This is a genomic window from Rhizobium sp. P44RR-XXIV, assembly GCF_001999485.2.
Taxonomy (GTDB): Bacteria; Pseudomonadota; Alphaproteobacteria; order Rhizobiales; family Rhizobiaceae; genus Rhizobium.
Genome location: NZ_MPVZ02000025.1, coordinates 507,151 through 711,251, shown reverse-complemented (window position 1 = coordinate 711,251; position 204,101 = coordinate 507,151). Strand labels below are relative to the sequence as shown.

Sequence of the window (204,101 nt, the reverse complement as noted above, 5' to 3'; positions counted from 1 at the left end):
GCCTGCCCACAAATCCAAACACAAAAAGCCCGCCTCAAGCGGGCCTTTTTGTGTCTGGTAACCAATCGAGGAGTTAACACTCGGGAGCACCCAGTTCGCCCGCCTACCGCTCCGGATTAAGAATGCAGCACTGTTCGGGCACAGGCACGAGCGTCGCCGCGCTACCTGCGGCCAGCGGCTCGGACAATGCGCCATTGGCAACAAAATCGCCCGCCGGCGTTGTGCATTGATATTGGTAGGCGCGGCCGAGATAGGTTCTCATTCCAAGCGTCGCCAGCAATCCATTGCCCTCCTGTCGCACGGAAAGCCCGTCGGCGCGGCAGCCGAGGATGAAATCATCGGGGATCGGTCCGAAATCATCCTGCGAAAGCGTGATCTTTGCACCGCCTGCACCCTCTGCCGTTACCAGGGCGCCATCGCGCGCGACCACTTGCAATGGCAGCAGGTTTTCGAAGCCGACGAAACGGGCAACGAAGGCATTGGCCGGTTTGCGGTAGAGGACTTCCGGCGTATCGAGCTGCATGATGCGACCTGCATTCATGATGGCGACCCGATCCGAGATCGAGAAGGCTTCTTCCTGGTCGTGCGTGACATAGAGCGATGTCGTGCCGTTGGCGCGCTGCAGCTGGCGGATCTCGACGCGCATGTCGATCCTGAGCTTGGCGTCGAGATTGGACAGCGGTTCGTCGAACATCAGAAGCGGCGGCTCAATGACGAGTGCACGCGCCAATGCGACGCGCTGCTTCTGTCCGCCGGAGAGTGCGGAGGGTAACCGGTCGCCGAGGCCTGAGAGGCCAACGCGCTCCAGCATGGCTGTAGCCTTCTGTCGGCGTTCCAGCGTTGCGACGCCGCGCTGCTTCAGGCCGAAGGCGACGTTCTCCAGCACTGTCAGATGCGGAAACAGGGCGTAGTTCTGGAACACGAGGCCGATATCGCGGGCATGTGCGGGAAGCGTGGTCAGATCGCGATCGCCGAGCTTGATGCTGCCGCTCGTCGGCTGCAGGAAGCCCGCGACGAGCCGCAGCGTCGTCGTCTTGCCGCAGCCGCTGGAGCCGAGCAGCGACACCAGCTCGCCGGCTGCGACCGACAGCGAAAGGTCTTGCAGGACAGCCGTCTTGCCGTAATGGGCGCTGATGGATTGGATGGTAAGCGATACGGTCACGGGCGGCTACTTTGTCAGGAAGGTGAGGCCCAGGGTGGCTTCGACGACCGCCATGACGGCGACGGTCACGAGCATCAAGAGCACGGAGACCGAGGCGATGGTCGGGTCGAAGAACTGCTCCATATGGGCGAGGATCTGGATGGGAAGGGTGGAGATGCCGGGGCCGGTCAGGAAGACCGAGACGGAGACATCGTTGATGGAGGTGATGAAGGCGAGAATGAAGGCCGCGATGACGCCGCCGCGGATATTCGGCAGCACCACCGTCAGGAAGGTTTTGAGCGGCGGGCAGCCGAGGCTGATAGCGGCTTCCTCGATCGAGAAATCGAAGCTCGCAAGGCTGGCGCTGACAACGCGCACCGAATAGGGCAGTACCAGCAGCGCATGGCCGATCAACAGGCTCGGAAAGATCGGCAGCCCGAGGCCGATGGTGATCGATTTCATCAGCGAGAAGCCGAAGACGATTTCCGGAATGAGGATCGGAAGAACGAAAAGCGTCGAAAGCCAGCTCGGCAGCTCGACCCTGTAGCGGCTGATCGCATAGGCGGCGGGAACGCCAAGCAGCAGCGAGAGCCCGGTTCCAAGGAAGGCTAGTTCGAAACTGGTGATTGCCGTCGTGCGAAAGGCCTCGATCGCGAAGATGTTCGAGAACCAGTGCAGTGTCAGGCCCTGCGGCGGGAAGGTGAGATAAGTCGTGTCGCTGAAGGCCGCGCCGATGATGATGACGAGCGGCGCCAGCAGAAACAGGAAGATGAGACCCGTGAAAGCGATGAGTGCGGGATGAACAGATTTCGCCATGATCACACCACCATCGGGTTCAGTCGCCGCGCGATGCGGCTCATGATCGCGACAATGCCGATCGTCACGACCACCATGATGGCGGCGATCGTCGATGCCCCTACCCAGTCGAAGGTGACCATGGCGCGCTGATAGAGGAAGGTACCCATCATCATCTGCTTTTCACCGCCAAGCAGCTGCGGCGTGGCGTATGAGGTGAAGCTGCCGGTAAAGACCAGCACAGCGCCGACGATGAGGCCGGGCGTGGCGAGCGGCAGGATCACCTGCCGGAAGGTCGCAGTCGGCGTTGCACCAAGCGAATTCGCCGCCTGGATCAGGTCCTGCGGTATGCCCTCGAGCACGCCGACAAGGGTGAGGATCATCAGTGGCACGAAAAGATAGACCATCGCGACGATCACCGAACCCTCGGTATAGAGCATCGACAGAGGCTCGCTGATGACGCCGACCGAAAGCAGCATGCTGTTGAGAATACCGTTCTTGCCGAGAATGATCAGCCAGGCGAAGGAGCGGACGACGACGCCGGTCAGCAGCGGAAAGACGGCGGCAATAATCATCACGCTTTTCAGGCGGCCCGGCATCTGCGCGATCACATAGGCGGCAATGAAGCCGATGATGAGGGAGATGGCCGTTGTCACCAGGGCGATCTCGATTGTCCTGAAGAGCACCGTGCGGCGAAAGCCGCTGGTGAAGAAGGCGACATAGGGAGAAAACACACCCTTGGCTTCGCCGAATGTCGCAGCGATGGTGATGATTACCGGAACGAGCAGGAAGAGGACCACGGCGATAATCGCCGGCGCCGTCAAACCCCATTTTGCAAGATGCTTCATCACACGAATTCCGTGGGAATACCGCAGGATCGCTGCGGCATGCCCTGTTACATGCCGAAGATTTCGTTCCAGCGATCGACCCAGTCAGACTGCGCGTCGATCAGCTTTTCATAATCGATGCGGTTGAGTTTGGCGATCATCTCGGCGCCATAAGTCCAGAGCTTCGCTTTTTCCGGCGGCAGCAGGACCTTGGTCGAAACGGCCGCATCGACGCCCTGTTCGGCTTCCGCCTGCTGCACGTCCTTCGACAGGATGAAGTTGATGAACTGATGCGCAAGCTCGACGTTTTCCGAGCCCTTCGGAATATTGACTGTATTGAGGACGGCGATATCGCCCTCCTTCAGATTGGCCCAGGTCATCGTTGGAACGGCAGCGCGCAAGGATGTCAGAACAAAGTCCTGCGTTATCGCCACCTTGGCTTCGCCTGTCGAGATCAGGTTTACCAGCTCGGAGCCGGTATTGTAGTTCTTGACCACGCTCGGCTTCAGCGTCTCGATGGCTTCGAAGGTCTTGTCGGCATCGGTATAGGGATCGACGCCGGCATGCTTGCCGGCTTCAAGCACTGTCAGCGGCCCGCCTGTGGTCGTGATGCCGGGAAGCGAAACAGCCCCCTTCAGATCGTCGCGCCAGAGATCATTCCAGGAGGTAATCGGCGGGTTCACCTTCGCGGTATCGTAGACGATTCCCACGCGGCCGATTGTGTAAGCGGGACCGTAATTGCCCTGCGGCGCCTTGGCGATGTCGTAGAGATCGGCAATGTTCGGGATCTTGCTGCGGTCGATCTCCTGAAAGAGGCCCTGCTGGATGCCGGCCTGCGAATAGCTATCGGTGAGGTAGATGACGTCGACACCCTTACCCCCGCGCAGCTTCAGCTTGTTGAGCCGGTCGGCATTGTTGCCGGTTTCGAAGACAACGTCGCAGCCGCAGATCTTCTTGAAGGGCTCGATGATATTGGCCTGCATCTTCTCGCCATTGTAGCCCCACCATGAAACGGTCAGGGTCTTTGCCTGGGCGAAGGCTGGCAAAGCGGCGGTCGCAGCTAGAACGGCGAAACCCGCGACGTGGGCGAAAGAGAGGCCCTTCATGATCGAAATCCTTTGGTCAATAAAATCAGCCATATGCTTCAAGCTTGCAGGATACTATTTTTCGAGCATCCGCTTTACAAGCCCAACAATTGGGCAGGGGTGAGTTTTTCGATGTCACGCCCGGCAATCCACATATTCCGGCGCGCATCACAGCCAGAAATGCAACCCATTGAGATGGTTTGGTTTCCCGCATCCGAGCCAAGTCGCTTTACACGGTGGACCGCCATCTTTACCCTCGGCCGATCGAATTTCCGCAGGCATCTTTCTCATGACATCTCCAACGAAAAATCTCCCCGACGATCTGCTTGTCAACGCGGCAGACGAGGTGTTGATCCGCCAGGATCTCACTCTGACGGCGCTCGGTCGCCGTCCGGCCGACCGGCTGCTGCGTGTCGGCCGGTTGCTCGATGTACATAGCCGCACCTGGCTCGATGATCAGGAGATCGTCATCAAGGGCAGGCGCGTCGCCTATGTCGGTCCGGCTGGCAGCTACCAGGGCGAGGTTGGCGAGCGCATTCACGAGCCAAATCTTGCAGCCGTTCCCGGCTTCGGCGAGGCGCACAAGCACATCGAAAGCTCGCACCTGACGCCGGAATGGGAAGCTGCTTTGGTCATGCCGCACGGTGTCACCTGGGTCTGCGAGGCGAGCCACGAGTTTTCCAATGTCAACGGCGCTCGCAATCTCGAATTCTGGCTGGAGGCACGCCGCCGCGGCTCGCCGATGAAGATCTTCCCTCTGCCGGGCTCGGCCGTGCCGCCGACCGCCTATGAATGGGGCGGCGGCCATTTCGGCTATGACGAGCAGAAGGCCTTTCTCGGCGAAAGCCTGATGGTTGCCGGTCTCGACGAGGTGATGGATTGGCCCTCGGTCAGCAATCCGGACAATCCCGCCTATGATCGCCTCTGGGGCATGATCCGCGCCACCTTCGAGCAGCGTGGCGTTGTCGAGGGGCACGGGGCCGGCTTGCGTGATCTGGCCTCGATCAATGCGTTTGCCGGCGCGGGCCTCGCCTCCGATCACGAAGGCTGGTTCCTTGATGAAATCTGGGAAAAGCTGACGCATGGCCTGTTCATCGAGCTTCGGCCGCACTCCCTGCCCGAAGTCATCCAGGGGCTGATCGAAAAGGGCCTGTCCGACTGGTCGCAGATCGCTTTCGTCACGGACGATCGCAGCGCTTCCGATACGCTGAAAATCGGAGCGACTGATCACAATGTCCGGTTAGCGATCGAAAATGGATTGGCTCCTGAAATCGCCATTCAATGCGTGACGATCAACCCGGCGCGGCATATGCGGCTCACGCCTTGGGTTGGCTCGATCTCGCCCGGCCGCTTCGCCGATATCGTGCTTCTGGGCGATGTTGCGACGCTGTCGATCGCCAAGGTCTGGGCCGATGGTAAGCCGGCTTCCGAAGGCAAGTCTTTCGTCGGCGTCCGGCCTGAGATCGACTGGCCGGATTGGGCAACGAAGACCGTCCGGATCGACCGGGTCGTCACATCGGAGGATTTCCGTATCGCTGCTCCCTCCGACGCGGCGACGGCGAAGGCGGCGCTGCTGCGACCATTCCACTGGGCCGATGATTTCATCACCATGGATCTGCCGGTTATTGGCGGTGCTGTGCAGCGCGACCCGGATCGCAACGTCACCAAATTCGCAATCGTCGACCGCTTTTCCGGCGGCGCCAGGGTCGCCAAGATGTTCTGGCTTGGCACCGGCCCACGCACGCCGGATACCGCACTTGGCGCCACGCTTGGCCATGACAAGCACAATATCTGGGTCGTCGGTTCCTCGGACGAAGCCATGGCGATGGTCGCCAATGCACTCAACGAACAGCAGGGCGGCTGGGTGCTGGTATCGGGCGGCAAGGTCGTCGCTCGCGTCCGCTACGAAGTCGGCGGCCTGATGACGGCACGATCGGCGCAAGAGTTGGATGCGGAGATGCAGCTGCTTTACAAGGCCGGCGCCGATATCGACTGGATGTATGAGCCGACATTTTCGCCGCGCTGGTGGCCGGGCTTCCCCGAGCGCCTTTCCTTCGCGACACTGACCTGCGCACCCTGGCGCTGGGTTCTTGTGGCTCCATCGGAAAGGGCTCCGGAGGGCTTCGTCAATGTTGCGACCGGAGAGACGCATCCCATCGTCTGGTGAGGGATAGCTGTAGGCCCTTTTTGGATATCCTGCACTGATCCTGCGATGAAGGTCAGTCGCGATCTATCGGTTAAAGGGTGTCGGCTCTTGACGGCCGAGTGCTGCTTCGTAATTATCCGTTTGGTTACTTATGTCGTGCAGCTGGAGAGGGCACACCCTGTCCGGCGGCTCTTGGTCGACATTAAAAAATCTGGCGGAGGAGGGCGTAGTGGTTGCCGTTGATAATAGCGTGCCGCGGATAAAGCTGGCATTTTCCACGCTGGGATGCGCGGACCTCGAATTGGATGAGGCTCTCGCCCTGGCAGCGCGCCACGGGCTCGACGCCATCGAAATTCGCGCCCTTGGCGGTACGATCGATCTGGTCAGCTATTTTACCGAAAGGTTCGGTTCGCCGTCGGGTCTCGCCCGGGCGCTGGCGCCGTCGCCGGTAAAGGTTTGCGCCTTCAACACTTCGCTGCGCATTGTCGGCGCGACATCTCAGGCCAAGGAAGAGTTTTTGCGCTATCTTCCCTGGGCGGAAGCCGCGGGCATCAAGTCTCTGCGGGTTTTTGACGGCGGCGAGAGCGGTGATGCCGGAGAGTTGGCTGAGGCACTGGAGACGTTGCAATGGTGGCGTGAAACGGCCAGGCGAGAGGGATTCGGCGCCGAAATGGTCGTCGAGACGCATGATTGCCTCGTGAGGCTCGATCCTATCGCACGTTTCCTGGAGGCTGCTCCTGACTGTGCATTGCTCTGGGACACCCATCACACATGGCGCAAGGGTGGTCACGATCTCCTGGAGACCTGGAAACTCGTCCGCAACAACACCCGGCATCTTCATGTGAAGGACAGTATCTCGCAGCCGGGACCGAAACTGCCCTATAGCTATGTATTGCCGGGCAGTGGGGAGTTTCCCATGGCCGCGCTGCGTTCCGCGCTTGCCGCCGATGGTTATGCCGGCGTCATGAGTCTCGAATGGGAGAAGCTGTGGCACGCCGAATTGCCGTCCCTGGATTTGGCCCTTCAAGCAGCGCGGCAGAACAGATGGTGGCCTCATGAGTGAAGTCGGTAATGACAGATGAGACTTGTTAATGTTTTAGTTGAATTAGATATAACAAAAAACGCGTAGAGATTGACTTTTGCAGTGAGATGCTAATTAGTGTATTAGCAATAGATAAAAAGCACCATCGGTGTGGCGGCGCCGAATAGACTTTGGTCTCTGGTGTAATATTTCCGGCTCGGTGCAGAGGACCTCGATGATATGAGGTTTAAGGGTGTCTGGAAGATGGAAGACGCGGATTTACAGCGCCAGAAATCTCATGTTTCGAAGCGGATCGCGCCGCTTTCAATCACCCCTGCTTGTTTTCAAAACTTTGCCCATGGTCGTTCCCCCGACGAGGGGAGGTTCGATGAACGGTAATGCTCATCGCAACGAGGAAGGTCATAAGGCCCTGATTTTAAAGGCTATCGCCGAGGGTGGCCTGGGCTTTGCCGCCCAGTGGGTTCACGACGCGGTGAATGCCGAACAGGTATTGTATGCCGAAAGCCTGGCGCGTGTGACGGAATCGGACGGGACCGTGCATGGTGCCGGTACATTTGTGTCGCTGCTTGAACGGCAGGATCGCTGGTTCGCGCTCGACCTGCGTATTCTCGATATGGTGTTGTCCGCGCTTGCGGCGGACGAAACGCTCGTCCTCGGCTGCAACCTGTCCGTCTCCAGCCTGTCCCATCCGGATCGATTCGCCGATATTTTTGCCCGAATCACTCATCAGCCGGAGCTCTCTTCTCGCCTTATCGTGGAGGTCACCGAAACATATCCCCTGGTTGGCACCGCCATCGAGCGGGTGAAGATGATCCGTTCGCTCGGCTGTCGTATCGCCATCGACGATTTCGGCTCGGGCTTCGCCACGCCGGCATCGCTGCTGCAAATCACCAGCGATATCGTCAAGATCGATGCGGCTTTTCTCAGGGACAACAGGCGTGGTCGCGATGGGCGAGACAGCCTTTCGCATCTCGTCGGATTTGCTGCCTGCTTTGCCCCTTTTGTTGTCGTCGAAGGCATCGAGACGGAATCTCAGCTCGAAGCAGCCCGTGCGGCTGGTGCGACCCACGTCCAGGGTTTCCTCTTGTCTCGACCTGTATCGCTGCCGCAGCTGTGCCGGCGGAACGGCAAGGCGGGACTGAGGGGGGTAGGATGAGCGTTCATGCAATCGTCTCGCGATCCCGGAAGGTCGCAACCCCGATGGTTGATATGAGGAAGGCCAGTGCCGATCGTTCGACCCTGTCCGCATCGGTGTCGCCATGATGAGGAAATCGCTCCCCGATTCGGATTATCAGGTCTCGGTTGTCCGGGAGACGCGCAACCTGAAGGCAAGGGCATTGTTGACTGGTCTTACCGGCCGTCTCCGAGGCAGGCTTCATTCGGTAGACCGGACCCTGTCGGTGATATTTGGCGGTGATGCCTCACCGCATGTTCTCATTCGTCATCAGCCGACCGAGATCGCGGGGCGCGTGACGATCGATGCCGAAAGCGGGCTTTATGTCTTCTGCGAATTTGGCGACTGCCACACGGACATCGTCATAGCCACGGCGAGTGAGGAGCGATTGATCGAAGAGATCGCTCTCCACCTTTGTGGCGATTCTCCGGGGCAGCGAACGGTCGATGCGGCCGTCGATATCCTCGTCGGTCAGACTATTGAGGATGTCGAGCGCAAGCTCATTCTTCAAACGCTTCATCATTGCGAAGGAGATCCGACACATACGGCATTCATGCTCGGTATGCCGCTCGTCGCCCTCTGTAACAGGCTGGCAGTTTATTTTGCGGACCCTGCCAGCGAGCAGCCGCAAGCTGCCGCGGATGCAGGGCTCGAGGCGAGAGGCTACCGGCTATGATCGCGGACGCACCTAGTGCGAACGCATTCTACCCCGGCAATTGTGCCGGGGATCAGGCGCCAGCAAAAATGGCGTCACTTGAAACGGCGGGACGTTCGGCAACGGAGGTCGCGCTTTATACGATCGGGCGAGGCGGCGCACGAGGAACCTACGAGATCCGGGAAAAGATCATGGATTCTTTCAGCGAGAGACAAAAACCTACGCCCCCGCAGATGCATTCATTGTTCGATGGTTGTGTGAAAATCGTTTCGGCCTATGTCAGTCACAATGCGATTCCGGTCGTCAGCCTTCCCAGGTTGATCAAGGACGTGCATGACGCGTTGCATGCGTTGGATGCACCGGCACCCGCCGTCGAGCGGGCCAATCTTGTGCCGGCGGTGGATTTGAAGAAATCGGTAACGAGCGATTACATCGTTTGCCTCGAAGACGGCAAACGCTTCAAAACGCTGAAGCGTCATCTGCGTGTGCATTACGGCCTGACGCCAGAGGAATATCGACAAAAATGGGGATTGGCCCCCAACTACCCGATGGTTGCGCAGAATTATGCAAACCGGCGTTCCGAGCTGGCAAAGCTGTCCGGCTTGGGCGCCAATGGCAGCAGGAGAGAAATCGCTCGCTAGAGCGCTTTCGGAAGGTCGTTGCGGTGGTTGAATGACGCAGCCGCCGCAGCGGCTGTGCCGAAGGATTTCGGGGTAACTCTGAGAGCCGTTATAGCGATGAGCGGCGGCATGTAACCGTGATATTCAATGGAAATGGCGCCTCGCGAGGGGCGCCATTGTGCTTTGGGGATATTTTCAGGCAAAGGCTGGAATATCCAGCCGGTATGCCGATCAGAAAACCTGACGCAGGATGATGAACAGCACGAAAGCGAGCGCTATCGACGCCGGCAGCGTCAATATCCACGCCATCAGCATGTTGCGCACCGTCGACCACTGCAGGCCCGAGCCATTTGCCGCCATCGTCCCGGCGACGCCGGACGAGAGGACGTGGGTGGTGGAAACCGGCAAGCCGAGATGGTCAGCCGCACCGATCGTCAGCATGGCGACGACTTCGGCGGCAGCGCCCTGGCCATAGGTCAGATGCGTCTTGCCGATCTTTTCGCCGACGGTAACGACGATGCGCTTCCAGCCGACCATGGTGCCGAGGCCGAGCGCCAGCGCCACAGCAACCTTGACCCAGAGCGGAATGAACTTCGTCGCGTTGTCGACGGCAGCGTGATACTGCGTCACCGCCTTCAGGTCGTCGGCGCTCATCGGCAACAGCTTCTGCTTGTCGATCAGCTTCAACGCTTCGCCGATGAGGTAGATGTCGTTGCGAACGTTGCTGACAAGACCGTTCGGCAGCTTTTCGACACTTGGATAGGCGGCGATCTCGGTGCTGGTTGCGTGGATATAGGCCTGCAATGCCGGCGTCGTCGCGTCCGACCAGGTCTTGCTCTTCACGGCATCGCTGACGGCTGCCTTCGGATCGGCAGGTGCGGTCACACCGGGTTTCACATACTTCCCAAGTACCGTCTCGACCTGTGCCGAAGCGGCCTTGTAAGCCTCGAGATAGTTGATGTCGGGCGTCTTGTTGAGAGCGAAGGCGGTGGGGACGAGGCCGATGAGGATGAGCATGATGAGGCCCATGCCCTTCTGGCCGTCATTCGAACCGTGGGCAAAACTGACACCCGTGCAGGTGAAGATCAGCAGCCCGCGGATCCACGGCGGCGGCGGTGCATTGCCCTTCGGAGCTTCGTAAAGCGCCTTGTTGCGGATCAGCACCTTGGCGACCAGCAGCAGCAGAGCGGCAGCGCCGAAGCCGATGATCGGCGACAGCAGCAGCGACATGCCGACGCTGCTTGCCTGTGACCAGTCGACACCGCTGGTGGCGGAGCCGGCGGGCGCCAGGAATTGATTGGCAAGACCGACCCCGATGATGGAGCCGACGAGCGTATGCGAGCTCGATGCGGGCAGGCCCAGATACCAGGTGCCGAGGTTCCAGATGATGGCGGCGGTCAAAAGGGCGAAGACCATGGCAAGGCCCGAGCCGGAGCCGACCTGCAGGATGAGTTCGACCGGCAGGAGCGCCAGAATGCCGAAAGCGACGGCGCCGGAAGAGGTGAGAACGCCAAGGAAATTGAAGAAGCCGGACCAGATGACGGCAAATTCAGCCGGCAGCGAGCGCGTGTAGATGACCGTTGCCACGGCGTTGGCCGTATCGTGGAAGCCGTTGACGAATTCAAAACCCAGCGCGATCAGCAGGGCAAGACCAAGCAGAATCCACGGAACGGCAGCAGCTTCGGCGAGATCGCTGCCAAGCGCGTAGCCCACATAGGCAAGGCCGCCGAGAATGACCACGCCAAAGAGCGGCAAGAACCATTTTGCCGAGCCGCTGGCGCCGTGAATTGGGTGATTGGTATTGCCACCCTCTGAACTGTTGGAAGCGAGGTCGACCATCCAGAACTCCTTTATGGCAAACGATAGGTTTGGTGTAAGCCCCGTTCATGAAACTCTCGTGACGCGCGAAGAGGGCCTGATATCCCGGGCCAGCAAGCAGAAATGGGTCGCAAGGGATCGGTATCGACAGCTCCCGGTCGAGTGATCTGTCTCGAAACCAATCTTGTTTCCGCCGTTAAATGGCCTTTTTCGGTTCAGCCCGCGTTCATGCGCCAGGGCTTTAAATCCAGTCTGTAAGGGACTTGGTTAGAGGACCACCAAAATGAGATCGTCCGTTTTTGCCATCGCTGCTTTGCTTGGTGGCCTGGCTGTATCTTCGGCAGAAGCAATGCCTGTACCGGCTGTCGGGACAACTGCCGCGGTGCCGATTGTGAAAGTCGACTATGCCTGCGGTCGTGGCTGGCATGTGACCCGTTGGGGTGAATGCCGCCGGAACAGATGGGGGCCGCCGCCGCCGCGTTATGGCTGGGGTGGGGGCTATCACCGGCCGCCGCCATGGGGTTGGCACGGTCATCGCGACGGTTGGCGTGGTGATGGCGGCTGGCGTGGTGATGGTGGCTGGCGCAGGGATCGCTGGCGTGATCGCCATCGCGACTGGTAAATTGAGAAACACCGCCGCGTTCAGCGGCGGTGTTTTTTTATGGGTGAGGTTCGGTCCGTAAAGCCCGTGCCGTCAGCCATAGTCCGGCGCCGATCGCCAGCAGGACCGACAGGATTGCCAGAAGACTTTGGGCATGACGGATGATGTTGGCCGGCTTTGGCCGGATGAGATCGGCCGTGTTGAAATTTTCGCTGCTGAACTGGCAGAGAACAAGCGACAGATTGTTGCGCACGAGCGCGGCATCGACCTCTGAGGCGAGATCATCGACAGAAGCCGTATCGCCTTTCATCGTCCGCATCTTCAGCAACACCGCCTTGGCGGCGGCGAGATAGGCATGCGAGCATTCGTTGAACGGGCTTTCCTCGTCGCTGACGCTGCCGGGCATCATGCCCCAGAGACAATAGGCGCGCTGGATTTGGGCGAAATTCAGCAGTCGGCGAAAGGTCTCGTCGGTATTGGACACATCCTCGGCAATCGCAATGATCCGCCCGTAATAGGGCGCGATCACGGCCATTTCACCATGTGTGAGGCTTGGTATAGGGATGCCGGCCTGGCTCCCGGAAGAGCCGCCGTGAGCCGAAAGCAGCGTCGGCCAGCTCGATAGAATGAGGCATATCACGGCGAACAAGACGCCGCTTTGCAGTCGGCGTTTCCCGCGCACGGTGGCGTGCGCGGGATGCGGCAGATATGCCATTTCAGGCGCGGCGCAGCGTCGCGTTGCTGCGATAGCGCGTCTGCGGCAGCTCGCGTTCCGCCCAGGCGCCGAAGCCGAGAGCGAGTGTCGTCCAGAGGATGACATGCATGCCAAGCGATGTGACGCGGAACTTCCAGAGCACGACCGCCGAGAACTGTTCGGGCACTTCGTTCACGGACGGAAGCAGATACTGGATCAGCGCGATGAAGGCGATATAGCCGATGCCGGCGATGATCGTTCCGTTCCATGATCCGTAGCGCGCCGCCAGCCGGCGTCCAAGCCCGATCGCAACGATCATGCCGACGATCGAGGCGGCGATCATGATGAAGAACAGTTCCGTTCTGGCACCGATCGTGTCGGGATTGCCGACTGCCGGCGGATTTGCCGGATACTTGATATCGGGAACGAGCGAAATCGTCACGAAAGCGGCAATTGCGAGCAAGACCGCGGTGCCGCGCGCGCCGAGGGGGCTGATGCGGCCGTAGACGAAGGAGAAGACCAGCGCGAACAATCCGCCGATCGCCGTCGAAAAGAGTATAGCTCCCGTGAGGAGGCCAGGGCCGGCTTGTGTAGCGCGACTGACGATTTCGGGTTCCGGGGCTTCCCCGGCGGCTTGCGCTACCTTTTCTTCGAAGCCGATGGCCCAATCGACCTGCGGCTCCCCGAATGTGTGGGCGAAAGCGAAAACCAGAATACCAGCGAGCGCTCCGACGATCATGCCGCGGAGTAGAAGACGTCCAACCATGTGCTCGATCCCTTTAGTGGCAGGGGAAACCAAGAAGATGCCGGGCATCATGCACGAATTCGTGCACATACATGCCTGAAATCAGCGAGGTCGCACCTTCTTCCGCGCCGACGAAATAAATCGCGAGCAGCATCAGCAGGCCGGCAAAAATAGCCCAGGGCAGGATTTGGCCGAGCGGTATCGGCTGCGGGATCGCGGTGGGGGCGAAAGCGGTATCGGACATTGTATTTCCCTCTAGAAGAAAAGCGCGTTCCATTTGCGGAAGGGTTTTGCGGGAAGGGTCTGGCTCTCTGGGGGCGGTATCCGCCCGTCGATTACAGTGGCGCGACCGCGCCGGGATTGCACCGGCTTCCACACCCGCAAGTGCAAGTTTATATCTGTCGGCAAATATGGTTGTCAATCAACCGCCATCGTGATGCGAAATCGCGACAATGCATGGAGATATCGACTGTCATGAAGGCGCGCTTGAGCTGGATTTGCCATGGCCCGACCGAGGCCAATCGGAAAGGCTGCTTCCCGGATGACGAGCCGCTGGAGGATAAGGCGGCACAGCGCGCCGAATTGTCTGCTGCAAGGCTCGGATCGATCGATGGTGTCTGGACAAGCCCGGCACTGCGCGCGCGCCAGACCGCTGCGCTCCTTGGCCTTGAGGCGACGGAGGAAGCTGCCTTGCACGAATGCGATTATGGGGACTGGCGGGGAAAGCCGCTCGCCGAGCTTCACGAAAGCGATCCGGCTGCCCTGGCGCTATGGATGACGGATATGGACGCAGCGCCGCATGGCGGCGAACCCCTGTCGTCGGTCATGCGGCGCATCGGTGAGTGGATGGGCGCTCATCTCAATGATGCCGGCCACATCGTTGTCGTCACCCATGCGAGCGTCATTCGTGCCGCCATCTTGAACGTCCTAAAGGCGCCGCCAACGGCATTCTGGGCGATCGATGTCGAGCCATTCGGCCTTGTCGAGATGACAAGCGACGGACGGCGCTGGCAGCTCCGCTTTCCGAAGATGACGCAATAACGGTCAGCGGGCTGTTTTCGCCCGCCGCCGCTCGAAATAGACAAGGAATACCGCGAGGCCGAGCGTCATGGCAGCCAGCCCGTACCAGGTGATGGCGTAGACCAAATGGCTGTTGTGGAAGACGATCTGCGTCAGCCCGCCCACCGGCAGGCCACCGGGATTTTTGGTATCGTCGGCATCGATGAAATAGGGCGCGACATTTTGCAGGCCGCGGACATCGGCAATTGCCATGACATCGCGCGAATACCAGCGTTCTTCGGCCGGCACGTTGGAGCGCATCAGCGTGCCCTTGGGCTCGTTGATCCGTAAAAGGCCGGTCACCGTGGTTTCACCGCCGATCTGGCCTTCGGTTCGCGTCGTCTGCTGGCGTTTCTCGGTGGGAACAAAGCCGCGATTGATGATGACGATCGTCCCATCAGCCTGTTTCAACGGCGTCAGCACCCAATAGCCGGGGCCAAGCTCGGTCGAGGCATAGACCTGCGTTTCCTTGTCATTGAGGAAAGTGCCGCTTGCCTGCACATGCTTGTATTCGAAATTTTCGGCATTGATATCGGCCCATTGCGCCGGGCCAGGCGCCGCAACCGCCGGCGCATGCACGCGAGAATCGACTTTCGCGATCAGATCCAGCTTCCAGTGCAGCCGCTGCACCTGCCAGGTGCCAAGTCCGATCAGAAGAACGGTCAGGAGCAGAAGCAGTACAAGCCAGATGGCAAGGCCAAGCATCGAGCGTCGCTTGCTCACGGATATATTCGAGGAAATATCGGTCATGGGCGCAGGTCTCCGGGGACGCGCTGCCGCATGATTTCGGGAGGTGCGAAACAGCCTTCGCGGAAGATCATGCGTTGTCTGGAAAAATCGGCCGCGATCTCGGGCATTCCCGAAAACGTTTAGCGCAGCATCCGGTCGATATCATCGCCGGCAAGAGGGTGGGCCTTCGCTTGAAGGCCCACCGCTCGATCTTATGGCATGTTGCGCATCATATCGGGCGACATAGGCATCATGTTCGCGTTGAGGTGATGCATGACCCAAAGCGAGCCGGAAAGCGCGATGATGACGAGCACGATGGTGAAGATCAGCGCCATCATGTTCCAGCCGCCTTCCGAGCGGGTGTTCATGTGCAGGAAGTAGATCATGTGCACGACGATCTGGATCGCACCGAGGATCATGACGATCGCGCCGGTGATGGCCGGATCTGAGAACACCTTGCCCATGACCAGCCAGAAGGGAATGGCGGTCAGGATAACGGAGAGAATGAACCCCGTCATGTAGCTCTTGTAGGTGCCGTGAGAAGCCTCATGGCCACCATGGTGGTGGTCATGGCCGTGGGCGTCGCCGGAATGATGCGTGTGGTTTGTGTTCGAGCTCATCCGAGAACTCCCATGAGGTAGACGAGGGAAAACACGCCGATCCAGACGACGTCGAGGAAGTGCCAGAACATCGAAAGGCACATCAGACGGCGCTTGTTTTCCGCGATCAGGCCGTAGCGGCCAACCTGCGTCATCAGCGTGATCAGCCAGACGATACCGACGGTGACGTGCAGACCGTGCGTGCCGACCAGCGTGAAGAAGGCCGAGAGGAACGCGCTGCGCTGCGGACCGGCGCCGTCGAGGATCAGGTGATAGAACTCATAGAGTTCGAAGAAGATGAAGATGGCGCCGAAGATGCCGGTAATCGTCAGCCACATCAGCGTGCCCGACTTGTTATCCTTCTCCATCGCCAGCATGGCGAAGCCATAGGTGATGGAGGAGAAAAGCAGCATCGCCGTGTTGACGGCAACCAGCGGCAGCTCGAACAGGTCGGCTGGGGAAGGGCCGGCCGCGTAGTTATGGCCGAGTACGGCATAGGTGGCGAAGAGGACTGCGAAGATCAGGCAGTCGCTCATGATGTAGATCCAGAAGCCCAGCATGGTGCTGCCTTCCGGATGATGTTCCTCCGTCAGATAGAAAGCGGGTGTTTCGCCGTCCATGGGAGCCTTTGCAGTGTGGGTCGTCATAGGTCTTACACCTGTCCTGCGAGCTGCTTCGTACGCTCGTTCTCGGTCTTCACCACCTCTTCGGCGGGAATGTGGTAGTCACGCTTGTAGTTGAAGGTATGGCCGATCGTGATGACGAGCATCGCGACGAAGGTGATGGCGGCAAGCCACCAGATGTACCAGATCATCCCGAATGCGAAGGCGATCGAGAGAGCGCCGAGGATGACGCCGGTGCCGGTATTCTTAGGCATGTGGATCGGGATGAAGCCTTCGGTCGGCCGGACATAGCCACGAGCCTTCATGTCATACCAGGCATCGTGATCGTAGACGATCGGCGTGAAGGCGAAGTTATAGGCCGGCGGCGGTGACGAGGTCGACCATTCCAGCGTACGGCCGTTCCAGGGGTCGCCCGTGTGGTCGCGAAGCTCTTCGCGCTTCATGAAGCTGACGGCGATCTGGATGAGGAAGCAGGCGATGCCGATGGCGATGAGGCCGGCGCCGAAGGCTGCGATGATGAACCAGATCTGCAGCGACGGATCGTCGAACTGGCTAACGCGGCGGGTAACGCCCATCAGGCCGAGGATATAGAGCGGCATGAAGGCGAACCAGAAGCCGATCTGCCAGAACCAGAAGCTCATCTTGCCCCAGAAAGGATCGAGCTTGAAGCCGAAGGCCTTCGGGAACCAGTAGTTGACGCCTGCAAACATGCCGAAGAGCACGCCGCCGATGATCACGTTATGGAAGTGGGCGATCAGGAAAAGCGAGTTGTGCAGCACGAAGTCGGCCGGCGGAATTGCCAGCATGACGCCGGTCATGCCGCCGATGGTGAAGGTCACCATGAAGCCGACGGTCCACAGCATCGGTACTTCGTAGCGGATGCGGCCGTGATACATCGTAAACAGCCAGTTGAACAGCTTCGCCCCTGTCGGGATCGAGATGATCATCGTGGTGATGCCGAAGAAGGAATTGACGCTGGCGCCCGAGCCCATCGTGAAGAAGTGGTGCAGCCAGACGAGGTAGGAGAGGATCATGATCACGCAGGTGGCGTAAACCATCGAGGCGTAACCGAAGAGACGCTTGCCGCTGAAGGTGGCGACCACTTCCGAGAACACGCCGAAGGCCGGCAGGATCAGGATGTAGACTTCCGGGTGGCCCCAGATCCAGATGAGGTTGACATACATCATCGGGTTGCCGCCGAGGTCGTTCGTGAAGAAGTTCGTGCCGGCGTAGCGATCGAGGGTGAGCAGTGCGAGCGTTGCGGTCAGGATCGGGAAGGACGCAACGATCAGGATGTTGGTGCAGAGCGACGTCCAGGTGAACACCGGCATCTTCATGAAGGTCATGCCCGGCGCGCGCATCTTGACGATGGTGGCGACCAGGTTGATGCCCGAGAGCGTCGTTCCGATACCCGCGACCTGCAGGCCCCAGATGTAATAATCGACGCCGACATCGGGGCTGTAGGCGATGCCGGAGAGCGGCGGATAGGCCAGCCAGCCGGTCTTCGCGAATTCGCCGATGAAGAGCGAGATCATGATCACGATCGCGCCTGCCGTCGTCATCCAGAACGAAAAATTGTTCAGGAAGGGGAAGGACACGTCGCGTGCGCCGATCTGCAGCGGCACGACCAGGTTCATCAGACCGGTGACGAAGGGCATCGCCACGAAGAAGATCATGATGACGCCGTGGGCGGTGAAGATCTGGTCGTAGTGATGCGGTGGCAGGAAGCCTTCAGAACCGTTGAAGGCAAATGCCTGCTGCATGCGCATCAGCAACGCGTCGGAAAAGCCGCGCAGCAGCATGATGAGCGCCAGCACGACATACATGATGCCGATCTTCTTGTGATCGATGCTGGTGAACCATTCTGTCCAGAGATAGCCCCAGAGGCGGAAATAGGTCAGCAGGCCGAGAAGGGCGATGCCGCCGATCGCGACGCCGATGAAGGTCACGACGAGGATCGGCTCGTGGTACGGGATCGAGTCGAGCGTCAGCCGGCCGAAGATGAATTTATAGAGGTCCGGGTTGGAAAACATGGATTGCCTCTGTCCTTATAAATGTCTTGTTACTAAGCGCACCGGATCAATGACCCTGGTGCTGCGCCGAACCGGTCGACGAATCGGAAGAAGAGCCGTTGCCCATATCCATGCCTTGCATGGACATGCCCTGCATCGAGTTGTCTCCGTGCTGCATGGAATGGTCGGCGCCGCCATCGGCCTTGACAGGCGTGGCGTGGAGCGGGCTGCCATCGCGGTTGTCGTAGATCAGACGCTCGCGGTTTTCCTGGCTTTCCTTGCCGCCGCCACCCTTGGCGTCGATATGCATCATTTCGCTCATGCACATCTTGCTCGGATCGGCGCACATGTTGAGGATGGCATTGTAGAGACCATCGTCGACGGCATTGAAGTACTGTACCGGGTTGCGTTCGCTCGGCTTGGCGAGCGCCAGATATTCGGGACGGCCAAGTGCGGTGCCCTGGCTCTTGGCCTTCTGGACCCACTGATCGAAATCAGCCTGATTGAGGCCATGGAACTTGAAGCGCATGTTCGAGAAGCCGGCGCCGCTGTAGTTGGCGGACAGGCCCTGGAATTCGCCGGGATGATTGATGACGGCGTGCAGCTTCGTCTCCATGCCCGGCATGGCGTAGATCTGGCCGGCCAGTGCCGGCACGAAGAAGGAGTTCATGACCGCCGAAGCCGTGATCTTGAAGTTGATCGGCCGGTCGACCGGGGCAGCCATCTCGTTGACGGTGGCGATGCCGTAATCCGGATAGAAGAAGAGCCATTTCCAGTCGAGTGCGACCACTTCGACGGTCAGCGGCTTGACGTCGGCGCTGAGCGGCTTGTCGGCCGCGATCCGGTCGAGCGGACGGTAGGGGTCGAGCTGATGGGTGCTGATCCAGGTCACCGCGCCGAGCGCGATGATGATGGCAAGCGGAGCGGACCAGATGACCAGCTCCAGACGTGTCGAATGATGCCACTCCGGCTCGTAGGTCGCCTGCGTGTTGGACTGCCGGTATTTCCAGGCAAAATACAGCGTCAGGAAGATCACGGGGATGATAATGATCAGCATCAGCACCACCGAGATAATGATCAGGTCTCGCTGCTGCATGGCGATATCGCCGGAGGGAGCCATCACCACGAAATTGCAACCGGAGAGCAGCAAAAACAGTGGGATGACGGATAAACGGCTGAAAATCTTCGCTAGTCTTAGCACGTCTTAAAGCTCTTTTTGTTTCGACCCTACCGCGACTAAAGGACGGCGGTCATGAACGATATGAGGTGTTTCGTCGCACCGCAGCAAGTGCGAGTGCAATGCGGTATGGAATGCGGTCCCACCTATCGGGAAAACCTGCTGAAATCCAGAAGGTTTTCCATCGATCATTCGCTTTTGTCGTGGCTAATATACCTGGATCGGAACAAATAACCATCGGTCGCCTTTTCCCATATTCAGATGACAGGGTGACAAAGCCGGATAAGGGCGGGTTTGATGGCTAATTTGCGAATTATTTCATGCGCGACACTTGATATGTTCGCACGTTTGATCAACATTTTGATTATGCGTGAATTCGTGGAGGAATTCGCGCTTGGAGAGGGAGGCTCCCATACATGGTCAGCGTGACACATGAAACTTTAAACCCCACATCTTCAACACTCGAAAGTGACGCTCGCAGCATGCATGCTGGCGGCTCTGTCGCTCCCGGCAACATCGCCATCGGCGTGATCATCGGTCGCACCTCCGAATTTTTCGATTTCTTCACCTATGCCATCGCATCGGTGCTGGTTTTCCCGAAATTGATGTTTCCTTTCGCGGACCCGCTGCACGGCACGCTGCTTTCCTTCCTCGTGTTTGCACTCGCCTTCGTCGCCCGGCCGATCGGTTCGTTCATCTTCATGGCGATCGATCGTCGATATGGGCGCGGCGTCAAGCTCACCATAGCGCTGTTCCTGCTTGGCGGCTCGACGGCCGCGATGAGCTTCCTGCCGGGTTATTCTGAGGTCGGCGCCTATGCGATCATCCTGCTCGCGCTCTTCCGCATAGGCCAGGGCCTTGCGCTCGGCGGCGCCTGGGACGGCCTGGCTTCGCTTCTCGCTCTCAATGCCCCGACGAACCATCGCGGCTGGTATGCGATGATCCCGCAGCTCGGCGCACCGATCGGCTTCATGCTCGCAAGCGCGCTGTTTGCCTATTTCGCCACGAGCCTGACGACAGCCGACTTCCTTGATTGGGGCTGGCGCTATCCGTTCTTCTGCGCCTTCATGGTCAACGTCGTGGCGCTGTTCGCCCGGCTTCGCCTTGTCGCCACGCCGGAATTCGGTGCGCTGCTGGAACGCCACGAGCTGGAGCCGGTCAAGATGACCGAACTGCTGCGTGTCCATGGCCGCGACGTGCTGATCGGTGCCTTCGTGCCGCTTGCAAGCTTTGCAACCTTCCATCTGGTCACTGTCTTCCCGCTGAGCTGGGTGACGCTTTACAGCGAGCAGACTCCCGGCTCGTTCCTTCTGATGGAATTCGTCGGCGCCATCTGCGGCATTGTCGCCATCATCTGTTCCGGTCTCATTGCCGACCGGATCGGCCGTCGCAACCAGCTCGCCCTCGGCGCGGTGCTGATCGCCTGCTTCGCCTTCATCGCGCCGTGGCTGCTCGATGGCGGAGTGACTGGCCGTCATATCTATGTCGTCCTCGGCTTCACGCTGCTCGGCCTCTCCTTCGGCCAGGCGGCAGGTGCCAGTGCCTCCCGCTTCAGCCGCAACTATCGTTACAGCGGCTCGGCCCTGACCTCGGATCTGTCCTGGCTCATCGGTGCCGGCTTTGCGCCCTTCGTGGCGTTGAGCCTCTCCAGCCAGTTCGGCCTCGTCTATACCAGCCTCTATCTGCTGTCGGGCGTGGTCTGCACGCTGGTCGCGATCTTCTTCAGCAAGACGCTGGAGACGAAAGACACCTGATCTCGATTTTCGGATTGGCAAAGGGCCGTAGCGTGTGAACGCCGCGGCCCTTTTTTCATTCAAGCCGGATGCGTGAATGAGCCAGGCGATCAGCGGCCCAGCCACCACATTCGGCAATCCCACCAACATCATGACCGGACCGCAGCCGCCCGCTCGGGCACGCCAACTGCGCCCGGCTTCGGCCCGCAAAAGGCGTGACGGTTAAATCTTGACTCCATTCTCAAACTTTTGTGATAAGCAGGGACTGAGCGTAAACTTGAAAAAAACGGTCAGGAAAAATATACGCTATCGCATCGCTGCCGGGGGTAGCGACTTTCAAGCGAGAGGACCTATGGCTTTTTCCTTTTCTCATCTCACCAGCATGCTGGCACTGGCGGCAGGTCTTGCCGTTGCTCCAATGATCGCGAACGCCGCCGAATCCGAAGGGATCGTGGTCTACAATGCCCAGCACGAGACGCTGACGCAGGCATGGGCGGATGGCTTCACCAAGGAAACTGGCATCAAGGTCACGATCCGCAATGGTAGCGACATGCAGTTCGCCAACCAGATCATTCAGGAAGGCGCTGCTTCCCCCGCAGACGTTTATCTGACCGAGAATTCACCCGGCATGACGCTGGTCGATTCGAACAAGCTTTTCGCTCCGGTCGATGCCGCGACGCTCGCGCAGGTGCCGGAAACCTTCAAGTCGGCCGATGGCAACTGGGTCGGCGTTGCCGCCCGCTCGACGGTCTTCGCCTATGACAAGACTAAGTTGAAGGAAGCCGATCTGCCGAAGTCGCTGCTCGATCTGGCCGATCCGAAGTGGAAGGGCCGTTGGGGTGCTTCGCCGGCCGGCGCCGATTTCCAGGCAATCGTCAGCGCGCTTCTGGAGCTGAAGGGCGAAGACGCCACCCGTTCCTGGCTGAAGGCCATGAAGACAAATGCCAGCTTCTACAAGGGCAACAGCGTTGCCATGAAGGCTGTCAATGCCGGCGAGATCGAAGGCGCGGTGATCTACCACTATTACTGGTTCGGCGATCAGGCCAAGACCGGCGAGAACAGCAAGAACGTTCTTCTGCACTATTTCAAGAACCAGGATCCGGGCGCATTCGTCAGCATCTCCGGCGGTGCGGTTCTGGCCTCCAGCCAGCACCAGAAGGAAGCTCAGGCATTCCTCAAGTGGATCACCGGCAAGAGCGGTCAGGCCGTTCTGCGCGACGGCGACTCCTATGAATATGCCGTCGGCACTGGCGACGCATCCAATCCGAAGCTGGTGCCGATCAAGGACCTGCAGGCGCCAAAGGTCGAGCCTTCCAAGCTGAACAGCAAGAAGGTAACCGACCTGATGACCGAAGCCGGCCTTATCTAAGCTGAAAGCCCGGACGGAAACGCCTTTGAGCCGTTTTCGGAAAGGCTTGCGCCTTGATCCCGGGCTCTGCACTTGCATCACTGTCGCATGCCCTGCTAGGGGCATGCGAATGGCCTTTTAGGCTGACCATCGGGCAATCGCCTTTCAACGGCGGTTGCCTTCCTATTTCAGGGCGTGAAAGGCAGCTTGGACTTGCTGCAGAAGAACACATATGCCGCGCCGGCCGCTGAGGCCGCCGCCATGCGAATGCCCCAGTTGACGGCTGCTCCCCGCAACCGCGTTCGGCATGCCTCCGTTGTCGCCTTCGCTTCCGTCGTCGCCCTCCTGAGCCTGGTGCCGCTCGGCTTCATCATCTGGATCTCGATCGATACGGGCTGGGCCGAAGTGGTGGCCCTTGTTTTCCGCAATCGCGTCGGCGAGCTGCTCGTCAATACCGTCCTGCTCGAAGTCTGCACCATCCCGCTCTCCATTCTCCTTGCGGTAACGCTCGCCTGGCTGACGGAGCGCACCGATCTTCCCGGTGCCCGCATCTGGTCCTGGTTGGCGGTTGCGCCGCTTGCGGTGCCCGCCTTCGTGCACAGCTATGCCTGGGTCAGCCTCGTGCCGAGCATGCGAGGCTTGTGGAGCGGCGTGCTGGTATCGGTGCTCGCCTATTTCCCCTTCCTCTATTTGCCTGTGGCCGCGACCCTGCGCCGGCTGGATCCGGCGATCGAGGATGCTGCCGCTTCGCTCGGCCTCGGCCCCTGGCGCGTTTTCTTCCGGGCGATCCTGCCGCAGCTCCGCCTTGCCATCTGCGGCGGCTCGCTGCTGATCGGCCTTCATCTCCTGGCCGAATACGGCCTCTACGTGATGATCCGCTTCGATACCTTCTCGACCGCGATCGTCGATCAGTTTCAATCGGCCTATAACAGCCCTGCCGCCAATATGCTCGGCGGCGTCCTCGTCTTCTGCTGCCTGATGCTGCTCGGCATCGAGGTCCTTGTGCGCGGCAACGAGCGTTATGCCCGCGTCGGCTCCGGCGCGGCGCGCCCGGCCGATCGTCGTCGCCTCGGCTGGTTCGTCGCCCCGGCCATCGCGCTGCCTGTTGTGACAGCGTGCTGACGCTCGGCGTCCCCTTCGTCACCCTGGCGCGCTGGCTTTATCTTGGCGGCATCGGCATCTGGCGGATCGATACCGTCGGCTGGGCCTTGCTGCAAACCATCGGCCTGGCGGTTGCCGGCGGTCTGCTGACGACGATAGCTGCGGTCCCCATGGCCTGGCTGTCCGTGCGCGCGCCGGGCCGGCTGCAGCGCATCCTCGAAGCCTGCCATTATTATGTCGGCTCGCTGCCGGGCGTGGTCGTCGCCCTGGCTCTGGTCTCGATTACCGTCCGGCTGATCCTGCCGCTCTACCAGACATTTGCCACGCTCCTGCTCGCCTATGTCCTGCTGTTTCTCCCGCGTGCCATGGTCGGCTTGCGCGCCAGCATCGCCCAGGCACCTGTCGAACTTGAGCGCGCCGCCATGCGCTCGGCCGCATGCCGTCGCAGGCCGTGCGCCAGGTCACCATGCGCCTTGCCGCACCCGGCTTTGCCGCCAGCGTCGCGCTGGTCGCGCTCGGCATCACCAACGAGCTGACGGCGACGCTGATGCTGTCGCCCAACGGCACGGAAACGCTGGCGACGAAATTCTGGGCACTGACGAGCGAAATCGACTATGTTTCCGCCGCGCCCTACGCCTTCATGATGGTCGTGCTGTCGCTGCCGCTCACCCTTCTTCTTTATGTGCAATCCAAGCGAACGGCCGGGCAATGACCTTTCTGGCGATCAAGAACATCAGCAAGCGTTACGGCCCGGTGCACGCGCTCGACAGCATCGATCTCACCGTGGCCGCGGGCAGCCGTACCGCCATCGTCGGCCCCTCGGGCTCCGGCAAGACGACGCTGCTGCGCATCATCGCCGGCTTCGAGATACCGGATGAGGGTCAGGTGACGCTGGAGGGCCAGACACTGGCGGACGGTCCGGCCATTGTCCCGGCGCATCGCCGCGGCATCGGCATCGTCTCGCAGGATGGCGCGCTGTTTCCGCATCTGAGCGTCGCCGAGAATATCAGCTTCGGCATGGAGCGCGGTCAGGCGGATCGCGCCGAGCAGATCAACGCCCTCATCGACATGGTGGAGCTCGATCGCGGCATGCTCGCCCGCCGTCCGCATCAACTGTCCGGCGGCCAGCAGCAACGCGTGGCGCTGGCGCGCGCCCTCGGCCGCAAGCCGAGACTGATGCTGCTCGACGAACCCTTTTCCGCACTCGACACGGGCCTGCGCGAAAACATGCGCAAGGCCGTCGCCCGTGTGCTGCAGCATGCCGGCATTACCACCGTGCTCGTGACCCATGATCAGGGAGAGGCGCTGTCCTTTGCCGATCAGGTTGCGGTGCTGCGGGAGGGCAAATTGGTGCAGGCCGGAACGCCGCAGACTCTCTATCTCTCCCCGCGCGACCGGGAAACGGCGACTTTCCTCGGAGATGCAATTCTGCTGCCGGCGGAATTGAGCGATGGTTTTGCTGATTGTGTCCTCGGCCGCATCGCGACCCATACGAATGGCAGGAGCGGACCCGGCGAGATCATGTTGCGCCCCGAGCAGCTTCGCTTCAGCGCGATCGCCGGGGCGGATTCCGCGGCCGTATGTGCCGGCAATGTTCTGGATGTCGAATTCGGCGGTGCCGTCTGCACGGTCACGCTTGCACTTGCCGAGGCATCCGGCTTGGCGCCGCTGACGATCAAGAGTTCCAGCGTCGATCTGCCAGATGTCGGCGCTGCCGTTCATGTCAGCGTGATCGGCAAGGCACACGTCTTCGATCCCTCGGGCAATTGAGCTCTTTCCGATTGAAACCGCCGTGCCTTTGCGAAAGAAAGGCGTGATCGCTTTTCGCAATTGCGCCGATGCCGAAGGAACGCCCATGTCTCTCTCCGATGAGATCGCCCAGGATCTCCCTTTCCTGACGTCGCTTCGTCATAATCTTCACGCCCACCCGGAGCTCAGCTTCGAGGAGGAACGCACCAGCGGCATCGTCGCCACTCTGCTGGAGGAGGCAGGTCTGACGGTGCATCGCGGCCTCGGCAAGACCGGTGTCGTCGGTACCTTGCAGATCGGCAACGGCACCCGCCGCATCGGCCTTCGCGCCGACATGGACGCGCTGGCCATGCCGGAAAAGGCCAATCGTCCCTACAAGTCAACCATTCCCGGCAAGATGCACGCCTGCGGCCATGACGGCCACACGACCATGCTTATCGGTGCTGCTCGCCATCTCGCCGCGAAGCGCGGATTTTCCGGCACGGTGCATTTCATCTTCCAACCGGCCGAGGAAGGACGCGGCGGCGCCAAACGCATGGTGGAGGAGGGCCTGTTCGACCTTTTCCCCTGCGACGCCGTCTACGGCCTGCATAATATGCCCGGTCTCGACGTCGACGAGATGGCTGTTGTCGAGGGGCCGCAGCTCGCGTCTTCGGATAGCTGGCGCATCACCTTTCGCGGCACCGGAACGCATGGCGCCAAGCCGCATCTCGGCAAGGATCCGATCACGGCCGCGGCGACCTTCCTGTCTTCGTTGCAGACCATCGTCGGCCGAGTCGTCGATCCGCTGCAGCCGGCTGTCGTCAGCGCCTGTTCGCTGCAGGCGGGCGATCCCAATGCGCTGAACGTTATTCCCGACACTGTCGACATTGGCGGTACGGCGCGCGCCTATACGCCGAAGGTTCGCGATCAGCTCGAACAGGAAATCGGGCGCCTGGCGCAGGGTACAGCCGCCATGTACGGCATTGCGGTCGATTATCAATTCGAGCGACGCATTCCGCCCGTCGTCAACGATGCCGATGCTACTGCGCGGGCGCTAAAAGCCGCCACCACCGTTTTCGGTGAGAAGGTGCTGACCCGCTTTCCACCCTCGACCGCCGGCGACGATTTCGCCTTCTTCGGCCAGAAAGCGCCGGGCTGCTACGTCTGGCTCGGCAATGGCCCCGCCGTCGACGGCGCGCTGCATCACAACACGGCCTATGACTTCAGCGACGATGCGATCGCCTCGGGCGTGGCCTTTTGGGCGACGCTGGTGCGGCAGGAGTTGGGGGAAGGGGAGTAATCCTCACTATGCCGAGGGTCTGATACCCCCCTCTGTCACTATCGTGACATCTCCCCCACAAGGGGGGAGATTGGTAACTCGCAGGCACTCTTTACCTCAATCGAATATCGAATCCGTTGAAAATGCAGCCTATTGCCTAACGGGTAACGAGCCGCAAACTCCCAACGATCTCCCCCCTTGTGGGGGAGATGTCACGACAGTGACAGAGGGGGGTGACGCACCCTCCACGAACACACAGCCAATATCAGGCCAAAAGCCTAAACCACCCCAAGCACCGGCGTCTCCAACACCCGCCCCGTCGCGACATCAGCGATCCCGCGATCCGTCTGGTGCGGTCCGGCATTGCAGGCAAGCGTGGCGCCGAAGCAGGCCTTGAACACGAGGTAGGGCGGGCTCCAGTCGACGATACCGTCGATTGCGCCACGGATAGCACGGAAGGCATTGGCGATTTCGTCAAGCGGGTCATCGCTCACCAGCCCGGAGAGCGGCAGCGGCAACAACGCCTCGACCTTCCCATCGCGCGCAACCGCCATGCCGCCGCCGGCCGCGATAACAGCGTTGGCGGCGAGCGTCATGTCACTGATATTGCCACCGAAGACTGCAAGGTTATGGCTGTCGTGCGACACCGTCGTGCAGAAGGCACCGCGCCATTCGCCCCAACCGGTGAGAAAGCCGATCCGTGGCCGGCTATCGGCTTTGCCATGGCGGTGGGCGACGGCCAGCATCATGGTTCCGGCCGGCGGTACGACGAAGCCGCCTTCCACATCAGCCTCGACCTCACCCCATTGGGTGAAGCGGGGCCGGTCGATGGTCGCGAGCCGCACGCGACCGTCTGTCGCCGGCACGCGGAAATCGTTCTCGCCAAGCGCTGCGAGCTTGATCGAATCGCGCAGTGGCTGCGGATCGATCCCGGCAATGGCGCCGACGATCCGGCCGTCTTCGGCCGCCAGCACGCCGTTGGTGATTACATGCCGGGCTTTGAAGGCCTCAAGATCTTCGAAGAGCACGATATCGGCACGGCGCCCGGCGGCAATCAGGCCAAGGTCGTTTCGGCCAAGCCGCATTGCGCCATTCAGCGTCGCTGCCCTCAATGCCCATTCGGGCTTCAGCCCATAGCGCACGAGGCGGCGCACCACGTCATCGAGGCCGCCGCCGTCCTGGAGTTCGTCGGGAAACACGTCGTCGGTGCAGAGCGTCACGGTCTGCGGCAGAAAGCCGAGTTCGTTGATGGTCTCGACGAATTGCGGCATGAGATGATCATGCGAACCGCGCATCTCGATCGTCAATCCTGCCGATAGCTTGGCAAGCAGATCGGCTCCCGACGTCAGTTCATGGTCCGAGGTGACGCCGGCCGCCATGAAGGCGTTGAGATCGCTGCCCTCTAGGCTGCGGGCATGGCCGCAGATCATCTTGCCCGAATGCAGCCCGGCATTGACGATGCCGATGGCGCGCGGATCGCCATTGATCACCTCGCGCATAGTCATGACTTCCGCGATACCGCTGATCTCGGGCCACGAGAGCATCTCGGTCATCGCCGTCGCGTCGAAATCGGCGCCGGCAAGCTCAAGCCCCGGTGCCGAGGGCACGCAGGATGGCGCCAGCGGTATCACGCGGATCGGCAATTGCCGGCTTGCGTCGATTGCCCAGCGCACGCCGTCGAGCCCATGGACATTGCCGAGTTCGTGCGGATCCCAGACGATGGTCGTCACACCGCGCGGCAGCACGGCCTTGGCGTAAACAGCCGGCGTCACCATCGAGCTTTCGATGTGCATATGCGTGTCGATCAGGCCGGGCGAAAGAAAGCATCCGGCTGCGTCGATCGTCCGCGCCGCATCCGCGCGGCTGTCCGACGCATGCACGCTGGCGATCAGCGGACCGACAATGCCGATATCGGCGGCGCGGATCCGGCCGGTCGCCATATCGACAATGAGGCCGCCTGCGATCAGCAAGTCAAAGGGCGCATCGCCTCGGGCGGCGGCGACTGCGCGTGCCCGCAGGTCGGGCGCGTTGAGATCGGCAGGCTCGCCGGAAAAATCTCTGGTCATCGGCCGGCCTCTCGCTGCAGGGCATCGAATATGATGGAGCGCGCCTTTTCGGCATCGATTTCGGCCACGAAATGGGCATTGAAGGCACCATGCGAGGCGCGCGTCTCGACGACGGTGCGCCCGCGCGTGTGCTGCCCGTGCAATTCGGCTTCGATCCGTGCGTGGCGAAGCGTTGCTATATCGTGCGCAACGAAAATGGCCGCCGCCGTCGGGTCGTACACGGCCATGGCCGGCCGGCCGCGGCTGATGGCGATGTTGACGTAACCTTCGAGAAGATCGGCGAGCAGCTGCGCCTTTTCGCCTGATGTCTTGCGCAGGCGGGCTACATCCTCGGGCCAGGCCAGCACCTTCCGGCAGATGTCGAGATCGATCATCCTGAGCGGCAGGCCATGTGCCAGCACGATTGCCAGCGCCTCTGGGTCGGCGAAGGCGTTGAACTCAGCAGAGGCGGTATGATTGCCTGAGGTGACGCCGCCGCCCATCCAGGTCAGCTCGTCGATCTGGGCGGCCAATTCCGGGCGGGCGAGCGCGAGGGCGGCGATATTTGTCAGCGGACCAAGCGCGAGGATGCGTTTCGGTCTCGCGCCATCGGCAAGCCAATCGCAGAGTGCGGTAAAAGCATTGCTCAACGGCAGCGGATTGGCGGGCGGCAGGCTCCGGCCCGTTGTCGGAATGCCGGTCTGGCCGAGAATGCTTTGCGCCGTCTCCAGCTTGCAGAGCGCCGGCAATTCGCGGCCGGTGTGAATGGGAAATCTCCAGCTGAAGACGGCGGCGGCACTCGCCGCATTGGCCTGGACATGCGATAGCGGAGCGTTGCCGCTTACCAGCGAAACACCGTCGATAGTAAGCTTCGAATGCACGACAACCAGGATGGCGGCGATGTCATCGAACCCCATGTCGGTATCGATCCAGATTCCCATGTTCTATCTCATCGATCGTGGCCAAAATACGCGAGAGCAGACCTGCCGTCGCTCGGTCCGGATGACAGCTTAAACGTCATCGAGGCGGGAGTGAGGACGGGACGCGCAAAGAGGCGCGCGTCCCGGCAGATCGTTTAGACTGCGAGCGCGTCGAGGATGCGGATCCAGGAGCGAATGCCCTTGTGGTAGGAGCGCAGCTCGTACTTTTCGTTCGGCGAATGGATGCGGTCGTCGGAGAGGCCGAAGCCGACGAGCAGCGATTCCATGCCCAGCATCTTCTGGAAGTCGCCGACGATCGGGATCGAGCCGCCCATGCCGATGATGAGGGCAGGCTGCGGCCACTCGCTGGAAAGCGCCGTCTTCGCTTTGGTCAGCACAGGCGAATCATAGGAGAGTTGGATTGCCGGCGAACCGCCATGCTCATGGAATTCCACCGAGCAATCCGCCGGTATCTTGGAACGCACATAGGCGCGGAAGCTTTCGCGGATGGCTGGCGGGTTCTGCTGGCCGACGAGCCGGAAGGAAACCTTCGCCGATGCCTTGGCCGCAATCACGGTCTTGAAGCCGGCGCCGGTATAGCCGCCCCAGATGCCGTTCACTTCCGCCGTCGGTCGCGCCCAGGTGAGTTCCATCACCGAGCGGCCCTTCTCGCCCGAGGGGATCGACAGGCCGACTTCGCCGAGGAATTTCTCGGCCGTCATGCCGAGCTTCTCCCACGAGGCCTTGATATTGGCGGGTGTTTCCTCGACGCCTTCATAGAAGCCGGGAAGCGTGATGCGCCCCGTCTCGTCATGCAGGCCGGCGAGAATATCGGTGAGGATATGGATCGGATTGGCGGCAGCGCCGCCGAAGAGGCCCGAATGCAGGTCGCGGTCGGCAGCCGTGACGACGATTTCCTCGCCCACAAGGCCGCGCAGGCCGGCCGAAATCGCCGGCGTATCGCCGTCCCACATGCCGGTATCGCAAACCAGGGCAAAATCCGCCTTCAGCTCCGCCGCATTGGCTTCGAGGAAGGGCTTCAGCGAAGGCGAGCCGGATTCTTCCTCACCTTCGAACAGGATGGTGATGCTCACGGGCAGCGCGCCCCTGGTTTCCTTATAGGCGCGCACCGCTTCGACGAAGGTCATCAGCTGACCCTTGTCGTCGGAGGTACCGCGACCGGTCAGGATCTTGCGGCCATTGCCCATGTCCTTGATCTCGGGCGCGAAGGGATCGCTTTCCCACAATTCGATCGGGTCGACCGGCTGCACGTCGTAGTGACCATAGAAAAGTACATGCGGAGCGTTGGCGCTGCCGGCATCGTGGTGAGCCACCACCATCGGATGGCCGGGCGTGTCGCGCACCGAAGCGGTGAAGCCCAGCGAATTCAGGTAGCCGACCAGCCATTCCGCCGCCTTGCGGCATTCCGCCTTGAAATCCGGATCCGTGGAAATGGACTTGATGCGCAGCAATTCGAACAGATTATCGAGGCTGGAGGGAAGGTTCTGATCGGCGCGATCGAGAACGGGCGATAGATCGGTCATGTCCGACTCCTTACATGAGATTTGGAGGGACGATAGACCAAAGCCCAGTCGGTTTCGAGGCGTTAAAACCGAAAATTTACCGTAGCTTGCGTCTTCGGATCGGGGGGAATGTTTATGTGATTAGTTGCGTATGTAGTTTACAAGTTTTTTAGAGTATTAGAAATAACCTCAATCCAGAAGAGTATTCTGGAGACTAAAAATGTTTTCAGTGATTGCATGTATTCGCGACGAACACGACATCTGGTTGATTCTTGTCGCGGCGATTATTTGCCTGATCGGCAGCCTTGCCACCATGCTTCTCTTTGCACGCGCGCAGGAGTGCCGGTCGCACCAGCGTCGATATTGGATCACCGCCGCAGCTTTTGCCAGCGGCGTCGGCATATGGGCGACGCATTTTATCGCGATGCTGGCATATGAGGGCAGCCTGCCCATCACCTATGGTCTTTCGCTGACCGTGCTGTCTGTCGTTTTCGCGATCGCCGGTTCGTGGCTTGCCATTGCCGTTGCGTTCGAGTGGGATAACGCGGCCTCGTTCACCGTTGGCGGTGTGCTGATGGCGCTGGGCATAGCCGCCATGCATTTCACCGGCATGCAGGCCATCGAAGCGTCCGCAGAACTCTCCTACAGCATGCCGCGCGTCGTTGCTGCCGTTGCCGTCGGCGTCGGCTTTGCCTCATTTTCCTTCCTGGCCTTTCGCGGCCTTCAGGGCGTCAAGCGCATCCTTGCCGGCACTCTTCTCCTGGTCTTGGCGATCTGCGCGCTGCACTTCACGGCGATGAGCGGTGTCACGTTGACGCCCGAGGCGGGCACGGAAGTGATGCCTCTTTCCATCGACCGAAGCGTCCTTGCCGGCATCGTCATGGCGGCGGCGACCGGGCTGATCCTCATCGCGCTCGGCGCTATCTTCGTCGACCGTCACCTCACTGACCTTCGCGGTTTTGCCAATGCCTCGCTGGAGGGACTGCTCGTTCTTCGCGATGGCCGGGTGATTGATGCGAACGAGCGGTTCTTCGCCATTTCCGGATGGTCCGCCCAGCAGGTCATCGGCGCACCGGCCGAGGCCTTTCTGATGATCGATATGGACACCTATGCGGAGACCGCGATCCCGCTCGAGACCACGCTGTCAGGGCGGGACGGCAAGGCCATCCCTGTGGAAACCGTGATCCGCTCCATCACCTATCGCGGCCATGATTGCAGCGTGCTTGTGGTGCGCGACCTGACGGAGCGCCGGCAGGCGCAGCAGATGATCGAGCATCTGGCGCATCACGATATACTGACGGATCTTCCCAATCGCTCGCTCTTCGATCAGCGCATGCGCCAGGCGTTGCAAATGGCAAGCCGCAAGGGCGGCGAAGTCGCGATCTTCTGCCTGGACCTCGATCGCTTCAAGGCGATCAACGATGTCTTCGGTCACGCCGAGGGCGATCGGATCCTCTGCAAGGTCGCCGGCATCCTGCAGCGCGCCGCCGAGGAGGGGGACACGGTGGCAAGGCTGGGCGGCGACGAATTCGCCATCATCCAGCCGTTGCGTCAGCGATCTGACGGCGCCACGCGCCTTGCCGAGCGCATTCTTGCGGAATTTGCAGTGGAGATGGATACTGCACGCGATCCGACTGCGGTCGGCGTCAGCCTCGGCATAGCCATCTACCCGCGCGACGGCGCCAGTGCCGAGCAGCTTTATGCGAATGCGGATACGGCGCTTTATCGCGCCAAGCGTGGCGGCCGTGGGCATGCCTGCTTCTTCGACGCTGAAATGGACAAGGCCGTGCGCACCCGCCGCCAGCTCGAAAACGACCTGCGGCAGGCCATCCTGCGCAAGCAGCTCTATCTTGAATACCAGCCGATCTACGATGTCGGCAGCGACGGCGTCACGGCTACGAAGCCCTGCTGCGCTGGAAACATCCCGACCGGGGGATCATCGAGCCGGAGACCTTCATTCCGATCGCCGAGGAGAGCGGCTCGATTGCGGCAATCGGTGAATGGGTGCTGGAGCAGGCATGCCAGGAAGCCGCCCTCTGGAGTGAGCCGGCAAGCGTCGCCGTCAATCTGTCGCCGCTGCAATTTATGATCCCAACGCTTTACGACCAGATCGAGCGCATCCTTCGGAAAGCCGGCCTCGATCCGAAACGGCTGGAGCTGGAGATCACCGAGGCGGCCCTGATGCGTGAACGCACGGCTGTCATCGCGACGCTGCAGCGGCTGCACCGCCTTGGCGTCCGGGTCGTCATGGACGATTTCGGTACCGGTTTTTCCTCGCTCAGCAATCTGCGTTCCTTCCCCTTCGACAAGATCAAGGTCGATCGCAGCTTCACCGGCGCTCTGGAACATGATCCCGCGGCACGCTCGATCGTGCGCGCGATCATCGGTCTCGGCCACAGCCTGAACATGCCTGTTGTGACGGAGGGTGTGGAAACCGAAACCCAGCGCCGCATCGTCATCGAAGAGGGCTGCGCCCAGCTGCAGGGGATATTCTTCGGCAAGCCGGATGTTGGTCCGAGCGCACAGTTCCCCATGCCGGAGAAGGCCGTGGGTTAAGCCTAGAGATGCTTGGCGTTCTCCAGGATACGCCTGACATATTCGAGCAACAGCTCGCGCTCGAAACTGCGGAAGCCTTTTAGAAGGTTCGTGTCGGCAGCCGTTGCAGCCTCGATGGCCTCGGCCTCGATGGCAGCGGCTTTCTCCGTCAGGAAGATCAGTTGCGCCCGCTTGTCCGACGGGTGCGGGCGTCGCTCGACCAGCCCGTCACGTTCCATGCGCGACAGCGTGTTGGCCATCGTCGCCTGTTCGATATCGACACGCTCAAGCAGTTGTTTTTGCGTCAACCCGTTCTCGGACCACAATTCCAGAAGGATCGGAAACTGGCCGGGTGAGAAGCCGAGTTTGGCTGCGCGTTGCTGTAATGCGCGAGCAAATGCCTTCGCCATTTGACCGGCAAGATAAGCCGCGGAGTCCATCCGATTAAATCCCATGATTGCAAGTATGCCGATAATTCATAACCAAGACAATCAGCAAATCTTGGGTACGGATAGGCCTGAAATCAGCAACTTTGTCGAATTTTTTTACAAGCAATAGGTGTATTTTTCTCATGAAAAAGCCGCCATGGCCTGGAGGGCGCCATGGCGGCTCAGAAAGGGGGACAAAGGCCCGGAGAGGGGATAGGCCTTTGTCCAAGTCTGACATGGCGGGGGACAGGCCGGTTGTCAGACCCGCGGCGTATCAATCGCCGGTGAGTATGATTTGAGGTTTCGAATGTGGTTTTTCAAGGGAATGCGCAGATTAGATCAATTAAAACTTAGTAACGTTTCGGTGAGAGATTTGGCTCTCCCGCAAGGGTGCAAAACACAAGTTTATATGGACGTTGGAGGTGCGCCACGCTATCCATGCTTCCATGAAAAAAGGTGATCATCTCTTCCTCGTCGACGGCTCCGGTTTCATTTTCCGGGCCTTTCACGCACTGCCGCCGCTGACGCGCAAGTCCGATGGATTGCCTGTCGGTGCCGTCTCCGGTTTCTGCAACATGCTGTGGAAGCTGCTGACCTCGGCGCGTGATACATCCGTCGGGGTGACGCCGACCCATTTTGCGGTCATTTTCGACTATTCCTCGAAGACCTTCCGCAAGGAAATTTTCCCCGATTACAAGGCAAACCGCTCGGCCCCGCCGGAAGAGCTGATCCCGCAATTCGGGCTCATCCGCCAGGCGACGCGCGCCTTCAACCTGCCATGCATCGAGACCGATGGTTTCGAGGCCGACGACATCATCGCCACCTATGCCCGCCAGGCTGAAGCCACAGGTGCCGATGTCACAATCATCTCGTCCGACAAGGACCTGATGCAGCTCGTCACCCCGACGGTCCACATGTATGACAGCATGAAGGACAAGCAGATCGGCATTCCCGACGTCATCGAGAAATGGGGTGTGACGCCGGACAAGATGATCGACCTGCAGGCCATGACCGGCGATTCGGTCGACAACGTGCCCGGCATCCCCGGCATCGGCCCGAAGACGGCGGCGCAGCTTCTGGAAGAATTCGGCGATCTCGACACGCTGCTTGCCCGCGCCGAGGAAATCAAGCAGCAGAAGCGCCGCGAGAACATCATCGCCAACGCCGAGCTTGCGCGGATCTCCCGGCAGCTGGTGACGCTGAGAACCGACGTGCCGCTGGAGCTCGAACTCGACGCATTGGTGCTCGAGCCGCAGAACGGTCCGAAGCTGGTCGGCTTCCTGAAGGCAATGGAATTCACCTCGCTGACGCGCCGCGTCGCCGATGCCTGCGATTGCGACCCGGCTACGATCGAACCGTCCGAAGTCAAGGTCGAGCTTGCTGACGCCGCGCATGGCCCTGATCTCGATGTCGCAGACAATGCCGAACCTGTTGCCGGCAGCGCAGTTGCTGCCGAAGGCGCTTCCGCTCCGGCGCCGGCGGTAAAGCCGCGGCTGGCTGTCGAGGGACAGACCGAGCCGACCGACCTTGCCACTGCGCGCGCCTCAAGCTTCGCCACCGCACCGATCGATCATTCGAAATACGTGACCATCCGCGACATCGCCACTCTCGATCGTTGGATCGCTGATGCCCGCGAGACCGGCATCGTTGCCTTCGATACGGAAACGACATCGCTCGATGTCATGCAGGCTGAGATCGTCGGCTTTTCGCTGGCGATCGCGGATAACAAGAACGATCCCACGGGTGCCTCCATTCGCGCGGCTTACGTGCCCCTCAGCCACAAGACCGGCGTCGGCGATCTGCTCGGTGGCGGGCTCGCCGACAATCAGATTCCGCTGCGCGATGCGCTGGCGCGATTGAAGGATCTGCTTGAGGATAGCTCCATCCTCAAGATCGCGCAGAACCTCAAATACGATTACCTGCTGATGAAGCGCTACGGCATCGAGACCAAGGCCTTCGACGATACGATGTTGTTGTCCTATGTGCTCGACGGCGGCTCCAATGCCCTTCACGGCATGGACAGCCTGTCCGAACGCTGGCTCGGCCACAAGCCGATCGCCTACAAGGACGTGGCCGGCAGCGGTAAATCCAACGTCACTTTCGATCTCGTCGATATCGACCGCGCCACGGCCTATGCCGCCGAGGATGCGGACGTGACCCTGCGTCTATGGCTGGTGCTGAAGCCGCGGCTTGCGGCGGAAAAACTCTCCGCCGTCTACGAGCGGCTGGAGCGGCCTCTGGTGCCCGTACTTGCCCATATGGAAGAGCGCGGCATCACCATCGACCGGCAAATCCTGTCACGCCTCTCCGGCGAACTGGCGCAGGGGGCTGCGCGGCTGGAGGATGAAGTCTACACGCTGGCGGGCGAACGCTTCAATATCGGCTCGCCGAAGCAGTTGGGCGATATCCTCTTCGGCAAGATGGGACTGGCTGGCGGCAGCAAGACCAAGACAGGCCAATGGTCGACCTCGGCGCAGGTGCTGGAGGATCTGGCTGCCGCCGGCTTCGAGCTGCCGCGCAAGATCGTCGACTGGCGTCAGCTCACCAAGCTGAAATCGACCTATACCGATGCACTGCCGACCTATGTGCATCCGCAGACGAAGCGCGTGCATACGTCCTATTCGCTGGCCTCGACCACGACCGGGCGTCTGTCGTCCTCCGAGCCGAACCTGCAGAATATTCCGGTGCGCACGCGGAAGGCCGCAAGATCCGCACGGCCTTCATCTCGACCCCAGGCCACAAGCTGGTTTCGGCAGATTACAGCCAGATCGAACTGCGCGTGCTGGCGCATGTCGCCAATATTCCGCAGCTCAAGCAGGCGTTCGAAGACGGCATCGACATTCACGCGATGACGGCGTCCGAAATGTTCGGCGCGCCGGTCGAGGGCATGCCGAGCGAGGTTCGCCGCCGTGCCAAGGCGATCAACTTCGGCATCATCTACGGTATTTCCGCCTTCGGTCTTGCCAACCAGCTCTCCATCGAACGCTCGGAAGCGGGCGATTACATCAAGAAGTATTTCGAGCGCTTCCCCGGCATCCGCGATTACATGGACGGCACCAAGCAGACGGCGCGCGACAAGGGCTATGTCGAGACCATCTTCGGCCGCCGCATCCATTTCCCGGAAATCCGTTCCTCCAATCCGTCTGTGCGTGCCTTCAACGAGCGCGCCTCGATCAACGCGCCGATCCAGGGATCTGCCGCCGATGTCATCCGTCGCGCCATGATCAAGATGGAGCCGGCACTGGCTTCGGCCGGGCTTGGCGATCGCGTTCGCATGCTGCTGCAGGTGCATGACGAACTGATCTTCGAAGTGGAGGATGCCGATGTCGAGCGCACGACGCCGATCATCGTCTCGGTCATGGAAAATGCCGCCATGCCGGCGGTCGATATGGCCGTGCCGCTGAAGGTCGATGCCCGCGCTGCCAATAATTGGGACGAGGCACACTGAGGCCATATCGGGCATAGCGAGGAGATCAGTCCTCATGGTGAGGTGCGCAGGCTCTGAGCTTGTCGAAGGGCCGAAGCCTCGAACCACGAGGGCGGGTGGAGATATTCTACCGGGCCACCTCGTACTTCCAGGCCTTGACGCTTGCGCGCCAAGGCACCTCAGCATGAGGTAGGGGAGGCTCGCGACCCGACATAGCTACGAATTCACTGCTATGATCCGGGCCTGACACAAACGCCTATTTCCGGATCAGCGTTTCCAGCGCCGAGATGATTGCCTGTTCAGCCTCTTCGAGCGTGCCGCTATTGTCGATATCGGTCACGTCGTAGCTGCCTTGAACGGTCAGCGCACTCCGTTCCAGGCGCTTGAGCACATCTTCACGGTTCTCGCGCCCGCGTGCGATCAGCCGTTCCGCAAGCACTTCGCGCGTAGCCGTGATGTTGATGATCTTCAGGCGCGGGAATGCGGCCTGGAAATGATGTAACGCCGAGCGCGAGCCGTTGGCGATGACCAGATTGCCGCGCGCAAGCTCATCGAAGACATCGGCGGGAATGCCGTATTTCAGCCCATGTGCCTCCCAGGAAACGGCAAAGGCGCCGGCCTTTTCCATGGCATCGAAATCCGCGTCGGAAACGCTTCTGTGGTCCTCGTTGCCGGCATCGCCATCGCGGGTGATGACGCGGCGGACGAAATGGATATCCGCCGGCCGGCGAAATGCCGGGCGGCGAGGTTCATCAGCGTATCCTTGCCGGCGCCGCTCGGGCCAACGACAACGGCCATGACGCCTGTGGCTGCATCCGGCAGGCCGTCATTAGTCGGCTTGATGTTGGCGTCCGCGTTCATGCGACCCGACGTCCTTCTCGCCATACTGCGCGGGTAACCGGCACACCATGATCGCGGCGAACGCGAACCAGATCGGCGCGCAGGCCCTCGGCGATGCGGCCGCGATCGTTCAGGCTGACCGTCCTTGCCGGCGTAGCAGTGACCATGGCGATGGCCCGCGGCAGCGAGATTCCCTCGACTTCGTCGGCGAGGATGAATGGGGCATGCAGCAGGCTGAGCGGTACGTAATCGGAGGAGAGCACATCAAGCACGCCGAGTTCGGCCAGATCGCGAGCGGCGATATTGCCGGAGTGCGACATGCCGCGCACGATGTTCGGGGCGCCCATCAGCACGCTCATACCGGCGCCATGCGATGCCTTGGCGGCGTCGATGCTGGTCGGGAATTCTGCCAGGCGGACGCCATAGGCAACGGCTTCGTCGACATGGGCAAGCGTCGCGTCGTCATGGCTGGCAATCGTGATGCCGCGCTCGGAGCAGACCTTGGAGATCGCATCGCGGTGCGGCTTGGCATATTTGGCCGATTCTTCCTGGCGCTTGGCGACGAAACGGGCAAAGACCTCGTCGCTGAGGCCGCGCTTCTTCTGGTAGTAGAAAATGTATTGATCCATGGTCTGGAACTGACGCTGGCCGGGCGCATGGTCCATCAGCGAGACGAGCCGGACATAGGCGTCTTTCTCGAAGTCGTGGAAGTGATCGAGGACGTTGTCGGAAGAGACCTCACAGCGCAGGTGGATGAGGTGATCGGCGCGCAGCCGGTCTTCGCGCTGGGCCGCCTGAATGGCGTCGGCCATATCGCGCATCTCGCCCTTTTCGAAACCGCCGTCTTCGTCGGAGCCCATGCGGAGGCAATCGAATACTGTCGTGATGCCTGAGGTGACGATCTGGGCGTCATGCGCCTGAATGGCTGCCGTCTTGTTCCAGCGCACGCCCGGACGCGGCGAATAGTGGGATTCCAGATGGTCCGTATGCAGCTCGACCAGACCGGGGATCAGAAAATCGCCCTCGAAATCCTCGCCGATGTCGGACTTGCCTTCGGAGATGCTGGCAATGCGTCCGTCGCGGATCAGCACCGAGCCTTCGACGATCTTGTCTTCGAGGACGATGCGGGCATTGGAGAGGACGGTTTCTTTGGTCATGTCTGGTCTTTCAGGTTTAGGCGTCGGCAAGCGGCAGCCAGGAACGGACGGTAAAGGGTGCCCCACGCTCTTCTTCGACGAAGATGGCGAGGCCGGAAATGTCGAGCGATTTGCCGGTATGGTCGGCGAAACGCTCACGCAGCACCTCGTGCATTTCAGCCTGACGCTCGGCGGGGACACGCCCTGTCAAAGTCATATGGAAGCGAAACTCGTCGTTGACGTAGGGATAGCCCCAGCGCAGCAGATTGGCACGGTGCGGTTCGGTCATCTCTTCGGGGTTGCGGCGGGCGATGTCATATTGCGAAAGCGGCGCGCGGAACGGCTCGAAGCTCTTCACGACGCTCGAGGCGAAATCCTGCAAGGGCTGGTAGAGCGAGCCCGGCACGAGAGCGAAGAAGTGGCCGAGCTGGCCAAGCACCAGCTCCGGAATGACGAATGCCTTTGTCCGCGAGGCAAAATCGGCGGCAACTTCGAGCAGGTCGCGCTCGTTCACCGATGTCGCAAGCTCGAAAGGCGCCTTCAGCGTAGCGTGGAAGCCATAGCGGCGTGGATCGGCGGTGAGTTCGGCATGGCCTGCCGGCACCGGGCCGATCGCCTTGTCGGAAAAAATCTCATTGGAAAATGCATCGCGACCCAGCCAGCGAGAGGCAAGCGACGTCAACGGATCGTCTTTGGGCGGCGTGAAATAAAGAGCATAGCGCAATGCTGTATTCCCTGGAAAAATCGGCAGCGCGGGACACTGTTGGGTGATTTGCGACAAACCGCAAGAGCAGCAAGGCAGCCTCGGACCGAATCCGGCTAAATCCGGTTCGGCCGATACGATCTTGCCGGGCCTGCGCTACCGGATTCCCGTGACAAAATGATGATCTCTGGAGATTTTTCTCGCTGTTTTTTATTTAACCCGCGTGCCCATCAGGCGAGAGCGCAAAGCATTGGATGCGGCGTCGAACAGGAAGACGACGAGCAGGATCAGCAGCACCATGTAGGCGACGTTTTCCCAATTGGCGTTGGTGCGCATTGCTTCCCAAAGTTTCAGGCCGATACCGCCTGCGCCGACGGCGCCTATGATGGTCGCGCCGCGCACGTTGGATTCCCACTGGTAGAGCGTCTGGCTGACGATGACCGGCACGATCTGCGGCATGATGCCGTAGCGATGTACGAGGATCGTCGACGAGCCGGTGGATTTCACGCCTTCGCGCGGCTTGTTGTCGATGTTCTCAAGGCCTTCGGAATAGAGCTTGCCGAGCGTGCCGGTTTCGGTGAGGAAGATCGCGCCGCTGCCGGCAAGCGGGCCGGGGCCGAAGGCGCGGGTCAGGAACAACGCCCAGATCAACATGTCGACCGAGCGCAGGAAGTCGAAGGAACGCTTCAGGACCTGATTGAGCAGCCGATTGGGCGTGATGTTGCGGGCCGCGAGGAAAGCGAGCGGGAAGGCCGCAAGCGAGCCGAGGAGCGTGCCGAGGAACGCCATGACGATGGTCTGGAACAGCTTGGTCCAGACATCGCCATGCTGCCACGCGCCATTGTTCCAGACGTTGTCGAAGGCCAGCGACAGATTGGATTGCGCGGGATCGAGCCTCGGCCCGGAAACGATCAGGCCGATGACCTCGCCCGCCGGCTTGTCGAAGAAGGGCGAATGCGTGTCGAAGACGAAATTGGCCCAGCCGATGAACCGCTTGCGGATTTTCACGCGATCAGAGGAAATGCTGGCGTCGCCGGCAAAGCCGAGATTGACCAGGATATTGTCGTCATAGACCGTCATCCAGCTGGGAACAGGCTCAGAGCCGACAAGCTTCGGTGTATCGCCGGTAATGTCGATCGGGATAGTGATGCCATGCGCCGTGACGATCGCCTGCGTCTTCGTCACCGTCACCATGCGGCTCGTACCGCTGACGGAGACCGTCATGCTGCCATCGGAGTTGGTCTTTACCCAGTCCGGGTTCGGATTGTCGCCCAGCGGCGAGAAGCGCGGATATTTGATGCTGATCTTGTCGCCGGAGATGCGAAATTCCGGCTGAACATCGTAGCTCACCCACTCGCTGAGATAGATGCCGACGCGCTCCCAATGCGCCTCGGCGATGACTTTCGGCAGATCGAAGAACCAGACGGCATAGAAGCCATAAAGGATGACGCCGATGAACATCATCAGCGCGCCGAAGCGCTGGCGGAACGACCGGTGAAGGATCTCCGGGTAGCGCGCTTCGATTTTCTGCATACGGCCGGCGTCGATGACGGACATGGTCAACCTCAATGCTGCAAAAGAAAGGCATGCTCGCCGACGAGGCGGCGGCGGAGCCATGCGGAAAACTGGTCGACGGCAATGATGGTCACGAAGAGCAACAGCACGAGTGCTACCGTCTTGGCGCCGAAGCCGCGCGAAATCGAGAGCTTCAGCTCCTCGCCGATGCCGCCGCCGCCGACGGCGCCGATGATGGTGGAGGCGCGAACGTTGATCTCAAGGCGCAGCAGCGCATAGGACATGAAGTTCGGCAGGACCTGCGGCAGGGCTGCGAAGCGGACACGCTCGGTCCAGCTCGCGCCGACGGCGCGCATGCCCTCGTCGGGCTTCATGTCGATATTCTCGACGACTTCGTAGAACAGCTTGCCGAGCGCGCCGATCGTGTGCAGGCCGACGGCGATGATGGCGGCGATCGGGCCGATGGACAGGATCGCCGAAAACAGCCCGGCGATAACGATTTCCGGGAAGGCGCGCAGGAATTCCATGATGCGCTTCGTCACCAAGCGGACGGGATGGGACGGTGACATGTTGCGGGCGGCATAGAAGCTCATCGGCACCGCGAAGACGAAGCCGATGATGGTCGAGACCAGCGCCACATTGATGGTGATGATCATCAGCTCGAAATATTCAGGGATGTAGAAATCGCCCCAGACATAGACGCGGCCGAGCGGAAAGTTGAATTCCTCGCCGCCGGCGCCGTTCGCCCCGTTCGGGCTCGGCAGGTCGAAGAGCGCGCGATAGACGTCGCTCCAGTCCTTGGGGATAAGCCAGCTCAGGAAATCGAAGAGATGCGGCAGACGTTCGAAGAAATGGCCGGCATTGCTTTCGTCGGCAAAGCGCACGGAACTGACGAAGGCGACAAGCAGGATCACGAGGCCGATGCCGGTGTAGAGGCGCCGCTTGGCCACCATCTTGCTCCAGGCGTCGCCGATCTCCTTGGCGCTCTGCGGCGCGCTTTGCATGTTCGGGTGCGTATCGGCGATCGTCATGAATTCTGCCCTTGTGATAGCAAAAGGGCGGCCGTTGCCGGCCGCCCCGTCATTGGAATGCGGATCAACCGCCGATGGCAGCCTTACGAACGTCGATAACAGCGTTGTAGAAGTCCGGGGTCACCTTGACGTAGCCCTTGAAATCGCCGCCTTCGACAGCGTTGAAGCACTTGGCGTCAGCTGTCGGGAGCTTCATGAAGAAGTCCGAAAGCTTTGCCTGCCATTCGGTGCCGAGAGCGTTGCGAACAACGAGCGGGCCGTTCGGGATGAGTGGCGAACGCCAGACTTCGACGAGCTTGTTCGGGTCGACTGCGCCCTTGTCGACTTCCTTGCGGAAGGTACCGGAGGTGAAGCCGTCCTTGAAATCGCCAACGCCCGAGGAATCGTCGACAGCAACGTCGACCTTGCCGTCATAAGCGGCGAGCAGGTTGTTCTCGTGGCCGCCGTTGAACTGGGTCGAGGCGAAGAACTTGTCGTTCGGAACGCCGGTGGTCTTCGGGATCTGCGTCAGCGGAACGAGGTAGCCCGAGGTGGAGTCCGGATCGGCATAGCCGAGCTTCTTGCCCTTGGCGTCCATGATGGTCTTGATGCCCGAGGACTTCAGAGCGAGGCCGATCGAGTAGTAGCCGGTCGAGCCGTCGGTCTGCTGGGTCGTCAGGATCGGGGTAACGGCCTTCGGGTCCTTGATGGCAACGGCTGCATAGCCGGAAGCACCGAGTTCTGCGAAGTCGAGCGTGCCGCCGAGCAGGCCCTGGATAACGCCGTCATAATCGGCGGCCGGGAACAGCGATACCTTCTCGAAACCGAATTCCTTCTTCAGGTGGTCGGCAAGGCAGGCATAGTTGCGCAGGCGGTCGGCTTCGTTTTCGCCGCCGAGAATGCCGACGCGGAATTCCTTGAGGTCTGCGGCGTTTGCAGCGCCGCCAGCGAGCGCGAGAAGCGCCGTGGCTGCGAGAAGAGTCTTCTTCAACATTGGGTTCGTCTCCTGATTAACCGGTGTCCCCGGATGCCTTCGGTCTAGAAGAATGTGCCCTTGACGCGGGCTGTCGATCCCGGTCCCTCTCAGAGACCGGCCAGTGCCAGCGGTTGCGGGCCGGCAGATTCGATGGCCGCTGCCTGCGCGGCCGGATCGGCTAAATTGATTGATGTAGACGTCATGGTTTCGTCGATCCCGGCACCATCCTTGTCGGTGCCGTAGATTTCCTTGACGGCCGCAGCCGTCAGTTCGGATGCCTTGCCGTCGAAGACGACTTTGCCGGCTGCCATCCCGATGATGCGTTCGCAATAGTTGCGGGCCGTATCCAGCGTATGCAGGTTGGTGATGACGGTGATGCCCTCGCGCTCGTTGATGTCGCGCAGCGCGTCCATGACGATCTTGGCATTGAGCGGATCGAGCGAGGCGATCGGCTCGTCGGCGAGCATCATCTTCGGTTGCTGCATCAGGGCGCGGCAGATGGCGACGCGCTGCTGCTGGCCGCCGGAAAGCGTGCCGGCCATTTGCAGTGCCGTCTGCTCGATGCCGAGGCGTTCCAGCGCGGCGATGGCTTCGATGCGCTCTTCGCGGGTGAAGACGGACAGAAGGCTCATGATGGTCGAGCGCTGGTTGAGGCGGCCGAGCATGACGTTGGTCAGCACGTCGAGGCGCGGCACCAGGTTGAACTGCTGGAAGATCATGGCGCAGTCGCGCTGCCAACTGCGCAGCGCGCGACCTCTGAGCTTCGAGACTTCGACGCCGGAGAAATGGATGGAGCCGGAGCTCGGATCGGCCAGGCGGTTGATCATGCGCAGCAGGGTCGACTTGCCGGCACCGGAGCGGCCGATAACGCCGACCATCTGTCCCTGCGGTATGTCCAAAGTCACGGAATCGACAGCGAGCTTGTTGCCAAACCGGCGCGAGACGTTCCTGAGTTCGAACATAGTGCTTCCCTTTCGCGGCTGCCGGGCTGCAAAAATTTCAGCGGTACCGGTGCTAAGAATGGGCGCATGACCCTGCCTCGAAAGGAGTTTCGAGGGGGTTCGCGCCAACCACAAGGCAACCGATTAGTCCCGCTTCATGAAGCTCCAATGTCAGTTTTATGTAAGTGCTGTTACAATTCTCGCCGATTTTGCAATATTAGCCGGCTGAGAGCTTTGCTTGTCTTTAGCCGTCAAATAAGCCCGTCGGCAAACCATCCATACTGAGGACATTCTTCTCGCGCCGGTATTCCTCAATACCATCCGGACCTTTGGCTTTGGCCCATTGATCGAGGCTCGGTCTTTCGCCCTCATAGGAAAACAGTGGCACGCCGAAACCGCATGATGTCTGCACGAGATCGATGTCCAGCCACACGATCTGCCGAGCGCCGAGCGGCTCGTCTCCGGCATAATGTGCGTGCAGCAATTCGCGGTATTCGGGAAGTGGTCGATGGATAATCCTGCCGCGACCATAGAGGCGCAGGATCATCGGCGGCCCCTGCATCGCGCAGAACATGATGGTCAGCCGGCCATCGGCCTTCATATGGGCGGAGGTTTCGTTGCCGCTGCCGGTGCGGTCGAGATAGATGGCCGTGTTCGGCGAGATGATGCGCAGGCATAGCGTCTCGCGTGGCGAGACATTGACCCGCGAATTGGCGGCTGCGGATGCCGTGAAGAAGATGTGTTGCCGCGCGATGAAATCGCGCAGCCGGTCGTCGATGCTGGAAAACTGCTTTGCCATGAAGAGGCCTCCCCTAAACTCGGGCTCGACAGATAGCCTGAGGCTGTGACGCCTGCCGGCCCCGTGCAAGCCCGGTCAGGGCGAAAACCGTCCTTAGGCGTCGTAACGATCCAGAAAATCCTCGGCCGAAAGGGCGCGGAAGTCGGCCAGCGCCGTGCGCAGGCGATCATGATCCCAATCCCACCAAGACAGCTTGTCCATGCGTGCGCCGACCTCGGGAGTGAAACGCTCGCGGATCAGCTTGGCCGGAACGCCGCCGACGATCGCATAGGGAGCGACATCCTTGGAGACGACTGCACCCGCGCCGATGACGCCCCGTTGCCGACCGTGACACCCGGAAGCACGGTCGCCCCGTGGCCGATCCAGACGTCATGGCCGATGACGACCCGGTTCTCGCGACGCCAGGTGAAGAAGTCGGTCTCCATATCGGCGTCCGGCCAGTAGTCGGCGGCGCGATAGGTGAAATGGTGAAGCGTCGCGCGCCATGTTGGATGGTTGGTGGCGTTGATGCGAACGGCAGCGGCGATGTTGACGAACTTGCCGATGGTCGCACACCAGACCGCGCCGTCCTGCATGATGTAGGAATAATCGCCGATCTCGGTTTCGTCGATGCGGCAGCGGTCGGACACCTCGGTGTAGCGGCCGAGCGTCGAATTGTTGACGCTGGCCGTCGGGCTGATGAAGGGCGTCTCGCCCAGCTTGCGGCTCATGCGGCTGCCTTTCTCGGCGAGAATTGCGAGACGTCGAGAATGCGGCTGCCAACGGCTTCGCGCACTTCTTCGTCATGGAAGATGCCGAGAAGGGCAACGCCCGCCTGCTTTTTCTGCTCGATCATGTCGACGACGACGGCGCGGTTGCGGGCGTCGAGCGAGGCTGTCGGCTCGTCGAGGAGCAGGATGGCGTGGTCGGTGATGAAGCCGCGCGCGATGTTGACGCGCTGCTGCTCGCCGCCGGAGAAAGTGGCAGGCGGCAGTTGCCAAAGCTCCTGCGGAAGATTCAGCTGCGCAAGCAGGCCGGCTGCCTTTTCGCGGGCATCGGCTGCCGCCACGCCGCGAGCCAACAGCGGCTCGGCGACGACATCTATGGCGGCGACGCGCGGCACGGTGCGCAGGAACTGGCTGACATAGCCCATGGTCTGCCGGCGCACTTCAAGCACCGTGCGCGGATCGGCGGTGGCGAGATCGACGATCTTGCCCTTGTGCGTGACGAGGATCTGGCCGTTGTCGACGGCGTAATTGCCATAGATCATCTTCAGCAGCGAGCTCTTGCCGATGCCCGACGGGCCGCCGAGCACGACGCATTCGCCGGATGCGACCGAGAAGGAGACATCGGCGACGACGGGCAGACGCAGGCCATCACGCAGATGCATGGTGAAGCTTTTGAAGACTTCGGAAACGACGAGTGGGGTTGCCATGATATTTCCTCAGACCTGCAGGATCGAAGAGACGAGCAGTTGCGTATAGGGTTCGCGCGGATCGTCGAGCACGCGGTCGGTCAGACCATGCTCGATGACGTATCCGTCCTTCATCACCATCATGCGGTGCGACAGAAGCCGGGCGACGGCGAGGTCGTGCGTAACGATGATCGCCGACAGGCCGAGATCGTTGACGAGGCCGCGAACGAGGTCGAGCAGGCGGGCCTGCACCGAAACGTCAAGGCCGCCGGTCGGCTCGTCCATGAACACCAGGCGCGGGCCGGTCACCAGATTGCGGGCGATCTGCAGGCGCTGGCGCATGCCGCCGGAGAAGGCGCGCGGCTGGTCGTCGATGCGGTCGGCGTCGATTTCCACCCGTTCCAGCCAGTCGATGGCGGTATTGCGGATGTTGCCGTAGTGGCGATTGCCGATGGCCATCAGCCGCTCGCCGACATTGGCGCCGGCAGACACCGTCATGCGCAGGCCGTCGGCCGGGTTCTGATGCACGAAGCCCCAGTCGGTACGCATCAGGAAGCGCCGTTCGGCCTCGCTCATGCGGAACAGGTCACGATAGGTCTCGTCGCGCATATGATATTCGACGCTACCCGTCGTCGGCAGCAGCCGCGTCGAGATGCAGTTGAGCAGCGTCGTCTTGCCTGAGCCGGATTCACCGACGATTGCGAGGACTTCGCCCGGCCAAAGCTCGAAGGACACGTCACGGCAGCCGATGCGGCTGCCGTAGAATTTCGAGATGTCCTTGACTTTCAGAAGCGGTGTATCGGTCATTCGGCAGCCTCCTTGCTACCAGGCAATCCATCGGCTGCGAGCATCGACCCAGCATGGCCATGGGCGCGGCGGTCCTCGCAGAAATCGGTGTCGGAGCAGACGAACATGCGGCCACCCTTGTCGTCGAGGATCACCTCGTCGAGATAGACCTGCTCGGCGCCGCAAAGGGCGCAGGGCTTGTCGAAGCGCTGCACCTCGAACGGATGATCGTCGAAATCGAGGCTCACGACTTCGGTGTATGGCGGCACGGCATAGATGCGCTTTTCACGACCGGCGCCGAACAGCTGCAGCGCATCCGACAGATGCATTTTCGGATTGTCGAACTTCGGCGTCGGCGACGGGTCCATCACGTAGCGGTCGGCAACCTTGACCGGATAGGCATAGGTGGTAGCGATGCGGCCGTTGCGGGCGATATCCTCGTAGAGCTTCACGTGCATGAGGCCGTATTCCTCGAGCGCATGCATCTTGCGGGTCTCGGTCTCGCGCGGCTCGAGGAAACGCAGCGGCTCGGGGATCGGCACCTGATAGACGAGCACCTGGTTCGGGCCGAGCTTGGCTTCCGGAATGCGGTGACGTGTCTGAATGATTGTCGCCTCGTCGGTGCGCGTGGTGACGGCGACGTTGGCAACCTTCTGGAAGAAGGCGCGGATGGAGACGGCATTGGTCGTGTCGTCAGCCCCCTGGTCGATGACCTTCAGCACATCGTGCGGCCCGATGATGGCCGCCGTCAGCTGCACGCCGCCAGTGCCCCAGCCGTAAGGCATCGGCATTTCGCGCGAGGCGAAGGGAACCTGATAGCCGGGAATGGCGATCGCCTTCAGGATGGCGCGACGGATCATCCGCTTGGTCTGTTCGTCGAGATAGGCGAAATTGTAGGTGGCCAGTTCGGTCATTCGGCTGCCTCCGTCATGGGGTCCATGCCGCTTTCGCGAGCGGCCTCGAAATCGCGGCGCATGCGCCGCACCAGGTCGAGTTCGGCCTGGAAGTCGACATAGTGCGGCAGCTTCAGATGCTCGACGAAGCCGGTCGCCTGCACGTTGTCGGAATGCGAGATGACGAATTCCTCGTCCTGTGCCGGCGCCGTAATGTCCTCGCCGAGTTCTTCGGCCCGCAGTGCCCGGTCGACCAGCGACATGGCCATGGCCTTGCGCTCGCTCTGGCCGAAAACCAGCCCGTAGCCGCGGGTAAATTGCGGCGGTGCCTTGGCCGAGCCGGCGAACTGGTTGACCATCTGGCATTCGGTCACCTGGATGCGGCCGAGCGAGACGGCAAAACCGAGTTCCGGCACGTCGAATTCCACTTCGACTTCGCCGATGCGGATTTCGCCGGTGAACGGATGGTTGCGGCCATAGCCGCGCTGGGTCGAATAGCCGAGCGCCAGCAAGAAGCCTTCGTCGCCGCGGGCAAGTGCCTGCAGGCGAAGGTCGCGGGTCATCGGGAATTCCATCGGCTCGCGCGTCAGGTCGCCGATCTCGTGGTCGAGGGGCATATTGCCGTCGCCCTCGATCAGGCCTTCCTGGCTTAGGATTTCCGAGACGCGCATGACGCGGCCCTGTTCGGCCGGCCGCTGCATCGGCTCGTCCACCTGCTCGTCCGTGAGCAGACTGGGATCGAGCAGGCGGTGCGTATAGTCGAAAGTCGGGCCGAGAAGCTGGCCGCCCGGCAGGTCCTTGTAGGTGGCGGAGATGCGGCGTTCGATCTTCATGGCTGCCGTGTCCAGCGGCTGTGAATAGCCGAAGCGCGGCAGCGTCGTGCGGTAGGCTCTGAGCAGAAAGATCGCTTCGATCATGTCGCCGCGGGCCTGGCGAACGGCAAGTGCCGCCAGCGCGCGGTCAAAAAGCGAGGCTTCGGCCATGACGCGATCGACCGCCAGCGCAAGCTGCGCGACGATCCTGGTCGATGCCGACAGCCGGCAGCGAGCGGTCGCCGCGGCGACGGTCGGCCAGCAGCCGGTGAGCATTGGCAATGGCGGCTTCGCCACCCTTAACGGCAACATACATATGTCACAACTCCGTCGCGGTGATCTTGGTGGTGCGCGGCAGGCAAAGGAATTGCCGGCCGGCGGTCAGGATGAGATCGACGCCGCGCGGGAAGAGCGCGCGATTGTCGTTCCAGATGCGCAGGAATGCATCAGGCAGTCCGATCGGGGCGATCATGCTGACGCCGTTGATGCCGGGACCGGAAAGCGCCAGTTCCTTGCCGCCTTCGAGACTTTGGATCTCCAGGACGAGCGTCGTCGAGCGATCGGGATATTCCTGGGTGCCGATGCCGAACTGGTTGAAGGAGGAAAGCGCCATGCCTGCCTCGATGAAGGCGAACATCGCTTCCAGTCGTTCCTGGATGATGGGGGCGCCGGTGTGAAAGCTCAGCCATTCCGGCAGGCTCGACCGTCCAAGGCTGGTGGAAAGCCAGACCGGCGTATCATGGTCGCAAAGGGTGAGCCCGATCGCGCCCGCAGCAATGCCGAGGGGCGCGGGCGGGGCGATGTCGGCGGTAACCGTCTGCAGGATGCCCGGGCGCGCCATCGCGTCCATCATCATCTTGAAGACGCTTTGGGCGTCGAACACCGGATCGGTAAAGCCGCCGATCAATGCATCATTGCCGAAGGTGGAGGGGGTGGTGATGCTCATCAGTCTTCTCCGCGAACCATGGTGAAGAAATCGACGCGGGTGGCGGCCGTTTCTTCGGCGCGTTTGCGATCATAGTCTGCGATGCGTTCGGTGACCGGCTGCAGGATCGCCTTCTCGACGAACTCCTTGGTGGCCGATTGCTGCCAGAGGGCATCGAAGATGGCCGAAAGCCGTGCCTTCTCGCGATCCGTTCCGAGCGCATGCGCGTGGCCGATCGTGCCGGACGCCAGTCGGATGGTGGCGCGCGTCACCGTGACCTCGCCGAGGTTGAAGGGAGAGCCGCCGCCGCCGATGCGACCGCGCACCATGACAAGCCCGGTTTCCGGGCCGCGCACCGGCTGCACCGCCGGCTTGCTCGGCAACGCTTCCCAGGCCGCATCGAGCTCGTCGCGCTGGGCCTGCGCCAAGAGATCGGCAACGCGCTTGCGCTCCCGGCGCTCCTGCGCGGCCGCTTCCTGCCTCTGTGCTGAATTCATCGCATCTTCCTTTAAATGTCTATTGATATAGACAACCATACAAGATAGGATTATATCTATTAGTGAGTCGTGACAAGCGTGTGACAGGGCGAGTGGGCGAAATGGCAGGGCAGAAAATACAGCGGCAGACAGGCGTGGCGCTCTGGCGGCAGATCGCCGACCGGATTCGCACCTCGATCAACCACGGCGACTTCGACGAAAACGGCATGGTGCCGCCGGAAACGACGCTGGCGCTGCAGTTCGGCGTCAATCGGCACACCATCCGAAGCGCGCTCGCAGCACTTGCGCAGGAGGGTATCGTCAGGGCCGTGCAGGGGCGGGGGACGCTGATCGAACGCAAGGAACGGCTGAGCTTCCCGATTTCTAAGCGGACGCGGTTTTCGCAAGGCATCGGCGACCAGGTGCGCGAGACCCGCAGCGTTCTGCTCGGCGACGGCGAAGAGGCGGCAAGCGCGGAATTGGCCCGGCACCTCAGGATCAAGACCGGTGCGCCGCTCGTGCGGCTGGAAACGCTCGGCCAGGCCGATCATCGCCCGGTATCGCGCGCCACCAGCTGGTTTCCGGCCGACCGCTTCGGCGGGATCGCCGAGACCTATCGGGCGACCGGGTCGATCACCAAGGCTTTTCGCGAGTTCGGCGTGCCTGACTACGTGCGAATGGTGACCGAAATTACCGCAACGCATGCCGACGAGAACGATCTCGCCGATCTCCAGCTATCGCCAGGGGCCATCGTGCTGATCACCCAGGCACTGAACACCGATCTCGACAATGTGCCGGTGCAATATTCGATCTCCCGCTTCGCCGCCGACAGGGTACGCTTCACGATCGAGAATTGAGATTGAATTCAGGCTAGGAAAGCGGCTGAACGTCGTTCGGCGGCCATTGCTGTGCGGCATGAAGAATGCGGATTATTCGCACTGTCTCATCCGCAAGATCGTAAACCAGCAGATAGTTTCTATGCACGACGAGTTCTCGGGTCCCGGATACGCGGCCGGGTCGGCCCGTCATCGGATGTGTAATAAGCTGCGTTGACCGTTTGGCAAAGAGTTCATCAAGCGCGATTGCCGCTGAGGCATTCTCCGCCTCGATATAGCTAAAGATTGCGCGTCGGTCGGCTCTTGCTTCGGGCGTCCAAGCAAGTTTCACGAAGATTTGCCGCTGAGCTTGCGGCGTGTTTCTTCTCGCAAGGCAGCGAATTCGGCTTCGACGTCATCGGCGGGGATGAGATTGCCTGCATTGGCGGAAACGAGACCAGCCTGAACCTGCTGGCGAAACCATGCGTCATAGTCAGCTGCATCTTGCTGCCGTTTCACATAGTCGCGCATGAAGCCTCGAAGCAATTGCGCTCCGGTTTGATCATGTGCTTTTGCAGCCTCGCTGAAGGCGGACTTCAAGTCTTCTTCAACCCGAAACGTAAATGTAGCGTCCGTCATATCAAGCCTATGTGTTACATATGCAGTGCAGTGTAACACATTTCGCTGCATTTTCCACCCCTCAACCATTCAGCGTGTGAGGGGTGGCGCTTCTTTCAGGAACTCAATGAGCGCCCGACATGTCGCCGAGGACTTCCTTCGAGGCGACGGTGGAGTCGGCCTTGAGCTTGTAGACCATCGGTACGCCGGTCGCGAGGTTGAGCTCAAGGATCTGTGCCTTGCTCAGGCGATCGAGAACCATCACGAGTGAACGCAGCGAGTTGCCGTGGGCGGCTACCAGCACGTTCTGGCCGGCGAGCACGCGCGGCAGGATTTCCGTCAGGTAATAGGGCCATACACGGGCGCCGGTGTCACGCAGGCTTTCGCCGCCGGGCGGGGGCACGTCGTAGGAACGGCGCCAGATGTGAACCTGTTCCTCGCCCCACTTGGCGCGGGCGTCGTCCTTGTTGAGGCCGGAGAGATCGCCGTAATCGCGCTCGTTCAGCGCCTGGTCCTTGATGGTCTCGAGTCCGGCCTGGCCGATTTCATCGAGGATGATCTTCAGCGTGTGCTGGGCGCGGGTCAGATCCGAGGTGAAGGCGACGTCGTACTTGATGCCGTAATCGGCCAGCGCCTTGCCGCCCGTCTTAGCTTCCTCGATGCCGAGCGCGGTCAGATCGGGGTCTTTCCAGCCGGTAAAGAGATTCTTCAAATTCCAGTCGCTCTGGCCATGGCGAACGAGGACGAGAGTACCGCTCATAAAATTTCTCCTTAATGAAGCAATTCCAGGAAAAGTCTGTAGCGGTTTTCCGTCCGGAATTGCGAGACAATAAAAGGCTGGAGCGATCGGCAGTTCCGTGCCGATCCGCTCCAGGGGTCAGGTCAACGTGTGGAAAGCCCGAGGACATCGAGCATGGAATAGAAGCCGGGTTTCTTGTCGCGCGCCCAGAGAGCGGCTTGCAGCGCGCCGCGCGCAAACAGTGAACGGTCGCCGGCACTGTGCGACAGCGTCAGGCGCTCGCCTTCACCGGCGAAGATGACGGAATGATCGCCGACCACGCTGCCGCCGCGCAAGGTCGCAAAGCCGATGGTGCCAGCGGGCCGCGGGCCGGTGTGGCCATCGCGCACGCGCACGGAATGGTCGTCGAGATCGATACCGCGGCCCTTGGCTGCGGCCTGGCCGAGCAGAAGTGCGGTGCCCGAGGGCGCATCGACCTTGTGCCGGTGATGCATCTCCAGCACTTCGATATCCCAGTCTGCCGAGGGAAGGGCGCGTGCCGCCTGCTCGATCAGCACGCTCAAAAGGTTGATGCCGAGGCCCATATTGCCCGATTTGACGATGCGGGCATGGCGTGCGGCCGCCTGAAACTTCGCTTCGTCCTCGGCCGAGCAGCCCGTCGTGCCGATGATGTGGACGATGCGGGCCTGAGCGGCAAGCCCGGCAAAGGTCACACTGGTTACCGGCGTCGTGAAATCGATGACGCCTTCGGCATGCAGGAAGGCGGAAAGCGGATCGTCGGTCATGGGGACGCCGATCGGCCCCAGCCCGGCGATCTCGCCGGCGTCCTTGCCGATGAAGGCGGAGCCGGGGCGGGCGACGGCGGCGTGCAGCGTCAGGCCATCGGTGGCATGGATGAGGCGGATCAGAGCCTGTCCCATGCGGCCCGCCGCGCCAACCACCACCAGCTTCATCGCATTGTCGCTCATGTCGTCTCTATCGTCTTATTTGCGGGAGTTGCTGGAAACGGCCGGCCGCTGAAGGTTGTTGAGGCGAGCGTAAAGACCATTATCGGCCTCTGCAAGCGTCTCGTGGTTGCCCTCTTCGACCACGCGTCCGTTCTGCATGACGATGATCTTCTCGGCCCGGACCACCGTCGACAGGCGGTGGGCGATAACGACGACCGTGCGGCCGCTCATGGCTTCGTCCAGCGCCTTCTGCACGGCCGCTTCCGATTCCGTATCGAGCGCTGAGGTCGCTTCGTCGAGCAGGAGGATCGGCGCATTGCGCACCAGCGCGCGGGCGATCGACAGACGCTGCCGCTGGCCACCGGAGAGCGTCACGCCATTTTCGCCGACCGGCGTGTCGTAACCCTGCGGCTGCGCCATGATGAAATCATGGGCGTAGGCGTGCCGGGCTGCCGCTTCGATCTCCGCGTCGGTCGCCTCGGGGCGGCCATAGCGGATATTGTCGCGGATCGAGCCTTCGAAAAGATAGGGCTGCTGCGAGACATAGGCGAGATGCTGGCGCAGCGACTGCTTGGTGATGTGGCTGATATCCTGCCCATCAATGAGGATGCTGCCGGCCTTCGGGTCGTAGAAGCGGGGGATGAGATTGATGACCGTGGACTTACCGGCGCCGGAAGGGCCGACGAGCGCCGTCGTCTTTCCGCCTTCCGCCACGAAGCTGACATCGTCCAGTACGGTGTCGTCGCCATAGGCAAAATGGACACCGCGGAATTCGATGCGGGCTTCAGTGACGACGAGCGGCTTCGCATCCGGCAGGTCGCGCTGGCGCGGTTCCATGTCGAGCAGTTCGTAGATCATCCGCGCGTTGACGACAGCGCGTTCCAGCTGCACCTGCAGCTTGGCGAGACGGCGGGCCGGATCATAGGCGAGCAACAGCGACGTGGCGAAGGAGAAGAACACGCCGGGCGACACGTTGTCGTAAATCGATCGGTAGGCTGCATAGGCAAAAAGGCTGGCAATCACGAGGCCGGCGACGCTTTCCATCAGCGGTCCGTTGCGCTCCGAGAGGCGGGCGATGCGGTTCTGCCGGTGTTCGGCTGCCGTGATGAGCTTGTTGATCTTGCGCTCCAGCTCGTTTTCCATCGTGAATGCTTTCACGATGGAAATGCCCTGGATGGTCTCCTGCATCGCGCCGAGCACGTGGCTGTTGAGAACAACAGCTTCGCGTGTCGCGGCGCGCAGGCGCTTGGAAATATAGCGAAGTGCAAGGAAGAGCGGTGGCGCGATGACCAGGAATACGATGCTCAGCACCGGGTCCTGGAAGATCATCACGCCGAGCAGGGACACGAAGGTCAGGAGGTCGCGCGCCGTCGAGGTGATCGTCAGGTTCATGACGTCGCGAATGCCGGAGACGTTCTGGCTGACCTGGGCTGCAAGCTGCGCCGAGCGGGCCTCGTTGAAGAAGCCGACCGACAGGGACATCAGGTGATTGTAGAGCCGTCGTTGATAGCGGGCGATGATGTTGTTGCCGATTTTGCTCAGAATGACCGATTGAAAATATCCGGCGAAACCGCGCGCCACGAAAACAACGAAGATGCTTCCGCAAATCAGCCAGGCATCGATGAGATCGCGATCGACAAAGGCCTTATCGATGACCCATTTCATGATGTAGGCGATATAGGCCGTCGAGGCCGCCACGAGGATCAGGCAGGCGATGGCGACGGTATAGCCCCAGATATGATCACGGCCATTTTCAGCAATGATGCGCTTCAGCATGCCGGAGATGGCTTCGCTGTCGACGTTTGTTTTTTTGGTATCGGGCGATTTCAAAAATCGGCTTCCTGTCTCAAACCAAGCGAGCCGAATGTGGCATATGCTTTCGCGGCTCTATAAAGAGTTAGGACGGCTTTGGCTAGGGACGGCCGCCACACTGGTTAAGGCCGGCCCTGAAGCCGACCCCATTATAGAGGAAGGCCGCTGCTTCAAAAAGGCATGGCTTGCCGGAAGTTTCAGCGCGCCATCCATTGTTGAAAGCGCTCAACGCCGCCAGCGGCGGCCGTCGGTCGCAAGCCCGAAGCTCGATGGCTTGCGGGCATAGGCGGCAAGGCCGGAAAGCGCTGCCAACGGATTGACGACGACATAGGTTGGGATCGTCTTCATCATTTCGGTATGCGGCGCCTTGTCTTCGAAGGCTGCGCGGAATTCCGGCTTCTGCAGCGCCGGCAGGATCTTCTGCGGGATGCCGCCCGAGAGATAGACGCCGCCGCGCGCCATGAAGATCATCGCGATATCGCCGGCAACGCGGCCGAGATAGGTGACGAAGAGCGTCAGCGTTTCCTCGGCCTGCGCGTTGGTGCCGGCAAGCGCATGGTTGGTGATATCGGCCGGCTCTTTCAGGCTCGGTTCGATGCCATCGGCCGCGCAAACGGCGTGATAGAGGTTCTGCAGCCCGCGGCCGCAGATGATCTGCTCGGCCGAGATGCGGCCCTCGATGGTTTCCAGGTGCGGCCAGATCTGCAGGTCGCGCTTTGTGCGCGGTCCAAGATCGATATGGCCGCCTTCACCCGGCACGGGTATCCACTGATGCTGGGTATGGACAAGGCCTGCAACGCCAAGCCCGGTGCCCGGTCCGAGCACGGCGCGCGAGGCGCTCTTGTTTTCCGAGGCCTTGCCTATGGTTTCGCGATGCTCGTCGGCAACGTCGGAGATTGCCAGCGCCTGCGCCTCGAAATCGTTGATGACAAGCACATCCTCGATGCCGAGATTGGCGATCATCGTCTTCGGGCGGATCACCCAATCACAATTGGTGAGCGGAATTTCGTCGCCCTGCACCGGGCCTGCCATCGCAAGGATCGCGGCGCGCGGCTGCACCCTGCTCTTTTCGAGGGTCTGCTTGATCGCATCGTCGATCGTCGCGAAATTCGCCGTCTGCACGACCGGAAAATGTTCCTGTTCGGCTTCGGCGTCGACAAGGATCGAGAAACGCGCATTCGTCCCGCCGATATCGCCGATCACGATGGGAAAAGGCAGTGGGGCATCGCTGTGATTGAGCTCGGGCATGGCCAGGTCCGTGGTCTGCCGCCGGCAAGGCGGATTAATGATTCAGTGTTTTGATCAGCCGCTCGGCGGTGGATTCGTTGAGCGCCATGGGAATGTCGTAGACAACGGCAAGCCGCGTCAATGCCTTCACGTCGACATCGTGCGGCAGGGGCGTAAGGGGATCGATGAAGAAGACGAGCATGTCGATCTCGCCAGTGGCGATCAGCGCACCGATCTGCTGGTCGCCGCCGAGTGGACCGCTTTTCAGCCTGACAACCTTGAGAGTGGGACAGGCGTCGAGCACGCGGCCACCGGTCGTGCCGGTTGCGACGATGTTCCAATCGGCAAGGGCTGCCTGATTGCGCCGTGCAAATTCTGCCATCGCATCCTTTTTCTGATCGTGCGCGATCAGCGCGATGCATTTGCTGCCGGCCATGAAGTCCTTGCTCCGCCCAGTGCTTTCAATCGATTTATCCGCCTTCTATACTAAGAGGATGAGCTTTGAAAGACTGCTTGGGCAAGGACTGCCCATGCCTCACTGCTGCGGAATCTGGCCGGGCGGTGTGTTGCCGGAGGCGGGCATTGCATCCGTTTCGGCAGCCGCGCCGGCACCTTTGGCGCCATAGGTAGCGGCGCGCACGGAGGCGACGGGCGGCGCGGCCAGCACGGCCTCGCAAGCCCTAGGAAGATCGGAAACCATGACCTCCCGCGGCTTTACCGGCGGCTTGTCACTCGGTTTCGGCTTCGGCTTTACCCAGGGTTCCGGCCCGAGCCACCAGGCAAGCGTCTTGTCGCAGCCGTCGCCGGCGGCAACCGGCGCTTGTCCCGTGCAGCCGACGGAGCCCGGGGGGCAGCGTAGGCGGATGTGGAAATGCGAGTCGTGCCCATATTCCGGGCGCAGCTTGCCGAGATTGCTGCGGTCACCCGTCCAGCTGTCGCACATCTTCTTCTTGATGGCCGGATTGACGAAGATGCGCTCGACCTCGGGATAGCTTGCCGCGCGCATCAGCAGGCGGGCATGCGCCGGCGTCCAGACCCTGTCGTTGATCGTCAGGAATTTGTCCTTGGCGAGCATCGAGGTGAAGGGCAGGGCTTCGCGATCGGCAGCCGATAGCTTGCGTTGAGGCATCGGCGTCAGCCAGATATCGGCATCGAGGCCGATCTGGTGCGAGGCATGACCGTTGAACATCGGGCCACCGCGGGGCTGCGAGATGTCGCCGACGAGCAGGCCCGGCCAGCCGTCATTCTTCGCGGCATCGCGCGACAGGCGTTCGAGCAGGCCGATCAGCTCGGGCCTGCCCCAGCGGCGGTTGCGCGAAAGGCGCATGGCCTGCCATGTCGGACCATCGGCAGGCAGCGCGACCGCGCCGGCAAGGCAACCCTTGGCATAGAAGCCGATCGACTGCGATGGCCCCTGCGTCGGAAGGGTGACGCCGCCGAAGATCGCCTTGGCGCTGCCGGGCGAGGGGGCCGTCTGCTGCGCCAGCGCATCGCCGGCGATGAGGCCCATGCCGAGCGCGGCGGCGAGGGAGAATTTGCCGATAGTCTGGAAGGTGCGAACCAGTGGGGAAACCATGCATATCCTTGAAAGGCGGTCGGAACGGGCCGAAGTGATTTGCGGCAAGACTATCCTGAAAAATGGTCCAAGTTAATCCGCGACAATCACAGGTGGCCGATCAACGGCCACCTGCTTGCCCGTTCTGGCCGTCAATGCGGACGGATCAGTTCGCCAAAATTTCCACCGTCTTGCGAATGCGCGACAGTCGCGGCAACACCTTCGTGCAGGAGAAATCCTGCATGTCCTGCGAGAATGTCGTCACGGCGTCCTCGGCGACGATGACGGCATAATTTGCCGCATAGGCATCACGCACCGTCGATTCGACACCGAAATTGGTGGCGACGCCGGTCAGGATCAGTGTCTTGATGCCGCGGCGGCGAAGCTGCAGATCGAGTTCGGTGCCGTAAAAGGCGCTCCACTGGCGTTTGATGATGGCGACGTCGGGCGTCAGCGCGGCAATTTCGGCGGGCGGTGCCAGCGCGGCTGCCGGCAAACCACCGGGGGGAAGCGTGAAGGTTTCGTCAGTCGGCTGGTTGACAGCGTCGGCATAGTCCGGGGAAAATCCAACCGTGACAAAGACGGTCGTTCCGCCATCGGCCTTCAGCTTGTTTGCAATGGCGACCGTGTTGTCGATGATCTGCTGGGCCGAATGGGGTGCGAGCTGGCGGCTGAGAACCAGGCCCTGCAGGTCGATGGAAACGAGAGCGGTGGTCCGGGGGTCGTAAAGTGGCATTGGGGGCTCCAGGAGAAATATGAGGATATCCTCGCAATGGAAAATATGAGGATGCCCTCACAAAAATCAAGTGAAGAATTGAAGACGCGCACACCGAAGCGGCAGCGCGGCCATGACCGTGTCGTGATCCTGCTGGAGGCCGCTGCAAGGGTCTTGGCCCGAAAGGGGTACGACGCTGCAACGATGACGGAGATCGCGGCCGAGGCTCGGTCCTCCATCGGCTCGCTTTATCAATTCTTCCCGACAAAGCTCCTGCTCGCCGAGGCGCTGCATATCGATCGCCTGGAGCGGCTGAAGACGGGTCTTCGGGAGGTGGCGGAGCAGAGCACTGGCCTTTCCGCAGCCGATAGCGGCGAAGCTATTTTCGATGCGCTTGGCGCATTCATCGAAGAATTTCCGGAATTCCCCGTGCTCGGCGCGCGCCGCGATATTCCCAAGGAGCGCAAGGCACGCTCCCGCGCCGAGCTTAAGGAGTTGATCGCCACTATTTTGCGGCGTGCTCAGCCGCCGATATCGGACGATATCGGCTTGATGTCGGGGATCGTACTTGAACTGCTGCGCATCGCTCTCGTCGTCGCCAACGAACCAGACGCTGCGGAGGACCGGCGCGTCGTTAGCGAATTACGGCTGATGCTGCGCAAGCGCCTGGAAGAAGCCGCCTGCAAAAGCTGATTTCGAAACGCCTCATACGGCTTAATGCCAAAGAGATGAGCAATTGCGTCCTGCTTTTTGCCCTCATTTGCCTTATGCTGATTCTCTAGAAATCATCGGGAGATCATGAATGGCATTGACGCGGTTGAAAGCAGGCTTGGTCGTTTCTTTCATGTGCCTGCTGGCCTTGCCGGTAGCTTCTCAAGCTGAAGAGCCGCAATTCCGCATCGGCACCGCCATTCTCGGCGATCTCAAATACCAGCCCGGCTTCAAGCATTTCGATTATGTCAATCCCGATGCGCCGAAAGGCGGCGAGTTGAAGCTGTCGAGCAATGGTACCTTTGATACCCTCAATCCCGTATTGTTCAAGGGCAATCCGGTTGCGGGCATCGCTTCCCTCGGGTCCGGCCTCGTCTTCGACAGTCTGTTGAAATCGGCCGATGACGAAGTCTCCTCGTCCTATGGATTGCTTGCAGAGGGCGTTTCGTATCCGGACGATATTTCCAGCGCTACGTTCCGCCTGCGACCTGAGGCAAAGTGGGCTGACGGACAGCCGGTAACGCCTGCGGATGTCGTTTTCAGTTTCGACAAGGCGAAGGAACTCAACCCGCTCTTCACGACCTACTACAGCCATGTGACACGCGCCGAAAAGACCGGTGATCGTGATGTGACGTTCTACTTCGACGAAAAAAACAATCGGGAGCTGCCGTCGATCCTCGGTCAGTTTCCGATCGTGCCGAAGCATTGGTGGGAAGCCACTGGACCGGACGGCAAGCCTCGCGATATTTCCCGCACCACGCTCGAGCCGGTTATGGGCTCGGGTCCCTATAAGATTGTTGCAGTCTCGCCCGGCTCCACCATCCGCTATGAGTTGCGCGACGACTATTGGGGCAAGGACCTGCCGGTGAACGTCGGCGAGAACAATTTCAAGACGATTTCCTACACGTATTTCTCCGACAACGATGTTGAGTTCGAGGCCTTCCGCGGCGGCACCATCGATTACTGGCAGGACAATGTCGCAAGCCGCTGGGTTACGGGCTACGATTTCCCGGCCGCCAAGGATGGCCGCATCAAGCGCGAGGAAGTGCCCAACCCGCTGCGCGCCACGGGCGTCATGCAGGCATTGGTGCCGAATATGCGCCGCGATCAGTTCAAGGATGAGCGCGTTCGCGAAGCGTTGAACTATGCCTTCGATTTCGAGGAGCTCAACCGCACCATCGCCTTCAATCAGTATAGCCGCATCAATAGTTTCTTTTTCGGCACGCAACTCGCGTCATCCGGCCTGCCTCAGGGTGATGAGCTGAACATCCTCAATGACATCAAGGACAAGGTTCCGGCTGACGTCTTCACGACGCCTTATACCAATCCTGTCGGCGGTGATCAGCAGAAGTCTCGAGACAATCTGCGCAAGGCGCTCGATCTGTTCAAGCAGGCGGGATACACGCTGAAGGGCAATCAGATGGTCAACGGGCAGACGGGCAAGCCGCTTTCCATCGAAATCCTGCTCGGCAGCCCCTTCGTGGAGAAATGGGTTCTGCCCTACACGCAGAGCCTCAAGAAGATCGGCATCAACGCCACCGTACGCACGGTCGATTCATCACAATACATCAATCGCGTCCGAAGCTTCGATTATGACATGATCTGGACCGTCTGGGCTCAGACATTGAATCCGGGAAATGAGCAGATTGACTTCTGGGGCTCGGCCTCTGTCAATCGCCTTGGCTCGCGCAATTATGCCGGCATTTCCGATCCCGGCATCGATGCCCTTATCAATAAGGTCATCTTCGCCAAGGACATCGCCGAAAAGGACGCGACCGCCAAGGCGCTGGACCGCGTATTGCTCGCTCATCACTATGTGGTTCCGCTGTTCTATACGACCAGCTTCCATATCGCCTACTGGGACAAATTCGAACATCCGGCTCAGTTGCCTGAATATTCCATAGGCTTTCCCGACGTCTGGTGGTCGAAAAGTGCCGGAAAGTGAGCCTCTCTTGCAATGATGAGCCCGCTGGGCTCCAAATGCTCGAGCTGATTCGGATAGTTTCAAGCTGAAATGACTGCGCCGGTTGTCATCCGGCGGAAGGGAATGTGAATTGATCGACGGATGGATTGAGACGAAGCGGAATATACCCTTCTTTGAGGGAGCGGCGGACTGATGGGCGCCTACATTCTGAGACGTCTCTTGCTGATGATCCCGACCATCGTCGGCATCATGGCGATTTCCTTCACCATCGTGCAGTTCGCGCCGGGCGGCCCCGTCGAGCAGGTCATCGCACAGCTGACGGGCCAGGCCGACAATGCCACCGGACGCCTGTCCGGCGGCACCGATATGCTGGCCCAGCAGGCCTTCGATGACAGCAGCTCGAAATATCGCGGCGCGCAGGGGCTCGACCCTGAGCTGATCGCCAAGCTCGACAAGCAGTTCGGTTTCGACAAGCCGCCGCTCGAGCGCTTCGGCCAGATGATGTGGAACTATATCCGCTTCGATTTCGGCGAGAGCTTCTTCCGCAACACCACGGTCCTCGACCTTATCGGGCAAAAGCTGCCGGTGTCGATTTCGCTCGGCATCTGGATCCTGATCTTCTCCTATGCGATCTCGATCCCGCTCGGGATCCGCAAGGCGGTGCAGGACGGATCGACCTTTGACGTCTGGACCTCGGGCGTCATCATCATCGGCTATGCCGTTCCGAGCTTCCTTTTCGGCATCATGCTGATCGTGCTGTTTGCCGGCGGCTCCTTCTTCGACTGGTTCCCCTTGCGCGGCCTCGTCTCGGATAATTTCGCCGATCTCAACTGGTGGCAGAAGATCCTCGACTACGCCTGGCATCTGGTGCTGCCGTTGATCTCGCTGTCGCTTGCTGCCTTCGCCACCACGACGCTGCTCACCAAGAATTCCTTCATCGAGGAAATCAAGAAGCAATATGTCATCACCGCCCGCGCCAAGGGCTTGAGTGAACGGCGCGTGCTCTATGGTCATGTCTTCCGCAACGCCATGCTCATCGTCATCGCCGGCTTTCCCGGCGCCTTCATTTCCGCCTTCTTCACCGGCTCGCTGCTGATCGAGAACATCTTCTCGCTCGATGGCCTTGGCCGTCTCAGCTATCTCTCGGTCGTCCAGCGAGATTATCCGGTGGTGTTTGCGACGCTCTTCATCTTTTCGCTGCTCGGCCTCGTGGTCAGCCTCGTTTCCGACCTGATCTACACCTGGATCGATCCGCGCATCGACTTCGAGCGGAGGGATGTCTGATGGACGCCGCCAATCATCCCACGGCGCCGATCACGGTGAAGCCGCCGCGCAAGGGGCTGTTCTCGCCGACCAATGTGCGCCGATGGCAGAATTTCAAGGCGAACCGCCGCGGATACTGGTCGCTCTGGATCTTCGCGGTCCTGTTCGTCCTCACCCTCGGCGCCGAGTTCATCGCCAACGACCGGCCGATCCTCGTCTCCTATAAGGGCGAGATTCTGACGCCGATTTTCGTCGATTATCCCGAGGACAAGTTCGGCGGCTTTCTGGCACAGACGGATTACCGTGCCCAGGATATTCAGGACGAGATCAACGCCAATGGCTGGATGATCTGGCCGCCGATCCATTATTCCTATCAGACGGCCAATTCCAATCTCCCGCAGGGAAAGTCGGCGCCGACACCGCCATTCTGGGCGATGAGCAAGGAAGAGCGGTGCTCGGGCTATGCCGCTGGCGCTGCCGATCGCAATTGCAACTGGAGCAACCTCAACTGGCTCGGCACAGATGATCAGGCGCGCGATGTGCTGGCCCGGTTGATCTACGGCTTCCGCATATCGGTGCTGTTCGGCCTGGTGCTCACCATCTGCTCGGCGGTCGTCGGCGTCTGTGCCGGTGCCGTGCAGGGCTATTTCGGCGGATGGACAGACCTGTTGATGCAGCGCTTCATCGAGATCTGGTCGTCGATGCCGGTGCTCTATATCCTGCTGATCATCGCTTCCGTTCTGCCGCCCGGCTTCTTCATCCTTCTCGGCATATTGCTGCTGTTCTCCTGGGTGGGCCTGGTCGGCGTCGTACGTGCCGAATTCCTGCGGGCACGCAATTTCGAATATGTCCGCGCTGCTCGCGCCCTTGGCGTCGACAACCGCACCATCATGTATAGGCACCTGCTGCCGAATGCGATGGTCGCGACGCTGACCTTCGTTCCCTTCATCCTGTCAGGCTCGATCTCCACTTTGACTTCGCTCGATTTTCTGGGCTTTGGCATGCCACCCGGTTCGCCGTCGCTGGGTGAGATGATCGCCCAGGGCAAATCCAACCTGCAGGCTCCCTGGCTCGGGCTGTCGGCCTTCTTCACCATGTCGATCATGCTGTCGCTGCTGATTTTCATCGGCGAGGCCGTGCGTGACGCCTTCGATCCAAGGAAGACGTTCCGATGAGCGAAAATTCCACACCCTTGCTCTCTGTCCGCAATCTGTCGGTCGCCTTTCATCAAGGCGGGCAAACCTCGATCGCGGTCGATAACATCTCCTTTGATATCAGAAAGGGCGAGGTTCTGGCGCTGGTCGGCGAATCCGGCTCAGGCAAGTCGGTCTCGGCCAATTCGATCCTGAAGCTGCTGCCCTATCCCTCCGCCAGCCACCCCTCGGGCGAGATCCTGTTCAAGGGCAAGGATTTGCTGAAGGCATCGGATAACGAGCTGCGCGCCGTGCGGGGCAACGACATCACCATGATCTTCCAGGAGCCGATGACCTCGCTCAATCCGCTCCACTCGATCGAGCGGCAGATCAGCGAAATCTTGGCTCTGCATCAGGGCATGAGCGGCCACGCCGCCCGCAGTCGCACGCTGGAACTCTTGAACCAGGTTGGCATCCGCGAGCCGGAAAAACGCCTCAAGGCCTATCCGCACGAGCTATCCGGCGGCCAGCGCCAGCGCGTGATGATCGCCATGGCGCTTGCCAACCGCCCGGAATTGCTGATCGCCGACGAGCCGACGACGGCGCTCGACGTGACGGTGCAGGCGCAGATCCTCGAGCTATTGCGCGATCTCAAGGGCGTGCACGGCATGTCGATGCTGTTCATCACCCATGATCTCGGCATCGTCCGCAAGTTCGCTGACCGCGTCTGCGTGATGACCAAGGGCCACATCGTCGAGACCGGTGCGGTGGAGGATGTCTTCACCAATCCACAGCACGAATATACGCGCCATCTGCTCGCCGCCGAGCCGCGCGGCGAACCGCCGGCCAGCGACGCCGAAAAGCCCGTGGTCATGGAAGGCAGCGATATCCGCGTCTGGTTCCCCATCAAGGCCGGCTTCATGCGCAAGGTCGTCGACCATGTGAAGGCCGTCGACGGCATCGATCTGAAACTCAGGGCCGGCCAGACGCTCGGTGTCGTCGGCGAATCCGGTTCCGGCAAGACCACGCTCGGCCTGGCACTCGCCCGGCTCATTTCCTCGCGAGGCCGCATCGCCTTCGTCGGCAAGGATATAGCCGGCTATTCGTTCCGCGAGATGCGGCCGCTGCGCAACCAGCTGCAGGTGGTCTTTCAGGACCCTTACGGCTCGCTCAGCCCGCGCATGTCGGTTGGCGAGATCATCGCCGAAGGGCTCAAGGTTCACGAGCGCTCGCTTTCTGCCGATGAGCGCGACAAGCGCGTCTGCTGGGCGCTGGAGGAAGTCGGTCTCGATCCGTCCACCCGCTGGCGCTTCCCGCACGAGTTCTCCGGTGGCCAGCGTCAGCGCATCGCCATTGCCCGCGCCATGGTGCTGAAGCCGCGCTTCGTCATGCTCGACGAGCCGACTTCGGCGCTCGACATGAGCGTACAGGCGCAGGTGGTCGACCTTCTGCGCGACCTGCAGAAAAAGCACGATCTCGCCTACCTCTTCATCAGCCACGACCTGAGGGTGGTCAAAGCGCTCGCCAACGAGCTGATCGTCATGCGCTTCGGCAAGGTCGTGGAGCAGGGTGCCTCGGCCGATATTTTCCGCGCGCCGAAAGAGGATTATACCAAGGCGCTTCTCGCCGCCGCCTTCAACATCGAAGCCGTGCCCACCGCCACCATCCAGCAATGAAGACCATCGCCATGTCGGCCAAAAGCCCCGTTCTCGTCGATCTCAAATTCAGTCCGGCGACGGTCGCCAAGGCGCTCGAAGCAGCCTTTGCCGATCGCGGCAGCATCAATCTGGCCGACCCCTCCAGCAAGGGTGCAGATCTCAGCCATGTCGACTACGCGCTTCTGTGGAAGCCCGATGCCGACCTCTTCAAGCGGGCGCCCAATCTGAAGGTCATCTTTTCCGGCGGCGCCGGCGTCGATTCGATGATGTCCATTGCCGGCCTGCCCGATATACCGATGGTCCGTTTCGTCGACCGCAGCCTGACGACGCGCATGAGCGAATGGGTCGTCATGCAATGCCTGATGCATCTGCGCGATGTTCAGGGGCACCTCAGGAACCAGCGCCAGCACGTCTGGGCCCAGCAACAAGGTCCCGAAGCAGCCGATGTCACCGTCGGCGTCATGGGTCTCGGCGTTCTCGGCTGCGATGCCGCCGCCAAGCTCAAGGTCATGGGTTTCAACGTCATCGGCTGGTCGCGCAGCAAGAAAGAGATCGACGGCATGCAAACCTTCGATGCCGGCGAGCTGGATGCGTTTCTTGCGCAAACCGATATTCTTGTGGGCTTGTTGCCGCTGACGCCGGAAACCACAGGGATCTACAACGCCTCGCTCTTTTCCAGGCTTCGCCGCGATGGCGCTCTTTCCAAGCCGGTCTTCATCAATGCCGGGCGGGGCAAGAGCCAGGTCCAGGCAGACATCGTATCGGCGATCCGCACCGGCGTCCTCGGCGGTGCCTCGCTCGATGTCTTCGACGTCGAGCCTTTGGCGAAGGGCGATCCGCTCTGGGACCTCGAAAATGTCATCATCACGCCGCATGATTCCGCGGTATCCGAGGAAAAGGCGCTGATGCGCCATGTCGAGGAACAGATTGCCCGCTTCGAGCGCGGCGAGCCGCTGCAGCACCTTGTGGATCGCAGCCGGGGTTACTGAACTTGCATGAGATGGCGGCAATCGGGACTTTTTGTTCCGGTTGTTGCCGCCATACGCGACCCGTTAAGTCTGGTATCAAATTTCTTTCAGTGACTGGACTTTCGCTCAACATTTTTTGATAACAGGGCACTGTAGGCACTATATATGCGTGCCGGACTGCCAGCCGGTGAGAAGCATGACGTCCGCAGGGCAGGAGACGGGGCAGGAACGACATGACCAAGACGGATATCGCCACCCGCGTCTATAACCATACCTGGAAGCTCGATCCGATCATCCGTAGCCTGATCGATACGGATTTCTATAAGCTTTTGATGCTCCAGATGATCTGGAAGCTCTATCCCGATGTCGACGCCACTTTTTCGCTGATCAATCGCACCAAGAGCGTCCGTCTTGCCGAGGTGATCGACGAGAGGGAGTTGCGCGAACAGCTCGATCACGCCCGCACGCTGCGGCTCTCCAAGAAGGAGATGATCTGGCTGGCCGGTAACAGCTTTTATGGCCGCGCCCAGATTTTCGAACCGGAATTCCTCACCTGGTTGTCGAATTTCCAGCTGCCGGAATACGAACTGTCGAAGCGCGACGGTCAGTATATTCTCGACTTCCACGGCTCGTGGAAAGAAACGACGATGTGGGAAATCCCCGCGCTCGCCATCATCAACGAGCTGCGCTCGCGCACGGCGCTGAAGGCGCTCGGTCCTTTCACGCTCGATGTGCTCTATGCCCGCGCCAAGGCGAAGATGTGGGAAAAGGTGGACCGCCTCAAAGAACTGCCGGGCTTGCGCATCTCCGATTTTGGCACCCGCCGCCGCCATAGCTTCCTCTGGCAGCGCTGGTGCGTCGAGGCGCTGAAGGAAGGCGTGCCGCACGCTTTCACCGGCACGAGCAACGTGCTGCTCGCCATGGACTCGGATCTGGAGGCCGTGGGCACCAACGCGCACGAACTTCCGATGGTCGCCGCCGCGCTTGCCAAGAACAACGAGGAACTCGGCAAGGCGCCCTATAAGGTGTTGCGCGACTGGAACCGTCTCTATGGCGGCAATCTTCTTGTCGTTCTGCCCGATGCTTTCGGTACGGCGTCGTTCCTGCGCAACGCCCCGGAATGGGTGGCCGACTGGACCGGCTTCCGACCCGACAGTGCCCCTCCGATCGAAGGCGGCGAAAAGATCATCGACTGGTGGAAGAAGATGGGCCGCGATCCCCGCCAAAAGCTGCTGATCTTCTCCGATGGTCTCGATGTCGAAGCGATCATCGATACCTACAAGCATTTCGACGGCCGCGTTCGCATGAGCTTCGGCTGGGGCACGAACCTTACCAATGATTTCGCCGGCTGTGCGCCGGTCGAGCTCAAGGGGCTCAACCCGATTTCGATCGTCTGCAAGGTCATTGAGGCCAATGGCCGCCCGGCTGTCAAGCTCTCGGACAATCCACAAAAGGCGACGGGGGAGCCGGCGGAAGTCGAGCGTTATTTGAAGTTCTTCGGCGCAGAGGATCGCGTCGATCAGGAAGTGCTGGTTTAAGCGGTTTTCCGTCGGGAATGCGTAAAAGCAAAGAGATGGAGCGCTTTCGCGATTCGAAGAAAAGCTAAAGTGTTCTAATGGTGGATGGGGGCCTCTATCCGGGCCACGCGCTTGAACAGCGTCCAGCGGCCATTCTCCCAGCGATACTGATCCGGCGAAATAACGTAGGGCACGTCGCTGAGATCGGCGCTGATCAGCTCCAGAAGCTGCAGGCCCTGAATGTCGTTCTCATGGGTGAAGAAGACCTTGTCGCGTGACAGGAACGCCGCGATCGGCGCGGCACCACCGGACTGTTCCTGCACCTGGGCCCAGAAATTCGGCAGGAAGGCGACGCTGGATTCGAATTGGCCGTCGACCTCGACATATTGAAACTGGCTGCGCTTGGCGATCTGCAATCCGGTCTTGGACAGGAATTTCTGCAGGTTGCCCTGCGCCACTTCGGCCAGTTCACGCGCGTCGATGCCCCATTCATCCAGCGCCGTCGACATGACATAGCTGACCGTAGTCTCGCCATTGACGACGAAGAGCTTGATCAGGCCTTCCGCCTCGTCGAGGTAGACGAAATGCGGCGGATCGGGTTCGTCCTTGACGGCATGCATCATCTGTTGCCGCGCTACATCGACGAAATCGCGCGCCTTCAGCACCGGGAGGATCTGGGCGAGTTCCTCGCTGCCGGCCATGGCTTCGGTCATGTTGAGATAGTTGAGCAACGCCTCCGCCCGGGCTTGCCCTTGCTTTTCGCGCAGCGCCAGTAACGCGTTGCTCAAAAATTTCGTCATGGTATCGCCGTTGCGGCTATGCAGTGTCAGGCTGCCGGCGCCGGCATCGTAGTCGATGCTGATCAGGTCGCCGAAAAACGGCAGCCGTTCCTGCAGATAGGCCGCAAAGCGGGCTTCGTTGTGCAAGGCTTCGTCCGGAATATTCAGGTCGAGCATCTTCACTGGTGTGATGTTCGAGGCCTCGGGTATCGGCGGCCCCTCTTCAGCGCGCGCCTTCGCTTGTCTGCCTCTACCGAAGAGCCTTTTCAGGAAATTGAACACGAGCGTCCCCGAGCATCGAACGGCATTGTCGCGGAAACTAGCGCGACAATGCCTCCAGGGCAATGGCATCAGGCGATGATCACGCCGCCCGCGTAAGTGCCTGCTTGCTCGCATGAAAAAGGCGTATAGTCTGCAAAAACGGGCCGGCGGTCCGATTGCGGGAAGGGTGACGTGTATGAAGGATGTCGGGGCTGGCAGGCAGCTGATGGGGATGCTGTTTTTATGTTTCTTTGTGCTGGCCGCGCCGCTCACTGTGCTCGCGCAAAATACGACGGCGACCCAGCAGACGGCGCCACCACCCGAAAAGGTTCGCGAACTCATCCAGCTGATGAACGAACCGGACGTGAAGCAATGGCTCACCTCGCAGCTGAACACCCAGCCCGCCGTTGTCAGTGATCCCGCACCGGCCGACAACGATCAGATGTCCGTTCTATCGGGCATGCTCGGCCACACCCGGCATCATCTGGAGATAGTCTCCGGCGCGGGGATGACCTTGCCCTATGAGGTGATGGCCGCCTCCGAAAAGCTTGGCCGTGAGGGCCGGGCGGTCGGTCTCCTGCGTATCATCATCCAGGTCGTGATCCTGTTTTTCCTGGGATTGGTCGCGGAGTTGGCGGTCGCGCGCTTCATCAATACCAAGCACATGCAACGCACCGAAAGGGCTGCCGGCACCGAGACCGAGCTGCAGGCCGCGCGGTTCCAGTTTCTGGGCGGCGTCGTGCCTGCCATCATCCATGCTCTGGTGACGCTGATTCCGCTGCTCGCTTTCGACTGGCCGCCGGCCATCGAGAGCTTCGCCATCGCCTGTGTCATTGCGCTGGTGTCCATCAGACTGGCGATCTCGATCGGCAAGCTGCTGATGGAGCTGATCGCCATGCGCCGCGCGACCGATGTTCTGGACGAGGATGGCGGTACTGCCCGCATCGCTGAACGCAGGCGCGTGGCAACCTATTGGTATCGGCGCTGCACTCTGTTTGCCGTCTATTTCGCCTGCGGTTGGGCCGTCATGCAGGCCGTCACCTCGCTCGAATTTTCAGCCGGTGCCCGGGATCTCATCGGCTATACCCTTGGTATCGGCCTGTTCCTGATCGCAGTCGCCGCTGTATGGTCGAGGCCCGTTGCGCCTGAAAGGCGCGGAATGAAGACCGTTTCCTGGTTGCTGACGATCTTCTTTGCGGCGCTCTGGGGCCTGTGGGTGGCCGGTTTCGACGGTCTTCTGTGGCTCGGCATCTATGCGGTCCTGCTGCCACGCGCACTCTCGGTTTCGACTCGGGCGATCGAGGCTCTGCATGATGCGGCCGACGGCTTCTTCGGCGCCGGCAAGGTGGCGACCGTGCTTCTTGATCGCGGCGTGCGGGCATTGATCATCACTTTCGCGGCGCTCTGGCTCGGCCGGATGCTGGGGGTCGAGGCCCACGCGATGATGAGCGGCAGCGAATCGATCATCGGCCGTATCGCACGCGGTCTTCTTGGCGGCATCGTCATCCTGTTGATTGCAGATTTGGTCTGGCAACTTGCGAAGACCTATATCGACGCGAAACTGATGGAATCGCTACCTGCTGTCAGCGATTCCGAGGAGATGAAGGCGAGCCGCGCCCGGCTTCAGACACTGCTGCCGATCTTCCGCAATATTCTTGCGGTGGTGATCGGCATCATCGCCATCATGATGGTGCTGTCTGGGCTCGGCGTGCAGATTGGACCCTTGATCGCCGGTGCCGGCGTCGTCGGTGTCGCCGTCGGCTTCGGCGCGCAGACCATCGTCAAGGATGTCATCAGCGGCGTCTTCTATCTCTGGGATGATGCCTTCCGTGTCGGCGAATACATCGAAAGCGGCCACTATAAGGGCGTGGTGGAATCGTTCAGCCTGCGCTCGGTCAAGCTGCGCCACCAGCGCGGCCCGCTGGCGACCATACCTTTCGGCTCGCTCGGCGCGGTCAACAACATGAACCGCGACTGGGCGATCGACAAGATCATCGTCAAGGTCACCTACGATACCGATCTGGTGAAGCTGAAGAAGATCGTCAAGGATATCGGCCAGCGCCTGCTTGAAGATCCCGAACTGGCGCCGAGCATCATCCAGACGCTGAAGATGAAGGGCGTCGAGCAGTTTGGCGATTTCGCCATCGAGATCAGGCTGGCGCTCACCGCCAAGCCCAACGAGCTGTCGGTCATTCGCCGCAATTCGCTGGCCCTGATCAAGCAGGCTTTCGATGAAAACGGCATTCAGTTCGCCTTCCCGACCGTGCAGGTGGCCAGCGACAAGGACGCATCCGCTGCCGCCGCCCGGCAGCTCATCGAGATGCGGGCCGCAAACGTCGAGGGCGCGCAGCAGGCGGGTTAGAGCATTTCCAGGAAAAGTGCACAGCGGTTTTCCGTCCGGAAATGCGATAACAACAAGATAGAGCGTTTTCGCGGTTCGAAGAAAATCGAAAATGCTCTATCGAGCGGGATATGCCGCGGCGGCCAATCCCCTGAGTTTTCGTTGTCGCGTAGGCTATTGCTTTGGCGGTGCGGTGCTGCCGCGCACGACGAGTGCGACGCCGATCATCTCGCGTTCGCTGGGTATGGCATCGTCCAGTACCGCTCTTACCGCGCGCTCTGCGATCCGGGCAAAGGGCTGCGCCATCGTCGTCAGGCCCGGCTCCACCATGCCGCCTTCCGGCACGCCATCGAAGCCGACGAGGGAGACGTCTCCTGGAACTGAAAGCCCGCGCGCCTGCAGCCAGCTCATGGTCAATAGGGCGATATAATCGGACATTGCGAGGATGGCAGTCGGCGGCTCAGGCGTGGAAAACAGGTATTCCAGACCGGCCTCGACACTCGCCTTCTGGTTATCCGTCTCGTAGACCGGAACATCCTCGCGCCGGATGCCGAAGGTCTCGAGCGCCAGCCAATAGCCGGTGACGCGATCGCGCGAGGTCGAATAGACAGCACGCTCGATCTCGCCAATACCGACCGGCCCGACATGATCGTAGGAAAATTCCGTCGCAAGCACGGCGAAACGCCGGTGACCCAATTCCGCCAGATGCCTGGCGGCTGTTGCAGCCCCGCCGGCATTATCGACGCTGACCGATGGGACCGATGGATCGTCGTCATTCAATGCCAGGGCGATGAAGGGCAATTGCCGCTCGCGCGTCAGCTGCACCAGCTTTTCGCCACCCTCGACGCAGAGCAGGATGAAGCCGTCGACGAGGGCGCTCTTGATGGTCCAGTCGAGCTTCTGCCGATCCTTGGCCGAAACCAGCGCAAGCCCGGTGCCGCTGGCATCGCAGACCTGAGCGATGGCGGCCAGGAGGGCTCTCGCCCACGGATCGTCGAAGAAATAGGCGAGCGGTTCCGCAGCCGCGACCCCGATCGCATTGACCTTGCCCGCCCGCAGCAACCGCCCCGTCAGGCTCGGGCCGGCATAGCCGAGCTGTTTGGCGGTCTCGAGCACATGCTCGCGCACCTCCTCGCGGACCACATCGGGCCGGCTGAAAACATTCGATGCGGTCCCCTGCGATACCCCTGCCGCCTTGGCGACATCCGCGAGCCTGATCGTGCCCTTGGCCAATAGCCTCTCCATTTCCGTTGCCACGCAGTTTAGCAGGAATTTGTATCGGTTCAATTCCGCTTGACACTGGAATTATTGAGTGTAGGTTTGAACCGATTCAATCAACAAGCTCGAATCGTAATTGAATCGATTCAAAAGGTAGTGCCAATGTCAACCAATCACTTCTTCAGGGATCTCTATTTCGATCGTTGGGGTGATCCAGAAAACCCGAATGCCGTTGAGCCGTGCAGCACTGCGGATAAGGATCGGGTCGCCACGCACGGTATCCTTGGCCGTCTCCGCCACCTCTTCCGTCGCAGTCGGAAACGTCCGTCCGCATGGTCCTTTACGATCCCGAGCGAAACGTCCTTGACCGAAAGTCGTGCCGATGTCGGTCATCGCAATCCATTCGATGCCGCCCAGCCCAAATTCCTCGCCATAGCGAAGGCGCTGTCACGGAATTGCTAGGATCTGCCTCGGCTAGCGGTCTCAGAAATTTTCCTTGTAGGGGCGCAGATCGAGCTCCTGGGTCCAGGCTGAAGGATGCTGGCGGTGGATATGCCAGTAGCTTTCGGCGATGGCGTCGATGTTCAGCAAGCCGCTGGCATCCATATCGGGTCGCCGCGCGCGCAGCCGCTCGCCATCAATGCCGCCATCGATAATGGTATGGGCGACATGCAGTCCGAGTGGTCCGAACTCCCGCGCCATGCTCTGGCTGATCATTCTCAAGCCTGCCTTGGCGGCGGCGAATTGGGCATAGCCCGCCTTGCCGCGCAGGCTGGCGGAAGCGCCGGTGAAGATCACGGTGCCGCGGCCGAGCGGCGTGAGATGACGAGCCGCCTCGCGCCCGACGAGAAAACCGCCGAAACAGCAGATGCGCCAGAATTCCTCGAACTGGGCGGCCGTCAGATCGCGAAAGCCGATGGGGCGGTTGATGCCGGCGTTGAAGACGATGAAATCGGGTGCGGCTATGCCATCCCGAGCCGTAAAGGCGTGCTCGAACAGCCGTACGACAGCCGCTTCGTCGGTCGCATCCGTTTCTATGGCTTCGGCACTGCCGCCGGATGCCCTGATGGCTCCTGCGACCTGATCGATCTTGGCCGGTGTCCGTCCGGCGATGACGACATGGTAGCCCTTGCCGGCGAGGAGCCGGCACAGCGCGGCGCCCAGTCCCTGTTCTGCCCCCACCCCAACGATAATGGCGCTTGGCATACTCATTCGGCGGCCTCCCTGGCATCGAGTGTCGGATAGTCGGTATATCCCTCGGCGCCGCCGCCATAGAAGGTCGGGCGATGATAGGGGTTGAGCGGAGCGCCGCGACGGATACGCTCCGGCAGGTCGGGATTGGCGATGAAGAGCCGTCCGAAGGCGATGGCATCGGCGTGGCCTGCGGCAAGCGCCGCTTGAGCACTCTCGGGCCGGAAGTTTCCAGCCGCGATCAATGTGCCCGACCAGGCAGGACGAAACAGTTCCGCCGCCGATGGCACGTTCTTGTGGTCGACCTCGGCGAAGCCGGCACCACTGGCGCGCGGTTCGATCAGATGCAGATAGGCGAGATGCAGTCGATCCAGCTCGCGAATGACATGGCCGTAAAGGCGCAAAGGGTCGTCCTCACCGCTGTCATTGGCAATGCCGAAGGGCGAAAGACGGACGCCGACGCGGTTCGAGCCCCAGACCTTGGAAACCGCCTCGACGACTTCGAGCAGCAGTCGCGTGCGGTTGTCGATCGAGCCGCCATACTGGTCGGTACGCTGGTTGGTGCGCGCCTGCAGGAACTGCTCGATCAGGTAGCCGTTGGCGCCGTGGATTTCGACACCGTCGAATCCCGCCTGCTTCGCATTGGCGGCTGCTTGCGCATAAATGTCGATCAACAGCGGCATGAGATCGATGTCGATCGCCTGTGGCGTCTCGAAGGGCACGCGCTCGAACGAGGCGGTGAAGGCCTGCCCCTTGGCGGCAATGGCGGAAGGGGCAATCGGCAGAGCGCCATCCGGGTGGTGCGATGAGTGAGAGATGCGGCCGACATGCCAGAGCTGGAGGAAAATCTTGCCGCCCCTACAATGGACCCCATCGGTTACGGCCTTCCAGCCGGCGATCTGTTCGGCGGTGTAAATGCCCGGCGTTGCCGGCATGCCCTGTCCGATGGGCGAAACCTGCGATCCCTCGGAAATGATCAGCCCGCCCTCGCTGGCACGCTGCGCATAATATTCGGCGTTCAAAGCCGAAGGCACATTGCCGGGCTGGCTTGCCCGCATGCGGGTCACCGGCGCCATGACGATGCGGTGCGATAGTTCGAGGGGACCAACGGCAAGCGGTGAAAACAAAGAAGCTGTCATGAAATTCTCCTGCCTGGAGCTGATTTTGCTCCCCGGGGCGGAAGGGCCTGTCAGTGGCGAATCGGTCACCGGAGTGTCGAATAAGATGATGCTCATCATTTATTCCAACAATCGGACGTGCGCAACTGAATCTCGTATCAGGCCGAAATCCGAGCGAGGAAGGCGAATAAGGCCGCGTTGAATTGCGCCGGCCGCTGCAATGGCGCGAAGTGGCTGACGCCGGGGAGAAGAACGAGTTCCGCGCCCGGAATATGCCGCGCAAGATAGTCGGCATGTTCGCGTTTAATGAACTCGTCATGCTCGCTGTGAACGATGGCCACGGGTACATGGATCTCGGCCAGATCGTCCGTGCTATAGTTCGGCTCCGTTTGTTGCATCAGGCTGACGGCTTGAACAAAAGCATCGAACGCATCAGGCGTCGGCGACAAAGCGGCGTAATCCTTGGTGTGACGAGAGAAGCAACGCTCGACGATCGGCGTGAGCACAAATTCCTTGGTGCCGCTCGGGTCCATGTTGCAGGCAAAGAAGAAGACCCCTGAAATGCGCTCTGGATGGGTTCTTCCAAGGATCATGCCCGTGCAGGCACCATCGCTCCACCCGGCGATGGCGGCTTTTGCGATCCCCAGCCGATCCATCACGGCCAGAACGTCGGACGCCATCAGCTCGTAAGAATAGGGCCGCGCATCGCGCGTGCTGCGACCATGGCCGCGGCTGTCGATGACAATGACGCGATGGCCGGCGTCAATCAGCGCCGGCACCTGATAGCCCCAGTTACCGCTGTTTCCCAAGCCTCCATGCAGAAGGATCACCGGTGCGCCGCTGCCATAGGACGCGTACCATATGCTGATACCGTCATGGTCGACGTGGCCGCTCGCCTCCGTGTCCGGCAGGGGTGCTGCCCCCTCCGCCTCGAATCGATCGAGATCGTCGTCCTGAATTTCCATGTTGACCTCCCAACGAACTGTCTCCCCCAGACAGCCACGCGGGCGAGCCTATTCGATCAGCCATTGCTTATTCAATAAGGAGTTTTGGTCAGCGCGCCGCCAGATGCTCGAAAAGATCCAGGGCCGGCGGCGGCAACTCTTCCAACGAGCGTGTGCAGACCGACAGCTGGCGTGTAGCCCAGCCGTCTGTGAGGCGCAATGCGACAATCCCTGCGGATCGGCCGCACCGCCGCGCCGCCGTTTCGGGCACGATGCCGAGGCCTATACCCTGGGCGGCCATCTGGCAGATGCTCTCGAAGGTCCGCATCCGCACGCGCATCTTCAGCCGCGTGCCGAGCCGGGCAGCCTGCGCGTCGATATGATCCTGCAGCGCGCCGCTCGCGAGCCCGACAAAATGCTCGTGCAGGATCTCGGCAAAAGCGATCTTCTTTTCCGCCGCAGGCGCATGGTCACGCGGCATGACCACGACAAGCCGGTCGATGGCGAAGGGCCGCAGCACCAGGCCCGACGTGTTGACGGCATCCGAGAGAATGCCGATCTCCGCCAGCCCGGACGAAACGGCCCTGGCGATCTCGATGCTCTGGCGCTCCCTGAGTTCGATATCGACACGCGGATGCGCAGCCATCCAATCTCCAAGCCGCTGCGGCAGGAATTCGGCAATGGAGGCGGTGTTGGCGACAAGCCGGATGGTCGCCCGCAGGCCACTTGCATGTTCGCCAAGCTCGCCGCGCATCTGCGCCAGTTGCCGCTGGATCAGCCTGGCATGATGCGCCAGCGCCTCACCGGCCGGTGTCGGTGTCACACCGCGTCGCCCGCGCTCCAGAAGCTGCACGCCGCCATTGGCCTCCATGTCGCGCAACCGTTCGCTGGCGGCCGGCAGCGAAAGTCCGACATCGGCGGCCCCATGCGTGATGCTCCCGGCATCGACGACGGAGAGGAAGAGGCGAAGGTCGGTCAGATCGAAGCGCATGAAAGGAGAGTATCTCATCTCCAGCCTTCGGCATAGCCGAAGCCTGGCTTCGCTTCATCCGCATTGTCCCCGGCTCCGGATTTGCTAGGGAAGGGCATGATGGATCATTCGATACCGCTCATTGCCGCGATCTTCGCCACCTTCTTTGCCGCCGGCATCGTCAAGGGCGTGACCGGCATGGGGCTGCCGACGGTAGCGATGGGCGTGCTGGGCGCATTGATCTCGCCGCTGACGGCAGCCAGCCTGCTGATCGTCCCGTCCTTCGTGACCAATGTCTGGCAGTTGCTGGCGGGTCCGAGTTTTGGCAAGCTTGCGCAGCGGTTCTGGCTACTGGTGCTGGCGGTCGTCATCGGCACCTTTGTCGGCTCGTCGTTGCTCACCAGCGGCAATTCGCTGTTGACGACGGGTGCCCTGGGTGCCGCGCTCGCGCTCTATGCCGCCCATGCGCTGCTCGCCCGCCAGCTCCGCGTGCCGCCGAAGCTGGAGCCGATGCTTTCACCGGTCATCGGCCTCGTGACCGGCCTGTTGACAGGTGCCACAGGCGTCTTCGTCGTGCCTGCAGTGCCCTATCTACAGGCGCTCGGCCTCGAAAAGGACGATCTGGTGCAGGCGCTCGGCCTCTCCTTTACCGTTTCCACGGTGGCGCTGGCCGGCGCGCTGGCATGGCATGGCGCCTTCCGCATCGACAATCTCGCACTGTCGGCCCTTGTGATCGTCCCGGCGCTGGCGGGCATGTGGGCCGGGCAGGTCATCCGCAACCGCGTCAGTCCCGCGACCTTCCGGCGCTGGTTTCTGGTCTGCCTTCTTCTTCTCGGCGTGGAAATGGTCGTGAAGGCCTTTTTGTAAGGTCTTCATCATTGTCAGACTGCCGATGGCCCGCCTCGAAGTGATGCCGAAGGCTTTGAACTCTCATCACGCGGCCGCCATATGGTGTGCAGCTTCAGAACACTAGGTAGGCGTATCGATGGAAGAAAAGCAGGAAGCGACCAACGATCTCATCAAGACGGCCGATGCCCTGCTCGTCGTCGATGTGCAGAATGCCTTCGTGGAAGGCCCGGCCGCGGTTCCCGGCCATGCGACGTTGACGTCAATGGTGGAACTCCTGCTGGAGAAGGCCCGATCCGCCTGGGCACCGGTGATATTTCTGCAGAACGATGGTCCAGTAGGCGCACCGGACGAGCCGCTTCAGGCCGGATGGAAACTCTATTTCCCACCACGATCCGGCGAACTCGTCATCAGAAAGACCAATGACGATGGCTTCGACGGCACCGATCTCGACGCCATTCTGACCTCGTTCGGCGTGCGTGACCTGGTGATATCAGGCATGCTCTCGGAGATGTGTGTTGCCGCGACGGCGCGCGCGGCCCTGCAGCGTGGTTATGGTGTGCTGCTGCCGCATGATGCGCATGCGACGTACGATGTCCCGGCGGGACCAGGGTCCGAAGCTGTTCCGGCGACTATGGCGGCACGAGCGGCTGAATGGTCGCTTGGCGATGAGGTGCGCATCTGTGCTTCGGCGCGTGAGGTCCGTTTCGCGGAGCGTAACCGAAAATAGTTTTGCTCTTGAATGTCGCTTCGAATCGTAATAATTGAAGTTACATGAAAAGAGACAGCCGCCTTTCCTCCGTCCTTCACGCCCTGCTCCACATGGCCGAGCAGGGCGGCCCCGTCACATCCGAAACCCTGGCGCAATGCATGAACACCAATCCGGTGGTCGTGCGCCGCACCATGGGGCTTTTGCGCGAGGTTGGCATCGTTCATTCGGCCAAGGGGCATACCGGCGGCTGGACGATTGCCAGTGATCTCGGCACGGTAACCCTGCGCCAGTTGCACGAGGCGCTCGGCGAGCCTGCGGTCTTCGCCATCGGCAATCGCAACGAAACGCCCGAATGTCTGGTCGAACAAGCGGTCAATTCCGTGCTCGACGATGCCTTTGCCGAGGCCGAGCATTGCTGCTCAAGCGTTTTGAAACCGTCACCCTCGCCGATCTCGCCGCCGACTTCGCGCGGCGTCATGCGGATTGGCGTGAAACAAGGAAATTATCATGACCCATGACGTCATCGTCATCGGGGGCAGCTACGCCGGAATGGCAGCCGCCCTCCAGCTTCTCCGTGCCCGGCGCAAGGTGCTGGTGATCGATGCCGGCCAGCGCCGCAATCGTTTCGCCGCGGAATCACACGGCTTTCTCGGGCAGGATGGCGTCGACCCCGCCGAGATCGCCAGCAAGGCGCGCGAACAGCTTCTGGCCTATCCGACATTGACCTGGGTCGAGGGGCTCGCCGAGCGGGCCGAGGGAGAAAAGGACGCCTTTGCCGTCACGACAGCCGATGGTGTTCGCCATGACGGCCGGCGTCTTCTCTTTGCGACCGGCGTATCCGACGCATTGCCCGCCATCGAGGGCCTCGGCGAGCGCTGGGGCAAGAGCGTGTTCCACTGCCCCTATTGCCACGGCTATGAGCTCGATCTGGGCCGCATCGGCTGTATCGCCACCGGGCCGATCTCGGTGCATCAGGCGCAGTTGCTGCCGGAATGGGGAGAGGTGACCCTCTTCCTCAATGGGTCCTTCACTCCAGATGCCGAGCAGCGCGCCGATCTCGAAGCGCGTGGTGTTACTATCGAGGAAACATTGGTCACAAGGCTGGAAGGCAAGGCCGACATACGTCTTGCCGATGGCCGCCTTCTCCCCTTCGCGGGCCTCTTCACCGCATCGCGCGTTTCACCCGCGACCCCGATCGCCGAACATCTCGGCTGCACCATCGAGGAAACGCCCTTCGGCACGCAGATCCAGACCGACGCCATGAAGGAAACCACCATCCCCGGCGCCTTTGCCTGCGGCGATGCCGCCCGCATCCCGCACTCGGTAACGCTCGCCGTCGGCGATGGCGCCTGGGCCGGGGCGCAGTTGCACCGATCGCTGGTGTTCTGATGGTAACTGCAGGAGTTGGTTCGCCGGCGAAAGATATTGTCTAGGGCGTCAGGCAGGCCTGAATGGCGCTTCCGAGCCTGTCGACGATCACCTCATCTCCCGCCGACTCTATGCTCGAAGAGCCGAGCCCGGCGCGCAGCACGGCAAAACCCATCACATAGGCTGTGACGAGTGCAGCCCGAGCTTCAGCGGCCGGCCCCGTCATGCGTTCTGAGAGCGGCTTGATGAAGCTGGCATGCAGCGCGGACGAAAGGATTGACGCCGCCGTCGGGCTGCCGACCGATCGCAGCAGGAAGGCGAACTCGTCGAAATCCTCTGCAGTGTGATGCGTGATCGGCGCCATCAGATGGCGCGCGACGCGCTCGCCCATGCCCTCAATCGATCCTTCAAAGACCGGTTCCAGCCCGAATGCGCCATCGGCAATCATCGTGAACAGCGCTTCCTTGGAACCGAATAGTCTCGGCACCATTGCGGGATCGACGCCTGCGGCCGCAGCGATCTCGCGCACCCCCACCGCATCATATCCGGCCCGTGTGAAGGCTGTGCGCGCCGCCGCAAGAATGCGCCCCCGGCTTTCCGCCGCCGAAAGGCGAGGTGCTCGGCCTCCATTATCAACATTTGTTGACATTTTCTTTGCTCGCCTCTATCTGAATTATCAACGAGTGTTGATAACAGTGGTCGACCGATGACTCCAGAGACTTTCACGCATCTCCCCAGCAAGATCATCCTGGTGACGGGTGCCAGCAGCGGCATCGGTCATGCCACCGCGCTACGGCTCGCCGATGCCGGCGCACATGTCGTCGCAACGGGCAGGGACGAAGGCCGATTGGCGGCGCTTGCCGACGACCTTGGCTCTCGTGGCGACTGCATCCAGGCCGATATTGGCCGGCCGGATGATATCATCCGCCTCATGAGCGAGATCACGTCACGCCATGGCCACCTTGATGGTCTGGTGATTAACGCCGGTCTGTCGAATGCACCTGAGATCGGCGACCTCGATATCGGCAGCTATGATCGCTTGATGGATGTGAATGTTCGCGGCGCCGTCTTTACGTTTGTTCATGCTTTGCCGCTTTTGGCGGAAGGCGCCTCGGTGGTCTTCGTCGGCTCGGTTGCGGGGCGCAAGGGCCAGCCCGGCGATGCGCTCTATGCAGGAAGCAAGGGCTTCATACGCGCCTTCGCCCGCAATCTCGGGACGTCACCCGACATCATGGCGCGGCGCATCCGCGTCAATGTCGTCTCTCCGGGGCCGATCGAAACGCCGTTGACCGAAGCTGCGACCGCTATTCCCGAAATCCGCAGCTATGTCGAGAAGATGATCCCGATGGGACGCTGGGGACGGGTGGAGGAAGTCGCCGAAGCGATTGCCTTCCTGCTCTCACCCGCCGCTAGCTTCACGACCGGCGCCGAAATCACCGTCGATGGCGGTATGGCGCATGTCTAGACGGCAGATTACCCAAGAGAGCAAGCGGCATCCTATTTGTCTTCGGGCACCTTCAGAATAACCGTTTCATCCGGGCCGATGGACCGGCCGTCCTGTGCCTTGATGTCAAGGCGGACAGGCTGTCGGCTCGCCCGATCCACCAGCAGCGAATGCTCTTCCGCCGGTGCAAAGAGATGGCGTTCGCCAAACTGGCGAAGCGCCACCATCACGGGGAAGAGGTCTTTTCCCATCGCGGTCAGGCGATATTCCATGCGCGTGCCGCCTTCGCTTGTCGGAACGAGCTCCAGAATGCCGCTCGACACCAGCGTCCGCAGCCGCTCCGTCAGAATGTTCTTGGCGATGCCGAGGCTCTTTTGAAACTCGCCGAAGCGCGTCAGCCCGTCGAAAGCATCGCGTACGATGAGCAGCGACCACCAATCGCCGATCACGTCCAATGAGCGCGCGCTCGGGCAATAATCGCCTTTGAGACTCTTTCGCGCCACCATTTGCCTAGCTCTCTCCATCATTTGCTTGCGAGATCGGTTGCATTATTAAACCAATAATGTTAGTCGATCGATGGTTTTATTATTAAACTAAAAGCACGGGAGTTTGCAATGACCATCAGGCAAAACGTGCCGCCGGCAGGCGGCGCGAACGATATCGCGCGTCTCGATTCTGAGCAGCCCTTCGCCGAAAGCAGTTCGCCGTTAACGCGCGCCACCATCCTCCTGTTTGCCGTGGCCAGTGGCCTGGCGGTGGCCAACGCCTATTTCGCCCATCCGCTTCTCGATGTCATGGCCGATGATCTTGGCCTCTCGCGCACAGTCGCGGGGCTTATCGTCGGCGCGACGCAGCTCGGCTATGGATTGGGCCTGATCCTGCTGGTGCCGCTCGGCGATCTGGTTGACCGGCGCAAGCTCATCATCATCCAATCGCTGCTGACGGCCCTCGCACTGGTGTCTGTCAGCCTTTCCACCGATGCGACAATGCTGCTTGCCTCGATGGCTGCCGTGGGCTTCCTGGCCGTGGTGACGCAGGCGCTGGTCGCCTATGCGGCGAGCCTCGCCCACCCTTCGGAGCGAGGTCACATCGTTGGCATGGTCACGAGCGGCATCGTGCTCGGCATCCTGTTGGCGCGAAGCGTCGCCGGAACGCTGACGGATATCTCCGGCTGGCGGACTGTCTATATCGTCTCGGCGCTGCTGACCTTGGTGATCGCGCTGTTGTTGTGGCGGGCACTGCCCCGCCAGCAGAGGCCGCAATCGGGCCTTTCCTATGTCGGCCTCATCCGCTCTCTTGCGACGCTGCTCGTAGAGGAGCCCATCCTGCGCATCCGTGCCGTCATCGCCATGCTGATCTTCGCCAACATCACGACCTTGCTGGCGCCGCTGGTCCTGCCATTGACGGCAGCACCCTACTTCATGTCGCACACAGAGGTTGGCCTGTTCGGCCTTGCCGGAGCGGCCGGCGCGCTCGGTGCCATCAGGGCAGGGCGCTGGGCCGACCGCGGCCATGGGCAGAGAATAACGGGGATAGCGCTTGCGCTGATGTTGTTTGCCTGGCTACCGATCTCGATGCTGGATCAGTCGATCCTGTGGCTCATCGTCGGCGTCCTCGTCATCGATTTCGGCCTGCAGGCGACGCACGTCACCAATCAGGGCATGATCTATCGCGTCAGGCCGGACGCGCAGAGCCGGCTTACTGCCGCCTATATGGTGTTCTACTCCATCGGCAGCGCTATCGGTTCCTCGACATCGACGATCATCTACGCGCATGCAGGCTGGACCGGCGTCTGCGTCTCCGGCGCCGCCATCAGCCTGGCAACGCTTCTCTTCTGGGCTCTGACCCTGCGGGCGACACCCGCTATAGCGACGCAGAAGATCGGTTAGCGTGATGCCTAGCTGCCGTCGAGCTCACACTCATCTTGATGACATCAGCCCGGCAGGATTGTCGGTAGCTTTTCCTCCAGCAGAGACAGCATCGCCCTGATCCGTGGCGGAACGGGCCTGATGGCTGGATAGAGGGCGTGAAGATCGAAACCCGGCACGATGTATCCGGGGAGCAATCGCTGCAATCGACCGCTGGCCAAATCTTTGGCGCAGACCGGTTCCTGCAAGACGCCGATGCCTGCTCCATCCAGCAGCATGGCATGCAAGGGCCGCCAATGGCTGGTGCTGACAACGTTATCGATGGCGGCAAGTTCGGTTTGCTGATCGGGACCGACCAATGGAAGCCGCCCATTGTTGAACAGGCCGCTGACTCGCAGAAAAGGATGGTCGGCGAGTTCGTCGGGGCTTGCCGGCGCTCCGTGCCGCTCGATGTAGCTCGGTGCCGCCACCAGCACGCGGCTGACATGGCCGAACTTTTTCGCAATGAAGCTGCCCTCGCCAAGATCGCCGAGGCGCAGCGAGATATCGACGCCTTCGGTAACGGGGTCGACGATCCGGTCGTTGAGGATCAGTTCGATTTTCAACAAGGGATGAAGCTCGCGCATCTGGCGCAGGATCGACGGCAGGATGACTTCGCCCACACCATGAGGCGCGGCGATCCGCAGCATGCCGCGCAATGATTGGTCGCCATTGACCACAGTCAGAGCGTCGGCCGCGCTTTCGAGAACCTGCTTGCTGCGCTCGTAGAAGGCCGCGCCGACATCGGTGACGGACAGTTTGCGGGTGTTTCGCAGGAGCAGCCGCGCGCCGATATATTGCTCCAGCCGATCAATACGCTCGCTGACAGCGGGCTGACCCATGCCGAGATCGCGCGCGGCCGCCGACATGCTGCCACGCTCCACCACCCTGACATAGACGCGCATTGCCACCAGCAGATCCATGGAATCAATATATCGGCTCAACCGATAAATGAAAATGGACGATGCCGCCTACCGGCCGCGCCGCCTATCGCCGAAACAAGGGATATGACGTCAACGAAATCCACCAGAGGTAGGGCGATGAGCGACATCAGGCTATACATGTTTCAATCGGGCACGCAGAGGTGCAAGGTCCACAATATCAGGATGGGGGAGGGTAACGGTGTCGACTATGAGATACCCGTGCCGTGGTTTCTTCTCACCCATCCCAAGGGCCATGTGGTGATCGACGGCGGGCTTGCCGCCGAAGGCCTGGCCGATCCCCGCGGCTATTGGGGCGATGCCGTCGACAACTACAAGCCCGTCATGGTCGAGTCTCAGGGATGCGTGGCGCAATTGGCTGGCATTGGCATTGCGCCCGAAGACATTCGCTTGGTCGTGCTGTCCCATCTCCATTCCGACCATACGGGTGCCATCGGCCGCTTCCCCAACGCGACGCACATCGTCCAGCGTCGGGAGTATGAATACGCCTTTACGCCCGACTGGTTTGCCGCCAGCGCCTATGTCCGCCGCGATTTCGATCGTCCCGAGTTGAAATGGCAATTTCTGGAGGGCGCTGCGACGGATGGTTATGACCTTTACGGCGACGGCACGCTGCACATGCTGTTCACGCCGGGTCATAGCGTCGGCCACCAGTCCTTTCTGGTAAACCTGCCGAAATCAGGCGCAATCCTGCTGGCCGCCGATGCCGCCTACACGCTGGATCACTGGAACGAAAAGGCTCTGCCCGGCTTCCTCGCTTCGGCCGTGGACACCGTGCGGTCGGTTCAAAAACTGCGCGCCGTGGCCGAACAGGTTGGAGCGATGATCGTTACCGGGCATGATCCGGAAGCCTGGCCCCGCTTCAGGCAGGCTCCCGGTTACTACGATTGAGGCTCCCGTTTCTCGGAGCCGTGGCAAAGACCCCGTGCTTCTCAAGAGCACGTGGGTCCTTGCTGTTATCGATGCGTCTTTATCTAGGCCTGGCCGTCATAAAACTCCGCCCTATGCTGGCGAACCCATTCCTCGATACCCGTTGGCTGGAAATCCTCCAGGCTGGGTTGCGGCTTGAACGCCCCTGACAATATCGCATCCGCTTCCTCCCGATGCGCTGCGAAGAAGCGGAACTTGGATGCGACGCGGCGTCCGGTTCCCGGCCCCATCGCGGCATCGACATCCCGCTCGAATTCATCGAGTTGCTGGTGACGATAAATGACACTGCGCCCGAGCCCCGCGCCGATCCTCAACGCCAGTTCATCGCCACCAACGCTTTCCGGCCCGGCGATACGGTGATCGCCGGCATCGACGCCACGCTCCAGCAGGGTCACGGCCGCCCGGGCACAATCATCCGTCGATGTCCATGCGATCCGCTGGGACGCGGCAATGGGCGGCGCGAATATTCCATGCTCGACAATGTCAGCTCGCGCCGAAGGCTTCAGGAGATTGTCGAGATACATGGTCGGTCTCACGATGACGAAGGGCAGGCCTGAGCGGCGGGCCACGTCCTCGATCATCGCATTTGCGACGAAGCTCGGCTCCGTGCAGGGCACGGGACGGCTGGCGCTTGCGAGCTTCAGGATGATGGAAGTGAGACCGCTGGCGAGCGATGCCGATACAGCATTCTCAGCCTGAATGCGCATGTCTTCCAGCGATCCGATCGGGATCTGGAGTACGGCATGGGCAATGCCCGCGCTGGCGGCGTGAAGCGATGCAGGATCACGAAGATCGCCTTCCGCAAGCTCGACGCCGAGCGCCGCCAGTGCCGGAGCCCGCGTCCGGTCCCGGACAAGCGCCCTGACCTTGAAGCCGCGTTGACGTGCGGCACGAACGACGGCGCCGCCCTGCACGCCGCCAGCGAGATAGACGAGGATGGGCTGAGATTTATCGACTGCGAACATAAAATGACTCCTTCGAATGCGGTCTGCCGAAGGAGCATCGTCGGATGGCCACCGGGCAGACCCAGAACGCGCCAAGGCGCCGGGACTGTCGGGGGATCTCACGCAGGGCGTGGGAAGAGAGCTTCTCCATTTGGGAGAAGGGCCTGGGCCTACCGAGACCAAGCCAGCCATTTTCGACAGGGAGAATTTAGAGCGGAGTTAGTGCTGGCGTCAATCGAAAGATGGGCCATGTGCCGGCGCGGAAGTGCCTTCGTTACCTCTTGCGGGCCACGATGTAGGGCCGGTTGTCGTTGCCCTTCGTCGCGTGATTTTCCGTGGCGATGATATCGAAGCCCGCGGCAGATATTTGCTTGCTGAGTTCCGATGCCCGAAAGACGCCGGCGTAGGGCGCCTTTCCGATTACCCGCATCGCGGGCAACAGGGCGAGCCGGATGAGCGGGTTCATCTCACCGACGCAGGGTGTCTTTGAGATGAACAGGCCATCGGCCGCGAGCAGGCCATGGATGTGGCGCAGCGTGCCCGGGAGATCGCGGACCAGATGCAGATAATTGAATCCCAGAACGGCATTAAATGGCACCGGGCCGGGCGTCACGGCTTCCGCTGTCGTGGTGCGGAATCTGAGGTTCGCCATGGGATTGGCGATCCGACGCTCCCTGGCAATGGCAATCATCTGCGCGGAAATATCCGTCGCAAGATAGTCTTGAACATCGCCCGCAAGCCTGAGCGCCGTCGTTCCGGTTCCGCAGCCCAGTTCCAATATCCTGTCGCCTGAGTTCAACAGCGCGCGGGTGCTCTCCAGCGTGCGCTCATACCCTGCCTGATCCGCGATCGCACCCTTGGCGTAGTTGCTTGAAGCCCGGTCCCAGAAACGGGCGTCGCTTTCTATGATCATGCAGGTCACTTTCCCCGTTTATGCTTGCCGGCAGCCCTATATGCTCGCCGAGTTAATTGTTCCCCCAGCTGGGTCTGGGACTATCAGGATTTCAGGGCGTGCCAAACTCCTTCGGCGGCGACGGGCGCCGACGGCGAGATTGACAATAGCGAGCTGATCCGCTCGGCATCCTCAGGCGTTGCAGGGTTATAGACGACCATGCTGAGGTCCGTTCGGCCGTCGACGGAAAAGGCCGAATATTCGAAAGAGAGCGGGCCGAGAACCGGGTGGTGGATATGCTTGACGGCTTCGGTATGGGTGGCGGGAACATCGTTGTCCCGCCACATGGCCCGGAACTCCGGGCTGAGCCGGCACATTTCGGCAACGAAAGGCTCGATCTGGGTGACGGCGCCTGCGCGGGCGGCGTCGATGCGGAATGCACCCAGGGTGAAACGGGCCACGCTTTCCCAATCATATTGCGCGGCACGGGCGCGAGGATCGAGAAAGATGAAGCGCAGGATATTGCGCTCGCCCGGCGGCAGGGATTCGTAATCCACCAGCATCACTCGCGACGCCTGGTTCCAGGCGACGACATCCCAGGTGGCGGTTCTGATGAGAGCGGGACATGGCTCGAGGGCATCGAGCACGCGCTGCAGCCGCGGTGTCACGCCATCATTCTTGCGGTAGTGTGCCTCGGGCGGACGGCCAAGGCCGAGGAAGAACAGATGTTCCCGCTCGACCTCCGTCAGCATCAGCGCGCGGGCGATGCGGTCGAGCACGTCGGCAGACGGCGCACCGCCACGCCCCTGCTCAAGCCATGTGTACCATGTCGGGCTGATATTGGCGCGCTGCGCCACTTCCTCGCGCCGTAGCCCCGGCGTCCGGCGCCGCTCTGAGGCGAAGCCGAGGGCGGAGGGATCAAGCTTGCTGCGACGGTCCCTGAGATAGGTCCCGAGCGGATTTTCCGTGTCGAGGAGATCGGCCATCCTGTTAGTTCTTTTACTATGATAAAGTCACTACTTTACCAGAATAAACGATTGGCAGAGATTTGTCTCCAGCAAATAAGGAGACTGTGTCAATGCGTGTGTTTGTTACTGGAGCCACCGGAAATATCGGCTCTTATGTTGTGAAGGAATTGATCGCGTCAGGCCATCAGGTGCTTGGCCTCAGCCGCTCGAAAGAAAAAGCGGTAGCGCTTGCTGCTGCCGGTGCGGAGGTTCTTCAAGGAACGATCGAGGATGCCGAAATCCTGAAAAGCGGCGCGTCGCAAGCGGACGGCGTCATCCATCTTGCTTTCAACCACGACTTCTCGAATTTCGTGGCCAACTGCGAAGACGATCGCCGCGTCATCGCAACGCTTGCCTCGGCGCTTGCCGGTACGGCCAAGCCGCTTGTCATCACCTCGGGAACACCCATCGCCAACACGGTGCCGGGCGAACCCGCCCGGGAAGACAATGCCATCGCCGGCTCCGACCAGCATCCCCGCGCGGCTTCGGAGGAAGCGGCAATCCTCGCCAGCGAAATCGGCGTCAACGTCTCCGTCGTGCGCCTTCCGCAAGTGCATGATCCGCTCTCGCAGGGGCTTATCACCCCCTTGATCGAGATCTTCAGGCAGAAGGGCGTGTGCGCCTATGTCGGAGAGGGGATCGAACGCTGGCCGGCCGCGCATTTCTCCGACGTCGCGCGCCTTTATCGCCTTGTCGTCGAGCGTGCCGAACCGAATGCCCGGTACCACGCGGTTGCCGAGGAAGGCGTGGCGATGCGCGATATTGCCGAGGCCATCGGCCGCCGCCTGAACCTGCCGGTCAAATCCATCAGCAAGGAAGAGACGCAGGACTATTTCGGCTGGCTCTCGCTGTTTGCCGGACGCGACATGCACGCCTCCAGCGCCAAGACGCGGCAAAAGCTCGGCTGGGAACCCACCGGCCCGAAACTGCTCGAGGATCTCGCGCAGTTGCCGGTCTCCGCGGCATGAAGCCCGGTTTAAAAGTCTGATCCGCTGGCGGATTGGAATTTCAGATAGCGCTTAATCGAGGGCTCGGTCGACATTGTTGGCCGGGCCTTTTGGTTGCTGTGACCGGGCGGCTGGCTCAGTCTTCAGGATCACCCTGGCCGCTTGATGAGAGATCTCGAAAGCAAGCAATTGCGGCTATATCTGAATGCGCGGAAGAAAGGTCGTCATCACGTTCCGCACGATACCGTCACTGACGTCTCCGGTACGAGCGGGATATAGATGGCGGACAAGGTGGGATTCGAACCCACGGTACGCTTTCACGCACACACGCGTTCCAGGCGTGCGCCTTAAACCACTCGGCCACCTGTCCATCTGCACTTTCGCATCCGATAAAGGAGCTATTGTGGGAACGGCGCGATATATACCGATGAATTTTCTGGGATCAACCCGAATCTGACAGTTTTTTGACTTCTGGACAAAAAACTACGCGCTTGCCCTCCATTGCGTTTGTTTCATTCTCAACTTATCTACAATGAAGGACGGAAAAATAGTGCAACCGGCCAAGCGTGCATGGCCGAGGATAGTTGAGTATCCGGAGGAGTTTATGCGTTTCCTGTTGCGTTTTGCCAGTCTCGTCGCGCTGGTGGTTGCGGTCATCGCCGGGACCATCGATTCCATACAGTCGGTTGCTGCCTCGGCAATAGTATTGACCCCGATGGGCGACGCATGGAGTGACGTCAGCCCATCATCGCTTGCCACGGTCCGCTCCGCGATCGCCTATTATGTTCACCCTCGCTTCTATGACATGGCGATACAATGGCTGCTTTTTCAGCCGGCTTTCGCCGTGTTCCTGGTGATCTCGCTGCTGCTGTGGATGATCGCTTACAAACGACCGCCGCTGATCGGTCGGTTCAGCGCCTGACGCGTCGTAAAGCGCCTCCGGGAGCTATGCTGTTCGGGGAGTTCGGGCTTCCGGAAAAGGCGCTCGCGGACAGGTCTGGCTGTGGACCGCAAGGAAGTAAAAACCGCCTCAATGACTATTAAAATCGCAGTTTGAAAGCAAAATTGTTTAAAAAACGGCTACTTTGAGCGGGTTTTCAGCAATTCCCACAAAATTTTACCAACTGAAAAATTTCTCGTGAATTTTTCATGCAGCCATGCAAGGATGCTCGCTAGCTTGGCCTCGGGGGAGGCCGGCGGTTCCGCAGACATGCCCGGTCAACGGGCTTGCGGGAGGACCCAACAAAGATAGCAACAACAGGGCTGCGACTCATGAAAAAATCCCTTCTGACCCTTTTCGCCTTGGCCGCCATGTCGGCGACGGCGCTTGCGGCCGATATCAAGCCCGCGATCGTCTACGGAACCGGCGGCAAGTTCGACAAGTCGTTCAACGAATCTGCCTATAACGGCGCTGAAAAGTTCAAGAAGGAAACCGGCATCGCTTATCGCGATTTCGAGCCGACCGGCGACACCCAGGGTGAACAGGCGCTGCGCAACTTCGCCAGCAAGGGCTTCAATCCGGTCATCGCCGTCTCCTTCGCCTGGACCTCGGCTCTCCAGAAGGTTGCTGCCGAATATCCGAAGACCGAATTCGTGCTGATCGACGACAGCCTTGATCTGCCGAACGTCCGCTCCGTCAAGTTCAAGGAAAACGAAGGCTCCTACCTCGCAGGCGTCATGGCTGCTCTGTCCTCGAAGTCCGGCAAGGTCGGCTTCGTCGGCGGCATGGACATTCCGCTGATCCGCAAGTTCGAATGTGGTTACGAGCAGGGCGCCCGCGCCACCAATCCGAAGATCGAAGTCTTCCAGAACATGACCGGCACGACCGGCGCTGCCTGGAACGACCCGGTTCGCGGCGGCGAGCTCACCAAGAACCAGATCGACCAGGGCGCCGACGTTGTTTACGCGGCTGCCGGCGCGACCGGCCTTGGCGTGCTGCAGACGGCTGCCGACAACAAGAAGCTTTCGATCGGCGTTGACAGCAACCAGAACTACCTGCATCCGGGCTCGGTTCTGACCTCGGTCGTCAAGCGCGTCGACCTTGCCGTCTACAATGCCTTCTCCGATGCCAAGAACGGCAAGTTCACGCCCGGCACCCAGGAGCTCGGCCTGAAGGAAGACGGCGTCACCGTTGCTATCGACGACAATAACAAGCCACTCGTCACCGCGGCTATCCAGGCTGCTGTCGATAAGGCTCGTGCCGATATCGTCGCCGGTACCGTCAAGGTCCACGACTATACGGTCGACAACGCCTGCCCGAAGAGCTGATATGAAACAAGGGCGTATGACGGATCAAAACGTCATACGCCCTTTTCTTATCCTGAATCCGGTTTCGGGAGCCTATTATTGTGAGCCAGACCTCTGCCATTGAGCTCGTGGGCATCGACAAGAAGTTCGGTGCTGTCCACGCCAACAAAGATATCAACCTGACCGTCGCCAAAGGTTCGATCCACGGGATCATCGGCGAGAACGGTGCCGGGAAATCGACGCTGATGTCGATCATCTACGGATTCTATCAGGCCGACAGCGGCGAGATCCGCGTCAACGGCAATGCCATCACCATCCGCGACAGCCAGGCGGCGATATCAGCCGGCATCGGCATGGTGCATCAGCACTTCATGCTGGTCGAGAATTTTACCGTCCTTGAAAACGTGATGCTGGGTGCCGAAGGTGGCGCGCTGCTCGCCAAGGGCGTTGCCGCCGCTCGCGCCGAACTTAGCCGGCTGGAAAAGGATTACGGCCTGGACGTCGATCCGGATGCGGTGATCGAAGAGCTTCCCGTTGGCCAGCAGCAGCGCGTCGAGATCCTGAAGGCGATGTATCGCGGCGCCGAGATCCTCATCCTCGATGAGCCCACCGGCGTTCTGACACCGGCCGAGGCCGACAATCTGTTCCGCATTCTTCGGGTGCTGCGCGACCAGGGCAAGACGATCCTGCTCATTACCCACAAGCTGCGCGAAATCATGGCGATCACCGATACGGTGTCGGTCATGCGCCGCGGCGAGATGGTCGCCACCCGCAAGACGGCGGAAACCACGGTGGAAGAACTGGCCGAGCTGATGGTCGGCCGTCGTGTGCTGCTGCGCGTCGAGAAGGGCGCCCCCAATCCCGGCGATGTCCTGCTTTCGGTGCGCAACCTCACCGTCAAGGACGGTCGTGGCGTCACCATGGTCGACAATGTCTCCTTCGATGTCCGAGCCGGCGAGATTGTAGGCATCGCCGGCGTTGCCGGAAACGGTCAATCCGAGCTGCTGGAGGCCATTGCCGGCATCCGCAAGCCGGCCTCGGGCGAAATCCTCCTGCATGGCAAGCCGATCGGCAACGCCGATCCCGCGGTGCTTCGCGACCTTGGCCTTGCCCATATTCCGGAAGATCGCCACCACATGGGCCTCGTCCTCAAATTCGAGGAATATGAAAATTCCATGCTCGGCTATCACCGCGACCGCAAATACGGGCGCGGCGGCATGCTCGATCTCGACGCCATGCGCAAGGACGCGATCGAGAAGATCGAGAAATACGATATTCGCCCCCCGAATGCGCGGCTGAAGACCGCCAACTTCTCCGGCGGCAACCAGCAGAAGATCGTCGTCGCCCGCGAAATCGAGCGCGATCCGAAGGCTCTCCTCATTGGACAGCCGACACGCGGCGTTGATATCGGTGCGATCGAGTTTATCCATCGCCGTATCATCGAGATGCGCGATGCCGGCAAGGCGATCCTGCTGGTCTCAGTGGAACTGGATGAAATCCGCGCATTGTCGGACCGCATCCTTGTCATGTTCGCCGGCCATGTGGTCGGGGAAAAGTCGGCCGAGGCCGGTGAACAAACGCTCGGCCTGATGATGGCCGGCATTGCCGCGTGAGGCCTTGATGAGTACCGCTTCCGTTCCGCTTCCAAATTGGATCAACTACGGCCTGATCCCCATCCTCAACCTGATCGTTGCTTTCCTGATCTCAGGCCTTGTAGTCTGGTTCATCGGCGAGAGCCCGCTTGATGCGCTGGTCCTGCTATTGCAGGGCGCTCTCGGCAGCGGTGAGGGCATCGGCTTTACCCTTTACTATGCCACGAGCTTCATCTTCACCGGCCTTTCGGTCGCTGTCGCCATCCATGCCGGCCTGTTCAATATCGGCTCGGAAGGCCAGGCCTATGTCGGCGGCCTTGGCTGTGCTCTGGTCGCTCTGACCCTGGACAGATATGTGCCCTGGTATGTGACGATGCCCTTCGCGGTGATCGGCGCAGCCATCTTCGGTGCGCTCTGGGCGCTCATTCCCGCCTGGCTTCAGGCCAAGCGCGGCAGCCATGTCGTCATCACCACAATCATGTTCAACTTCATCGCCTCGGCGATGATGAACTTCATCCTGGTGCATGTGCTGATCGTGCAGGGCAAGATGGCGCCGGAAACCCGCACCTTCCTCGAGGGTGGTCAGCTGCCGAAGCTCGACTGGCTGATGGCCATATTCGGCTCCACCATCGGTGCCGCACCCTTGAACGTGTCATTCCTGATTGCTCTGGTCATGTGCGTGCTGGTCTGGGTGCTCGTCTGGCGCACCAAGCTCGGCTACGAGATGCGCACGCTCGGCCTCAGCCCGACGGCCGCCGTCTATGCCGGTATTCCCTATGCCCGTACGGTTATCATCGCCATGCTGATCTCCGGTGGTCTCGCCGGCATGATGGCGCTTAATCCGGTCATGGGCTCGTCGGCCCGCCTGCAGGTCGAATTCGTGCTAGGTGCCGGGTTCGTCGGTATCGCCGTCTCGCTGATGGGCCGGAACCATCCTTTCGGCATTATTTTGGCGGCGATCCTGTTCGGCATCCTCTACCAGGGTGGCGACGCGCTATCCTTCGATATGCCGAACATCACGCGTGACATGATCGTGGTCATCCAGGGTCTCGTCATCCTGTTCGCGGGCGCTCTGGAATATATGTTCCGGCCGGCGCTCGTGCGTATCTATCAAACATTCGCCAGGACGTGAGGATCACATGACTGACTATTATGATCTTCTCATCAGCATACTTGGCTCGACCATTCGCCTGTCGATTCCGCTGATCTTTACCGCATTGGCGGGCCTGTTTTCCGAGCGTGCCGGCATTTTCGACATCGGTCTCGAAGGCAAGATGCTGGCATCAGCCTTTGCGGCAGCCTGTGTCGCCTCGATCAGCGGCTCGCCATGGGCCGGGCTTGGCGCAGGCGTCTTCGTGTCGGTTTCCGTCGGTCTGCTGCACGGCTTTGCCTCGATCACCAATCGCGGCAACCAGATCGTCTCGGGCGTCGCCATCAACTTCCTGATGGCCGGCTTGACCATCGTTCTCGGCCAGGCCTGGTTCGGGCAGGGTGGTCGCACGCCGACGCTGCCGGCCGCCTCGCGCTTTTCCGCCATCACCCTGCCGGGCGCCGATGCCATTCGTGACGTACCCTTCATCGGGCCGCTCTATGCCAATGTCATTTCCGGCAATAATATCCTGACCTATCTGGCCTTCCTCGCCGTGCCGATTTCCTGGTGGATCCTCTATCGCACCCGGTTCGGCCTGCGGCTGCGTGCCGTCGGTGAAAATCCCGGCGCCGTCGATACAGCCGGCATTTCGGTCGAGTGGCTGCGATACAGGTCGTTGATCGTCGCCGGCGTTCTCTGTGGCTTTTCCGGCACCTATCTCTCCATCGCCCAGTCGGCCGCCTTCATCAACAATATGTCGGCCGGCAAGGGCTATATCGCTCTTGCCGCGCTGATCTTCGCCAAATGGAAGCCGGTGCCGATCATGTTCACCTGCCTCCTGTTCGGTTTCCTCGATGCCTTCGCCAATTTCATGCAGGGCAAGACGATTCCGGGCATTGGCGAGGCGCCGGTACAGATTTTCCAGGCGCTGCCCTATATTCTGACCTGTATCCTGCTCGCAGGCTTCATCGGCGTCGCCAAGCCTCCGAAGGCCGGTGGCGTGCCCTATACCAAGGAGCGCTAGTCCATGTCGCACGATCTGTTCGAAGCCGCGCGCGGAGCGATGGCTTTCGCTCATGCGCCCTATTCGAAATTCCCCGTCGGCGCGGCGATCCGCGCCGAGGACGGCAAGATCTATGCCGGCGCCAATATCGAGAACCTGTCCTTCCCACAGGGCTGGTGCGCCGAACCCACGGCGATCAGCCATATGATCATGGGCGGCGCCAAGAAGATCGTCGAAATGGCCGTCATCGCCGAAAAGCTGCCGCTCTGCCCGCCCTGCGGCGGCTGCCGGCAGAAGATCGCCGAATTTGCCAGCAAGGAAACGCGGATCTATCTTTGCGACGAAACCGGCGTGAGGAAGACCATGACCATGGACGAGCTGCTGCCCTTCAGCTTTGAAACCGAGATACTCGGATGAGTGCCGCCATCGATATGCTCGGGGAGAAGCTCGGCGAGCTGAAGCCGCGCTATGGCATCATCCTCGGCTCCGGCCTTGGTTCGCTAGTCGATCAGGTGAGCGATGCCCTGCGCATCCCCTATGCCGAACTGCCGGGCTTTCCCGTCAGCGCAGTCTCGGGCCATGCCGGCACGCTGGTTGCAGGCAAGCTTGGCGATGTCCCGGTGGTCATGCTGTCGGGCCGCGTGCATTATTACGAAAAGGGCGACGCCAACGCCATGCGCGTGCCGATCGAGACCCTGAAGGCGCTCGGCGTCGATACGCTGATCCTGACCAATTCGGCCGGATCGCTGCGCGAGGAGATGCCGCCGGGATCGGTGATGCAGATCACCGACCACATCAACTATTCCGGCATGAACCCGCTGATCGGCGAGGAAAGCGACAGGCGCTTCGTCGGGATGACCAGCGCCTATGATAGTGATCTGATCATGCGCATGCGCAAGGCGGCGGAAAAGGCCGAGATCAAGCTGTCACACGGCGTCTATATGTGGTTCTCCGGACCGAGCTTCGAAACGCCGGCGGAAATCCGCATGGCGCGTATTCTGGGTGCCGATGCCGTGGGCATGTCGACCGTGCCGGAAGTCATTCTGGCGCGTCTTTTCGGCCTGAGGGTTGCCGCTGCCTCTGTCGTCACTAACTATGGTGCTGGCATGACCGGCGGTGAACTCTCGCATGACGAGACCAAGGACATGGCTCCGGTCGGTGGCGCGCGTCTTGCCGCCATCCTGAAAGAAATGATTGCGGACGGAGGAGATTCCCCATGACGAGCCATTCCCTCAGAGAAACGGCGGCCGTTGCGCTTTCCCTGCTTGATCTCACCAATCTCAAGGATGATTGCACGCCCGCGCAGATCGAGACGCTTTGCGCCCGCGCCCAGTCGCCCTATGGCAATACCGCCGCCATCTGCATCTGGCCGCGTTTCGTCGCCCAGGCGCGCGGCATTCTCGGCACAGGCCATGCGGTCAAGATCGCGACCGTGGTGAATTTTCCGGCTGGCGACATGGAAGTCGCCGATGTTGCTGCCGAAGCCCGCGAGGCCATTGCCGATGGCGCCGACGAGATCGACCTCGTCATTCCCTATCGCGCGCTTCTGGCCGGCAATGAACAGGCCGTCACCGATATGGTCACCGCCGTCAAGGCCGAGTGCAAGGGACCGGTCATCCTGAAGACGATCCTTGAAACCGGTGAGCTGAAAGATGTTGCGCTGATCCAGCGCGCCTCCGAGCTTGCCATCGACGCCGGCTCGGATTTCATCAAGACCTCCACGGGTAAGGTTGCCGTCAACGCGACGCTTGAAACGGCTGACATCATGCTGCGGGCAATCCGCGCCAGCGGCCGCAAGGTCGGTTTCAAGCCGGCCGGCGGTATCGGTTCGGTCGCCGATGCGGCGCTGTATCTCAGCCTCGCCGAAACCATCATGACGCCGGATTGGGCCATGCCCTCGACCTTCCGTTTCGGCGCATCGAGCCTGCTCGACGATATCCTCAGCGTATTGGCCGGCGGAGAGTCAAAGACGGCTTCGTCAGGCTATTGATCCGATGATCCCACAGGAAATCATCCGGTTGAAGCGGAACGGCGGCACTTTGTCGGCCGCCGACATCGAAGGCTTCGTCGGTGCATTGGCGCGCGGCGAATTGGCGGAAAGCCAGATCGGCGCATTTGCAATGGCCGTATGGTTTCGCGGCATGACGCGGGAAGAGACGGTGGCCCTGACGCTCGCCATGGCGCGCTCGGGCGATACGCTCTCCTGGTCCGGCATCGGCAGGCCGATCGCCGACAAGCATTCGACGGGCGGCGTCGGCGACAATGTCTCGCTGATGCTCGCCCCCGTCGCCGCGGCTTGCGGCCTCGCAGTCCCCATGATCTCCGGTCGTGGCCTCGGCCATACCGGCGGCACGCTCGACAAGCTGGAATCCATTCCCGGCTATGGAATTACCCCGGATGCCGCCCGCTTCCGCAAGGTGGTTGACGAGGTCGGCTGTGCCATCATCGGCCAGACCAGCGCGCTCGCACCCGCTGACGGCAAGCTTTACGCGGTGCGGGATGTTACCGCGACCGTCGATTCCGCACCCTTGATCACCGCTTCGATCCTGTCGAAGAAACTGGCGGCTGGGCTGGAAACCCTGGTACTCGACGTCAAGATCGGCAGCGGCGCCTTCATGACCTCGCAGGAAGAGGCGGAGACCCTGGCGCGCTCGCTGGTGGAGGTCGCCAACGATGCCGGCGTGAAAACCTCGGCACTGATCACCGACATGAACCAACCCCTCGCTGATGCGGCCGGTAATGTCGTCGAGCTAAGCAATTGCCTGGATTTCCTGAAGGGCAAGAAGGCGGGCACACGGCTGGAAACGGTCGTGTTGGCCTTTGCCGTCGAGATGCTTGTTCAGGCCGGCATCGCCGCGAGCAAGGCCGAGGCGGAGGGCAAGGCACGCGACGCCATTTCCTCCGGCAAGGCAGCCGAGGTGTTTGGCCGCATGGTGCATGGTCTCGGCGGTCCGGCCGACCTCCTCGAAAACCCTGATCGATATCTGGCGGCTGCACCCGTGCAAAAGCCGGTTCTAGCCTCTTCTGACGGCTGGCTCGGCGCCTGCGACGCCCGTGCGATCGGCATGAGTGTCATCGATCTCGGCGGCGGCCGCCGTCGTCCGCAGGACAAGATCGACCATCGTGTCGGTTTCAGCGATATCCTGCCGCTCGGCAGGAAGGTCAGCAAGGGCGATCGTATCGCGACTGTTCATGCGACGGACGAGGCGAGCGCGGAAAAGGCCGTAGCCGACCTGGCGGCTAACTATAGCCTCGTCGAAGCCGCGCCCGCTCTGCCGCCCGTCATCGTCACGCGGATCTGACACGCAGCTATTGCGTCAGGCGCATCGTGTCGTTCTGGACGCTGTAGGACTTCAATCTCTTCAGGAAGCTCATGCCGATCAAGGTCGACGTGACCAAGGCATTGTCTTTCGCCACCACAGCCTCGACATCGCGGACCCGTATATTGCCGATCTCCAGGCGATCGAGCTTGACGAGGGCGACCTTGGAGGCGCCATTCGCGGTTTGGATCGTGTAGCGATAGTCGAGATCGACACTACTGAAGCCAAGGCCGCGCGCTGTGCTTTCGTTGATGGCGACATAGGTCGCGCCCGTATCGATCATTCCATGCACAGACCGGCCGTTGATGGTGAAGTCGCCCTGATAGTGGCCGCCCGCATTGGCACGCAGCAGAACGCTGCCATAGGAAACAGGAGCTTCAATCTTTTCCGGCGCAAGGGAAACCGCCTCTACCGGTGCCGGCTTCTGAGTGGCTTTGTCGTATTCGTTCACGAGCATCGGCACCTGGGTAGCCCCAACGGCAATAACACCGGCAACGACAAGAAGACGAACGAGCATCGGCAAGGCCCCTCCTGCGGGCATCACCATGTGTAAGCCAGATTTGCTGAAATGCCGCTAAGGCAATCAATAAAAAGCCCGGCAGTTGAAGACTGCCGGGCCTTGAAGAAAAGTATAGTGCAGAGTTTACTTCGTGCCGTACATGCGATCACCAGCATCGCCAAGGCCGGGCACGATATAGCCCAACTCGTTGAGATGGCTGTCGATCGCCGCGGTGAAGACCGGCACATCCGGATGCGCTGCACGGAAATTGGCAAGGCCTTCCGGAGCAGCCAGCAGGCATAGGAAGCGGATATTGTGAGCGCCGCGCTCCTTCAGCTTGTCGATGGCGGCGATCGAGGAATTGCCGGTTGCCAGCATCGGATCGACGACGATGATCAGGCGTTCGGAAACATCCTCCGGCGCCTTGAAGTAATATTCGACCGGCTGCAGCGTCTCATGATCGCGATAGACGCCGATATGTGAGACGCGCGCCGAAGGCACGAGATCGAGCATGCCTTCGAGCAGGCCGTTGCCGGCGCGAAGGATCGAGGCAAAGACCAGCTTCTTGCCTTCGAGGATCGGCGCATCCATCGGCTGGAGCGGCGTTTCGATGGTCTCGATCGTTAGCTCCAGATCGCGCGTCACTTCGTAGCAGAGCAACGTGGAAATCTCGCGCAGCAGCCGGCGAAAGCTCCCTGTCGACGTCTCCTTCTTGCGCATGATTGTGAGCTTGTGTTGCACAAGCGGGTGATCGATGACAGTGACGCCGTCCATGGGTTCAGCCTTCCAATAATTCCGTGATATGAGATGTTTCTTTCACGGAAATCGCCTCTGGTGCAAGAAAATAGGCCGTTTTCGGAAATGTCATCCCCAGTCTGCGGCCGAATTCAAGCCTCTACAGTCTCGCCAGCAATGCAGCGCGTGTCGCCTCGTCCACAAAGGCCGCCCCGATCGCCGTGCGCGTCATCGCGTTGATCTCGTCGTCGCTAAAGCCGAAGGCTGACGATGCCAGCTCGTATTCGCGCTTCAGCGATGTGTGGAAGAAGGGCGGGTCGTCGGAATTGATCGTCACTTTTACGCCCGCATCGCGCAGCTTGCGCAGCGGATGCGACTGGAAATCCGGGAAGACGTTGAGCGCGATGTTGGAGCCGGGGCACACTTCCAGCACGGTGCCGAGATCGACAAGGCGCTTGACGAGGTCGGCGTCCTCGATGGCGCGCACGCCATGGCCGATACGCGCCGGGCGCACCAGCTCAACGGCATCGGCGACCGAGAAGGCGCCGCAGACTTCGCCGGCATGGATGGTAATGCCGAGACCGGCCTCGCGGGCGATATCGAAGGCGCGGGCATAGTCGGCAACGCGGCCCATGCGTTCCTCGCCGGCCATGTTGAAGCCCGTTATCAGCGGATTGTCGCTTTTGGCTGCATATTCGGCCGCCGTCACCACACGATCCGGGCCGAAATGGCGTTCGCCGGTGACGATGAGCCGCGCCTCGATGCCGGTCTTTGCCTTGGCGGCACGGATGCCGGCGGAAACGCCAGCCATATAGGCGTCGGCACCAAGGCCGATGCGGTCGCCGTGGTCGGGCGAAACGATCAGCTCGCTATAGATCGTGCCGATGCCGGCAAGTTCTTCCAGATAGGTTTCCGTCAGCAGCGCATAGTCTTCCTCGGTGCGGTAGACCTCGGAAACCTTGTCGTAGCAGACGAGGAATTCGGCGAAGTCCTTCCAGAGATAGACGCCGTCCTTGAGGAAAGCGCTGGTATCGACGTTATACTTCTGCGCCTGTGCAAGCGTCAGCGCCGGCGGAGCCGCGCCTTCCAGATGGCAATGCAGCTCCACCTTCTTCAAATGCGATGTCAAAGGAAACTCCTCCCATGCGGCCCTGCCGCAATTCCCAGATGTTGTGCGACCGTCTCGCCGATATCGGCATAGGTCTGGCGGACGCCGATTGAGCGCGGGCGGATGCCCGGTCCATAGGCCATGATCGGCACGCGTTCGCGCGTGTGATCCGTGCCGCGCCATGTCGGGTCACAGCCGTGATCGGCGGTGAGGATGACGAGATCGCCAGCCTTCAGCTTTTTGTACATCTCGGGCAGCCGGGCATCGAAAGCTTCGAGCGCCGCGGCATAGCCCGGCACATCGCGGCGATGGCCGTAGAGCATGTCGAAATCGACGAAATTGGTGAAGACGAGATCGCCGTCCTGGGCCTCGTCCATGGCCTTCAGCGTGGCATCCATCAGCGCCATGTTGCCATTGGCCTTGATGACCCTCGAAACGCCCTGATGGGCGAAGATATCGCCGATCTTGCCCACGGCATGGACCTTGCGCTCCGCTTTGACGAGCCGGTCGAGCAGGGTGGGCTCTGGCGGCAACACCGAGAAGTCACGGCGATTGCCGGTCCGCTCGAAGGTCGCCACAGTCTCGCCGATGAAGGGACGGGCGATGACGCGGCCGATATTGTAGGGATCGAGAAGGGTACGCACGATCTTGCTCAGTTCTATCAGTCGATCGAGCCCGAAATGCTGCTCATGGGCAGCGATCTGAAAAACGGAATCGGACGAGGTGTAGCAGATGGGCTTGCCGCTGCGGATATGCTCTTCGCCGAGCCTCGCGATGATATCCGTGCCGGAGGCATGACAATTGCCGAGAATGCCGGGCAGGTCGGCTGCCTCGCAGATGGCCTTCACCAGCTCCGGCGCGAAGGCGTCGCCCTCGGTTGGAAAGTAACCCCAATCGAACGTAACCGGCGTTCCGGCAATCTCCCAATGGCCTGATGGCGTGTCCTTGCCGCGTGAAACCTCGCTGGCGCAGCCATAGAGGCCGTAAAGCCTTTCCGGTTGCGGCATTCCAGCTGGATAATTCCCAGTCGCCGTCTTGGCGATCTCCAGCAACCCGAAGGCAGACATGTTCGGCAAAGCCAGCGGCCCCTGGCGCAGGCCCTCGCGATCGGCTGCCCCTGCGGCGCAGAACTCGGCGATATGGCCGAGCGTATCGGCACCCTCGTCACCATAGCTTGCCGCATCCGGGCCGCCACCGACGCCAAAAGAGTCCAGAACGAAAAGAAAGGCGCGCGCCATAGATCACCCGATAAAGATCACCGCACCCTGCAGGTTCTGCCCAGTGCTTTGGACGTCACCCATATAACGGAGGCATCGACTTGGCAATTTTCCGTTTGAAGCCGCCGCGTACCATTGGCCGCGGCGCCGAGGGGGGTCAGCAATCGCTACAGCTGATCGAGCTACCGACGCGCTGGCGATAGTAATATTGCCGGCTGATCGTGATCTGGTTGGTGCCGTTTGGCAGGAAATTGGTTCCGAAACTGATGAGCTGATACGGTAGGGCAAGCTCGCTGCGTATGAGGAAGGTGCTTGCCTGGTTCATATTGTTCGGGACGGTGAGGGCGGTACCGGGCGAATAGGGTCTTGTCCCATCTTGCGCCCAGGACCATGCAACGGTGGCGTTGCCACCGGCGTCGACAGCGATTCCGGTGATCTTCAACGTCAGGCCGGTAGTGGCGTAGGGCGCAAAGATGGCGCCCACGACAGAGGGCATCGTCGCGAGGTCTGATTTGACAACGCTTGACCGCTGCGAGAGGATATCCGCAATCGATCCGGCCGAGCGGCTGGCGCGTTTGGAAACGTTGAGACCGACGGTAAGCTCGAACGCACCGAGATAGAGCATCAACAGCACGGGGAAGAGAATGGCGAATTCGATCGCGCCGACGCCCCGCTGATCCCGAGCAAAGCGCCGCAGGATGCCGAAGGGCGCGCCTTCTTTATCAACCCTGGATTGCTCGCTCATGGATAGTTCTCATTCTGGAAAGCCGCTGTGGCAACGATGAGATAGGTCGTCGGCATCGAGCCATCGGAAGGCCTGATGTTGCTGAGATAGGGGCGCAGCAAATCGGTGATGATCTGCCAACGGTAGTAGGCGCGCACCATATTCAAGGTTTTTGCGCCGCCGGGCGTGAAAGTGAACCCCGTTGTGTTGAGATCGGAGTAGGGGTCCGTTGACGATTGGCGCGGAATGGTTGTCGGCATGGAGGCGAAGGTCGAATAGCTTTCGACATCGACATAGAGGCTGGCGGGTGTCGCCACTTCCGTCGACGAACAAGTGATCAACACCGAGATCTCATTGCAGAATGCCTGGCGAAACTGCTGCTGAGTCGTGTTGGCCGCGGTCATTTGCCCGGTTCTGATCTGGCGCGACAGGGTGTCGACCGCATTGGAAACGACTTGCTCGGCCGTAAAGGCGACGAAGGTTTCGATAATTGCAAAGACGATCAGGAAATAGGGAATCGCAAGCAATGCGAATTCGATGGCGGCAGTGCCATCGCGAGACCGGACGAATTCGCGCAAGCCTCCGCGGGCGCGTCGCCGCGCTGAACTATTGCTCCCGGAAATATTGTCGTCTGGTATCATCGAACATCCGCGGCGATTACACGCGGACGAAACTAGAGATGCTTTCTTGATAATCCGTTTCGCTTCTCTCTTTATATTTAAAGGAAGTCGAGATTATTAAGAAGAAGATAGTACTTATATATTACTTTAGAATATTTGCGATAATAAATAAAGCTATTGCCCGGTCGGCGCGGCCGCTGCGGCATTGTTCTGTTGCTGCGCATGCTGCTCGCAATTGGGCGCGCATGACAATACGGCGCGATCCGTCTGGCGGAAGACGCGGACCGTATTGCCTTCATCGATCGAAACCAGGATTTGTTCGTCAACGATAGCGTTGCCGTCCGCATCGAGCAGGATGATATTCGTTGTTCCGAAGTTGCGGCCGGTCAAGACGATGGTTTTCGGGTCCGCCACGGTCGCGTCAGCGACCTGGGAGTTCCCGACGATGACTTTGGCGACTGGGCGGTCAAGCTTCAATACGCGCGCGTGATCCATATAGACGCGCAGCATGCTTTCTCCGGCAGCGCGCGAGAGCTGCGGCGTCATGCCGGCCAGAGCGACGATACCGATAAGAAATGCGGTTTTGCCGCCGATTGGCATGGTTGAGCCCCTTGAAGCATATGACGAAAGGATTTGCCGGACAGAATGAGAAAGAATGGTGAATGAACGATTAAGACAAGCTCTGGCCGTTCGAATATGATGCAAATGTCCCATCTTTGGCTTCGGCTTCGGATTTTCTACACCAAGCATGCATTACTTTGGTGCAAGTCGCATATCGTACTAATATTCATACATCTAATAGTTTCTTTTTAGCTGAAGATTTTCTTTAAAAATAGATGGGAAGACATAAGCTCGCCATTAACTATTCTTTTTGAGCTTCGATATTTACAGCCTATTAACCCACTTCCTTAAAGCGATGGAAACGGCACGAGGCTACCGTGCAACTCATCCGATCAACGGCAACAGTTGGCGGACGTGCTGTCAACAAAGTGGAGTTAAATTTATGTCCAAGCTTTTTTCGCGCTTCCTGAAGGACGAATCCGGCGCGACTGCAATCGAATACGGTCTGATCGCAGCTCTCATCTCGGTCGCCATCATCACTGGCGCAACCACCCTGGGCTCTACGCTCAGCTCGACCTTCACGAACATCGCTACCCAGATGAATAAGTCTGGCAACGGTGTAGGTACTAAGTAAAGTATTGCCGCAGAGGCATAATATTTTCGGGAGCCGTTCAGTAAAATGAGCGGTTCCCGGTATTTATGTTTAGCAGGGTAAAAGCATGCTTGAAGCTGCTGCGTTATTTATATTTCCGCTCTGCATGTCGATCGCGGCGATCTCCGATCTGCTGACGATGACGATCCCAAATCGCGTTTCCCTGGCGCTCGCTGTGTCATTCCTGGTATTGGCGCCCATCTTCGGATTAACGCTTCCCGAAATCGGTATGCATTTTGCCGGTGCCGGCATCGTCTTTCTTGCCTGTTTTGCATTCTTCGCGCTGAACGTCATGGGTGGTGGCGATGCAAAGCTGCTGGCGGCCGCCACGCTCTGGTTCGGCTTCGACACATCGCTTCTGGAATTCCTGATCTATGTCGCGTTTATCGGCGGCGTGCTGACGGTGCTGATCGTTCTGCTTCGGTCACAGTCCAACATCATCTTGGCTATGGGCCTTCCCCTGCCGAATTCATTGGTGATCGCCAAGAAAATCCCTTACGGCGTTGCGATCGCCATTGGAGGCATGCTCGCCTTTCCCTCGTCGCCGCTCCTGATCGCGGCGACACGCGGAATGATCTGAGCAGAAAGACGGCCAGTTTAACTCAAATCATTGTATATGATTTTTCTAATACATATCAAGTATTGATGGTTAAGTAATAATAAATGTAACCTACCGTTAACCATAATTACACCAATTGCGGAGCATTCTACGGGGCGAAGAATCCTATTCCCCAAGGAATGACCATGAAACCCGCTCGCATAATGATACTCGCAGTAGCGGCCGTCGCGGCAGGTCTGGCCGGCATGCTGGCGATGCGTCTGGCCGGCAAGCGCGATATCGTACCGCAACAGATTGCGGCGGTTGTGGAAAAGGAAGCGACGGTCAATGTTCTCGTCGCAAGCGCCAATCTGCCCGTCGGCTCGCGGTTGAACGAGCAGATGGTCCATTGGATGGCATGGCCGGAAGGCGGCGTCGTCAAGGGCCTGATCACCGAAAACCAAAGACCTGAGGCACTGAAGGATCTGAACGGCGCGGTCGTCCGCCTGCCGATTTTTGAAGGCGAACCGATTCGCGAGGAAAAGGTCGCTGATTCCAGCAGCGGCATCCTCTCTTCATTGTTGCCATCCGGTAAGCGTGCCGTCGCGACCGAGATTTCCGTCTCCACCGGCGCCGGCGGCTTCATCCTGCCGAACGACCGGGTCGATGTCATCATGGTTCGCAAGGGTTCCCAGCAGCAGCTCGTCACCGAGACTGTGCTCAGCAATGTGCGCGTTCTGGCCGTTGATCAGCAGATCGAGGAAAAACAGGACGGCGGCAAGGCTGTGGTCGGCGCCACCGCTACGCTTGAATTGACACCGGACCAGACGAAAGTCCTGGCCGTCGCGCACCAGATGGCGGATCGGCTGACACTGGCATTGCGCTCCGTAGCCGACGCGCAACAGCCCGATACGACGGCGGCCGACTATCTCCTGGCCGGCGACAATGGTGGTGGACTTGTACAGGTCATCAAGTCGGGGACGATCGTGACCGATGGCCCTGCAGGGCCGAAAGCACAATGAGAAGGGGCCGGATGATGTTCAAGATAAGCAGGAAAGCCAGCCTCCCCCTCGCTGCAGCTCTATCCTTCTCGGTCGCCTTTGCGGGATTGCCCCTGGCGAACATCCCTCTTTTCCTGCGCATGCAGGCGGCGTTTGCGGCCGGTTCCGACAGCATCGTCACCATCGCAGGTTTCGGCACGAAGCGCACTTTGAAGCTCGGCCTCAACAAGGCTCTCGTGGTCGATCTTCCGGCCGATGCCCATGATATCCTTGTGTCAGACCCGAAGATGGCGGATGCCGTAACGCGCACGTCGCGCCGCATCTATTTGTTCGGCAAGACGGTTGGCCAGACCAACATCTTCATCTTTGGCGCAGACGGCAAGGAGATCGTCAGCCTCGATCTTCAGATCGAGCGCGACATTGCCGGCCTGCAAGCCAACCTAAAGCGCTTCATCGTGGACTCCGACATCAATGTCGAGATTGTTTCGGACAATATCGTACTGACTGGTACGGTGCGCACGCCGCAGGACGCGACACGGGCAACGCAGCTCGCCGAGGCCTTTCTCAAGGGCGGCGAGGCGACGACCCGAATGGCTACGGCATCGGGCTCCAACGCCAACAATGGTGTTGCTCTCTTTGCCGAAGATCGACAGACCTCCCAGATCGTCAACATGCTGCAGATTGAAGGCGAGGATCAGGTAACGCTCAAGGTGACCGTTGCTGAAATCAAGCGCAGCGTGCTGAAACAGATCGGCTTCGACAATCTCGTCCGCAACTCCTCCGGTGGACAACTGGTTGCCCAGCTCGGCAGTCCCGGCGCGGATGGGACTGCGGCGGCCGGCGGAGGTGGTCTTGCCAGCCTGTTCAAAACAGCCGTTGGCAAGTACAATATCAGTACTTATCTCAATGCCCTCGAGCAGGCTGGTGCTGTCCGTACGCTGGCCGAGCCGACGTTGACGGCGATCTCCGGCCAAGCCGCGACCTTCAATTCGGGCGGCCAGACGCTATACGCTGTCACGAATAAGGACGGGACCGTCACGGTCACACCCTTCACCTACGGTATCAGTCTGGCCTTCACGCCTGTCGTGCTGTCAGCCGGACGAATCGCCCTGCATGTGCAGACCCAGGTTTCCAATCCGGTTGGCACGGCCAATGCCGGCACGGCGACCTACAACCAACGCGCCGCCGATACATCGGTTGAATTGCCGTCTGGTGGATCGATCGCTCTGGCCGGTCTTCTCAGCGATAGCATCCAGCAGACTACCAACGGCACGCCGGGTGCCTCGAAAATACCTATCCTTGGCGCGCTGTTCCGCCAGAAAAGTTTCCAGCGTGACGAAAGCGAGCTGGTGATCATCGCAACACCCTATCTGGTGCGCCCTGTTGCCCGCAGCCAGCTTGCCCGCCCCGACGACAATTACTCGCCGAGCAACGATATCAGCGGCTTCTTCATGAATCGTGTCAACAAGATCTACGGCCGCAAGGACGGGCCGCCGGTCGCCGATGCCGATTTCCACGGCACTGTCGGCTTCATCTACAAGTGAGGGGACACCGACCATGAAGCGCGCCTTTTCAACAGGACTGACGAGGGATCAAAAGATGGCCAGCCTCAAACGCAGTACGCCTCGCCTTGGCAATCCTCGCTTCTCCAGGCTCGCCCTCATCGCACCGGCCCTGTTTCTCACGGCCGCTGCCATAAGCGGCTGTGCCGACTCGCGCGATCGCATGACGACCAGCGCCATCAATGATGATTATCGCCAGCGCCATCCAATCGTACTGACAGAGAAGGCGCAAAATCTCGACATACCGGTTGCCTCCAGCGATCGTCGTCTGACCACGGGAATGCGCGATACCATTCGCGGCTTCGTGCAGGAATATCGCGGTCGTGCGAGCGGCACGGTCGAAATCCTGCTGCCACGGGGGTCGATGAATTCGCAGGCAGCCTCGGCGCTGCGTCCGCAAATCCGAAAAGAACTGCTGGGGAGCGGAATACCGTCGGCCCGTATCGTCGAAACCTATTATCCCGCCGGCGATGCTGGTGACGCTGCGCCGATCCGTTTGCGCTTCACTGCCACGACGGCTACCACAAACGCCTGTGGCCAATGGCCTGACGACCTCGCCGACAACGCATTTGACAACCAGAATTACTATAATTTTGGCTGCGCGAGCCAGCATAATCTCGCAGCACAGGTTGCCAACCCAACGGATCTGATATCGCCGCGTGCCGCATCGCCGATCGATACGGATCAGCGCGGCAAGGTCATCGACAATTACCGCAACGGCACGGTCGCGACCAGCACCGCCACCATCGGCGGCTTCGGGGGGACCAGCCAATGAGCATGAGAATTAGCCGTCGGCGGAATAGGACGAAATCATGAACGCCATCGACTACGATATCGGACCAACTGCTGCGGAAGAGGCCGAAGCCCCACGCTCCGGCAATCTCGACAACATGCGGCCGCTGCCGCGCATTTCGGTGCACGCTTTCTGCGAAAGCGAACAACTGCAGCGGGTGATGGACCAGTGCGCCAATGACAGGCGCATGTCAAAAGTCAGCCTGCGGATCACCAGCGGCAGCACGGCAGCCGCCGCGAACATGTTCGCGTCGACGCCGACGCCGAACCTGATCATTCTCGAGACGCGCGCCAATGCGCGCAATCTGCTGGCAGAGCTTGCGCCGCTTGCCGCGGTCTGCGATCCGAGCACCAAGGTAATCATCGTCGGTTATCACAATGACATCAGCCTTTACCGCGAGCTCATCCGCAACGGCATTTCCGAATACATCGTGCAGCCGATGGACATGGCCGACCTCATGACGGCGATGGCGGGGATTTTCATCGATCCCGATGCCGAGCCGCTCGGCCGCAGCATCGCCTTCATCGGCGCCAAGGGCGGCGTGGGCGCATCCACCATCGCCCATAATTGTGCCTTCGGGATATCGAGCCTGTTCTCGACCGAGACCATTCTTGCCGATCTCGACCTGCCTTACGGTACTGCAAACATCGATTTCGATCAGGATCCCGCCCAGGGTATCGCCGAAGCCGTCTTTTCGCCGGAGCGTCTGGACGAGGTTTTCCTTGATCGACTGCTGACCAAATGCTCGCAGCATCTATCGCTGCTGGCGGCGCCTTCCATGCTGGATCGCGCTTATGATTTCGATGGGCCGGCATTCCTGCCGGTGCTCGATGTTCTTCAGCGCAGCGCGCCGGTCGCGGTCCTCGATGTCCCCCATGTCTGGACGGAATGGACACGCTCGGTGCTTGCGGCGGTCGATGAGGTCGTCATTTGCGCGGCACCCGATCTCGCCAACCTGCGCAACGCCAAGAACCTGGTCGATGCATTGCGCAAACTGCGTCCCAACGACAAGGCGCCACACCTCGTTCTCAATCAGGTGGGCATGCCGAAGCGCCCCGAGATCAACCCATCGGAATTCTGCGCGCCGCTCGAGATCGATCCGATTGCCATCATCCCCTTCGACATCAATCTGTTCGGCAATGCCGCCAATAGCGGCCAGATGATCTCGGAGACGGATCCGAAGTCGCCGGTTACCGAAATCTTTTCGCAGATATCGCACATCGTTACCGGGCGCGTCGCTTTGAAGAAGACGAGAAAGGGCGGTCTGCTTGGCCTGTTGAAACGGAAGTAGTCGTTTGATTTAGCATGGATTTTTGAAAGGCATCCCTTTCCTGAAAATCATGCTGCAGCATTAGAATTGGATTGAAGGCATGTTTGGCAAGCGCGGAAATGAAGGTCCAGCAAAGAGCGGTGGCGTTGTGCCGCAGCCGGCGCGTGCGCCCGCCGCAGCTGGTACGCCCGCTGCCCCTGCCGTGCTGATAGAGCCGTCTCGCGATCAATCGCAGCAGCGTCAACAGGTGGTTCCGCCGCCGATGCAGACGCCCAGCCGACGCCGGTCGGCACGCACCGAAGAATATTACGACACCAAATCGCAGGTCTTTGCCGCGCTGATCGATACGATCGACCTGTCGCAGCTTTCCAAGCTCGGCAACGAAGCCGCACGCGAGGAAATCCGCGATATCGTCAACGATATCATCACGATCAAAAGCTTTGCGATGTCGATTTCCGAGCAGGAGGAACTGCTCGAGGATATCTGCAACGACGTGCTCGGCTATGGTCCGCTGGAGCCGCTTTTGGCCCGCGACGACATTTCCGACATCATGGTCAACGGAGCCGGCCAGACCTTCATCGAAGTCGCCGGCAAGACCGTCGAATCTGAAATCCGCTTCCGCGACAATGCGCAGCTTCTCTCCATCTGCCAGCGCATCGTCAGCCAGGTCGGCCGCCGCGTCGATGAATCGAGCCCGATCTGCGACGCCCGCCTGCCTGACGGCTCGCGCGTCAACGTCATCGCCCCACCGCTATCGCTCGACGGTCCGGCGCTGACCATTCGTAAATTCAAGAAGGACAAGCTGACGCTCGACCAGATCGTCCGCTTCGGTGCCATCACGCCCGAGGGTGCGACGCTTCTGCAGATCATCGGGCGCGTGCGCTGTAACGTCGTCATTTCCGGCGGTACCGGCTCGGGCAAGACGACGCTTCTGAACTGCCTGACCAACTATATCGACCGTGATGAACGCGTCATCACCTGCGAAGACACCGCGGAACTGCAGTTGCAGCAGCCACATGTCGTGCGTCTCGAAACGCGTCCGCCGAATATTGAAGGCGAGGGCGAGATCACGATGCGCGATCTCGTCAAGAACTGCCTGCGTATGCGCCCTGAACGCATCATCGTCGGCGAAGTACGCGGACCTGAGGTCTTCGACCTGCTGCAGGCAATGAACACGGGCCACGACGGCTCCATGGGGACGATCCACGCCAATACGCCACGCGAATGCCTGAGCCGTATCGAATCGATGATTGCCATGGGCGGTTTCAGCCTGCCGGCCAAGACCGTGCGCGAGATCATTTCCACCTCCGTCGACGTGATCGTTCAGGCTGCGCGTCTGCGTGACGGTTCGCGCCGCATCACGCAGATCACGGAAGTGATCGGCATGGAAGGCGATGTCATCATCACGCAAGACCTGATGCGCTACGAAATCGATGGTGAAGACGCGAACGGCCGCATCATCGGCCGGCACGTCTCGACCGGCATCGGCAAGCCGCATTTCTGGGATCGTGCCCGTTATTATAACGAGGAGAGGCGCCTGGCCGCCGCCCTCGACGAGATGGAACAGAAGGCGAAATAGGAATCCCGATGTTCGGCGTTGACCCCGTAGTACTACTGATCGTCCTGCTTTCAGCCGTTTCCGCGGGTGCGATCTGCTATGGCGTCCTCTATTCGCGCATCGAGACGCAGAAGAAGGCCGAGAGCCGCGTCAACCGGGTCAAGCAGGCTGAAACCGACCGCATGAAGGTCAAGGCGACGCGTGACCGTGTTCAGGAATTGTCCAAGCGGCGGAAATCGGTTCAGGACACGCTCAAGGATCTGGAAAAACGCCAGTCGGAAAACACGAAGAAGAAGCAGTCGCTGAAAGCGCGCCTGCCTCAGACAGGCCTGTCGTTGACGCCGTCCCGCTTCTATCTTTTCAGCGTGCTGTTCGGCCTGTTCGTCATGTTCGTTCTTTTCATTCTCGGCGCGCCGCTCCTCGTCATTCTGGGATTGCCTTTTGCTGCGATTTTCGGGCTGCCGCGGTGGGTCGTGAGTATCCTCATCAAGCGCCGGCAAAACAAATTTCTCGAAGAGCTCCCCAATGCGCTGGATCTCATCACGCGCTCCATTCGCTCCGGTCTGCCGCTCAATGACGCGATCCGCCTGGTTGCGGCCGAGGCGCGGGAGCCTGTCAAGACAGAGTTCCGCCGGGTGGTCGAGGCACAACAGGTCGGCCTCAGCATGGCGGATGCCTGCGGGCGCATGGGCACCCATATGCCGTTGCAAGAGGTAAACTTCTTCGCAATCGTCATCGCCATTCAGGCCCAGGCAGGCGGCAACCTGTCGGAAGCCTTGGGCAACCTTTCGCGCGTCCTGCGCGAGCGCAAGAAGATGAAGGCGAAGGTCAAGGCGCTGTCGATGGAAGCAAAGGCGTCCGCCGTCATCATCGGCACTCTGCCCTTCGTTGTCATGGTGCTCGTCTATCTGACATCGCCGCAATACATGCTGGTTCTGTTCACGGATCCGCGCGGTCACCTGATCATGATCGGCGCCGGCATCTGGATGTCGCTTGGCGTCTACATCATGCGCAACATGGTCAATTTCGAGATCTGAGCGGAGGGAGCCGCATCGCTAATGTCTGATCTGGCTGCCACGTTGACCAATCCGGAAACTCTCCTCGCCGTTGTCGTGGCGATCGCGGTTTTCGCCACCTTCTATACGATTGCCATGCCGATGCTGGAGCGCGGCGATCTCAGCAAACGACTGAAGGCCGTATCGACCGAACGCGAGCAGATCCGCGCGCGCGAGCGGGCGCGGCTGACCGCCGAAGGCGGCAAGGCAACGCTGCGCAACCAGAACAATCGCAACGTCCGGCAGATCGTCGAGCGCTTCAATCTGCGCAATGCACTCGTTGACGCCAACACCGTCAATCGCCTGCGGGCTGCCGGCTTGCGTTCGGAAAACGCGCTGAACATGTTTCTGCTGGCGCGGTTCCTTTTGCCGTTTCTGTTTTTTGCGGCTGCCATCTTCATCGTTTTCGGTCTTGGCTATTTCGCCTCAAGGCCGTTGCCGATCCGCATTCTCGGCGTCATCGTCATGGGCTATCTCGGCTTTTACGCACCGAATATCTATATTTCCAATCTAGTGACGAAGCGCCAGAAGTCGATTAAGCGCGCCTGGCCAGATGCGCTCGACCTGATGCTGATCTGCGTGGAATCGGGCATATCGATCGAAGCTGGCATGCGCCGCGTGGCGGACGAGATGGCAGAAGAATCGCCCGCACTCGCCGAGGAAATGGTACTGACCACGGCGGAGCTTTCCTTCTTGCAGGATCGCCGAACCGCCTTCGATAATCTTGCCGCGCGTACGCAGATCGAGATTGTCAAATCGGTGACGCAGGCTCTCATTCAGGCCGAGCGCTACGGCACTCCGCTGTCGCAGGCTCTGCGCGTCATGGCCCAGGAAGGCCGAGACGAGCGCATGAACGAGGCGGAAAAGAAGGCGGCCGCGCTGCCGCCGAAACTGACGGTGCCGATGATCATCTTCTTCCTGCCGGTCCTGATGGCCGTCATTCTCGGCCCGGCTATCCTCAAGGCCATGGACAAGTTCTGACCAGCAAGCTTGCCGCCAAGGCGGGAGCGTGATTAACCTTCGATCCGAAGTTCCTGCAGCCTAAGCGGATGGCGCTCCTGAATGTGTTCGGAGGCTGGCGTCTGCGCCGGGCGGATTTGCAGGCCTGTTGGAGGTGCCGCATGTCATCCATAGCCATATTTTTCAGTGTTATCGCCGCTGTTTTCATCGGGGCCGTCAGCCCCGGTCCGAGTTTCGTGCTCGTGTCCCGCATTGCCGTCTCCCGCTCACGCAAGGCCGGTCTTGCCGCCGCCTTCGGCATGGGAACCGGCAGCGTCATCTTCGCGACCCTGGCCCTGTTCGGTTTGAGCGCGCTTTTGATGAAGGTCGAGTGGCTGTACCTTGCCCTGAAAGTGGCTGGCGGGCTCTATCTGATTTATGTCGGCATTCGCATCTGGCGTCACGCGGCCGATGATCTTCCGATCGATGCCCCTGCCACACCGGCGGCTGCAGGCATCATGCGCAATTTCCTGTTTGCACTTGGGACCCAGCTCAGCAATCCGAAGACGGCCATATTCTATGGCAGTATCTTCGCGGCACTTCTTCCGGCCGCTCCTGCTCCCTGGCTCCTGCTGACGGTTCCGCCAGCAGTCTTCCTGGTTGAAGTGGGCTGGTACACCGTCGTGACCTTGGCCTTTTCGTCCAACCGCCCACGTGCGCTTTATATCGGATCGAAGCTATGGATCGATAGAGTATCCGGCGCCATCATCGGTGCGCTCGGAGCGCGGCTGGTGATGGATGGCCTGCCTCGGCATATCTGGCGTTGAGTATTTGAGGAGCGGTCGCGCAGCCTCAAAAACGCGCGCCGCTCACTTTGCCGAATAGTTCTACTGAACGGCTTTTTTGGTATCGCCACTGGCGGCGAGCTTCTGCCAGGAGTTCTGCTGCGCCAACATGGAGCGCAGATAGGCGACGTTGGCATTTGCCTGCTGCGGTGTCAGCTCCTGCCGGGCGATCTGCTCGGCTTCGGCAAAGCGGCCCTGCAGACCGACAACCAGTGCCAGGTTCTGTCGCACGCGGCTATCGGCGCCGGGTTGGCCGACGGCCGAGCGAAGGTAGTTTTCGGCATTCTTGAGATCGCCTGTCAGCACATAGGACATGCCGAGGTTGGAAAGGATCGTCGGCTCGTTGGGTGCCAGCACCAGCGCGTCACGGTATTTGCCGCGCGCATCGGCAGAGCGGCCGAGCTGATCGAGGATTGCACCCTGTGCGGAGACGAGGCGCCAATCCGGGCGATCCGGTGTCTGGGCGCGATCGATGGTCGAGAGCGCCTCTTCCAACTGGCCGGCCGCTGCCTGCGCCTTGCCGTAAGCTGCCAGCACACCGCGGTCGCTCGGATTGGTGATCGCAACCTGTTGCATGACGGCGAGCGCCTGATCGTTGCGGCCGCTCATTCGCAGGGCGTTGGCGTAGTTGACGCCGGCGTTGCGATCCTTCGGATTGGCGTCATAGGCCTTGCCGAGGCTCGCGGTTGCCTGTGCCAGGTCGCTGCTGTTCATGGTGTCGAGGGCGGTCTTCGGCGCCGTCGGGATCGAGCCCGTCGTCATCTTGTCTTTCCCGGTTGTCGAGCAGCCAGCAAGCGCAAGCGCCAGAAGTGCTGCGGAAGCGCCCCGGAAAAGGAAGGTTCTAAGCAAAGACGTGGTTGAACCGGCGAACATGACGCTTATCCCTGAATCCCTAAATCTTGCGTCCGGCCTAGAATCGGAACAGGGAAAGGTTCGACGCAATGTTCGCTCCAGCAATAATCTGTTAACCCTAACAGATGGTTAACTCTCGATTCCCTGAAGTCATCGTCAAAGGATAGTCATGGCCCCCTATCAGTTCATCGAGCGCGCGACGCCCTTCAATTCGAAGGGTGGCGCAACGCTGCCGATCTTTGCCGTCACGCCGGCGCATATAGAAACCGGCACCATCGACCCCATCGCGCTCGATTGGGCCCGCAAGGCCGGCTACAAGGCGGATAGCGGCTCACTGCTCCTGATACCGACCGCCGAAGGCCACCTCGGCGGTGCATTGTTCGGCCTCGGCTCCAATCCGTCCGAGCAGCCCTTCCTGACGGGCAAGCTGGCGCGCAGCCTGCCGGCGGGCGATTGGCATATCGAAACGGCACCGTTAACGGCGAACCGGCTTTCGCTCGGTTTCGGTCTCGGCAGCTATCGTTTCGATCGCTACAAGTCGGAAAAGGCGGCGGCACCGACGCTGATGATCCCGCGTGATGCCGATGCCGCCGATATCAAGCGCCAGCTTGCCGGTGTCTTTCTCGCCCGTGATCTCATCAATACGCCGACCAACGACATGGGGCCGGAACAGCTGGAAGCCGCCTTCCGGGCGCTTGCCGAGCATTATAAGGCCGAGATGTCCGTCATCATCGGCGACGATCTGCTGAAGGAGAATTTTCCGCTCGTACACACCGTCGGACGCGCCAGCGCCGATGCGCCGCGCCTCCTGGAAATGCGCTGGGGCAAGAAGGGCCATCGCCGCATTACGTTGGTCGGCAAGGGCGTATGCTTCGACACAGGCGGCCTCGACATCAAGCCGGCATCCTCGATGCTCCTGATGAAGAAGGACATGGGTGGCGCGGCCAATGTCATGGGCCTGGCGCTGATGATCATGGATGCCAAGCTCAAGGTCGACCTGCGCGTCATCATTCCCGTCGTCGAAAACTCGATTTCGGCCAATGCCTTCCGTCCCGGCGATATCTACAAAAGCCGCAAGGGCCTGACGGTACAGATCGACAATACCGATGCAGAGGGACGGCTGATCCTTGCCGATGCGCTCGCCTACGCCGACGAGGATGCGCCTGATCTGATGATCGACATGGCAACCCTGACCGGTGCCGCCCGCGTCGCGCTTGGCCCCGACCTGCCGCCCTTCTTTACCGATGATAACGATCTCGCCCGCGATCTCACGGAAGCGAGCCTGGAAACGGACGATCCGCTGTGGCGCATGCCGCTCTACATGGGCTACGACAAGGATATCCGCACTAAATTCGCCGATATCACCAATGCGCCCTCCGGCGGCATGGCCGGCTCGATCACCGCCGCCTTGTTCCTCAAGCGCTTCGTGACGAAAACGCCGAGCTGGGCGCATTTCGACATCTACGGCTGGGCGCAGAGCGAACGCCCCCACTCGCCCGGCGGCGGCGAGGCACAGGCGATCCGGGCGTTGTATCAGCATATCAGGCAGAGTGTGCGGTAGGGCCGATCAGGTTCTGAGCTTGCCGAGACTCTGATACCCCCCTCTGTCACTGTCGTGACATCTCCCCCACAAGGGGGGAGATCGTTGGGAGCATGCGGGTCGTCACTCGCAAGACAATAAACTGCAATCCCAACGGATTCGATGTTTGCTTGAGGTAAGGCGTTTCCGCGAGCTAGCAATCTCCCCCCTTGTGGGGGAGATGTCATGAAGTGACAGAGGGGGGTGCGCTCACCACGCACTGCGCAGTCACGTCTAACTAGGGATAATGTGGAAATTCACCCCTTGAATCCGCCACGATCTTGGCCGAGACTGGAACGGTAGCGTAACGATTTCGGGGTTGCCCTTGCCGCTAGATCTCTCTGCCTCGCAGGCTCTCGGCCTCTGGCATGGCGTGACGCTCGCTCAGGTGCGCCGCGAGGATCATGATTTGACGCTGCGGCAGACGGCGATCCTGCTGCAAATCTATCTCGTGCCGCCGCCGCATACGGTGCGCGGACTTGCCGCGACGCTCGGCGTCACCAAGCCTGTCATCACGCGTGCGCTTGACACGATGGGCGAGATGGGGCTGGTCGACCGGGTGCGCGACGATCGCGATCGCCGCAATGTCATCATCAAGCGCACCGTCACCGGCGCGCTCTATCTGGAAAAACTCGGCGATCTCGTTATCGAGCACGGCCGCAAACTATGAATTCGGGAACTCGTCATGACGCTCGACCGCCGCCTCAACGCTTTCAGACCTGATCTCGCCGAGGCCTCCCTCAAAGGCAAGGTCGAAGCCGAACGCTTCGTCGAAGGCAGCAAGGCGCAGATCGCAATACCCGTTGTTGCGCTGCGCCCGAAGCCTGATCTCGCCGCCGGTATCGATACCGAGCTGCTGATGGGCGAGGAGGTGACGGTTTTCGAGCGCAGCAACGGCTGGTGCTGGGTCAAGTCGCTGTCGGATGGTTATGTCGGCTATCTTCCCGAGAGTGCGATCAAGGAAGGCGCGGCAGCGGCGACCCACATCGTTATCCCGCAACGCACCTTCCTCTATCCCGAGCCGGAACTGCGCAAGCCGCATGCTGCCATCCTCTCGATGGGGAGCCGCATCCGCGTAACCGGCACTGCCGAGGCGCGGGGCAATCATTACGTCGTCCTGGAGGACGGCACCGCCATCTTCGCCAAGCATGTGCAGCCGATCGGTCATGATGACGGCGGCGATTACGTCGACGTCGCCCTGCGCTTTCTCGAGACGCCCTATCTCTGGGGCGGCCGCTCCGGTCTCGGCATCGATTGTTCGGGGTTGGTGCAATTGGCACTGGCGATGACCGGCCGTACCGCGCCGCGCGATACCGATATGCAGGCCGCCGGTCTCGGCGAGCCGATCGCCCGCGAGGAGCTGAAGCGCGGCGATTTCGTCTTCTGGAAGGGCCATGTCGCTATCATGGAAGACCCGGAGACCATCATCCATGCCAATGGCCATACGATGACCGTTGCGCGCGAGAATTTCGCTGCCGCCGTCGAGCGCATCGGCTGGCTCTACGAACAGCCAAATGGCTACCGCCGCTTCGTCGACTGATCGTCGCTGGGAACAGTCTTTTCGCTCGTTCGTTATTCCTTCTGATCGATAGGTCCTATCGAGAGGAGGAAGACACATGCCCGTTACGGCCATGGAAAAGACAGTCAGGGATATCCTGCGAGACAGCCATATCCGCAAGAGCCGCAAGATCTACAGGTTGCGCGAATTGCAAAGTGAGGCGCGTGGCATACAGCGCGCCGGCAGCGAAAGTTCGATGAGCGCTGATGATGGTCTTCAGGACGATTTGCGTGTCATCGAAAAGGCCTTGCACGATCTTGATGCCGACATCGAGCAGAAGGGCGCCGCAACGCTGTAATGCTCCGGCACCTATATTCATCTTGCAAAAGCTCTACTGCGTACGCGGCCGGGCAATCCAGATGCCTGCGACGATGACGATCCCGCCGAGCGCCTGTATCAGCGTGACGTTTTCACCGAACAGCATCCAGGCGAAGAGTGCTGCAGCGATCGTTTCCAGGAAAATGACGAGTGATGAGAAGACGGTCGGCAGGCGCCCGAGTGCTATCGATAGCATGCCTTGACCGCCGGCATGGCTGATAAGGCCAAGCGCCAGCAGAACACACCATCCGGATACCGACTGCGGCAAGATCCGCGGCTCGAAGAAGATGGCGACCAGAAACAGGATCGCCGAGGTGATGATGCTGAGCTCGAAGGTCACACGGGCGGCATTCGTCTTGCCTCGCGCCGCGCCGACCGCCAGGAAATAAAGTCCGAAGAAGGCGCCGGTAACGATGGCCAGGCCATCGCCGACTGCGCGGCTCGGATTGAACGCAAGGCTCTGCACGACAAGCGCCGTGCCGCCGGCCAGGCAAACGAGAAGCCCGACGAGTGTGGCTTTGCTGACCCTTTGCCGCAGCAGCAGCCAGCCGAAGATCACGACCCAGAGCGGCGCCATGGTTGCAAAGAAGGTCGCGTTGGCGATGGTGGTCCTCAGGATGGCGAGATGCCAGAAAAGCAGATCTCCCGTAAACGCAATGCCGGCAAGGATGGTGGCCATTGTGAAGCTGGCACGGGGCGCATCAGCCTCCGAAGTCTCGGCATAGCGCATCCAGACCCAGAGGATCGGCAGGGCCAGGAAGACGCGCCAGAATGCGCTGGCGAAAGGCCCGACATCGGCAAGGCGTACTAGGCTTGGAGAAATGCTCATCGCCAGCGCCGCAAGCAGCATCGCCACCAGCCCGAGAGCAAAGCCTTTCGCGTCATGAGGCGCCGCCTTGCCGGCGGCAAGGTGGTTTGCATCCGGCCTTTCGCCAAGATCTGGAGTGCGCGTATCGTAATTGGCGTCTGGCCGTGACATTCTGTTGCCTTTGTAAGTCAGGTGATTTGTGGCGCAAACCTAGTACACACGCGAAGAGGATTTGGCTCCATTTTGCCAGCTTTCTTGCAATTTTGTTTCTTCTTTGCGGTAAGGATGTTTTGAAATGCGCAAATCCGCCGATCTTGATGATTTCGATCTGGCGATTCTCGATATTCTGCAAAGGGACAATACCGTTCCGCAGCGCACGATTGGTGAGCAGATCAACCTGTCGGCGCCGGCCGTGCAGCGCCGCATCAAGCGCATGCAGGCTGATGGTGTTATCCAGGCGAATATCGCGGTCGTTGATCCGGTAGCCGTGGCATTGCCGATCACCATCATCGTAGAAGTGCAGATTGCCGACGAGCGCTATGATCTAATAAACGCGATAAAACGCAGCTTCCTCGATGCACCGGAAGTGCAGCAATGTTATCAGGTGACCGGTGAGGCGGATTTCGTTCTGATCGTGATGGTGGCCAGCATGTCAGACTATCAGGCGCTCTGCCGCCGTCTTTTCCACGACAATCCGAATGTCACGAAGTTCAAATCGTTGGTCTCGATGGATCGTGTGAAGATCGGCCTTTCCCTGCCGCTCATGCAGGATTAGCCGGCTTTCCGTCCGTCGCGCCTATCCCGGCTTCTTCGGCCAGTTGGTAACGCCGCCGGTCCAGTCCTCATAGGCCTTGGACAGACGAAGCACGAGCATGTCGCCGAAGCGCGGGCCGACGATCTGCAGGCCGATCGGCATGCCGGAACGAGAGAAGCCGCAATTGATCGAAGAGGCCGGCTGCTCCGACATGTTCCAGGGAACGGTGAAGGCGATGTGCTCGAAGGGCAAGGCGGGGTCGTTGGTAGGCGAGGCCCATTCGGCCGGATAGGAAACGATCGGGTTGGTCGGCGAAAGTACTGCATGCACCTGGGTGAAGAGCCTGCCGCAGCTCTTGCGCATCTCGATCGTCTGGTTGAAGCCGCGCACAGCCTCGACGCCGCTGACATCGGCGCCGCTCTTCGCCCATGTATGGATGTAGGGGAGGATCGCATTGCGGCGTTCTTCACTGAGACCGACGATGTCGCCCCAAAAGCGCGCGCGCCAGAAGACGTCGAGGCCATCAAGCATCTGCCGCGTCAGCACTGGTGCGACATCGATGATGATGGCACCTGCTTCCTCGAAGCGCCTCGCGGCAGCAACCACCGCATCGCGCACCTCCTCGTCGACGGGCAGGCCGCAGCCGGCATCCAGCATCAGGCCGATCTTCATGCCACGCACGTCGATGTCGAGATCCATCCAGTCGATGTTAGCAGGCGGCAGGCCGGTGCCGTCGCGCCAGTCGGGCCGCGACAGTGTCGCCATCGAGAAGGCGGCATCCTCGACCGTGCGCGTCATCGGCCCGGCGCAGCGCCCGACATAATAGGGATCGACCGGGATGCGGCCATGGCTCGGCTTGAAGCCGAAAATTCCGGTCCAGCCGGCGGGCAAGCGCACCGAGCCGCCGATATCTGTGCCGATATGCAGAGGTCCATAACCAGCGGCGGCCGCCGCCGACGCGCCGGCGCTGGAGCCGCCCGGATTTTGACTTGGGTCCCATGGATTGCGGCTGAGCTTGTCAAAGACTCGAAAGTCCTGACGATAGCATGCCGTAATCAGGGCAGGTGGTCTTGGCAAAGATCACCGCGCCGTCCTCGCGCATGCGCGCGGCGATCGGCGCGTCCTCGCTGGCGGGAACGAGCTCGACGGCGGCCGTGCCGAGGGGCACCGGCTGGCCCCTGGTGGCGATCAGCTCCTTCAAGGTAACAGGAATCCCATCCAGGGCTCCAAGCGGTGCGCCCTTTGCCCAGCGCTCGGTTGAAGCGGCCGCCTGCTTGCGCGCATCCTCGGGATCATAAGCATAAAGCGCCGATATGTTCGGCTCCCATGCATCGATATGCTGTTCGAGCGCCAGCCAGTATTCGCTGGGCGACAGGCTCTTGTCGGAGAATTTGCGCTTGAGTTCACGGATGGAAAGATCGGTCGGTTCGGTCATGTTTCATACTCTTCATATCTTGATCAGCGCGCCGTCTCGCGGGGGTCGAGAAGGTCACGCAGGCCGTCGCCGAGCAGGTTGAAGCCGAGGACGGAGAGCGCAATGGCAAGACCCGGGAGGAGGGCGAGCCATGGCGCGGCATGGAAATAGGTCTGGGCATCGGCGAGCATCCGCCCCCAGGTCGGCTCCGGCGGTGGCACGCTGAGGCCCAGGAACGCGAGCCCGGCCTCCGTCAGGATCGCCAGGCCAAGCTGGATCGTCGCCTGCACGATGATGCCGCTGATGATGTTCGGCAGCACATGGCGCATCGTGATGGAAAGCTGCGTATTGCCGATGGCGCGCGCCGCCAGCACATAGTCGCGGCTCCAGGCCTGCAGCGCTGAGCCGAGGGAGACGCGGGCGAACACGGGCACCATGAAAACGGCGATCGCCAGAATTGCGGTCATCCGCCCCGTTCCGAGAAAGGCCCCGAGGATCATCGCCGAGAGGATGGGCGGCAGTGCGAAGACCACATCGCAGGCACGCATGACCAGTGCTTCGAAAATGCCGCGCTGCGCCGCCGCCGTAACGCCGACGATCGTTCCGAGCGTACCGCCAATCGCGACCGCCAGGACCGAGATCGACAGCGAATTCCAGCAGCCGACCATCAGCATCGACAGCACATCGTGGCCGAGTTGATCCGTGCCGAGAAGCCCGAAGCCGAAAGGCGGCTGCAGCTTGTGAAGGATCTGCATCTTGGCCGGCGGCACCGGCGTCCAGAACAGCGAGAGAGTGGCGATGCCGACAAGGGCGAGGATGATGATTGCCCCGACGATCAGATTGGCACGGCGAAACCCACGAAAGCGGGAGGGGCGGGCGGCGGCGCTTTCGATGATGCTCATCGGGCACCTCCCGCGCGAAGCCGGGGATCGATGACGAGATAGGAGAGATCCACCAGAAAGTTCACGACGATGACAAGGCCGGCAAAGAACAGCACGACATCCTGCAGCACGATGATGTCGCGCTGGCTGAGCGCCTGATAGGCGAGACGGCCGAGGCCGGGCAGGGTGAAGACGTTTTCGATCAGCACCGCGCCGGCGACCAGAAAGGTGAATTGAAGGCCGAGAATGGTCAGCACCGGCACCAGAGCATTCGGCACCACATGCCCCCAGAGCACTTGGCTTCGAGAGAGACCCTTGGCAAGCGCCGTGCGGGCAAAATCCTCATGCAGCGTGTCGAGCACGGCCGAGCGCGTGACCCGCGTCAGCACCGCCGCCTGCGGCAGCGCAAGGGCGACGGCTGGCAATACCAGCGATTTCATCGCCGGCCAGAGCCCATTGCCCCAGCCGGGAAAGCCGCCGGCCGGCATCCAGCCGAGCGAGGTCGCAAACAGCAGCACTAGCAGCAACCCGACCCAGAAGCCGGGCACTGCAATGCCCATCTGCGAAAACAGCGTGGCGATGATATCGAAGACGCCGCCACGCCTGGCGGCTGCGGCAACGCCAAGGGGAACGGCGATGACGACGGAAAGCATGACGGCAAGGGCGGCAAGCGGCAGGGTGACAGCGAGCCGCTCGGCAATCAGGCCCGCGACGGGGACGCCATAGGTATATGACTTGCCAAGATCGCCTGTTAGAGCGCCGGCAAGCCATTGGCCGTAGCGGACGATCAGTGGCTGATCGAGGCCCATGTCGTGCCTTAGCACCGCAAGCGTTTCCGGCGTTGCCGACGTACCCAGCGTGATGGCAGCGGGATCGCCCGGCAACAGCGCCATGACCACGAAGACCAGCAGCGAAACGGCGATCAGCGTCAGGACAAGCCCGAAAATACGACGGATGAGGAGTGCGATCATAGCATATCCATGGCCGATCATGCCCCAGCATCGAAATGGGTGGCATCGAAATGGTTGGCAGCGGGCGAAACTCTCCGCCCGGCCGCCCTGCAGGCGAAAGCGGTCAATCTTCCCAGGATACGTTGGTCAGCACGTTCGAGGGGATGGGCTCGTTTTCCCAGAGACCTTTCAGCTTCTTGTCCCAGACGCCGAGCTTCGGCATGACGAAGAGGAAGAGCGCAGGCACATCCTCCGCAAGAATGGTCTGTGCCTCACCGTAAAGCTTGTTCTGTTCGGCCGGATCGGCGGTGAGCTGGATCTTCTTCATCAACTCGTTGAAGGCCGGGTTCTTGTAATTGAAGTAATAGGGATCGCGCGAATAGATATCGATATCCAGCGGTTCGGCATGGGCAACGATGGTCATGTCGTAGTTGCGGCCGCTGAAGACGTCCTGCACCCATTTAGCCGGAAATTCCGTCGGCTCGATATTCATCGTCACACCGATATCGGCAAACATCGCCTGCATCACCTGGGCGCTGCGCGGAGCATAGGCCATCTGCGGCGTCTTGATGGTGAAGGTAAAGCCATTTGGATAGCCGGCTTCGGCAAGCAGCGCCTTGGCCTTGGCGGCATCATAGGGCAGTGTGCCAGTCAGGTCCTTGTAGCCGGGGTCGTTCGGCGTGTAGTGGCTGCCGATCGCTGTGCCGAAGCCAGACCAGGCGCCTTCGATGATGGTCTTGCGATCGAGCGCCATCATCAACGCCTGGCGAACGCGCTTGTCGTCGAAGGGCTTGCGCGTGTTGTTCATGCCGGCCACGACCTTGAGCTCGGTATTGCCGACCTTGGTCATCAGCCTGGCATCGCCGTCGAAGGAGCTCATCAGCTCGGGCGCGGCGAACTCCGGAAACGCATCGAGATCGCCGGCCTTCAGCGCGGCGGCTTCCGCCTGTGGGTCGGAAATGAAGCGGAAGGTGACCTTCTCGAGCTTCACGTCGACGGACTTGTTCCAGTAGTCCGGGTTCTTGACGAGGTCGACATGATCACCCTTCGCCCAGGCGGAAAACTTGAACGGGCCGGTACCGATAGGCGTCATCTTGTCGTTGGCGGAGGATTTCGGCCCGACCATGACAGAGGAAGGCCAGCCGAGCCAGTAGAGCAGGCTGCCGGTCGGTGAGGAAAGATGCAGCACCAGCGTTTCGGAATCCGGCGTATCGATCGAGGCGATGGTCGCGAAGAAGCGCTTCTGCGGGTTGACGGAATCCTTGCCACGGGCGCGATCGAGCGCGAATTTCGCCGCTGCCGAATCGAAGGCCTCGCCATCATGGAATTTGACGCCGGTCTGCAGCTTGAATGTATAGGTCAGGCCATCGGGAGATATCTCCCAGCTCTTTGCGAGCTGCGGCACGATCTTGCCGCTTTCGTCGATGGCAACCAGCCCCTCGAAGATATTCTGCCAGGTGACCTGACCGATGGCGACGGGCGCGGCGATCGTCGGATCAAGCCCGGTCGGCTCGACGCTCATGCCGAGATTGAGCGTCGTCTTGGCGGCTTCAGCGGGTGTCAGGCCAAGCATCAGCAGCCCGACGGAAAATGCGGTGCCATAGGCGAGGCGGCGCGCGAAATCGCCGAGGCTCGGGCGTAAAAACGTGGTCATTTCAGTTCCCTTGCTTTTGCCCGCTAGTCCGGCTTCTCTCCGGCCTGCGGTCTTTTCCAGGATAGTGTCATCTCGCAAGCGCACACACAATTCCGAAAATGTGTGCTCGGTGTAGCCGATATCGCTACACCGGATTTCCTTAATTATGAGGGTTCGATCAACCTTGCTTCCCCTTGGCGGTGAGTTGCTGGCGCATGAAGCGCTCGATGAAATCAAGCAGTTTGCCCGCCGCAAAGGATAGCTGGCGATCGGGCGCGACGCAGAGGTCGATCGGCGTTTTAACCCCCTTGCCATCAGCGACCGGCAAGGCGACAAGCTGGCCCGCCGCGATCTCTCTTTGAACAGTCAGCGCCGGTAGCATGGTGATCGCCGCACCGCGCAGCACCAGCTCCTTCTGCATTTCCAGCGACCCTGTCTCGAACACCGGATCGAGCGCCAATCCCTCACGCGCGAATAGCGCGTCGAAGGCCTGCCTCGCACCGAAGGAACGGTCGGGAACAGCAAGCGCGTGCATAGCGATTTCGGCGAGCGCGACCTCCTTGCCGTCCGCGAGCGGATGGGAGGCCGCAACGATCACGTCGTAGATCAGTTCGGCGCGCAGCCGCACCTTGGTTCCCGAAAGCGGCGGCGCAAACAGCGTCACCGCCATATCTGCCTCGGCACTGTTGACCGCTTCGATGGCGCCGCGGGCGCTGGTGATGGTCACCTCGAAGCGAAGCCTTGGATAGCGCAGGCTGAATTCGGCAAGCGCCGGCGCCAGGATATTGGCGACGGCAGCACCATTGGTATAGATGCTGACGCGGCCACGCTGCAGGCCCTTCAGGTCCTCGATCAGCTGATGCACATGCTCCAATTCGCGCAGCGTCCGGCCGGCGCGGGCGGCCAGAAGTTCGCCGGCCGCTGTCAGCTTGACGCCGCGGGCGCTGCGCTCGACGAGCTGCGTACCGAAGTGGTGTTCGAGATTCTCTATCTGCCTGCTGATGGCCGTTGGCGCCACATTCAGGTTTTCGGCGGCCTGGCGCATCGAATTGGTGCGCACCAGCTCATCGAAATAGATCAGCGCCCGGAGCTGCATGCGCGAAATCTCCGGTTAGGCGGCAGGCTTGGCGAAGCGATCCCGCCATGCCGGCTGCGTACCCTCGATCGGCAGCGCCGTTGCCTCATAGACACCGCGGGCAATCGCGCGCGCCATGACGATGGTGGCGAGATGGCAGAGCTCCATGAAGCCGGGCATGTCGTCGCGAGCGTGCTTGCCGGTGGATGCGGCGAAGATCGTATCGCCGTCGAGCGGCAGATGCGCCGGCAAAAGTGCGCGGGCAAATCCGTCATGGGCGCAGATGGAGAGGCGGTGCGCCTCCGCCTTGGTCAGCTGCGCGTCGGTGACGACAGCGCCGATGGTGGTGGCGGTGATATTGGTGCCCTTCAGCCGCAGCCGTGTATCGATGGCTTTTGGCATGCCGAGCCCGCCGAATTCGCCGCTCTCCTCGAAGGGTGCCGCCCAGAAATGCTGGCTGTCGCCGATGGTGGCCGAGCCGAGCGCATTGACGGCGACGATGGCGGCGATCCGGCATCCCTTGCTGCTGACGGCGCTGGCCGAACCGAGGCCGCCCTTGACCGTTGCTGTCGTGGCGCCCGTGCCGGCGCCGACGGTGCCGAGCGCAAACGGCCCTTTGGTGGCCGCCTTGAAGGCGGCATAGCCCATGTCGCGATAGGGCGAATGCAGGCCCCAGTCCTTGTTGCCGCCATTGATGAGATCGAAGAGGATCGCCTGCGGTACGATCGGCACCAGCGCGTTACCGACCTGCAGTCCTCTGCCGATATCCCGAAGGCCCGCCTGCACACCGCCGGCTGCATCGAGCCCGTAGGCGGAGCCGCCGGAGAGAACAAGGCCATCAACCGTGCCGACAGTCATTGCCGGATCGAGCAGGGCTGTGTCGCGCCCGCCCGGCGCGCCACCGAGCACGGTGCAGGAGGCGACCGCCGGCTCGTCGAAGATAATGGCGGTGACGCCGGAACCGAGCGCGAGGTCGGTGGAATGACCGACAGCGACGCCTTCGATATCGGTCAGGAGATTGAGAAGGTCAGCCAATGAAAAATCCTATCGCCATGGCAGCGCGGGTTGCCATGGCGATAGGACCGCAAAGAGGGGGAAAAGACAAGGTGGGTATGGGGTTGGTTGGCCCTATGGGGGCCGACCCTCGTGGTTCGAGGGCCCTTCGGGCCACCTCACCATGAAGGCGGAGCGGACCCGATCTGAAGCGCTATAAAGCCTGATTTCGAACGCGAAAGCAGGTAGGCCCGGTTGCTTCTATCGAAAAGACTAGCCCTCATCCTGAGCTTGTCGAAGGGCGAGGGCGGCTGATTGGAATGCAGTGATTGGAATGCAAAAGCGGCGGCTAAGCCGATCCATCAAACGTGGATCGGCTTAGCCTGTTGGCGAGAGAGGAGATCACGGATTGCGAGTCTCACTTCGTCTGCGTTTCTGAAATGCTGCTCGTCCAGATCGTGGACGTGATATTTTACAGCGATGAACTTGAGCCGATCCTGATCGGGAACGACAATGCCGACGGGAACGCCAGCGTATTCGATAACTTGCTTCTTCATAAATAGACTCCCTCCGCACCGCTATCGGTGCAGATATGGCGAATTGACTGTTTGAATCCGATTAGGGGACGAACGTCACATTCGACAGCGCGGGCTGGAGAGCGCGCCCGAGCGGTCATGGCCAAGCACGGACCAGCCAAGGGTCGAAGCGATGATCTTAAAATTCTGCATGTCACGTCCCTGGTTGGTGTTGTACTTGTTAAGCTCCGAAAAGGAGCCGGTGAACGAGTGCGTCATTGTCTATTATATTAGTAGACAATAACAATTTTATCTCCGGAAACATATTCCTAAAGATGTCAAAATGTCGACGATCGGTAAAATAAAATTCCGTATCTGGCTAATTGCAAGGAAGGAGGCACTTATATCCGTGCCATCTTCCTCTGCCGGAACGGCTTACCGATCACCGACAAGCAAATAGGAATTGCCGGGAGATTCGACAATCCCCCGGCGGCATTAAAATTCACTCGCCGCTAAATTACCCCAATGGTTAAAGGCCTCATCTGATCGATCAAAATCCGTCTTCGAGCACCTTTTCCAGGGCTTTCACGAAGAAGTCCGCACTATCGGCCGAAAGGCAGAGCGGCGGCTTGATCTTCAACACATTCAGGTGATCGCCGGTCGGCTGCATGATGACCCCAAGATCGAGCAGGCGCTCGCAGATCGCAGCCGTTTCTTCGGTGGCAGGCGTCAGCGCTTCCCGGTCGCGAACGAACTCCACGCCGAGGTAAAGACCGATGCCGTGCACGGCGCCAATCAGCGGGAAGCGATCCATCAGCGCGATCAGCCCGGCTTTCAGCTGGTCGCCGACGACGCGGGCGTTTTCCTGCAGATTTTCGTCCTTGAGAATGTCGAGAACGGTAAGACCGACAGCGCAGCTCACCGGGCTGCCGCCGGAGGAGGAGAAGAAATAGCCCTCCCTTTCCAACGATTCGGCGATTTCGCGGCGGGTGATGACGGCGCCGAGCGGATGGCCGTTGCCCATGCCCTTGGCGATGGTGATGATATCAGGCACGACACCCTGCGTCTCGAAGCCCCAGAAGTGCTCGCCGAGCCGGCCATAGCCCACCTGCACCTCGTCGGCGATGCAGAGGCCGCCGCGCTGCCTGACGGCTTCGTAAGCGCCAGCCAAATAGCCATGGGGCAGGGCGATGCCGCCGGCATTGCCGTAGACCGGCTCCGCAATAAAGCCGGCAAGGCCTTCGCCCTTTTCGTCGATGGCCTGCAATTTCTCGGCGACATCGACAATATAATCCGAGGCCGTATCGGGGCCGCGAAACGCGCCGCGATAGGTATTGGGCGAAATGACCGGATACACCCAGTCGGGCCGTGTCGTCAGCGCCTGCGGGTTGTCGGCAATCGAGGTCGAGACGGCATCGCTTGCGACGGTCCAGCCGTGATAGGCCTCGAGCAGGCAAAGCATGTTCTTCTTGCCGGTATGCGCCCAGGCAAGACGGATGGCGAGATCATTGGCCTCCGAGCCGCTATTGACGAGGAAGACGCTGTCGAGCCCTTCCGGCGCCAGCATCGCCAGCCGCTCGGAAAATTCCGCGACGGCGGCGTAATGAAAGCGGGAGTTGGTATTGAGCAGCGACCATTGGCGAGCGACGGCAGCCGTCAGGCGCGGATGGGCGTGGCCGAGCGTCGTGACGTTGTTGACCATGTCGAGGTAGCAACGGCCCTGCGTGTCGAACAGGAATTCGCGCCAGCCGCGTTCGATCTGCGGCGGGAATTCGTAATAATGCTTCTGCGGCTTGGCGAAACGGGCGTTGCGCAGGGAAAGCAGTGAAGCGGCATCCGGCCTCGGCGCTTCGCAGGCTGCATTGAGGAGGGCGGCAGGCGAGGGGCAAATGGCCGACCAGCCATCCGCCTGGTCCGCTGTCGCAAAGAGCGGCGGTTCCAGTGTCGGCACACGGCACAGCTGCACGCGCAATCCGCCAATGGCCGATCCTTCGCTGCCGATCGTGCCAAGCGTCGCGCCCTGCTCGATGGTCGCGCCGTCCTCGAGGTCGGTTTCAATGCCGTCGAGATGCAGGCTCACCTCTTCGCCGGCAAGGACGAGATGTTGTCCTTGACGTTGGAAAAGGCCCGGGAAGGGGGCCGCGACGGTCGCGCCGGCTGGCAGGCAAACGTCGCTGTGCAAGGCGAAATTCTGTGGTTGCGCCGTGCTGAGCGGCGTGGCCAGCGACAGGCGGAATTCGCCGTAGCGGGTTGCCGCCGCGCCGGAGGCTATGGCCGCCTGTGCCAGCAGCCGCCAGTCCATGTCGGGCTTTTGCCAGTTGCCGTCGACAAAATCGGCACTGGTGACGGAAAGGTCGACGGCGACGATCTCCTGCGCATCGATATCAGGCAGCAGAGCCGACCAGCCGTCCGTCGAGATCGGGGCGACGTCGAAGCCGATTGCCCGCAGGATCGCGGCTTCCATCACATCCGGCTGCGCTTCGGTCGCGACAACGAAAATCTCGCGCTCGAAATCGAGATTGCCGCGCACATACTCATTATCCGGATCGATGGCGAGCTGCTGTTCGGTGCTGGCGGCCAGGATGACCGCGCGCGCCACGATCAGCGGCCACAGCGCCTTCGCCTCCGCCTCCTCCAGCGGATAGATCGCGTGATATGCCCTGATGGCCGGAAGGATATGGAACGGGTTGCCGTCGGCGTGATGCAGCAGCGAAGCGCAGGTGACTGCGAGATCGCCCACCAGCCAACCCTGAATGATGTCGCCGAAATCGATCACCCCATCCGGCACCGGCTGCCCGTGGGCGTCAGGGTGGCTGACGACGTTGTCGTCGGTAACGTCGTGATGCACGGGCTGCACGCGCAGCGCTGTTGCCAGCGGCTGGATACGTTTGACCGCGGCCACCATTGCCTTGGCGATGCGGTCGCGCGCCTCGTGATCCGTAATCGCCGACAGAAGCTGCACGGCAACGGGTCCGGCGCGGCGCAGGTCCCATTGCAGATTTCGGTGCAGGCCGGGATGGTCGAAATCGGCAAGATCGCGTGCGAGCCGGGCGGAAAGCACGCCGAGTCCGGCCGTCGAAGCAGCCGGCAGATGCTTGCGCTGCGTCAGCGTCTGCCCGGGAAGGAATCCGAGCAGCCGGACGAGGTAATCCTGTTCGCGCACGGTAATGGCGAGAATGTCACGGCCATCCTGAGATGGCACGATATCGGGCACGCGCGGCGCATCCGGCTTGGCATGGAGATGGCGGATGGCCGCATTCTGCGCCTCCAGCTCGACCTCTTCGTATTCGGCCCGGCATATCTTCAGCACATAGGCCTTGTCGCCGGCGTCGATACGGTAGTTGCGATCCTGCTGGCTGCCGAGTTCGCTCAATGCCCCGCTCAGGCCGTAATGCGTCTGCAAGATTTCGGCTGCCTCTTCCGGCGTGATGTCCGGTCTTGGCAATTGCATACGATTTGCGAGCGTGGCGTCGGCCATGGCATCCCCCGGATGGTTGATTTGCGTCGACACTAAACCATTCCATCCTAAAGAAAATCACCCAAAACAGATAGGGTCGTCGAGCATTTAGGAAGAAGATAGGCCGCAGATCATGTCCGGCTAGGGATCGTCCCCTATTCGACCTCGATGGAATAGCTGCAACCGGCCAGCGTCTTGCCGGGATGGCTGTCATCCGTCGAGACATTGAGGGTGATGAGTGTGTGGAGCACGGTATCGGAATTTTCGAGCTGCTCCTTGCTCGACAGGATTTCTTTTGCACCGAGGAACTTGTTCGGCTTGTCGACCGCTGCCGTCACTCCGAGTGTCTTGGCAAGCGGATGCGGATCAGGCTCGTCGAGCACGGCCAAGGGTCCGGAGGAGGCGAAGGCAATCCTGCTCGTCTGCCGCCCGAAGACGCTCACCGGCGCAGCCAGCTGGAATTCGCGCAGGAAGGGGTTTTCCGACGGCAGTTCGGTCAAGCCGAACTGCTTCATGGCCGTGACACTTTCAGGCCCGGTCAGCCACATCCCGAAATTATTGTAACTCGGCACGTCGTAGGTCGTGCATTCGATCAGCTTGGCAAGATCGATCTTCGATGGGTCCTGTTCCGCAGTGGCGGCATGCGCCGTCGCCGTATTCATAAGAAACGCCGCCAGCAGCAGCGTTCCCTTGCGATGGAATGACATGTCTTTTCCTTATTCCCGGCCGATTCGATACCGGCGGTATCAAATCGTGCTTCGACGCAAAAGAAAAAGGGAATTGGCGGCAATAGTTAGGCCGCGCCTCAGCCCATCCGCTCGGAAGCATATGAGCCCGGGCTTGCCGGGAAGACGACGGTGCGGTTGCCGTTGATGAAATTGCGGTGATGGATATGCGCATGGATGGCGCGCGCCAGCACCTGGCTCTCGACGTCACGGCCGATCGAGACGTAATCATCGGCCGACTGCGCATGCGTGATGCGCGCCGTGTCCTGCTCGATGATCGGGCCTTCGTCGAGATCGGCGGTGACGTAATGTGCCGTCGCCCCGATCAGCTTCACGCCGCGCTCATAGGCCTGCTTGTAAGGATTGGCGCCCTTGAAGGACGGCAGGAAGGAATGGTGGATGTTGATGATGCGGCCCGACATCTTCTGGCACATGGAATCCGACAGGATCTGCATGTAGCGGGCAAGCACGATCAGCTCGGTGCCGGTCTGCTCGACCACGTCCATGATCCGCGCTTCCGCCTCCGGCTTGTTGGCCTTGGTCACCGGAATATGGTGGAAGGGGATGTCGTGGTTGACCACGACCTTCTGATAGTCGAAATGGTTGGAGATGACGCCGACGATATCGATCGGCAGCGCGCCGATCTTCCAGCGGTAGAGCAGGTCGTTCAGGCAATGGCCGAAGCGCGAGACCATCAGCAGCACCTTCATGCGCTTCTTGGCATCGTGGAACTCTGAAGCCATGTCGAACTTGGTGGCGATCGGCTTGAAGCCTTCGACCAGCGCTGGTTCACCGATGCCCTCCTCGGAGATGAAGGAGACGCGCATGAAGAACATGCCGGTGTCGAGATCGTCGAACTGGCTGGAATCGACGATGTTGCAGCCCTGCTCGGCCAGATAGTTCGATATCGCCGCAACGATCCCGCGTGTCGACTTGCACGCAACTGTCAGTACATAGCTCTTCATGTCTCTTCTCTCTTACGCCGAGGATGCCGCCCACTTAAAGGAAATCGCAAGGGTGGGAAATACCTTCCGCCCCGTCAGCTTTCGACGCTAATTTAGGCAGGATGGTGGGAAAAAAGCCGTTCCCATTGCGCCTTCGGGCGGCGCATCCCCGCCTCAGCTGCTGGTGGCAAGCGAGAGCTTTTGCGGCTGTTTTGCCTGGGTGCCCTCGTTGAATTTCAGGAAGCCGACGAGAAGCCAGACCAGGCCTGCCGTCTTCATCGAGAAGATGGCGGTGGAACCGATCATGAGATTCAGGAACAGGAAAAGGGAAAGGGCATGGCCGAGGCGCCGCTGATTGACGGTCTCGCCCCCCGGATAGAGCGAGGCGTAAAGCCAGAACAGGATGAGGCCGAAGATGGTGGCTCCATATATGATGTACACATAGCCGCTGTCGAAGAATATGCCGACCTGATCGAGCTGCAGGCCGATGGTGCTCTGCAGGTCCATGCCAAGGAAGGCCTTTACCGTCCCGTTGATGCGCCCCACGAAATTATCGCCCGTAACCGTCGGCTTGAGCGAATGGATGACGAAGCCGACGACGATGATCACGGGCATCGTCAGGAGGTCGAGTATCTTCGGGAGCCAGGGATAGATGAAATAACCGGCGACGCAGATGAGGCTGAAGATCAGCATCGTGCGCGTGTCGTTTGTCAGCAGGATCAGCACGACGGTCGACAGAAACAGCAGCCTGTCGAGCAGCCGCAGCCGGCCGGAAAAGCTGATCAGATAAAGGACCATCACGCCGCAGAAATTTGCAAGCGAGACCTGTTCCAGGAAAACGGAGGACGAGCGGTGGTCTATCAGGCCGAAGGAGAACCGGCCCTCGAAGCCCAATGCGCCGCGGAAGAGGCCGATATCGCTGTAGGTGGCCGGCGGCACGCCGCGCGTATTCTGAAAATATTCGGCCGGATGAAACAGCGCCACATATTCCTTCACCGACACGATCTCGCAGATGAGCACGGCCAGCACGGCAATGCAGGCAATCTTGAAAGCCAGCTTGAGCGTGCGCTCGTTGCAGAGCCTGCCCATGATGGAAAACGAGAAGATGATCATCACGTTGCGAAGGTGATCGATATAGGCCTGCTTGTTGATGGCAATGACGAAGACCGTGAGTATGATCGTCAGCACGAGATATAGGAGCGGCGCGATATCCTCCTCGTAGATCCCCTTCGTCAGAATATAGGTGAAACTGACCGCCTGGAGCACGATTTCGCTCATCACGACGGCGTTTGGCGTCAATGGTGTGATGTTGTGATTGATGAAGGCGAGGATGCTATTATACAGGACCGCGAGCAGCGAAACGGCAAGAATGACGAAATTGATGGGCTGCTTTTCGCCTGAACTTTGCATGAACTATCCGAGGTCGTGGGATCTCTGGCCTTGGCCAGCATATCAGGCCGATGATTCGCGGCAAAGAGTCGAGCCAGCGTCCCTTACTTCGGTTTGATCAGCGCACATGACGGCGCGAGGGTTGCCTTTTTGCTCAATCCCTCCACCAGCACTTTCAGTTGCGGCTTGTCGCGGCCATTGTGCGGCTGAATATTGAGCGGCTCCTCCGGCGGCCACCAATCGCCGGCCGCCCAGTAACTCCAGCCGAGCCAGACATCGCTATTGGTGTTCAGGACGTCGAGCACCTGTTTGAGGCCGTCTAGGCAGCCGTCATTGGCAGCAACGCCGAATTCGCCGAGGAAGCCGCGCTTTCCATTCTTGCGCAGCCAGTCCGTGACATCGTTCAAGCCTCTTTTGGCATTGTCGGTGCCATCGCAGACCGGATGCGTGCCGGAGCTGTCCGAATCCAGATATTGATGGAATTCGAAGGCGTAGAAGTCGAGCGGATCCGTGACGCCGAGCATGACTGTCGCATTCGCGCCGCCGCCAAGGACATCGGCGGACCAGCTATGCGCGCCAGTCCAGTTGGTGCCGGGTACGAGGATGAGATTGCGCGCGCCGACGGTGCGAATGCCGCGGATGGCGGTATTGGCGAGTTCCAGCCAGTCCGGCGCCTTGATGTCGTGCGGCTCGTTCATGAGGCCGAAGGCGACGCCCTTTTGGTTGGAGAATTCGACGGCAAGCCGCGCCCAGAAGTCGCCGAAGGCCAACTCGGTTGCCGGCGGTTGCTTGAGCTGGACCTTGTCGTAATAGCCGTAATTGTGGGGGTCGAGCACGACGACCATGCCATGTTTCTGAATAAGGGCGACGGCGTCCTTGAGCCTCTGGAGTTCGTCGCCGTTGAAGGGGTGGCCGAGCACCGGCTGCAGCCGCTCCCAGCGGAAGGGCAGCCGCACGACGTTCATGCCCTTGCCCGCAAAATAGCGCACGGTTTCTTCCGAGGGGTAGGTGTAGTTGACGTTGGCCACGCCGTCTCGCTCGCCATATTCCGCGCCGGAGAGATTGACGCCACGATAGCAAAGCTGCGCCGCTGCAAAGCTGCTATCTGCCATTGTGGTGGAAGCGAGCAAGACTGCCGCAGCCGTCAGGCGCAGCAGAGCCTTCGTCATCGATGCGGTCATTGCACGCTCCTGCCTCCCATGCGGATCTGTCCCTTTCATAGAGGCGATGATGTTGAACAATGGTGAAGGCAGAGGGTCTGCCGGCCCCCGCACTGCGATTTCCTTGGAGCGTCCTTAATGGTCCGTTAGCCAAACATTTCTAAAGTCGAGGCATCTGCGAGGCGGAAACCGCCTGCGGAGCACTGAAAGCCTGACATGAGCTCAATGGAACGAAGCAAAAGATCGGACCAGCTTCCGAGTTGGCGCGACACCGAGCCGTCAGATACACGGCGCGATGGCCTGCGCCTGCGCAGTCCGATCTTGCGCCCGCGGGATTTTGTCGTGGCGCCGGAGCCGGCTGCAGCCGCCGAACAGCCCGAAGCGCCAGGGCCTGCTGATTTCGCATCCGAAAAGCGACCAAGCAAAATTGATGTTGAGGTGGCCTCGCACGCCCCTGTCGAGCCGGCTGCGGTCACTGCCGCCCCCACTGCCCGTGTCGAGCCCAGCGCTGTCGCTCCGCTGCAGATCATTGCCCAATCGGTCGTCCTGCCGTCGGCAGATTCGCCGTTGCTCGATCTGCGCTCCGCGATCCATTCTATTTGGGCGAAGAAATTTGTCGTTCTCGCCCTGGCGGCAATCTGTGGCGTGGCTGGCGCCGCCATTATTCCGCTCATCCCCCAGAAGTTCACGGCCGAGACCAGCCTTTACTTCGATCCCAGACCGAACGGCGGCGAATCCTCCCAGCAGGCTCCGACGCCGCCGGAGCTGATCACGACGATGATCGACAGCCAGACCCAGATCCTGTCTTCGGGCAAGGTGCTTGGCCGTGTCGTCGATACCCTCAAGCTCGACCAGGATCCGCATTTTTCTGGCGGCGCCACCGGCGAGGCAGCAAAATACATAGCGACGGCGGCTCTTGCGAAGGCCGTGCAGATCGCCCGCGAGTCGAGCACCTATGTCGTGACCGCGAAGGTGACGACGGGCGATCCGCAAAAATCAGCCGCGATCGCCAACCAGCTGTTTTCCTCCTTTATCGAAGAAGAAAGCGGGGCCGTCGCCAAGAGCTTCAAGTCAAGCAACAGCGCACTGGACAGCAGGCTGGACGACCTGCGCCAGCAGGTGCTTTCGGCCGAGAAGGCGGTAGAAGCTTATCGCGCCGACAATGACATGGTGGCCGTCGAAGGCAATCTGATCTCCGACAAGCGTCTGACGGCGCTGAACGACATGCTGGTGACTGCCCAGCAACGCACGATCGAAGCCAAGGCTCGGGCGGACGCCGCCGGCAAGCTGAGCTTCGAGGATGTGGTTGCCAACAATCCCAACAACCCCAACGCCAGCAGCGGATCGACGGCGCTGAGCAGCCTGCGTCAGCAATATGCGACACTTGCCGCCAATGTCGGCAGTCTGCAGAGCCAACTCGGTGCCCGTCATCCACGCCTGCTTGCGGCCAAATCCTCGCTGGACAGCCTTGCCGCAGAAATCCGCAGCGAATTGCAGCGCCAGATGACGTCGGCGCGCGCGACTATGCGCAGGCGCAGGGAGCTGAGCAGGATATCGCCAAGGAACTGGCGGTGCAGAAGGCATCGCAGGTCAATACCTCAAGCAAGCTGGTCGGCCTGAACGAGCTTCAGCGCAAGGCCACCGCAGCCCGTGATATCTACGAGTCGCTGCTGAAGCGTTCCGGCCAGACAAGCGATGCGCAGGATCTGTCGCAGAGCAATATCCGCGTGATTTCGGAAGCCGAGCCGCCGTTGAAAGCTGACGGCCCCGGCCGAAAGGTGATGATGGTGGCGGGCTTGATCGCCGGTGCGCTTTTCGGTGCTGGCCTTGGAATGGCCTTTGCCATTCTCCTCGGTCTGTTCCGTCATCCGGTCCTGCGCAGCTATCTTGGCAATTGATCCCTTCCCATCTTTCTGCGTGAGCCGCCTCTCCAACATCGAGGATGCAATTGTGTGCCGGCTGTTCTACATGTAAATCGGCGCTGGAATGAATTGGAATCCGCCAATGAAAGTACGATGCAATTATCATGCGTCATGCGGTGCATTGTGAGACGATCTATGCGAGAGAAGCGGCGCATCGCTTTGATGACCGGCGCCAGGGAGAGCTGACCGATGGTGCCCTCCGATAAGCTCGTTTTGCCCTTTTTGGCATTGCCGCGCTCAACCAAGCGAGCGCTCGCCCTGCTCGTCGATGCCAGCCTCTGCGTATTGACGGTCTGGTTCGCCTATTGTCTGCGCCTCGATGACTGGGTGATCCTGGAAGGCGTCGAATGGCTGCCGGCCGTTGTCTCGCTTCTCGTTGCCATACCCATCTTCATCGTGCTGGGCCTTTACCGCGCGATTTTCCGCTATGCGGGTCTGTCGGCTTTCGTGACAGTGCTTAAGGCGGTGGCCATCTACGGGCTCGCCTTCATGACTATTTTTACCGCGATCAGCGTGCCGGGCGTGCCGCGCACGGTCGGCATTTTGCAGCCCTTGCTGTTGCTGATCTGCATCGGCTTGTCGCGGATATGGACGCGCTATTGGCTCGGCAATGCCTATCAGCGGCTGCTCAACCGCAGCCAGCTCGCCAAGGTGCTGATCTACGGCGCGGGTGCATCGGGCCGCCAGCTTGCCGGCGCGTTAGCCAACAGCGCCGAGCTGAATGTCGTCGGCTATCTGGACGACGACCGCAATCTGCATAGCAGTATCATGGGCGGTCTGCCGATCTATGATCCTGCCGATCTTCCTGCTCTCACCGTGTCCGGCGATATCAAGGGCGTACTGCTTGCCCTACCGAACGCCACGCGGCAGCGGCGCAATGAAATCCTTGAGGATATGCGCAAGGCGCGCGTCACGGTGCGCACCATGCCGGACCTGACGGCACTCGCCCAGGGGCGCGTCGCGGTCTCCGATCTGCGCGAACTTGATATCGAGGATCTGCTCGGCCGCAACGTCATCGCGCCCGACCGGGCATTGATCGAGAAAAACATCCGCGGCAAGGTGGTCATGGTGACCGGCGCCGGCGGTTCGATCGGCAGCGAACTTTGCCGCCAGATCATGAAAAACGGCCCATCCGCCCTGCTCTTGGCGGAACAGAATGAATTCGGGCTTTACGCCATTCACGGCGAACTCGAAAAACTGGCTGCCTCCGCAGGATATGCCGATATCCGCATCATACCCTTTCTCGCCTCCGTCCGAGATGCGCGGCGTATCGGTCAGATCATGGCGGCATGGCATCCAAAGACCGTCTATCATGCGGCCGCTTACAAGCATGTGCCGCTTGTCGAGTACAATCCCGTCGAAGGTGTGCGCAACAATGTCCTTGGAACCCAGATAACGGCCGAGGCGGCACGCGACCATGGCGTCGAGGATTTCGTGCTGATCAGCACCGACAAAGCCGTGCGCCCGACCAATATCATGGGCGCCAGCAAGCGGCTGGCGGAAATGGTGCTGCAGGCCATGAACGCCGACCGCAAGCCTGGTGTCGCCAGCACCAATTTTGCGATGGTCCGTTTCGGCAACGTTCTTGGTTCCTCCGGCTCCGTCGTGCCTCTCTTCCGCCAGCAGATCCGCGATGGCGGCCCGATCACGCTGACGCATCCGGATATCACCCGCTATTTCATGACCATCCCCGAGGCGTCGCAGCTTGTCATCCAGGCCGGCGCCATGTCGGCTGGCGGCGACGTGTTTCTGCTCGACATGGGTGAGCCGGTGCGCATTGCCGATCTCGCCCGGCGGATGGTGGAGCTTTCCGGCCTGACGGTGCGCGATGAGGATGAGCCGGATGGTGATATTGAGCTTGAGATCACCGGGCTGAGGCCGGGCGAGAAGCTCTATGAGGAGTTGCTGATCGGCGACAACCCACAGCAGACAAGCCATCCCCGCATCATGCATGCCAAGGAGGACTTCCTGCTGTGGCCGGAGCTTTCGCAGCGGCTCGTCGCGCTCGAGGCCGCGTTGGACGAAAACGACATACCACTGGCACGAACTCTGCTGGAGAAACTCGTATCCGGCTATGCGCCGAGCAGCGAAGTCGTCGATCTGGTCTATCGTGAGCGCGAGGCGGATCTGACCGTTGCCCAGCCAAATCTCGATAATGTCGCGCCGCTATAACGCGGCCGCAAAAAAGCGCTTCCCGCTTTCCACCGGGACTGTAGACATCGGCCACATAGGCTGATGAGAGCTTCCGTTAGGTACTAGCGGCTCAGGATCCCGTCAGGGAACTACCATCCGTGGCTTAATACGAATGGCATACCGCCAACGTCGCAGCTGATCGCATGTGCGGAACCAGTGCGCCGTCATCCGCAACAGGGAGTGCCGCTTTACGGCGCGGTAATCCGTGCGCTTGCCGATCGTCGTATCGGCGCGATGCGGGCTGAAATCGGCAAGATTTTCAAGCGTCGCGAATGTCTCGACACCGGTTGACCAGCCGCGTTCGAGAGCGACGTCATATGGAAGAAGCATCGGCTTCAGCGTCACCAGCAGCTTCTTGGCAGCCTTGCGGTTGACGATATAACAGGCGGCAGACCCCTGCGGGCCGTGCAGGCAGCGGCCGATTACGTCGTTTTCGGCTGTCTCGCAGATCTGCTTGAAACCCACCAGGCGATGATTGACCAGCTTGACGAGGCGGGCGCCGTCGACGCTATCCATCGTCGCAATCGCACGCGGGATCAGCTTCTCGTTCAACTCGATATCATCTTCCATGATGATGGCCATCTTGTCGCCGCTGGCAACGAATTGCTCAAGCGCGAGGAGATGGCTGCGATAACAGCCATATTCGCCGGCCAGGAGCTTGCGGCCATTGTGATAGATGAACGACTTGGGATGAAAGTCGAGGCGATCCTCCTCGGCGATCGCTCGGCCGTCAACAGCCGGTATTCGCGTGATATCCAGATCGTATTCCACGGCCTGGCCACACAAACGTTCCCAGCGATCGCGCGACTGATCCAGATTGATGACGTAGATGCGCAACTGCTGAGCGGCATCAGCAACAGTCAGCGGATCAGTGATAGGGGCGGTACGATCAATCTGTTCGAGAATGACTGTTACTCCTGCAAACAGAAATCGTGGCGACAGCAGTTAAGGCAATGGTTTTGCCATTATATAACATGCTTACGAATTGTCGCAAATTCGGAATGCGCGTCAATGTTGTATTTCCGGATAAAAGCATTTTATTTGGTGTAACGTTGTGTGAACGCCCGCATCTTGGCCAAGAAACAGGCCTCGCGCCGTGATTTTGACGGGTGCCCTGTTGGCGACGGACCTGCACTTTACTATATCTGCAACATGCGGCGCGTGGTCGTTGCGCTCGCATGGTTGAAGGAGCGTAGCAATTCATGTGGACCAAATCAAAAATCGCCATTGCCGCTCTGTTCCTTGGCTGCCTCATGCCTGTTGCCGCGATGGCCGATAACCCGCTTGTACCCAAGCCATATGTCGCGCCTGTCTATCCCTACAAGAACCTGCCGGGGGTAACCGCGCCAAAAATGGCAGCTGACGAAAAATTCCAGTGCAGCACCACGACCTTATATCCGGATGACTTCTACAGAGGCTACTTCTATCGCGGTCTGCCCCGCCTGGGATATGTGTGTGACCAGAACGGTGTGATTTCCAGCAGCACCAGAAAACCCAATTATCAATATTGGCAATACAACGGCCCAGACAGATAATGCCGGCCATCCTGCCAAAATAAATGGCAACGCGATCAAAACGGGCGCAGCTTCAGACTTGAAGGCTGCGCATTTTTAAGCGATGATCTGAAAATAAATTTCATGTTTTCGAGTAAATGCGCGAACGTCGTTGACGAATGCGAAAATTTGCCCCAAGCTTACGAAAATAAATTACGTAATGGGAACTGAAAAGTATGCGAGTTGGAATCATTGGGCTGGGATTCCGCCTGGGATATCTGGGCTATGTGTTCAAGGCGATCGATGAAAGCTTCGAGATCGCCGGCTATGTGGATCCGGCGCCGGCAGGCCTGCCTGGTTTGCTCGAACAGGGCATTTCCGTTGGAAAGGCCTATGGCACTCCTCAAGAGCTGATCGCCAACGAAAAGATCGACCTCTTGATGATCGGTTCGCCGAACCACATGCATCTCGATCATATCCGCATCGGCCTTGAGGCTGGCCTCAAGATTTTCTGTGAAAAGCCGATCGTCACGACGATCAAAGACAGCATCGAGCTTGCAAAGCTGATGGCAAAGTACGGGCATGAGCGGCTGAATGTCGGCTTGGTCCTGCGCTATTCGCCCATGTATCGCGATCTTTTGGCCGCACAGGCCGAAGGAAAGCTCGGCAAGGTCGTCTCCATTGAAGCATCCGAGCATATCGAACCCTACCACGGCGCCTTCTTCATGCGTGACTGGCGCCGCTACGAGCATTATTCCGGCAGCTTCATGCTGGAGAAATGCTGCCACGACCTCGACCTTTATAATGGCGTGGTCGGCGCGCGTCCGGAGCGGGTGGCGAGCTTCGGCGGCCGCAAGAGCTTCATCCCGGAAAACGACCCGGCACGGGAAGGCATCAACGATCTCGAACTTTTCCATCGCAAGCCGAGCGGCTGGATGGGATCGGACAAGGTGTTCGACAGCGATGGCGACATCATCGACTACCAGGTTGCGATCATCGAATATGCCAATGGCGTCGGCATGAACTTCCACACCAATCTCAACGTGCCGGACCAGTTCCGCCGTTTCGCCATCATGGGCTCGCGCGGCATGGCCGAAGGCGATTTCATTCGCGGTTATTTCAATGTTCACGAGGTGCTGAGCGGCAAGAAGGTGATCGAGAACACCTACGCGGCCACCACGCTTTCGCAGCACTACGGTGCCGATGAGCAGATGGCCGCCGACATCATCGCGAACGTCAAAACCGGCCTGCATCTGCCGGTTCGACCCAAAATGCGCTTGAAGCGGGCATTCTGGCGCTTTCGATGGACGAGGCACGCATGAAGAGGACTGTCGTCGATCTCCGACCGATCTGGGACGAATTCGACGAAGCGCTTCATTCAAGAGCCGCCTAGGGAGGGCGCGGGATGGGTGTTCAACGCGGCACGGTCATCTTCGCCTGGGTCCTGCTTTTTCCGGCTCTCCTCTACGTCACCGTCATCGTCGCCTATCCGCTGGTCGACACGATAATCCTGTCCTTCACCGATGCGTCGTTGAAGAAGGTGACGAATTGGGTTGGCTTCGAGAATTACGCCAAGATCTTCAACGATACTTTCGCGGGCGTCATCGTCCGCACCTTCATTTGGACCTTCTTCTCCGTGTCGTTGAAGATGATCATCGGCACGCTGGGGGCGGCGCTGCTGAATTCGGCTGTTCCCGGCCGCTCGCTTTTTCGCGTACTCACCATGCCTCCCTGGATCGTGCCGATGGCGATCGGCATCTTCATGTGGGGCTGGATGTACAATGGCCAGTTCGGCATGATTTCCGGCCTGCTGCAACGCTTCGGCATTGTCGACAGCCCCGTGGCGTTCCTGGCCTATGGCAGCTCGGCCTTCTGGGCGACGATCGTCACCGACGTCTGGATCGGTGTCCCGATGGTCACCCTCTACATGCTGGCGGCGATGCAGGCAGTACCTCACGATCTCTATGAAGCCGCCTGGACGGATGGCGCCGGCCGCTTCTATCGCTTCCGCCGCATCACCCTGCCGTTGTTGGTGCCTTCCCTGGTTACCATGTCGATGCTGTCGCTGATCGCCACCTTCAATTCCTTCGATATTATCTGGATCTTGACGCGCGGCGGCCCGAACGGCGAGACGACGACGATGATCATCGACACTTATCGAACGGCAATCGGATCCTATAAATATGGCGAAGGCGCCGCTCGCGCAGTGCTGATCTGCATCTTCCTGTCGCTCTTCTGCCTTGCCTATTTCCGCGTGACCAGCCGCTTTTCCACGGGAGCCAAGCAGCGATGAGCCAGCCTACGATGATCCATCGCTACAAGTGGTACGAGCTCATCGGCATTTATGCCGGGATCCTGCTGTTCCTGACTTTCGTGCTGGCGCCCTTCGTCGAAGGCTTCCTGGTCTCGCTGAAGCCGCTCAGCCAGCTTTTCTCTTCACCCTACCGGTTCATTCCCGAGAACGGCTCCTTTGCAGCCTATCGCACGATGTGGACCAGCGTGCCGGGCTTTGGCTGGTACATCTTCAATTCGTTCCTGATCTCAGGCTCGACCACTATTATCGTCCTGATCCTTGTCGTGCCCGCAGCCTATGCTTTCGCACGTTTCGAGTTCAGAGGCGCCGGCCTGCTGCTCGGCGCTTTCCTGGCGGTCAACATGTTCTCCGGCGCCGTGCTGCTGATCCCGCTGTTCCGGCTCATGCGCTCCTTCGGTGTGCTGAACACCTATTTTGCCATGATCGTGCCGGGTGTCGCTTTCCTTATTCCCACCGGCATCTGGCTGCTGCGTACCTATATGATGCGCATTCCGAAGGAGCTCAATGAGGCGGCCTTTGTTGATGGCGCCAGCCATTTCTATACGCTGCGTCGCGTCATCCTGCCGATCGCCATGCCGGGCATCACCGTCGTCGCCATTACCACTTTCATCGGTTCCTACGCGCAGCAGTTCATCTACGCTCTTACCTTCAATTCGAAGACTGAATACATGCCGCTGCCGGTTGGGCTCTTTGCCTATTTCGGCCGGCAGGAGGTCGTCTGGAACGAACTCATGGCCGCAAGTTTCGTCGGCATCGCGCCGGCCCTGGTCGTGATCTTCTTCCTGCAACGGTATCTCGTCAGCGGTCTGACCGCTGGCGCGGTGAAGCAATAAAACCAATCAACAACCAGAGAAACGGGAGCTTAAACGTGACATTCCATTTCAAGACAGGGCTTCTTGCCCTTGCTTTGCTCGGCTCCACCGCGCTTGGCGCCGTGAACGCCCAGGCCGCCGACAAGGAAATCAGCTGGATCTATTGCGGCGACAGCATCGATCCGATCCATGTGAAGTACATCAAGCAGTGGGAAGACAAGAATCCCGGCTGGGCCGTCAAGCCTGAAGTCGTCGGCTGGGAACAGTGCCAGGACAAGGCAACCACGCTTGCTGCTGCCGGCACGCCGGTCGCCATGGCCTATGTCGGTTCGCGCACGCTCAAGCAGTTCGCTGATAACGATCTGATCGTTCCGATCCCGATGACGGATGACGAGAAGAAGGCCTATTATCCAGGCATCGTCGGTACGGTAACCTTCGATGGGAAGCAGTGGGGAACGCCGATCGCCTTCTCGACCAAGGCGCTTTACTGGAACAAGGATCTCTTCAAGAAGGCGGGCCTCGATCCCGAGAAGCCACCGACCACCTGGGCCGAAGAAATCGCCGACGCCAAGACGATCAAGGAAAAGACGGGCATCCCCGGCTACGGCCTCTCGGCCAAGACCTTCGACAACACCATGCACCAGTTCCTGCATTGGGTTTACACTAATAACGGCAAGGTCATCGATGGCGACAAGATCGTCCTCGACAGCCCCGAAGTGCTGGCAGCTCTCCAGGCCTACAAGGACATCACGCCTTACTCGGTCGAAGGACCGACGGCCTATGAGCAGAACGAAATGCGTGCCATCTTCCTTGATGGCAAGGTCGGCATGATCCAGGCCGGCTCCGGTGCCGCCGCTCGCTTGAAGGAAACGAAGATCAGCTGGGGCGTCGCGCCACTGCCGCTCGGTCCTTCTGCCAAGGGTCAGGGCACGCTGCTCATCACCGACAGCCTTGCTGTCTTCAAGGGCAGCGGTGTCGAGGACAAGGCAGCCGAGTTCGCCAAGTTCATTACGTCTCCGGGTCCGCAGGCGGAATACGAACTCCAGGGCGGCGCCGGTCTCACGCCGCTGCGTCCGTCGCCGTTGGTTGACGAGTTCGTCAAGAAGGACGCGTCCTGGAAGCCGTTCATCGATGGCATCGCCTATGGTGGTCCCGAGCCGCTCTTCAAGGACTACAAGGGCTTCCAGAACGTGATGATCGAGATGGTCCAGTCGGTCGTAACCGGCAAGGCCCAGCCGGCTGATGCCTTGAAGAAGGCAGCTGCCGATCTCGAGCAGTACAAGTAAGATCGCAGATCGCCGGGCCGCGCGCATCACGCGCGGCCTTTCGAGCCCTGCCCGCCTAGTAGCGGCGCGCGCGGAGACAGAGTTTGGGAAAGCTTCACCTTAATCAGGTCAAGAAATTTTATGGTCATTTCGAAGTCATCAAGGGCGTCGAGCTTGACGTTAACGACGGTGAATTCATTGTCTTCGTCGGCCCGTCCGGTTGCGGCAAGTCGACCCTGCTGCGGATGATTGCCGGCCTTGACGAGGTGACCAGCGGCGACATCATGATCGATGGCGGTCGTGTGAACGATCTGGCGCCCGTCAAGCGCGGTATCGCCATGGTCTTCCAGTCCTATGCCCTCTATCCGCATATGTCCGTCTTCGAGAACATCGCTTTTCCGCTGCGGGTGGAAAAGATGCCGGAGGACAAGCTGAAGGCCAAGGTCGAGAATGCCGCCCGCATCCTGCATCTGGAGCAGCGGCTGCATCAGAAGCCGGGCAATTTGTCCGGTGGTCAGCGCCAGCGCGTCGCCATCGGCCGCGCCATCGTGCGCGAACCGAAGATATTCCTCTTCGACGAGCCGCTGTCCAACCTCGATGCCGCTCTGCGCGCCGATATGCGCATCGAGCTGGCAAGACTGCATCGCCAACTGCAGGCGACCATGATCTACGTGACCCACGACCAGGTAGAGGCCATGACCATGGCCGACCGGATCGTCGTTCTCAATGCCGGCGAGATATCGCAGGTCGGCGCACCGCTGGAGCTTTACCATAAGCCAGCGAATACGTTCGTTGCCCGCTTCATCGGCAACCCCAAGATGAACTTCCTGCCCGTGACCTGCACTGGTGTCAGCGATGCGGGCGTGGAAATTGAGTATAAGGGCCAAAAAGCGCTTCTGCCGGTGACGCCGCGCCAGGATGCGGTCGGTAAGGCCCTGACGTTGGGCATCCGGCCGGAGCATGTGCTGCTCGGTGGTGGCGATCTGACATTGACCATCGTGCCCACCGTCGTCGAGCATTTGGGCGCACAGACGGTTGCCTACGCTTCCGCCGAGGGGGTCGACGAGAATTTCTGCGCAACACTGCCCGGCAGCGTAGCGATCCGCCTGGAGGCGCCGCTGAAGACCGGCATGCGTATCGCCGATTGCCACCTGTTCGATGAAAGCGGCATCGCTTTCGAGCGCAGGGTGGAACTCACGGACATCGACATGGAGTTGCTGAGCTCGGTCGCCTCTTGAGGGGCGGCTACTTGCAAGACCGGACCGCGTATGAAGGCCGGTCCGGCTTTGAGATGCGACAAACAAAAACGGCGGCCCGAAGGTCGCCGTTTTTGTTTTAAACAATGTTTTCGCGCCTACCAGACCAGCCCGCGGGCTGCCACATCCTCGACGCGTGTCACGACGCCGTCTCGATGGAAGACCATCTGGTCGAAAAGGTTCGATACGACACAGGTGTGATTGGGGATGATGCGGATCTTGTCGCCGATCTGCGGGCGCGGACCGGTGCAGTTCGAGAGGTCGATCACCCCATGCTCTTCCGAAAGACCCTTGATGATGGCTTCCGGATAGTCGACCACATGGCCGAAATCGGCAAAGCCGAGGAGATCGGAGGTGAGCGCCTTCGAGCCGGCGTCGATGACGGCGCGGTCTTCGGTTGGCCTGGAGACAACGGTGGCGAGGATATGCATCGCGCAATCCTCCTCGCGGCAATGACCGGCGCGCACCATGGATCTGTCGTTATAGATATAGGTGCCGGCCCGATGCTCGGTGGCCGCCGTCACGAGGTGCGCCTCGAACAGGCTTGGTGTGCCGCCATTGCTGACGACAGGGCATGGGATGCCCTCGTTCTTCAGCAGTGCAACGGAGTCGGCCAGGAACGCCTGCGTCCCCTCGGCATTATTGGGCTTCGGATAGCTCATCAAGCCCCCGAAGGTGAGGCCGGGCTTGCCGGCGATATGCTTGCCGAGGGCGGCGGCTTGCTCGGGCGATTGCACGCCGCAGCGCGCGCCGCCGGTGTCGCATTCCACCAGCACGGTCAGCGGCTTGCGTTCGGCGAACCAGGCAGAGAGACCGTCGACGGTAACGGTGCTGTCGGCCACGACCTTCAGGCCGGAAATGCGATCGTTCAGCGCCGAGAGGCGAACAAGCTTTTCAGGGCCGAGAATGTTGAAGGTGATCAGGATATCTTCGAAGCCGGCATCGGCAAATGCTTCCGCCTCGGTGATCTTCTGGCAGTTGATACCCTTGGCGCCGGCGGCGACCTGGGCGCGCGCGACGGCTGGGATCTTGTGCGTCTTGATATGCGGACGGAAATTCAGGCCGTGCGCGTCCATGTAAGACTGCACGCGGGCGATATTCGCAGCCAGCCGTTCTTCGTCGATGATCGGGCGCGGGGTCGAGAGCCCCTCGATCCGATCGCCGGATTTGGGGCTGATTTCCGAGGCGATGTCGTGTGTCATATCAGGCGCCTTTGCGTTCTGTCGCGTGCGGATCGGCCACCATGGGCCAGATGTCTTTCGGTGCGCGGCGATAGGGGGTGCGGGCTGGATTGTTCGGATAGGGTGTTCCGGCCGAGCAATAAAGGATCTCCGACGCGATCTTGGAGAAGGATGCGTAGAAGTGATTGGTCGATTTGATGACCAGGATCTTCTTCTGTGTCGGATCGATGCCCATGACGGAGAACAGGCTCGGGTCGAAGCTCTGCGCGCGCGTCGAGTTCAGGATGATGTCGATACCCTTGTACTGGATATAGGCCGCATCGCCGAAGGGGGCGTAGCTCTCACCGAAACGCATCTCGGCATTGGCGACCAGACGGATGATCTTGACGTGGCCGTCGATGGGATTGCCGGTGCCCGGCGCCGATTTGGCACCGAAGCGCAGTGGGATTTCAGCGCCTTCGCCGGCGGCCATGCAGATCTGCACCGCCATCGGATCCCAGATCGTGCCGATCGCCGTATCGGTGGCGCCACGGTCGAGCAGTTCCTGCAGGATAACGGTGGCGTCTCCCGAAGTGCCGCCGCCGGGATTGTCCCAGAGATCGGCGATGACGATCGGGCCTGATGTGGCGGCCATGGCCTGGCTGACAGCCTCTTTCTCGTCGATTTGCGGCATGATGAACGTGCCGCGCTTGGAGAAGAGTTCCAGGCCGAGATCGCGGGCGATTGCAGAACCCTTATCCGGCTTATTATTGGTGACGACGAGCAGCTTGGTGCCCATCTCGGGGACGTCACCGGCCATGAAGCCATGGATGACGGAGATCGACAGGATGTCTGTGTCGCTCTCTTCCATCGCCATGATCTTGTCGACGAAGGAGCGCATCGGGTCACGCGAGGTCGGGAAAACGTCGATCATGCGGCAATCGAATACCGACATGACAGGCTTCACGCGGCCTTCCAGCGTATCGACGGCGATGCGCCAGAGGTCTTCCGCCCGATCGACGAAATCCGTGTGTGGGAATTCCTTGAAATAGACGAAGAATTCGGCCGCTGCGAGACGCTTCTTCGTCAGATGGCTATGCGGGTCGAGCTCGGCGCAGACCAGAATGTCGGGTCCGACGATCTCGCGTACGCGCGACAGGAAATCACCTTCGGTATCTTCATAACCGTCGGCGACCATGGCGCCATGCAGGCCCAGCACGACGGCATCCACCGGCATGGCCGCGCGCAGCTGATCCAGGATCTCGTCGCGCAGGTCCTCATAGGTCCGGCGATTTACCAGACCGGCCGGATCGGCCCAGGTGGCGGTGCCTTCGATCAGCTCCCAGCCTTTTTGGGCTGTGACGCGTCGTCCGACGGTAATTGGAGCGGAACAAAGCGTCGGCGTTTCCGGATGCGTGCCCGGAGGCGCATAGAGAGACGCTTCGAAAGCGCGCCGGTCGATACAGATGGGGGAAAAGGTGTTCGTCTCGGTCGCGAAAGCCGCGGTGAATATGCGCAATGCTGTCGCCTCTATTCCATGGGGTTCGGCAGGTAACCGGTGAAGCCGCTGATCTTCCAGCGTCCCTCATGCAGGCGGCAATAATAAAGCGTCTGCCATTTCATGGTGTCGACACTGCCATCCGACTTCTTCAGGCTGCCGTCGAATTTCTTGCGCACCAGCGCCATGTCGCCTTCGATCTCGATATCCTCGAGCGTCGTGGTGGTGAAAATCGCGGTGCGCGTATCCTCTGCAAAGGACTGTGTGGCGAAGTCGCGCGCCTGGCGCAGCCATTCGTCGCGATAGGCGGTAAGGCTCGGAAAGGCGAGGCGCCATTTGTCAGGGCTCACTTCACGGCGGCCGTCAATGCCGATAAAGCCCTCTTCGACGAAATCGCCTGCTACCATGGACCAGTCGGCTGCCAGAAATGCATCGATGTCGCGAGGGACGAGCATTTCCCAAATCGCGTGTCTGGGAGCGTCGCTTGCAGGAAAAGGATTCTTGAATGGATCACGCATTGTATCCGCCGTCATTTAAATTCTTTTCATAATTCTCGATTTTCACTGGCCAAATTCTGCTTTCTATGGTCATTTGTCAACGCATCAAGAAAATAATTTGCAGGAATCATATGATGTTCGTCGCTCAGTATGGTTCCCGTCAGATGGGCGCGAACGGCGAGCCGCGCCCCCTCGCACACTCGTAGGTAGGCCTCGATAACGAGCTGCGAGATTGAGATGGCTTGCGTCACTTACTAAGTGTCGGACGTTTAGAACCCAGCGACAGAATAAAGGGGGAGCTGATGGATATCTTCACGACCATGCAGGACGAGAGGGGACGGCTTTCTCAATCGGAAGTCCGCATCGCCGACATCGTCCTCAATGATTTCGAATTCGCCGTCAACGCTTCCATCATCGAGCTGGCCGGCAAGGCGGATGTCTCGCCGCCGACGGTCACGCGCTTCTGCCGCCGCCTCGGCTGCGAGAGCTTTTCTGATTTCAAGGTGCAGCTGGCGCGCACGGCCTATGTCGGCATGCGCTATCTGAAACCCGAGCCGAAGAGCATAGCGCCGGCCGATGTCGCCCAGGACATTATTACCAAGGCGCAGAACGCGCTGTTCCTGCTGCATCGCGGTCTGGACGTTGGAGCCATCGAACGGGCGGCTGATCGGCTGGCTGGCGCTGAGATGATCTACGCCTTCGGCTCCGGCGGCAATTCCTCGATGATCGCCAGCGAGATTCAGAATCGCCTGTTCCGGTTCGGCCTGCGCATCACCGCGAGTTCCGACCACAGCATGCAGCTGATGATGGCCGCGGCGGCTAAGCCCGCGGATGTATTGATCGGCTCCTCTTTTTCCGGCCGTAATGCCGAACTTGTGCGCGCCTTCACGCTGGCGCGTGACGCAAAGGTGCCGACCATTGCTTTGACGCAGAGCGACAGTCCGGTTGCTCATGTCGCCGATATCACCGTGCCGATCGACCTGCCGGAAGGTGACAATATCTATAGGCCGACGTCGACCCGCATCGCATATCTTGCCGTGGTCGATATTCTCGCCAGTCTCGTCGCCTACCGCTTGCGGCCGCAGGCCACGGTGATCTTGCGCCGTATCAAACAGCAACTCGTCACCCATCGCGACGGCGACGACCGCCAGCTTCTCGGGGACTAGGGCAATTTCAGCAACAGTGCGCAGCGGTTTCCGTCCGGAATTGCGCAGGGAACAACGACAATCAGAGGAAAACACATGAGCAAATCGGTTGCCATCGTCACCGGGGCCGCAGGCGATATCGGCCGCGCCATCGCAAAGCGCCTTGCGGATGACCATGATGTCATCCTGCTCGTCGATATCGACGAGGCCGCCGCGCAAAAGGCGGCGCAGGATCTGGGGCCTGCCGAGCGCTTTGTCGCAATCAAGGCCGACATCACCAACGAAACCGATACCGCCGCAATGGCGAAGGCGGTGTCGAGCCTGGGAACGGTTCGGACGCTGGTCAACAATGCCGGCGCCGCCCGTGCGGTCAGCCTTCACGATACCACGCCGGAAATCTGGCGCGCCGACAATGCGCTTAATCTGGAGGCGGCTTTCCTGTGTTTCCGCGCGGTCGAGGATATGCTGAAGGCATCGAAGGGGTCGCTGATCAACATCGCCTCCGTCAATGGCTTGGCCGTTTTCGGCCATCCGGCCTATAGCGCCGCCAAGGCCGGGCTTCTGCATTTCACTCGGCTGGTGGCCGTCGAATACGGCAAGTTTGGCATCCGCGCCAATGCGGTCGCGCCGGGAACGGTGCGCACCCAGGCTTGGGAAGTGCGCGCCGCCGCAAACCCCAATGTCTTCGAGGAAGCAAAGCGCTGGTATGCGCTGCGCCGTGTCGTCGATCCCGTCGATGTCGCCAATGCGGTGTCCTTCCTGGCAAGCCCGCTTGCCGGCGCCATCACCGGCGTCTGCCTGCCGGTTGATTGCGGTCTCACGGCAGGCCAGGCCGAGCTCGCCCACACCTTCTCACAATCCGAGCACTACTAAAGCGCGTCGCCAAGAGGGACCATAGATGCAGCCGGCTTCCTTTCATCTTGAAAACACCTGGTCTCCCGAGGGCGGAAAGCATGGTCGCCTGACCCTGACGCTTTTCAATTTCTCGGATGCGCCTCTTACGAATTTTCGCCTTGCCTATACGACGCTGACGCGCGTCGTCGATCCAGAGGCCTGCGACAATGCCGTCTTCGTTCGCCGCAACGCCAATTTCCATGAGTTTGCTCCGCCGGCCGGTCTCTCCGTAGGTCCCGGTGAGAGCTGGACGTTCAGTGTCTCCGCCCTTCACCGCATTGCGCGGCACTGCACCGACGGCGCCAAATCCGCCTATGTGACGCTTTCGGATGGCAGTCACGTCACGGTTTTCACCTCCGACCTGTTGCTCGAAGGCCGGGTCAGCGAACCGCCGCCGATGCTGCTGCCGGAGGGCAGGCCGGAGCTTCCCTTCGCCATCCAGCCATGGCCGGCTGCTGTCGATGTGAAGCCGGGCGACGGCTTTCCGGTCGCGCTCTATCCGGCCAAGGGCTCGGACGCTGCAAGCGTGAAGGCGGTCGCCACGGCGCAGGCGCTCTTCCGCCGGCTGTTTCCCTCCAGCCATGTTCCCTTCAGCCTCATCGCCGCGCCGCAGGGCAGGGCGCTGCGTTTCGTCGAGCGGCCGGCCCTTGCGGCTGAAGCCTATGAGCTTGCCTTCTCCGCGGACGAAATCGTGCTTGCCTTTTCGGCCGCGCCGCCGGCCGCCTCTATGGCTTGACGACGCTCGGTCAGCTTCTGGATGGCGCACGCCGCGAGCCTGGCAAGTTCCGCTTCCCGGTTTCGGGCGTGATCGCAGATCAGCCGCGCTACGGCTGGCGCGGCTGCCATCTTGACGTCTCCAGGCAATTTACGCCCAAAGCCGACGTGCTGCGCCTCCTCGACATTCTGGCCTTGCTGAAGCTCAATATCTTCCATTGGCACCTGACGGATGACGAGGCATGGCGGCTGGAGATCCGCGCCTATCCGCAGCTGACCACGACAGGCGTATTGCGTGGACCGGACGAGCTGTTGCTGCCGCAGCTCGGCAACACCGCCGAACCTGTGGGAGGCTTCTATTCGCAGGATGACGTTCGCGAGATCGTGGCCCATGCCGCGGCACTCGGCATCGAGGTCGTGCCGGAGATCGATATTCCCGGCCATAGTACCGCGACGCTCGTTGCGTTGCCTGAGCTGACGGACGGGCAGGAGGCGCCCGATAGCTATCATTCTGTTCAGGGCTATCCGAACAATGCGCTGAACCCGGCCATTGAGCAGACCTATGAATTTCTCGGCAAGGTCTTCGACGAAATGGTCGAGCTCTTCCCCTCACAGTATCTCCATATCGGTGGTGACGAGGTTGCCAACGGTTCCTGGCTCGCTTCGCCGCTGGCGCGCAAGCTTATGGAGAAGGAAGGCCTATCGGGCACCTTCGCGCTGCAATCCTATTTCCTGAAGCGCATCAAGGCCATGCTCACCGAACGAGGCCGCAAGCTCGCCGGCTGGAACGAAGTCGCCCATGGCGGCGGCGTCAATCCCGACAGCACGCTGCTGATGGCCTGGGAAAAGCCAGAGGTCGGCATCGAGCTGGCGCGCGAAGGCTACGAGGTCGTCATGACGCCGGGCCAGGCCTATTATCTCGACATGGTGCAGGCCGATGCTTGGCAGGAGCCGGGCGCGAGCTGGGCGGGCACGGTGCCACCGGCCCATACCTATGCTTACGAGGCGGAGGGCGATTTCCCGGATGAGCTGAAACATCTGATGAAGGGCGTGCAGGCCTGTATCTGGCAGGAGAACTTCATCTCGCGGGACTATTTCAATCGTCTGGTCTTCCCGCGCCTGCCTGCAATTGCCGAAGCGGCCTGGACGCCGAAGGCCCAGAAGGATTGGCTGCGCTTTGCCGCCATCGTCCCGCTGAGCCCGAAGCTCTAGCTCACGCTGCAAGAGCACCGTGCCAGAGACTGCCGAAGGAAGCTTCGGCGGTCTTTTTCATGTTTGGAATGAAGTGCGCAAGCGAAAGTGGGCAAAGCCAAACCGCGTCAGCTTCTGCGCGGAACCTATCCGGCGCGCGCCGTCGTCATATCGGTCGGGAATACTCCAACCCAGGCCAGGACGGCCATGGCTGTGATGACGAGCAGATACCACATGCTCAGATAGTCTCCGACCAATCTCCTGTTCAGCGCGGCAAAGAGCAGAGCGACGCTGAAGGCCAGCCAGAGGAGGTTGCAGATATGGTCCATTTTATCGTTCCCTTATTTTATGTGCCTCCTCCCTGCGTCAAAGGTTAATCAGATGACAGGCCAAGAGGTAGCGCTCTAGCGGGATGGAGGGTTGCGCAAAATGGGAGACGAAAAGCGGAGATTCAGGAAAATGCAGGCACATGGCTATCCCACGCAGGTGCGCCACATTCGGTCGATCTCGCGAAGATCCTAAGAAAATCTTAACGAGATACCATCCGTCCAGGAACCTCCACGGCTGGTCCACGTTATCCAATCAACTGAGGCGAGGAGCTGGGTACATGGACTACTACACGACGATGGCCGCATGCGCCGGCACCGGATCATTCCTGATCGCAGCACTGATGGCGCTATACGGTTAAGGAGGCCAGCTATGGAATATGGTGATTGGAGCAGCCCCGTCATAGTCGATCTCGACGGGATCGGCCACTACGCGATAATCACGAACGCGCTCGATGCAGCCAACTGCATGAGCGAGGAATGGCCTGTTCGCGGCGGAGCGGTGGTGAATGACGCGGTGCTGGTATGCCTCGATGCGCTCCTGGGCAAGGTTTCTGCGGAAGAATCGCGAGACGCCTTCCTTGAAGCTGCGAGAGAGGCCGGGCTTTACGTGAAGCCGGACTCCGAGCGCTTTCACTAGGCCCATCCTGCTTCAGGCCGGCAAGATGCTCAGTTCGGATAGATAATCCAGAAAATCACGCCAACGATGACGATGAACGCAAGGATGGAACCCACCATCCTGCCCAGTCCCTCGTTGACGTTGCCGTTGCCAACAATCAGGTCGTACCAGTCGCGTTTGTGGTTCATCAAACATCCCTCAGAGTTCACCCTCTATTAGGTCGCCGTTTTCTCCACAGTCAACGGTTTAAAAGCAGCTTGGAAATCTCGGCCATTACCTCAGCTGACAGTGAGCTTGCCACGCCGTCGGGCGCTGCTGTCTGGAAGATTTGGGGCCCCTTCTCGGGTATCCGCCTGCGATATCGTCAAGTCGGGATTTTTTGTCATTTCCGCCAATTTCAAGACAAGTCCCATCGTACACATCCGGTGAACCGAATGTGTTCCAAAGGAACTCGTTAGTCTTGAAATTATTGAGAAATCTAAGTTTCTCAAAATGGAATGGTGCCCAGAAGAGGACTCGAACCTCCACACCCTTTCGGGTACCAGCACCTGAAGCTGGCGCGTCTACCAATTCCGCCATCTGGGCGACGGTCAGGCATGTAAGGGGGTGGCCGTCCGGTGTCAACAGGGTTTTTGAAGTTTTCGTGTCAATCGTGAAAAAAGCCGTTGAAGCCCGGGTCAGACCCGGGCCGCAGCCCATGCGCGGATGAGGTCAAGCCCCTGTTCCAGCAAGGCCTTTGCCTCGCTTTCGCTCTCTGCTTCCACGTAGCAGCGCATTTCCGGCGCATTGCCGGACGGGCGGAAATGAATGATTCGGCCATCCACAAGCGTAACCCGCAGCCCGTCTATGTCGCTCTTGGATGCCACACCGGCGATGGGGGCAAGGAAATCCGCGAGATTGGCGTCAGAAGCGCGTAGAGAGGCCATCAGCGCGGCGCTGGTTTCGACTGGAAAGTTCTCCAGGCGGCCGGCGGCGGCAAACGGCAGGCGATAGCTGCCGGCAACGGCCGACAGCGGCTTTTTCGCCTGCGCGGCTGCGTAGAGCGTCGCAAGGATCGGTAGGAAGCTGTCGCGGGTCGGCAGGGCATCAAAAGACTTGCCCTCGACGGTGAAGCGGCTGGCGGTCAACGTGCCGCCATTGGCCTCGAAGCCCATCACCTTGTTTTTGCCTGCGGCAATCGCCTCGTCCATGCCGGCGATCACATAGGGCGAGCCGACGCGGGTGCGAGTGACCGCGTAGGAGCCGGCGGCCTCGATGCCGGAATTGGAAGTGACCGGCGTCACCACGACATCCGCGCCGAGGAAGTTTGCCGCGATGAGGCCAAGCAGATCGCCGCGCAGCGGCTCGCCGGTTTCATCCGCAACGAGCGGCCGGTCGCCATCGCCGTCAGCCGAGACGATAGCGTCCAGCCCGTGTTCAGGTGCCCAGCCCTTGAGCAGGCGGATGGTTTCGGTGGAGACCGCTTCGGTGTCGACCGGAATGAAGCTCTCGGAGCGGCCGAGCGGCACGACGCGGGCGCCGTAATGGGCGAGCACCTGGTCGAAGAGATCGCGCGCGACGGTGCTGTGCTGATAGACGCCGATGGTCAGTCCGGCGAGGCTGCCGGCGGGGAGCAGGGCATTGTTGCGCTCCAGGAACAACGCCTCTGTCTGCGCTGTGCGATTTTCCGCCGTCTCGGGCGTTTCGTCGAGAAGCCTGTCGAGGATCGCGGTTGCCTCCGCGCTGATCGCCATTTCGTCCTGCTTGTCGATCTCGCCATCCGGCCGGTAGAATTTGATGCCGTTGCGATCGGCTGGAATATGCGAGCCGGTGATCATCAGCGAGGCGGCTTTCAGCTGCAGCCCGTAAAGTGCGAGCGCCGGCGTCGGCAGCGTGCCGCAATCGATCGGTGTCAGGCCTGCCCGCTTCAGGGCGCCGATGCAGGTCGCAGAGATCGCCGGGCTCGATTCGCGAAAGTCCCGGCCGACGAGAATGAGGTCGCCGCGCTTGGCATGGCCGCTCTTCAGCAGATGGTTGGCGAAGGCTGTGGCATAGAGGGCGGACGCCCGCCCTACGAGGTCAACGGACAGGCCGCGAAGGCCGCTGGTGCCGAATTTCAAGCTGCTCACAGGCAATCTCCTTGGAACGATGGTGCTTTTATGGAGCAAGCAGCCCGAGGGATCAACTCATCGTGGGTCGAGGCTTTCCCGTTGCAGTAGCACTGGTTTTACCGCTGCCATCGCCCCAAATAGAGAGTGAAGCGTTGCGGCAGGCACATTCATTAGCGGCGTTTCGCATAGGAGTTTGTCATGGCTGTTTTGGACAGAATCGCGCTTGGCTGCGCTTTGGGCTTTGCTCTGCTGGCGCAGACGGGCCTGGCCGTCGCGGCATCGAACCCTCCGAGGATGGGCATTCCGCCGAGTACCACGAATTCCGTCATCTGCGATTCCCGCGGCTGCTTCGGTTTCGGACAGAGACAGTTCTATACTCGGCCTGGCCAGCCGCTTCCGATCACGCCGCCCTATACGGGAGGGGTGAAACGCTATGACGCCCCGCGCGTCCAGATGCCCCCGCGCGAAACCTATTCGCCGCCGCCGCGGGTCACCTATCCGTCGCCGGCGCAGCGGCTCAGGCAGCATCAGACATGGTGCGCCGAGCGCTACCGCACCTACAATCCCGGCACCAACAGCTACACGACGATCAACCGCGGCAACCAGGCTTGCCGTTCGCCTTTCGACTGATCATCGGGTGGCGCTCAGCTCTCCAGTGACGCCCGGTCCGTATGGCCGAGATCGCGCTCGGGATCGATGACATCGCGCACCCGCTGCTTCAGTTCCTTGGGGCCGGGGAAGCCGCCGTCACGCTTGCGCTCCCACAGAAGCTCGCCATCGATGCGGATTTCGAAGACGCCGCCGGTGCCGGGGATCAGCGCCACTTCGCCCAGGCTGTCGGTAAAGGTCTGCAGCAGCTCCTGCGCCATCCACCCGGAGCGCAGCAGCCAGTTGCATTGCGTGCAATAGAGAATGGTGATCCGCGGCTTGTCGCTCATCGTCTTGATCCTTCGCTGTTTGCTGACATCTAGGCATAGCTTTGGGCAGCTGCAAGCCAAAGCAATTCCAGGAAAAGCGCAAACTGGTTTGGAAAGCTTAACCGCTCTGGCTCTTGCCTGACTGGCTGCCTCGTGTTCATCTCAGCCGATAACACGGTTTGGGAATCATCGGCATGCGCGTTGCAATCATCGAGAACATGAAGAACACCCCGCTTGGCGCTCTGGGCATCGCGCTGGAGGAGGCGGGAGCAAGGATCGAATGGTTCCACGCCTGGGATGGCGAGGCGCTTCCCAAGGACACATCAGCCTATGATGCGCTCGTCGTGCTCGGCGGCGAGCAGAATGCACGTGCGGATGAAACCCATCCCTACCTGCCGGAATTAGCGGGCCTGATGCGTCGTTTCGAGGGTGAGGACAAGTCCGTGCTCGGCATCTGCCTCGGCAGCCAGATCCTTGCGCGAGCCTACGAGGCGGACAATCTGATCGGAACCGCCCATGAATTCGGCTGGAAGACGGTCGGCCTTACCGAGGAGGGCAGGGTGGACCCGCTGCTGACCGGCGTCGGCGATCAGTTTACCATCTTCGAATGGCATGGCGACACGTTCACGCTGCCGGCCGGCGCTGTGCGCCTGGCCACCAACGGCGTCACGCCGAACCAGGCTTTCCGCATCGGCCGCGCCACCTACGGTACGCAGTTCCATTTCGAGGCCAACGCCGCCGTGGTCGAGCGCTGGCGCGGCGAATTCAAGGAAACCATCGAGCGCAAGGAGCCGGGCTGGCTGGAGAACTATCCGGAGCTTGTCGCCAAACACGCAGCAGCCGCGGAGACTGCGGGGCTCGCCATAGCGCGTGCCTGGGTTCAGACCATCGGCGCGCGGCAGGCACTTCCTCAAGCTGCGGAAGCTTGAGAAGCTGACTTGGCGGAAAGCGGGCGCGGGCATCGGCGCCAATATCATCGAAGACGGGAGGAGACAAGATCATGACGACGCTGGAATTACCCCGCGAAGGCGGCTGCCGTTGCGGGCAGGTGCGGCTGAAGATCAGCGCCAAGCCCTTGCTGACCATGGCCTGCCATTGCACCGGCTGCCAGCGCATGACGGGCAGCGCCTATTCCTTGAGCGCCGCGATCCCCTCGGACGGTTTCGAGGTAACGCAGGGCGAGCCTGTGATCGGTGGCCTGCATGGCGACACCATTCATCACTATTTCTGCCCGCATTGCATGAGCTGGATGTTCACTAAGCTCGACGGCGTCGACTGGTTCGTCAACATGCGCGCCACCATGCTCGATGACGCCAAATGGTTCACGCCCTTTATCGAGACCTGGACGAGCGAAAAGCTGCCCTGGGTGACGACGCCGGCCCAGCACAGCTATGCCGCGCTGCCGGCGATGGAAGAATATGAGGGCTTGATCAGGGAGTATATGGGGCAGGCGTGAGGCAGAGCCTCACTCATCCCCCATCTTCAACGCGGCGATAAATGCTTCCTGCGGGATTTCGACCTTGCCGAACTGCCGCATGCGCTTCTTGCCTTCCTTCTGCTTGTCCAGCAGCTTGCGCTTGCGGGTGGCGTCGCCGCCGTAGCACTTGGCGGTCACGTCCTTGCGCAGCGCCTTCACCGTCTCGCGGGCGATGATGCGTCCGCCGATGGCGGCCTGGATCGGGATCTGGAACATGTGCTGCGGGATCAGGTCCTTCAGCTTTTCGCACATGACGCGGCCGCGCTTTTCAGCGGCGGAGCGGTGTACGAGCATGGAGAGCGCGTCGACCGGCTCGGCATTGACGAGGATCGACATCTTGACGAGATCGCTCTCGCGATAGTCGGTCAGGCTGTAGTCGAAGGAGGCATAGCCCTTGGAGATCGACTTCAGGCGGTCATAGAAGTCGAAGACGACTTCGTTGAGCGGCAGGTCGTAGGTGATCATGGCGCGGTTGCCGACATAGGTCAGCTCGGTCTGGATGCCGCGGCGGTCCTGGCAGAGCTTCAGGATCGAGCCGAGATAATCGTCCGGCGTCAGGATCGTCGCCTTGATCCATGGTTCGCGGAATTCGGAAATCTTGACGACGTCAGGCATGTCGGCCGGATTGTGCAGTTCGATCTCGGTGCCGTCGGTCATGGTCAGCTGATAGACGACGGAAGGTGCCGTCGCGATCAGGTCGAGATTGAATTCGCGTTCCAGGCGCTCCTGGATGATTTCCAGATGCAGCAGGCCGAGGAAGCCGCAGCGAAAGCCGAAGCCGAGGGCGGCCGAGGATTCCATCTCGAAGGAGAAGCTGGCGTCGTTGAGGCGCAGCTTGCCCATGGCCGAGCGCAGGTCTTCGAATTCGGCCGCGTCGACCGGGAACAGACCGCAGAACACCACAGGCTGCGCCGGCTTGAAGCCGGGCAGGGCCGAGGCGGTCGGCCGCTTGTCTTCGGTAATCGTATCGCCGACGCGCGTGTCGGCCACTTCCTTGATCGAGGCGGTGATGAAGCCGATCTCGCCGGGGCCGAGGCTTTCGACGGTCAGCATCTTCGGCGTGAGCACGCCGACGCGCTCGACCTGGTATTTCACGTCGGTACCCATCATGCGGATGGTCTGGCCCTTGGTCATGACGCCATCGATGATGCGCACGAGAACCATGACGCCGAGATAGGTATCGTACCAGCTGTCGACCAGCAGCGCCTTCAAGGGCGCCTTTTCGCCGCCCGGGCTCTTCGGCGCGGGCAGCTTGTTGACGATGGCCTCGAGAACATCGGGGATGCCAAGACCGGTCTTGGCCGAAATCAGCACGGCCTCTGAGGCATCGATGCCGATGACTTCCTCGATCTGGGCCTTGATCCGGTCCGGTTCGGCCGCCGGCAGGTCGATCTTGTTGAGGACGGTGACGAGCTCGTGATTGTTGTCGATCGCCTGATAGACGTTGGCGAGCGTCTGCGCTTCCACGCCCTGGGAGGCGTCGACAACAAGCAGCGATCCCTCGCAGGCCGACAGCGAGCGCGAGACTTCATAGGCGAAGTCGACGTGGCCGGGCGTGTCGATCAGGTTGAGGATATAGGTCTCGCCATTGTTGGCCTTGTAGTGCAGGCGCACCGTTTGGGCCTTGATGGTAATGCCGCGCTCGCGCTCGATTTCCATATTGTCGAGCACCTGCTCCGACATCTCGCGTTCGGCAAGACCGCCCGTCGTCTGGATCAGACGATCGGCCAGTGTCGATTTGCCGTGGTCGATGTGGGCCACGATCGAGAAGTTGCGGATATGCGAAAGCGGAGTGGTGGAATTAGTGCTCATGCGCGCCATATAGCAGCGCCGCCCCGCGCCGCAAAGCGGAAAAGCGGGGTTTTGATGGCTATCTTCACGTTATGTTAGCCCTTTCCAGATCGATGCCGGTGGGTATCACAACAGGCTTGATTCCATCATGCGGTCGTGTATTTCTTAGATAGTGGAATCGTATGCGAGAGATACGGCGATGTCGGACGATGATCTGGAACTGGCGATTGGGGCGCGCATCAAGCAGCTGCGCATCGATCGCGGCCTGACGCTGGATGAGTTGGCGAATGCATCCGCCGTCAGCCGCGCCATGATCTCGCGCATCGAGCGGGCCGAGGCGAGCCCGACGGCATCCCTGCTGTCGCGCCTCTGCGCCGCGCTCGGCCTATCGCTCTCCGCCTTCTTTGCCGAGGAAGACAAGGACGTATCGCCCTTGGCCCGGCGCGATCAGCAGGCGGTCTGGCGCGATCCGGAGACCGGCTATGTCAGACGCGCCGTCTCGCCGCCGGGAACCGGCTCGAAGGTCGATGTCGTCGAAGTCGTCTTCCCGGCCGGCGCGCGCGTCATCTTCCCGCCGAACACCGCAAGTCTCGGCATGACCCAGCACGTCTGGCTGTTCGAGGGCGAAATGGAGGTGACACACCGCGATGTCACGCACCGCCTGATTTCAGGCGATTGCCTTTTCATGGGCGTTGGCGACGGCCATGCCTTCCACAATCCCGGCGAGGGATCGGCGCGCTATTGCGTCATCCTCGATCGCGGCCGCTGATAATCATCAAGGACCTTTTCCATGCCTGACATTCGCCTTTTATCCGTCGCTGACGCCCGTACCGTCCTTGCCGATCTCTGCGAAGTGCTTGCCGATTGCGTCAATGGCGGCGCCTCGGTCGGCTTCATGCAGCCATATGGATTGGCTGACGCTTTGTCCTATTGGCAGTCTGTGGCCGAGAGCGTCGAGAGCGGCGCGACCCTGCTTCTCGTCGCCGAGATCGAAGGCAAGGTGGTGGGCACTGTGCAGGTCGGCGCCGCGCAGATGCCGAACCAGCCGCATCGCGGCGATCTGAAAAAACTGCTGGTGCATCGCTCTGCCCGCGGCAAGGGTCTCGCCCGCCTGTTGATGGAGGCGGCGGAGCGTGAAGCATCCCGCGTCGGCAAGAGCCTGCTGGTGCTCGATACGGCGACGGGCAGCGAAGCCGAAGCGATCTATCCGCGCCTCGGCTGGCAGCGCGCCGGCGTCATCCCGGATTATGCGATGTGGCCGGCGGGCGGCCTTTGCGATACGACCATTTTCTACAAGCGCATTGCGGTCTGAGAAGGCGATTCAAGCCGAAAATGCAGCAATGGCATCCCGCAATGTCGAGTCGGGTGTCCACTGCATTGCCTTCCAGCCGAATTGCCGGGCCGCCTCGATATTGGCTTCGATATCATCGATGAAGCCGATCTCGCTGGCGTCAATGCCGACGCGCTCGGTCGCCAACTGGAAGAATTCTGCTGCTGGCTTCTGATGACCAAGAGCGGCGGAATAGAAAATGCCGTCGAAGCGCGCGGAAAGCCCTAGCTGATCCATCAGATAAGCGGCGCGCAGATGCTCCTGGTTGGTGGCGAGGAACATTCGCGTTCCGTTTGCCTTCAGCGCGGCTAGCTCGTCCAGCAATGTTTGGTCGAGGCGGGAATCGTTTTCGAACCAGTAGTCGATCAGCGTTCTAGCGCTGAGATGGGGAGCGATTGTGCCGAGAACTTCCGTTAGCTTCGGCTCCAGTGCCTCGCGGCCGGTGACGATATCCCGCCAGCAAGTTTTGAAGAAAGCTTCCCGCAGTATGTCCAGCCGCAGTCCGAGATCGCGCTCGAGATAGGTGAAGAGCGGCAGGCCATCGCTCGGCCGGCCATGGACCAACACGCCGTCGACATCGACCATCAGGATTTTCATGCCGGCTGCCTCCGCTTCGTTAAACACGACGGGAAGGTGCTGTTGTTCGCGGTTGCATTCAAGGCCGCGTCTCACCCTTTTTTCTTGGTGACGATGCATGTAAGCCTTTGCGTCAACATAAGTTAGAGGCGATGGAGGAGGAGACGATGCGGGTTATTTATTCCGAGGATCATAAGCTCAGGGACGCCAAGACCGAGCTGCATGACGGCCAGCTCGTCACGCCCTTCGAAGCGCCGTTTCGCGCCGAATGGATCCTTGCCGCCGTCAAGGAGGCCGGCTTTGGTGATGTGGTCGCGCCCGATGCCCATGGGCTGGAGACTGCGCGCAAGGTGCATGATCCGGCCTATCTCGATTTTCTCGGTGTGGTCTGGGATCGCTGGATTGCGGCCGGCTATACGGGCGAGGCAATCTCCAATTCATTTCCTGTCAGGCGCACCAGCCAGCGCATCCCGGAAAACATCGTTGGCCTGATCGGCCATTATGCCAATGCCGCCGACACCTCGATCACCAAAGGATCCTATGAGGCGGCAATCGCCTCGATGCGCTGCGCTTTGACGGGTGCCGATTGGCTCCATGCGGGTAATCGCTTCGCCTTCGCGCTCTGCCGCCCGCCCGGCCATCACGCCGGCATCGATCTCTTCGGCGGCTATTGCTTCATCAACAATGCCGGCGTCGCGGCGCAACGTCTGCGCGACCGAGGTGCGGCGAAAGTGGCGGTGCTCGACGTCGATTTCCATCACGGCAACGGCACGCAGGATATATTCTATAAGCGTGGCGACGTCTTCACCGCCTCGCTCCACGGCGACCCCATCCACGCCTTTCCTTACTTTCTCGGGCACGCCGACGAAGAGGGCGAGGGTGATGGGCTCGGCACGAACCGCAATTATCCGATGCCGCGCGGCACGCCCTGGGAGGTCTGGTCGGCGGCGCTGGACGACGCGCTTTCCCGCATCAGGGCTTTCGGCGCGGAGGCGATCGTGCTCTCGCTCGGCGTCGATACCTTCGAACGCGATCCGATTTCCTTCTTCAGGCTGGCGTCGGATGATTTCATCCGCATGGGCGAGCGCATCGCCACCGCCGGCTTGCCGGTTCTCGTCTGCATGGAGGGCGGTTATGGCGTGCCGGAGATCGGCTTGAATGTCGCCAATGTGCTGAAGGGCCTCGAAGCCTGACGAATTCTCGCATCAAGACATCTGATCGCAGGATGAAAAGTTTGAATTTGCCAGTGCCGGGCATGGCTTCTAAAAACCACGCCTTATGGGAGAGGTCATGAATCAGAAGATCATCGAAGGTGGCACGGATGGCGGCGCGGCGCTGATGCCGCATCCGGACGTGGCGCCGTCTTCCGGCGGTATCGCCGCCGGCGTGTTCATGTGCATCCTGTCCATGTCGTCAATCCAGTTCGGCTCGGCATTGTCGTCTCCGATCATCAACGCCTATGGGCCGGCCGGCGCCACATGGCTGCGGCTCGTCTTTGCCTCGGCAGCGCTGGCGATCATCGTTCGGCCGAAGATCCTGAGCTACAGCCGCTCGCAATGGCTCGGCGTGCTGGCGCTCGGCACCGTATCGGCGCTGATGACGACGTCCTTCTTTTCGGCGATTGCTCGCATTCCCCTGGGGCTTGCCGTCGCCATCGAATTTCTAGGGCCTCTGCTGGTCGCAACCCTCGGCTTTGGGCTGAGCCGCCAGCTTCTTTGGCCGATCTTTGCTGCCATCGGTGTCCTGCTCTTGGCCTATGACGGCGAGGAATGGGTGGGCAATCTGCCGGGTATCCTCTTTGCCATCGGTGCCGGCGCGGGATGGGCCTGCTATATCCTGCTGACGAAGAGGGTCGGCAATGCCTTCCAGGGTCTTGAAGGGCTCTCCATGTCGTTGCTGGTTGCAGCCGTCGTCTCGACGCCCTTCGGCTTTGTCTCCGCCGCCCCGCATCTGACGGGTTTCGGTCTTCTCGAAATAGCTGGCCTGGCGCTCCTCGTTCCCCTTCTTCCCTACGTGCTCGAAATGGTGGCACTGCGGCGCATGCCGACCTCGTCCTTCGGCATTCTCATGAGTCTCGAACCTGCCATCGGCGCCTTTGCCGGCTTTATCATCCTGTCACAGCCGATGACGCCGTCGCAGATGTTCGGCACCGCACTTGTGGTGGCTGCGAGTATCGGGGCAACCATTTTCGCGACAAAAGGCTGATTGGCGGCGGGTTGGTCTGCCGTCGCGTCAGTGGGTTTTGCGTTTATGGGGCGTGCGCGCATCCCCCTCCACGAATTCACGCCCAACTGATCACCCGCCCTTAGCGCGCCGCATTTTCCAATGCACACTTGGGGTCAATCATATCCTCCGCGGAGCCGCGGGCTTTGTTTGCGCCCATTATTCTCGCCAAAATATAGAAGCCGTGCTGCCCGTCTGGCATTGTGGTGCCGAAGACGCCAACAACAACGTTTTCCATATTCGAGCGGGCTCCCTCGATACCATCCGCGACAAGCTTCAGCGGGTTCAAATTCGAGAGGTCATCGGCCGCCTGGAATGTTGCCCACCAACCGGCCTTGGTCCTCAATTTTGTGAACCGACCGTTTTTGATATCCGCCGCATGGGTCTTCAAGAGGGTACGAAAGCGCGGCGTCTCGCATCCCATGTGGATGTGAAGCCGATCTTGCGTGCGCCAATTGGCGGCGTTTATCGCTAGTGCGAAATTCCGTGAGGAATCCTTCCAGGCGTCCAATCCCAGTCCGTCGGATCGCTCTCTCCATGCGTCGTCGAAATAGTTCGGTGCGTCCGCCGCCAGAAGACCAGGATCTTCGATGCCGGGCACATCTGCGAGCGGGGCAAGAATGGTTCGCTCCTTGTCGGTCGGCTCGCGAAGAACGACGTAGGAAGACAATCGGTCCTTTGCCCGGACTATTTTAAGGCACGGATACGGCGATCCCGTGAGGGTAGAGTTCACCTCGCAGGCCTTGACGACCAGCCCCAGTGCTGAGCGGCTGGCAAAGGAGCTCATGATGACGACGGCGATACCGAGGGAAATGGAGAGAACGATAAGCCGATGCTTCATGCGCGATTTCGATTTCCTGCTGAAGAGCCAATCATTCCCGAAGACCTGTCTCTGATGAACACCTTACCTATCGGCACACTGATATTTCCAGAAATCCTGTCTGGCAAAACAGAAAATGTTGAAGCTGCAGCAACGTAAATGGAACGCCTATAGCGCAAAGTTGCCCTAAAGATGTCACCTTGACCAGCGGCATCATCGAGCAATGTGTTTGCTTATGCCCCGCTTTAAACGGGCTTGCCTGCCGGGTCATCCAGCGCAGGATTATAGAAGAGCGAGAGCGTCAGGCTCCTGGCGATGCGTTCGGCGGTTGCCATGAACCAGTCCTTCGCCTGCTGCGAGGGCGCGATATCGTCCAGCGTCTGCGAAAACAACGTCAGCCATTCCGGAAAGAGATCGGCAGCGATGCCCTCGACGCCGAGATGTGCCTGCACCGGCTTGCCGCCATAGGCGCCATTCTTGAAGGCGACCGACGACCAGAAGCGTTTCATCTTTTCCATATGGTCGGGCCAGCGCCCGGCAAGGCGCCCATCGAATACCTGGCCTAAACGCGGATGCGCCTGGATACGTCCATAAAACGTGTCGACCAGCCTGTCGATGAAAGCAGCATCGATCCCCATGCGCGCCATCTCGGCCTCGGCCTTTTCACGGATGCCCGCGAGATGGGCGGCCCGGCCCTGGATGTCGTTTTCCATATCAAGCTCCCGCCGGTGGTATCCGGCGTATTGTCGTGACCGGCCTTCTTACCGGCCTATCTATGCAATTTCACGGCATATCCAAGACGTCATGCAGGCGTTGCGGCAATCTGTCAAAGTCGCATCGCGAATTTTCGCATCCCTTGGTCCCCGTCACGCACGTTCTGAGGCTCGATTTTCAATCGAGATATCGTCTCGGTGCTTGACCAGGATGGCGGCTCACTTTAGAATTAGAATAATTCTAAAGATAAGAGGCTATCTCCCATGCTGCTGGGTTTCTTCCGTTCGCCGAAACGCTCTTTCACCTCCTTGTCCGAGCAGGAGATTCTTGCCGTCGCCATCGCCGCGGAAGAGGACGATTCGCGTATCTATCTCGCCTATGCCGATAGTCTACGCGCCAATTATCCCGAGTCCGCCAAAGTCTTCGAAGATATGGCCGAGGTCGAGGATACCCATCGCAAGACGCTGATCGACATGCATCGCCGACGGTTCGGCGAACGCATTCCGCTGATCCGGCGCGAACATGTCAGCGGCTTCTATGAGCGCAAGCCGGACTGGCTGCGCAAGAACCTGTCTCTCGAAGCTATGCGCGATGAAGCCGAGGCGATGGAGCAGCAGGCCTATAATTTCTATGTCGAGGCAGCCAAGCAGGTTTCCGATGCCTCGACGCGGCAGCTTCTCGGCGACCTGGCGCTGGCCGAGCAGGGGCATGAAGATGTCGCCCGGATGCTCGGAGACAAGCACACGCCGGAGACTGTCAAACATGAGGAGGACGCAAAGGCGCATCGCCAGTTCGTGTTGACCTATGTGCAGCCAGGGCTCGCCGGCCTGATGGATGGCTCGGTCTCCACTCTGGCGCCGATCTTTGCCGCCGCCTTCGCCACGCAGCAGACCTGGCAGACCTTCCTTGTCGGCCTCTCGGCTTCGGTCGGTGCTGGTATATCGATGGGTTTCACCGAAGCCGCGCATGACGATGGCAAGATTTCCGGACGCGGCTCGCCGATCAAGCGTGGTCTTGCCTGCGGGATCATGACCGCGCTTGGCGGCCTCGGCCACGCGCTGCCCTACCTCATTCCGCAGTTCTGGACCGCAACGATCATCGCCGCCATCGTCGTCTTCTTCGAGCTCTGGGCCATCGCCTTCATCCAGAACAAATATATGGAAACGCCGTTCCTGCGCGCGGCCTTCCAGGTCGTGGTCGGCGGCTCTCTGGTGCTGGCGGCAGGTATATTGATTGGAAATGCCTGAGGCGGCGGCGCCGTCTCGCCTGAACCAGCTCAATAAAAAAGGCCGGCTCATTCGCCGGCCTTTTGCATCTGTTCGAGTGTCGAGTGGTTATTTGACCGAGCCGACCAGAACGTCGTTGCCATTCTCGATGGTCACCCAGCGGCCGGCGTTGAAGCTCGCCTGGCGCTTCAGGTAGGAGTAGGGGGTCTTGGACCAGAGCTTGATCTCGTCCTCGAGGTTGTCGAGAACATAGTCGCCCTGCTTGGTGCGCAGCGTCAGCACGGCATGGCCCTCGCCATCGGGCTTGCGCACGACCGTCATCAGCAGATTGGAAGCGGAAATGCCGCTCTGCATCAGCATCCTGCGCTTCAGCAGCGCAAAATCCTCGCAGTCGCCGGCGGTCTTCGGATATTCCCAGTATTCTTCCTGGCCGTAGACTTCCATGTCCGTTGCCGGCCGGATGGTCTTGTTGACGCGCAGGTTGATCTGGTTGACCAGCGCCCAGGCGGCGGCATTCATGTCGACGGGACCGATATTGCGGGTCGGGCCGCATTCGTCGGTGTGCCGCTGGCAGAAATCATAGTGCCCGATAGGCTGGGAAGTGACGTTCCCGACCGTCATCGACGCTGTCTGTTGGGACGCCGGCATCGCCGACGACGACATCGCAATTATAGCAGCGAAAGCAACCAAAAGGCCCTTAATACGCACGCCCACTATTCCTTGTATCGTCCCTACATTTATTAACAAATTGTTAATGTAGGGGGGCGTGCGAAGTCAATCGTTACTTAAGTGTTAACGGCGGAACCGCCCTCTATGGTTAATTTCGGCACAATCAAAGGGCTAGTTGCCATATTCCTGTGCCTCCTGCGGTAAGGAAAGCGTAGGCGGACGCTGCGCGGCAAAAACGCTGCTCAGCGATCGGTCCCTGATGTATCTGTTTGTTTTTACGTGAGATTATGCAGCGCCAGCGTTTCTGCAACGCTCAACATGCGCTCAATATCCTGCGGTCGCGACAGGCGATGATCGCCATCGCGCACAAGTGTTAACACCACGTCGTCGGCGGGCAGATGCTCGACCAGTTTTAACGAATGGGCAAAGGGCACGTCGGCATCCTCCATGCCCTGCAGGATGTGCACCGGGCAGCCGGTTTCGACGATGCCGGTGAGCACGCGATTGGCGCGGCCGTCCTCGATGAGAGCGCGGGTGAAGATGTTCGGCTCGGCACTGTATTCCGAAGGCTCTTCGAAATAGCCACGCTCCTCCAGCGACCGTCGCTCCGTATCCGAAAGATTGGGCTCGATGAGATCGATGGTGAAATCGGGTGCCGGCGCGATGAGCACGAGACCCGCAATGGCGGGCGTCTTCTTGCGCTTGCGCAGTTCCTGGATGGTCCTGAGCGCGATCCAGCCGCCCATCGATGAGCCGACGAGGACGATCCGTTTGGGTTTGGTATGGTCGATGACGGCAAGCGTCTCTTCCAGCCAGCGCGATATCGTGCCGTCGGTGAACTCGCCGCCGGATTGGCCGTGGCCGGAATAGTCGAAGCGGATGCAGCCGAGGCCAAGCCGTTCGGCAAGCGCATCGAGCTCGACCGCCTTGGTGCCGCTCATGTCGGATCGATAGCCGGATAGCCATACGAAGCTGACATTCTTTGCGCCCTTGCCGGCGGCACGTTCGCTGATGGCAATCTGGCGCTGGCTTTCGCCTTTGCCGACGGACAGGAAGGTGGGCTGGGGGGCCGTGGCTGTTTCGGACATCAAGAAACTCCCGGAATTTTTTGCCTTATAGAACAGATTCGCGCGCGCGTGGCCCTAAAAATCCGCAGCTTGCTGTCAGGGGTTTCGGCGCTATTTGGCAGCGATACTGTGTCCTTCGCGCATCTCGCGCGGCCGCGACACTATATTGACACGCGGGAGGTGATTTTTTCCTGATGTCATGCTATTGACTTCAACACAGCTTTTACGACATTTCCGTCAGTTGCGCCGACGGGAGCGATAGGCTGCATCTAATCCGAAACAATTCGTGGAGAATACGACCATTCGCAGACCCTTTAAAACCGATGCGCCCGTAAAGGACGGGCCACGTTCCAACAGGGAAATCCGCATTCCCAAAGTACAGCTTATCGGAGCTGACGGCGCGAATCTGGGCATCGTCGCGACGGACCAGGCCTTGAGAATGGCAGAGGAGGCCGGTCTCGATCTGGTTGAGATTTCCCCCAATGCTGAGCCGCCTGTATGTAAGATTCTCGACCTCGGCAAGCTGAAGTATTCTAACCAGAAGAAGGCAGCCGAAGCGCGCAAGAAGCAGAAGATCGTCGAAGTCAAAGAAATCAAGATGCGTCCGAACATCGATACCCATGACTATGAGGTGAAGATGAAGGCGATCGGCCGTTTCTTCGAGGAAGGCGACAAGGTGAAGGTGACCTTGAAGTTCCGTGGCCGCGAAATGGCCCACCAGGAACTCGGTATGAAGCTTCTTCAGCAGGTCAAGGAAGACACACTCGAGATCGCCAAGGTGGAAGCCGAGCCCAAGCTCGAAGGCCGCCAGATGATGATGGTGCTTGCGCCGAAGTGAGGCGCAGGTTGCAGTAATAGAGGCCGGAGCCGTCCCTTGGGCGGCTTTTTCCTTTTAAGCCGCTGGTTTGACGCTGTCATCGATCTGCAAAGATTCACGCGTCCGGCCCGTTGCACTCTGAGGCAACTGCGGTTATAAGCGCGCGTCCGAACTGACCGGCAGGGCATGCCGTGGCAGTTCAGAATGCTGGCGGGACGGTTCGTCGCCGTATCCGCCGTTCAACAACAAACGCTCCGGCACCTTGTCGCAGCCCGGCCCAGCCGGATCTGTGGGAAGGGCTTTTTAGCAAAGCACGCCAGGAAGCATCGAAGGAGTAGCAAAATGCCCAAGATGAAGACGAAGTCCTCAGCCAAGAAGCGGTTCAAGATCACCGCGACCGGCAAGGTCAAGGCCGCCGCTGCTGGCAAGCGCCACGGCATGATCAAGCGTAGCAACAAGTTCATTCGCGACGCCCGCGGCACCATGGTTCTCGCAGAACCGGATGGCCGTAAGGTAATCAAGAACTACTTGCCGAACGGTCTCTAAGACTATTCGTAACGCTATAGACTAAGGAGATCATGAAATGGCACGCGTAAAAAGAGGCGTTACCGCCCACGCCAAGCATAAGAAGGTTCTGAAGCAGGCTCGTGGCTTCTACGGCCGCCGCAAGAACACCATCCGGACCGCCAAGGCTGCTGTCGATCGTTCCAAGCAGTACGCTTATCGCGACCGCAAGGTTAACAAGCGCAATTTCCGCGCTCTCTGGATCCAGCGTATCAACGCTGCCGTCCGCGAACACGGCCTGACCTACGGCCGCTTCATTGACGGCCTCACCAAGGCTGGCATCGAAGTTGACCGCAAGGTTCTCTCCGACATGGCAATCCATGAGACGGAAGCTTTCGGTGCGCTCGTTGCAGCATCGAAGAAGGCTCTTGAGTATCTCAAGGAAGCCGGCACGACGAACGAGTTCGAAGCTGCCGTTGGCTAAGGCCGACTTTTAGACAGATTTTTGTCACATTTGTGAAACCCGCGCTTGTGTAACCGGCGCGGGTTTTATATTTTTCGGGCCATAAACAGTTGTGACGATCACCTTAGGGACTCTCGCCACCGAGGGTGGGTGAAATTATTGAACGGCCAGACTAAGGAACTAAGCTCCATACCAAACCTCACCGGCAAGGATATCCAGGCTTTGCTGACAGTGCTGGTGAATGGGTCCAGCCGGGTTGAGCGTGTTCCTCTTTCGTCGCGTCTTGTCTGGATCAAACGATTTGGGACTGAGAAAACGCGGTTCTGGCGCTACTTGCAGGCCGCTTTGTCGTGCGTCATCCCCTTAGATTTTCTTCGCCCCTGTGCATGCCTCACACCGCAGGAGATGGCGGAACGCGAGATCAGGCGCATAGCCATGTTTGCAGAGCAGGGCATTGCGGTTCCGAAAGTTCTCTATGCCTCGAACAGTGCCATCATGCTCGCGGATGCCGGCATCACGGTGCAGGGACGTCTCGGGCAGCTGAAAGAAAGCGACCCCGTCGCTCATGACGATCTCATGGTTGCTTGCGCCACCGAGCTTGGCCGGCTTCACGCTAGCGGCCTTTGCCACGGCCGCCCCTATCCACGTGATATGTTCTTCTCCGGCAGGCGGCTCGGCTTCATGGATTTCGAGGAGGACCCGCAAACGGTGATGCCGCTTGAGGTTGCTCAGGCGCGCGACATCTGGCTTCTGTTTCTCCAGATCGCCACCGGTGCCCGCCTCGGCATGGAGACACAGAACCGGGCCTATGAGGCCTGGTCGGAACAGGCGCCAGCGGCCGCTCGTGTCGAGCTTCAGCGCATGATTCGCTTTCTTGGTGGTTTTTTGTTCCTTGCCCGGTTGATTGGCCGCGTGCACATGGGTAGTGATCTGCGACGCTTCATCGTTGCGACCAGCTTTCTGATGCATGCGTTTACCACTTATTCGGTGGACTGAGCGGCGCAATAGCCTACGGTCCGCAAGGCAGGACCAGATGACGGAACTCGTAACACTTGAAACCCAACTCATGGCCGACGTGGCCGCGGCAACCGACGAGCAATCGATCGAGGCCGTGAGGGTCGCCGCGCTCGGCAAGAAGGGCTCGGTTTCGGAACTGTTGAAGACGCTGGGCTCGATGTCGCCGGAAGAGCGGCAGACACGCGGTGCTGCGATCAACGCTTTGAAGAATTCCGTCACCGACGCGATCAACGAACGCAAGGGCGCGCTGCGTGATGCGGCGATCGATGCGAAGCTGAAGGCGGAGACGGTCGACGTCAGCCTGCCGGTCCGCTCCTCGCCGGCCGAGCGTGGCCGCATTCATCCGATCAGCCAGATCGTCGATGAGATCACCGCCATCTTCGGCGACATGGGCTTCTCGATCGCCGAAGGTCCTGATGTCGAGACCGACTACTATAACTTCACGGCGCTGAACTTCCCCGAGGGGCACCCGGCGCGCGAGATGCACGACACCTTCTTCTTCCAGCCGGATGAAAAGGGTGAGCGCAAGGTGCTGCGTACGCACACCTCGCCGGTGCAGATCCGCACCATGGAAGCGCAAAAGCCGCCGATCCGCATCATCATCCCCGGCAAGACCTACCGCCAGGATAGCGACGCCACGCATTCGCCGATGTTCCATCAGGTCGAAGGTCTCGTCATCGACAAGACGGCGAACGTTGCCAATATCCGCTGGGTGCTGGAAGAGTTCTGCAAGGCCTTCTTCGAGGTCGACAACGTGACGATGCGCTTCCGCCCGTCGTTCTTCCCGTTCACGGAGCCCTCTTTCGAGGTCGATATCCAGTGCGACCGTTCCGGCCCGATCGTCAAGTTCGGCGAAGGCACCGACTGGATGGAGATCCTCGGCTGCGGCATGGTGCATCCGAACGTGCTGCGCCATGGCGGACTCGATCCGGATGAATATCAGGGCTTTGCCTGGGGCATGGGCCTCGACCGTATCGCCATGCTGAAATACGGCATGCCGGACCTGCGTGACTTCTTCAATGCCGACGTCCGCTGGATGAACCATTACGGCTTCCGCCCGCTCGACATGCCGACTTTGTTCGGCGGCCTGAGCGCGTAAGCAAGGATTGATCAGATGAAATTCACACTCTCATGGCTGAAAGAGCATCTTGATACCGATGCCACGCTCGACGAGATCTGCACACGCCTGACCCAGATCGGTCTGGAAGTAGAGGATGTCGACGACAAGGCGGCGTTCAAGCCCTTCGTCATCGCCAAGGTTCTGTCAGCCGAAAAGCACCCGCAGGCCGATCGCCTGAAGGTGTTGATGGTCGATATCGGCAGCGGTGCGCCCGTTCAGGTCGTCTGTGGGGCGCCGAATGCACGCGCTGGCCTCGTTGGCGCCTTTGCGGCTCCCGGCACCTATGTTCCCGGCATCGACGTGACATTGGCCATCGGCAACATCCGTGGCGTCGAAAGCCGCGGCATGATGTGCTCGGAAAAGGAACTGGAAATTTCCGACAGCCACGACGGCATCATCGACCTGCCCGAAGATGCGCCTGTTGGCACCAGCTTTGCCGCCTATGCCGGCCTTGACGATGCGGTGATCGAGATCAACCTGACGCCGAACCGTCCGGATTGCACCAGCGTCTTTGGCATAGCCCGCGATCTCGCCGCCTCCGGCCTCGGCACGCTGAAATCGCCCGCGGCGCCGTCCTTCGCCGTCGAAGCGAGACGACGACCGAACTCAAGATCGATCTGGATGACACGCGCCTTTGCCCCGGCTTCGCGCTCCGCCTCGTGCGCGGCGTCAAGAATGGCCCGAGCCCGAAATGGATGCAGCAGCGTCTGCTCGCCATCGGTCTCCGTCCGATCAGCGCGCTGGTCGATATTACCAACTACATGACCTTCGATCAGGGCCGGCCGATGCACGTCTTCGATGCCGCCAAGGTCAAGGGCAATCTGGTCGTGCGCCGCGCCCGGGACGGCGAAACCGTGCTGGCGCTGGACGAGCGCGAATACAAGCTCAGCCCCAGCAATGTCGTCATTTCCGACGATAATGGCGTCGAGTCGATCGGCGGCATCATGGGCGGCGAACATTCCGGCTGCGACGAGAACACCACGGATGTGCTGATCGAGTCGGCGCTCTGGGACCCGATGAACATCGCCAAGAGCGGCCGCGGCCTCGGCATCATCACCGATGCGCGCTATCGCTTCGAGCGCGGCGTCGATCCGGAATACATGGTTCCGGGCCTTGAGCGCACCACCGAACTGGTGCTTGCCTGCTGCGGTGGCACCGCCGCTAAAGCGAGGGTCGAAGGCTACAAAGGCTACGAAGCCAAGGTCGTCGATTTCCCGCTGTCGGAAGTCAAGCGCCTGACCGGCCTCGAAGTCTCGGCCGATGAGAGCAAGTCCATCCTGACGAAGCTCGGCTTCTCGGTTTCCGGTTCGGGCGAGCGCATTTCGGTCGCCGTTCCCTCCTGGCGTCCGGATGTCGACGGCAAGGCCGATCTCGTCGAAGAAATCATGCGTATCCACGGCGTCGACAACATCAAGCCGCAGCCGCTGGCCAGCCACGCTGCCGTCAACGGCAAGATCCTGACGACGCTGCAGATCCGCACCCGCACCGCCAAGCGCGCGCTCGCATCGCGCGGCATGCTGGAAGCCGTCACCTGGTCCTTCATCGCCGAAGATCAGGCCAAGCTCTTCGGCGGCGGCTCCAACGCCCTGAAGCTTGCCAACCCGATCGCGGCCGATATGTCGGACATGCGTCCGTCGCTGCTGCCGGGCCTGCTGTCCGCAGCGCAGCGCAATGCCGACAAGGGCTATGGCGACGTCGCGATCTTCGAAGTGTCCGGCACCTATGAGAACGATACGCCCGAAGGCCAGCGTCGCGTCGCAGGCGGTATCCGCCGTGGTACGGCAACGCTCGCCGGCGCCGGCCGCATGTGGTCGAACGCTGCCAAGGGCGGTGGCAAGCCGGTTGACGTTTTCGATGCCAAGGCGATGCGCTCGCCGTCATCGAGGCCTGCGGCCTGCCGATGACCAATATCCAGATCGAGCAGGGTGGCCCCGCCTGGTATCACCCGGGCCGGTCCGGCACCATCAAGATGGGGCCGAAGGTCGTGCTCGGCTATTTCGGCGAATTCCATCCGAAGACGCTGGAAGCGCTCGACGTGTCGGGCGCTCTCGCCGGCTTCGAAGTCTATGTCGACGCCATGCCCGAGCCGAAGAAGAAGGCAACCCGCACCAAGCCGGCGCTGGAGCTTTCTCCCTTCCAGGCCGTCAAGCGTGACTTCGCCTTCGTGGTCGACAAGTCGGTGGAAGCCGGTGCAGTCATCCGCGCTGCCGTCGGTGCCGACCGCAAGCTGGTGACCGGCGTCAACGTCTTCGACATCTTCGAAGGCGCATCGCTCGGCGAGGGCAAGAAGTCGATCGCCATCGAAGTGCAGATCCAGCCGGCCGAGCGCACGCTGACGGACGAGGATTTCGAGGCACTGACGCAGAAGATCGTCGCCAATGTGACGAAGTCGACGGGTGGGGTGCTGCGCGGTTAATCTGCTGCTGCTGAGTTCGCGGAGGGGGCGTCACCCCCCTCTGTCACTGTCGTGACATCTTCCCCACATGGGGGGAGATCGTTGGGAGTTCGACGCACGCCTTCGTTAAAGCAGAAGCTTCGATTTCAACAGATGCGATATCAGCTTGGGGCAAGATAATGCCGCGAGTTACCAATCTCCCCCCATGTGGGGGAGATGTCCCGGAAGGGACAGAGGGGGGTATCAGAGGCTCGGCATAGACGGAGCAGCCTCGAAACACATCACCGATGCAGATGATAGACCTTGTTCACCACACTCCACCGCCCATCGATCTTCACCAGCGATAGATAGTCCGAAAAGCGCATCCCTGCGAATTCGTCGACGACCTTCACGCTAGCCGCATCGCCTTCGATGTCGATCAGCTCGATGTCCATCAGCGGTATGGTGCCGGGCGGAGCGCTGCCTTCCTCGACGATTGCCGAGATGAATTCATCCCGTGTCATCCATTCGACTGCGCCCTGATAATTGCCGATGATTTGGGCTCGTGGATGGAAAGCCTTTCGCAGCGCGGGCTCATTCGCGAATGCCATGCCATCGACATAGAGGTGAACAACCGCGCGGATTGCCTGCTCTTCCGACATCTCGCCATTCCTCATTTGAGTCATGCCTAAGATAGCATGGACGCTGCCGGCTGACAAAAAGGCGATGGCATGATCGCGATGATTTGACGCCTCTACTCGACGAAAACCCGTACGCTGGCGGCGCGTCCGGCCGCATCGATGACGGTGAGCGTCGAATATCCCGCACCGTCAGGCGTCCATTGATTGGTGCGGCGGCGAGACAGATCCGGCAGCGGCTTGCCATTGGCGAGCCAACGGAACGGAGCGCGTCCTCCCTGCAGCTTCAGCGCCAGCGGTGTGATCTGGCTCGCACCGCCGCTGGCGCCGAGATCGACGCGCGCCCCTTCCGGCGGATAGACGATCTGCGGCGCAGGCTCCCGGTTCGAAGCCGCCAGCAGCCCTGCGGCGGTCACGGAGAAGCGCCGCTGGCTGATCGGCAGCTCGGTCGCGGAAATGCGCACCGCACCCATGGGAGGCGGCGGGAATGGCGTGATCGCCACGCCCGATTTGGCAAAGGCTTCGAACAGGATGGGTGCTGCCGAAACATAGCCCGCCAGTCCCGGCACGGCGCCATTGTCAGGACGGCCGACCCAGACGCCGAGCACGTGTGCGCCGTCATAGCCGATCGACCATGCATCGCGATTGCCGTAGCTCGTGCCGGTCTTGTAGGCGATGCCGAGCTGCTTGCTGCCGCGCGGCGCGATAATATCGGAGAGAATGTCAGTGATGTTCCAGGCCGCGACCGGCTCCATCAACGGCTCGCTGTCGATCGGACCCGGTTGGTCCTGAACCCCGTCACCGATCCGCATCGGCTTGCCGCGATTGGCAAGCCCGGCATAGAGCTGCACGAGATCCTTCAGCGTAATGCCGACACCGCCAAGGCCGATGGCAAGGCCTGGGGCTTCGTTCGGCGGCAGCATCGGCTTCACCTCGGCGCGACGGAAGCGCACCAGCAGCCGCGTCGGACCCACGGCGTCGAGCAGGCGGACGGCTGGTACGTTGAGCGACAGCTGCAGCGCCTGGCGCACGCTGACATCGCCCTGATAGCTCATGTCGAAATTGCGCGGACGGTAGCCATAGAAATCGGCCGGGCGATCCTCGATGATCGTCTCCTGCGCCACGTAGCCTTGCTCGAAAGCGAGACCATAGATGAAGGGTTTCAGCGTCGAGCCGGGGGAGCGCAGTATGCGGGTCATGTCGATCCAGCCCGAGCGGCCGGAATCGAAGTAATTGGCCGAACCGACCTCGCCGATGATCTCGCCGGTCTTGGCATCAGCCATCACCATGGCGACGGATACCTTCGGCCCAAGCCGCTTTGCGGCGGCATCGGCGACCGCTTCCAGCCCTTGCTGAACACTGCGGCGCAACGTGGTTCGATGCTGGATGACGCCCGGTTGTTTCTTCAGCGCCAGTTCGGCCAGATGGGCCGCATAAGCGGGCAGTTGCCGCCGACCGGCCGGTATGGGCGTCAGCGCGGCGCGTTCGGCTTCCCCCTCGCCAATGATGGCAGCAACGGCGGCGCGTTCCAGCACACGGTGGCGGGCGGCCTGAGCGGTTGCGAAGTTGCGGTCGGGCCGCCGCTTTTCCGGCAGCTGGGGGAGCGCCACCAGCAAGGCTGACTGCGCCACGGTGAGGTGTCGCGGCTCCTTGCCGAAATAGGCAAGACTTGCGGCCCGAACACCCTCCAGATTGCCGCCATAGGGCGCATGCGTCAGGTAGAGATCGAGGATCTGTTCCTTGCTCAGCCGACGTTCAATCTGGATGGCGCGGACGACCTGCAGAAGCTTCGCCGTCATCGACCGCTGGCTGCGCGGCTCGATCAGGCGGGCCACCTGCATGGAAAGCGTCGAGCCGCCGGAGACGATGCGGCCGTGGGTGACGAGCTGGAGGAAGGCGCGGCCGATCGCCATCGGGTCAACGCCGTGGTGATCGTAGAAGCGACGGTCTTCATAGGCGACCAGCATACGCAGATATTGCGGGTCGACGTCGGAAACCTCGGTCTTCAGCCGCCAGCGTCCCTCTGGCGTGGCGAAGGCGCGCAGCAAATCGCCATTGGCGTCGAGCACTTCGGCGGAGACCACGCGGGCATTGTCCAGCGGCGGCGGATAGGCGCGGTCCGCGGCCTCAAGGCCGAAGACCAGCGCCACCGCCGTCAAGGCCGTGGCTCCAAAGCCAATCGCAATCTTCCATCGCGTCTTCATGACGGCTCTTACTTCTGTGCAGCTAGCACCTCCATGCGGCCCATCGCCGTACGGGCCGAGAACTGCGGCCGGTACATGTCCTCGACGCTGGCAGCAGGATGATCGTAGACGCCGGGTGTGACGGCGCGCACGACATAGGCGAAGGTCAGGTCACGGTCGGCACCGGCCGCCTGGTCGAAGGCCGAGACGAAACGATCGCTGCGGAACTCGACATGAGCCGGTTGAATGTCGCTGAGAAAGTCGAAGTTCGACAGTTGAGCGCTGTTGACGATGCTCGGATTGTCGATTTCGAAGCCGGCTGGCAGCAGATCGGTCACGAGAAGGCGCTGCGGCCAGTCATTGTCTTCGGTCACATGCAGCACGACGACGTAACGTTCGTTCTGCTGCGCCTGGGTGACGTTCGCCTCTTCGCCGTCGAGCGTGTAGTACTTGCGCTCGATCTTGAAGCCGTTACCGCCGGCCGGCAGCGGAGCGACGGGAGCCGCGACCGTGGTCACGGCCGCAGACAGCGGCTGGCGCGTCGTGTTGGTGACGGTCAGCGGATGGCCTGTCAGGGCATCGCCGGTCATCTGGGCCATGTAGGTGCCGGTGTGGGCGGCGCCGTTAACGTCGAGCGTCAACCCGTCATCGCCGTTCTGGAGCGCGCGGGCTGCCAGCAGCATCCAGGTCTGTTCCTGCGTGCTGGTATATTTCTTCGTCTGCCAATCCTTGGCGACGACACCAGCCAGATCCGGAATGATCGGCGGAACCGGACGGCTTTCGGCGGCAAGCGCCAGCACCGCAGCGCCGTCTCGCAGCGACGAACCATAGTCGGAGCGGACGAAACTGACCTTCGTGGCCACCGCCTTCTGCGACATCTGCAGCGCATCGATGAAGATGTTGCGCGAGCGCTGTGCGTCCCCGTAGAGCGCCAGCGCCGCAGCCAGATGCGCCTTGGAGAGCGGCGTCTGGAAGTCGTTCAGCATCGTGTCGGCGTAGTAGCGCAGATCGCTGATAGACGCCTTCTTGTTGCGCGCCAGCACATAGAGCGCATAGGCGATCTCGTTGCCATTGTCCTTGACGTTGGTATTGGCGCTCAGCGAGTTCTGGAGGTTTTCCAGCGCCTGCACCATCGCCTGATCCGGCACGCTATACTTCTGCTCGCGGGCGCGGGTGAGGAAGTCGGTCACGTAGGAGTCCAGCCAGAGATCGCCGGAGCCGGGAGCCCAGAGGCCGAAGCTGCCGGTCGAGGACTGGTAGGACAGTTCGCGATAGATGGCGTCCTGAACGCGCTTGCGAATTTCGGCATCATCGGCAAGGCCGTTCTTGACCGCCATGTCGCTGAAATAGAGGAGCGGCAGCGCGCCGCTCGCGGTCTGTTCGGCGCAACCATAGGGATAGCGGCTGAGGCTCATCAGCAGGCCCGGCACGTCGAAGGCGCTGGATCGGCTGACATTGACGCTGACCGAGGCGCCGGGCAGCACGCTGTCGGCGAGAAGATCGGCATTGACGGTCAGGCTCTTGCCGGGGGCAAGCGCGATGACACGCTGTTCGGTGACCGGCAGCTGCGCCGGGCGAACGGGGATATCGACCGATTGATCGAGCGATAGTCCCGAGGCGTTCGACAGCTTGATCGCAACCGTGCCGGCACCAGGCTGTCCGCCCGTCAGCGGCAGGGTGATGTTGTATTTGCCGCCGGCCTGCAGCTTGATCGTCTGTTGCGTGGCGCTTGCATCCACAGTCACGGCGCTATTGCCGGTGACCGCAAGCGTATAGTCGCCGGCGGGGGCATCGGTGTTGGCGACGTCGAGCCGCAGATTGGCCTTGTCTCCAGGTGCGAGGAATTTCGGCAGGCTCGCGGTAACGACGACCGGATCGCGGATGATCACATCCTGGGTCGCGTGCCCGACGCCAGCCTTCGACCATGCTACCGCCATAAGCCGCGCCGTGCCGTTGAACTGCGGGATGTCGAAGCTGACATTGGCCTTGCCGCTGGCATCCAGCTTGACCGGACCGGAGAAGAAGGCAACCAGCTTTTCCGTCGGCGGGCTTGCCTGCAAGGCTGCCTGCCCGCCGTCACCGCCGGTGCGCAGCTTGCCGGTCGCGCCGAGTGAGCCGTCGATCAGGCGACCGTAGATGTCGCGGATTTCAAGCCCGAGCTGGCGCTGGCCATAATACCAGTCATCCGGTGCCGGCGGCTGGTAGCGCGTCAGGTTGAGGATGCCGACATCGACCGCAGCAACCGTGACATAGGCGTCTTCATTGGCGCCTGCGCCGGAAACCTGTACGGCAACGCTCAAAGGCTGACGGGGCAGGGTCTTGGCCGGCGCGTCAAGCTTGATCTGCAGCTTGCGGTCGCCGGGATCGACGGCGCCCATTTGATGCCGATGGCGCGCATCGGCATGCGGCTTTCCTGGGCATCGCCGGGCCGGAACAGGGTGGCAGTCAGATAGGTACCTGCACCCCAATCGGCTGTGACGGGAATGTCGACCTCGCCGCCGGTGGCGCCGATATCGGCATTGGTCACCGAGATCAGCGTCTCGGCACCGGCCGTCACCATCAACTGGCCGGCATAGCGCGAGGTCACCTTCAGCTTGGCGGTATCGCCGATCTTGTAGCTCTGCTTGTCGAGTGCGATTTCAAGCGCATCAGGCGTTTCCGTGGAGGTGGAAGCGACATACCAGCCGGCGTTGAATTCGACGCTCGATTCCGGGCCGCTCGCATCGGCGCTCGAAACTTCCAGCCGGTAGCGGCCCCAGGTGACGGGCACGGAAATCGTTCCGCCATCGGTCGTGGCGTTGACCGTGCCGACAGCCACCTGCTTGGTGGACATGATCGGCTCATATTTCCAGCCATTGCCGGAGCGATACCATTGATAGTCGCGCTGGACGCTGAGCAGCTTCCATGTCAGGCCTTGCATGGCCTGCTTCTGGCCATTGGCGTCGACGCCGATAACATGGAAGTTGCCGACGGAGTTTTCGCCGAGATCGCCGTCGAATTGCGGTTTGATGCCGATGCGCGGGCCATCCGATTTGACCGGCAGCGTCAGCGAGCGCTCGACGGCGCGGCCGCCTGCCTCCTGCATGCGCACGGTGATGTTGGCGTTCAGAAGCTGCGTGGTCGAAGGAATATCGTTGATGGTGACGTCGAAGGTGGTCTTGCCGTTTTCGTCGAGCGCCTGCAGGTCTTCCAGCGGCACCTGTGTGCTCTCCGCCTTGCTGTCACCGCTGCTGCTATCGTCGCCGTCATTATTGTCCTTGCCGGCGCCCTCGTCGGCGAGGCCGAACTGATAGCCCTTGTAGGCATCGCTTTGCCGGGTTGGCTTCAGCGTCACTTCGCCCGCAAGGCTAAGGCCCGCTGCCGGCGCGCCATAGAGATAGCGCCCGTCGACATTGACAGGTGTCGGCTGGCCGACTTCGATCTCCTTGGCGTCGCTCTTCATGTCGAATTCGATGCGGTCGGGCACGAAGTCGTCGACGAGGAAGGTCTGCGAGCCGATGGAGGCGCCCTTCGGGTCGGTGTAGATATTCATCGTCCAGGTGCCGCGCATCGAGGTCTGCTGCAGCGGCATGTCGACAGTGTAGCCGCCGAGCTTGCCGCCATCGGTGACGATGCGGCGGTCCTCGACGCCATCGGGGCGCAGGAAGACGAAGGTGAGCGGCAGGTTTTCGACCGCCGTTGAGCTGACGTCGCGGGCAAGCGCCGAAGCATGCACCGTCTCGCCGGCGCGGTAGATGCCGCGCTCGGTCCAGGTCAGCAGGTCGATCGCGCCGGGCGCGGTCCGGCCGGCAACGCCGCGGTCGGAAAGATCGAAGCCGGCGCGCGTCATGTCGAGGAAGACATAATCCTGGTCGCCGTTCTGAGCGGTGATGACCGCCGGCGTCATGCCCGCCGTGCCGCGCATCAGGCCGGCGCTGAAGACTGCGCGGCCATTGTCGTCGGTCTTCGCGGTGCCTAGGACTTCATTGTTCTTGGCAAGCAGCTGCAGCTGCACGCCGGCGAGCGGCTTGGCGCTGGCGAGCGAGCGGGCAAAGACATTGAGCCCGTCCGTGCCGGCATAGGTGGTGACGCCGATATCCGACACCACGAACCATTGCGTTGCCTGCGGATCCCATTCCTGGCCGCCGCTATTGGGGGCAACGGCCGTCAGCACATAGACGCCCGGCTTGCGCTTCGGCAGCGCTTCATCGACCGGGAAGCTGGTCGCGACGTCCTTGTTGAGCTCCTGCTGGATATCGATCGAGCCCTGCCAGACCAGTTCACCATTGGTGTCCTGGATCGTCTGGGCGCTGTAGCTGTCCATCTGCGTCAGGAACTGTGAGTTGTTGAGGAGCTGCGCAATGTTGCGATCGCCGATGCGATAGAGCTTGAGATTGGCCGTGGTCGCATTGACCGAGACGATCGGAATGCCGCGCCGCGCCGTGGAGGGCAGCACGAAATTGTCTCCGGTGAAGCGCAGCGACGCCGTGCGGTCCTTGACGTAGACGTCGACATTGACCTGCGCGGGAAGGTTTTCACCGACCGAGGAGGGGAGACCGGCGCGCAGTGAAACGCGGTAGTGCTGGCCGAACTCCAGGCCTTCGACGCAGATCTGGTTGTCCTTGGCATCGACGCCCTTCGGTGCTGCGCCATTGACGGTGACGAAAGGCGTATAGTCGACGCCGCTCTTCACCAGCTTTTCGGAGAACTGCACGCAGGCGCGCGGTGAGGCATTGTCGTTGTCGAGCGTGTTGCCGGAGACGCGGAAGCCCTGGCGGGCACGCAGATCGTCATAGGCGGCCTGGACTGCGGCTGAACTGACGAGATTGAGGCTTGCCTTGTAGGCGTTGAGCGCCGGGCGATAGTTCTGCGCGTTCTTCAGCGCTTCAGCGAGAACGGCAAGCGCGTCGGCGCGGCTGTTCGTGGTGCGGGTCAGCTGGTAGCCGTTGAGCGCAGCATAGGCGGCCTTGGTGCCAACGGCGGTGTCGTTGGTAACCGTGTTGGCGGCCCGCGCCATTTCGATCCACAGATCGCCGTTGTCGGGGCTGAGCGACAGGGCGCCCTGGAATGCGTTCAAGGCATTCTCGACATTCCCGGACGTCAATTCGATGCGACCGAGGGCTATCAGGCTTTCGACGCCTTGGCCCTTCAACTCGTCGCCGAGCGTCAGCGTGCTTTTCGCATCGCGCGCGCTTTGAACGAAGTCATCGGACAGGAAGGGGAGGGCTGGTGCCGCGCCGATATCGGGCTCGTTGGCCGCCGCAGTCTCGACGATCTTGCCGGCGATGGCGCCCGGGAAACTGTTGAGCTGGTTGAAGTCGGACTTCATGAAGCACCACTTCACCTTGGGATTGTAGGTGAAGGCCTTGCACGACTTGTCGCCGATGCAGGAGGCGGAGCACTGGTCCAGCGTCACATTCTGCTCGGTGCGCAGGTCGAAGCCGAAGTAATCGCCGTCCTTGGTGGTGACCACCTGACGCTTGACATCCGCGGCCGCCGAAGGGCTCAGGGATGCGAAAGTGGCGAGAAGAAAAGCGGAGAAGCCGATAAACGCGCGCTTAGACATAAGTCCTCCCAACGCTGCCCGTTTTGATTGGCGGCAATCTTCAAATTTCAGGCCCGTTTGTCAACCGAGCGTCGAGCTCTGGCATGCGCTTTGCGCCCATGACGATTTGTCTAAAAACTTGAAAGAGCCTGTAAATCAGGCGATTCGCATGTTCTTGCGGTCGCTGGTGAGGCTTCACTTTTATTTTCAACCCCAAAATGACACCGGCCGTGATGGCCGGTGTCTCTGTCTGGGAAGGAGAGATGGTCAATTCGTCATATATTCGTCATGGCGAGAGACGCATCGCTGTAGCGCTTGCCGGCGACGCTTTCGAGCGGGATGATCGCGCCAAGCTCTTCCACCTCGCGCGGTGAAAGCACGATATCGGCGGCGGCCGCGTTCTGCTCGATATGGTGCAGTTTGCGGGCGCCGGGGATCGGGACGATGTCGTCGCCCTGGTAGAGCACCCATGCGAGCGCCAGTTGTGCCGCCGTGACGCCCTTTTCTTTGGCAAGCGTTTCGAGCCTGGCGACCAGCGCCGCATTGGCGTCGAAATTATCGCCCTGGAAGCGTGGCAGGTTGCGGCGGAAATCGTCGTCGGCCAAGTCGTCCACCTTGCGGATCGCGCCCGTCAGGAAGCCGCGGCCGAGCGGGCTATAAGGTACGAAGCCGATGCCGAGTTCGCGGCAGGTGGCGAGCACCTCTTCCTCCGGATCGCGGCTCCAGAGTGAATATTCGCTCTGCACGGCAGCGATCGGATGCACCGCATGGGCGCGGCGGATGGTTGCGGCACTGGCTTCCGAGAGACCCAGCGCCCGCACCTTGCCCTCTTTCACCAGCTCCGCCATGGCACCGACCGTATCTTCGATCGGCACGTTCGGATCGACGCGATGCTGGTAGAAGAGGTCGATGACATCGGTGTTAAGCCGCTTCAGGGAGGCCTCGGCGACGTCCCTGACATGCTCCGGACGGCTGTCGACGCCGATCATGGCGGCAAGACCGGTTTTTGTGTGGTCGAGCTTGAAACCGAACTTCGTGGCGATGACCACGCGGTCGCGAACAGGCTTCAATGCCTGACCAAGCAGCTCCTCATTGGTGAAGGGGCCGTAGGTTTCGGCGGTGTCGAAAAAAGTGACGCCGAGCTCGACGGCACGATGAAGCGCTTTGACGGATTCGTTGTCGTCAGTCGCTCCATAGGCGAAGCTCATGCCCATGCAGCCGAGCCCGACGGCGGAAACGGTGAGATCCTTGCCAAGCTTGCGGGTTTTCATAATCGCGTTCCTTTTGAACCTTGTTGGATCGGTGGCGGGCCCAAGGCCGGCCGACAGGTTCAAACTAGGTCTCGGCATAATGAATGAAAATCCATGCAAATTCTCACAACCTGTTCTATAATTTAGATCAATGAACAGGACCCAGCTCTCTCAATTGGCGGTGTTTGCCGCCGTCGCCGCCCATCGCAGCTTTCGTGCCGCCGGCAAGGAATTGTCGATCGCGCCGTCGGCGGTCAGCCATGCCGTCTCCAGCCTCGAGGCAAGCCTCGGCGTGCGGCTGCTGGCGCGCACCACCCGCAGCGTGCTTCCGACGGAGGAGGGCGAGGCGCTGCTCCAGCGGCTGGCGCCGGCGCTGGAAGAGATCGATATCGCGCTGGAAGATACGCTTGCCACCCGCGGTCGCCCGGCCGGCACTCTGCGCATCACCGCCCCGCGCTTTGCCTCGGACCTGCTGATGGCGCCACGGCTCGGCGATTTCCTCAACACCTATCCGGACATTACGCTGGAGATCGCCAACGAGGACGGCTTCAGCGATATCGTCAAGGAGGGCTTCGATGCCGGCATCCGGCTGGAGGAGAGCATCGAGGGCGATATGATCGCGGTAAAGGTCTCGCCTGATATACGCACCGTGATAGCCGGCTCTCCGGCCTATTTCGCGAAAAATCCGAAGCCGCTCCATCCGCGCGATCTCGTGCATCACCGCTGCATCAAGCGGCGCTTCACCGATGGCTCGATTTATCGATGGGAGTTCGAGAAGGACGGCCGCGAGCTGATCGTCGCCATCGATGGTCCCTTGATCGTCATCGAGGATAGGCTTGCGGTTCTGGCGGCACTGAACGGTGCGGGCCTGTCCTATCTGTTCGACATCCGCGTCAAGCAGGAACTGGAGGACGGCAGCCTGATCCGCGTGCTGGAGGATTGGTGCCCACCCTATCCGGGCTTCTGCATCTATTATCCGAGCCGCCGCCAGATGCGCCCGGCACTGCGAGCCTTCATCGATTTCTTCAAATATACCGGGCCATGACGAGAGGGCGTCGTCGCCGATCCGGCCAATGATCGGCACTGCTGACAGAAATCGGGTGGCTTCCATGCGATATCTGGTCTGCACTGGTCGGATGGACGGAAGAAGGAGTTGAGACGATGAGAAAACCGGGGTCGATGAAGGGCTTGGAGGAGCTCGGCCGCGTCAGGCTGTCGAAGAATTTCTTCTTCCGCGATTTCCTGCATTCGGAAATTGCTGATTTCTATCGCATTCCCAATATTCCCGAAGACCCCGATCTGGCGATCGAGTCGGGCCGAAGACTGTGCGAGGAATTGCTGGAACCATTGGAGGCGACCTTTGGCCGGCTACATATCCGTTCAGGCTACCGCTCGCCCGAGGTGAATGCCTTCGGCAACAAGAACGGGCTGAATTGCTCGACCAATCCTCATACCGCCGCCCATCACATCTGGGACATGCGCGATCTCGACGGCTGCATGGGTGCCGCCGTCTGCATCGTCGTGCCCTGGCTGATCGACCATCAGACCCAGGAGGGCGATTGGCGGAAGCTCGCCTGGTGGATCCATGATCACCTGCCTTACGCTTCGCTGTGCTTCTTTCCGAAACTATGGGCCTTCAACATCCAGTGGCACGAGCGGCCGATGCGGAGCATCCAGAGCTTTGTCAACCCGCGCGGCATGCTCACCAAGCGTGGCATGGCGAACTGGGAGGGCGATCATTCCGCTCTCTATGAGGGGTTTCCGAAGCTCAGATATTGACGCGGTAGCGGATATGTCCGTCGCTCTTGACATAGGTGTCATAGAGCTTGCGGGCGGTCGCATTGGTTTCGTCCGTATGCCAGTAGAGGCGCGCCCAGCCGTTTTTCTTGCAGAGCTCGACGAGATCGTCCAGCAGCGCCCGGCCGACGCCGTGGCCCCTGGCGCTTTCGTCGACGAACAGGTCTTCCAGATAGCAGTCCGGCGCGCGCGTCCATGTGCCTTCATGTGTCAGGCAGAGCGTGAAGCCTTTCACCTCGCCGTCGACTTCGGCGACCCGCATGAAGATGGTCGACGCCGGATCGAAGACCCGGCGCCAGGTCGCATCGGTGATGTCAGGCGCGATACTGACGCCGTAAAAGGCCAGATATCCGTCCCAGAGCTTGCGCCAGCGCGCTTCGTCTTCGGGTCTGGCATCTCGGATCGTCACGGTCATCGGCCTGCCTCGGTTTATTCGCCGGCTTTGTCGAGCAGGCGCATGGCTTCATCGGAAAGCGAAAGCTTCGCCGAGTTGATTATCGCGTCGAGTTGGCCAAGGCTAGTGGCGCTGGCGATCGGTGCGGTGACGCCGCGCTTGCGCAGCAGCCAGGCGAGCGCGACCTCGGCAGGCTTCGAGCCGGTTTCGGCCGAAACCGTATCGAGTGCCGCGAGAATGCGCAGACCCTTGTCGTCGAGATAGGCCGAGACCCGGTTTTCGCGAGCGCGGCCTTCCGTATCCGCCTTGGTGCGGTATTTGCCGGTCAGAAAGCCGGCCGCGAGGCTGAAATAGGTGATGACACCGATATCTTCTTTGACACAGAGATCCGCCAGCGGGCCTTCGAAGCTGGCGCGCGCATAGAGATTATATTCCGGCTGAAGCACGTCGTAGCGCGGCAGGCCGGCCTTGGCGGCGGCATCGAGTGATGCCTGCAATTGCGTCGCGTCCAGGTTAGAGCAGCCGACATGGTGGATCTTGCCCTGTTCCTTCAGCTTGGCATAGGCGGCAAGCGATTCCTCATGCGGTGTCTCGGGATCCGGCCAGTGCGACAGATAGAGATCGATATGATCGGTCTGCAGCCGCCTGAGCGAGGCTTCGACGGCTTCGAGGATGTAGTTTGCCTTCAGCCCCTTCTTGCCAGGGCCCATCTCCGAACCGACCTTGGTGATGATGATGGCCTTGTCGCGGGCGATGCGGCCCTGCTTCAGCCATTTGCCGATGATCTCCTCGGAATCGCCGCCCTTATTGCCGGGAACCCAGCTCGAATAGACATCGGCCGTGTCGATCGTGTTGAAGCCGGCGTCGAAGAAGGCGTCGAGCAATGCGTAGGAAGTCTTCTCATCGGCCGTCCAGCCGAAGACATTGCCGCCGAAAACGATAGGGGCGACCAAAAGATCGGTTCGTCCAAGCTTGCGCAGGTCCATGATATCTCTCCAAATCAATTGAGCGGGAAGCCGGCGTCAGAGGCGCCGGACGGAAGGGACAAGGCAGGCTAGCGCTACGGCCAGCGAAACTCCACTAACGATTTCTTTATTCCGGCGTCGTGCGCCGATAGTGGCTTGGCGGCAGCGTATTGTATTTCGACCAGACGCGCCGCATGTGCCTTGGAGAAGCGAAGCCGGATTTTTCCGCCACGCGCTCCATGTCGAGCCGCGAATTGGCGAGCACATCCCGCGCCAACGTCACGCGCATCAGATTGACATAGGCCGTCACCGACAGGTCCGCATGTTCCTGGAACAGGCGTGAAATATGCCGTGCGCTCATGGCGCCAATGCCGGCAAGCTCGGCGAGCGACCAGCTGTGAGCGGGATCGGCCATGATCGCATCCTGAACGCGGTGGATGGCGGGATGCACATGGTTTCGGCCGCTGAGCCAAGGCGAAAGCTGCGGCTCGGCACCGGTGCGCCGCATGTAGACGACCATATGGCGAGCAATAGTCAAAGCTGTCATCGGCGAGGTCAGTTTGGAGGCGAGGTGCAACATCAGGTCGGTGCCGGTGGTGATGCCGGCGCTGGAATAGCGTTCCCGATCTTCGACATAGAGCCGGTTGTCGAGCACGCGCGCAGTCGGGGCATGGTGCCGGACCTCGTCGAGGCAGGCGGAGTGAGTAGTGCAGGCATAGCCGTCCATCAGACCGGCACGGGCCGCGATCACCGCGCCGGAGCAGATGGTGACGAGGGTGATGCCCGGGCGGATGACGCCCGCCAGCCAGCGCGCCAGCGTGTCGGTTTCGGGCTCGACGTCCTCGGCATCGTCAGGCGGCGTGACGCTGCCGGATATGATGACATAGGCACCGTCTGGAATGTGATCCGGCAGAGGGGCGAGATTGGTGAGCGTCAACCCGACCGAGGTCGTTTGCGACGGCTGGGCAGCGATGAAGCGATAATCGAACAGGACATCGTCCTGTTCGATATTGGCGCGGCGCAGCACCTCCACCGGCCCGGCCACATCCATCAGCAGCGTATAGGGCGGCAGAAGGACGTAGACGGGAATGATCCGGCGTTGGAGGTGCCTGTCGTTATGGCTCATGCAGCACTCCGGATCGGGGCACCGGCAAGCGCTTCCTCGACCGTCGCGATGCGGGCGAAACGGCCTGACAGCACCAGCTCGCTGCGCTTCTTGATATCGTCGACGCTGAAGACCGTGCCCGAAGCATGCGTCATCGGGAAGGTCAGCGTCGCCTCGGTCACATAGTCGACTTCGTAGCCAAGATCGGATGCATGTCGCGTCGTCGTCTCGCAGCATTGCTCCGTGCGAATGCCCGAGACGATCACCTTGCGGATGCCGTTCGCCACCAGCCAGACATCCAGCCCGGAGCCGACGAGGGCCGAATGGCGAGCTTTGTGGAATACCGCATCGGCCTCCAGGGAGATTTCATCGAGCTTGCGCACGTAGCCGCTCTCCAGGCTGAAATGCGGATCGTCGTCGACATGGAATATCTGGACAACGGGGATGCCCTTGGCCTTGGCACCATCGATCAGCGCCTGTAGGCGGTTGGTGAAGGTAGGCAGGTCGTCTGCCCGCCAGTAGGGACGCTGGCGAAACGATTCCTGGGCATCGATGACGAGCAGCGCAGTGTCGGCATGGGACATTTTCGTATCTCCTGTGATTGAAGGATAGCCGAAACTAAGCGCCAGTCAAAAGGTACGAAAGCCACCTATCAGACAGAAAGAGGACAGATCCGGACATGCCTTGAGGCCATTTGGCTCGATGTCCTTGAGCAATCATTGCCTCAAACCGTTGCGCCGTCTGCACCGGCCGAATAAGGTTGCAGTCGATTTCGTCTGGAGCGGAATGGCCTCGTTTCGCTCTCCATCCACCGTATTGACAAGGGATCCCGCTGGAAGGCCGTGTCGCGACCATCGCTGTGCGGCCGTTCGCCTCGGGACAATGCTTCGGGAGAAAGATCATGTTGCGTTTCGGAATTCTATCGACGGCAAAAATCGGCCGCGACCTGGTGGTGCCGGCCATTCAGGACGCGGAAAATTGCGTCGTCACGGCAATCGCCAGCCGTGATCTCGATCGTGCCCGCCAGATGGCCGACCGCTTCTCCGTGCCGCACGCCTTCGGTTCCTACGAGGAAATGCTCGCCTCCGATACCATCGATGCCGTCTACATTCCGCTGCCAACTTCGCAGCATGTCGAGTGGACGATCAAGGCCGCCGATGCCGGCAAGCATGTGCTTTGCGAAAAGCCGATCGCGCTCAAGGCAGATGAAATCGACAGCCTGATTGCAGCCCGCGACCGCAACAAGGTGCTGGTGACCGAGGCTTACATGGTCACCTATGCGCCGGTGTGGCGGAAGGTCCGTTCGCTGCTCGCCGATGGCGCCATCGGTCGCCTGCGCCATATCCAGGGAGCCTTCACCTATTTCAACCGCGATGCCGGCAACATGCGCAATATCCCGTCGCTCGGCGGCGGTGGTCTGCCCGATATCGGCGTCTACCCGACCATCAGCACCCGTTTCGTCACCGGCCGCGAGCCGCTGCGCATCCAGGCGGTGACCGAGCGCGATCCGGAATTCGGCACCGACATCTATTCCAGCGTCAAAGCCGATTTCGGCGATTTTGAAATGACTTTCTACATCTCGACGCAGATGGCCAATCGCCAGGTCATGGTCTTCCACGGCACGGAAGGCTTCATCGAGGTAAAGTCGCCCTTTAACGCCGATCGATATGGCGCAGAGGAACTGGAACTGACCAATCGCGGCCATTCGGAATCGACGATTTTCCGTTTCCCCGACAGTCGCCAGTACAAGCGCGAAGCGGAAGCCTTTGCTTCGGCCGCGCTGGGTGAAGGTGCGGAGATCGTGCCGCTGGAAAGCTCGAAGCTCAATCAGAAGGTCATCGACGCCATCTATCGCGCCAGCGAGAAGGATGGTTGGGAAACCGTCTGAGCGAAGGTCTCAGGGATTTTGCCGGTGGCGGAAGACGAAGCGCGAATAGCCGAAAAAGCTGAACGCCGTCGCCGCCGCCGAGCCGAGCGTCAGCGCAATGATCGGCCGCAACGACGGCTCGGTCATCAGTAGCGAGCTGAACAGGGCATAGTTCAGCACCGCAGACGTCAGACCGACGGAACCATAGCGGAAACCTTCGGCCGCCAGCGAACGGTCGGAGCGACCGAAGGTGAATTTGCGGTTGAGGATCCATGTGGCGAGCAATGCGCTGGGTATCGAGAGTGCCCGTCCGATAAACGGACCAACGGGTGTATACCAAAGCAGCAGATGCAACACGCCGGCATCGACCACGAAGCCGACACTACCAGCGAGCAGGAAGCGAAAGAGCTTCTTCATGCAGCCTTGGGCCTTTTCTTGCGGCTGCTTGCCGGCTTTTCGATTTCCACCATGGAGATTGTCCGCCTGTCGCCGATTTCGCCGGATGCCGGCTTTGTCAGACTCATATAGTGAATGCGCAGCTGCTCCGCACGGGCGCGGGCGACGGAATCCAGGATCAAGCCGGCCGTGAACAGCATGAAGGAAATCATCATCAGTGCCATGGAGAGCACCCAGGTCGGCATGCGCAATACGAGACCGGTTTCGAAATATTCGATGAGAACCGGGATTGAGAAGCCGATGCTGAGCTCCATGGAGATGGCGCCCAGAATGCCGAAGAAGGCGAAGGGTCTGGTTTCCTTCATCAGCATCGCGAACATCCAGAGGATCTTCCAGCCGTCGCGGAAGGTGGAGAGTTTCGAATGCGAGCCTTCCGGCCGTCGGCCGTAATCGAGCTCCAGCTCGCTGACGGGCAGCTTCAGCCGGGAGGCATGGACGGACATTTCCGTCTCGATCTCAAACCCGCCGGACACCGCCGGGAAGCTCTTGACGAAGCGGCGCGAGAAGGCGCGATAGCCGGAGAAGATGTCGGTAAAATCCGCACCGAAGATGGTGCGATAGAGCCAGTTGAAGATGCGGTTGCCGAAGGCATGGCCCTGGCGTCCGGCGTCGTTTTGAACATTGCGGCGCGTGCCGACCACCATGTCGGAGCCTTCGGTCAGCAGCGTGCGGATCAGCTCTTCTGCATCATCGGGCGCATAGGTGCCATCGCCGTCGGCCATGAGGTAGATGTCGGCATCGATGTCGGCGAACATGCGTCGCACGACATGCCCCTTGCCCTGGCGACGTTCACGCACCACGGTCGCGCCGGCAAGCATGGCATGCAGCGCCGTGCCGTCGGTGGAATTATTGTCGTACACATAGATGCTGGCATGCGGGAGCGCCTGACGAAAGCCGCGAACGACATCGCCGATCGTGGCCGCTTCATTATAGCAGGGCAGAAGAACAGCGATGTTCAGCTTCTCATTCCACATGGTCTTGGCCGGTTCCTACGCGTGATATCAAGTCGAGGCCTGATGGACGATCCGGACGAGAGCTTATCCCGTTGGCTGTTAATAAGACGCTATGCTTGCGAAGAAAAAATGGCGTGATGTCGCCCCTGCGAAAAACATTATCGTGAAGAATATCGCCACCGGCATCAGCTTTACTTTTTTTTGATGGGCAGGCGTTAGCGTGCTCCCCAAACATCCTTCGAATACAGGATTTATCTATATGGTGGAGACGCTGGCGATGTCGTCTGAAGCAGTTCCGGCGGCAAGGAAAGCGTCGTCACGCTGGTCGCATCCCATCCTTGTGCCGCTGATCTACGGCATTCTCCTCATCGTCGCGCAGCTCGTCATTCATCGTCATCTTACTGATTATGTCGGCCCCGACAATGATGACGCCATGCGTCTGGTTGAAGTACGGGACTTCCTTGCCGGCCAGGGCTGGTTCGACATGATGCAGTATCGCCTCGGCCTTGATGGCGGGACGCTGATGCATTGGTCGCGCTTCATCGATCTGCCGATCGCGGGCCTCATTGTCTTCTTTCGGATGTTCTTCTCGCCGGAAGGCGCCGAGGCCGCAGCGCTGACTGTGTGGCCATTGATGCTTATCCTGCCGCTGATGTTTTTCATGAGCCTGACGGGCCGTCGTATTGCCGGCGTTGAAGGCATGCATTTTTCACTCATCCTGACGACGTTTTTCATCCTGTTCTCGCCACGTTTCGTGCCGGGATCCATCGATCACGACAACGTCCAGCTCGGCCTTGTCGCCCTTACCGTCGCCATGCTAGCCGATGAAAACTACAGGCCCCGCAGCTTCGCCATTGCTGCCGTCGCCCTTGCCATCCAGCTCGGCATCGGTGCGGAGACGACGCCCTTCGTGGCTGTCGCCTGCATGGCGGTGGCCTGTTTATGGGCTTGGGATGGTGAAGCATTTGCGCCGGCCGCAAAAGCCTTCGCGCTGACGATGACGCTTGCCGTCGGCGGCGCATTCTTCTCGCTCGTGCCGCCGCGCCTCTATTCGATGGTCACCTGCGACAATCTCTCGCTTGGCTTCTATAGTATTGTTAGCGTCGGCTGCGTGGGCCTCCTCCTGGCCGCCCTTTTCGCCAGCCATCTGTCCCGGATTGGACGCATGATGGCACTGGCGGCCATCGGCGCGGCGGTCTTCGCCACGGTAGTGGCAATCGCGCCGCAATGCCTGCGCAACCCGCTTGCCGATCTCGATCCGATGCTGGTGGATCTTTGGCTCAGCAAGGTGACGGAGGCGCAGTCGATCTTTTCGGTCTTCCGCACACAGCCTGACACCTTCACCGCATTCTATGTGACAGGTTTTCTTGCGATGATTGTCTGTACGTTCCGTATGCTGCGTGGCGACAGGGTTCGCTTGCATGCGGTGCTGATGGCCTTGATTGCCGTCAACTGGGCGATCACGCTGGTGCAGGTCCGTGGCGCGGAGTTTTCCAATCTGCTGGCCATTCCGCCGTTGGCATTGCTGCTGGCGGAGCTGCGCCGGATATCGGCGGCCGATAGCGAAGATGTGGGAGCAGCCTTCTTCTATGTGGTCACGGCATTGATGTCGGTGCCGGCTGTGTGGGCTGTCGGCGGCGCGCTTGCTCACAAGGGCGTCGTCAACAGCTTCAGCGTCGCCGCTCCGGCCAAGGCAGAAGAGACGGCAGATTGCGCGTCACGAGAAGCGCTGGCGCCGATCGCTGGTCTTCAACCCGGGGTCATAGCCGCCGCATCGAATATGGGAGCGCCGCTCCTGCGCTTCACGCCGCATCGCACCCTCTCCGGCCCCTATCACCGCGATCCGGATGGGATGCTGGCCGAGCTGCATATCGGCCTTGCAAAGCCGGTGGAGGCTGAAGCGCTTCTGCGTGAGGCGCATGTAACGCTTGTCGCCTTCTGCAAGGGCGATCCTCAGGTGGGGCTGTTGTCAGAGCGGAACCCTCAGGGCCTCTACGCCCAGCTCAGCGCCGGCCGCTTGCCGACCTATCTGGAGCCCATTCCCGCATCGACAAAATCGGATGTGGAGTTCTTCTATTTCAAACCGCAGAAATGATTCCCCACCAGCCTCGGGAAAGTGCGCGGCGGTTTCCGTCCGGAATTGTGTTGAGATAGCAATCTGGAGCGTCTGCGCGATCTAGGCGCGGCGGCCGTGTTCCATGCTGTCGGCGGCAACGAGATAGCCGATGAAACCGAGATTGTAGCCGCCCAAGGCGATAAACAAGGTCGCCAGCGGTGGCGGGACGAGGGACAGGACGACGGCTGCCATGAAGGCGATGCTCAACAGCGCCACGCCGAGCATTGCTGATATCGTCGAGCGCTGCAGGCCGGCGGCAATTCCGATGATCGTGGCGGTCACGAATATCATCGATCCATATCCTCTTTACCAAGAACCAGTTTGCACAGGTTTACGCGTGGATGGCTAAGAAAGGCTTTGTCGACAGGGTTAACGTTTGATGAAGCGCTACTGTTCCGCGCGTCCTACGGGACGCGCAAAGGACGCAGCAGCACTTTAAATCTGCGCATAATCCTTTTCTTCCATCGATTCCGATTGAAGGGGCGATGCGCTAGGCTCCGCATTTCCGGCAACATCGGTTAGAAAAAGTCATGAGCAGCTTTTTTGAGAATGATTCGCCGTCGAACCTGACGGAATATTCCGTCTCGGAATTGTCCGGGTCGATCAAGCGCACGGTCGAGACCGCGTTCGACCAGGTGCGTGTGCGCGGCGAAATCTCCGGCTATCGCGGACCGCATTCCTCGGGTCATGCCTATTTCTCGCTGAAGGACGACAGGTCCCGCATCGATGCGGTGATCTGGAAAGGCACATTTTCCAAGCTGAAGTTCCGCCCCGAGGAGGGTATGGAAGTCATCGCGACGGGCAAGGTGACGACCTTCCCCGGCTCCTCGAAATACCAGATCGTCATCGAGACGCTGGAGCCGGCCGGCGCCGGTGCGCTGATGGCGCTCTTGGAGGAGCGCAAGCGCAAGCTTGGTGCCGAAGGTCTTTTCGACCCCGAGCGCAAGCGCCGGCTTCCCTTCATGCCAAAGGTGATCGGCGTGGTGACGTCGCCGACCGGCGCCGTCATCCGCGATATCCTGCACCGTATCTCCGATCGCTTCCCCGTGCATGTGCTGGTCTGGCCGGTAAAGGTGCAGGGCGAGGGCTCCGGTGATGAAGTGGCAAATGCCATTCGCGGTTTCAACGAATTCGCCGCGGATGGCCCGATACCGCGCCCCGATGTGCTGATCGTTGCGCGCGGCGGCGGCAGTCTGGAGGATCTCTGGAGTTTCAACGACGAGGCTGTTGTCCGCGCCGCTGCCGCAAGCGAGATCCCGCTGATCTCCGCCGTCGGCCACGAGACCGACTGGACGCTGATCGACTATGCCGCCGACGTGCGCGCGCCGACGCCGACCGGCGCGGCCGAAATGGCCGTGCCTGTGAAGGCCGAACTGGAAGCGCAGCTCGCCAGTCTCTCCGCCCGTTTGCAGGGCGGCGTCAGTAGGCAGATGGATCAGCGGCGCCAATCGGTGCGGGCTCTGCTGCGGGCTCTGCCTTCCCTCGATCAGATCCTCGCCTTGCCGCGCCGCCGCTTCGATGAGGCCGCCGCAGGCCTCGGCCGTGGCCTGGAGCTGAATACTTTGAATAAGCGCCGTTCCTTCGAGCGCATGGCCTCGCAGCTGCGGCCGGATATCCTGTCGAACCGCATCGCCGAGCGCCGCCAGCAACTCAATGAGCGCATGACCCGCGCCGAACGCACCATCGAGCGCCTGATCGACCGCTCCCGCGCCCGCATCGACCGCGCGGACGCCGTCTTTGCCACGCTGCCATCCCGCCTGGAGGCGCAGACCGGTCGTGCGCGTGACCGCCTCGGCAATCTCACCCGCCAGGCCGATACGGCAATTCGTCATCAGCTGGCCCGCGCCCGCAGCGAGCTTGTCGCGCAGGAGAGGATCCTGCAGTCGCTCTCCTACAAGAATGTGCTGAAGCGCGGCTATGCCGTGGTGCGTGATGAGGATGACCGGCCGGTTTCTCTTGCTGCCGCGCTTACGACAGGTGCGGCCATCTCGATCGAATTTGCCGACGGCCGCATCGGCGCCGTCACCGGCGAAGAGGGAGCAACACCATCGCCGGCCGGTGGTGCACCGTCGCCGAAAAAGCGCAGCACAAAGCCGGCTGAAGGAGCTGCTCCGCCAAAACAGGGAAGCCTGTTCTGATGCGTATTCTGCTGGTTCTTGTTCATCCGCTGGAAGATAGCTTTGCCGCGTCAGTGGCAAAGCTTGCCGAGGAGACCCTCGCTGCCGGAGGACATCAGGTCGATCTGCTCGATCTCTATCGCGAGGGCTTCGATCCGCGCCTCTCTGAAACCGAGCGGCGCGGCTATTTCGACCAGCCCTATGACACGTCTGATGTCGACGATATCGTCACACGGCTGCGGGCCGCCGAGGGGCTGATACTGGTCTTCCCGCAATGGTGGTTCAATTTCCCGGCCATTCTCAAGGGCTTCTTCGACCGCGCCTTCGCGCCGGGCGTTGCCTTCACGCACGATCCCGCCGGCGGCCGCATCGTGCCGAAGCTGACCAACATCCGCCTGTTCTGGGCGCTGACCACGACCGGCTCGCCCTGGTGGGTCGTGCATCTCTACATGGGTAACCCTGTGCGGCGGCTGCTGAAACGTGGCATCGCCGCCTTCTGTGCCAAGCGGCTCAATTTCCGCATGCTGGCGCTACACGACATGGACCGCGTCACCGATACCGCCCGCAAGGCGCATCTCGCCCGCATCAGGAAAGCTCTGGCGACGATCTGATGTCGCAGTTTCCGGCAAAAAAGATGCCGCGGTAGGTGATACCGCGGCACGATCGCATTCGAATATCCGGGCCTCCTCAGGCCCACTCGCCCTTGCGCAAAACAGGCACGCGCGATCCATCCGGCTTGATGCCGTCGACATCGACCTTGTCGGAGCCGATCATCCAGTCGATATGGATCAGGCTGGAGTTGCCGCCCTGCGCCTTGATCTGTTCCTGGGAAAGCGACGCTCCGTCGAGGAAGCACTTCGAATAGCACTGGCCGAGCGCGATGTGGCAGGAGGCGTTTTCGTCGAACAGCGTGTTGTAGAACAGGATGCCGCTTGCCGAGATCGGTGAGGAATGCGGCACCAGCGCCACTTCGCCAAGCCGGCGCGCGCCTTCGTCGGTGTCGAGCACCTTGTTCAGCACTTCCTCGCCACGCGTCGCCTTGGCCTCGACGATCCGGCCGCCTTCGAAGCGCACCTGGATATTGTCGATCAGCGTGCCCTGATGCGAGAGCGGCTTGGTCGACGACACATGGCCTTCGACGCGCAGCGCATGCGGCGTGGTGAACACTTCTTCCGTCGGAATGTTCGGATTGCAGGTGATGCCATTCTTGGCCGTCGAGGCACCGCCATGCCATTCATGGCCATCGGCAAGACCAACCTTCAGGTCGGTGCCCGGACCCTGGAAATGAAGGGTGGCGAAGCGCTGGCCATTCATCCATGTCGAGCGCTTGCGCAGATTGGCATTGTGCTCGGCCCATGCTGCGATCGGATCTTCAACATCGACGCGCGAGGCGGAGAAGATCGCCTTGGCGAGCTTGGCGACGGCGATCGCTTCCGGATCGTTCGGGAATACCAGCTTCGCCCAGGAGGGGTTCGGATAGGAGACGATGTTCCAGTTGATGTCGAAATTCGAGATCTTTTCCAGCGCCGGCTTATAGGCGGCTGAATTGGCGCGATTGGCACGGGCTACCTTGGCCGGGTCCTGATTGGAGAGCAGCATCGGGTTGTCGCCGGCGATCGCAAGCCGCGCGGTGTTGTTGGAGAAAGCCTTGGCCATGCCCTCGTAAAGCCAGTTGGCGGCACGGTCGAAGCTTGCATCATGACCATATTCGTAGCGGGCAAGCGTCGTCTCTTCATCGGCATAAAAGGTCGATACGAGACCGGCGCCGGCCTTGTAGGCCTCGCGCGTGATCAAGCGCACCAGCGGCATCGCCGCGACCGGCGCGGTGATCAGCAGGTCCTGACCAGACTGCAGCTGCAACCCGACCTTGACGGCTACCTCCGCAAGCTTCTCCAGCTTGGCGTGATCGACGGGATGATGGTTCTGGGAGGCTGATGTCATGGTGGGACCTGCGTGCTTGATATCGGACGATGGTCTGAAGACTTAGACCGCTTTGCGGCGAAATTGAAGGCGGTTTGTCAGTTTGCGTGGCCGATCAGGCAATCAGCGAAGCCGCCTTTGCTTTCAAGGCGGTCAATGCGTCTTGCGGGCTGAGCCGCACCTGCAGACCGCGCTGGCCGCCGTTGATATAGACATAGGCTTCGGTCATCGCCTGCGCTTCGATGGCTGTGGGAACAAGCTTTTTCTGGCCAAAGGGGCTGATGCCTCCGACATGGTAACCCGTCAGGCGCTCGGCATCGGCAGGCTTCATCATGCTTGCCGATTTACCGCCGAAGGCCGCGGCCAGCTTCTTCATACTGACTTCGTGGTCGGAGGGAACGATGACACAGACCGGCTTGCCGTCGACCTCCGCCATCAAGGTCTTGAGCACCCGATGCGGCTCTTCTCCAAGCGCTTCCGCCGCCTGCATGCCGACACGCTCCGCATTTGGATCGTAGTCATAGGCATGGACGGTGAAGGCGACTTTCGCCTGGGTCAGAACTTGCGTGGCACGGGTTGTTTTTGACATGGGCGTGTCTCTAGGCGACCTTGCCGAATGCAGCCGCGTAAATATCGGGCTTGAACCCAACGAGCAACTTGCCGTCCGCTTCCAGCACCGGGCGCTTGATCATCGAAGGTTGCGCCAGCATCAGCGCAATGGCCTTGTCTTTCGATAGGTCTGTGCGGTCTGCTTCCGGCAGGGCCTTGAAGGTCGTGCCGGCGCGGTTGAGCACGATCTCCCAGCCGGCTTCCGTCGTCCAGCGTTCCAGATGGTCGCTGTCGATGCCAACGGCCTTGTAGTCGTGGAAATCGTAGGCGATGCCGTGGCTTTCGAGCCAGGTGCGCGCCTTCTTCATCGTGTCGCAGTTCTTGATGCCGTAAATGGTGATCGTCATGGCGAATCCGTCTCTTGCTGTTGGTTAGCGGCATAGCACGCAAGTAAAGTCGGATAAAAGCCGGGCAGGGGGCGAAGCGGTTCGCTGCCGGTTGCGACAACGGCCGATTTTCCTATAAATATGCAGAATACATATTTATAGCGGCGGAACAGGGCATGGCGGCGGATAAGGAAATATTGCGGCTGGAAAACCTCTTCGGCGCCATGAGCCTGGCTCTCGTAGATAAGATGGAAAAGGCCTTTGCCGACGAAACCGGCCATGGGCCGAGTGCGATTGCCGCCATCATCCAGATCGGCACCGAGCCGGGCCTGACGATCGAGACGTTGCGCAGGCTGATCGCGCTCTCCCATTCCGCGACCGTCCGCCTTGTCGACCAGCTCGTAGCATCCGGTCTCGTGTTGAGAGCCGGCGGCGTCGAAGGCGACAAGCGCGCCCGATCACTGCAATTGACCGAGAACGGGCAGGCACTTTTCGACAAAAGCCTCGCCGCTCGACGGGCCGTCATTCACCGTGCCTTCAAGGTTCTTGGAGCCGAAGAGACCGAGCAGCTTGGCCGCCTGGTGGAAAAACTGCTGCCGTCCCTGGTCGATCTCGGTGACGATCAGGATGTCGTCTGTCGCGTCTGTGACCAGGGCGTTTGCGATCAGGACCGATGCCCCATCGCCTTCATGGCATAGCGGCCGAACGAGCGGCCTTGACATCCAGGTAATATTTATGCAGACTGCATACATATATATTGGGGTACGCTTTCAGCCATTGCCGTCGCCACTGTGAACATCGCCTGCATCATTTCGATCGGAGGCATGATCGTGTCAGGAAAACGCACAATCTTTCCCATAACGGCCCGCGCCGGCCGCGCGGCGATGGCCGTCGCTCTGGATCAAATTCGTTGCTTCGGTGCGCTTCTAAGGGACGCGGCCGCCATCGCCTTCACGATGCGATGCAAGGTGATCGACGGCCGCTAGGGAAGGGCTAGTCTTCCAGCGTGCCGGGCTTGCGGGTGGCGGCACTTGGCCGGTCGCAGGCGATCTTCATCAGGTCGCCGCGTCGGCGCACCAGCCGGTCCGAGACGCGGGTGACGATGAGGCCGGCTTGCGGCGCAAGGACATCGATGGTGCCATCCGGCATTCCGGGCGCAGTGATGATCGTCGCCAGCAGATCACCTTCCTCGACGCGTTCGCCGATATTGCGATGAAAGAGCACCGTGCCTGTCTGCGGCGCGCGGATCATCTCGATATTGTCGAGCGGCACCGCCGGTCCGGTGAAGGCCGAGAGATTGACGCTTTCGTCGCGCACGGCGCCTCGGGCGGCGAGGAACTGCCACAAACCCTCGGCATCCCGCTTTGCCATGTCGGGATAGACATCGCGTGTCCCACGCAGCTCGACCGTCACCGACAGTTTTCCCGGCAACGGCACTTTCTTCTCACCCGGCACTTCGTATTTCCAGGCAAAACTCACGGCCTCTTCGAAGGCCGAGCTTTCGCCATCCGACAGCAGCACGGCTTCCATATTCAAGGCCGCCGCGAGGTCGGCGGCCTCGGGCCAGAAAGCCTCATCGATATAGGCATATTGCAGGGATTCGTCGTCGCAATGCAGGTCGATCACCAGATCCGCACCGAGCGCCATGTGAATCAGCTTGCGCTTAAGCCGGTCGACGGCGGGATAGCGTTCCAGATTTTCGATCAGCAGATCGCGGTCGCGCAGCGAGATCAGCGGGAAATCGCGGTTGAAGTTGGTGCGCGAACCCAGATCAAAACGACCCTGCATCTCACCGAAATGCGATTGCGCCGCGCCGATCGGGTTGGCATGCGGTACGACAACGATGTCACTCAGGATCGTGCCTTCCGTTTCCGCCTGCCGCAGCCGCTCGCAGAGGAAATGCGCAAGCGCCGTCCCCGGCAGCTCGCCGGCATGGAGCGCGGCCTGGATGTAGATCTTTGGCGCATCGGGCTTGTTGCCGGAAAAATGCAACACCGGCAGCCGCCAGGCGATCCCCGGAGTATCGCCCTCGATGACAATTTCGATAATGTCCATGTTGGCGCTTCCTCCTCATTGTTATGATTGCCGACCCTACCAAGCGGCAGCCGCATCCTGCAACCATTGCTGCCATCGGCGATGCTGATGGCTTTGGAGAGGTGTCATGGGTTGCTGTGTTTGCGCAAGCCGAGGCTGAGGACAAGGCTGAGCAACACGGCGGCGACCCCGACGAAGAAGGGAGCGGCGTAGCCGAGATGATCGGCAAAGAGGCCGGCGATTGGCCCTGTCGTGCCAAGCGAGATATCGAGGAAGATGGAATAGAGGCCGAGCGCCACGCCGCGGTTCTGCGGTGGAATGCGGATCATCGCCTCGTTGCCTAGTGCCGGAAAGACCGGTGCGAAACCGGCACCGGCAAGGGCTGCGCCGATGATGGCGACGGTCGGCGAGGGTGCGAATGCGATTGCTGCGAGGCCGATGATTTCAACGACAAGCGAGATGCGCGTAAGCGGCAGACCGCCAAACTTGGCAACGGCTTGAGCAAGACCAAGCCGGACGCCCATGAAGGCGAGGCCGAAGGCGCTGAGTGCAAAGGGGGCGCCCTCCCAACCGCGACTGTGGAAGAACAGCGCGATGAAGGTCATGACCACGCCGAAGCCACTGGAAGCAAGCGCCAGCGCCACGCCGAACGGCGCCACGCGGCTCAGCACCTGGCCAGTACCGATGCCCTTTTCCTTGACGCCAGCGACCGGCGGCCGCGTTTGCGCCAGCATCAGCCCGGCAATGGCGAGCCCGACGGTAAATATGCCGATGGCGAAGAAGCCATATTGCCCCTGCAGCCAGGCGCCGAAAGGAGCTGCCAGCGCGATGCCGCCATAGGTGGCGATGCCGTTCCAGGAAATAATGCGCACGGTTTCGCGCGACCCCATCAGGCCGATCGCCCAGGTGATGGCTGCGGTGCTGACCCAGCTTTCGCCGATACCGAGCGCCAGGCGTCCGGCAAGCAGGAGGGCAAGACTGGCCGCCGGAACATGGACCGTGAATGCGGAGGCGAGTGTCAGGATGCCGGAGAGGCCATAGGCGAGGAAGCCGAGCAGGACAGAACGGCGCGGCCCGTATTGATCGCACAGCCGACCCACCTGCGCGCGACTGACGATGGTCGCCACATATTGCGTGCTGATGGCAATGCCGGCCCAGACGACGCCGAAGCCGAGGCCGCTATCGACATAGGTCGGAAGCACCGCAAGCGGCAGGCCGATGGCCAGATAGCCGAAGAATGTCAGCGCAACAATGGAGAGGAGGCCGAGGGTAGAATTGGACCGTATGGTCTGGGAGGCAGTGTTCACGGGATATCGCCTGCGGGCACCGGGAAGCGCGGTGTCCATGCTGTTTGCCACGAAGGCTCGGGGGTTCGTATCGGATCAAATGGCGGCGATAGCCGAATGGCCGCGCGTCGTCATGGCAAACGAATATCAGGCAAAAGCCAGCAAGGTCAACGAATTGCTGCCTTGCAGCAAAAACCATTGACGGCATGGGATGAATATGCGTGTAACCGAAAATTCTGTCGTTCGAACGGGGCCGGCGGCCGGCCCCGTTCGGATGAGGCTTACATCGTCAATATGACGCTGGCTGTCGTCCGCCCGGCCTCGAGGTCGGCATGTGCCCGTGCGGCGTCCTTCAGCTCGTATTCGGCGCCAATCGGGTTGATCAGCCCAGCCTGCAGATATCCCATCAGGGCCTGGGTGCCCTGGCGATAGAGCTCGGGATCATTGGCATAGGTCAATACGCTGGGACGAGACAGGCCGATCGCGCGCGGCGCGGTCAGTTCCTCTATCTGGATTGGCGGGATGGGCCCGGCCGCCTGGCCGAGGCTCGCAACCATTCCGAAGGGGCGTACGGCGGCAAGCGTTTGCGACAGCATGGTGCCGCCGATCCCGTCGATGGCGAGATGGACGCCGCGGCGATCTGCGATCTGACGGGCCTCTTCCACCCAATCCTCCGATGTGTGCAGAAGCACGGTATCGGCGCCGGCCTCATAGGCAAATCCGGCCTTGGCTTCCGAACCCACGGTGGCGATGACATTGGCGCCGAGCCGCTTGGCAAGGCGGGTGACGAGTTGGCCGACGCCGCCGGCTGCCGCATGCACCAGTACCCATTCGCCGGCTTTCAGCGGATAGACCTTCTGCAGCACCATATGGGCGGTGAGCCCGCGCAGCATCGAGCTGCCCGCCACCCGTTCACTGACGCCATCGGGCAGCTTCACCAGCCGCTGCGCCGAT

At 60.8% G+C, this 204,101-nt stretch carries 182 protein-coding genes, 2 tRNA genes, 13 pseudogenes and 1 riboswitch (1 of these 198 running past the window's edge); of the genes and pseudogenes, 89 read left to right on the top strand and 108 right to left on the bottom strand.

Annotation, left to right across the window (positions count from 1 at the left end; genetic code table 11):
• Window positions 1-103 precede the first annotated feature (103 nt).
• The 4 genes from BSK43_RS08845 to BSK43_RS08830 are packed head-to-tail and all read right to left on the bottom strand — an operon-like array spanning window position 104 to window position 3,869.
• Window positions 104-1,162, bottom strand: a complete 1,059-nt coding sequence (locus tag BSK43_RS08845) for an ABC transporter ATP-binding protein (RefSeq protein WP_077468303.1) — start codon at window positions 1,160-1,162, stop codon at window positions 104-106.
• A 6-nt stretch (window positions 1,163-1,168) separates the two neighbouring features.
• The gene (locus tag BSK43_RS08840; RefSeq protein WP_077468718.1) at window positions 1,169-1,960 is read right to left on the bottom strand and encodes an ABC transporter permease; all 792 of its coding nucleotides are present in this window, start codon (window positions 1,958-1,960) and stop codon (window positions 1,169-1,171) included.
• Window positions 1,960-2,784, bottom strand: coding sequence for an ABC transporter permease (locus BSK43_RS08835; RefSeq protein WP_077468304.1), 825 nt, complete (start codon window positions 2,782-2,784; stop codon window positions 1,960-1,962). Before BSK43_RS08835 ends, BSK43_RS08840 begins: the two co-directional genes overlap by 1 nt.
• A 47-nt stretch (window positions 2,785-2,831) precedes the next feature.
• A complete protein-coding gene (locus tag BSK43_RS08830; protein ID WP_077468719.1) occupies window positions 2,832-3,869 on the bottom strand; it encodes an ABC transporter substrate-binding protein in 1,038 nt (345 codons plus the stop codon).
• 268 nt (window positions 3,870-4,137) lie between these two features.
• Between BSK43_RS08830 and BSK43_RS08825 the strand changes: the two genes are divergently transcribed.
• The 5 genes from BSK43_RS08825 to BSK43_RS08805 all read left to right on the top strand — a co-directional run bounded on the left by BSK43_RS08825 (window position 4,138) and on the right by BSK43_RS08805 (window position 9,506).
• Window positions 4,138-6,015 (top strand): adenine deaminase C-terminal domain-containing protein, encoded by a 1,878-nt coding sequence (locus BSK43_RS08825; RefSeq protein ID WP_077468305.1) that lies wholly within the window; start codon window positions 4,138-4,140, stop codon window positions 6,013-6,015.
• A 208-nt stretch (window positions 6,016-6,223) separates the two neighbouring features.
• Window positions 6,224-7,057 (top strand): sugar phosphate isomerase/epimerase, encoded by an 834-nt coding sequence (locus BSK43_RS08820; protein ID WP_246662515.1) that lies wholly within the window; start codon window positions 6,224-6,226, stop codon window positions 7,055-7,057.
• A gap of 346 nt (window positions 7,058-7,403) precedes the next feature.
• Window positions 7,404-8,192 carry an EAL domain-containing protein gene (locus BSK43_RS08815; RefSeq protein WP_077468307.1) on the top strand — a complete coding sequence of 263 codons (789 nt, stop codon included), beginning with the start codon at window positions 7,404-7,406 and terminating at the stop codon, window positions 8,190-8,192.
• 103 nt (window positions 8,193-8,295) lie between these two features.
• Complete coding sequence (locus tag BSK43_RS08810; RefSeq protein WP_077468308.1) at window positions 8,296-8,886, top strand: helix-turn-helix domain-containing protein; 591 nt, start codon at window positions 8,296-8,298, stop codon at window positions 8,884-8,886.
• Window positions 8,887-9,056: 170 nt separating this feature from the next.
• On the top strand, window positions 9,057-9,506 hold the full coding sequence (locus tag BSK43_RS08805; RefSeq protein WP_068401106.1) for a MucR family transcriptional regulator: 450 nt from the start codon (window positions 9,057-9,059) through the stop codon (window positions 9,504-9,506).
• A gap of 210 nt (window positions 9,507-9,716) precedes the next feature.
• On the opposite strand, the gene BSK43_RS08800 is transcribed toward BSK43_RS08805, so the two are convergent.
• Window positions 9,717-11,324 (bottom strand): inorganic phosphate transporter, encoded by a 1,608-nt coding sequence (locus BSK43_RS08800; protein WP_077468309.1) that lies wholly within the window; start codon window positions 11,322-11,324, stop codon window positions 9,717-9,719.
• Between the two features lie 262 nt (window positions 11,325-11,586).
• Here BSK43_RS08800 and BSK43_RS08795 point away from each other — a divergent pair, with 262 nt between their 5' ends.
• Window positions 11,587-11,925 (top strand): hypothetical protein, encoded by a 339-nt coding sequence (locus BSK43_RS08795; protein WP_077468310.1) that lies wholly within the window; start codon window positions 11,587-11,589, stop codon window positions 11,923-11,925.
• A gap of 37 nt (window positions 11,926-11,962) precedes the next feature.
• Here the strand turns inward: BSK43_RS08795 and BSK43_RS08790 are convergent, their stop codons facing one another.
• The 3 genes from BSK43_RS08790 to BSK43_RS08780 are packed head-to-tail and all read right to left on the bottom strand — an operon-like array spanning window position 11,963 to window position 13,587.
• Window positions 11,963-12,619 carry a hypothetical protein gene (locus BSK43_RS08790; RefSeq protein WP_077468311.1) on the bottom strand — a complete coding sequence of 219 codons (657 nt, stop codon included), beginning with the start codon at window positions 12,617-12,619 and terminating at the stop codon, window positions 11,963-11,965.
• Window position 12,620: 1 nt separating this feature from the next.
• Window positions 12,621-13,364 (bottom strand): CbtA family protein, encoded by a 744-nt coding sequence (locus BSK43_RS08785; RefSeq protein WP_077468312.1) that lies wholly within the window; start codon window positions 13,362-13,364, stop codon window positions 12,621-12,623.
• A gap of 13 nt (window positions 13,365-13,377) precedes the next feature.
• The gene (locus tag BSK43_RS08780; RefSeq protein ID WP_077468313.1) at window positions 13,378-13,587 is read right to left on the bottom strand and encodes a CbtB-domain containing protein; all 210 of its coding nucleotides are present in this window, start codon (window positions 13,585-13,587) and stop codon (window positions 13,378-13,380) included.
• Between the two features lie 57 nt (window positions 13,588-13,644).
• A riboswitch (cobalamin riboswitch) is annotated at window positions 13,645-13,717 on the bottom strand.
• Window positions 13,718-13,817: 100 nt separating this feature from the next.
• On the opposite strand from BSK43_RS08780, the gene BSK43_RS08775 reads away from it, so the two are divergent.
• Window positions 13,818-14,384, top strand: a complete 567-nt coding sequence (locus BSK43_RS08775; protein WP_077468314.1) for a histidine phosphatase family protein — start codon at window positions 13,818-13,820, stop codon at window positions 14,382-14,384.
• A 3-nt stretch (window positions 14,385-14,387) separates the two neighbouring features.
• Here BSK43_RS08775 and BSK43_RS08770 read toward each other — a convergent pair whose 3' ends face one another.
• From BSK43_RS08770 to cyoA, 5 genes are all read right to left on the bottom strand, one after another.
• On the bottom strand, window positions 14,388-15,152 hold the full coding sequence (locus tag BSK43_RS08770) for an SURF1 family protein (RefSeq protein ID WP_077468315.1): 765 nt from the start codon (window positions 15,150-15,152) through the stop codon (window positions 14,388-14,390).
• Between the two features lie 191 nt (window positions 15,153-15,343).
• Window positions 15,344-15,751, bottom strand: a complete 408-nt coding sequence (cyoD, locus tag BSK43_RS08765) for a cytochrome o ubiquinol oxidase subunit IV (protein ID WP_077468316.1) — start codon at window positions 15,749-15,751, stop codon at window positions 15,344-15,346.
• Window positions 15,748-16,377 carry a cytochrome o ubiquinol oxidase subunit III gene (cyoC, locus tag BSK43_RS08760; RefSeq protein WP_077468317.1) on the bottom strand — a complete coding sequence of 210 codons (630 nt, stop codon included), beginning with the start codon at window positions 16,375-16,377 and terminating at the stop codon, window positions 15,748-15,750. Before cyoC ends, cyoD begins: the two co-directional genes overlap by 4 nt.
• A gap of 5 nt (window positions 16,378-16,382) precedes the next feature.
• Complete coding sequence (cyoB, locus tag BSK43_RS08755; protein ID WP_077468318.1) at window positions 16,383-18,386, bottom strand: cytochrome o ubiquinol oxidase subunit I; 2,004 nt, start codon at window positions 18,384-18,386, stop codon at window positions 16,383-16,385.
• Window positions 18,387-18,432: 46 nt separating this feature from the next.
• The gene (cyoA, locus tag BSK43_RS08750) at window positions 18,433-19,566 is read right to left on the bottom strand and encodes a ubiquinol oxidase subunit II (protein WP_077468319.1); all 1,134 of its coding nucleotides are present in this window, start codon (window positions 19,564-19,566) and stop codon (window positions 18,433-18,435) included.
• 392 nt (window positions 19,567-19,958) lie between these two features.
• Here cyoA and BSK43_RS08745 point away from each other — a divergent pair, with 392 nt between their 5' ends.
• From BSK43_RS08745 to BSK43_RS08725, 6 genes and pseudogenes are all read left to right on the top strand, one after another.
• The gene (locus BSK43_RS08745; protein ID WP_068401081.1) at window positions 19,959-21,296 is read left to right on the top strand and encodes an MFS transporter; all 1,338 of its coding nucleotides are present in this window, start codon (window positions 19,959-19,961) and stop codon (window positions 21,294-21,296) included.
• Window positions 21,297-21,372: 76 nt separating this feature from the next.
• Entirely contained in the window at window positions 21,373-21,501 is a 129-nt protein-coding gene (locus BSK43_RS35955) for a hypothetical protein (RefSeq protein WP_281406622.1), read from the top strand.
• Window positions 21,502-21,627: 126 nt separating this feature from the next.
• On the top strand, window positions 21,628-22,644 hold the full coding sequence (locus tag BSK43_RS08740; RefSeq protein ID WP_077468320.1) for an iron ABC transporter substrate-binding protein: 1,017 nt from the start codon (window positions 21,628-21,630) through the stop codon (window positions 22,642-22,644).
• A 240-nt stretch (window positions 22,645-22,884) separates the two neighbouring features.
• Window positions 22,885-24,436, top strand: a pseudogene (locus tag BSK43_RS08735) (iron ABC transporter permease).
• A complete protein-coding gene (locus BSK43_RS08730) occupies window positions 24,433-25,494 on the top strand; it encodes an ABC transporter ATP-binding protein (protein WP_077468321.1) in 1,062 nt (353 codons plus the stop codon). The pseudogene BSK43_RS08735 and the gene BSK43_RS08730 overlap by 4 nt, the downstream one beginning before the upstream one ends.
• An 85-nt stretch (window positions 25,495-25,579) precedes the next feature.
• A complete protein-coding gene (locus BSK43_RS08725; RefSeq protein ID WP_136686801.1) occupies window positions 25,580-26,755 on the top strand; it encodes a M20 aminoacylase family protein in 1,176 nt (391 codons plus the stop codon).
• A 257-nt stretch (window positions 26,756-27,012) separates the two neighbouring features.
• Here BSK43_RS08725 and BSK43_RS08720 read toward each other — a convergent pair whose 3' ends face one another.
• The 3 genes from BSK43_RS08720 to BSK43_RS08710 all read right to left on the bottom strand — a co-directional run bounded on the left by BSK43_RS08720 (window position 27,013) and on the right by BSK43_RS08710 (window position 31,243).
• Window positions 27,013-28,800, bottom strand: a complete 1,788-nt coding sequence (locus tag BSK43_RS08720; RefSeq protein WP_077468322.1) for an adenine deaminase — start codon at window positions 28,798-28,800, stop codon at window positions 27,013-27,015.
• Complete coding sequence (locus tag BSK43_RS08715; protein WP_077468323.1) at window positions 28,797-29,720, bottom strand: nucleoside hydrolase; 924 nt, start codon at window positions 29,718-29,720, stop codon at window positions 28,797-28,799. Before BSK43_RS08715 ends, BSK43_RS08720 begins: the two co-directional genes overlap by 4 nt.
• 134 nt (window positions 29,721-29,854) lie before the next feature.
• A complete protein-coding gene (locus tag BSK43_RS08710) occupies window positions 29,855-31,243 on the bottom strand; it encodes a M20/M25/M40 family metallo-hydrolase (protein WP_077468324.1) in 1,389 nt (462 codons plus the stop codon).
• A 199-nt stretch (window positions 31,244-31,442) separates the two neighbouring features.
• Here BSK43_RS08710 and BSK43_RS08705 point away from each other — a divergent pair.
• A pseudogene (locus BSK43_RS08705) lies at window positions 31,443-33,778 on the top strand (EAL domain-containing protein).
• Between the two features lie 2 nt (window positions 33,779-33,780).
• Here the strand turns inward: BSK43_RS08705 and BSK43_RS08700 are convergent.
• A complete protein-coding gene (locus BSK43_RS08700) occupies window positions 33,781-34,197 on the bottom strand; it encodes a MarR family transcriptional regulator (protein ID WP_077468325.1) in 417 nt (138 codons plus the stop codon).
• 434 nt (window positions 34,198-34,631) lie between these two features.
• Here BSK43_RS08700 and polA point away from each other — a divergent pair.
• Window positions 34,632-37,633 (top strand): annotated as a pseudogene (polA, locus tag BSK43_RS08695) (DNA polymerase I).
• A 235-nt stretch (window positions 37,634-37,868) separates the two neighbouring features.
• Here the strand turns inward: polA and phnN are convergent.
• From phnN to phnG, 15 genes and pseudogenes are all read right to left on the bottom strand, one after another.
• A pseudogene (gene phnN / locus BSK43_RS08690) lies at window positions 37,869-38,473 on the bottom strand (phosphonate metabolism protein/1,5-bisphosphokinase (PRPP-forming) PhnN).
• Complete coding sequence (locus BSK43_RS08685; protein ID WP_077468326.1) at window positions 38,470-39,609, bottom strand: alpha-D-ribose 1-methylphosphonate 5-triphosphate diphosphatase; 1,140 nt, start codon at window positions 39,607-39,609, stop codon at window positions 38,470-38,472. The pseudogene phnN and the gene BSK43_RS08685 overlap by 4 nt, the downstream one beginning before the upstream one ends.
• 16 nt (window positions 39,610-39,625) lie before the next feature.
• A complete protein-coding gene (locus tag BSK43_RS08680; RefSeq protein WP_077468327.1) occupies window positions 39,626-40,312 on the bottom strand; it encodes a DUF1045 domain-containing protein in 687 nt (228 codons plus the stop codon).
• Window positions 40,313-40,501: 189 nt separating this feature from the next.
• Complete coding sequence (gene phnE / locus BSK43_RS08675) at window positions 40,502-41,848, bottom strand: phosphonate ABC transporter, permease protein PhnE (RefSeq protein ID WP_077468328.1); 1,347 nt, start codon at window positions 41,846-41,848, stop codon at window positions 40,502-40,504.
• A gap of 8 nt (window positions 41,849-41,856) precedes the next feature.
• Window positions 41,857-42,837 carry a phosphonate ABC transporter, permease protein PhnE gene (phnE, locus tag BSK43_RS08670; protein ID WP_077468329.1) on the bottom strand — a complete coding sequence of 327 codons (981 nt, stop codon included), beginning with the start codon at window positions 42,835-42,837 and terminating at the stop codon, window positions 41,857-41,859.
• A gap of 64 nt (window positions 42,838-42,901) precedes the next feature.
• Window positions 42,902-43,810 (bottom strand): phosphonate ABC transporter substrate-binding protein, encoded by a 909-nt coding sequence (phnD, locus tag BSK43_RS08665; protein ID WP_077468330.1) that lies wholly within the window; start codon window positions 43,808-43,810, stop codon window positions 42,902-42,904.
• A gap of 89 nt (window positions 43,811-43,899) precedes the next feature.
• The gene (gene phnC, locus BSK43_RS08660; RefSeq protein ID WP_068401037.1) at window positions 43,900-44,754 is read right to left on the bottom strand and encodes a phosphonate ABC transporter ATP-binding protein; all 855 of its coding nucleotides are present in this window, start codon (window positions 44,752-44,754) and stop codon (window positions 43,900-43,902) included.
• 223 nt (window positions 44,755-44,977) lie between these two features.
• The gene (locus BSK43_RS08655; RefSeq protein WP_077468331.1) at window positions 44,978-45,532 is read right to left on the bottom strand and encodes a pyridoxamine 5'-phosphate oxidase family protein; all 555 of its coding nucleotides are present in this window, start codon (window positions 45,530-45,532) and stop codon (window positions 44,978-44,980) included.
• A gap of 93 nt (window positions 45,533-45,625) precedes the next feature.
• A pseudogene (locus tag BSK43_RS08650) lies at window positions 45,626-46,242 on the bottom strand (DapH/DapD/GlmU-related protein).
• On the bottom strand, window positions 46,239-46,946 hold the full coding sequence (phnL, locus tag BSK43_RS08645) for a phosphonate C-P lyase system protein PhnL (RefSeq protein ID WP_077468332.1): 708 nt from the start codon (window positions 46,944-46,946) through the stop codon (window positions 46,239-46,241). Before phnL ends, BSK43_RS08650 begins: the two are co-directional and overlap by 4 nt.
• A gap of 9 nt (window positions 46,947-46,955) precedes the next feature.
• Window positions 46,956-47,732, bottom strand: a complete 777-nt coding sequence (gene phnK / locus BSK43_RS08640) for a phosphonate C-P lyase system protein PhnK (protein WP_077468333.1) — start codon at window positions 47,730-47,732, stop codon at window positions 46,956-46,958.
• Complete coding sequence (locus BSK43_RS08635) at window positions 47,729-48,625, bottom strand: alpha-D-ribose 1-methylphosphonate 5-phosphate C-P-lyase PhnJ (protein WP_077468334.1); 897 nt, start codon at window positions 48,623-48,625, stop codon at window positions 47,729-47,731. Before BSK43_RS08635 ends, phnK begins: the two co-directional genes overlap by 4 nt.
• Window positions 48,622-49,732 (bottom strand): annotated as a pseudogene (locus BSK43_RS08630) (carbon-phosphorus lyase complex subunit PhnI). The gene BSK43_RS08635 and the pseudogene BSK43_RS08630 overlap by 4 nt, the downstream one beginning before the upstream one ends.
• 3 nt (window positions 49,733-49,735) lie before the next feature.
• Window positions 49,736-50,362, bottom strand: a complete 627-nt coding sequence (gene phnH / locus BSK43_RS08625) for a phosphonate C-P lyase system protein PhnH (RefSeq protein ID WP_077468335.1) — start codon at window positions 50,360-50,362, stop codon at window positions 49,736-49,738.
• On the bottom strand, window positions 50,362-50,838 hold the full coding sequence (gene phnG, locus BSK43_RS08620) for a phosphonate C-P lyase system protein PhnG (RefSeq protein ID WP_037200348.1): 477 nt from the start codon (window positions 50,836-50,838) through the stop codon (window positions 50,362-50,364). The genes phnH and phnG overlap by 1 nt, the downstream gene beginning before the upstream one ends.
• Before the next feature lie 101 nt (window positions 50,839-50,939).
• On the opposite strand from phnG, the gene phnF reads away from it, so the two are divergent.
• On the top strand, window positions 50,940-51,674 hold the full coding sequence (gene phnF, locus BSK43_RS08615; RefSeq protein WP_077468336.1) for a phosphonate metabolism transcriptional regulator PhnF: 735 nt from the start codon (window positions 50,940-50,942) through the stop codon (window positions 51,672-51,674).
• Window positions 51,675-51,687: 13 nt separating this feature from the next.
• Here the strand turns inward: phnF and BSK43_RS08610 are convergent, their stop codons facing one another.
• The 9 genes from BSK43_RS08610 to BSK43_RS08570 all read right to left on the bottom strand — a co-directional run bounded on the left by BSK43_RS08610 (window position 51,688) and on the right by BSK43_RS08570 (window position 59,266).
• A complete protein-coding gene (locus BSK43_RS08610; RefSeq protein ID WP_077468337.1) occupies window positions 51,688-51,984 on the bottom strand; it encodes a type II toxin-antitoxin system mRNA interferase toxin, RelE/StbE family in 297 nt (98 codons plus the stop codon).
• Entirely contained in the window at window positions 51,981-52,271 is a 291-nt protein-coding gene (locus BSK43_RS08605; protein WP_077468338.1) for a hypothetical protein, read from the bottom strand. Before BSK43_RS08605 ends, BSK43_RS08610 begins: the two co-directional genes overlap by 4 nt.
• A 103-nt stretch (window positions 52,272-52,374) precedes the next feature.
• On the bottom strand, window positions 52,375-53,010 hold the full coding sequence (locus tag BSK43_RS08600; protein WP_068401007.1) for a 2,3-bisphosphoglycerate-dependent phosphoglycerate mutase: 636 nt from the start codon (window positions 53,008-53,010) through the stop codon (window positions 52,375-52,377).
• A gap of 122 nt (window positions 53,011-53,132) precedes the next feature.
• A complete protein-coding gene (dapB, locus tag BSK43_RS08595) occupies window positions 53,133-53,957 on the bottom strand; it encodes a 4-hydroxy-tetrahydrodipicolinate reductase (protein ID WP_077468339.1) in 825 nt (274 codons plus the stop codon).
• Between the two features lie 15 nt (window positions 53,958-53,972).
• Entirely contained in the window at window positions 53,973-55,766 is a 1,794-nt protein-coding gene (locus BSK43_RS08590; protein WP_077468340.1) for an ABC transporter ATP-binding protein, read from the bottom strand.
• Between the two features lie 207 nt (window positions 55,767-55,973).
• A complete protein-coding gene (locus BSK43_RS08585) occupies window positions 55,974-56,996 on the bottom strand; it encodes a glucokinase (protein ID WP_077468341.1) in 1,023 nt (340 codons plus the stop codon).
• Between the two features lie 34 nt (window positions 56,997-57,030).
• Window positions 57,031-57,411, bottom strand: a complete 381-nt coding sequence (locus BSK43_RS08580; protein WP_077468342.1) for a methylglyoxal synthase — start codon at window positions 57,409-57,411, stop codon at window positions 57,031-57,033.
• Window positions 57,412-57,510: 99 nt separating this feature from the next.
• The gene (mepA, locus tag BSK43_RS08575; RefSeq protein WP_077468343.1) at window positions 57,511-58,551 is read right to left on the bottom strand and encodes a penicillin-insensitive murein endopeptidase; all 1,041 of its coding nucleotides are present in this window, start codon (window positions 58,549-58,551) and stop codon (window positions 57,511-57,513) included.
• Between the two features lie 145 nt (window positions 58,552-58,696).
• Window positions 58,697-59,266 (bottom strand): isochorismatase family protein, encoded by a 570-nt coding sequence (locus tag BSK43_RS08570; protein ID WP_077468344.1) that lies wholly within the window; start codon window positions 59,264-59,266, stop codon window positions 58,697-58,699.
• A 36-nt stretch (window positions 59,267-59,302) separates the two neighbouring features.
• Between BSK43_RS08570 and BSK43_RS08565 the strand changes: the two genes are divergently transcribed.
• From BSK43_RS08565 to pncB, 7 genes are all read left to right on the top strand, one after another.
• Window positions 59,303-59,938 carry a TetR/AcrR family transcriptional regulator gene (locus BSK43_RS08565; protein WP_205910594.1) on the top strand — a complete coding sequence of 212 codons (636 nt, stop codon included), beginning with the start codon at window positions 59,303-59,305 and terminating at the stop codon, window positions 59,936-59,938.
• A gap of 109 nt (window positions 59,939-60,047) precedes the next feature.
• Complete coding sequence (locus tag BSK43_RS08560; RefSeq protein WP_077468345.1) at window positions 60,048-61,901, top strand: extracellular solute-binding protein; 1,854 nt, start codon at window positions 60,048-60,050, stop codon at window positions 61,899-61,901.
• Between the two features lie 171 nt (window positions 61,902-62,072).
• Window positions 62,073-63,164, top strand: a complete 1,092-nt coding sequence (locus tag BSK43_RS08555; RefSeq protein ID WP_136686800.1) for a microcin C ABC transporter permease YejB — start codon at window positions 62,073-62,075, stop codon at window positions 63,162-63,164.
• A complete protein-coding gene (locus BSK43_RS08550) occupies window positions 63,164-64,318 on the top strand; it encodes an ABC transporter permease (RefSeq protein WP_077468347.1) in 1,155 nt (384 codons plus the stop codon). Before BSK43_RS08555 ends, BSK43_RS08550 begins: the two co-directional genes overlap by 1 nt.
• Window positions 64,315-65,952, top strand: coding sequence for an ABC transporter ATP-binding protein (locus BSK43_RS08545; protein WP_077468348.1), 1,638 nt, complete (start codon window positions 64,315-64,317; stop codon window positions 65,950-65,952). The genes BSK43_RS08550 and BSK43_RS08545 overlap by 4 nt, the downstream gene beginning before the upstream one ends.
• 11 nt (window positions 65,953-65,963) lie before the next feature.
• On the top strand, window positions 65,964-66,923 hold the full coding sequence (locus BSK43_RS08540) for a glyoxylate/hydroxypyruvate reductase A (protein ID WP_077468722.1): 960 nt from the start codon (window positions 65,964-65,966) through the stop codon (window positions 66,921-66,923).
• Window positions 66,924-67,135: 212 nt separating this feature from the next.
• Window positions 67,136-68,440, top strand: coding sequence for a nicotinate phosphoribosyltransferase (pncB, locus tag BSK43_RS08535; RefSeq protein ID WP_077468349.1), 1,305 nt, complete (start codon window positions 67,136-67,138; stop codon window positions 68,438-68,440).
• Window positions 68,441-68,514: 74 nt separating this feature from the next.
• Here the strand turns inward: pncB and BSK43_RS08530 are convergent, their stop codons facing one another.
• Window positions 68,515-69,480, bottom strand: a complete 966-nt coding sequence (locus BSK43_RS08530; protein ID WP_077468350.1) for a hypothetical protein — start codon at window positions 69,478-69,480, stop codon at window positions 68,515-68,517.
• A 175-nt stretch (window positions 69,481-69,655) separates the two neighbouring features.
• Between BSK43_RS08530 and BSK43_RS08525 the strand changes: the two genes are divergently transcribed.
• Complete coding sequence (locus tag BSK43_RS08525) at window positions 69,656-71,821, top strand: mechanosensitive ion channel family protein (RefSeq protein WP_077468351.1); 2,166 nt, start codon at window positions 69,656-69,658, stop codon at window positions 71,819-71,821.
• Window positions 71,822-71,974: 153 nt separating this feature from the next.
• On the opposite strand, the gene BSK43_RS08520 is transcribed toward BSK43_RS08525, so the two are convergent.
• The 6 genes from BSK43_RS08520 to BSK43_RS08495 form a co-directional block, all read right to left on the bottom strand.
• Window positions 71,975-73,045 (bottom strand): LacI family DNA-binding transcriptional regulator, encoded by a 1,071-nt coding sequence (locus BSK43_RS08520; protein WP_077468352.1) that lies wholly within the window; start codon window positions 73,043-73,045, stop codon window positions 71,975-71,977.
• A 138-nt stretch (window positions 73,046-73,183) separates the two neighbouring features.
• The gene (locus tag BSK43_RS35055) at window positions 73,184-73,411 is read right to left on the bottom strand and encodes a hypothetical protein (protein WP_169055377.1); all 228 of its coding nucleotides are present in this window, start codon (window positions 73,409-73,411) and stop codon (window positions 73,184-73,186) included.
• A 90-nt stretch (window positions 73,412-73,501) separates the two neighbouring features.
• Window positions 73,502-74,230, bottom strand: a complete 729-nt coding sequence (locus BSK43_RS08510; protein WP_077468354.1) for an SDR family NAD(P)-dependent oxidoreductase — start codon at window positions 74,228-74,230, stop codon at window positions 73,502-73,504.
• The gene (locus BSK43_RS08505) at window positions 74,227-75,348 is read right to left on the bottom strand and encodes an alkene reductase (RefSeq protein WP_077468723.1); all 1,122 of its coding nucleotides are present in this window, start codon (window positions 75,346-75,348) and stop codon (window positions 74,227-74,229) included. Before BSK43_RS08505 ends, BSK43_RS08510 begins: the two co-directional genes overlap by 4 nt.
• Window positions 75,349-75,485: 137 nt before the next feature.
• On the bottom strand, window positions 75,486-76,292 hold the full coding sequence (locus tag BSK43_RS08500) for an alpha/beta hydrolase (protein WP_077468355.1): 807 nt from the start codon (window positions 76,290-76,292) through the stop codon (window positions 75,486-75,488).
• An 88-nt stretch (window positions 76,293-76,380) separates the two neighbouring features.
• A complete protein-coding gene (locus BSK43_RS08495) occupies window positions 76,381-77,262 on the bottom strand; it encodes a LysR family transcriptional regulator (protein ID WP_077468356.1) in 882 nt (293 codons plus the stop codon).
• 96 nt (window positions 77,263-77,358) lie between these two features.
• Here BSK43_RS08495 and BSK43_RS08490 point away from each other — a divergent pair, with 96 nt between their 5' ends.
• The 4 genes and pseudogenes from BSK43_RS08490 to BSK43_RS08475 all read left to right on the top strand — a co-directional run bounded on the left by BSK43_RS08490 (window position 77,359) and on the right by BSK43_RS08475 (window position 80,188).
• Window positions 77,359-78,108 (top strand): sulfite exporter TauE/SafE family protein, encoded by a 750-nt coding sequence (locus BSK43_RS08490; protein ID WP_077468357.1) that lies wholly within the window; start codon window positions 77,359-77,361, stop codon window positions 78,106-78,108.
• A gap of 118 nt (window positions 78,109-78,226) precedes the next feature.
• A complete protein-coding gene (locus BSK43_RS08485) occupies window positions 78,227-78,817 on the top strand; it encodes an isochorismatase family protein (protein WP_077468358.1) in 591 nt (196 codons plus the stop codon).
• A 44-nt stretch (window positions 78,818-78,861) separates the two neighbouring features.
• Window positions 78,862-79,310: pseudogene (locus BSK43_RS08480) on the top strand (Rrf2 family transcriptional regulator).
• A complete protein-coding gene (locus tag BSK43_RS08475; RefSeq protein ID WP_077468359.1) occupies window positions 79,307-80,188 on the top strand; it encodes an NAD(P)/FAD-dependent oxidoreductase in 882 nt (293 codons plus the stop codon). Before BSK43_RS08480 ends, BSK43_RS08475 begins: the two are co-directional and overlap by 4 nt.
• Before the next feature lie 40 nt (window positions 80,189-80,228).
• Here the strand turns inward: BSK43_RS08475 and BSK43_RS08470 are convergent, their stop codons facing one another.
• Window positions 80,229-80,816: a TetR/AcrR family transcriptional regulator gene (locus BSK43_RS08470; protein WP_077468360.1), complete on the bottom strand. Its 588-nt coding sequence runs from the start codon at window positions 80,814-80,816 to the stop codon at window positions 80,229-80,231.
• A 57-nt stretch (window positions 80,817-80,873) separates the two neighbouring features.
• On the opposite strand from BSK43_RS08470, the gene BSK43_RS08465 reads away from it, so the two are divergent.
• Window positions 80,874-81,632: an SDR family oxidoreductase gene (locus tag BSK43_RS08465; RefSeq protein WP_077468361.1), complete on the top strand. Its 759-nt coding sequence runs from the start codon at window positions 80,874-80,876 to the stop codon at window positions 81,630-81,632.
• A 32-nt stretch (window positions 81,633-81,664) separates the two neighbouring features.
• Here the strand turns inward: BSK43_RS08465 and BSK43_RS08460 are convergent, their stop codons facing one another.
• A complete protein-coding gene (locus BSK43_RS08460; protein WP_077468362.1) occupies window positions 81,665-82,117 on the bottom strand; it encodes a helix-turn-helix domain-containing protein in 453 nt (150 codons plus the stop codon).
• Window positions 82,118-82,225: 108 nt separating this feature from the next.
• Here BSK43_RS08460 and BSK43_RS08455 point away from each other — a divergent pair, with 108 nt between their 5' ends.
• A complete protein-coding gene (locus BSK43_RS08455) occupies window positions 82,226-83,500 on the top strand; it encodes an MFS transporter (RefSeq protein WP_077468363.1) in 1,275 nt (424 codons plus the stop codon).
• 44 nt (window positions 83,501-83,544) lie between these two features.
• Here the strand turns inward: BSK43_RS08455 and BSK43_RS08450 are convergent, their stop codons facing one another.
• The gene (locus BSK43_RS08450; protein ID WP_077468364.1) at window positions 83,545-84,441 is read right to left on the bottom strand and encodes a LysR family transcriptional regulator; all 897 of its coding nucleotides are present in this window, start codon (window positions 84,439-84,441) and stop codon (window positions 83,545-83,547) included.
• A 117-nt stretch (window positions 84,442-84,558) separates the two neighbouring features.
• On the opposite strand from BSK43_RS08450, the gene attM reads away from it, so the two are divergent.
• The gene (gene attM, locus BSK43_RS08445; protein ID WP_077468365.1) at window positions 84,559-85,350 is read left to right on the top strand and encodes an N-acyl homoserine lactonase AttM; all 792 of its coding nucleotides are present in this window, start codon (window positions 84,559-84,561) and stop codon (window positions 85,348-85,350) included.
• Between the two features lie 83 nt (window positions 85,351-85,433).
• On the opposite strand, the gene BSK43_RS08440 is transcribed toward attM, so the two are convergent.
• From BSK43_RS08440 to BSK43_RS08430, 3 genes are all read right to left on the bottom strand, one after another.
• Window positions 85,434-86,354, bottom strand: coding sequence for an NmrA family NAD(P)-binding protein (locus BSK43_RS08440; RefSeq protein WP_077468366.1), 921 nt, complete (start codon window positions 86,352-86,354; stop codon window positions 85,434-85,436).
• Window positions 86,355-86,607: 253 nt separating this feature from the next.
• A complete protein-coding gene (locus BSK43_RS08435; protein WP_077468367.1) occupies window positions 86,608-87,246 on the bottom strand; it encodes a class I SAM-dependent methyltransferase in 639 nt (212 codons plus the stop codon).
• 83 nt (window positions 87,247-87,329) lie between these two features.
• Entirely contained in the window at window positions 87,330-88,211 is an 882-nt protein-coding gene (locus tag BSK43_RS08430; protein ID WP_077468368.1) for a helix-turn-helix transcriptional regulator, read from the bottom strand.
• Between the two features lie 92 nt (window positions 88,212-88,303).
• Here BSK43_RS08430 and BSK43_RS08425 point away from each other — a divergent pair, with 92 nt between their 5' ends.
• Window positions 88,304-89,200 (top strand): SDR family oxidoreductase, encoded by an 897-nt coding sequence (locus BSK43_RS08425; protein ID WP_077468369.1) that lies wholly within the window; start codon window positions 88,304-88,306, stop codon window positions 89,198-89,200.
• 259 nt (window positions 89,201-89,459) lie between these two features.
• Here BSK43_RS08425 and BSK43_RS08420 read toward each other — a convergent pair.
• Window positions 89,460-89,549, bottom strand: a tRNA-Ser gene (locus BSK43_RS08420).
• Between the two features lie 234 nt (window positions 89,550-89,783).
• Between BSK43_RS08420 and BSK43_RS08415 the strand changes: the two genes are divergently transcribed.
• From BSK43_RS08415 to deoA, 9 genes are all read left to right on the top strand, one after another.
• Entirely contained in the window at window positions 89,784-90,101 is a 318-nt protein-coding gene (locus tag BSK43_RS08415) for a hypothetical protein (RefSeq protein WP_077468370.1), read from the top strand.
• Window positions 90,102-90,451: 350 nt separating this feature from the next.
• Window positions 90,452-91,447 carry a BMP family ABC transporter substrate-binding protein gene (locus BSK43_RS08410; RefSeq protein ID WP_068400919.1) on the top strand — a complete coding sequence of 332 codons (996 nt, stop codon included), beginning with the start codon at window positions 90,452-90,454 and terminating at the stop codon, window positions 91,445-91,447.
• 80 nt (window positions 91,448-91,527) lie between these two features.
• Complete coding sequence (locus BSK43_RS08405; protein ID WP_077468371.1) at window positions 91,528-93,039, top strand: ABC transporter ATP-binding protein; 1,512 nt, start codon at window positions 91,528-91,530, stop codon at window positions 93,037-93,039.
• 7 nt (window positions 93,040-93,046) lie between these two features.
• Window positions 93,047-94,150: an ABC transporter permease gene (locus BSK43_RS08400; RefSeq protein ID WP_077468724.1), complete on the top strand. Its 1,104-nt coding sequence runs from the start codon at window positions 93,047-93,049 to the stop codon at window positions 94,148-94,150.
• Window positions 94,151-94,157: 7 nt separating this feature from the next.
• Window positions 94,158-95,132 (top strand): ABC transporter permease, encoded by a 975-nt coding sequence (locus tag BSK43_RS08395; protein ID WP_077468372.1) that lies wholly within the window; start codon window positions 94,158-94,160, stop codon window positions 95,130-95,132.
• A 3-nt stretch (window positions 95,133-95,135) separates the two neighbouring features.
• Window positions 95,136-95,528 carry a cytidine deaminase gene (locus tag BSK43_RS08390; RefSeq protein ID WP_068400908.1) on the top strand — a complete coding sequence of 131 codons (393 nt, stop codon included), beginning with the start codon at window positions 95,136-95,138 and terminating at the stop codon, window positions 95,526-95,528.
• Window positions 95,525-96,331, top strand: a complete 807-nt coding sequence (locus BSK43_RS08385) for a purine-nucleoside phosphorylase (protein WP_077468373.1) — start codon at window positions 95,525-95,527, stop codon at window positions 96,329-96,331. The genes BSK43_RS08390 and BSK43_RS08385 overlap by 4 nt, the downstream gene beginning before the upstream one ends.
• Window positions 96,328-97,101 carry a deoxyribose-phosphate aldolase gene (deoC, locus tag BSK43_RS08380; RefSeq protein ID WP_077468374.1) on the top strand — a complete coding sequence of 258 codons (774 nt, stop codon included), beginning with the start codon at window positions 96,328-96,330 and terminating at the stop codon, window positions 97,099-97,101. The genes BSK43_RS08385 and deoC overlap by 4 nt, the downstream gene beginning before the upstream one ends.
• Window positions 97,102-97,105: 4 nt before the next feature.
• Window positions 97,106-98,413 carry a thymidine phosphorylase gene (deoA, locus tag BSK43_RS08375; protein WP_077468375.1) on the top strand — a complete coding sequence of 436 codons (1,308 nt, stop codon included), beginning with the start codon at window positions 97,106-97,108 and terminating at the stop codon, window positions 98,411-98,413.
• Window positions 98,414-98,420: 7 nt separating this feature from the next.
• On the opposite strand, the gene BSK43_RS08370 is transcribed toward deoA, so the two are convergent.
• From BSK43_RS08370 to BSK43_RS08340, 7 genes are all read right to left on the bottom strand, one after another.
• The gene (locus tag BSK43_RS08370; RefSeq protein ID WP_077468376.1) at window positions 98,421-98,948 is read right to left on the bottom strand and encodes a TIGR02281 family clan AA aspartic protease; all 528 of its coding nucleotides are present in this window, start codon (window positions 98,946-98,948) and stop codon (window positions 98,421-98,423) included.
• Window positions 98,949-99,074: 126 nt separating this feature from the next.
• Entirely contained in the window at window positions 99,075-99,704 is a 630-nt protein-coding gene (gene upp / locus BSK43_RS08365) for a uracil phosphoribosyltransferase (RefSeq protein WP_068400897.1), read from the bottom strand.
• Between the two features lie 121 nt (window positions 99,705-99,825).
• Window positions 99,826-100,794, bottom strand: a complete 969-nt coding sequence (locus BSK43_RS08360; protein ID WP_077468377.1) for an adenosine deaminase — start codon at window positions 100,792-100,794, stop codon at window positions 99,826-99,828.
• Window positions 100,791-102,011: a phosphopentomutase gene (locus BSK43_RS08355; protein WP_077468378.1), complete on the bottom strand. Its 1,221-nt coding sequence runs from the start codon at window positions 102,009-102,011 to the stop codon at window positions 100,791-100,793. Before BSK43_RS08355 ends, BSK43_RS08360 begins: the two co-directional genes overlap by 4 nt.
• 136 nt (window positions 102,012-102,147) lie before the next feature.
• Window positions 102,148-102,735 carry a TadE/TadG family type IV pilus assembly protein gene (locus tag BSK43_RS08350; protein WP_136686799.1) on the bottom strand — a complete coding sequence of 196 codons (588 nt, stop codon included), beginning with the start codon at window positions 102,733-102,735 and terminating at the stop codon, window positions 102,148-102,150.
• Window positions 102,732-103,355 carry a TadE/TadG family type IV pilus assembly protein gene (locus BSK43_RS08345; RefSeq protein WP_077468379.1) on the bottom strand — a complete coding sequence of 208 codons (624 nt, stop codon included), beginning with the start codon at window positions 103,353-103,355 and terminating at the stop codon, window positions 102,732-102,734. Before BSK43_RS08345 ends, BSK43_RS08350 begins: the two co-directional genes overlap by 4 nt.
• A 153-nt stretch (window positions 103,356-103,508) precedes the next feature.
• A complete protein-coding gene (locus BSK43_RS08340; RefSeq protein WP_077468380.1) occupies window positions 103,509-103,934 on the bottom strand; it encodes a pilus assembly protein N-terminal domain-containing protein in 426 nt (141 codons plus the stop codon).
• A gap of 403 nt (window positions 103,935-104,337) precedes the next feature.
• On the opposite strand from BSK43_RS08340, the gene BSK43_RS08335 reads away from it, so the two are divergent.
• From BSK43_RS08335 to BSK43_RS08290, 10 genes are all read left to right on the top strand, one after another.
• A complete protein-coding gene (locus tag BSK43_RS08335) occupies window positions 104,338-104,529 on the top strand; it encodes a Flp family type IVb pilin (protein WP_077468381.1) in 192 nt (63 codons plus the stop codon).
• Window positions 104,530-104,614: 85 nt separating this feature from the next.
• Window positions 104,615-105,127 (top strand): prepilin peptidase, encoded by a 513-nt coding sequence (locus tag BSK43_RS08330; RefSeq protein WP_077468382.1) that lies wholly within the window; start codon window positions 104,615-104,617, stop codon window positions 105,125-105,127.
• Between the two features lie 164 nt (window positions 105,128-105,291).
• Window positions 105,292-106,107 (top strand): Flp pilus assembly protein CpaB, encoded by an 816-nt coding sequence (cpaB, locus tag BSK43_RS08325; RefSeq protein WP_077468383.1) that lies wholly within the window; start codon window positions 105,292-105,294, stop codon window positions 106,105-106,107.
• 14 nt (window positions 106,108-106,121) lie between these two features.
• A complete protein-coding gene (locus BSK43_RS08320; RefSeq protein ID WP_077468725.1) occupies window positions 106,122-107,630 on the top strand; it encodes a type II and III secretion system protein family protein in 1,509 nt (502 codons plus the stop codon).
• Between the two features lie 55 nt (window positions 107,631-107,685).
• A complete protein-coding gene (locus BSK43_RS08315) occupies window positions 107,686-108,423 on the top strand; it encodes a CpaD family pilus assembly protein (protein WP_077468726.1) in 738 nt (245 codons plus the stop codon).
• A gap of 37 nt (window positions 108,424-108,460) precedes the next feature.
• Window positions 108,461-109,732 carry a CpaE family protein gene (locus tag BSK43_RS08310; RefSeq protein ID WP_077468384.1) on the top strand — a complete coding sequence of 424 codons (1,272 nt, stop codon included), beginning with the start codon at window positions 108,461-108,463 and terminating at the stop codon, window positions 109,730-109,732.
• A gap of 79 nt (window positions 109,733-109,811) precedes the next feature.
• The gene (locus BSK43_RS08305; RefSeq protein WP_077468385.1) at window positions 109,812-111,290 is read left to right on the top strand and encodes a CpaF family protein; all 1,479 of its coding nucleotides are present in this window, start codon (window positions 109,812-109,814) and stop codon (window positions 111,288-111,290) included.
• A gap of 8 nt (window positions 111,291-111,298) precedes the next feature.
• A complete protein-coding gene (locus tag BSK43_RS08300; RefSeq protein WP_077468386.1) occupies window positions 111,299-112,306 on the top strand; it encodes a type II secretion system F family protein in 1,008 nt (335 codons plus the stop codon).
• 21 nt (window positions 112,307-112,327) lie between these two features.
• On the top strand, window positions 112,328-113,305 hold the full coding sequence (locus tag BSK43_RS08295; RefSeq protein WP_077468387.1) for a type II secretion system F family protein: 978 nt from the start codon (window positions 112,328-112,330) through the stop codon (window positions 113,303-113,305).
• 140 nt (window positions 113,306-113,445) lie between these two features.
• A complete protein-coding gene (locus BSK43_RS08290) occupies window positions 113,446-114,090 on the top strand; it encodes a LysE family transporter (protein ID WP_077468388.1) in 645 nt (214 codons plus the stop codon).
• A 60-nt stretch (window positions 114,091-114,150) separates the two neighbouring features.
• Here the strand turns inward: BSK43_RS08290 and BSK43_RS08285 are convergent, their stop codons facing one another.
• Complete coding sequence (locus BSK43_RS08285) at window positions 114,151-114,981, bottom strand: tetratricopeptide repeat protein (RefSeq protein ID WP_077468389.1); 831 nt, start codon at window positions 114,979-114,981, stop codon at window positions 114,151-114,153.
• A gap of 148 nt (window positions 114,982-115,129) precedes the next feature.
• On the opposite strand from BSK43_RS08285, the gene BSK43_RS08280 reads away from it, so the two are divergent.
• From BSK43_RS08280 to BSK43_RS08265, 4 genes are all read left to right on the top strand, one after another.
• The gene (locus BSK43_RS08280) at window positions 115,130-116,521 is read left to right on the top strand and encodes a M17 family metallopeptidase (RefSeq protein WP_077468390.1); all 1,392 of its coding nucleotides are present in this window, start codon (window positions 115,130-115,132) and stop codon (window positions 116,519-116,521) included.
• Window positions 116,522-116,864: 343 nt separating this feature from the next.
• Window positions 116,865-117,209: a MarR family winged helix-turn-helix transcriptional regulator gene (locus tag BSK43_RS08275; RefSeq protein ID WP_047634989.1), complete on the top strand. Its 345-nt coding sequence runs from the start codon at window positions 116,865-116,867 to the stop codon at window positions 117,207-117,209.
• A 15-nt stretch (window positions 117,210-117,224) separates the two neighbouring features.
• Entirely contained in the window at window positions 117,225-118,079 is an 855-nt protein-coding gene (locus tag BSK43_RS08270; RefSeq protein ID WP_077468391.1) for an NlpC/P60 family protein, read from the top strand.
• Window positions 118,080-118,155: 76 nt separating this feature from the next.
• The gene (locus BSK43_RS08265; protein ID WP_077468392.1) at window positions 118,156-118,395 is read left to right on the top strand and encodes a hypothetical protein; all 240 of its coding nucleotides are present in this window, start codon (window positions 118,156-118,158) and stop codon (window positions 118,393-118,395) included.
• 33 nt (window positions 118,396-118,428) lie between these two features.
• On the opposite strand, the gene BSK43_RS08260 is transcribed toward BSK43_RS08265, so the two are convergent.
• Complete coding sequence (locus BSK43_RS08260) at window positions 118,429-119,394, bottom strand: DMT family transporter (RefSeq protein WP_077468393.1); 966 nt, start codon at window positions 119,392-119,394, stop codon at window positions 118,429-118,431.
• Between the two features lie 124 nt (window positions 119,395-119,518).
• Here BSK43_RS08260 and BSK43_RS08255 point away from each other — a divergent pair, with 124 nt between their 5' ends.
• Window positions 119,519-119,998, top strand: coding sequence for an Lrp/AsnC family transcriptional regulator (locus BSK43_RS08255; protein WP_077468394.1), 480 nt, complete (start codon window positions 119,519-119,521; stop codon window positions 119,996-119,998).
• Between the two features lie 21 nt (window positions 119,999-120,019).
• Here BSK43_RS08255 and BSK43_RS08250 read toward each other — a convergent pair.
• The 12 genes and pseudogenes from BSK43_RS08250 to BSK43_RS08195 form a co-directional block, all read right to left on the bottom strand.
• Window positions 120,020-121,412 (bottom strand): annotated as a pseudogene (locus tag BSK43_RS08250) (amidase).
• A gap of 23 nt (window positions 121,413-121,435) precedes the next feature.
• Window positions 121,436-122,293 carry an ABC transporter permease gene (locus BSK43_RS08245; protein WP_077468396.1) on the bottom strand — a complete coding sequence of 286 codons (858 nt, stop codon included), beginning with the start codon at window positions 122,291-122,293 and terminating at the stop codon, window positions 121,436-121,438.
• A complete protein-coding gene (locus BSK43_RS08240) occupies window positions 122,290-123,243 on the bottom strand; it encodes an ABC transporter permease (RefSeq protein WP_077468397.1) in 954 nt (317 codons plus the stop codon). Before BSK43_RS08240 ends, BSK43_RS08245 begins: the two co-directional genes overlap by 4 nt.
• A gap of 103 nt (window positions 123,244-123,346) precedes the next feature.
• Window positions 123,347-124,876: an ABC transporter substrate-binding protein gene (locus BSK43_RS08235; RefSeq protein ID WP_077468398.1), complete on the bottom strand. Its 1,530-nt coding sequence runs from the start codon at window positions 124,874-124,876 to the stop codon at window positions 123,347-123,349.
• A 157-nt stretch (window positions 124,877-125,033) separates the two neighbouring features.
• Window positions 125,034-125,951: a LysR family transcriptional regulator gene (locus BSK43_RS08230; protein WP_077468399.1), complete on the bottom strand. Its 918-nt coding sequence runs from the start codon at window positions 125,949-125,951 to the stop codon at window positions 125,034-125,036.
• 15 nt (window positions 125,952-125,966) lie between these two features.
• A complete protein-coding gene (locus BSK43_RS08225) occupies window positions 125,967-126,965 on the bottom strand; it encodes a P1 family peptidase (RefSeq protein WP_077468400.1) in 999 nt (332 codons plus the stop codon).
• A 320-nt stretch (window positions 126,966-127,285) separates the two neighbouring features.
• Window positions 127,286-127,480: a hypothetical protein gene (locus BSK43_RS08220; RefSeq protein WP_034489296.1), complete on the bottom strand. Its 195-nt coding sequence runs from the start codon at window positions 127,478-127,480 to the stop codon at window positions 127,286-127,288.
• Between the two features lie 508 nt (window positions 127,481-127,988).
• Window positions 127,989-130,916, bottom strand: a complete 2,928-nt coding sequence (locus BSK43_RS08215) for an aminotransferase (RefSeq protein WP_136686807.1) — start codon at window positions 130,914-130,916, stop codon at window positions 127,989-127,991.
• Between the two features lie 134 nt (window positions 130,917-131,050).
• Window positions 131,051-131,602 carry a hypothetical protein gene (locus tag BSK43_RS08210; RefSeq protein WP_077468401.1) on the bottom strand — a complete coding sequence of 184 codons (552 nt, stop codon included), beginning with the start codon at window positions 131,600-131,602 and terminating at the stop codon, window positions 131,051-131,053.
• A 98-nt stretch (window positions 131,603-131,700) separates the two neighbouring features.
• Entirely contained in the window at window positions 131,701-132,585 is an 885-nt protein-coding gene (gene purU / locus BSK43_RS08205; protein ID WP_077468402.1) for a formyltetrahydrofolate deformylase, read from the bottom strand.
• 153 nt (window positions 132,586-132,738) lie between these two features.
• The gene (locus tag BSK43_RS08200; protein ID WP_077468403.1) at window positions 132,739-133,974 is read right to left on the bottom strand and encodes a hypothetical protein; all 1,236 of its coding nucleotides are present in this window, start codon (window positions 133,972-133,974) and stop codon (window positions 132,739-132,741) included.
• A gap of 83 nt (window positions 133,975-134,057) precedes the next feature.
• On the bottom strand, window positions 134,058-135,134 hold the full coding sequence (locus BSK43_RS08195) for a glycoside hydrolase family 5 protein (protein ID WP_077468404.1): 1,077 nt from the start codon (window positions 135,132-135,134) through the stop codon (window positions 134,058-134,060).
• 195 nt (window positions 135,135-135,329) lie between these two features.
• Here BSK43_RS08195 and BSK43_RS08190 point away from each other — a divergent pair.
• Both BSK43_RS08190 and BSK43_RS08185 read left to right on the top strand, forming a co-directional pair.
• A pseudogene (locus tag BSK43_RS08190) lies at window positions 135,330-137,011 on the top strand (GumC family protein).
• A gap of 213 nt (window positions 137,012-137,224) precedes the next feature.
• On the top strand, window positions 137,225-139,207 hold the full coding sequence (locus BSK43_RS08185) for a nucleoside-diphosphate sugar epimerase/dehydratase (RefSeq protein ID WP_077468405.1): 1,983 nt from the start codon (window positions 137,225-137,227) through the stop codon (window positions 139,205-139,207).
• 102 nt (window positions 139,208-139,309) lie between these two features.
• Here the strand turns inward: BSK43_RS08185 and BSK43_RS08180 are convergent, their stop codons facing one another.
• Complete coding sequence (locus BSK43_RS08180; RefSeq protein WP_246662514.1) at window positions 139,310-140,065, bottom strand: glycosyltransferase family 25 protein; 756 nt, start codon at window positions 140,063-140,065, stop codon at window positions 139,310-139,312.
• Window positions 140,066-140,430: 365 nt separating this feature from the next.
• On the opposite strand from BSK43_RS08180, the gene BSK43_RS08175 reads away from it, so the two are divergent.
• From BSK43_RS08175 to ugpC, 6 genes and pseudogenes are all read left to right on the top strand, one after another.
• Window positions 140,431-140,763 carry a hypothetical protein gene (locus BSK43_RS08175; RefSeq protein ID WP_077468407.1) on the top strand — a complete coding sequence of 111 codons (333 nt, stop codon included), beginning with the start codon at window positions 140,431-140,433 and terminating at the stop codon, window positions 140,761-140,763.
• Between the two features lie 194 nt (window positions 140,764-140,957).
• A pseudogene (locus tag BSK43_RS08170) lies at window positions 140,958-142,114 on the top strand (Gfo/Idh/MocA family oxidoreductase).
• Between the two features lie 12 nt (window positions 142,115-142,126).
• A complete protein-coding gene (locus BSK43_RS08165) occupies window positions 142,127-143,014 on the top strand; it encodes a sugar ABC transporter permease (protein ID WP_077468408.1) in 888 nt (295 codons plus the stop codon).
• Complete coding sequence (locus BSK43_RS08160) at window positions 143,011-143,868, top strand: carbohydrate ABC transporter permease (RefSeq protein ID WP_077468409.1); 858 nt, start codon at window positions 143,011-143,013, stop codon at window positions 143,866-143,868. Before BSK43_RS08165 ends, BSK43_RS08160 begins: the two co-directional genes overlap by 4 nt.
• A gap of 35 nt (window positions 143,869-143,903) precedes the next feature.
• Window positions 143,904-145,133, top strand: a complete 1,230-nt coding sequence (locus tag BSK43_RS08155; protein ID WP_077468410.1) for an extracellular solute-binding protein — start codon at window positions 143,904-143,906, stop codon at window positions 145,131-145,133.
• An 83-nt stretch (window positions 145,134-145,216) separates the two neighbouring features.
• On the top strand, window positions 145,217-146,350 hold the full coding sequence (ugpC, locus tag BSK43_RS08150; RefSeq protein WP_077468411.1) for a sn-glycerol-3-phosphate ABC transporter ATP-binding protein UgpC: 1,134 nt from the start codon (window positions 145,217-145,219) through the stop codon (window positions 146,348-146,350).
• Between the two features lie 116 nt (window positions 146,351-146,466).
• Here the strand turns inward: ugpC and BSK43_RS08145 are convergent, their stop codons facing one another.
• Genes BSK43_RS08145 through BSK43_RS08135 form a run of 3 tightly spaced genes read right to left on the bottom strand, consistent with a single transcriptional unit; the run spans window position 146,467 to window position 149,544 of the window.
• Entirely contained in the window at window positions 146,467-147,570 is a 1,104-nt protein-coding gene (locus BSK43_RS08145; protein WP_077468412.1) for a D-TA family PLP-dependent enzyme, read from the bottom strand.
• Window position 147,571: 1 nt separating this feature from the next.
• A complete protein-coding gene (locus BSK43_RS08140; protein WP_077468413.1) occupies window positions 147,572-149,047 on the bottom strand; it encodes a M81 family metallopeptidase in 1,476 nt (491 codons plus the stop codon).
• 11 nt (window positions 149,048-149,058) lie between these two features.
• A complete protein-coding gene (locus tag BSK43_RS08135; RefSeq protein ID WP_077468728.1) occupies window positions 149,059-149,544 on the bottom strand; it encodes a hypothetical protein in 486 nt (161 codons plus the stop codon).
• 281 nt (window positions 149,545-149,825) lie between these two features.
• On the opposite strand from BSK43_RS08135, the gene BSK43_RS08130 reads away from it, so the two are divergent.
• The 3 genes and pseudogenes from BSK43_RS08130 (at window position 149,826) to BSK43_RS08120 (ending at window position 153,488) form a co-directional block, all read left to right on the top strand.
• Entirely contained in the window at window positions 149,826-150,689 is an 864-nt protein-coding gene (locus tag BSK43_RS08130) for a MurR/RpiR family transcriptional regulator (protein WP_077468414.1), read from the top strand.
• A gap of 75 nt (window positions 150,690-150,764) precedes the next feature.
• On the top strand, window positions 150,765-151,541 hold the full coding sequence (locus BSK43_RS08125; protein WP_077468415.1) for an SDR family oxidoreductase: 777 nt from the start codon (window positions 150,765-150,767) through the stop codon (window positions 151,539-151,541).
• A gap of 25 nt (window positions 151,542-151,566) precedes the next feature.
• Window positions 151,567-153,488 (top strand): annotated as a pseudogene (locus tag BSK43_RS08120) (family 20 glycosylhydrolase).
• 125 nt (window positions 153,489-153,613) lie between these two features.
• Here BSK43_RS08120 and BSK43_RS08115 read toward each other — a convergent pair.
• A complete protein-coding gene (locus BSK43_RS08115; protein WP_077468416.1) occupies window positions 153,614-153,796 on the bottom strand; it encodes a hypothetical protein in 183 nt (60 codons plus the stop codon).
• Between the two features lie 370 nt (window positions 153,797-154,166).
• Between BSK43_RS08115 and BSK43_RS08110 the strand changes: the two genes are divergently transcribed.
• Window positions 154,167-154,433 (top strand): DUF982 domain-containing protein, encoded by a 267-nt coding sequence (locus tag BSK43_RS08110; protein ID WP_169055376.1) that lies wholly within the window; start codon window positions 154,167-154,169, stop codon window positions 154,431-154,433.
• A 29-nt stretch (window positions 154,434-154,462) separates the two neighbouring features.
• Here the strand turns inward: BSK43_RS08110 and BSK43_RS35050 are convergent, their stop codons facing one another.
• The 3 genes from BSK43_RS35050 to BSK43_RS08100 form a co-directional block, all read right to left on the bottom strand.
• The gene (locus BSK43_RS35050) at window positions 154,463-154,600 is read right to left on the bottom strand and encodes a hypothetical protein (RefSeq protein ID WP_169055375.1); all 138 of its coding nucleotides are present in this window, start codon (window positions 154,598-154,600) and stop codon (window positions 154,463-154,465) included.
• 310 nt (window positions 154,601-154,910) lie between these two features.
• Window positions 154,911-154,997: transfer RNA gene (locus BSK43_RS08105), tRNA-Leu, on the bottom strand.
• Between the two features lie 92 nt (window positions 154,998-155,089).
• On the bottom strand, window positions 155,090-156,511 hold the full coding sequence (locus BSK43_RS08100) for a phosphomannomutase (RefSeq protein WP_205910599.1): 1,422 nt from the start codon (window positions 156,509-156,511) through the stop codon (window positions 155,090-155,092).
• A 189-nt stretch (window positions 156,512-156,700) separates the two neighbouring features.
• On the opposite strand from BSK43_RS08100, the gene BSK43_RS08095 reads away from it, so the two are divergent.
• On the top strand, window positions 156,701-157,132 hold the full coding sequence (locus BSK43_RS08095) for a BA14K family protein (RefSeq protein ID WP_077468419.1): 432 nt from the start codon (window positions 156,701-156,703) through the stop codon (window positions 157,130-157,132).
• 14 nt (window positions 157,133-157,146) lie between these two features.
• Here BSK43_RS08095 and BSK43_RS08090 read toward each other — a convergent pair whose 3' ends face one another.
• Window positions 157,147-157,440: a SelT/SelW/SelH family protein gene (locus BSK43_RS08090; protein WP_034514177.1), complete on the bottom strand. Its 294-nt coding sequence runs from the start codon at window positions 157,438-157,440 to the stop codon at window positions 157,147-157,149.
• Between the two features lie 173 nt (window positions 157,441-157,613).
• On the opposite strand from BSK43_RS08090, the gene BSK43_RS08085 reads away from it, so the two are divergent.
• Together BSK43_RS08085 and BSK43_RS08080 are read left to right on the top strand one after the other, a co-directional pair.
• Window positions 157,614-158,348 carry a type 1 glutamine amidotransferase gene (locus BSK43_RS08085; RefSeq protein ID WP_077468729.1) on the top strand — a complete coding sequence of 245 codons (735 nt, stop codon included), beginning with the start codon at window positions 157,614-157,616 and terminating at the stop codon, window positions 158,346-158,348.
• Between the two features lie 71 nt (window positions 158,349-158,419).
• Window positions 158,420-158,875, top strand: coding sequence for a GFA family protein (locus tag BSK43_RS08080; protein WP_077468420.1), 456 nt, complete (start codon window positions 158,420-158,422; stop codon window positions 158,873-158,875).
• A 9-nt stretch (window positions 158,876-158,884) separates the two neighbouring features.
• On the opposite strand, the gene lepA is transcribed toward BSK43_RS08080, so the two are convergent.
• Window positions 158,885-160,717, bottom strand: a complete 1,833-nt coding sequence (gene lepA / locus BSK43_RS08075) for a translation elongation factor 4 (RefSeq protein ID WP_068400756.1) — start codon at window positions 160,715-160,717, stop codon at window positions 158,885-158,887.
• A gap of 169 nt (window positions 160,718-160,886) precedes the next feature.
• Between lepA and BSK43_RS08070 the strand changes: the two genes are divergently transcribed.
• Both BSK43_RS08070 and BSK43_RS08065 read left to right on the top strand, forming a co-directional pair.
• Window positions 160,887-161,456: a helix-turn-helix domain-containing protein gene (locus BSK43_RS08070; protein WP_077468421.1), complete on the top strand. Its 570-nt coding sequence runs from the start codon at window positions 160,887-160,889 to the stop codon at window positions 161,454-161,456.
• Window positions 161,457-161,477: 21 nt separating this feature from the next.
• Window positions 161,478-161,999 (top strand): GNAT family N-acetyltransferase, encoded by a 522-nt coding sequence (locus BSK43_RS08065; protein ID WP_077468422.1) that lies wholly within the window; start codon window positions 161,478-161,480, stop codon window positions 161,997-161,999.
• A gap of 9 nt (window positions 162,000-162,008) precedes the next feature.
• Here the strand turns inward: BSK43_RS08065 and BSK43_RS08060 are convergent, their stop codons facing one another.
• Window positions 162,009-162,614, bottom strand: a complete 606-nt coding sequence (locus BSK43_RS08060) for an HAD-IA family hydrolase (protein WP_077468730.1) — start codon at window positions 162,612-162,614, stop codon at window positions 162,009-162,011.
• Between the two features lie 146 nt (window positions 162,615-162,760).
• On the opposite strand from BSK43_RS08060, the gene BSK43_RS08055 reads away from it, so the two are divergent.
• Both BSK43_RS08055 and BSK43_RS08050 read left to right on the top strand, forming a co-directional pair.
• Window positions 162,761-163,786, top strand: coding sequence for a histone deacetylase family protein (locus tag BSK43_RS08055; RefSeq protein ID WP_077468423.1), 1,026 nt, complete (start codon window positions 162,761-162,763; stop codon window positions 163,784-163,786).
• Between the two features lie 97 nt (window positions 163,787-163,883).
• Window positions 163,884-164,798, top strand: coding sequence for an EamA family transporter (locus BSK43_RS08050; RefSeq protein ID WP_077468424.1), 915 nt, complete (start codon window positions 163,884-163,886; stop codon window positions 164,796-164,798).
• A gap of 100 nt (window positions 164,799-164,898) precedes the next feature.
• Here the strand turns inward: BSK43_RS08050 and BSK43_RS08045 are convergent, their stop codons facing one another.
• The gene (locus BSK43_RS08045) at window positions 164,899-165,657 is read right to left on the bottom strand and encodes a CDP-diacylglycerol diphosphatase (RefSeq protein ID WP_077468425.1); all 759 of its coding nucleotides are present in this window, start codon (window positions 165,655-165,657) and stop codon (window positions 164,899-164,901) included.
• A gap of 224 nt (window positions 165,658-165,881) precedes the next feature.
• Entirely contained in the window at window positions 165,882-166,349 is a 468-nt protein-coding gene (locus BSK43_RS08040) for a truncated hemoglobin (protein ID WP_077468426.1), read from the bottom strand.
• 264 nt (window positions 166,350-166,613) lie between these two features.
• Between BSK43_RS08040 and mbfA the strand changes: the two genes are divergently transcribed.
• A complete protein-coding gene (gene mbfA / locus BSK43_RS08035) occupies window positions 166,614-167,597 on the top strand; it encodes an iron exporter MbfA (RefSeq protein ID WP_068400740.1) in 984 nt (327 codons plus the stop codon).
• Window positions 167,598-167,684: 87 nt separating this feature from the next.
• Here mbfA and BSK43_RS08030 read toward each other — a convergent pair whose 3' ends face one another.
• Both BSK43_RS08030 and BSK43_RS08025 read right to left on the bottom strand, forming a co-directional pair.
• Window positions 167,685-168,284 carry a transglutaminase-like cysteine peptidase gene (locus BSK43_RS08030; RefSeq protein WP_077468427.1) on the bottom strand — a complete coding sequence of 200 codons (600 nt, stop codon included), beginning with the start codon at window positions 168,282-168,284 and terminating at the stop codon, window positions 167,685-167,687.
• A 236-nt stretch (window positions 168,285-168,520) separates the two neighbouring features.
• Window positions 168,521-169,333: an alpha/beta hydrolase gene (locus BSK43_RS08025; RefSeq protein ID WP_077468428.1), complete on the bottom strand. Its 813-nt coding sequence runs from the start codon at window positions 169,331-169,333 to the stop codon at window positions 168,521-168,523.
• Window positions 169,334-169,613: 280 nt separating this feature from the next.
• On the opposite strand from BSK43_RS08025, the gene infC reads away from it, so the two are divergent.
• The 6 genes and pseudogenes from infC (at window position 169,614) to pheT (ending at window position 175,649) form a co-directional block, all read left to right on the top strand.
• On the top strand, window positions 169,614-170,150 hold the full coding sequence (gene infC, locus BSK43_RS08020) for a translation initiation factor IF-3 (RefSeq protein WP_174070236.1): 537 nt from the start codon (window positions 169,614-169,616) through the stop codon (window positions 170,148-170,150).
• Between the two features lie 321 nt (window positions 170,151-170,471).
• Complete coding sequence (rpmI, locus tag BSK43_RS08015) at window positions 170,472-170,675, top strand: 50S ribosomal protein L35 (protein WP_003544621.1); 204 nt, start codon at window positions 170,472-170,474, stop codon at window positions 170,673-170,675.
• A gap of 37 nt (window positions 170,676-170,712) precedes the next feature.
• Window positions 170,713-171,117 carry a 50S ribosomal protein L20 gene (rplT, locus tag BSK43_RS08010; RefSeq protein ID WP_068400732.1) on the top strand — a complete coding sequence of 135 codons (405 nt, stop codon included), beginning with the start codon at window positions 170,713-170,715 and terminating at the stop codon, window positions 171,115-171,117.
• A gap of 414 nt (window positions 171,118-171,531) precedes the next feature.
• Window positions 171,532-172,092: a hypothetical protein gene (locus BSK43_RS08005; RefSeq protein ID WP_136686798.1), complete on the top strand. Its 561-nt coding sequence runs from the start codon at window positions 171,532-171,534 to the stop codon at window positions 172,090-172,092.
• Window positions 172,093-172,129: 37 nt separating this feature from the next.
• Entirely contained in the window at window positions 172,130-173,212 is a 1,083-nt protein-coding gene (gene pheS / locus BSK43_RS08000; RefSeq protein WP_077468430.1) for a phenylalanine--tRNA ligase subunit alpha, read from the top strand.
• Window positions 173,213-173,227: 15 nt separating this feature from the next.
• Window positions 173,228-175,649, top strand: a pseudogene (gene pheT / locus BSK43_RS07995) (phenylalanine--tRNA ligase subunit beta).
• Between the two features lie 260 nt (window positions 175,650-175,909).
• Here the strand turns inward: pheT and BSK43_RS07990 are convergent.
• The 4 genes and pseudogenes from BSK43_RS07990 to BSK43_RS07975 form a co-directional block, all read right to left on the bottom strand.
• Entirely contained in the window at window positions 175,910-176,269 is a 360-nt protein-coding gene (locus BSK43_RS07990) for a nuclear transport factor 2 family protein (protein ID WP_068401155.1), read from the bottom strand.
• Between the two features lie 92 nt (window positions 176,270-176,361).
• Window positions 176,362-178,449, bottom strand: coding sequence for a penicillin-binding protein 1C (gene pbpC, locus BSK43_RS07985; RefSeq protein WP_077468431.1), 2,088 nt, complete (start codon window positions 178,447-178,449; stop codon window positions 176,362-176,364).
• 8 nt (window positions 178,450-178,457) lie between these two features.
• Window positions 178,458-183,973: pseudogene (locus BSK43_RS07980) on the bottom strand (alpha-2-macroglobulin family protein).
• Between the two features lie 254 nt (window positions 183,974-184,227).
• Window positions 184,228-185,223, bottom strand: coding sequence for an aldo/keto reductase (locus BSK43_RS07975; protein WP_077468432.1), 996 nt, complete (start codon window positions 185,221-185,223; stop codon window positions 184,228-184,230).
• Between the two features lie 130 nt (window positions 185,224-185,353).
• On the opposite strand from BSK43_RS07975, the gene BSK43_RS07970 reads away from it, so the two are divergent.
• Both BSK43_RS07970 and BSK43_RS07965 read left to right on the top strand, forming a co-directional pair.
• Window positions 185,354-186,247, top strand: a complete 894-nt coding sequence (locus BSK43_RS07970) for a LysR family transcriptional regulator (RefSeq protein ID WP_068400714.1) — start codon at window positions 185,354-185,356, stop codon at window positions 186,245-186,247.
• A 116-nt stretch (window positions 186,248-186,363) separates the two neighbouring features.
• A complete protein-coding gene (locus BSK43_RS07965; RefSeq protein ID WP_077468433.1) occupies window positions 186,364-186,981 on the top strand; it encodes a hypothetical protein in 618 nt (205 codons plus the stop codon).
• On the opposite strand, the gene BSK43_RS07960 is transcribed toward BSK43_RS07965, so the two are convergent.
• The 4 genes from BSK43_RS07960 to BSK43_RS07945 form a co-directional block, all read right to left on the bottom strand.
• A complete protein-coding gene (locus tag BSK43_RS07960; RefSeq protein WP_077468434.1) occupies window positions 186,971-187,414 on the bottom strand; it encodes a GNAT family N-acetyltransferase in 444 nt (147 codons plus the stop codon). The two genes, BSK43_RS07965 and BSK43_RS07960, sit on opposite strands and share 11 nt — an antisense overlap.
• 14 nt (window positions 187,415-187,428) lie before the next feature.
• Window positions 187,429-188,379 carry an aldo/keto reductase gene (locus BSK43_RS07955; protein WP_077468435.1) on the bottom strand — a complete coding sequence of 317 codons (951 nt, stop codon included), beginning with the start codon at window positions 188,377-188,379 and terminating at the stop codon, window positions 187,429-187,431.
• Between the two features lie 106 nt (window positions 188,380-188,485).
• Entirely contained in the window at window positions 188,486-189,484 is a 999-nt protein-coding gene (locus BSK43_RS07950; protein ID WP_077468436.1) for a helix-turn-helix domain-containing protein, read from the bottom strand.
• Window positions 189,481-190,047 carry an isochorismatase family protein gene (locus BSK43_RS07945; protein WP_077468437.1) on the bottom strand — a complete coding sequence of 189 codons (567 nt, stop codon included), beginning with the start codon at window positions 190,045-190,047 and terminating at the stop codon, window positions 189,481-189,483. The genes BSK43_RS07950 and BSK43_RS07945 overlap by 4 nt, the downstream gene beginning before the upstream one ends.
• Before the next feature lie 317 nt (window positions 190,048-190,364).
• On the opposite strand from BSK43_RS07945, the gene BSK43_RS07940 reads away from it, so the two are divergent.
• The gene (locus tag BSK43_RS07940; RefSeq protein ID WP_077468438.1) at window positions 190,365-191,351 is read left to right on the top strand and encodes a Gfo/Idh/MocA family oxidoreductase; all 987 of its coding nucleotides are present in this window, start codon (window positions 190,365-190,367) and stop codon (window positions 191,349-191,351) included.
• 9 nt (window positions 191,352-191,360) lie between these two features.
• Here BSK43_RS07940 and BSK43_RS07935 read toward each other — a convergent pair whose 3' ends face one another.
• Both BSK43_RS07935 and BSK43_RS07930 read right to left on the bottom strand, forming a co-directional pair.
• The gene (locus tag BSK43_RS07935) at window positions 191,361-191,747 is read right to left on the bottom strand and encodes a GtrA family protein (RefSeq protein WP_077468439.1); all 387 of its coding nucleotides are present in this window, start codon (window positions 191,745-191,747) and stop codon (window positions 191,361-191,363) included.
• Entirely contained in the window at window positions 191,744-192,760 is a 1,017-nt protein-coding gene (locus BSK43_RS07930; RefSeq protein WP_077468440.1) for a glycosyltransferase, read from the bottom strand. The genes BSK43_RS07935 and BSK43_RS07930 overlap by 4 nt, the downstream gene beginning before the upstream one ends.
• A 238-nt stretch (window positions 192,761-192,998) precedes the next feature.
• Here BSK43_RS07930 and BSK43_RS07925 point away from each other — a divergent pair, with 238 nt between their 5' ends.
• Window positions 192,999-194,834 (top strand): hypothetical protein, encoded by a 1,836-nt coding sequence (locus BSK43_RS07925; protein WP_077468441.1) that lies wholly within the window; start codon window positions 192,999-193,001, stop codon window positions 194,832-194,834.
• 81 nt (window positions 194,835-194,915) lie between these two features.
• Here BSK43_RS07925 and BSK43_RS07920 read toward each other — a convergent pair whose 3' ends face one another.
• A complete protein-coding gene (locus BSK43_RS07920) occupies window positions 194,916-195,146 on the bottom strand; it encodes a homogentisate export protein (RefSeq protein ID WP_077468442.1) in 231 nt (76 codons plus the stop codon).
• A 239-nt stretch (window positions 195,147-195,385) separates the two neighbouring features.
• Here BSK43_RS07920 and xseA point away from each other — a divergent pair, with 239 nt between their 5' ends.
• On the top strand, window positions 195,386-196,993 hold the full coding sequence (gene xseA, locus BSK43_RS07915) for an exodeoxyribonuclease VII large subunit (protein WP_077468443.1): 1,608 nt from the start codon (window positions 195,386-195,388) through the stop codon (window positions 196,991-196,993).
• A complete protein-coding gene (locus tag BSK43_RS07910) occupies window positions 196,993-197,583 on the top strand; it encodes an NAD(P)H-dependent oxidoreductase (protein ID WP_077468444.1) in 591 nt (196 codons plus the stop codon). Before xseA ends, BSK43_RS07910 begins: the two co-directional genes overlap by 1 nt.
• 76 nt (window positions 197,584-197,659) lie before the next feature.
• Here the strand turns inward: BSK43_RS07910 and BSK43_RS07905 are convergent, their stop codons facing one another.
• The 3 genes from BSK43_RS07905 to BSK43_RS07895 all read right to left on the bottom strand — a co-directional run bounded on the left by BSK43_RS07905 (window position 197,660) and on the right by BSK43_RS07895 (window position 199,848).
• Window positions 197,660-198,913 (bottom strand): aminopeptidase, encoded by a 1,254-nt coding sequence (locus BSK43_RS07905; protein ID WP_077468445.1) that lies wholly within the window; start codon window positions 198,911-198,913, stop codon window positions 197,660-197,662.
• A gap of 94 nt (window positions 198,914-199,007) precedes the next feature.
• Window positions 199,008-199,481 (bottom strand): Cys-tRNA(Pro) deacylase, encoded by a 474-nt coding sequence (ybaK, locus tag BSK43_RS07900; RefSeq protein WP_077468446.1) that lies wholly within the window; start codon window positions 199,479-199,481, stop codon window positions 199,008-199,010.
• A 10-nt stretch (window positions 199,482-199,491) separates the two neighbouring features.
• Window positions 199,492-199,848: an ArsC family reductase gene (locus BSK43_RS07895; protein ID WP_077468447.1), complete on the bottom strand. Its 357-nt coding sequence runs from the start codon at window positions 199,846-199,848 to the stop codon at window positions 199,492-199,494.
• A gap of 155 nt (window positions 199,849-200,003) precedes the next feature.
• On the opposite strand from BSK43_RS07895, the gene BSK43_RS07890 reads away from it, so the two are divergent.
• Window positions 200,004-200,525 (top strand): MarR family transcriptional regulator, encoded by a 522-nt coding sequence (locus BSK43_RS07890; protein ID WP_077468448.1) that lies wholly within the window; start codon window positions 200,004-200,006, stop codon window positions 200,523-200,525.
• Between the two features lie 295 nt (window positions 200,526-200,820).
• Here the strand turns inward: BSK43_RS07890 and BSK43_RS07885 are convergent, their stop codons facing one another.
• The 3 genes from BSK43_RS07885 to BSK43_RS07875 form a co-directional block, all read right to left on the bottom strand.
• Window positions 200,821-201,882 carry a succinylglutamate desuccinylase/aspartoacylase family protein gene (locus BSK43_RS07885; RefSeq protein WP_077468449.1) on the bottom strand — a complete coding sequence of 354 codons (1,062 nt, stop codon included), beginning with the start codon at window positions 201,880-201,882 and terminating at the stop codon, window positions 200,821-200,823.
• A gap of 104 nt (window positions 201,883-201,986) precedes the next feature.
• Window positions 201,987-203,168 (bottom strand): MFS transporter, encoded by a 1,182-nt coding sequence (locus tag BSK43_RS07880; protein ID WP_077468731.1) that lies wholly within the window; start codon window positions 203,166-203,168, stop codon window positions 201,987-201,989.
• A gap of 260 nt (window positions 203,169-203,428) precedes the next feature.
• On the bottom strand, window positions 203,429-204,101 hold the 3' portion of the coding sequence (locus BSK43_RS07875) for a quinone oxidoreductase (protein ID WP_077468450.1). 302 nt of this gene lie beyond the right edge of the window; the window shows 673 of its 975 coding nt (coding positions 303-975); the start codon falls outside the window, past its right edge — the gene reads right to left on this strand; the stop codon is at window positions 203,429-203,431.

Coding starts and splice junctions, on each gene's coding strand:
- BSK43_RS08835 (WP_077468304.1), bottom strand. CDS start 2,784: ATGAAGCATCTTGCAAAATGGGGTTTGACGGCGCCGGCGATTATCGCC.
- BSK43_RS08830 (WP_077468719.1), bottom strand. CDS start 3,869: ATGAAGGGCCTCTCTTTCGCCCACGTCGCGGGTTTCGCCGTTCTAGCT.
- BSK43_RS08825 (WP_077468305.1), top strand. CDS start 4,138: ATGACATCTCCAACGAAAAATCTCCCCGACGATCTGCTTGTCAACGCG.
- BSK43_RS08815 (WP_077468307.1), top strand. CDS start 7,404: ATGAACGGTAATGCTCATCGCAACGAGGAAGGTCATAAGGCCCTGATT.
- BSK43_RS08810 (WP_077468308.1), top strand. CDS start 8,296: ATGATGAGGAAATCGCTCCCCGATTCGGATTATCAGGTCTCGGTTGTC.
- BSK43_RS08805 (WP_068401106.1), top strand. CDS start 9,057: ATGGATTCTTTCAGCGAGAGACAAAAACCTACGCCCCCGCAGATGCAT.
- BSK43_RS08800 (WP_077468309.1), bottom strand. CDS start 11,324: ATGGTCGACCTCGCTTCCAACAGTTCAGAGGGTGGCAATACCAATCAC.
- BSK43_RS08795 (WP_077468310.1), top strand. CDS start 11,587: ATGAGATCGTCCGTTTTTGCCATCGCTGCTTTGCTTGGTGGCCTGGCT.
- BSK43_RS08790 (WP_077468311.1), bottom strand. CDS start 12,619: ATGGCATATCTGCCGCATCCCGCGCACGCCACCGTGCGCGGGAAACGC.
- BSK43_RS08785 (WP_077468312.1), bottom strand. CDS start 13,364: ATGGTTGGACGTCTTCTACTCCGCGGCATGATCGTCGGAGCGCTCGCT.
- BSK43_RS08780 (WP_077468313.1), bottom strand. CDS start 13,587: ATGTCCGATACCGCTTTCGCCCCCACCGCGATCCCGCAGCCGATACCG.
- BSK43_RS08775 (WP_077468314.1), top strand. CDS start 13,818: ATGAAGGCGCGCTTGAGCTGGATTTGCCATGGCCCGACCGAGGCCAAT.
- BSK43_RS08770 (WP_077468315.1), bottom strand. CDS start 15,152: ATGACCGATATTTCCTCGAATATATCCGTGAGCAAGCGACGCTCGATG.
- cyoD (WP_077468316.1), bottom strand. CDS start 15,751: ATGAGCTCGAACACAAACCACACGCATCATTCCGGCGACGCCCACGGC.
- cyoC (WP_077468317.1), bottom strand. CDS start 16,377: ATGACGACCCACACTGCAAAGGCTCCCATGGACGGCGAAACACCCGCT.
- cyoB (WP_077468318.1), bottom strand. CDS start 18,386: ATGTTTTCCAACCCGGACCTCTATAAATTCATCTTCGGCCGGCTGACG.
- BSK43_RS08745 (WP_068401081.1), top strand. CDS start 19,959: ATGGTCAGCGTGACACATGAAACTTTAAACCCCACATCTTCAACACTC.
- BSK43_RS35955 (WP_281406622.1), top strand. CDS start 21,373: ATGAGCCAGGCGATCAGCGGCCCAGCCACCACATTCGGCAATCCCACC.
- BSK43_RS08740 (WP_077468320.1), top strand. CDS start 21,628: ATGGCTTTTTCCTTTTCTCATCTCACCAGCATGCTGGCACTGGCGGCA.
- BSK43_RS08730 (WP_077468321.1), top strand. CDS start 24,433: ATGACCTTTCTGGCGATCAAGAACATCAGCAAGCGTTACGGCCCGGTG.
- BSK43_RS08725 (WP_136686801.1), top strand. CDS start 25,580: ATGTCTCTCTCCGATGAGATCGCCCAGGATCTCCCTTTCCTGACGTCG.
- BSK43_RS08720 (WP_077468322.1), bottom strand. CDS start 28,800: ATGACCAGAGATTTTTCCGGCGAGCCTGCCGATCTCAACGCGCCCGAC.
- BSK43_RS08715 (WP_077468323.1), bottom strand. CDS start 29,720: ATGGGAATCTGGATCGATACCGACATGGGGTTCGATGACATCGCCGCC.
- BSK43_RS08710 (WP_077468324.1), bottom strand. CDS start 31,243: ATGACCGATCTATCGCCCGTTCTCGATCGCGCCGATCAGAACCTTCCC.
- BSK43_RS08700 (WP_077468325.1), bottom strand. CDS start 34,197: ATGGACTCCGCGGCTTATCTTGCCGGTCAAATGGCGAAGGCATTTGCT.
- BSK43_RS08685 (WP_077468326.1), bottom strand. CDS start 39,609: ATGACCAAAGAAACCGTCCTCTCCAATGCCCGCATCGTCCTCGAAGAC.
- phnE (WP_077468328.1), bottom strand. CDS start 41,848: ATGTCCGTCATCGACGCCGGCCGTATGCAGAAAATCGAAGCGCGCTAC.
- phnE (WP_077468329.1), bottom strand. CDS start 42,837: ATGACGATCGCCGATACGCACCCGAACATGCAAAGCGCGCCGCAGAGC.
- phnD (WP_077468330.1), bottom strand. CDS start 43,810: ATGTTGAAGAAGACTCTTCTCGCAGCCACGGCGCTTCTCGCGCTCGCT.
- phnC (WP_068401037.1), bottom strand. CDS start 44,754: ATGTTCGAACTCAGGAACGTCTCGCGCCGGTTTGGCAACAAGCTCGCT.
- BSK43_RS08655 (WP_077468331.1), bottom strand. CDS start 45,532: ATGGCAAAGCAGTTTTCCAGCATCGACGACCGGCTGCGCGATTTCATC.
- phnL (WP_077468332.1), bottom strand. CDS start 46,946: ATGGCAACCCCACTCGTCGTTTCCGAAGTCTTCAAAAGCTTCACCATG.
- phnK (WP_077468333.1), bottom strand. CDS start 47,732: ATGACCGATACACCGCTTCTGAAAGTCAAGGACATCTCGAAATTCTAC.
- BSK43_RS08635 (WP_077468334.1), bottom strand. CDS start 48,625: ATGACCGAACTGGCCACCTACAATTTCGCCTATCTCGACGAACAGACC.
- phnH (WP_077468335.1), bottom strand. CDS start 50,362: ATGAGCATCACCACCCCCTCCACCTTCGGCAATGATGCATTGATCGGC.
- phnG (WP_037200348.1), bottom strand. CDS start 50,838: ATGAATTCAGCACAGAGGCAGGAAGCGGCCGCGCAGGAGCGCCGGGAG.
- phnF (WP_077468336.1), top strand. CDS start 50,940: ATGGCAGGGCAGAAAATACAGCGGCAGACAGGCGTGGCGCTCTGGCGG.
- BSK43_RS08605 (WP_077468338.1), bottom strand. CDS start 52,271: ATGACGGACGCTACATTTACGTTTCGGGTTGAAGAAGACTTGAAGTCC.
- BSK43_RS08600 (WP_068401007.1), bottom strand. CDS start 53,010: ATGAGCGGTACTCTCGTCCTCGTTCGCCATGGCCAGAGCGACTGGAAT.
- dapB (WP_077468339.1), bottom strand. CDS start 53,957: ATGAGCGACAATGCGATGAAGCTGGTGGTGGTTGGCGCGGCGGGCCGC.
- BSK43_RS08585 (WP_077468341.1), bottom strand. CDS start 56,996: ATGCCCGAGCTCAATCACAGCGATGCCCCACTGCCTTTTCCCATCGTG.
- BSK43_RS08580 (WP_077468342.1), bottom strand. CDS start 57,411: ATGGCCGGCAGCAAATGCATCGCGCTGATCGCGCACGATCAGAAAAAG.
- mepA (WP_077468343.1), bottom strand. CDS start 58,551: ATGGTTTCCCCACTGGTTCGCACCTTCCAGACTATCGGCAAATTCTCC.
- BSK43_RS08570 (WP_077468344.1), bottom strand. CDS start 59,266: ATGCCACTTTACGACCCCCGGACCACCGCTCTCGTTTCCATCGACCTG.
- BSK43_RS08565 (WP_205910594.1), top strand. CDS start 59,303: ATGGAAAATATGAGGATGCCCTCACAAAAATCAAGTGAAGAATTGAAG.
- BSK43_RS08560 (WP_077468345.1), top strand. CDS start 60,048: ATGGCATTGACGCGGTTGAAAGCAGGCTTGGTCGTTTCTTTCATGTGC.
- BSK43_RS08555 (WP_136686800.1), top strand. CDS start 62,073: ATGGGCGCCTACATTCTGAGACGTCTCTTGCTGATGATCCCGACCATC.
- BSK43_RS08550 (WP_077468347.1), top strand. CDS start 63,164: ATGGACGCCGCCAATCATCCCACGGCGCCGATCACGGTGAAGCCGCCG.
- BSK43_RS08545 (WP_077468348.1), top strand. CDS start 64,315: ATGAGCGAAAATTCCACACCCTTGCTCTCTGTCCGCAATCTGTCGGTC.
- BSK43_RS08540 (WP_077468722.1), top strand. CDS start 65,964: ATGTCGGCCAAAAGCCCCGTTCTCGTCGATCTCAAATTCAGTCCGGCG.
- pncB (WP_077468349.1), top strand. CDS start 67,136: ATGACCAAGACGGATATCGCCACCCGCGTCTATAACCATACCTGGAAG.
- BSK43_RS08525 (WP_077468351.1), top strand. CDS start 69,656: ATGAAGGATGTCGGGGCTGGCAGGCAGCTGATGGGGATGCTGTTTTTA.
- BSK43_RS08520 (WP_077468352.1), bottom strand. CDS start 73,045: ATGGAGAGGCTATTGGCCAAGGGCACGATCAGGCTCGCGGATGTCGCC.
- BSK43_RS35055 (WP_169055377.1), bottom strand. CDS start 73,411: ATGACCGACATCGGCACGACTTTCGGTCAAGGACGTTTCGCTCGGGAT.
- BSK43_RS08510 (WP_077468354.1), bottom strand. CDS start 74,230: ATGAGTATGCCAAGCGCCATTATCGTTGGGGTGGGGGCAGAACAGGGA.
- BSK43_RS08505 (WP_077468723.1), bottom strand. CDS start 75,348: ATGACAGCTTCTTTGTTTTCACCGCTTGCCGTTGGTCCCCTCGAACTA.
- BSK43_RS08500 (WP_077468355.1), bottom strand. CDS start 76,292: ATGGAAATTCAGGACGACGATCTCGATCGATTCGAGGCGGAGGGGGCA.
- BSK43_RS08495 (WP_077468356.1), bottom strand. CDS start 77,262: ATGCGCTTCGATCTGACCGACCTTCGCCTCTTCCTCTCCGTCGTCGAT.
- BSK43_RS08490 (WP_077468357.1), top strand. CDS start 77,359: ATGATGGATCATTCGATACCGCTCATTGCCGCGATCTTCGCCACCTTC.
- BSK43_RS08485 (WP_077468358.1), top strand. CDS start 78,227: ATGGAAGAAAAGCAGGAAGCGACCAACGATCTCATCAAGACGGCCGAT.
- BSK43_RS08475 (WP_077468359.1), top strand. CDS start 79,307: ATGACCCATGACGTCATCGTCATCGGGGGCAGCTACGCCGGAATGGCA.
- BSK43_RS08470 (WP_077468360.1), bottom strand. CDS start 80,816: ATGTCAACAAATGTTGATAATGGAGGCCGAGCACCTCGCCTTTCGGCG.
- BSK43_RS08465 (WP_077468361.1), top strand. CDS start 80,874: ATGACTCCAGAGACTTTCACGCATCTCCCCAGCAAGATCATCCTGGTG.
- BSK43_RS08460 (WP_077468362.1), bottom strand. CDS start 82,117: ATGGTGGCGCGAAAGAGTCTCAAAGGCGATTATTGCCCGAGCGCGCGC.
- BSK43_RS08455 (WP_077468363.1), top strand. CDS start 82,226: ATGACCATCAGGCAAAACGTGCCGCCGGCAGGCGGCGCGAACGATATC.
- BSK43_RS08450 (WP_077468364.1), bottom strand. CDS start 84,441: ATGGATCTGCTGGTGGCAATGCGCGTCTATGTCAGGGTGGTGGAGCGT.
- attM (WP_077468365.1), top strand. CDS start 84,559: ATGAGCGACATCAGGCTATACATGTTTCAATCGGGCACGCAGAGGTGC.
- BSK43_RS08440 (WP_077468366.1), bottom strand. CDS start 86,354: ATGTTCGCAGTCGATAAATCTCAGCCCATCCTCGTCTATCTCGCTGGC.
- BSK43_RS08435 (WP_077468367.1), bottom strand. CDS start 87,246: ATGATCATAGAAAGCGACGCCCGTTTCTGGGACCGGGCTTCAAGCAAC.
- BSK43_RS08430 (WP_077468368.1), bottom strand. CDS start 88,211: ATGGCCGATCTCCTCGACACGGAAAATCCGCTCGGGACCTATCTCAGG.
- BSK43_RS08425 (WP_077468369.1), top strand. CDS start 88,304: ATGCGTGTGTTTGTTACTGGAGCCACCGGAAATATCGGCTCTTATGTT.
- BSK43_RS08415 (WP_077468370.1), top strand. CDS start 89,784: ATGCGTTTCCTGTTGCGTTTTGCCAGTCTCGTCGCGCTGGTGGTTGCG.
- BSK43_RS08410 (WP_068400919.1), top strand. CDS start 90,452: ATGAAAAAATCCCTTCTGACCCTTTTCGCCTTGGCCGCCATGTCGGCG.
- BSK43_RS08400 (WP_077468724.1), top strand. CDS start 93,047: ATGAGTACCGCTTCCGTTCCGCTTCCAAATTGGATCAACTACGGCCTG.
- BSK43_RS08395 (WP_077468372.1), top strand. CDS start 94,158: ATGACTGACTATTATGATCTTCTCATCAGCATACTTGGCTCGACCATT.
- BSK43_RS08390 (WP_068400908.1), top strand. CDS start 95,136: ATGTCGCACGATCTGTTCGAAGCCGCGCGCGGAGCGATGGCTTTCGCT.
- BSK43_RS08385 (WP_077468373.1), top strand. CDS start 95,525: ATGAGTGCCGCCATCGATATGCTCGGGGAGAAGCTCGGCGAGCTGAAG.
- deoC (WP_077468374.1), top strand. CDS start 96,328: ATGACGAGCCATTCCCTCAGAGAAACGGCGGCCGTTGCGCTTTCCCTG.
- deoA (WP_077468375.1), top strand. CDS start 97,106: ATGATCCCACAGGAAATCATCCGGTTGAAGCGGAACGGCGGCACTTTG.
- BSK43_RS08370 (WP_077468376.1), bottom strand. CDS start 98,948: ATGCTCGTTCGTCTTCTTGTCGTTGCCGGTGTTATTGCCGTTGGGGCT.
- upp (WP_068400897.1), bottom strand. CDS start 99,704: ATGGACGGCGTCACTGTCATCGATCACCCGCTTGTGCAACACAAGCTC.
- BSK43_RS08355 (WP_077468378.1), bottom strand. CDS start 102,011: ATGGCGCGCGCCTTTCTTTTCGTTCTGGACTCTTTTGGCGTCGGTGGC.
- BSK43_RS08350 (WP_136686799.1), bottom strand. CDS start 102,735: ATGAGCGAGCAATCCAGGGTTGATAAAGAAGGCGCGCCCTTCGGCATC.
- BSK43_RS08345 (WP_077468379.1), bottom strand. CDS start 103,355: ATGATACCAGACGACAATATTTCCGGGAGCAATAGTTCAGCGCGGCGA.
- BSK43_RS08340 (WP_077468380.1), bottom strand. CDS start 103,934: ATGCCAATCGGCGGCAAAACCGCATTTCTTATCGGTATCGTCGCTCTG.
- BSK43_RS08335 (WP_077468381.1), top strand. CDS start 104,338: ATGTCCAAGCTTTTTTCGCGCTTCCTGAAGGACGAATCCGGCGCGACT.
- BSK43_RS08330 (WP_077468382.1), top strand. CDS start 104,615: ATGCTTGAAGCTGCTGCGTTATTTATATTTCCGCTCTGCATGTCGATC.
- cpaB (WP_077468383.1), top strand. CDS start 105,292: ATGAAACCCGCTCGCATAATGATACTCGCAGTAGCGGCCGTCGCGGCA.
- BSK43_RS08320 (WP_077468725.1), top strand. CDS start 106,122: ATGTTCAAGATAAGCAGGAAAGCCAGCCTCCCCCTCGCTGCAGCTCTA.
- BSK43_RS08315 (WP_077468726.1), top strand. CDS start 107,686: ATGGCCAGCCTCAAACGCAGTACGCCTCGCCTTGGCAATCCTCGCTTC.
- BSK43_RS08310 (WP_077468384.1), top strand. CDS start 108,461: ATGAACGCCATCGACTACGATATCGGACCAACTGCTGCGGAAGAGGCC.
- BSK43_RS08305 (WP_077468385.1), top strand. CDS start 109,812: ATGTTTGGCAAGCGCGGAAATGAAGGTCCAGCAAAGAGCGGTGGCGTT.
- BSK43_RS08300 (WP_077468386.1), top strand. CDS start 111,299: ATGTTCGGCGTTGACCCCGTAGTACTACTGATCGTCCTGCTTTCAGCC.
- BSK43_RS08295 (WP_077468387.1), top strand. CDS start 112,328: ATGTCTGATCTGGCTGCCACGTTGACCAATCCGGAAACTCTCCTCGCC.
- BSK43_RS08290 (WP_077468388.1), top strand. CDS start 113,446: ATGTCATCCATAGCCATATTTTTCAGTGTTATCGCCGCTGTTTTCATC.
- BSK43_RS08285 (WP_077468389.1), bottom strand. CDS start 114,981: ATGTTCGCCGGTTCAACCACGTCTTTGCTTAGAACCTTCCTTTTCCGG.
- BSK43_RS08280 (WP_077468390.1), top strand. CDS start 115,130: ATGGCCCCCTATCAGTTCATCGAGCGCGCGACGCCCTTCAATTCGAAG.
- BSK43_RS08270 (WP_077468391.1), top strand. CDS start 117,225: ATGACGCTCGACCGCCGCCTCAACGCTTTCAGACCTGATCTCGCCGAG.
- BSK43_RS08265 (WP_077468392.1), top strand. CDS start 118,156: ATGCCCGTTACGGCCATGGAAAAGACAGTCAGGGATATCCTGCGAGAC.
- BSK43_RS08260 (WP_077468393.1), bottom strand. CDS start 119,394: ATGTCACGGCCAGACGCCAATTACGATACGCGCACTCCAGATCTTGGC.
- BSK43_RS08255 (WP_077468394.1), top strand. CDS start 119,519: ATGCGCAAATCCGCCGATCTTGATGATTTCGATCTGGCGATTCTCGAT.
- BSK43_RS08245 (WP_077468396.1), bottom strand. CDS start 122,293: ATGAGCATCATCGAAAGCGCCGCCGCCCGCCCCTCCCGCTTTCGTGGG.
- BSK43_RS08240 (WP_077468397.1), bottom strand. CDS start 123,243: ATGATCGCACTCCTCATCCGTCGTATTTTCGGGCTTGTCCTGACGCTG.
- BSK43_RS08235 (WP_077468398.1), bottom strand. CDS start 124,876: ATGACCACGTTTTTACGCCCGAGCCTCGGCGATTTCGCGCGCCGCCTC.
- BSK43_RS08230 (WP_077468399.1), bottom strand. CDS start 125,951: ATGCAGCTCCGGGCGCTGATCTATTTCGATGAGCTGGTGCGCACCAAT.
- BSK43_RS08220 (WP_034489296.1), bottom strand. CDS start 127,480: ATGAAGAAGCAAGTTATCGAATACGCTGGCGTTCCCGTCGGCATTGTC.
- BSK43_RS08215 (WP_136686807.1), bottom strand. CDS start 130,916: ATGGCCGACGCCACGCTCGCAAATCGTATGCAATTGCCAAGACCGGAC.
- BSK43_RS08210 (WP_077468401.1), bottom strand. CDS start 131,602: ATGTCATTCCATCGCAAGGGAACGCTGCTGCTGGCGGCGTTTCTTATG.
- purU (WP_077468402.1), bottom strand. CDS start 132,585: ATGAAGAGCTATGTACTGACAGTTGCGTGCAAGTCGACACGCGGGATC.
- BSK43_RS08200 (WP_077468403.1), bottom strand. CDS start 133,974: ATGCAAAGTTCAGGCGAAAAGCAGCCCATCAATTTCGTCATTCTTGCC.
- BSK43_RS08195 (WP_077468404.1), bottom strand. CDS start 135,134: ATGACCGCATCGATGACGAAGGCTCTGCTGCGCCTGACGGCTGCGGCA.
- BSK43_RS08185 (WP_077468405.1), top strand. CDS start 137,225: ATGGTGCCCTCCGATAAGCTCGTTTTGCCCTTTTTGGCATTGCCGCGC.
- BSK43_RS08175 (WP_077468407.1), top strand. CDS start 140,431: ATGTGGACCAAATCAAAAATCGCCATTGCCGCTCTGTTCCTTGGCTGC.
- BSK43_RS08165 (WP_077468408.1), top strand. CDS start 142,127: ATGGGTGTTCAACGCGGCACGGTCATCTTCGCCTGGGTCCTGCTTTTT.
- BSK43_RS08160 (WP_077468409.1), top strand. CDS start 143,011: ATGAGCCAGCCTACGATGATCCATCGCTACAAGTGGTACGAGCTCATC.
- BSK43_RS08145 (WP_077468412.1), bottom strand. CDS start 147,570: ATGACACACGACATCGCCTCGGAAATCAGCCCCAAATCCGGCGATCGG.
- BSK43_RS08135 (WP_077468728.1), bottom strand. CDS start 149,544: ATGCGTGATCCATTCAAGAATCCTTTTCCTGCAAGCGACGCTCCCAGA.
- BSK43_RS08130 (WP_077468414.1), top strand. CDS start 149,826: ATGGATATCTTCACGACCATGCAGGACGAGAGGGGACGGCTTTCTCAA.
- BSK43_RS08125 (WP_077468415.1), top strand. CDS start 150,765: ATGAGCAAATCGGTTGCCATCGTCACCGGGGCCGCAGGCGATATCGGC.
- BSK43_RS08115 (WP_077468416.1), bottom strand. CDS start 153,796: ATGGACCATATCTGCAACCTCCTCTGGCTGGCCTTCAGCGTCGCTCTG.
- BSK43_RS08110 (WP_169055376.1), top strand. CDS start 154,167: ATGGAATATGGTGATTGGAGCAGCCCCGTCATAGTCGATCTCGACGGG.
- BSK43_RS35050 (WP_169055375.1), bottom strand. CDS start 154,600: ATGAACCACAAACGCGACTGGTACGACCTGATTGTTGGCAACGGCAAC.
- BSK43_RS08095 (WP_077468419.1), top strand. CDS start 156,701: ATGGCTGTTTTGGACAGAATCGCGCTTGGCTGCGCTTTGGGCTTTGCT.
- BSK43_RS08090 (WP_034514177.1), bottom strand. CDS start 157,440: ATGAGCGACAAGCCGCGGATCACCATTCTCTATTGCACGCAATGCAAC.
- BSK43_RS08085 (WP_077468729.1), top strand. CDS start 157,614: ATGCGCGTTGCAATCATCGAGAACATGAAGAACACCCCGCTTGGCGCT.
- BSK43_RS08080 (WP_077468420.1), top strand. CDS start 158,420: ATGACGACGCTGGAATTACCCCGCGAAGGCGGCTGCCGTTGCGGGCAG.
- lepA (WP_068400756.1), bottom strand. CDS start 160,717: ATGGCGCGCATGAGCACTAATTCCACCACTCCGCTTTCGCATATCCGC.
- BSK43_RS08070 (WP_077468421.1), top strand. CDS start 160,887: ATGTCGGACGATGATCTGGAACTGGCGATTGGGGCGCGCATCAAGCAG.
- BSK43_RS08065 (WP_077468422.1), top strand. CDS start 161,478: ATGCCTGACATTCGCCTTTTATCCGTCGCTGACGCCCGTACCGTCCTT.
- BSK43_RS08060 (WP_077468730.1), bottom strand. CDS start 162,614: ATGAAAATCCTGATGGTCGATGTCGACGGCGTGTTGGTCCATGGCCGG.
- BSK43_RS08055 (WP_077468423.1), top strand. CDS start 162,761: ATGCGGGTTATTTATTCCGAGGATCATAAGCTCAGGGACGCCAAGACC.
- BSK43_RS08050 (WP_077468424.1), top strand. CDS start 163,884: ATGAATCAGAAGATCATCGAAGGTGGCACGGATGGCGGCGCGGCGCTG.
- BSK43_RS08045 (WP_077468425.1), bottom strand. CDS start 165,657: ATGAAGCATCGGCTTATCGTTCTCTCCATTTCCCTCGGTATCGCCGTC.
- BSK43_RS08040 (WP_077468426.1), bottom strand. CDS start 166,349: ATGGAAAACGACATCCAGGGCCGGGCCGCCCATCTCGCGGGCATCCGT.
- mbfA (WP_068400740.1), top strand. CDS start 166,614: ATGCTGCTGGGTTTCTTCCGTTCGCCGAAACGCTCTTTCACCTCCTTG.
- BSK43_RS08025 (WP_077468428.1), bottom strand. CDS start 169,333: ATGTCCGAAACAGCCACGGCCCCCCAGCCCACCTTCCTGTCCGTCGGC.
- rpmI (WP_003544621.1), top strand. CDS start 170,472: ATGCCCAAGATGAAGACGAAGTCCTCAGCCAAGAAGCGGTTCAAGATC.
- rplT (WP_068400732.1), top strand. CDS start 170,713: ATGGCACGCGTAAAAAGAGGCGTTACCGCCCACGCCAAGCATAAGAAG.
- BSK43_RS08005 (WP_136686798.1), top strand. CDS start 171,532: ATGTTTGCAGAGCAGGGCATTGCGGTTCCGAAAGTTCTCTATGCCTCG.
- pheS (WP_077468430.1), top strand. CDS start 172,130: ATGACGGAACTCGTAACACTTGAAACCCAACTCATGGCCGACGTGGCC.
- BSK43_RS07990 (WP_068401155.1), bottom strand. CDS start 176,269: ATGTCGGAAGAGCAGGCAATCCGCGCGGTTGTTCACCTCTATGTCGAT.
- pbpC (WP_077468431.1), bottom strand. CDS start 178,449: ATGAAGACGCGATGGAAGATTGCGATTGGCTTTGGAGCCACGGCCTTG.
- BSK43_RS07975 (WP_077468432.1), bottom strand. CDS start 185,223: ATGAAAACCCGCAAGCTTGGCAAGGATCTCACCGTTTCCGCCGTCGGG.
- BSK43_RS07970 (WP_068400714.1), top strand. CDS start 185,354: ATGAACAGGACCCAGCTCTCTCAATTGGCGGTGTTTGCCGCCGTCGCC.
- BSK43_RS07965 (WP_077468433.1), top strand. CDS start 186,364: ATGAGAAAACCGGGGTCGATGAAGGGCTTGGAGGAGCTCGGCCGCGTC.
- BSK43_RS07960 (WP_077468434.1), bottom strand. CDS start 187,414: ATGACCGTGACGATCCGAGATGCCAGACCCGAAGACGAAGCGCGCTGG.
- BSK43_RS07955 (WP_077468435.1), bottom strand. CDS start 188,379: ATGGACCTGCGCAAGCTTGGACGAACCGATCTTTTGGTCGCCCCTATC.
- BSK43_RS07950 (WP_077468436.1), bottom strand. CDS start 189,484: ATGAGCCATAACGACAGGCACCTCCAACGCCGGATCATTCCCGTCTAC.
- BSK43_RS07945 (WP_077468437.1), bottom strand. CDS start 190,047: ATGTCCCATGCCGACACTGCGCTGCTCGTCATCGATGCCCAGGAATCG.
- BSK43_RS07940 (WP_077468438.1), top strand. CDS start 190,365: ATGTTGCGTTTCGGAATTCTATCGACGGCAAAAATCGGCCGCGACCTG.
- BSK43_RS07935 (WP_077468439.1), bottom strand. CDS start 191,747: ATGAAGAAGCTCTTTCGCTTCCTGCTCGCTGGTAGTGTCGGCTTCGTG.
- BSK43_RS07930 (WP_077468440.1), bottom strand. CDS start 192,760: ATGTGGAATGAGAAGCTGAACATCGCTGTTCTTCTGCCCTGCTATAAT.
- BSK43_RS07925 (WP_077468441.1), top strand. CDS start 192,999: ATGGTGGAGACGCTGGCGATGTCGTCTGAAGCAGTTCCGGCGGCAAGG.
- BSK43_RS07920 (WP_077468442.1), bottom strand. CDS start 195,146: ATGATATTCGTGACCGCCACGATCATCGGAATTGCCGCCGGCCTGCAG.
- xseA (WP_077468443.1), top strand. CDS start 195,386: ATGAGCAGCTTTTTTGAGAATGATTCGCCGTCGAACCTGACGGAATAT.
- BSK43_RS07910 (WP_077468444.1), top strand. CDS start 196,993: ATGCGTATTCTGCTGGTTCTTGTTCATCCGCTGGAAGATAGCTTTGCC.
- BSK43_RS07905 (WP_077468445.1), bottom strand. CDS start 198,913: ATGACATCAGCCTCCCAGAACCATCATCCCGTCGATCACGCCAAGCTG.
- ybaK (WP_077468446.1), bottom strand. CDS start 199,481: ATGTCAAAAACAACCCGTGCCACGCAAGTTCTGACCCAGGCGAAAGTC.
- BSK43_RS07895 (WP_077468447.1), bottom strand. CDS start 199,848: ATGACGATCACCATTTACGGCATCAAGAACTGCGACACGATGAAGAAG.
- BSK43_RS07890 (WP_077468448.1), top strand. CDS start 200,004: ATGGCGGCGGATAAGGAAATATTGCGGCTGGAAAACCTCTTCGGCGCC.
- BSK43_RS07885 (WP_077468449.1), bottom strand. CDS start 201,882: ATGGACATTATCGAAATTGTCATCGAGGGCGATACTCCGGGGATCGCC.